Here is a 230,686-nt window from a genome sequence, read left to right as displayed (position 1 = left end):
AGACGAACTACCAGGATATTTGTATCAAGAAGTTAGTCTTCGCCGAAGCGGGGTATTAGGCGGTAGTAGGGTAAGGCGGGAAGCAGGGTAGGCGGTAGGCGGTAGGTTGACTCCTTTTGAAATATGGAGTGAATACAACTATCGTCGCCTACCGCCTACCGCCTACCGCCTACCGCCTAAAAGCCTACCGCCTACCGCCTAATTCCCCTCACCCAAAATAAAAAGAGACCCAAACCGAAGTAAGGGTCTCTTAAAAGAAAGGGTAGAAGACCGGGTTCGAACCGGCGACCTCTGGAATCACAATCCAGCGCTCTAACCAACTGAGCTACAACTACCAAATTAACTAGCATACGTCACGCGCAAAGCGGGTTTGTTTGCTTAAGCGCCGCAAAGGTAATTTAGTTGCGGCCACTTCCCAAAGAAATTGGCGAAGAATTACGCTTTTGTGGGTAGGTATTTCTTAAGTGCCGCCGCCATCTGAGTTTGTAAACGCTGCGCGGAAGCTCGGGCCGCTTCGGCAAAGTCTTCTCCCGGGCTGGCGTACAATATGCCCCGGCTCGAATTCACGAGCAGACCACAGTGATCGTTCATCCCGTATTTACAAACTCCCGCTAAATCACCGCCCTGCGCGCCGATCCCGGGGACGAGGTAGAAATGGTCCGGCGTCACGGCGCGTAATTCCGCGAACTTTTCGGCCTGCGTGGCACCGCAGACGAACATCAGCTGGTCCAGATTTCCCCACGCCGCCGTGCGCTGCATGACTTTTTTGTACAGGGGTTCCCCGCCGTCCTGACTTGCGTGCTGAAAATCCTGGCTTCCCTGATTACTCGTTAGGGCAAGCACGATGGCCCACTTCCCCTCGTATTCTAAAAAGGGACGCACGGAATCCTCGCCCATGTACGGCGCCACCGTGATGGAATCCGCCCCGAGGGTGTGAAACGCGAAGTTGGCGTAGTACCGGCTCGTGTTGCCGATGTCACCCCGCTTGGCATCCGCGATGGTGAAGTGATCGTCGCCAATGTAGTCCAGGGTGTCTTTGAGAATGCGCATCCCGTCCAGGCCCAGCGCTTCGTAAAAAGCAGTATTGGGTTTGTAGGCTACGCACAGGTCGCGCGTCGCGTCAATGATGGCTTTATTGAAAGCCAGTACGTCGCCGTTCAGGTGAGCGGGCATCTTTGCCGGGTCGACGTCTAGCCCGACGCAGAGGAAAGATTGCTTTGCTTTGATGCGGTGGAAAAGTTCGGTTCTGGTCATTCTGGGTTTGCGTATGGATAAATGATGCGCGTGCGAAATTGTCCGGCGTCGCGCGTGTCCGTTGGCCCGACGACGTATTCTTCGATGCTCGGTATCAGGGGCCGCAGCCCTCTGTTAGCGAGCTCCTGCCCCAGCGCGTAATGATAGGCGGACAGGCGATCGTACGATCCGGCGAATTCGACGGATAGTGCTGGTCCGGCGGGCATAATCACCGTGGCGTAAGGGGATAGGGTAGTGCCGACTTCGACGGGCAGTGCAACGGCTACGTCACCGCGCCCCCGTTCGGTATCCCAGCCGTAGGTAAGCAAGGTCGCGGGGCCGGCCGGCGGTACGCCCGCTCGTTCGCTTTTTCGCACCAGAGAGTCAGTTTCGATGGCGATAAAGCCGTTGACGTCCTGAAAGCTCAGCTCCTGGCGAAAAACCAGGTAAGTGCGGTCCGGTAGTTCCAAATCGACGTACGCCACCTCCAGTGTTTGCGTGGTCGAGTCACCGCCTTCCCGCACGCCGTCTGCTGTGGTCGGGACGTCCGACTGGTTGCAACTGGTTACGAGGACCAAGAGTAAACAGAACGTGAGGAAAGCGAAAAGTCGTAAGCAGTGTGACATGGAAGGATGGTGCTGACAGCGCTGCTGAAGTACTGAAGTAAGCCGCGAAGATAAATCAATTCCGTTCTCAACGATCTCCGCGTACACCGTCGTGGGCTACTCAACGCATCGGTAACCAATAAGTGGAATACTGAACTTGCATCCTAAATAAGATCCACAACTCAAAATTTCGGGCAAACCACCTTCCGCCGGAATTTAGCGGGCTGCCGGTAGATAACGCTTAGCTCCCAACCACCCCGGCCGCTCGTCACGGTCGTCAACTCACCGACGCTGATGTCGTAGCTGAGGCCGAACTGGACCCGCTCCGTTTCCAAACCTACGGTGAAGATGGCGGCGTTCATCCCAAAGCCACCCGCCTGATTGCTTCCCTGCGCCCACAGGCCGGCCCGTAACGCAATTTCTCGCCACTCGCGCTGGGTATAACGGACGTTGGCACCAATCAGCGCGTCGAGTGAGGGGCCCTGGTCCATTATCCGGAACGCGGGGAGTAAACTCATGTCACCGGCGCCGATTGGCAGCTCCCCACCGCCGTGAATGACCAACCGGTAGTTAAGCTCATCCGTGCCGCCGGGCAGTGGGGATACGTTCGGAGTATTTAGGTGATAGGCACTGATTCCGGCGTAGGCACCCTTGCGGTCGCCAAACTCACCGAACCAGGCCACACCCGCGTTCACGTCCAGGTAAGTTCCAGAGCCGTTCCCGGTAAAAGGCTCACCGTTCGGTAAGGTCCGGTCGAGGTAAGCCTCCCGGGTGGTGTTGTCGACGAAGTATTGATTGGAGAACCAAATCTTGTTGAGGTCGAATCCACGTTGCCCAAAACCAACCTGCGCGCCGCCGGAAAGGTACTGGCCGACCCCCCGCCGGTTGGAACCCGCGATCTGCTGCTGATAACTCGCACCCACCAGACCTTGGGAACGGTTGAAGTTGCTGGTCGGAGCATCGTCCCGCTGCAGTTGCGCGCCAAAGCCGAAATAGTTCCCGCCGCCGGTGGGCCGCCGTATTTCCAGGCCAGCCGCGTAGCTGCGGTACCCATCCGCACCGGGCAGGGAAGTGTACAACTCCCGGTAATTGGCCGAAAATTGCAGTCGACCGGGAATGACGCCCGTTAGGGCCGGGTTGACGAGCTGGCTGCTCGCGTTCATGTTCACAAACCTGGCATCCTGCGCCCGCGCCAAAAAGGGTAACGCCAGGAGCGCTACCAATAAAAAGATCCGAAATCCGCAGTGTTGCGCGTTCATAGTGGCTGAGGATTAACGGATTAGCGTGGTTTGGCCCGAAAGTGTTTCCTGGGAACGATCGTCATATTCGACCACGAGCTTGTAGAAATATACGCCCGCGTTGTGACCATCGCCGTCCCAACCGGCCTCCGGATCGTTGACCATAAAGTCAGCCCCTTCGTAGATCAGCGTCGCCCACCGATCGTACACCTGCATGCTCACCACGCGCGTTCCCGGCCGACCGTGGACCAGCAGTACGTCGTTCCGTAGATCACCGTTGGGCGTAAAACCCGTCGGCACGGCTACTTCCCGAATCTTCCGCACCCTGATTCGGATCCGATCTTCGGCCGTGCAGCCGTTTCCGTCGGTTGCGACCAAGGTAAAATCCGTTTCGAATTCCGGTTGGACAACGGGGTCGGCACAGTCGCGACAGCTGATCGAGGTCGGCGCGGAAGGGCGCCAGGCGTACTGCACGCCCGGGCGGCCACCGATCAGCGTTGCGCTCAGCGTAAGACTATCCCCAAAGACGATGGTGCTATCCGGGCCGACGCTCACGCCGAAAAAGAGACCATCGTCCACTACGGCCAACGCGTCGTCCGCGCAGCCATTTGCGTCCGTCACGAATACGGGGTATTCTCCCGCCGCCAAGCCCAGAAAGATACTGTTGCGACCGGCCCCGCGCTCGCCGAGTCGGTACGTGAAGGGTTGGTTGCCACCACTGGCCACCAGGACCGCCGCGCCGGAAAAGCCGCCCAGGCAGAGTACCGAATCCGTCATTACGTCAAGCACGAGCGTATCGGGTTGGGTGACGTTGAAAGTATCCAGATCGGTACAATTATTTTCGTCCGTCAGGGTCAAAAAGTAATTTCCCGCGATCAAGTCGGACAGTACTGGGTCGGTACTCCCCGTGCTCCAGCGGTAGGCGTAGGCGGGGGTCCCTCCCGTGCCGGAGGCCGTCAGGCGGGCGTCCGCTTCGCCAAAGCAGGAGACGTTTACCCCCGCGATGCTCGATAACAGCGGTTGCGGTTGGGTGAGTGTCACGAAGGTATCTACGGCGCAACCCTGAACGTCAGTTACCGTGAGCGGGTAGTCTCCGGCGGGAAGGTTGCGGACGGTTGACTGGTCACTATTTTCTGCTTCCGGGCCCCACGTGATGACGTAGTTTCCGGGATTAGGGCCAGTGATGTCCGTGATGGTCAAACCACCGTCGGATCTACCGAAGCAGGTAACCCGGTTTTCGCTGGAGGTAAACGTGATGGGGGGTGGCGCACTTAACTCAATGATAAACTGATTCGAGCATCCATCCTCGTCAGTTGCTGTAAGTGCATAGGTGCCAGCGGATAAGCCAGTTCTGATTAGAGAGGAATTGCTTGGCTGGTCGGACCAAGAAAGCGTGAGGTTCCCCGGGTTACTTGCTATGGTTACGGAGATGCTTCCGTCATTGCCCCCGTTACACGTAGGAGGCGCGACGCTCGATCCAAAATCTAATTGTAAAGCACTGAAATCCACGTCAACTTCGACGGTCTGCGAACAGCCGTCGGCGGTGGAGATGCTTAGTACATAAATGGTCGCGGTCGCGGGTGCAATGGTTGGGGTAGGGCAGTCCGTACAACTCAGTGTCCCGTCACTGGGCGACCAACTGTAGGTGACCTCCCGATCGTACCGCAGCGCGATGGACCAGCTGGCGAGGCGGGAGACGTCGTTTCCGGCCGCATCCCAAATCTGCAAGGTCCAGTCCCCGTTGATGGCCTCCCCGTTCAGCGCGGCCCAATTATTATTGACCGGAATGAAGGTGCCAGAAAATGGACTACTCCCACCGCCGATGGCCTGCGTAGCCGTCGGGGCGAAACACGTATTTGATAACCTGGCGTTGTTAGCGGAAATAGATTCAAGCAAGCGTAATGTCGTTCCGTCTGGGCTGAGCAGTTGTACCGTAAGCTCGGATAGCTGGTCAATATTCTCCAGGTTGATACAGACCGATTCGATGTCCCGCGCGACGTCCCGTACGGTAGCCGGGTTGTGGTCCGTTACGCGGATCGTCGAACCGTAAGCTTCCGTTTCGGATGGGTACAGACTATTTGAAACTTCGTCGAAGGCGATGGACTCCCAGATAATTACCGTGTCTTCCGCAACGGCCGTGCTGAAGTCTACGGTGATGTCATCTCCCTGGCAGACACTGGTGTCTATGCCCGGGATCGCCGGTCGGGCCGCACGATCGCTACAGTCCCGCGCGAACGGAGATTCGACCAGCAAGGTGAGCGTCGTATCGAAGCGGCAGGAGAAATCGTCTTCCGTTACGATTCGGACCTTTTTCGGGCCGGGATTATTCGTGTTGAGTGCGGCTCGCGTCGGCGTGTAAGCATCATAAAGGTTGTTATCTTCAATCGTGACGGAAGAAAGCGGGACGGTAAATTCTTCGAGGTTAGGGAAGACGTCGGAGGCGAACTCGATTGTCCAGGAGTAAACGGTGCCGTTGTCATCCGGTAAGCTATCCAGGACGTTGAAAGACCAATTACCATTTAGCTCACAGCCGATGAATTCATCAAAACTACCGCCCTCCGCGCGGTAGTCGATTTCTGGGATTTTCTCACCCGCATCAAAACTACCTCGCTGCACAACTTCGCGCATTGTTGCCGGGGCGTTGGCCGTCCAACAGTACGTGCCGGGTGGGTCGGGGGTGATGGTGAATTTATCCCCGAGCCCAAGGGTTTGGTTGCCCACCCGGCCGACGATGTCGGAGCTGTAGCGGTGGAGGTCGAGCTTGGTGCCGTCCGGGCACTCCACCGAAATACCTAAATCACCAAGAAAGGAGTGCTCCATACTCGCACAAATACTCACGATCTGGTCGCCCCGTTCGAGGCGCTGCCCATTGGCGAAGCTCGAGAACTCGAGTGAGCTCTGGTAAGTCGTAATGTCGTCCGGTAGGGGAGTTAGTTCGGAAAAAGTCTGACTGGTACGGAACGAAAAACGCTGCGGCGTGGGCGAGATGTTGAGCGAATTCGGGTCCGTTCCGCCGACGTCGATAATGATTTCGTCGCCGGGGTAAATGTTTGCTGGAAGGTTACTGGGTTCGTTGAACACGGGAGCGGGGGCGACGCGGACGCGCCGTGTCGTCCGCAGTGCGTTACGGCAACCGCGCTCGTCTTCAATGGTAAGGTTGATCTGGTAGGCACCCGGTTCTTCGTAAATATGGGTGACGGTCGGGCCGGTCGCGCTGGTACCGTCCTGAAACGTCCAGGTGAACTCCGAGGTAGCGTCACTCTGTGCGTATTCCTGCCCATCCTCCGGGTAACGCCCCTCGGCACGCAGCGTGATGGGGTCGCCGGGGCAAACGTCGATGAAACCCTCGTCCGTATCCGGCAGGCGGGGTGGCGTGGTACCGAGAATAACCGCCGAAATGGGTTGGCAAGGATTAACGCAGATAACGGACGCTTTCCAGCCGTTGAGGGACGTACCGCCGCTCGTAAACTCAAAAGTCAGGCACCCCGACGCGTTACCCGCCGTAGACCTGAAGGCAACGCTCGAGTCATCGTTCGTGCCGGTGAGGCTTCCGAGCAGCGGCGCACCGGTGGTATTGCCGTTGTAAATATTCAGTACACCATCGATCTCAATTTCCGAGAAAAACACGCGCACACTTTCTCCCGAGCTTCCGTCGGAGCAAATCGTGGTGGTCTGCACTGCGCCCGCCCCGCCGTGACCGCCACTTTCGCCGCCCGCGTCAAAAAAATTGCCGTTACAGGACGAGATTTGATCGTTCTGGCCAATCAAAATAACGTCCTGCGCCACCACCGTCAGGGAAAGTAACGCAAGAACTGACGGTAGTAGATAACGAACGTACAATCGGGCCATGGGAATATCTTGTTAATGGGGGGCTACCTGCTTATTGTACCTTCCACGGCACCCGCGAAAGCGCCCAAAAACCGCCCCCGTTGACGCTCCGAACGTGATCCGTAACGTGTAGTGGAGCGACGGACCTGAGGAAGGCTAGAGACCGTTGACAAAGGTAACGAGGGCTAATGATCCGCAACGGGGGCTGCACGACAAATGCCTCCCGGCGGCTATCTTTGCCGGAAACGTAAAAAGCTATGCTGGTATTGGACGGAAAGGCCCTGGCCGCGACAATAAAGGAAGAATTGAAGCAGGAGGTCGACGTAATTCGTCAGGCCGCCGGCAAAATTCCTCACCTCGCCGCCATCCTCGTCGGAGACAACCCGGCCTCCCAGGTGTACGTCCGCAATAAAGTCCGTAGCTGCGAGCAGATCGGGTTCCGCTCCACGCTCATCAGGATGCCGGAGGACGTTACGCAAAGTGAAATCCTCACCGAAGTTGCTAAGCTTAATAACGACCCCGACGTAGACGGATTCATCGTTCAGCTGCCCCTCCCCAAGCACATCGACGAAGACCAGATCAACCTCGCCATCGAGCCCAGAAAAGACGTGGACGGCTTCACCCCGGTCAACATCGGGTTGATGACCCTCGGCCTGCCCAGCTACCTTCCGGCGACCCCGAATGGCATCATGACCATGTTGGAAAGATACGGCATACAAACGACTGGAAAAGAAGTAGTTGTCCTGGGTCGGTCAAACATTGTCGGAACCCCGATGACCGTGCTTCTGAGCCGCAAAGGTGAGCCGGGCAACGCAACGGTTACGCTGTGCCACAGCCGCACTGAGGATATGGCTTTTCACACCAAACGCGCCGATATTCTGATCGCCGCCATCGGTCGCCCGGAAATGATTACCGCCGACATGGTGAAGGAAGGCGCGGTCATCATCGACGTCGGTATCAATCGCGTTGACGACGCTACCAAAAAGCGCGGCTACCGCCTCTGCGGCGACATTGACTACGCTGGTTTGGAAAGTAAGGTGTCCGCCATGACGCCCGTCCCCGGTGGGGTGGGGCCGATGACGGTGGTGAGTTTACTGATGAACACGTTGCAGGCCAGCAAGAGCTAGTCAGACGCTTCGCTTTCGGGGTGCTGCGTACTTTAGGTGCTTCGCCTTTGGGCAGCCACACGTTGGAGCTGTGCGGTGGCCTAAAAGAATAGCGTCTAAAAGAGCGCAAGCTCGTCTAAAAGCGAAGCGTCTAAAGAGGTGAAGCCGTCTAAATAATTCCTGTTTCGCCAAGGTACCGCTCCGCATCCAGCGCCGCCATGCAGCCCGTGCCGGCGGCCGTAATCGCCTGGCGGTAAACGTGGTCGGCCGCGTCGCCGGAGACGAACACGCCGGGGATATTAGTTTTGGTAGAATTTGGGTGGTGCATTAGGTAGCCGGTGTCTTCCATGTCGATCCAGTCGCCAAACATTTTCGTGTTGGGGATGTGGCCGATTGCGACGAAGAAGCCATCGACGGCAATCTCCTGCGTCTCACCCGTCTGGTTGTTCTTGACGCGGACGCCGGTGACGAATTCGTCACCCAGGACCTCCTCCGTCTCAGTGTTCCAGTAGATGTGGATGTTCTTCTGCTTCTTGACGCGCTCCTGCATAATTGCTGAGGCGCGCATCTCGTCGCGGCGGACGAACATGTGGACTTCCGGGCAGAGGTTACTGAGGTAGAGCGCCTCTTCACACGCGCTATCGCCGGCCCCGACGATGGCGGTTGGTTTGCCCCGGTAGAAGAAACCATCGCAGACCGCACAGGCGCTGACGCCGTTGTTCATCAGGCGCTGCTCGCTTTCGATGCCGAGCCAGCGGGCGGTGGCGCCGGTGCTGATGATGACGGTGTGGGCGGCGATCTCTTCGCCGCTTTCGGTATAAACTTTGTGAACGGGGCCGGAAAAATCGACGCGGTCGATCAGTTCGTACTTCACTTCGGTGTTGAAGCGCTCGGCCTGCTTGCGCAAATCTTCCATCATGGCCGGGCCCTGGATGCCTTCCGGGTAGCCGGGGAAGTTCTCCACGTCGGTGGTGATCATCAACTGGCCGCCGGGTTCCTTGCCGGTGTAGAGAACGGGATTGAGGTTGGCGCGGGCGGCGTAGATGGCAGCTGTGTAGCCAGCGGGGCCAGAGCCAACGATGACGGTTTTCAGAGGTTCGGTTCCCATGGGGGTTGCTAAATTTTGGGCAAAGGTAAGAATTCGTTCCGCGGGTAGTTTTCCCGTGGAGTTACGCGTAATTAACAGCCGCACTTCGGCCAGGGTTGAACGGTAGTTGACGTACTCCGGCGGGCCTGTCGGAAAGCGATATTTTAGCGTATTAAGGCGCGGCCGCCGGTGCCGGGAAAATCACGGAAGAGCAAAGTAGTGCTGGCGCTAAACCGCAGCGATGGCTTCCAGTTCGATTAAGCATCCGTAGTGCAGTTCGCCGGTCGGGACTACACAACGGGCGGGGCGGTGGTCGCCAAAGAAATCGGAATAGAGTTGGTTGACGGTATCCCACAGCGCGATATCGGTCAAATAGATACGTACCTGGATGACCCGGTCGGTGGAACTACCCGCGGCGGTGAGTAAGTGAGCGAGCTTGCTGAACACTAATTCAGTCTGGGCTTCGATCCCGTCGGGTACTTGACCCGCTTCCGTCCGCGGAATCTGACCGCTCACGTATAGCGTTCCGTTATGTTCTACGATGGGGCTGTAGTGACCTTCTGGCGTAGGAATATCCTTGTTCGTGACGATTTTCATACCGACGAAGGTAGCTAAAGCACGCTGCTCTTCCGGAACTTTCGCCGCATCTACGAAGCCAAAGCGAGTCCCGCACTCAGTCGGGGCGACCGCGCACAATTGAGCGTAAAAACGCTTGCGTAAAATTGTCTTTGATCAAACAAATTTGGGTGGATAAGGGCGAATCTGACACAAAAAACCGTATCTTTAGGGCAATGAATGAACGCATCAGAGAAAAGCTTACCATTCTCGCTGACGCCGCTAAATACGACGTTTCGTGCAGCAGTTCCGGCAGTAAGCGAAAGAACACGGTGGACGGGCTCGGCAACGCGACCGGCATGGGTATTTGTCATACCTACACCCAGGACGGCCGCTGCGTCTCCCTGCTAAAAATTCTGCTGACGAACCACTGCATTTTCGATTGCGCCTACTGCGTGAGCCGCAAGAGTAACGACGTGAAGCGCGCCGCCTTTACCGTGGAAGAGGTTGTCGATCTCACCATCAATTTTTACAAGCGTAATTACATCGAAGGACTTTTCCTTAGTTCCGGGATTTTCAAGAGCGCGGACTACACCATGGAGCGCCTCGTGCGCATTGCCAAGACTTTACGGACGGAACATAAATTCAACGGCTACATCCACCTCAAGGCCATCCCCGGAGCCAGCGACGAGCTGATCCACGAAGCCGGCCTCTACGCCGACCGCCTGAGCGTCAACCTGGAGATGCCGAGCGAAATGAGCCTCAAGAAAGTAGCCCCCGAAAAGAGCTACGCGGACGCCTACAAGCCGATGAACTTCCTGAAGGAATCCATTGATGACTACAAATCTCAATCCACGGCGCTCGTCAAATCCATCCACAAACCTAATTTTGCCCCCGCCGGGCAGAGCACGCAGATGGTGATCGGTGCCAGCCCGGAAACGGACCAGGATATTCTGAAGCTTTCCAAGACTTTATACCGAGACCAATCGCTGAAGCGCGTCTACTACAGCGGCTACGTCCCGATCAGTGACGACATCCGTTTGCCGACACTTTCCGCACCGCCTCTCCGCCGCGAAAATCGCCTTTACCAAGCCGACTGGCTGATGCGCTTCTACAAATTCGATGCCACCGAAATTGTCGACGACGCCAACCCGATGCTGGACCCCGATGTCGACCCAAAGCTGGCCTACGCCCTGCGTAACCCCGCCCTGTTCCCAGTTGACGTCAACACCGCGCCGCTGGAGATGATCCTCCGCATACCGGGGGTCGGCGTCAAGAGCGCGCACAAAATCGTCCAGTCCCGCCGCTTTCATTCGCTCCGTCGGGAGCACCTCAAGAAAATTGGCATCGTCTGGAAGCGAGCGCAGTACTTCCTGACCAGCGCCGATAAGGACTTTCGGCAACTGGGGTTTGACCCGCAGGTCATTCGCCGTCGTGTACTGCGCGGTCAGACTTCCGGTCGCCACGTGAAAACGCCGCAGTTGAGTTTGTTTGGGTAGTTTAGTACGAACGTTCCGCCACCGTAACTTTTGCTTCGTGGCTAACGAAAATAAGAAGGCCCGCTTGCGTCACGCAAGCGGGCCTTCTTCATTAACTCGGTGAGGAGTGGGGTTACATCCCCTTTTCCTTAAAGTAAGATCCGGCGACTTTCTCTCCGGCCTGTACTTTTTCGATCCGTTCTTTGAACTCGTTAGACACTTCGTACTCGTCCATACGGGCGTAAATCTCTTTAAGGGCAATCAACGTGTTAACGTCTCCTGGCTCACTCATTTCCGCCTTCTGGAAGAAGGGTAGTGCCTTGGCAAATTCTACATTCACTACTTCCTGTAGTTCGTCGTATTTTTTCTGGCCTTCCTTCGAAAAGTCGTTACCTAGCTCGACGAGTTCCTGCGTCATGCCGGCGGCACGGTTGTAGATCATGGAGCCTAGTCCAGAAATCATTCGTGCGGAAGACGGGTCTTTCTCAAGACCGCGCTGGTATTCAGCCTCGGCTTTTTGGTAGAACATTTCTTCTTTCTCCACGTCACCGTCCGTCTTTGCTTTCTTGTAGAGCTCCTGGTAAACACCCGCGAGCGTACCGTAGAGGGAGATGTTGTCCGGCTCCTTGGCAATGGCGGATTCCAGGCGTTCGGTCAATTCGTCGAGGCGACCTTCCGCGAGGAGGAAGTTGATTTCGTTGAACAGCAAACCACTGTCGTCCGGGTAGCGCGTGCGCCCCTTCTGGAGTACGTCGGCGGCTTCGGTCTTCATTTCTTTCTCCGTGTAGATAGTGAAAAGCCCGCTGTAGATAGCGGAGTCATCGTACTCAGCACCCATCAGTTCTTCGAACAAAGGTTGGGCACCGTCGTAATTTTTGGCGAGCAGGGCGGCGAGGCCACCGTAGTATTTGTCCTGAGTAACACTTTCTTCGGTTAAGCTCGACTTACCTCCGTTCTTCTCGAGAAACTCGGATACCATCATGTTCGTTTGGAAGGCCGTGTAGCTGTTTCCGTAGAAGCTCTCGTTCTCGGTGCCGTCCTGAATAAAGTAGATTCCTTCGTTCGTGATGCTACCCTGGATGTCTTCGAGACCCTTGATGGCTGCTTTGCGGGTTCCCTTCTTATCGGTCGCGTTGTAAGCCGCCATGTAGGCCTTCGCTGCTTTGGTAGCCGGCATGTCGATGCCACGGGCTTTGTCGGCTGCGTCGAGGGAGCGACGGGTGACGTACTGGACGGTCGCTTCTTTGTAGATGTCTCCGGCTTCAAGGAGCGCCTTCGGGTCGTTCGCCACTTCACTGTCCTGCATCGCGAGTTCCAGGTTAGCGGATGCTTCCTTCAGGGCTTCTACGTCGCCGTTGAGCTTGTAACTGTCGAAAGATTTCTTGGCTGATTTGAGCGCGTCCTCACCACTCTGGGCTACCAGGCTGGTAACGGAGATGAGCATGACGAGCATCGATAGGATAAGTCTGTACATGTTTAAAATTTGTTGGTTTAGTAAAATGAATTCCGGTAAGTAAGACGTTCCCGGATTTGCAATGGTAACTAGGAAACGTTAAGGCCGGGGAAGTTTATCGTTAAGGCGATCCTAAATGATGGAGCGCAAAAACGAAAGAGCCCCTTCTACGTCCTAAAACGTAAAAGGGGCGATGTGTTCGGTAGAACTGACGTCAGTAATAATTAGCGATTACGCTGTTTAACCTTGTCGCACTGTCAAGCTTTACTCTTCTTCATTGAGCGGTTCTTCGCGATCCTCCCCGTCGTGGCGAACGATTGCTACGTCGGAGATCGCGTCTCCCTTCTCCACGTTAATCAGGCGAACGCCCTGGGTAGCCCGACCGGAAATGCGCAAAGCATCGAGTCCCGTCCGAATGACGATACCGGATCGATTCGTAATCATGAGGTCGTCTTCGTTAGTAACGGCCTTCATGGCGATCAGCTCACCGGTTTTCTCGGTGACCTTCATCGTCCGAACGCCCTTGCCGCCCCGGTTGGTAATCCGGTAGCTGTCCCAGTCGGATCGCTTACCGATCCCGTTAGCGCTGACGACCAGAATGGTTTTGTCCGCGTCTAATTCATGGTCGATCGTGACCATACCGACAACGGCGTCGTCGTCGCCCTGCAAACTGATGCCGCGCACACCCGTGGCGGTACGGCCCATGTTGCGGACTTTCTCCTCTTCGAAATGGATCGCTTGTCCTTTGCGCGACGCTAGAAACACGTGGCTGGAACCCGTTGTCAGCTTGACTTCGAGCAATTCGTCGCCGTCGTTGATCGAAATGGCGTTGATGCCATTCGTGCGGGGGCGGGAGTACGCTTCCAGACTGGTCTTCTTGACAATACCTTTTCGCGTAGCGAAAATGATGCTATGTCCCTGCAGGAATTCCTCGTCGGTAAGGTCCTGGACGCTGATGTAGGCGCGGATGTTCTCTTCCTTCGGCATCGCGATGATGTTCTGGATCACCCGCCCTGCGCTCTGCTTACTAGCTTCGGGAATTTCATAAATCCGCAACCAGAAACAGCGGCCCTGGTCGGTAAAGAGTAGGAGGTAGTTGTGGTTACTCGCGATGAACATGTGTTCCACGAAGTCCTTGTCGCGCGTTTTGCTGCCGCGGCTACCGCGACCACCGCGACTTTGCGCGCGGTATTCGTCGACGTTGGTACGCTTGATGTACCCGAGCTTGCTGATCGTAACGACGACGTCGTCGTCGGCAATCATGTCCGTGATGGAGATGTCGGCCGTATCGAGGCTAATTTGCGAGCGGCGCTCGTCGCCGAAGCGAGTTTTGATGTCGTGTAGTTCTTCCTTCACGATCACGCGCTGGCGCTCCGGGCTTTCCAGGATGCCGCGGAGGTCGTCGATGATTTCACGGATTTCAGCGTACTCAGCACGGATCTTATCGAGTTCGAGACCGGTCAACTTCTGGAGGCGCATTTCGAGGATGGCCTTGGCCTGCGCTTCGCTCATCGCATTATCGCCTTCGACCGTTAGTTCCGTCGTCTGGGCTTCTTCGACCAGGTCGCGGAACTTCGTCCAGAACTGCTCTTTGTTGCCGATGAAGGTTCCATTGATCAAGCCTTCCCGGGCTTCTTCCGGGCTGGCACTGGCGCGAATCAGGGCGATCACTTCGTCCAGGTAATCCAACGCGATCAACAGGCCGATCAGGATGTGCGCGCGGGCGAGTGCCTTGTTGAGTTCGTATAGCGTCCGCCGCTGAATGACCTCGATTCGGAAGTCGATAAACTCCTCGATCATGTCCTTCAGGTTCAGCGTCATGGGCCGTCCCTTCACGAGGCAGACGTTATTGACGCCGTAGCTAGTTTGCAGGGCGGTGTACTTGTAGAGGTAGCTGAGCACGATGGAAGCCATCGCGTCGCGCTTGATCTCAATGACGATCCGGAGGCCGTCGCGGTCGGATTCATCACGCACGTCCCGGATGCCGGTGATCTTGCCCTCGTTGGCGAGTTCGGCGATCTTAGCGACCAGTACCGACTTATTGATCTGGTAGGGAATCTCGTTGATGATGATCGTCTCGCGATCGTCACTGTCTACTTCGATTTTGGCGAGGCCACGGACGACGACGCGGCCACGGCCGGTTTCGAACGCTTCCCTAACCCCGTCCACACCGTAGATAATACCACCGGTGGGGAAGTCGGGTGCCTTCACGTACTGCATGAGCTCCGGGATCGTAATCTCCGGATTATCAATCGTTGCGAAGATACCATCGATTACCTCGTTGAGGTTGTGCGGCATCATGTTGGTGGCCATGCCGACCGCGATGCCGGAAGCGCCGTTGACGAGCAGGTTCGGGATGCGCGTGGGCAGTACGGAGGGCTCCTTCAACGTATCGTCGAAGTTGAACTGAAAGTCAACCGTGTCCTTGTCGAGGTCGCCGAGGATGTTGTCGGAGATCTTTTCGAGCCGCGCTTCGGTGTAACGCATGGCGGCTGGGGAGTCGCCGTCCATGGAGCCGAAGTTGCCCTGTCCGTCCACGAGGGGATAACGGAGGGACCAGTCCTGGGCCATGCGCACCATCGTGTCGTAAACCGAGCTGTCGCCGTGGGGGTGGTACTTACCGAGTACTTCCCCGACGATCCGGGCGGATTTTTTGTGGGAAGACCGGAAGCTCAGCCCCAGTTCATTCATTCCGAAGAGTACCCGCCGGTGGACGGGTTTGAGGCCATCGCGCACGTCCGGGAGGGCGCGGCTAACGATGACGGACATCGAATAATCGATGTAGGCGGACTTCATCTGATCCTCGATGTTGACCGGGATGATCCGTTGCTTCTCTGCCATAATTTGTATTCTAAACTAAGATTTGCCGTTGGTTTTCGCTGCGCGGTCGCCGGTGCAAAGTGGACTCGTAGAAGCGCGAAGTGAATGAAGGAAACGGCCGGATTCGCCCTGCTTTTCTCCCACCACGATGCACCCGCATCCGTGCCCACATTCTGCACCGGCGAATTACCCTCGGGTACGCGCGAAGATACGTAAAAGCGGGCGCTTTTGGTAGCCTTTTACCGTCAGAAATGGTCCGAAACCACCTTAAATGAAAGGTCAGGACAATTCAAAAATTTATCTCGCCGGTAGTCATGCAAATAACCACCGAATTGGCCGACAAATCGCCCGTCAAACATCATTTCTAACTTAACAATTTGCAGCCGTTGGTGACCGTGAACCCTCGCAACCACAAAGCAATTTAGGAAACAAAATAACCTGACTATGAGAGCACTAACCTGGCACGGCCAGGGTGACGTTCGCGTCGATACGCACCCCGACCCCACAATCCTGTCACCAACGGACGCCATCATCAAGATTACTTCCACGGCCATCTGCGGTTCCGACTTACACCTCTACGATAATTATGTCCCCATGATGCGGGAGGGTGACATCATCGGCCACGAACCGATGGGCATCGTGGTGGAAACCGGCGCGGCCGTTAAAAACATCAAAAAGGGAGACCGGGTCGTTGTTAGTTTCACCATCTCCTGTGGGCACTGCTTTTTCTGTGAAAGTTCCATGTATTCCCTGTGCGACAACTCGAACCCTAAACCAGAGAACGCCGAAAAAGCCATGGGCCACTCGCCCGCGGGTATCTACGGGTACAGCCACCTGACGGGGGGCATTCCCGGTGGCCAGGCGGAGTTTCTCCGCGTTCCGTACGCCGACGTTGGCACGATCAAGATTGAATCCGACCTCCCCGACGAAAAGGTACTTTTCCTCTCCGACATCTTTCCTACCGGCTACATGGCCGCCGAGCAGGCGCAAATCCAGCCCGGTGATACCGTTGCCGTGTGGGGTTGCGGCCCCGTTGGCCAGTTCGCCATCCAGAGTGCCTGGATGCTGGGCGCCGGCCGGGTGATCGCCATTGATAAAGTAGAGGAGCGACTAGCTATGGCCCGCACGGCCGGCAAGGCGGAGACGATCAATTTCGAAACCGAAAGCGTTCTCGACAAACTGAACGAAATGACCGGCGGTCGCGGACCCGATCGTTGCATCGAAGCCGTGGGGGCGGAGGCCCACGCCGCCAGCAACATTACCGCGGCGGCGGACTCGCTGAAGTCGACGTTACACTTGCAAAGCGACCAGCCGCACGCGCTCAATCAGGCGATCATGGCTTGCCGCAAGGGCGGAACGCTCTCCGTACCGGGTGTGTACGCCGGCCCGATGACGCTTCAATTCGGTGCCGTCATGAACAAGGCGCTGACCCTCAGGACCGGCCAAACGCACGTCCAGGCGTACATGAAGCCACTGCTCGAAAAAATCGAGAAAGGTGAAATCGACCCGAGTGTAATCATCACTCACACCGAACCTCTGGAGAACGCTCCGGAGATGTACCGGATCTTCCGTGAGAAGGAAGACGGTTGCGTTAAGGTCGTGCTGAAAGCATAAGTACCAAAGGTGTTTTCCGTGGTGCCGTGCTTCGCTCGCCGCGAAGCACGGCATTTTTGTGTCACGAACCGGCGTGGGGCAATTCTGGGCACAGACTTTTTCTCCCGTCCAAAACCAAACTACCCAACGTTCGTTTCCCTCACCATGGCACACACCCACGATACCGTCAAACCCTACGGCGAAACGGACTCCAAGAAATCCGAAGTCGGGCAAATGTTTGACTCCATTGCTTCTTCTTACGACCTACTTAATCGGGGGACCTCCCTGGGCGTCGATACCCTCTGGCGGGCCAAGATGATCGAGGAGCTGGACGATACTATTCACAAAAAAGTACTCGACGTGGCCACGGGCACGGCGGACGTCGCGATTCAAACCATCAAGCGCACGAAGGTCGAGCACGTGACCGGCCTGGACCTGAGTGAAGGAATGCTGAGCTACGGTAGAAAGAAAGTCACCACCGCCGGGCTGGATGACCAAATTACCCTGGTGCAGGGGGACAGCGAGAACCTGCCTTACGCCGACGATCATTTCGACGCCGTCACCGTCAGTTTCGGGGTGCGCAACTTCGAAAATTTAGAAAAGGGCCTGGCGGAAATGCGCCGAGTACTGCGCCCGGGGGGGAAGGTGGTTATTCTTGAGTTCAGTAGGATTACCTTTGCGCCCATTCGCTGGGGATTTAATGTCTACTTCGGTAAAATTATGCCGCTGATCGGTCGTTTACAGTCGAAAGACCCCCGCGCTTACGCTTACCTTTTCGAGTCCGTCCAGGCTTTTCCGAGCGGAAAGACGTTCACGGATATTCTCGACCGGGTGGGGTACAAACGAACTGAATGCGCCCCACTTACTTTCGGCATCGCCACCATCTATACCGCACACAAGGACTGAGCCCCGCAATTTTTGGCGCTTTAGTGTTCGCGCTGAGTTTCTTTTTTTGCGCGGACGCGGGTGCACAGTACACGGGTGGGCGCAACGATAATTTCCGCGATTTTCAAAATAAGCGCTTCTATTTCGGGCTTACGCTCGGAATCAATTCCAGTCGCTACACGCCGTTCCGAAGCGAGGAGTTTCTGTTCAGCGATACGATCGTGGCGGTCAGTAGCCTGAATGGCCCGGGGTTTAACCTGAACATGATTGCCAATCTGAAGATCGGTCAGTACTTCGATTTTCGCTTTCTACCGGGTTTCAGCTTCGCCGAGCGGCGCCTTAATTACAGTCGGGACAATCGCGGGCTCTCGGAAACCCAGCGTTCCATTCAGTCGGTATTCGTAGAATTACCGTTTCACTTTCGTTATAAATCGGCTCCATACCGCGACAAGCGCGTCTTTCTCGTTGCCGGGGCAAAGTACAGTTTCGACGTAGCCAGCGAGTCGCGTACGCGGCAGTCCGACAATCTCGTCCGCATCAGCCCCCATGATTTTCACGTCGAATACGGGGCTGGCGTACAGTTCTTCTTTCCCTATTTTATTTTCTCTCCCGAATTCAAAGTGAGCCACGGCATCGGCAATACGCTGATCTTTAACCCGAACCTGGATGAAAGTACGGTGCTGGATAAAGTACTCAGCCGAACCTTCACCATCAGTTTTCACATCGAAGGGTAAACCCTACCTACTTAGCCCCTAATTGGTGACACTCCCCTGCGCTAACCCACCGTCAAGTACAGCGTAGTGGCGCGGGACGTGGGTGGTATAAGTCTGGGAAAATAGTACACCGAAGGGCCCGGAAAGTGGAAGCCGTCTACTGGCCCGCTTTGATGATGTCGGCGAATGCCTGGGCGTCGAGCGAAGCGCCACCGACCAGACCACCGTCGACGTCAGCCATCCCGAACAATTCTTCGGCGTTGGCAGCTTTTACGGACCCACCGTAAAGAATACTGATACCGTTGGCAATCTCGGAACCAAACTGGTCGGAGATCATCTGGCGAATGAAAGCGTGCATTTCCTGCGCCTGTTGCGGCGAGGCTGTTTTGCCCGTGCCGATGGCCCAGACGGGTTCGTAGGCGACCACCACCTTAGCCATCTGCTTGGGAGAAAGCGCGGACAGCGCCTGCTCGATCTGTTTGCCGACCACGACGTTCTGGTTATTGGACTCCCGAATGTCTAATTTCTCTCCGCAGCAGTAGATGGGGATTATCCCCGCGTCGAGTGCGGCAACGATTTTGGCGTTGATAAGCGTATCATCTTCGCCGCTGTACTGTCGCCGTTCGCTGTGGCCAAGGATTACGTAATCGATGCGAGCGTCCGCCAACATGGCGGCGCTCATTTCTCCGGTAAAGGCACCGTCTGCTTTTTGGTGCATGTTTTGTGCGGCTACGTAGTATCCCTCCGCGGCGGCGGTAAGTTGCTTGATCTTTACCAACTGAATTGCCGGTACTCCGAAAATGACCTTACCTACTGGCGCAGCCACCTTATCGATTACGCCCTGTGCCAGCACGGAGCCTTCGCTTGGTGTAGTGTTCATCTTCCAGTTACCGGCTACGATGCGGCGGTCAGTCTTACTTGTCATTGGTGTTGGGTTGTGTGCGGTAGAAAAATCTGAAGGGCGGCGGGGTAATTTTTGTTCTCACGGTCGCGAAATTATCCGGCACGTGAATACTACCACCCGGTACCACTTCGGTGGCGGATTACTTACGCTTCTCCTCATTCCGCTCAATCTTGTGGCCGGGGCGGCTCCACTTGATGCGCGTCTTTGCTTCGGGACCGCCGGGGTCCTGCTTGATCGTTGGCTTTGTTCCCTTTGAATAGGCGGTCGCTGGCTTCAGCCCCAGGTTGTTGAACATCTCCAGGTCCTCGAAGGCTTCGGGGTTGGGGGTCGTTAATAATTTATCACCGGCGAAAATGGAGCCCGCCCCGGCGAGGAAACACATGGCCTGGCCTTCGGGGCTCATGCTCGTGCGGCCGGCGGAGAGGCGGACGGTGGTTTTGGGCATCATGATCCGGGTCACGGCAATCATCCGGACCATGTCAAATATGGGTACGGGGCGCTGATCTTCGAGGGGAGTCCCGGCGACGGCGACGAGGGCGTTGATGGGTACGGATTCTGGCTGGGGGCTGAAGGACGACAGGGTCATCAACATCTTCAGGCGGTCGTCGATGCTTTCTCCCATGCCGATGATGCCCCCGGAGCAAACGGTGAGGCCGGCCTTACGGGCATTGCCGATGGTTTCGATCCGGTCTTCGTATCCACGGGTGGAAATCACTTCTTTGTAGTACTCTTCGGAGCTATCCAGGTTGTGGTTGTAGGCGTACAAGCCAGCGGCGGCCAGTCGTTCCGCCTGGTTGGGGGTGAGCATACCGAGGGTCGCGCATACTTCCATGTCGAGTCCGTTTACCGTTCTGACGAGGTCGAGGACTTGCTCGAATTCGCCGTCGTCACGGACGTTGCGCCAGGCGGCACCCATGCAGAGGCGACTGCTGCCGAGCCCCTTGGCGCGGGTTGCGGCGGTGGTGACCTGCTCGACCGTCATCAGCGCGTTCTCCTCAATGTCGGTGTGGTAGCGGGCGGCCTGGGGGCAGTAACCGCAATCTTCCGGACAACCGCCCGTCTTGATGCTGAGCAGACTGCTCATCTGGACTTCATTGGGGTCGTGGTGCTGGCGGTGCACGGTGGCGGCGCGGAAAACGAGGTCCATCAGGGGGCTGTCGTGGAGTTCTCGCAGGGCTGCTAGGGACCAGGTGGTGGAAATGTTCTGGGTCGTTACGGTCATAGGGGGTTCCGGTTAGCTGGGGGGCAAATATAGGTAATGAGGTGGTGGTATGCTTTACGGATGGCGATTCAGTTTTTTAGGTTGAAAGCAAACAAACATTGCATTATTCGTACTGACTTTGCACCCGCGACCGCGCAACAAAAATAGCGTGATGCTACTCGTGAATTCTACCCTTTATAGACCTACCGGAGACGGCACGGTCGAGCGAATCAACTTTTGCAAACAACTTGGCGTCGGGGGAAAGGCGCGCCAGGTCGGGCTGCCCGGCGTCGACCCAGCAGGTGAACCAAACGCTACCGATGCTGAGTATGGTAGCGCGAAAACGTTCTTCGACCATGCCCTGCATTTCGCGACTCCACGCGGCGGAAAACTCCGCGGACTGAGTCTTGATGGTGCGCCCTAACCGCTCGTCGAACACCATTTGTTGGTCGGCGGGGTACGTTTCGCGTAGGCGCCGCTCGCTACTGAGGACGGAGTCGACGAGGGAATGGCTTTTCAGAACGATGCCCCAGTAATAGTCGCGTGGGTTTTCGATGTAGCGGGCTTTGCCAACGAAGAAGTCGTACTCGTCGTCCGCAAATAGTTCCGGGAGGCGCGACTCCCAAAAAGCATGAATGCCCGTCTGGCCGGTTAGTTGACCATTGTAATTTTCGGTGGTGTGCAGCGGCACGTGGGCGTCACCGATGTAGTGACCGATCTCGGCGGAAAGCCGTAAGATGTCCTTTGAATCTTCCGCGACGAAGGCCTGGGTCAGGCGCCGCTGGTACTGTTCCAGGTGATACGGCAATATGCCGTATTCGGAAAAGTGTTCCCGTGCTTCAACCGTTGCGCCGTCCGGAACGGATAAGCCCAGCACGCGTGCGCTGTCCGGCGCGATGGTCATCAGTTCGTCGTAGAACCCCGGAAGTGCGTTGTTGATCCAAAAACTGCGGTAGGTACCGAGACTCGTGCGGAATACCTCGCCAGATCTGTTGCGGAGTACCACCTCGCTGTTGTCGGCAAATAGGTAATCCGGGTCACCCTGAATAATGGTGTCCGTTGCCCAGACTACGGTATCCTGCGGGCCGGTAAGAACCAACCCCCCCCGGTAGATGAGCGCATCGGTCCAGCGGCGGGGCACGTGCGTAAATTTCTTGCTTTCCCCCCAGTGGTCGAGGTCGATGTAGTGGCGGACGGCTTCGAACTTACTGGCGTAGCGGCGCTTGTCGGGGTCGACCGCGTGGTCGGTTAGCCACTCAACGTGGGCGCGGTAAAAGGGCATCATCTCCGCGTCGAGCGTAAATACCGCCAGGCGGTTTAGCCGGCGGTGGCCGAAAAAGCCCCACTCCGGCCCGACGGCCACGGCGAGACTAGAACCGGCGACCAGCAACAAAAGAAACCACCTCATCAGCTGCCAATTACCTTGCATTGCCGTAAGATAAGGACTGCGTCAAAAATAATCGTAGCCGATCATGAGCGGCTGGATGGTCTCTACGTTCAGGAGCGCCCAATCCGCCCCGTCGTTGATGAAAGCGCTGTAGGCTTTGAGACCGCCCCGGTTAACGATTGCCCCGGTTTTTGGATTGTTGGTAAACTCGTTGGCGCCGTAGCGCGGATAGATCACCATCGTTTGCTCCGGTTTGCCTTCCTCTTTAACGCGGATGACTGCGTGGGGGAGTGCATCGCGCGCCGCCGTGATGGATTTCTCGTCTAGATTCTCGTAGGCGTTCACGTAGTATTTCTCGTAGCGCGTGAGGATGCCCTCGACGCCGCCCCGGGGCACGTTGCGGGTTTGTTGGTTCGACGCGTAGAAAGGTTTGAGTTGGAAGCGATCTCCATTTTTAGTCAGGACGAAGCTCTTGTTCCGTAGTTTGGGATATTCGATGCTGAACGATTCCACTTTTTCGGGGTCGACGCGCCAGTAAATTTTGTCCCGCCATTCATCGCCAACGTGGACGACGCGCTGGCGGACGTTGCCGGTAAAGCCGGGAAGATGAACCACGTAAGGATCCTCGACCCCTTCCTTGATGGCGTAGGTGCCCGTCTCGTCTGCCGTCGTGCCCCCCAGGTAATAGCCCCGCAGCTTGTTGTTGTCCGCGTCGAATAACTGAATTAACGTTCCGGACGTGGCCAGGTCTTCCAGGATTACCGGGATGGCCTTGTAGCTGGGTAACGATTGCACGTCCAGCCCCTCGATCACCTGCAGAATGCCCAGCATAATATTTTCGTTGGCCGGCACGCCATCGGCCAACCAGCCGGATACGCCACCCCGGGTCAGGTCGACCCTGTTCCCTTTACGGTCGGCGATGAATATGCGATCAATCCGGTCGACGTCCGCGTAGCCAAATTGCCGACTTTCCCCCTTATCCGCCAGGGAATTTTCGGTGGCATCCTTCCGGAGGATAAGCCAGGCGCCGGCACCGAGAACAAGGACGGCCAGGAGAAGAATTGAAGTACGGTTCATACGGGGGGGGAGGGTAGGGCGCTGGTCACGGTGATCACCGAGCGTAGCGTCGCTTGCGCAGGTAGTTAAAAACGAAGCCGAACAGCGCTAGGAGCACCAACGGGAGCCCAACGTTAATCAGCCGCCAGTAGGTGGCATCCGCCACCGCCGCCTCTTTGTCGGTCAGCCGCAGTCGGACTTCCTTACCCCTCGCACCGATAACGCCATCCGGGTCGAGTAGGTATTCGATTGCGTTGAGGAGGAAGGTTTTGTTGGCGTACTGGAATTTGTCGTAGATGTTGTAGCCCAGCGGGTGGTAGATGTAGTCTTTGCTAAGTTCGTTCGACATCACGTCCCCGTCGGCCACGATGATCATGCGGGTAGGAACGGACTCGGCTTTGAAGTCGATGCCGCCTTCCCGGAGTGCGTCCTCGTTCTCTCGCTTCAGCCGGTTGGCGTAGTAACTCGTGAAGGTACCCTCCAACAGGTAGGCGAGTGGTAGAGCGTTCTCGTTAAAGCGATCCAGATCTACGTCGTATTTCTGGGCATCCAAATCAATGGGAGCCGGGAGGCGCTTCCGCCGGGAGCGGGGGCTCGTCTGTAGGAGCACGGTTTTTTTCACCTTGTTGTCCGCATCGTTTACGCTTTCAATGACGGTTGGGAACTTGAGGTCGATGGGGTCGAGGTTCTTAATGATCGGGTGCCCTCCCTGCGGGATGGCTTTCACGTTGTAGGGAAAGTTGACCGGCTGGATGTTTGGTCCGCCCGGTCCCTGACCGACCACGATGGAGATGCGGGTCGAGCTCAGGTCGAGGGCGAGCGTGGGGGGAAGACGAAATCCGTACTTAAAAAAAATGTCTTCCAGACCGGTTTGCCGGGAGCCGGGGTAAAATTCGTTGCGGCCCTGGAGGGAATCCAGGTCCATCGCTACGGCATCGATGGCCCAGATAACCTTGCCGCCGTTCATGACATACTGGTCCAATTTAAATGCATCAAACTCGGAAAATGGTACCGTAGGTTTAGCAACGATTAGCAGCTTTATTTCCGTAGAGATCGTGGCGAAGCTGTCGAGGTTAACCGGGCCCAGGTCATAATCTTCCTGCAGGGAACTATAGAGGCTACTGGTACGCACTTTCGGCAATTCTCCGTGGCCGACGGTGAAGCCGACGAGGGGCTTGTCGTTATTGGTCAGTCCCTCAATGGCGCGGCTGAAGTTGTATTCCAGTAGGCTTTCCGCCTGATTAAGCCGCTGGGCTTCCCCCATGCCGGGAAGCCGGGGGGCAAGAAACGGAATAATGCGCTGGCGCGTCCCGTAGGTCAGAACGGCGTAGGGATAAACCGCATTGAGGGACCGCTCGGCCGCGCTGGTGGAGGAGTACACGTTCACCGGCACAATCCCGTAGTCTTCCTGCAGTTGCAACTGCCGTTCTCGCACCACCTCGATGTCACCGGAGAGGGGGTCGGAAAACTCCCACTCGATCTTGTCGGTGTAGCCGTTGAAGTCCAGCAAAAGATCGGCGACTTTTTCCTTAAGCCGCTCGTAGTTTGCCGGGAGTTTGCCCGTGAGCAAAATCCTGACGGTCAGCCGTTCTTCCAGGTCCTCTAGCTGCTCCACGGTGTTGTCCGTGAGGGTGAAACGCTGGTCTTCGGTCAGGTCGAGTGCGCCGTAAAGGGCCGTTCCTCCAATCCGGGCGTTGGCCAGGACGTTGATGAGCACGAGCAAGACCACGGCCAGGACGAATTGAATCAGCGACTGGGTGCGGTATTTTTGTTCGAGTTGGGGCATGGGGAAGGGAGGAATTAGGCGGTAGGAAGAGTTAGGCGGTAGTGATGCTAATAGTTGTGTCTTTAATCATACTACTGGACATTTTCCCCGGACGCTTGGAGGACCTCAACAATTTTGCCTTCGGCTTCACGGCAGAGGACGCTCCAAGGTCCTCAAGTAGAATTTTAGAACCTTGGAGCGTCTCGAAACTAAAGCGCAGCGAAGGGTTTCGAGTCCTCCAAGCGTCCGATTTGAAAATGTCCAGTAGTGTGGTCTTTAATGTGTACTCTATTTGGGCCGGCACCATTTTAGCCAATTGTGTTGCGCCCACCAGTAGCGGAAAATTAGAACGAATAAGCCCCCAAAAGTTATATAAATTTAAATTACACCTGCTGCCTACCAGCCTATCGCCTACCACCTTTCTTCCCCTTCCCCTTCTCCCAAAGCTCCGCCTCCCGCATCAGATCCTCCAGCGACATATTATCCGTCCGGCTAAAGTGCAAAGTTTCTTTGTATTCCTGCCGGTCGAGCTCGACGGTCTTGATTTCCGTGCCGGTGTACGCCTCCACCGCCCGTAGTTTGTCGTGTTCCTGCGGCGAGCAGAACGTGTAGGCGATGCCACGGCGGTCCCCCCGGCCGGTTCTTCCCACGCGGTGGACGTAATTATCGGCCTGGTCCGGCAGGTCGTAATTGATGACGTGGGTGACGTCGGCGATGTCGATGCCCCGGGCGCTCACGTCGGTGGCGACCATGAGGCGCGTCTGGTTTTCGCGGAAGGCTTCGAGCGCGTCGTTGCGGTCGTCCTGGCTCATGTCGCCGTGCAGGACGAGCGAAATAATGTTAACCCGCCCCATCGCCTTTGCGACGCGTTCGGCGCGGACACGCGTCCGGACGAAGACCAAAATTTTAGCCTCCGGATTCTGCTTGTAGAATCTTTCGAGGAAAAATCGCTTGTCATCCATCTCAATGAAGACGACCGAATGATCGACGTTGCGGGAAATTGGATCTTTGGGGGAGATTTGTATCCGGATCGGTTTCTTGACCAGCGTGTAGGCCAGTTTTTTGATCTTCTGGTTGATCGTTGCGGAGAAGAACAACGTTTGCCGCCGCATTTTAAGGTGGCCGAGAATGCCCCGAATATCGTCGATGAAACCGAGGTCGAGCATCAAGTCCGCTTCGTCCAGCACCAGGATATTAACGCGCTCCAGGCGTAAGGCTTTTTGGTTAAGTAAGTCGAACATGCGCCCCGGCGTGGCAATCAGGATGTCGACGCCCGCCTGCAATTCTTTGATCTGCGGGTCCTGCTCAACGCCGCCGGTGAGGGCGAAAACGTTGACGCGCGTCCCTTTCGCCAGATCGGTAAATACGGAATCGAGTTGCATCGCCAGCTCGCGCGTCGGCACCATAATCAGGCACTTGATGCCGTCGGCCCTGCGCTGATTTTCCTTATTCGTGTGGATGATTTGGAGCACCGGAATGGCAAAAGCGGCCGTTTTTCCCGTTCCCGTTTGCGCGATGCCCATCACGTCCTCCCCGTTCAGGATGTGCTTGATGGCTTTGTACTGAATGTCCGTCGGGCGCTTCCAACCCAGCTTGCCGATGCTGCGAATGATCTCCGGGGCCAGGGGGTAATCGGTAAATTTCATGGCGCGAAGATACGGCGGGTTGGTAACCCTTCGGTCGGTAGTTGGCGCGGTCGCGGGTGCGCGGTAGATTTTGCAGAGCAGGGTTATTGGGCCTCGTGGCCCGATGTGTCCACCGCCCAGTCCCGAGATTTTACCGTATTCGGATACTACCTCCGCAAATTATTGATAGACAAGGTAATGTGCAAAATTCTGGCTCCTGTTAACCGTCAGTAAACGGGTAAATTCGCAAGTATTCGGTTAACATGCGACTGTCATCGACCCTGACTGGCACCTTGCGATCAAATCAACCGACAAAACGATGTTAACCCATAACAACCATGTCCAGCTCACGGGCCGGGTGGGGCAGCGGCCCGAGCTCCACTTCCTGACGGACGGCACCCCGGTCGCCCGGCTGCGGCTATATCTCGGGGTACCGCCCATTCCCGGGGCGTACGATCGAACGGACCAATCTTTTCGCATTGTCGCCTGGGGCGAAGTAGCGCGGCAACTGTGCCTCCGGGCGACGAAGGGCAACAGAGTGACCGTGCGGGGTCACCTGCGTAACCGAAGCTTTCAGCGCGACGGACAAACCCACGTCCGCACCGAAATCCACGCCGACTACTTTCAACACATCGGCAATCCCGCAGTACCATCAAAAATAGTGCTCACATCCGAGACTGTCAATCCATCATAATCATACAACCCAACGACCATGAACCAACTCACCCTAATCGGTACCATCTTCAAATCGCCTACCTATCACTGTACCGAGCGAGCCCGCGATTTACTCCGTTTTACCCTCCAGGTTAAGCGCCAGCAAAAGATGCGGGCGGTAACTCGTTCTCCACTCAGGGCAGCTGAGGTGCCCGCCGACGTTCACTACTGCCTCGCCTGGGGGCCGGCCGCGCTCGATCTCCACGCCAACCTTAAAGCCGGTGATCGGCTGCTGGTCAGTGGAGAACTTCGGTACTCAAACCACCGGAACCGCCGTGGGGAACTCAGCCGGTTCGCGGAAGTCTACATAACGGGCTACACTTATCTCGGTCAAGAGAAGCCAAGCAGGAGCGAGAATAACCGCTACGTTAGCCGTGCGACCAGACTGGGAGTCGCGAGGGAATAAGTCACCAACCGAACCCTGCCAGGGATCGCAGGTTAGCATACTGCCTATGAGTAAGACCATCAACCTAGTTTGCGAAGAACAACAGATTAACGCCTACGGAAAATTCGGAGAGATTGAAGTATGGCCCGGTAGCCCTTATCCGCTAGGAGCGACTTGGTCCCCGAAAGGATGCAACTTTGCCGTCTTCAGCGAAGGAGCCACCCGAATGGACCTAAGCTTGTTTCGGGAAGACGCGCCGGAAAAAGAAATCTACCGCATCCAGATGATGGAACAGACGGACCTCGTCTGGCACGTCTTTATCCCAAACATAGAGACCGGCTGGCGCTACGGTTACCGCGCCCACGGCGAGTGGAACCCTAACGCCGGTATGCTTTACAATCCGCACAAATTACTTTTAGATCCTTACGCCAAGGGCGTGGGTGAAGAAATTCAGTGGGGCCCCGCCATGTTTCCTTACCCCATCAAGGGCAAAACCGAGAACCGGTTTCTCAAAATGAATAAAAAGGATTCTGCTCCTTTCATGACCAAAGGGGTAGTAATCGATACCAGTTTCGATTGGGAAGGCGACGAACTGCTCAAACACCCCATGCACAATACCATCATTTACGAAGCGCACGTCAAGGGCCTCACTCAGTTGATGCCCGACGTGCCGGCCGCGGAACGGGGAACGTACAAAGCCCTCGGCCACCCCGCCGTGATCGAGTACCTTAAAAACCTCGGCGTCACGGCCATCGAGCTCATGCCCGTTCACCACTTCGTGCAGGACGACCGCTTGGTTAAGATGGGTCTACGGAACTACTGGGGTTACAACAGTCTGTCGTTCCTCGCGCCCCACCCGGATTACGCGGCGGCGGATAAGCCCGAGGACCAAGTCCGGGAGTTTAAAGTGATGGTCAAAGAGTTGCACAAAGCCGGTCTGGAAGTGATTCTCGACGTGGTTTACAACCATACCGCCGAGGGCAATCATTACGGCCCGATGCTGGGGATGAAAGGCTTAGACAACCAGAACTACTACCGGCTGGTACAGGACCAGGAGCAGTTCTATATGGATTATACCGGCACGGGTAATACCATCGATATGACGAGCCCGCGCTCCCTACAAATGGTGATGGATAGTCTACGCTACTGGATCACCGAGATGCACGTAGATGGCTTTCGCTTCGATCTAGCCAGTGCCCTGGCGCGTGGACTTTTCGAAGTTGGAAAGTTGAGTACTTTCCTGGACACCATTCACCAGGATCCAATCATCAGCCAGGTAAAACTGATCGCTGAGCCCTGGGACGTTGGTCCGGGCGGTTACCAGGTTGGTGGTTTTCCCGTGCTTTGGTCGGAATGGAATGGTAAATACCGGGATAACGTCCGTGCCTTCTGGCGGGGCGATGCCATTGGGGTAGGGGAGCTTGCTTACCGACTCAGCGGTTCTTCCGACCTCTACGAGCTCAGCGGCCGCCGCCCCGGTGCGAGCATCAACTTCATCACCGCCCACGATGGCTTCACGCTGCGGGATTTATACAGCTACGATGACAAACACAACGAAGCCAACGGAGAAAACAATAATGATGGTGAGAACCATAACCACAGCTGGAATTGCGGCGTGGAAGGCCCGACGAATGACCCGGAAATCAATGCGCTACGACTAAAAATGCAGCGAAACATGCTGATCACCCTGTTCATCAGCCAGGGCGTACCGATGCTGACGATGGGAGATGAATACGGTCGCACGCAAAATGGCAACAACAACGCCTACTGCCAGGATAACGAAATTAGTTGGTTCGATTGGGATTGGTCGGCCGAACAGCGCGCCTTGCACTCCTTCACGCGCAAACTCATCGCGCTGCGGAAGGATAACCCCATTTTTCACCGGCGCCGTTTCTTCAACGGGCGCACCATCGATGACAGTAACTTATCCGACATCCTCTGGATCAGGCCCGACGGCAACGAGATGGGCGAAGGGGATTGGTCTGACGATCAGGTCCGCAGCTTGGGTATGCTCCTAAACGGGGAGGAAATGGACGAATACGACGAGCGTGGCCAGCGCATCAAGGACGATATTTTCCTGGTCGTGCTGAACGCTTTTTGGGAAACTGTAAAGTTTCGCATGCCGGGCGTCCAGGAGTTCACGCGCTGGGAGGCTTTAATTGACTCTACCACCGATGAAATTCCGGTTCAGGAAGATATTCTGGCGGGTGGTGAATATGCCGCCGCGCCACGATCGATGCACGTCTTCCGGCTCAAAACGAGAACTGCCAACCAGACTGGTGACGGACACCGCAAGGTAACGATCGTCGATCAGGTCCGTAAGTTGTGGGCGATGATTCAGGAGTAGTAGCAAAGTAGTCCCCAACCAAAACCTGCGGACCAGTATCTTCGCCCCATGCAACTGCTAAACCACCAACAGATCGCGAGTAAAGTCAATCGCCTCGCGATGGAAATCCTCGAGCGGAACACCGACGAGGGGGAGCTCTACATCATCGGCATTAACAACCGTGGTCTACAGCTGGCGGAGAAGTTAGTCGCGGGTCTGCGTCTGGTGAGCAAGGCCCCCTTTCACCTTTGGTCACTGAGCATTAGCCCCGCAAGCCCACTTGATCCCGGGCCTGTTCTGGACGGTAATCTGCAGGATTTGGCGGGGAAAGCCGTACTACTCGTCGACGACGTAGCTAACACCGGAAGGACGCTCTTCTACGCCCTCCGTCCCCTCCAGGAGGTGTTGCCCAAGAAGATAGAGGTAGCCGTGCTGGTGGACCGGCGGCACAAAAGCTGGCCAATTTACGTGACCTACAGCGGGCTCGACTTGAGTACCACCATCGGTGATAATATCCTGGTAAACTTCTCGGCGGAAGGGGATTCCGCGAGCCTGGAATAGTGGTAATTTGTCCGCAAGCAGCAGCAGTTTTTGGGGAGCGGAAGCCGAGCGTGCGCGGTCGCCAGTGCAATGATTGTCGGTCTGGCGGGGTGTCGATCACTCCGTCCGAATATTGACGAAGGATCTCTGCCTCACCAAAAATTTTTGCATCCCGCGTCCGCGCCCATCTTTTGCTTGCTATTGCGGCCGGCATCGTGGCCGAAATTATATAGTAAATTCAGACCATAATGTCCTTTATCGCGGTGCCCGTCACATCCGTCAATCGGAAATTCCTACCCTGAAACGGGTAGGTGAATTTCTCGTGGTCAAAACCCAGCAAGCCCAGCACCGTAGCCTGCACGTCGTGCACGTGCGCCCGGTCCCGGACGCCCGCGTAACCAATCTCGTCCGTTTCTCCGTAGACGACCCCGGGTTTCACGCCGCCCCCGGCCATCCACATCGTAAAGGCTTCTCCGTGGTGATCCCGCCCGAGAAAGGGCATTTCAACGCCGCCCCGGTTTTCCCGCATGGGGGTGCGTCCGAACTCGCCACCCCAAACAACTAGGGTGTCCTCCAACATACCGCGCTGTTTCAAGTCCTTGATGAGTGCCGCCATCGCCTGATCAATGCCCTTGCACTGCGCCGGTAGCCCTTCTTCCAAACTAGTCGACCGGCTAGAACCGTGATTATCCCAGCCCCAGTCATATAACTGGATAAAGCGAACGCCGGACTCAGCTAACCGGCGCGCCATCAAGCAGTTATTGGCGAAAGTAGATTTTCCCGGCGTCGTTCCGTACATCTCGTGGATGTAATCCGGCTCCTTTTCGATGTCCATCACCTCGGGGACGGACATCTGCATCTTAAACGCCATCTCGTACTGCTTGATCCGCGTAAGTGTTTCCGGATTGCCCACTTCGTCGTACTGCCGCTTATTGATCTCGTTGATTGCCGCGATCGACTTGCCCCGTAAATCCCGCGACATCCCTTCCGGGTCACTGAGGTACAAGATCGGATCGCCCGCCGTACGGCACTGGATGCCCTGATGGATGGACGGCAAAAAGCCGCTCCCCCATAGTTTTTTGCCGCCACTCGGGTCCCGCCCACCGGATACCAAAACGATGAAGCCCGGTAGATTTTCGTTTTCGGACCCTAAACCGTAGGTCACCCAGGAGCCGAAGGAAGGCCGGCCCGGTCGCGGGCTTCCGGTCTGCATTAATAGTTGTGCCGGGGCGTGGTTGAACTCCTCCGTGTGCACCGCCTTCAGGAAAGCGACTTCGTCGGCTACTTCGCTAAAGTTGGGTAACAAATTGGATACCCAAGCGCCACTTTGACCGTGCTGTTGGAAAGTTGCCTGCGAGCCCAACATCATGGGCGTGCCCTGGATAAAAGCGAAGCGCTTACCGGCCAGCAGCGAAGGCGGGCAGGGTTGGCCGTCCAGTTTTTGCAGCGCGGGTTTGTAGTCGAACAACTCCAGTTGCGACGGGGCACCGGCCATGTGCAAATAGATCACGCGCTTGGCACGTGGCGCATAGCTAAGTGCCGTCGCCATGATTTTTTCTTCCTTCGTCTTGGCGACCTGGGCACCCGCGTCCGTGCCACACCCCATCAGGCCACCGAGGGCGATACCACCTAAACCCAGCGCTCCCTGGCGTAAGAAATGGCGTCGGCTATTGTACTGAGCCTCCCGGTGGCGAAATTCATTTAACAGAGGGTTCATATCAGCTGATGGTTAGTAGTTCGTCAATATTAAGTAGCGCGTTGGCCACTACGGTAAGGGCGGTGTGCGCATCCTGGTGGGTCGCGTAAGCGTCGTCGTAAAGCTGAACGAGTACCTGCTGCTCCAGCGGTTCGGCCGGCCGGCGGAGGAGCAATTCGTAAAGCCCGTCGATCCGTGCTGGCACATTGGGAAGGTTCGAAACTTCGTCGGCGAGCCGTTCGGCTACCTCCAGGTACGCCGGATCGTTGAGCGTCATCAGCGCCTGTAGCGGCGTGTTGGTAATCGTGCGGCGGCTGAGGCACAGCTCGCGATTGGATGCATCGAAAGTGCTCATGACCGGATGAATGGCGGACCGGCGTAGGTGCGTGTACAGCGCGCGCCGGTAGCGGTCTTCACCCGTGCTGTTGACCCACTCGTTTCTACTGTGCGTGATGGTGCCCCACAAGCCGTCCGGCTGTGGCGGCATAACACTTGGTCCGTAGCATTTTTCGGTGAGCAGTCCGCTGACGGCGAGGGCTTGGTCGCGAATTTCCTCGGCGGTCAGGCGTTTGCGCGGGCCACGGGCCAACAATTCGTTGTGGGGGTCCTTGGCGAGCAACTGCGGAGTGGCCCGGGAGGATTGCTGGTAGGTATTCGACAGGACAATCTGACGTAACAGTCGTTTTTTGCTCCAGCCAAGCGGGCCGCTGTACTCCGTGGCGAGGTAGTCGAGTAGTTGTTGGTTTTTGGGTTTGGACCCCTGGCTACCGATGTCCTCGGTGGTGGCGACCAGTCCGATACCGAATAATTGCCCCCAGGTACGGTTAACGGCTACCCGGCTGGTGAGCGGTTGGTCCGGGTTGGTGAGCCAACGAGCAAAGTCGAGTCGATTTTCAATGGGTGTGTCCGCCTCGCCGTCGAGAAGCTTAGGTACGCCGCCGGTCACTTCGGGGCCGTGCACCATCCAGTTCCCCCGCTCGAACAGGTAGCTTTTCCGGCGGCTTTCGTCGGTGGTTTCTACCATGATCAAGGTATTGACGGAGTCTTTTGCCGCTAGCAGGTCACCGATAAATGTTTTGATGTCTTCCGCGCCGGGTTGTTCCGCGCCGGGCAGTTTCGGCTCGTAGCCAATTGCGTCGATGGCCAGTATTTTGCCATTGCCATCGCCCCGGGTGACAATGGAAAGCACCCGTTCGCCACCAGGAATTACTAAGGGTAAGCGAATGTCCTCCTGTCTGCCCCGTTCAAAGGCATGGGTGATCAAGAGTTGACCGGTCGGTGAAGCCAACCGAACCTCTAGTGTGCCTGATCCAAGGGGCCTGAGGTTGACGTGGAGCGCCGCTACTTCTGAAAGATCACGGGGGGGAAGCGCGAAAGAGTTGCCGGGGCGGAGGAACATGATGTCCTCGTCAGCGCGCGCGGTAAAGACGCCGCCTTCGACGTTTTCGAACAGGTCGGGGCGAAGGCGGGGTTCCCGAACCTTGATGAGTTGCCGCCAACTTTGCACCTGCGTCCGCGCCTCCTCTTCCGCGTGCTCCGTCACCCAGTCTTCAAGGCGCTTGTACTTTACTTCATCGGCTGCGTAGAGCGTGCGCAAGCGGGGCGCCTCGCTGACGTGGTCGTGGTCGACGGTGTTGTTGAACAGCGCGTAGCTGGTGTAAAATTCTTCGTAGCGGATCGGGTCGTACGGGTGCGCGTGGCACTGTACGCAGCCCATCGTGGTCCCCTGAAAAACTTCCCAGGTAGTGTTGACGCGGTCGATGACGGAGGCAACGCGGAACTCCTCGTTTTCGGTGCCGCCTTCGCCGTTACTCAGTGTGTTGCGGTGAAAGCCGGTGGCGACTAGTTGGTCTTCCGTCGGGTCCGGTAGGAGGTCGCCGGCTAACTGGTGCGTCACGAAATCGTCGTAGGGTAGGTCGTCGTTAAAAGCTTTAATTACCCAGTCTCGGTAGCGCCAAATCTCCCGCGGCCGGTCGCGTTCGTAACCGCGTGAATCGGCGTAACGCGCGAGTTCCAGCCATTTGGCAGCCTGGTGTTCGCCGTAGCTGGGCTGCGCCAGCAGACTGTCGATAAGCACTTCGTACGCTAAGTCACCCGACAGGAACACCTCGGCCAGAAACTCAGGTGCCGGTAATCCGGTGAGGTCGAAACTTACGCGGCGCAGTAGCTCTCTTTTGGGGGCGCGGGGCGCGGGTACCAGGTCGTAGGGTAGGAGCGCAGCCATCACGAAGGCATCGATGGAATTGTCCGGTTGCCCGCCTTCAATAACCGGGATTTCGGGTTTGGTCGGTGCCAGATAAGCCCAGTGCTCTTCCCACTCCGCGCCTTCCTCGATCCAGGTTTCCAACAGGTGAATTTCTTCTTCCGACAGGGCAGGTCCCTCGAATGGCATCCTGAGTTCTTCGTTTTCGTGACGGACTCGCGCGATTATTTCACTCTGCCCCGGCTTACCGGGCACGATGGCGAATTTTCCGTTATCCGTCTCCCGCAATGCATTTTCCCGAAATACCAACCCGAAACCACCCGCTTGCTTGACGCCGCCGTGGCAACCGATGCACTTTTCGTTGAAAATTGGCCGGATGTCCTCGTTAAAATTAATGGTTCGCTCTTCCTGACAAGTCAACATTATGAAAGCGGATACAAGAACCAGTAGTGATCGCTTCATAATTTAGGCGGCGTAGATAGGTAGGAAAGTTACGGTAATAAATTGAGCTAAACCCTGCGTAAGCGCACCGGCTGGGTCATGCCCGATAGCCACTGCGGCACGTAGATGTTATCGTCTTGGTCCAGGCACACGTCGTGCGGGTTTAGCAAGGTGCGGCCATCCCATTCGACGTCGCGAAAGCTAGTTTGGGTTGTCGGCGCAGATCCGCCGGGTAGCGATACTACCTCAAAATCCTTGTCCAGCACGGCAATCATGCCATCGTAGTGCCAATTGCTCTTCGTCCAGATGACCGCAAACAGCGTGTGCTCGCCAGAAGTAACGGGGCGGCAGACCTTGAGGCCCGGCAATTCGTAGGTTTGCAAATGCCGACCGTCCAGCGACCAGCGCTGAAAATTCTGATTGCTTCGGCTCGTAATTAATAATTCCTCCATTCCGCGCCGACCGTCAACGACAATGCCGTGGCAGCAACTAAAGTGGTCCGGCCCACCGAATACGTTCTTAAGTCGTCCCTGGCTATCGTAGTGAAAAATCTTATTGCTCCCGTACCCGTCCGCGACGTATATATCCCCACGCTCGGTGACGGTGGTTTCCGTGGGTCGGAAGGCTTTTCCGGTAGGAATTTCTTCCGCCGGGGCGCTCAACTCCCGAACAAGTCGTCCGTCCAAATCGAGGTTAATAACCCGACCACCGGCGGAATCGGTGACCCAGAAAGTCTGATCGGAACCTTCGCCAGCCAGCGTGAGTCCGTGTGGTTCCTTAACGTTATGGTTGATGGTGTCGACTACCTTTCCGTCTTTATTATAGAGCAGCAGGTCACATTTGTCGCTGACGACCGTGCAGGCCAGTCGGCCCCGAGCATCTAACACCATTTCGTGAAAGTGCACGACTGGTTTCAGGTGAGCACTGAGTTTGCTCCACTGCTTATCGGCGGTGTACTGAAAATCACCGTGGCCAATTATTCCGGGACGTTCTAGTGGAGCAGCGTTAGCGGAAAGGTTAATTGGATTACCTATGCAGCCCGCCAGCGGCAGCGTTACGGACAGGCTACTGGCAGTTTTTAAAAAACTTCTTCGGGTGTTTTCCTCAGTCATGGCTCCTTACTTTTTAGCCGCGTCTTTTGCCGCCGTTCCTGCTCCGTAGCCAGTTTCTACGTAAATCTGTGGATTGTCGCTCGCGAAAGCGGCCGCGCCAGCGGGGCTGACGTTGGTTTGCCAGAGGTAAAGGCGTTTCAAGCTAGGGAAGCGTTGAAGGTGTTCAAAACTCGCGTCGTCCAGTTCCGTACCGTAGACGTTCAGGCTTTCCAGATGCCGGAGGCCAGTTAGCTTTTCCACCGTACTGGCCGTAAGGTTGGTTCCGTTCAGGCGAAGACGATTCAAGTTGGGAAACCGAACGAGCGGTTCCAGTTCAGCATCGCCCAGTGGCTGATGGTCCAGGCTCAAGTAGACCAACTGATCGGTCGCTACTTCGGCGAGCCTTGCGAGCGCTTCGGCGGTTATGCTTTTGTTGGCCATCGGTTTGGCTTCGAGGGCACCGCCATCGGGTTGCAGGGCTGATAATTGCCAATTTAGCGCTACCAATTCTTCCTCAACGGCCGGAGTAAGTCTCGGCACCTTTATCCTTTCAACGAAGAGGCGCGGTCGCAGGTCCAGGCCATAGTCCCGGAGGAGCAGTGTTTTAAGGTCGGCGGGGGTATTAGCGGGGTCCAGGACAAATAGTGTGTCTGCCCCCTGGTCGATCCAGTACCGAAGCAAAGAAATTTGGGTAAAGCTCCAGGGCGTTCCTCCGGGCGGCATCGCTTTGACGTTCTCGCGGGGTAGGGTAACGCGTTTTAGCCAATTGCTACGCAAAGGTTCTCCAGCGCTGAAGAGCGGGCCGCTATCACCACCGGCCAGCGCGAAGCGCGGCTCATCCATCCGTAGGCCACCGTTCTGCTTCTGGCCATTGTGACATTTTGCGCAGCTACTGCTAATGGCGGGCCGCAGAAATTGCTGGTAGAGGTTGATGGAATCTAAGTCGTTACTTTCCCAGTCGACCAGGGCCATCGACTCCGGCGCGTGACCGGCCAGCTGTTGCACTATCGGCGGCGCGTGTTGAAAAAGGTAATCTTCTCCGTGCGTCAAATTCCCTCCCTGATGACCGGCGAGACTAAGTAAAACGACCACCAGTACGCCGTATCCTTTTGCCAGTGCGCCACCACGATTTGTCACGAATACACCAAAAATGGCCAGCACCGCAACGCTGACCCCCAACCAGCGGTGCCAGAACAGCGTATCCCCGCCACCACTTTCCATTGCCAGCAACCAGCCACATCCGGCAGCCGCTACCGCTGAAGCAGCCCCCACTGCCCAAGCCGCCCGCACGGCTAGCCGGACTTTCTCCCCCGGCCACCATTCCAGGAGCGCCGCCATGAGTAGGAACCCGATGGGGAGGTGAACTACCAACGGATGAAAGCGACCGACGAAAAGCGGAAAATCCGCCAGAAAAAGTTGACTGAGGTGCATGAACTTACTTGTACGTTCTAATATACATCAGGTGTACCAGAGTCAAAGCCTTTGCGATGAATGTTAAGTACGCTACGACAATACCAATCGGTTGCTATCAAATTTTGATGACTAAAGCAAGAGTCGACCCCATGCAAAATGGCGCATTTTGCCGATTCGCGGGACTGATTCGCGCGTGATTGACGCCATCCGCTGCTCGCCGGGGAAGTTGCGAGCAAACTCTTTTTTATGAGCTAAACTCCAGATCTCCAGTTCAGTACCCCCCGTACGCTCAGATAGCCTGCAAAATATCGTACTGCGCAACGAGGTACTTCCGCCCCGAGCGATCGGTAGTAACGACCGCGGGGTTTTCCTTCGTGATGTGTTTGCCCAACTCAGAGAGCGTCATATCCGGGCCTACTTCCGGGAAGGGCTTGCGCATGATCTCCGCCACCTGCTGGTTGGCATTTTCCATGGGGTTGGCCAGTAGGAAATTCAGGACATCCGTTTCGACGATCGAGCCGACCATCTCTTCTCCGTCCAGGACGGGAATTTGGCTGAACTCGTGCGCCTTCATTAATTTCAGCGCCTCCTTGACGGTTGCCGTGGGTTGAATGCTGGCAAAAGCCGTATCCTTCTTGCCCGCAACTAAGTCGCTTACCTTCAGCTCCGCGTCCAAAAATCCGCGCTCCCGCATCCACTCGTCGTTGTAGATCTTGCCAACGTAGCGACTGCCGTGATCGTGAATGACGACTACCACCAGATCATCCGGTGACAGCTTATCTTTCATCTGCAAGAGCCCCGCCACCGCGCTGCCCGCCGAATAGCCGAGCAGCAAACCTTCTTCCCGGGCCAGCCGGCGCGCCATCACGGCACCATCCTTGTCGGTCACTTTTTCGAAGTGGTCGATGACGTCGAAGTCCACGTTCTTCGGAAGGATGTCCTCACCAATCCCTTCGGTGATGTAAGGGTAAATTTCTTTTTCGTCAAATTCGCCGGTCTCCTTGTACTTCTTAAATACGGAGCCGTACGTGTCAATCCCCCAGACTTTTATGTCCGGATTTTGCTCTTTCAAAAACTGACCCGTCCCGGAGATAGTCCCTCCGGTACCTACACCCACGACCATGTGCGTAATCTGTCCGTCGGTTTGTTTCCAAATTTCCGGCCCGGTGGATTCGTAGTGCGCCTTCCGGTTGCTGAGATTGTCGTACTGATTGAACCAGTAGCTGTTGGGGATCTCCTTGCTCAACTTTTCGGCAATGGAGTAGTAGCTCCGGGGGTCCTCAGGTGTGACGTTCGTTGGGCACACGATTACTTCCGCACCCATCGCGCGGAGGATGTCCAACTTCTCTTTGCTCTGCTTATCGGACGTCGTAAAGATCGCGCGGTATCCCTTGACGCACGCCGCCAGCGCGAGGCCCATGCCCGTGTTGCCGGAGGTGCATTCAATCATCGTGCCCCCTGGCTGTAGGCGGCCGTCCGCTTCCGCGTCTTCGACCATTTTCAGCGCCATCCGATCCTTAATGGAGTGACCGGGGTTAAAGGTTTCCACCTTCATGAGCACCTTGCAGGGCATGCCCTTCACCACCCTGTGTAACTGCACCATCGGCGTGTTGCCAATCGTCTCGAGAATATTGTTCTTTACGTCCATAGTTGGTAGAATACAAGGAAGGCCCTGGCTTGTTCAACAAGCGGGGCCCAGGGTGTTTACAACTGACTTTTTACCGACAGTAGGGTAGCGGCAGGGGTAAACCTTAAATGGCAATGATTCACCACTCGCCTTTCCCAATCCGAATCTTGCGATCCAATTCCGCCAACGCGCGCTTTACCTCATCGTTCGTGTCCATGAGGTCTTCTACCGTCTTCAAGGAGTAGATGACGGTAGAGTGATCCCGGCCCCCAAACAGCTTGCCAATGTTTTTCAGGCTATTGTTCGTGTGCTGCTTGACGAGAAACATACTGATCTGCCGGGCGAGGACAACCTGCCGGCGGCGCGTGGTGCTTTTTATCTTTTCTACGTCCAGATCAAAGTGTTCCGCGACGGCCTTCTGAATGATTTCCGGCGTGACCTCACGGTGAATGTCCGAAACGAAACTCCGCATGACGTCTTTTGCAAGCGGGATATCCAGCTTCTCCTGGCCCGTGATGCCCCGCTTCATGACCATCGTGTTGAGGATACCCTCGAGCTGACGGATGTTGTGTTGAATGTGAAAGCAAATGAATTCGGCCACCTCCGTGGGCAACTCCACGTTGTTGTTCATCGCCTTGCAGGTCAGGATCGCCATCCGCGTTTCCAGGGCGGGCTCCGAAAGGTCGGCGCTAAGTCCCCACTGGAAACGACTCCGTAGGCGTTCCTCAATATCCAGTTCAATGATGGGCCGGTCACAGGTCATGATGATTGCCTTGTTGTTCTGGCGCAGGACGTTGAAGAGGTTAAAGAAAATATCCTGGGTCTTCTTTCGGTTGACGAGTTGCTGGATGTCGTCAACCAGCAGAATGTCCACGTTTTGGTACCAACTCAGTAGCTCATTGGTGGAGTTCGTTGCGATCGAGTCGACCAGGTGCTGGGTAAACGTATCCGCACCGACGAAGAGCACGGCCTTATCCGGGTATTTCTCGTTGACGTAGTTACCGATGGCGTGCAGGAGGTGCGTCTTCCCCAACCCACTACAACCGTGAATAACCAAGGGGTTGAAAGCCGTTTGCGTAGGGTTGTCCGCTACCGCTTTGGCGGCGTTGCGGGCCAGGCTGTTGCAATCCCCCTCTACGAAGTTGGTGAAAGTGTATTTATCATCTAGGTTGGAGGGAATGCGGGGACGACCGACGCCGGCGATGACGAATGGGTTGCCGGGCATTTTAGCCTGCGTAAGCTGGACTTGTTCGGTCAACTGACCCTGGCGGCGGGATAGGCTGGGGGTACGAACCTTAGTTTTTACCGGGTTGATGCGGTACTGTAACCGGCCCGGCGTGCCGAGTGCTGCGTTCAGACTGTTCTTCAGCACCTCCACGTAATGCTCCTCGAGCCACTCGTAGAACAGCCGGTGCGGGACCTGAATGGTAAGCTCATTATCGACCAAACTCACCGGGCGGATTGGCGCAAACCAAGTATCGAAAGCCTGCCCACTCACGGTCTCACCGATGGTCAAAAGGCACTTGTTCCAAAGCATGTCGTGGTCCTGATTCATAGTCAGTTGGTGTACCGTATTCTGTCCCAAGTGCAGAGATGGTTAGTGCCTTGGGCGGGGATTAGCCCGGCAAGGAAGGTGAAAGAAAACTATGAATCAGTAAGAAGGAATGCAGTAAGGCAGTGCGGAGAGTGATGATCGAAAACCAATCAGTCTACGCTGGCTCAGCCAGAAAATGATTGGTTGGTACCTTCCGGTCGAACGCTAACGGGAAAAATGTAGAGAACGACGCTGCGTAGAGCCAGTTCTCAGGATAAGTTCGCCTGCCTAAACGCCGATTGAGGATCGGCGCCCAGCAAATATGAGAATAAAACGGCCAGCCCGCCAAAGAATTCCTGGCTTAATTTGAAAGAAAAGCATCCGTGGCGGTAGCGGCAGATATTTTGCCATTTTGACGTAACCAAGCCGCTTCGATGGATGAGTTTATACTCGCAAATTGTTGCAAGCCACGCAGGAGCGAGCCCCGCCACCGGGAAACGTCAGGTCCAACCGCCCGACCCGTAATCCACCGAAACCGACCTGGTTAACGATGACCGGAACGCCCTCCGCGTTCGGTGCTTCCACCGGTGCGTCCAGGAACGTGTGCGTGTGTCCCCCGAGAATAATGTCGATGTCCTTGCTGGCGGCGGCGAGCTTGATGTCGTCCACCTTATCGCCCCGGTACCGAAAGCCCAGGTGGCTCAGGCAAATCACCACGTCACACTTTTCGCGGTGCCGCAAGATGGCCGCCGTCCGGTTGGCGACTTCCGTCGGCTCCAGGTAGTTCGTGCGGCCGTAGAGCTTTTCGGGGACGAGCCCCTGAAGTTCGATTCCGACTCCGAAGACACCAACTTTCACGCCGTTCTTTTTGATGATTGTGTAGGGTTGTGTCTGGCCCGCCAATGGCGTCCCGGCGAACTCGTAATTAGCCGACAGCATCGGAAATTTAGCGTGCGTCAGTTGCGTGGCCAGGTTCTCCATCCCGCCGTCAAAATCATGGTTACCGATCGTTGCCGCATCGTAGCCCATCTTGGTCATCAGCTTCATCTCCAGCTCACCGGCGAAAAAATTGAAGTAGGGCGTGCCCTGAAAAATATCGCCGCTGTCGAGCAGGATAACGTTCTGTTCCTGCCGGCGCACGTCTTCGATGAGCCGCATCCGCCGGATGGCCCCGCCCTGGTTCGCGTTGCGACCACCGTCGTCCGGAAATGGATCGATCCGGCTGTGCCAATCATTGGTGTGCAAAATGGTGAGCTTCCGCGTGGAAGGAGCGACCGCCGCCGTAGCCAGCCCCGGCACTAGCAAGACGCCACCACCAACGGCCGCGCGGCGGATAAAAAATCTTCGGTTCATAATGCTTTATTTATTGCGCGGTCGCCCCGATTAAGTGCGGGACTAGCTGCCGCGGTCGCGGGTGCAGGTAAATTTTGGGGGGAAGGCAGGATTGGTTGAATTATAACCGCATCCTGTCGCCCGTAGAACGAACGTCGATCGGACCAACGGAGCGCCCGGCAAAATCGACCAGCACCTCCCGCAAAAATTGACCGGAGGGAAGCTGGATTTTACCCTTCAGCATGGCCGCATCACTTCCGCCGTCGGCGACGTAGTCGATCGTGGCGACGTAATAAATTTCTTCCGGGTTCAAGGATTGACCGTTTACCGTCACCCCCAACTTCCCGCCGGTGCGGCGCACCGCCAACTGCTCACTGACCGGCCAACCTCCGGCGTTCGCCACGTGGTTGAGGAATTCTTCGACCTCGGCTCCGTTCAGCTCGAGTAGGACGAGTTCGTTATCGAACGGCATGAGTTCGTACACTTCCGAAACGAGGAGCGGCCCCGTACCGATCTCACCGACCCGCAGCCCACCGATGTTCGTGACCGCAAAGGCGATCTGCTTACCCGGATAGTATTCTTGCGCCGCGGCGTACATGATGTCGGCCATCCAGTTTCCCAGGTTACTCTCGGGGGCACCTTTTTTCAGCGGCGTGGCGACCTGGGCGAGTACGCGATTCATTTTGGCCGTCAGTTGATCTTTGTACGGATCGATCATTGCGGCTACCTCATCGGCTCCGCTCTCTTCCAACGTACCCCGCACCCGCGACGCGCTAGCTAGTCCCGCACTTAGTCGGGGCGACTGCGCGCCGTCAATTTCGTACAACTGCGGGGCAACCGTGACCGGCCCCAAGCTCGCTTTGCAGCCAACGAAAGAAAATACGGCAATGATCGGCAGCAAAAATTTACACATCGGAAGCGGATTTGTCGGTCAGAGAAATAAATAAAAATACCCAACCCGCGATGAAAAATACACCGCCAACGGGGGTAATCGGCCCCAGAAAGGAGACGGGCAGTCCGTGGACTTCGCGCAAACTAAGTAAGTACAGTGAACCGGAGAAAAGCAGAATACCAATCCCAAAACACCAAGCCGCGCGGCCGAGCCGCACTAACGAAAATCCAGGCAACGCGGATAACACCACTACGAAACCCAGGGCGAACACGTGGTAAAAATGATAGCGAATGCCCGTCGCGAAAGTCTCCAACTCCGCCGGCCCGACCAAAGATTTCAACCCGTGCGCCCCGAAAGCGCCCAGCGCAACGGCCAAAGCCCCGAGGGCGGCGAACAGACGTAAGTAGTTTTGCATTTCACGAAGGTACTCTAAGGTCCATGGTCTGGGGTCTTTGGTCTGAAGTCTGTGCCCCTGCGTTTAAGACCACAGACTACAAACCCCAGACTAAAGACCACAGACCACACACCACCGACTAAAGACCAACTATGAAAGCATACGTATTCCCCGGCCAGGGCGCTCAGTTTACCGGAATGGGCAAAGACCTCTATGACCTCAGCGGCCCCGCCAAACAACTTTTCAAGCAAGCCGACGAAGTACTTGGTTTCTCACTGTCCAAGACCATGTTTACCGGCACCGAAGAGGAGCTTCGGCAAACAAAAATCACCCAACCCGCCATCTTCGTCCATTCCGCGATCACTTACTTGGTGGCCGAGAACGTAGAGCAACCTACCGCCGTTGCCGGGCACAGCCTTGGTGAATTTTCCGCCCTCGTCGCCGCCGGTGCGCTGGATTTTCCATCCGCACTCCGTCTCGTAGCCGAGCGCGCGGAGGCGATGCAGGAGGCTACGGACGCCATCCCCGGCACAATGGCCGCGGTGCTCGGGCTCGCTGACGACATCATCGAAGAAGCGTGCGCCGCCATCGAGGAAATTGTCGTCCCCGCGAACTACAATACGAACGGGCAACTCGTCATCTCCGGCTCCCTCGAAGGTATTGAGAAGGCGAGTAAGATACTGACGGACTTGGGCGCGCGCCGCGTCGTCCCCCTCCCCGTAGGTGGCGCCTTTCACAGCCCGCTGATGCAACCCGCCCAGGACCGCCTGAAAGCAGCCATCGACGCCGCTCACTTCCGTCCCCCCGCTTGTGAAATTTATCAAAATGTGGACGCAAAACCATCTACTAAACCCGAAGAGATCAAGCAAAAGCTAATTTCCCAGTTAACTAGTCCCGTCCGTTGGACGCAAACGGTTCAAAACATGGCCGCTGCCGGATTGACTGTTTTCGTAGAAGTAGGTGGAAAGGGCAAGGTGCTTGCGGGGTTAATCCGTAAGGTGGATCGGTCACTGAGTGTAGAACAGTTAGGGTAACGGAGGTGGTAGGCGGTAGTCTGTAGGCTGGTAGGTGGTAGGGCGGAATCAGATAGTATGGGGATATTGGTAATTACGTATAGGAGGGAAGTTATCGGTAAGTATCTACCACCTACGTAACTACCGCCTACCGCCTAATTCTTACTACCGCCTAATCTCCTACCCCCTAATTCTCCCCCCGCCGATTAAGCTCGTCCCGAATCAAAGCCGCTCGCTCGTAATTTTCGTTCCCGAGCACCTCTTCCAGCATCTTGGATAGCTCCCCGGCGTTGTACCGCGCCAGATTATCTTCGTTGGTCATGTTGCTGGCGCTCTCCGTCTCGTCGGGCGCGCTGTCTTCCTCCTCGTCTTCGAGTGTTATCCCGGCTTCTTCTAAAATGTGGGCGTAGGTGTAGATGGGGCAGTCGAAACGTACGGCCAGTGCGAGGGCGTCGCTGGTACGGCTGTCGACTTCGATGATTTCGCTGTTACGGTTCAGGACCAGACGGGCGAAGAAAACGCCTTCGCGCAAGTCGTTAATGATGATTTCCCGCATCTCCGTACGCAGGATGTCGAGCGTGTTCTTAAAAAGATCGTGCGTCATCGGTCGCGAGCCTTCCAGCCCTTCGATGGCGATGGCAATGGCCTGCGCTTCCTGGCTACCGATGATGACGGGTAGGCGGCGCGCACCTTCGCGCTCCCCGAGCACTACGGCGTAGTTGGTCGACTGGGTAACGCTGCGGCTAATGGCCATGACGCGGAGCTCGATCTTATTCATAAACGGGGTTGGGTATAGATGGACGAACGACCAGCCTTCGATTTGGTTCTAAAATCGCAAGCGGCAAACGGGGCGCGAAGGTAAGAATTTTTTGCGGGGGCTATTCTGTCTCCTTGGCGTTTTGCCAGAGCGCCTCCATCTCGGCGAGTGGCATGGCGGAGAGGCCACCCTCACCGGCCGCGCGCTCGACGAATTCGAAACGGTTACGGAATTTAAGGTTTGTTCTTTCCAGCGCCAGCTCTGGGTCGATCCCCTTCCAGCGGGCGTAATTAATCAGGCTGAAGAGGAGGTCACCAAATTCAGCCTCCTGATCGCGCGCGTTGTCGGCTTCGCGGAACTCTTCTATTTCTTCGCGGACTTTATCCCAGACCTGGTCGACGTTGTCCCAGTCAAAGCCAAATTGCGCCGTTTTCTCTTGCATGCGCATTGCCTTTACCATGGCGGGTAGGGCGGTCGGTACGCCGCTGAGGACGGTCTTTTTGCCCTTGCCGGCGGCAAGTTTGATTTTTTCCCAGTTCTGTTTGACGGTCGCTTCGTCTTCGGCAATGACGTCGCCGTAGATGTGTGGGTGGCGCTCCACCAGTTTGTCGCAGACGGAGTTAAGGGCGTCGGCGATGTCCCACGCACCCTGTTCGCTGGCGATCTTGGCGTAGAAAACCATGTGTAGCAGTAGGTCACCGACCTCCTCCTTGATGCCTTCCAAATCTTCTTTCAGTAGCTCATCCGCTAGCTCGTAGGTTTCCTCGATCGTCAGTTTGCGGAGGGAAAGCAGCGTTTGCTTCTTATCCCAGGGGCACCGTTCGCGTAGTTCGTTCATGATGGTTAGGAGTCGCTGGAAGGCGGTTAGTTGGGGCGTTGTGGAGGGGGCTTTCATAAGTTCGGGTGACTGATTGTGTCCTGGGCGCGGTCGCAGGTGCAAAGTAAAGGGGCGGGGGAGCAGAGTTTAGTGGCCTATATCTTTTAGGTCGGAGTTAAACGATCAGCAGACCGTAGGCCCGGACTAAGTCTAACTCCGGTGAAAGCCAGAGATCGGTAAAATCATCCAGCGTACCTGGGTAGTCTTTGATGATAGTTTTTAGCGTGAGGAGAGATTGTTCCCGGTCGGCGCAACGTTGCAGGAGGGCGGCTACCCACTCACCCTGCACCCGCGGCAGCGCAAAAGATTCCGTATCCCGGCGATCGAATAACGTAATGGTAAGTTGCTCCGCTTGCAACCGATCTAGCTCCGGCTCCCCACCCACCCATACCACCCGGCGGTTCGTGTGACTCAGTAGGTCGTCCGTCTGTTCCAGCGCGTAGGCAATGTAATCCGGATCGACGGTCGTGGCGGGCACGGAAAAGTCGAACCAATCCCGCAACGGATAGTCGAAGCACATCCCGTGCATGAAATTGAACAGCGACTTTTTCAACCCAAAGCTGAATTGGTCGTGGTCGATCCCCGTGCGGTCCGTGAACTGCACGTCGTTGTTGGCGAAGGTGATTTTTTGTGGGTGCGGAACGATTCCGTAGGCTTTCGGGTCCATTCCGACCGGACTGTGGGCCGTCAGCGCAAACTGGTGCCAGAAGCCCGACTGGATTACCCCCGCCTGAAACAACTGCCGCACCATTTCCAGACTATCCACCGTTTCCTGCACCGTCTGCGTGGGGTAACCGTACATCAAGTAAGCGTGGACCATGATGCCCGCGTCGGTAAACGCCCCGGTGACGCGCGCGACTTGCTCCACGGTCACGCCCTTCTGAATTAGCTCCAGCAAGCGATCCGACGCCACTTCCAGACCGCCCGATACGGCGATGCAGCCACTCGCCTGTAACAACCGGCAGAGGTCCGGCGTAAAGTTTTTTTCGAACCGAATGTTGGTCCACCAGGTAAGTCGGAGTTTCCGGCGAATGATCTCCAGCGCCAAATCCCGCATCAGCGCCGGCGGCGCGGCCTCGTCCACGAAGTGGAAACCGTTTTCGCCGGTTTGGGTGATGAGTTCCTCCATTCGATCAACGAGCAGCGTCGCGCGGACGGGCTCGTAATTGCCGATGTAGTCGAGGCTCACGTCGCAGAAAGTGCACTTACCCCAGTAACAGCCGTGCGCCATGGTGAGCTTGTTCCAGCGCCCGTCGCTCCACAAACTGTGCATCGGGTTGGCGACTTCGATCACCGAAATGTAGCGGTCGAGTGGTAAACCGCCGTAGTCGGGTGTGCCAACGGCGTTCATTTTGTAGTCGCGGCGCAGGGAGTAGTTGTTGTAGAACACCCGGCCTTTTTCGACCAGGAAAGTTCGCTTGTGGAGCTTATGGTCAGGATTAGCTGGGCTGGGGTCGAGCAGGTTGTTCCAGAGTAGCTCGATGGGTAGTTCCCCGTCGTCGAGCGTGATGTAGTCGAAGTAGTCGAACACGCGTAGGTCGCTTACGCTACGTAGCTCCGTATTTGGAAACCCACCGCCCATCATGACCGCTACGCCGGGGTAGTTTGCTTTGATGAATTGCGCGCAGCGGAAGGCGCTGTAAAGGTTGCCGGGGAAGGGGACGCTGAAGCAAACCGCCCGTGGCGGATGGTCACCGATCTTTTTCGCCAGTAATTCTAGCGTGATGCCGTCAACGTAACTGGTAGGCGCTTGGAGAGCTGCGTGCAGCTCGTCAAAGGCGTTGGCGCTCCGCCCGAGCCGCTCCGCGTACCGCGAGAAGCCGAAGTTCGCGTCCACGGTTTCCACGATGAAGTCCGAAAGATCCTCTAAGTACAGGGTCGCTAGGTGCTTCGCCTTGTCCTGGTGGCCCATCGCCCCGAAGGCGTAGTCCAGCTCCGTCAGTTGGTCGAAGCGGCTGGCCTGGGGGAGGAAGTTTTCACTGGCGATTTGCCGGGCCAGGGTGGGTTGTTTGCCCTGCAGGAAGCTGACGACGCCCGCTACCGTGGCGAAATACTCTTCCCGGAGCGCGTAGATTCTCCGGGCGTTGGGGGTGGCGAGTGTCTTACCCGCCCGCGCTAAGTCAAAGATTTCACGTAATCTCCGCCCCGTGAACAGTTCGAGAATAACTTCGATGCCCAGATCCATTTGCTCCGCCGGGATGCCCTTGGTGTTCAGGAATCCTTTCAGGTACGCGGTCGCCGGGTAGGGCGTGTTCAGTTGAGTGAACGGGGGCGTGATGAGGAGAAGGTGGTCGATGGGCTTGAGTCCGGTTGGACGTTAGGCGGTGAGGTTAAGCCGAGAACGCTTCTTTCGGCACGGAAAGAAGCGTTCTCGGAATGCAACTAAAACACGGAAGGCACGGAAAGGGAAGGAGCAATGCTTCTCCACGTTTTCGGCGAGGTTACAGGTGGATCACCTCCCCGTAGGCCGCCGCCGCCGCTTCCATGATCGCTTCCGACATGGTGGGGTGGGGGTGAACGGTTTTGATCAACTCGTGGCCCGTCGTTTCTAGCTTACGAATGGCGACGACTTCGGCGATCATCTCCGTTACGTTGGCTCCGATCATGTGGGCACCGAGCAGTTCGCCGTACTTCGCGTCGAAAATAAGTTTTACGAAGCCTTCCTTGACGCCGGCGGCGCTCGCTTTACCACTGGCGCTGAAGGGGAACTTACCGACTTTAAGTTCGTAACCTTCTTCTTTCGCCATGGCCTCGGTGTACCCGACGCTGGCTACCTCGGGGACGCAGTAGGTACAGCCGGGAATGTTGTTGTAGTCGATCGCCTCCGGTTCGAGCCCGGCAATTCCCTCAACGCAGGTAATACCTTCGGCGCTGGCGACGTGGGCCAGGGCCGGCCCTTCCACTACGTCGCCGATCGCGTAGACACCGGGGACGTTCGTCCGGTAGCGCTCGTCAACCTTGATTAGGTCGCGGATCATCTCGATACCGAGGTCTTCCAGGCCGATGTTCTGGGTGTTGGGGGCAACGCCGGTGGCCGAAAGGACGACGTCGCATTCGATTACTACGTCCTTACCTGATTTACGATCCTTAGCGGTGACCTTGATGACGTCGCCCGTGGTGTCGACGGACTCTACGCCCGTGTTGGCGAGCACTTTGATTCCCTTTTTCTTATAGAGCTTCGTGAGCTCCTTACTGACGTCTGCGTCTTCCCGCGGTACGAGGCCTTCGGGCGCGTACTCCACCACGGTCACTTCCGTCCCGATGCTCGAGTAGACGTAAGCGAATTCCGTACCGATCGCGCCGGCACCGATGACGACCATCCGTTTCGGTTGGTCGGTCAGCGTCATGGCCTCGCGGTAGCCGATGATCTTCTTGCCGTCGATGGGCAAATTGGGTAGCGGGCGGGCGCGGGCACCGGTGGCGATGATGATGTTCTCGGCGGCGTAGGTAGTGGCCTTGCCGTCGGCGTCGGTAACTTCTACTTTTTTGCCCCGGATGAGTTTGCCCGTTCCGTCGATCACCTCGATCTTGTTCTTGCGCATGAGGAAGTTGACTCCTTTGCTCATACCGTCCGCAACACCGCGGCTACGTTGCACCATCGCCGGGAAGTCGATCTCTGGTTTCGCGACCTTGATGCCGTAGTCGGCGGCGTGCTCGATGTATTCGAATACCTGAGCGCTTTTGATGAGTGCTTTGGTGGGGATGCAGCCCCAGTTCAGGCAGATACCGCCGAGGTTTTCGCGTTCCACGATGGCGACTTTCATGCCGAGTTGGGAAGCGCGGATCGCCGCTACGTAGCCGCCGGGGCCGCTGCCGACAATGATTAGGTCGTAAGCCATAACTGTTTATTTGGGGGTGGGTAAAAAGGGACGGCAAAGGTAAGAAATCCCGCTGGCAGTCGCTTAGTGCTCGCGACCTTGGGGTGCGCCGTGGAGTTTCTAATCGCTCGCAACAACTTTCCGGTGCCCGTCGCCGCCCGGGTGCAACATCGGCTTACCGGGAATGGTTAGGGCGGTAACAGACCCTCCACCATGCGTTTTACTAATTTCCTCTGCACCTGCGCCAGCGCCAGCTTATTGTTATACGGCTGTAACGACGCGTCCACCACCGCTTATGATTTGCCGGACGACCCGTACACCATCGCGAGTACGGAGGGTGATGCACTCAACGTCATCATTGAGATCCCGGCCGGGACGAACCACAAAATCGAATACCGCACCGGGCGGGGTTTCGGTAACGATACGCTCCCGGGGGGGGCAACGCGCGTAATCAACTTTTTGCCGTACCCGGGTAACTACGGCTTCGTCCCCTCCACGTTGATGGACCGGGAAAGGGGCGGCGACGGCGATGCGCTGGACGTACTCGTGATTAGTGAAACCCTTCCAACCGGCGCCCAGATTGCCGCGAAACCCATCGGCACATTGCTTTTACGCGACCGTGGGGAAATTGACACTAAAATCATCGCCGTGCCCGTTGATTCTACCCTGCGGGTTTTTCAGGTCGACAATTACCTGCAGTTCGCACTGGAGCAGGACGCGGCGCGTAACATCATCGAAACCTGGTTCCTCAATTATAAAGGGGCGGGAGCCACCGAACTGCTACGTTGGGAAGACGAAGCCTATGCGTGGCGGGAGGTCCGAAAGTGGAAGGTCGATTGAACCCTCAGTAATGTATGCACGTTTTTATCGCGCGGTCAGACTTTGAATAAATAACATTTTTTGTGTTAAAAAATCGAGTTAGTTTGGTTTAGTGCTTGTTTAACCGCTTTTTTGTGGTGGAATTGTTGTTTAATGCACAGTTTCAGCTAACCTCACTCCGATATTTTAGTCTTTTCCGCTTCGCTTATTTTGCGACGGGACGCTAAAAACCTCCAACTATGAAAAATCTAGCCTTCATCTCCGCGCTATTGTTAGCCTCCCCTTTGTCCGCTCAGTCGTTCGAGTGGGATAAGAAGGGCGCGGACGCGGGTGCAGCAGTTATTTCCACACGCAATGAAGTACGTGGCACGGCGCTGGCGGATTACGATGCTGCCTACAAGACCCGCCAGGTTGGTCTGGCTGCGGCGTACGCACCCGATATGGACGGTCGTACGACCGCCTACGGAGAGCGGTACCAGCCAGGGCAACTGACGGCCAGCCATGCGATCCTCCCGCTCGGCTCACTCGTCAAAGTCGTCGACTTAAATACGCAGAAATCAGTGGTCGTCCGCATCAACGATACGGCCCAGAAATGCGAAGGTTGCCTGATTACCCTCAGCACCGCCGCCGCCGACTCCCTCGGCCTGAACCTGCGGGGAAGAGTGAGCGTAGAACGGACTGGTTTCAGTAACTGGAACCCTAACGTCGTCGCAAAAGCAGCTCCCCGCCCGAACGTGTACGGTACGGGAACGCCAATCGGCACGGCCGCGGATGCGGATGCGCCAACTTTTGGGTCAGCCGATCGTAACGTCGGCTATGATCTGGCGAGTAAGGAGGTACAACCGACCCTTCCCATCGTTAGTGATGTTCCCGCCGGGCCAACGGTGTACAATCGCTCTGCGTTGCCACCGAATGCTACCGTGCGCCCCAGCGTGTTGGCGCGTGAGGTAGTTAACACACCAAAGCGCTCAGCGGCGGAGGATACCTGGCAGCCGGAAGTCAGCGGCCGCATCGCGCCCGACGTTTACGAATCTCCGGCGCTGGCCTCCCCACAGGTCGTTTACTACCAGCCGGTTCAGAATACGGCGAATCAAGTAGCGCCGCCACGGCCTACGGTACCCCGTTTTCAAGAGAACCGTAGTGCATCCGTCCCCGCGTACTATCCCGTACCCGCTACGGCAAAATCAACTAAAGCCGCCAAGTCCATTCTGCTGGCGAACTCCACCGTCGTTACGGGCGTATCCCCGGCCAAAGAGCTTGTTGGTGCAGCCGTAGTGCATTCAGTTCAGTTAGCCGCTTACGCCAACGAGGGCTACGCAAAGCAGCGGGTTACCGAGTTTAAAGGGATGGGCGTAGAGGATGTCTTTTACCGCTCATCCGCGCGACCTGATGGTTCCCTGCTGCACCGTGTTTACTCGGGCAGTTATTCCTCCAAATCGGAAGCACAGACGGCGGCGACTTACCTGCGCGACGTCCTGCAAATCGAGGGAATGATTACTCAAGTCAAATGATGGGTTGATCGCTTATTCCTTCGACACAGCTATTCTGGCAAAACCTTATAACCCTTCGGTCACTTCGTGGCGGGAGGGTTTTTTCGTTGGTGGGCCGCCGAATATTCTTCGAGCGTACCCACCTTAACTGTTTTACGAATAGGAATACCTAACAAAATGGTAATCCAGTTGTATATTCTCTAACGTAGCTTGTCCTTTGACAAATCGTTCGATTTGTCTACTTTTAGCAGATTTAAATTTTGTGTTCGTTTTGAGTTAAGGTTCCTCCAACAACAGTTATAATCAAACAATGGGTCAGACAACAAGGTACCTGTCACCGGCAGTCATCATTTTCATCATCAGTATGCTGACTTTTCTACTTTTCGGCTGTGACGGCGGGAAGGGGAACAGAAGCGTCCTGGTCTTTTCAAAGACCGCGGGGTTCCGGCACGCATCTATTGAAAACGGCAAGGACATGTTCCTTAAACTCGGCAAGGACAACGGCTTCCGGGTCGACACGACCGAAGATGCTACTGTCTTCACCGAGGAAAATCTGAAAAACTATAACTTATTGGTCTTCCTGAGTACCACGGGCGATATTCTCAACGATGGGCAGCAGAAAGAGCTGGAACGGTTCATGAAAGCCGGTGGCAACTGGCTGGGGATTCACGCCGCCGCCGACACGGAGTACGACTGGCCCTGGTACAATGAACTGTGCGGCGCCTATTTTCTGAGCCACCCTAAGCATCAGAACGCAACCATCAAGGTACTGGCTCCCGACCACCAGTCGGTTAACCACCTGGGGGAAACATGGACACGATTCGATGAGTGGTATAATTACAAGAATATTGAGGAAGGCATTACACCCGTGCTGGCCGTGGATGAGTCAACCTACGAAGGAGGGGAGAACGGCGACTTTCACCCGACCGCCTGGTATCGCGATTTTGAGCGGGGCCGTTCCTTTTACACCGGCGTCGGGCACACTGAAGAAAGCTATACCGACCCAAAATTTATCCAGCACATTACGGGGGCAATGGAATACCTGTGGGGAAATAATGCACCCGTGAACTACGCTGACGTCGCGAAGGCACCGGAGGAGAACCGCTTCCAGACGGAAGCACTGGTGACGGGGATGACGGAACCCATGGAATTAGAGGTGCTGCCAGATGGCCGCCCCCTCTGGATCGAACGCGGTGGGGAGATAAAGCTCTACGATTATGATTACGAAATGGTGCTGGACGTGGCGACGATTGACGTCTGGACGAAGTTTGAGGATGGCCTCCTGGGCCTGGCTTTGGACCCGAATTTTTCGGAGAATAATTGGACCTACCTCTACTACAGCCCCCCGGGCGATGAATCCATCAATAGACTATCGCGCTTTAAATTCAAAAAAGATGAGATCGATTTGGCTACCGAGCAGGTAATTCTGGAGGTGCCTACCGACCGAAATCGGTGCTGTCATTCCGGTGGAAGCGTTGAATTCGGGGGCACGGGGTTACTCCACTTATCCATCGGTGATAATACCAATCCCTTCAAATCCGACGGGTTTTCCCCGATTGACGATAGTCGGGACATCCCAAACTTTGACGCCAGACGGTCCTCGGGTAACACGCAGGATCTCCGCGGTGGTATTGTGCGCATTAGGGTAGAAGAAGATGGCTCTTACACCATCCCCGAGGGAAATCTTTTCACGGACCCCGCCGCGGGCCGACCCGAAATCTACGGAATGGGAATGCGCAATCCCTTTCGCATCCACGTCGACCAGCACAACGGCAACGTCTACTGGGGCGACGTCGGGCCGGATGCGCACCGGGACAGCCTGGGCGTAGGCCCACGCGGGCACGACGAAGTGAACGTAGCGCGGGAAGCCGGCTTTTTTGGCTGGCCCATGTTCATCGGTGACAATAAACCCTACCACGAAAGAGATTTTGCGACTGGCACGACCGGAAAACCTTTTGACCCGGCTAATCCCCTCAACAAGAGTAAGTACAATACCGGTGCCGAAGCGCTCCCACCCGCTCAACCCGCGATGATCTATTACCCTTACGCCGTCGGCGAGGAGTTTCCTTCCCTGGGCAGTGGCGGGCGAAACGCGATGGCCGGGCCGGTATTCTACCGGGCGGATTACGCGGACAGCGAACACAGGTTTCCGGAATATTACGACGGTAAGTTTTTCTTTTACGACTGGATTCGCGACTACGTCATGGTCGCAAACCTCGACGAGACCGGGTACGTCACGGACTTCGAGCCCTTCATGCCCAACACCGAGTTGCTGCACCCCATTGATATGCTCTTTGGCCCCGAAGGTGATCTGTACGTGATCGAGTACGGCAAAAAATGGTTCAAACGTAGCGCTGACGCGCGCCTGCTCCGGGTTCGGTATAATGCCGGCAATCGCGCGCCGGTCCCCCAACTGGAGATAGCCAGCGTCATTGGCGCCGCTCCGTTCCGTATCGTAGCGGACGGCAGCAAGAGCGCGGACAACGACGGTGACGAAATAACCATTAAGTGGTTGCTTGGTGATCGGGTCATCGGCGATGGTCCGTTACTCGATTATACCGCCACGACTCAGGGGCGGCAAGTGCTTAGGCTCGTCGTTACCGACAGTCAGGGAAAAGAAACCAGTATGGAAACGGAACTACTCATTGGCAACAGCCTGCCCGAAGTCAACGTAGCGGTGGCGGGCAACCAAACATTCTTTTATGGTAACGGACGCCTGGAATACAGCGTCACCGCCAGCGACGCCGAAGATCAGCACATCGACCCGCGCAACATCACGGTTACCTTCGATTATCTGGAAGGAGAAGATATTGTACAGGTCGAAGCCGGTCACCAAATTGCGGGGCAGAGCACCGCCTTTGCGGCGGGCAAATCCTTGATGTCGGAAAGTGATTGCGCTGGCTGCCACTTGCTCAACGAAGCTAGTAGTGGCCCGGCCTTTCTCACCGTCGCCGAGCGGTACCGGCCCGACCCGAAAGCACCCGCTTATCTGGCGGGCAAAATCATTTCCGGCGGTGGTGGTGTGTGGGGGGAACGCGCCATGGCGGCCCATCCGGACATCCCCGTGAAGGACGCCGAGAAAATGGCGAATTACATTTTGAGCCTGGCCGGCCCACCGCCGGGTCAGTACAGCTTGCCGGCTAAAGGGACCGTCGCACTAAATAAGCACCGTCCGAATATTCCCGGTCGGTACATCCTGCAGGCGAGTTACACGGACGAGGGTGGGGGAGACGGTTTGCCCCGGTTGACAACTAAAGAGGTGGTCGTCCTCCGCAATCCGCTGGTCCGGGCGGACCTCTTTTCCAGTAGCGAGCGGGCGACGGCGCTGCACGTCGACGCTAAGAATAATCCGCTGGGGGAGCGTGACGCAGACGTGCTGGTAGCGACGAGCGGTGGTTGGTCTGGCTACGGCGATATCGACCTAACCGGGGTGCGACAAATCAGAACGCAACTTGCCCTGTCACCCGGCATGACTTCCGGCGGGACGATTAGCGTGCTATCCGGTCACCCGACGACCGGTAAAATAATCGGTACGGCTGACATTAAGCAAAGCGAAACGAATCTTGGCGTCAACGAATTAATAATTGACCTCGCGGACGTCGACCAGAGCGTGCAGCCCGTCTATTTTCAGTACCGGGCGGATTCACCCGAACCCGACGCCGTGGTGGCGGCGATACTGAGCTACGAATTTTTGGCGGGCACGGCGAGTAAGTAGTTTTCTCGCGACACTACGAAATGCTGTTGTGGCACCGCGATCGTATCCACCCGGGGTACCCAGTAACATTACCGCAATATTCCTCGTAAACCGCAACCGGGTGGTGGCCCCGTGCTTTAGCTTGGGGTAATACCCGCCCATGCGCCAAGCCATCATCGTACTGTCACTCCTACTGGTCATTTTTTCGGTGCAAAATTGTGGCCGGACCACCCACAAACAAGGGCACGCGCTCTACGACGTACACTGCGCCAACTGCCACATGGAGCAGGGGGAAGGACTGCGTCAATTGATCCCCCCGCTGGCGGGGTCGGACTACCTGCGGCAAAATCCTTCAGCGGTCGTGCACGGAATCGTTCACGGGATGCAGGGGCCAATGGTCGTCAACGGCGTTATGTATAACCAACCCATGCCGGGCAATAAGGAACTCACCGAGTTTCAGATCGTCAACATCGTCAACTACATCAACCAGGCTTGGGGAAATGATTACGGCTTGATCACGGTAACCGACACGCGTAATTGGATGAAGGCTCGGTAGTGTTGCCGTCATTGCCCCGTATTGTTCCCGCACTTTAACGTCCGGGTGGGGGATATTTTCGTACTTTGCCAGCCCAATTAACCCGGTCTTTCATCTGGCCGGACTACCAAACCCGGGTGCTCAGTTATGAAGCTATTCTCGTCCTCCCTCCTCTTTCAGTGCGTACTCTTGCTCTGCTCCCTACCCCTGTTCTCTGCTCCCGCGTCCGCGCCGGAAAACCCGAATTTTCAGGGCGGCATGGATTCGGTTTCGGTGACCATCACGAATCCGGACACCGTCACGATTTGCCGGGGGGACTCGCTGCAACTGACGCAAACTAACAACGTGAACGATGCGGGCCTGACGTGGCGGCCCGTCGAAGGGTTCATCAGCCAGCCCGATGATCCTAACCCCTTCGTGCGGCCCGTCGTGAGTCGGTTTTACGTCGTCACGGTGAGTAATGCCACGGGCACGGCCTCCGATAGTATTTACGTCAACGTCAATCAACTCATCGTCCCGCGTTTGGTAAGTGACACCGCTATTTGTCAGAATTCGGCGCTGACGCTGGTGCAGAGTGAGGTAACGAACAGCCGGGGGACGACCTACGAGTTTACTCCGGGCAGATTTCTGGTCGACAGCACGGACGTCAATAGTACGTTCCTGCCGCGAACCGCGCAGGGTGTCACCTTCACTTTGATCGCTACGAGTGCGGACAGTATCTGTGCCGACACGCAAACGGTACGCATCGATGTAATCAACAGTCAATTAAACATCTCAGCCGAAGATGAGTCGGCTCAGGACACCGTCTTTCGGTGTAATGACGACTCTTCCATCCGCCTGACGGCCTCCCCCTCCGCGGGCTTAATGGGGGCGGTCACGTGGTTCCCGACGACTGGCATTGTTGGTGCCACCACCGGTCCTTCTATCCGGGTCAACCCCCGGGGCGACATTACCTACTACGCTTCCGCCGAAGTAAATGGATGTACGCAGGTCGACTCGCTTGCCATCAGAGTAGACTCTTTGCCCCCCTTTTTGGCGCTGGCGGATAATACTGGGCTTACCGCGGAGCCGGTCAAAGATCCTTACTGTATCGGGGACACTTTTTACTTGCTGGGTACCATTTTCGACGTCGAGGATTATAAACTTGTACAGCACGAATGGATCGTCAACCCCGGGATTCAGAGCGCCAATGATTCGTATAATGGCGTTTTTACCGCAACCGACACGACGGAATACGCGCGCGTGACGACCAACGGTGGGTGTGTCGATACCGCACTCATCCAAATTAACGTCATCAAGCCACCCATCCTTATCTTCGACCCGCCAAATCCTTTCGTCTGTGCGGGAGTGCCGCTACCGGTCACGGTTAGTTTCGACCCCAGCGCACCGAGCGGTACGCTGGAATGGGATGACCCCCTCAATACGCTTAGTTGCACGGATTGCCTAAACCCCGTCGTGACGACTAACGAACCGGTGACCTACCAGATAACCGTAACCGCGGAGGACTCCGATTGTCCCTCCTCGGCAACGTACACGGTCAACATCGCGCCGGATTTGTTCCTCGAGGTTATCGCCACTCTGCCCGACGGAACGCCCGTTCCCGCCGAAGGCGTACGGGAGGGAGAAACGGTGATTTTCTCAATCGCCAATTTACCCGCGGGGTACGACGGCGACCTGGCCTGGAGCGGTAATGGGAGCCCGGGGACCGGGGACGGACCGACCATCACGGTAGTCGCACCGGGGGGAAGCCCGTCGCTCGTTTACTCCGTATTTGCAACGAGCGAAACGGACTGCGACGGCGAGGGCCAGTTCAGCCTACCGATCATCCAGGCTCCTGACGTGGACGGGTTTTTCAGCATTCCGGAAATCATCAGCGCGAACAAAGACGGCACTAACGATAACTTTCGTGTCTTTTTCGAGACGGGGACGTCCGTAGAAGATTATAGCTTATCCGTCTACAACCGTTTTGGACAGGAAGTCTTCGAGAGTACTGACCCGACTGCCGGGTGGGATGGTGACAGGAACGGGAAGCCACAAAATCTTGGTACCTATCTATACGTAGCGCGCTTCAGCGTTGACGGCGTGGAGGTTGAGCGGGACGGCCAGTTCGTACTAGTCCGCTAACGCGATCTCTAGTCTGTAAATCCCCGAACGAGAAAAGCCCGGAACACAATCAATGATTGCGTTCCGGGCTTTTACGTTTACCACCCGGGATCAAAGGTGGCAGGTAGCTAGATAGTGGGATTTAGACCATCCGCGAGTGCCAGCTATCTTCCAGGGGCCGTTCGAAAATCTGACGCAGCTCGCCAACTTCTTTGATGAGTGTGTCGAAGACGATGGTATCGTTGGGCAGCTTCCCGCCGTGGTAAAGTTCTTTGAATTGATCTTTTGAGACGGTATTGATGCGTCCCTTTTGATCGCGGTAGCTGAAGCGCATCCGGTTAAAAAAGTCGATTCCAATTTCCGCACCGATTTCTTTGATTTTATTGACGCTGCCGTCGATGGAGCAGCCGCTCGCTTCGGCCTGTGTTTCGTCCACCCCAACGACGAGGAAGCGGTCGTGGAGGACGTCGGCGGCAGCTTTGAGTTCTTTGCGGTGGCTGACCCACTCCTTGACGTATGCCTGGATTTCGGCGCGTACCTTTTTGGTTTCGGTCGCGGTGAGTTCGCGTTCGGCGGCGTATATCCAGATACGGCTTTCGGGGGCAATGCTGTTGAGGGCGTCGGACATAATCGCTGTGTTTGTTTGGTTGTGACCGGCAAAGGTAACCGCCCGGACTTATTATCGTGTTTTTGGCAACAGGTTTAAGGTTCTCCGGTTGCAAGTACATCCTTTCCGCTCTCTTTCCAAATAAGTTTGCACCTGCGGCCTCGCCCAAAACTGGGACAAATTGCGGTCTTTTTGTGGTCTTTACGTAGACCGCATCTAAATAAGGCCCACTTAGGTGCGTATGTTTGTTAAAGAAATGTCACGAAAGTATCTTTGCACCACTTCAGGGAGGGTGGTTTTCACCTTTTCCTCCGCAACTCCTTAAATGTCAATTGTTAATGGCATACCAGCATAATTTGACCAAGATTCTACTTCTGCTCTGTTGCCTCTTTTTAGGCAACCTCACCGCGTTCGCTCAGGATGAGAAAGCAGAAGAAACCACCGCCGAGTCGATCGTTGCCGATGACCCGGCCACGTCCGCAGCCGCCCCGGAACCCGGTGGTGTCGCCGCAGGGGCAGGTGATTACACCAAGGGTAAGGCCCTCTGGCAATCCAACGTTTGTGGCTCTTGCCACAACAAGAACATGAAGGACCCCGCTACCGGTCCCGCTCTGGGTGGTGTACAAGAAAGGTGGGCCGGCGAGCCACGTGAGCACCTCTACCGTTGGGTGCAGCAGTCTCAAGCACTCATCTCTTCCGGTGAAAGCGCACGTGCCATTGCGGTTTGGAACGACTGGAAGCCTACGGTGATGTCCAACTACACTAACTTAGCCGACGAGGACGTGGAGCATCTACTCGCCTACATCAAAGGTGAGTACACCGGAGAAGGGAAGCCAGTCGCCGTTGGCGGAGAAATCGTCGAGGTAGTTACGGAAGAAGCCGACAACACCTGGATCTTTGTCATCCTCGGTGTCTCTCTACTGTTGTTATCACTCATCCTCGCACGGGTTACCAGTAACATGCGCTACCGCGTCGCCGCGGACGAAGGAACGGCCACCGAGCGCAGAACGCTGATTGACATCCTAACGAGCAAAGGCGTCATCACCTTTGTGGTCTTCGCCCTGGTAGTCCTCGGTGGCTACACCACGGTGAACAGCGCCATCGACCTCGGTCGCCAGCAGGAGTACCAACCCGAGCAGCCCATCAAGTTCAGTCACGTCACGCACGCTGGTCTCAACCAGATCGAATGTCAGTACTGCCACGATGGTGCCCGCCGCTCCAAGCACTCCGTCATCCCCGCCGTCAATACCTGTATGAACTGTCACCGCGCCATCAAGGTCGGAAGTCAGTACGGCACGGCAGAGATCACCAAGATCTACGCCGCCATCGGTTACGACCCGAAGGCAGACGCTTACATCGCGGATTATGAGAACCTCACCAACGACGAAGTAAAGGACATCTACGAAAGCTGGATCCTCGAGAACCAACAGAAGGAGTACGAAAACCCCGCTGACATTGACTTCGACGAAGTGGAAGACGAAACCGAGCGCCAGCTCGACGCCATCGAAGCTTCCCTGACGAACAGCTACACGGGCGACGACAAGATTGCCGGACCGGTAGAATGGGTACGCATCCACAACCTCCCCGACCATGCCTACTTCAACCACGCCCAGCACGTAACGGTGGGTAAACTGAAGTGTCAGAACTGTCACGGACCGGTCGAAGAGATGGAACTCGTGTACCAGTACTCACCCCTTAGCATGGGTTGGTGTATTAACTGTCACCGGCAAACGGAGGTACAGTTCGAAGAAAACGACTACTACAAAGCGTACGAACGCTACCACAACGAGATCGAGGACGGAGTACGTAGCGCCGTCACGGTAGAAGACGTCGGCGGTCTTAACTGTCAACGCTGCCACTACTAACTAACGTTGGTAGTACCTTCTTCCAAACGTACGGGACTTTAGTCACCTACGCACTTACAACAAGATAGAAATCCTCCCCAGGGAATGAGTAAGAACACAAATAAAGTCTGGTTAGGTACCGATCAGCTCGCTTCCAGTGCTGAGTACCTCAAAGCCACCGATAACGAAGTCGGTGCCCCCGTTTCCGATAATTTGGAAAATCCACGGCTGGAATCCAGCCGGCGTGATTTCTTGAAATACCTCGGTTTCGGCATGACCGCCGCTACGATTGCTTCCTGTGATATCCCCGTACGAAAGGCTATCCCGTACGTTACTAAGCCAGATACCATCGTCCCCGGGGTTGCAACGTATTTCGCATCGACTTTTGCTCAAAGTGGAGACTACGTCCCCATTCTGGTTAAGACCCGCGAAGGGCGGCCCATCAAGATTGAAGGAAATGGCATGAGTAAGCTAACGCAGGGTGGCACGACCGCCCGCGTTCAGGCATCCATTCTTGGTCTCTACGACACCAGCCGTTTCGACGGTCCGTACCGCATCGTGGATGGGATCACCAAGATGAAGCGTAACGCTACCGACAATGACGGTTGGGACGTAATCGACGCGGAGATCGTCGGTAAGCTCAGCGCAAACGCGCAGGTTCGTATCCTCAGCCACACGCTGATGAGCCCATCTACGCTCGCCGCAATTACAGAATTCAAAGCTACTTATCCGAACACGGAGCTTGTTCAGTACGACCCCGTTTCTTCGGCCGCCATGCTCGACGCAAACCAGGCCACGTTTGGCAAGCGCGCCATCCCCAAGTATCACTTTGATCGCGCGGAAACAATCGTCAGTTTCGGTGCGGATTTCCTCGGAACGTGGATCAGCCCCGTACAGTACGCCCGAGACTACGTTCAGGGTCGTAAAACGAATGCGGCCAAGATGTCCCGCCACGTTCAGGTAGAGAGCGGCATGAGTCTTACCGGCTCGAATGCTGACAACCGAATTATGGTAAAGCCGAGCGAGCAGGGCCAAGCCATCCTCGCGCTGTACAATGCAGTTGTTGGTGACGGTGGTAACGCTTCTCTATCCGGAACCGCCGGTGATAAGTTGGCTGCCGTCGGCGCGGAGCTTAACCGCAACCGTGGCCGCAGCCTGGTAATCAGTTCCAGCAATAACCTGGCGGAGCAGTTGCTGGTTAACGCCATCAACGAAAAGCTCGGTAGCTACGGCACAACGATAACTACGGATAAGTGGAGCATGCAGCGGAAGGGTGACGACAAAGCGATCGCCCGTTTTGCGCAGGAACTCGAAGCAGACCGTATCGATGCGGTTTTCGTTCTGGAAGGTGCTAACCCAGCTTACGACAATCCCTGGGGAAAGACCATTGCGGAAAATCTCAGTAAAGCCGACGTTGCGGTAAGTCTCAGTGGCGTACCGAACGACACCAGCGTCCTGTGTAGCTACGTTGCACCCGACCATCACTTCCTCGAGAGTTGGGGTGACATAGAGGCCGTGGAGGGGGAATTATCTCTCATCCAGCCTACCATTACGCCGATCTTCGAAAGTGTAGGCCGCGCCGGTACGCGCCAGGCGGGGGAATCCTTCCTGACCTGGGCTAAGTCCGCAAAGTACCAAATCGACGCCGAACAGCCTTACCTGGAATTTGTAAAAGCCACCTGGGAGGCTACTGCTTTCGCGCGTCAGGGTAACTTTACCACCTTCCAAGCTTTTTGGGACTCAGCCCTACACGACGGGGTCATCTCCCTGAGTGCGTCCGCAGCGCCTTCTGATGCTGCACTTACCATGCGGAGCGATACCTCGTCCGTATTACTACCGGCTGCCGTCCAGTTTAACGGTGGCGCGGTCGCGGGTGCAGGGGCCCGAGTCAACCAGGCTGCTACCGGTCAGGAGGTTAGTTTCGGTGAAACGGTGAACGTCGGTAACGGTATTTACGCCAATAACCCGTGGTTACAGGAGTGTCCGGACCCCATTACGCGGACGGTCTGGGGCAACTACTTGGCCATCCCCGTGAAGTGGGAAGGTGGGTACGAGTACACCGCATACAACGATCTCAACGAAGAAGAGTACAAGGGCAAGGCCGACATCGTAAGTCTCCGCCCCGGTGGTGAGTTTGCGCCCGCGGACGTTACCGTAGTACGGCAGTTTGGCCAATTGGAAAATACGTTTGTCCTCGCGGTAGGCTATGGCCGCAAGGTCACCGGCATGTCGGGCCGCGCCATTGGCCATGACATTGGCGTCAACGTGTACCCCTGGCTGCCCGTCGTTGATGGCTACGTTCAGTACTACATCACCGGTGCGGAAGTATCCGGCGTCGTCGATAACGAAGAAGAGTTTGCCAGCGTACAGTACCACCACACGATGGGTCTGACGACCAAGTCAGAATCCGGCGCAATGCTCTACCACGATCGTCGTAACGGTGAGAACATCGAACTGGACCGTGCCCTCACGGAAGAAGAAAAAGAATACCTCGAACCGTACCACGTTGATGAGGCTACGGTCATGAATGGTGTTGGTGGTAGCGTCGGTGATTTGCAGGGTGGACTCACCAAACGCTCGATTATTTTCCAGGGCACTTTCGCTGAATTACCTGAACTCCAGGAAGAGATCCTGGAGCGTCGCACCGAAGCCCAGCACCTTAACGAGCAAACGCTTTACCCCTACGAAGAATACGCGGAGAACATCTACAGCCAGGGTCACTGGTGGGCGATGCACGTCGACCTGACCGCCTGCATTGGTTGCGCTGCCTGTGAAGTAGCCTGTGTTGCTGAAAACAACGTACCCGTCGTAGGTAAGTATGAAGTATGGCGCCACCACGAAATGAAGTGGTTGCGGATCGACCGTTACTTCTACGGCGACGTAGAAAACCCTCGTGCCGTTTACCAGCCGATGATGTGCCAGCACTGTGACAACGCTCCCTGCGAGAACGTTTGCCCGGTAAACGCCAGCCAGCACAGCGACGAGGGTCTGAACCAAATGATCTACAACCGCTGTATCGGTACCCGGTACTGTGCGAACAACTGCCCCTACAAGGTCCGCCGCTTTAACTGGTTGGACTTCACTACCGGTGACTTGTTCAGCTCCAACGAGCCTAGCCTTCAGGACGAAGAACTTGCCTTCGGTGCGGACAACCTTACCAGAATGGTGCTCAATCCCGACGTGACGGTACGTAGTCGTGGCGTGATTGAGAAGTGTAGCTTCTGCGCTCAACGTCTTCAGGCGGGTAAATTGACGGCGAAAGTCGAGAAGCGCCAGTTGCGTGACTCCGATGTCCGTACGGCTTGCCAAACCGCTTGCCCGACCGGTGCAATCACGTTCGGTGACCGTAATAACAAACAGGGTGAAGTAGCTAAGAAGCTGAACAACCCCTTGAACTACCTCGCCCTCGAGGAAGTGAACACACAGAGCGCCGTATTCTACGCCGCCCGCGTTCACAACCCGATGGAGGAACTGGCTTAAGTTGCTGCGCCAAACTAGCTCAGACTAGTTTGGCGTCCTAACCAATAATTTACGACGCGGCATATGCTGCGTCAGGATAATGAGGATGACACCTCAACAATATTTTATAACATGAGTGGACATGTAGCACCCGTTCGTAAGCCGCTAATCACGGGGAACAAAACCTACCACCAGATCACGGAGGACATTTGTCGCCCGACGGAAACGGCGCCCTCCCTGAGCTGGGTCATTACCTTCATCCTTTCCGTGATGTGCCTCGGTATGTTTGCCTTTGCCGTCGCCTGGACGGTCTGGGTCGGAATCGGTTCCTGGAACCTGAACCGTACGATCAACTGGGGCTGGGACATTACTAACTTCGTTTGGTGGGTAGGTATCGGCCACGCCGGTACGCTTATCTCGGCTATTCTGTTGCTGTTCCGCCAGAAGTGGCGGACGGGGGTCAACCGGGCGGCGGAAGCCATGACGATTTTTGCCGTCATGTGTGCCGGTCAGTTCCCGCTCATCCACATGGGCCGTATCTGGTTAGCTATTTTCATCTTCCCTTACCCCAATACGCGGGGTCCGTTGTGGGTGAACTTCAATAGCCCGCTCCTGTGGGACGTATTCGCCATCTCCACTTACTTCACGGTATCGTTATTATTCTGGTACGCAGGACTAGTTCCTGACTTCGCTACGGTCCGCGACCGGGCGAAGGGATTGCGGAAGCAGATCTACAGCGTATTATCGTTCGGTTGGAACGGCTCGGCTAAGCACTGGCAGCGTTGGGAATCACTTTCCCTCATTCTCGCCGGACTCGCTACGCCGCTCGTACTTTCCGTACACACGATTGTATCCTTTGACTTCGCAACCTCGGTCATCCCCGGATGGCACACGACGATTTTCCCCCCTTACTTCGTGGCGGGGGCTATTTTCTCCGGCTTCGCGATGGTACTCACGCTGATGCTGATTGCCCGTAAGGTGTTGCACCTGGAGGACTACATCACCATCGAGCACATCGAATCGATGAACAAGGTCATTCTGTTGACCGGTTCGATCGTTGGTGTTGCCTACCTGACCGAGCTGTTCATCGCCTGGTACTCAGGCTACATCTACGAGCAGTTCGCGTTTCTGAACCGGGTCCTCGGGCCTTATTACTGGTCTTACATCGGAATGATGTTGTGTAACGTACTTTCCCCACAGATTTTCTGGAGCAAGCGCTTGCGCACCAGCCTCTTCTGGACCTTCTTCATGTCGATTTTCATCAACATCGGTATGTGGTTCGAGCGTTTTGTGATCATCGCTACGACTTTATCACGGGACTATCTGCCTTCCAGCTGGTCTTACTACGTTCCAAGCTGGGTCGAGATTTGTATTTTCATCGGATCGATCGGTCTTTTCTTTACTTTGTTCCTAATCTTTACACGGGTTGCCCCGGTAGTAGCCATTGCGGAGATCAAGTCCATTCTGAAGACGTCCGGCGACCAGTACATCGGCCCCACCGCGCACCACCACGATGATGCTCATCACGGTACGAAAATTCCGAGTGAAGTGAATGACATTTCATCCGGAGGCACGGTAGACATCGATGGTAGTACCGACACAGAAATCAAATAATCACCCCGCAAATAGATAATAATATGGCACACGCAATTGCACATAGTGGAGTGACGCAGATCGATTCCGCAATCGACCCCACCCACCGCAATATTCTGTTCGGCCTTTACGACGACGAGGTAAAACTGCTCGATGCCGTTAAGGCAGCCAATGCAGCTCACCTGGAAATCGATAATGTTTACACGCCCTTCCCCGTCCACGGGCTCGATCCGCTGCTTGGCCTACAGGAAAGTCGTCTGCACCAGGCGGGCTTTATCTTCGGGTCAATCGGTTGTCTGTTCGGGTTCGGGTTCATGACCTGGGTATTTACGCGCGACTGGCCAATCATTTTCGGTGGAAAGCCTTACTGGTCCGTTCCGGCATTTATTCCGATCACGTTTGAATTAACGGTACTGTTCGCCGCCGTAGGCATGGTACTGGTTTTCTACATCGTGTGTGGCCTCGGCCCGGGTGCGGAACCACGCCGCCTGCACGACCGGATTACGGACGATAAATTCTGTTTGGCGTTCGACGCCACTGATTTGGACGGCGATTCAGTCGACGGATTGCGCGGGTTTTTCGCCGAGACCGGTGCCGAAAGCGTTCACAACAAATACACCGCCTAAATTTAGTTTGGGCGCGGTCGCGGGTGAATAGATTTTCGGTGGAGCAGGGTAGGGGTTTTTACCCGCCATCCTTGCGCATACCGAATGATTTTGCACCCGCGACAGCGCCCCTGGCTAAAATGGAGGCGTAGTTTAAAATAATAACCGAAGGTCAATTGGCCTTCATGAAGTATATAGCATGAAAGATTTGCGCATACTGGTACTGTCCCTTTCTCTTGCCATTATCCTGGCATCCTGCAGCGATGCGGACGAGAACTTTGCGGGTAGTGAGTACATGCCGGACATGGCACACTCGCTGGCACAAGAGGCGAATACCTATAACTACTACTATTACAATACGTGGGATGATCGCTCGACGATCAAACTGGCTAAGCTGGTCTACCCCCGGGTAACCGTTAAGGGTGCCGTGCCGCGTGGTTACGCTGGTCGTTACCTGGCCGGTGCTCCCAATCCGGAGCCAGCGGAAGGTGCGGACGACGAGTTGCACAGTTACACTTTTGCCGAGCAGAGTGAAAACGGCATCAGCACGCCAACCAACGGATTTGTCCCTTACTACTACGAGGACTCCCCCGAAGGCAGAGAACGTGCGCTCGCGGAGTTGAATGACAATCCTTTCCCCATTACGGAGGCTGGGATGGTTCGTGGAGCCAACTTGTACAACATCTTCTGTGGCATTTGCCACGGTGCGCAAGGAAACGGTCTGGGTTACATTTACGATGAAGACCAAAACCCCAATGCAGCCTACCCACTCGCGCCCGCCAACTTTTTGACCGACGAGTTCAAGGCAGCCAACAACGGCCGTTTCTACCACGCAATTCAGTACGGTTATAACGCGATGGGTGCCTACAAAGACAAGATCAGCTACGAAGAGCGGTGGCAAGTAATCCACTACATCCGCAGCTTACAGGCTAAGGATGCCGGTGCCGAGTACGATCAGGATGTCAACACCCTGAATCCTACTTACGGCACGCCAATGGCGCAGGCCGGGGGCGTACGAATGACGGATGATGCTGAGGCAATGGGAGCCGATCAGCTTTCTTCCGAAGAGACCGAAGCGGAAAGCAATCAGCTCCGTAAGAAGTAATTACTACCACCTATTTAGAATTTTGGTGGCTGCGGCCCCCGCATTAACATACATCTACTGATGGAGACATTCGTATTCTCGTCCCGCGCTAAAGCAACAACCGGTGGTCTGGCCGTCTTCGGTTTCCTACTACTCGTACTTAGCTATTTCGTTGACGGTGGTGAGGGACACCACATGCGCTTTTGGACCAACTTGCTCCACAATACCGTATTTTTCACGGGCATTGCCGCCCTCGCTGGCTTTGCCTACTGTGCCTTTACGACTGCCTATGCTGGCTGGTTCGTGCAATTCAAGCGGGTGTGGGAGAGCTTCTGGATGTTCTTACTTCCCGGTTTGTTCCTGATGGGTATCATTATGGTTGGTTTGTTTACCCACGATAACCACATGTATCACTGGAACGATGACGCCGCCGTCGCCCACGACGTAATCCTAAACCACAAGCAATCATTCCTTAACAAATACTGGTACTCGATTGCTACCGTAGTGTTTGTCGGCATCTGGTATTTCGTTCTTGGCCGCATTCGTAGTATCAGTATTGACGAAGACGTGAACGGCACCGCAGCGTACGGTCACCACGCGAGAATCAAGAAGTACGCGGCTCCGTTCCTGGTGTTTTTTGGGTTTAGTTCCGCCGCCCTGATCTGGCAGTGGATCATGTCGCTCGATGCGCACTGGTACTCCACGATGTTCGCTTGGTACGCTACGGCTTCGCTCTTCGTCGCCATGACGGCGCTGACCATCATGCTGTTGATCTACCTGAAGAGCCGCGGGTATTACCCGGGCATCAATGCGGAACACTTCCACGATTTAGGTAAATACCTGTTTGCCATCTCTATTTTCTGGTCTTACCTGTGGTTTAGCCAGTACATGTTGATCTGGTACGGAAACATCGGGGAGGAGACGATTTATTTCCGTGAAAGATTGGACAGCTATCCTTTCCTTTTTTGGGGGAATCTAGCCTTCAATTTCGTACTTCCCTTCTTCGTTCTTATGCGGAACGATACGAAGCGGAAGGCGGGTACGCTGTTTTTTGTCGCAGCGTTTGTTTTCTTTGGCCACTGGTTCGATTTCTTCCAGATGATCAAACCCGGCGCTCGTCTGACCATGATCGAGATGCAGGAGCACGAAGGTGCTCACGGCGCGGGCCACGAAGGCGAGTACGCTGAACTTCCCGGTCATACCGGTGCCGTTGGCGAAGGTGAGCACATCGGTGGCCCCGGCCACCAGGGTGATCTGCACGATGACGCCCACGAGCCGCTGGTAGACAACCACAACGTCGAGACCCACCCGGATGCGGTTGAGAGTAATATTCCGATTGCTATCGAGAATCAGGAAGGTCCCGGACCGAATATCGCTGATGACGACTTAGCTACCAGTGACCACGAAGGAAGTGAGCATTACGCCACCAGTCCTAGTGCGGAGTTCAAATCAGGGTACACGATTCCTGGATTACTTGAGATCGGAATCTTTTTAGGCTTCCTGGGCGGCTTTCTCTTCTTTGTGCTGAGCACCCTCGCTAAGGCACCGCTGGAGCCAAAACGGGACCCATACTTTGAGGAGAGTCTACACCACCATACCTAGGTCGGTAGACATAATCTAAATAAGGGGTAAACGCGTAACCGAAAGTAGGTCTCCGCGTTAACTTTGCAACAGTCCTACCTAAGGTATTCTCTAGGTTTACGGGCTTCATTAAGAATGCTAATCCACAGCTGATGAAAACATTAATCGTCTTTTTCTGCATCGCGCTTCTTCTGATGATCGTCTTCCAGATCGCTAAGGTGCGTGATCTAGCCAAAGTGTTACGGGGCCCCGAAGAGATCGAGGCACGGAACACGAACATGACCGGTATTTACCTACTTGCGTTCGGCGCGGTATTTTTGATTGCCACTACGCTCTCCGCCCTTTACTTCAAAAACTGGATCCTGGGTTACGGTCCGCACGAATCAGCATCAGCGCACGGTGCGCGCATCGATACGATGATGGCCTGGACTTTGGGCGTCACGTACAGCGTATTTGTTCTCACCCACATCCTGCTTTTTTACTACGCCTACAAGTACCGTACGCGGAAGGGAAGAAAAGCTCAGTACATCTCCCACAACAATACGTTAGAGATTGTCTGGACGGGTATTCCCGCCATCGTGATGACCTTCTTGGTGATCGGTGGCCTCGATGCGTGGAACGACATCATGGGTGATGTTGGAACGGATGAGGAAATACTAGAGATTGAAGCGACTGGTCAACAGTTCTTCTGGACGATGCGCTATCCCGGTGCCGACGGTTTGCTCGGGAAAAAGGACTTCCGATTAATTTCCGGTAGTAACCCACTTGGTCAGGACTGGACGGACTCGAAAAACACGGATGACTTCATGAACAACCACGTTGTTCTTCCGGTGGGCCAAAAGGTGCGGGTGCGCATCACGGCCATGGACGTACTCCATGACTTCTACCTTCCCCAGTTTCGCGTGAAGATGGACGCCGTACCTGGCTTACCGACTTACTTCATCTTTACACCAACCAAGACGACTAAGCAGTGGCGGAAGGAATTGAGTGAGTACGCTGAGTACCAGATCCCTGACCCGGAAGATCCCACTAAGCAACTCTGGGAGAACGCAAACTTTGAACTGGCTTGTGCCGAACTCTGTGGAACCGGCCACTGGTCGATGGCACGGACCGTCACCATCCTGGAAGAAGACGAATTCGCGCAGTGGGCGGCGGACCAGGAATCATTCTACTTAACGACGGTACGTGGTACTAAGAACGATCCTAACGACGGTATGCTTTTTCCAGCGGAAGTAGCTCAGCGGAGTGCTGAGTTTTTGACCGCGGCGAACGCCAGTTTGGAGACGGAGGACGATGCTGATAACACGCTCGTACTCGAGTACGTCACCTTCGAGACGGGTAGCGCAGAACTTACGGAGCTGTCTAAGTACCAACTCGACGATGCGGTTGCCTTCCTGAAGGCAAACACTGATGTTTATGCTGCGCTACGGGGCCACACCGACAACGTTGGTGACCCAGACATGAATCTTAACCTCAGCGACGCCCGTGCCCGTTCCGTACGTCAGTACTTGCTGGACAACGGTATCACCGTCGATCGGCTAGAAAGTGAAGGCTTCGGTGAAATGATGCCTTTAGAAGACAACTCAACTGAAGAAGGCCGCGAGGCTAACCGCCGTACGGAACTTTATATTTCACGTACTTTGAATGGTGCTGAACAGTTGAGCAAATAATTTATTGTAGTAGCATTAGTAGCTATCTGAAGAACCTCTTTTTAATATTCAACCATGGCAAGCGCAATTATTACTGCACCGGTGTCTCGTTCGGAAGGTCTGATCCAGGAATTGGGTTATGACGACCACTTCCACGATCACCATCACGGAGACAAGTACCAGTCTAACTTTGTCTCTCATTATATCTTTTCGATGGATCACAAGATGATCGCCAAGCAGTTCCTGATCACGGGAATGATGTGGGCGATTATTGGTGGCTTGATGTCACTTGTGTTCCGTATGCAGCTGGGTTTTCCCGAAGAAAGCCTCGCGTGGTTACAGCCCGTACTTGGTAAGTGGATCGCCATCAATGGTGACGGCATAGGTTCGCTGGTGCCTGATTTCTATTACGCACTGGTCACGATGCACGGTACCATATTGGTATTCTTTGTACTGACGGCCGGTCTAAGTGGAACCTTCTCGAATCTGTTGATTCCACTGATGATTGGTGCTCGCGACATGGCCTCGCCATTGCTGAACATGCTGAGTTACTGGTTCTTCTTTATCTCCGGCATGGTGATGTTCTCTTCGCTTTTCCTTTCGACCGGTCCTTTTGCCGGTGGTTGGGTAGCTTATCCGCCACTCTCCGCGTTGCCACAGGCGATGGACGGGTCCGGTGCCGGTATGACACTCTGGACGATTTCACTGGTACTGTTTGTTGTTTCCGTTCTTCTCGGTGGTATCAACTACATTACAACCGTTCTTAACCTGCGCACCAAAGGGATGAGCATGTGGCGTCTGCCGCTACCGATCTGGGCTTTCTTCGTGACGGCCATTATTGGTTTGCTTTCCTTCCCCGTACTAACTTCCGCTTTTTTCCTAATGATGCTAGACCGCGGTGTCGGTACGAGTTTCTACCTCAGTGACATTTACATTGGTGGTGCCGCACTCGACCACGTAGGTGGTTCGCCGATCCTTTACCAGCACTTGTTCTGGTTCCTCGGTCACCCGGAGGTTTACATCATTATCCTTCCCGCAATGGGTATCGTTTCGGAAGTACTTTCCGTCAATGCACGCAAGCCGATCTTTGGTTACAAAGCGATGGTCTTCTCCATTCTGGCGATTGCCTTCCTGTCCTTCATTGTTTGGGCGCACCACATGTTCATGTCTGGCGTGAACCCGTTCATCTCTAACTTCTTCGTGATCTTCACGCTGATCATTGCGGTTCCTTCCGCGGTGAAGGTGTTTAACTGGATTGCGACGCTTTACGGCGGTAACATTCGCTTTAACCCGGCTAGTCTTTTTGCCATTGGGTTCGTATCGATGTTTATTTCCGGTGGTCTGACGGGTATTTGGTTGGGTAACTCTACCCTCGATATCCAGCTTCACGATACCTACTTCGTAGTGGCTCACTTCCACATTGTTATGGGTGTAGCTGCTTTCTTCGGAATGTACGCCGGTGTTTACCACTGGTTCCCCAAGATGTACGGTCGCTTCATGAACGAGACGCTCGGTAAGTTCCACTTCTGGGGTACGATCATCGGTGCTTACGCAGTTTTCTGGCCAATGCACTACATCGGTATGGCTGGCGTCCCCCGCCGGTACTATAAGTTCGATGCCTTCGCTACGTTCGGCCACTTTGACGGGTTGAATAAGTTTATCACCATCGCAGCCATCATAACCTTCGGGTTCCAGTTGCTCTTCGTGATCAACTTCTTCTACAGCATCTGGAAAGGACGTAAGCTAACTACGCAGAACCCTTACAACGCTAACACGCTCGAGTGGACGACACCAGTCGACGTAGGCCACGGTAACTGGCCGGGCAAACTTCCCTCCGTTCAGCGGTGGGCGTATGATTACGGTAAGGATGGTCGTGAGTTTATCTCCCAGGTTGAACCCGTGGGGGAAGACGAGTCTCCGGTTCACTAAATCATCCGGGTAGCCACAACTAATAGTTAGTCACTAGCTATTAACTGTTTACCACGATAAGAAACGGCCCGTAGTTCGTAGCATTCGCCACGAGTTACGGGTCGTTTGTTTTAACCTCAATATCGATTAAACCGTGAAAGACCAAGTTTCAAGTCGGGACTTCTCAGGATTCAGTCAGTGGATGACTGATTTGGCGGCACTGGTCAAGTTCCGCCTGTCCGCAACGGTTGTACTATCGTCCGTTCTGGCGTACCTCGTGGCCCTGGGTGGGTCCGGGTTTAGTTGGTTTGCCGTAGCCGTCCTGACCGCTGGCGGGTTCTTGACAACCGCCGCCGCTAACGTTCTTAACGAGCTACTTGAGAAGGATTACGATAAGCTCATGGCGCGTACGAGTTCCCGACCACTGGCCGAAGGCCGGTTAAGTATGTCTGATGCCTTACTGATTGCTGGCTTTGCCAGCATCGGAGGAATCACCTTACTTGCTCTGTTTAACCCCTGGACGGCCTTCCTCGGAATGGTTTCCCTCATCAGCTACGCATTCGTCTACACTCCACTCAAACGAGTGGGGCCGATTGCCGTCCTGGTCGGTGCCATACCGGGGGCTTTGCCCGCACTGATTGGATCTACCGCCGCCGAGATGAGTATTACTACGTTGGGGCTCACCTTGTTTGCGATCCAGTTCTTCTGGCAATTACCTCATTTTTACGCGATTGGCTACCTGGGGTTTGATGATTACCAGAAGGCAGGTTTTAAGCTTGTCCCCGAAGTAGAGGGTAAAGCTGATACCGCCACGCTGGGACGTGATTCCATCGCGTCTACCTTCATTTTGCTACCCCTGGGCTTCGTACCTTATTTACTAGGCGCGACTTCCCTCTGGGCTTCCGTGATCGTGTTGCTACTCGGCCTAGTTTTCCTGAATTTTGCCGTAAAGTTCCGCCGCGCGCCCTCACGGAAATCCGCGCTCGGCATGATGTTTTTCTCTTTCGCTTATCTCCCGGTTGCGTTCACGCTCTTCTGGTTGGGACAGCAGTACTTTTCAAATTAATTGTAATGCGTAAAGTAACGATTGACGGCAGTCTGGTGACGAACAAGGAAAACTTGCGCACCGAGGCACTCAAGCGACAGAACAAAATTCACCCCAAAAAGCTAGCGCTCTGGGTGGGTTTGGTGAGTCTCGTGATGATGTTTACCGCTCTTACGTCCGCGTTTATCGTGCGACGGGCGGCGGGCAACTGGCTAGAATTCTCTATTCCTTCTATTTTCTTCGTGAATACTTTGGTCATCGTAGCGAGTAGTCTAACTTTGCACGGCGCTTACGTAGCTTTCAAACGGGAGGCTGCGCTAGCTTACAAAGCTTTGTTGGGATTGACTTTCATCCTCGGTATTGCTTTCGTAGTGCTCCAACTAGTTGGTTGGGAGGAACTGGCCGCAAGCGGTGTTCCGCTCAAGATAAATCCTTCGGGCGACTTTATCTACGCCATCAGCGGTTTGCACGCGCTGCACGTCATCGGTGGGATTGCTATTTTACTGGTAGCACTCATCATGGCGTTTATCCTTCCCATGAAGGTCACGCCGGCGCGGCAGTTGCGTTTGGAGTTGACGATGACTTACTGGCATTTCGTTGATGTACTCTGGATTTACTTAATCGTATTCCTGAGTCTACAGCGCTAAGCTTAATTATAAATAATGGCGAAACCGATTAATCGGTGAAGCCCGCACCTCTACCGTTTTAAAAGACACGAAACATGGCCGAAGACACGGACATCCTAGTTGCCCCCGAACACGATCATTCCGACGAAGACGGACACTGGGAAGGGGGTGAAGCAAAACCGTTCGATACTTCCTACGGGAAGTTGATGATGTGGTATTTCTTGCTTTCCGATGCATTTACCTTTGCGGGCTTTCTCATTGCCTACGGGACGCTTCGTTTTTCTAGCATCAGCTGGCCCGTGCCCGACAAAGTGTTTGCCACCGCGCCCTTCGGCATTCATAATTTAGGAATATTCGGAGGGGAAGCGCCGCTGATTTTCGTGACGTTCATGTCCTTTCTGCTGATCATCAGCTCGGGTACCATGGTACGGGCGGTGCAGGAAGGAGCCCTGGAAAACAAGCGGGGCGTCGTTTTCTGGATGTTTCTTACGGTGCTTGGTGGTGCAGGTTTCCTCGGCTGTCAGGCTTGGGAGTGGAATAACCTGATTAACCACGAGCACATGACCGTGACTACTAACCCATTCGGCAGTTACACGGAAAACGGCTTCTTCTTGGACCCGGAAACAGGTGAGCAAACGGACGAGCCCGTTGAGTTAGGGGAAACCTACTTGCTACACGTAGCCGGTGCGGAGCACGGAGAGGCGGGGGAAGAAACTTTCGCTTACCCCGAGACGGCTGGTAACTACGCTGGCTTCGAAATCATGGGCGACGGCACTCCCTATATCCGTCGCAAGTACATGGCTACGGATGGTCCCGACGCGGGGTCAATCAAAACGCAGCAATTCGGTCCGACCGCTTTCGGTGCGCTATTCTTTGGCATCACGGGCTTTCACGGCTTCCACGTCCTGACGGGGGTAGCTTTCCTGCTGATCATTCTCATCAACTCCGCGAGCGGCGTGTACGCAATGCGTGCGAATGGTTACGAGATGGTAGAGAAAATTGGTCTGTACTGGCACTTTGTTGATTTAGTCTGGGTGTTTGTTTTTCTCGTTTTCTACCTCCTCTAAGCGTTGGATTGACCAAGTGCGTCATCACGAGTACATGGTGTTGTGACACTTACCCACAAATCGTTTTTCCTAAAGTCTACTGGCGCAACAATCGCCGCCCCAAAATCGAATCACCATGGCTAGCCACGCTACCTACGAAGAACAAACCGCCGCCGTCTGGAAAGGGCTTGGCCTACTGGCTGTTGTCACTTTAGTCGAAGTCGCACTCTCACTGCTCAAGGCGGCTGAATGGGCTAAGGGTTACGAATCAATTTTCGCTATTGCCTCCATCCTCATTATCGTGCTGTCGATCTACAAAGCGTACTTCATCATCTTCGAGTTCATGCACATGGCCTACGAGGTGAAGGGTTTGGCCATGAGCGTACTGCTTCCCGTATTTCTGCTGCTTTGGGCGGTCATCGCTTTCTTCTACGAAGGTGACGCCTGGAAGAACAACCGGGAAACCGTCAACGAGCGTAACCGGATGGAGCGGGAGATCTTGCCCAACCCGGGTCAGGCCGTTGGTGCGGGAGTCGAGGAAACTACTACAATGGACTAACCGTCACATCAAGAATATTGACGAACGTCGCTACTGGTCAGCCGGTAGCGACGTTCGTCTTTGCGCCCCGCTCTTTCCCAAATACCCGGCACCCGCGTCCACGCCCTGATGGCAGTCTAAGCTAAGGGTCATATTCCCTGGTATCAACATCCATCCGGCCCGGCGGCGGTTACCTTTGCAGAACAGTTACCCTTTATGGCAAACGCAAAATCAATTTTCAGCACCGTGGTCGTCCTCTTCCTGCTGGTCGGGTTGCCGGCGATCTCCTTCTACTACCTACGCACGGGTTTTACTTACCGCAAGGAGGCAATTATGACCCAGGGTGATTTTGGAAAGATGCCTGATCTTTCGGCGCTGACGCGGGTGCAGGGAACATTACCGGACAACCTGCGCGGCAGCATGGCCGTCGTTGGCTGGCTAGACCCCACTAAACAGGAGGCTACCAGGGTCTACGGACACATGATGGACAGCCTTTACCAGCAATTCGCGGACAGTCCGAACCTACACTTCACGACGATCGTGCTGAGCAAAGACCCCGACCAAACCGTGAATGAATTTACTCAGACTTACCACCTGCCGGAAGCTCCGATGCTGAGTTTCGTGCGGGCCGACGCAACCGCTTTTCAACGCAGTGCGAGCGACTTCCAATTGCCGCTGAGCCAGTACGACGCTCCCGGAACGGAACCCATCGTCGCGCTCGTCGATAGTTCCCAAACCATCGTCAAGCACTACAACCTCGCGCGGCGGGATGAGACGATCGGGTTGGTTCAGCTAATTTCCGTCATCATCCCCCTCCCCGAGAAGCAAGATTTGATTCTCGACCGGGGCCGAGAATTATAGACATGAACGCTATTCACCCACAACTCGCGACCGCACCGGAAAAAGAAGGCGCGCTCAAGATCGCCATCATCATCGCTTCCGTTGCCGTAACGGGTCTCGTAGTACTCATGCGCTACGTGAAGATCGACATGGGGGAAGGCTGGGACGTTGGTTTTCTACCCGCCGTCAACGCTACCCTGAACGCCCTGACGGCAGTTGCGCTACTGTTTAGTCTCTACTTCGTCAAGAATAGTAAGTTCGTCCTGCACCGGAACGCAAACGCCACGGCGCTTTTGCTGTCCGTCGTCTTTCTGCTCTGTTACGTCGCCTACCACTTTACTACGCCGGAGGTCAAGTTTGGGGATACGAACCTGGACGGAATCGTCAGCGCGACCGAAGCCGCCGCGGTGAGTGGTACGCGCACGATCTACCTGTTAATCTTAATCTCACACATTACGCTGGCCGGAATCCTGCTGCCCTTCATTCTCTGGACGACGATGTACGCCATCGTCGGTAGATACACCAGCCACAAAAAGCTGTCGCGGTTCGTCTGGCCTTTGTGGATGTACGTCGCCGTGACCGGCCCGGTAGTTTATTTGATGCTACGGGAGTATTATCCATAACTGCCGCAACCTACCTTTTAACCCCACGTTTACAGAGAAACAATCACGATGAAAAAGTCTGTCTGGATACTCGCCCTATTGTTGATTTGCGTCTCCTTTGGTGCAGATGACTTGCTGGCGCAATGCCCAATGTGCCGGGCGACGGCGGAAACTAACTTAGCGAACGGCGGAACGGAAGGCAAGGGCCTGAACAACGGCATCATGTACATGCTCTTTACCCCCTACGTGCTCATCGGCACGATCGCCATCCTGTGGTGGCGTAACCGGCAGCAAACGGAGGATGTTGCCACGGACGAAACGTACGTTTAGTGAAGTACGAATGGCTACTGTTTGACGCAGACAACACCCTCTGGGACTTTAGTGCCGCGGAAGCTTCCGCCCTCGAACGCACCCTGGTCAAGCGAGACATCGCCTGGAGTGAAGAAGTGCTGGGGGACTACCGGCTAATCAACCACCGCGTTTGGTCCGACTACGAAGCGGGAAACTTACCGAAGACGCAACTGCGGACCATCCGCTTCAGCCGGCTACTGGAACAGTACCGCCTCGATCACCCCGCCGAAGAATTATCGATCGATTACCGTACTTACTTGGCGGAGTCCACCCACATGCTGGCCGGGGCGGTCGAGTTACTCGAGTCCGTGCGGGATAGGTACAAGCTAGCGATGATTACGAACGGCCTCAAGGAAGTTCAGCGACCTCGCCTCCGTAGTACCCAGCTGGAAAAGTATTTTGAATTCATCGTTATCTCGGACGAAATTGGCGCCGCTAAGCCCAACGCCGTATTCTTCGACCACGCCTACCGGCAGATGGCCGGGGTGGATAAATCTAAGGTGCTGGTGATTGGCGACAACCCCAACGCCGACGTGCGTGGGGCGCTGGATTATGGCTTCGATGCCTGCTGGCTACGCCACCCGGGCACGCCGGATCACCCCAAACTAGGCGCGACTCACAAGATTCGGGATATTAGGGAATTAGCGCAGCACGTCTGATCTTCGCGCCCATGACCAAGCAAGAAAAAGCCGACGACATCCACCGGATCCTGGAAGAGTTGTACCCGACCGTGCCCGTTCCGCTCGATCACGTGGATCCATATACACTATTGGTTGCCGTACTGCTAAGCGCGCAGTGCACTGACGTGCGCGTCAATAAAGTCACGCCCGCGCTCTGGGCGCTGGCGGACGAGCCGCGGCTGATGATGGAGCAACCGGTGGAAGACATCCGGGCGATCATTCGTCCGTGTGGGCTGTCACCAACGAAGAGTGCGGCCATCAAGGAGCTGAGTCGAATACTGGTGGAAGACTACGGTGGTGAGGTGCCACAGGACTGGGCTGCGCTGGAGTCACTGCCGGGCGTTGGCCACAAGACGGCGTCGGTGGTCATGAGCCAGGCCTTCGGCGTACCGGCCTTTCCGGTGGATACGCACATTCACCGCCTTGCCTACCGCTGGGGTTTGACGACGGGAAAAAACGTCGTGAAGACGGAGAAGGACCTGAAGCGCTTATTTCCGGAGGAGAGCTGGAACAAACTCCACCTACAAATCATCTTTTTTGGGCGCGAATACTGCCCGGCACGGGGCCACCGAATGAAAACATGCCCGATCTGTGGTCCCTACGGGCGGCGGTCTCTACTAAATAAAGAGCAGTAGCCTGGTCTAGCTCTTCGAGTCAGGCGCTGATCTCCGGTTCGCAATCGACCTTGTCCGTATATTACGCCCCTCAATTAGTCACCACCCATCGACCTCCGTTCCGAAAAGAAAAAGATTAAGCGTGCTCGTACCAGTTCCCGCCGGGTCACCCGGTGGTTAATGGGGTTTACCGTCGTGATGGTCATCAGCGCGCTCTATCCCGACCGGCTTAATTTTCCTTTTGAGTTTGAGCGGGGGCAGATATGGCGCTACGAGGATCTTCGTGCGCCGTACGATATCCCGGTATTAAAGTCGAACGATGCCTTGCTCGCCGATATGGAGCAAGTCCAGGAAAACGCGACGCCCGTCTACGAATACCGCCCCGAGGTAGCCCGCCGGGCGCGGGAGCAGTTCATCCGGGAATTCGCCACCGCGCTCGACAGCGCCCGCGTGCGTCAGGATAACCTCGACCTCCTGCGGCAGCCAGACAGTCACCGTCGCTACGGACTGCGGGTGCTGGATAAATTATACAGTCAGGGGATTATTAACGCCCGCGAGGAAGACGAGATGAACGGAATGGCGACGGTCGTTACGACCATCAACGGAAGCCAGCAACAGGAGAAAACGATTGCGCAGTTCTACACCCCGGGGGACGCCGTACAGTGGTTGGAAGATAGCTTGTTCTTTACGGACCTGCAGTCACCGGAGTTTTTGCTCAACCTCCTCGACAATAAGTTCCAACACAACGTTTTCTACAACGATTCCCTCACGGTGCGCCTCAGAACACTGGCCCGGCAACGAGTAAGTCGCTACGACGGGCTGGTCAGCGAAAGCGAACTCATGATTGGCCAGGGAGACCGGGTAACCGATCAGATCTTTCAAAAATTAGCTAGTTACCGGACGGTTTACCAGTCGAATATGAAGACGCAGACCTCCTTCTGGTCGGTGTTCGGTGGGTTCGCGATTCAGATTGCCATCGTCATCATTTTACTCTTTTGGTACCTCCGTCGCTATTTCCCCAGGGTTTACAGCAGGCCCGGGAATTTACTCCTCCTTCTCCTGTGGCCAGTTCTCTACGCGGTGCTGGTACGTGCCGTGGACGGGGTGCCAGAAATCAGCGCTTGGGTAATACCTTTCTGTATCGTCCCGATTGTTGTCCGCATTTTCTTCACCGAGCGGCTAGGGCTATTCGTCCACGTGATTGTGGTACTGATCGCCAGCTTTCTCACGAGCCTCGGGTTTACGTTTACCTTCCTCAGCATTATGGCCGGGGTGGTCGTCATCGTTACCGACGTTGACACGCGGGACATGACGAAATACTTCCGCAGCTTATCGGTGCTTTTCTTGTTCTACTGCGTTGGTTACATCGGGCTGGAGTTGCTCCGGGGCGGAACCTGGCGCACGGTGAATTACGTGACGATCGGCTGGCTGGCCGGCAACGTGTTTTTGGTTTTACTGGCCTACCCACTCATTCCGCTCATTGGAAAGATTTTCGGTTTTATTTCGCCCATTACGCTGATGGAACTCAGCGACATGAACCAACCTTTGCTGCAGCGGCTAGCCCGCCAGGCTTCCGGAACGTGGCAACACTCGCTCAACGTAGCCAACATGGCGGAGCAGGCCACCCGGGCCGTAGGTGGCAATGCGCTACTCGTCAAGACCGCCGCCCTTTACCACGACATCGGCAAGATCGAAAACCCGGGCTACTTCATCGAGAACCAGAACGGCCCGAACCCCCACCACAAAATTGGTCCGAAGGAAAGCGCCGCCATCATCATCAACCACGTCGCCGACGGAACCAAACTCGCCCGTAAGGCTGGTCTGCCGGAGGTGATCATCGACTTCATTCGGACGCACCACGGCACGACCCGCGCGGAATATTTCTACCTGACCTACGTTAAGGACCACCCCGAGCGGGAAGCGGAAGAAGCTACTTTCCGTTACCCAGGCCCCCGGCCTTCCACCAAAGAGCAGACGATCCTCATGATTGCCGATAGCGTGGAAGCGGCCTGTAAGAGCTTAAAATCACCGTCGGAGGAGGAACTATACGCCTTCATCGACCAGATAATTCAGGGTAAGGTGACATCCGGTCAGCTGAAAAAAAGCGGACTCACGTTTAAAGAATTGGAAGTTTGCCGGATGACGTTCAAGTCCATCATGAAGAGTGTTTACAACGTTCGGATCGCTTACCCCGACAAGCAGGAGGAAGAGTAGGCTCGGGAAAACTTTAGTGTGGTAATTTTCTTGAGCGGGGCAGCATAATTTTACGGACCTTTGCGGCCCCTAACCGACCGCCATGTTAACCGTAAGCTTATTTTTCGCCACGCTGGGCTCCCTTTTCTCTCTCGTCAACCCCCTCGGGGCCATCCCGATGTACTTGACTCTGTCGAGCGACATGAGTAGCCGGGACCGCAACGCTACCGCACGTAAAACGGCACTCTGGTTTGCGCTGATTTTGATCGTCTTTTTTCTGGGCGGTACCGCCATTCTCTCTTTTTTCGGGATAACCCTTAATGCGTTGCGTATTGCCGGCGGGCTGATCATCGTCAACAGCGGTTTTGGTTTGCTGAATTCCAAATTCGAGGAGCGGCGCATGGACGGCGACATGGAGGCCGAAGCTCAGCAAAAGGACGACATTAGTTTTACCCCGATGGCCATGCCGATGCTGTCCGGGCCCGGCAGTATTTCTTTCCTCATCGGTATGTTCGCCGCCCAGGGCGAGTGGCTCAGCCGGGGCGTCATTATCGGGGTGATCCTCGTAATGGCGCTGCTCATTTGGTTGGTACTCAGCCTTGCTCCGGCGCTGAATCGCCTGCTCGGGCGGACGGGGCTTTCCGCCCTTAGCCGCATCATGGGTTTCCTGGTTATGAGTATCGGCATCGAGATGCTCATCGCTGGCATCGTTGCTTTGGTGCGCAGCATGTTGTAGGGGGTGTGGTCGTAGATGCAGTGGTCGTTGGGAGGAGCGAAGTAGGGTAGGAGTGGTTTGATCCGCCAGTTACCGCGGAAAAGTCCAGTGCTCACATCCACTACGTGACCCCGTCGTACGTACTTACCCCGGAAACGAACACGGGGTGACGGATTACGCGTTCCGATTGGGCCCACCCGGTAGACTTCGGGGAGGATAATCTTTAAAATACTACAACATGGCTTCCGGAACTTCTAACCTCATCGCAATCATTGCGGCTGTTTTCATTCCACCACTGGGCGTCTTCATTCACGAGGGCCTCACCGGTCGCTTTTGGATCTGCGTCGTGCTTACTCTATTGTTTTTCGTGCCGGGGATGATCTACGCGCTGTGGTGCATTCTGGGGTAGTACTTTGTTTCTTCCCCAATTACTTTGCACCCGCGACCGCGCAAAAATTAACCAGGGTAGACTATGGGCGGTAGGCGGCTGATGCCTTCGCGTGAACCACTTATTTTAAAGTCGAATAAGAGTTTGGTGCCCAATCGCTAGGCCTTCAGCTCCGACGGGAAAAGTAGTGGGCGCGGACGCGGGTGCAGGGTTTCAAGGGACAAAAATTTTGAGTGGGGAGGGCGGCGGGGATTTTAAACGCAGCCCCGAAGGATACTGTCGTGGGCTGTCGCTGGCCGTGCCGCCACTTTAGGAACGGACATATTCCGCTGCACTACTTAATTTTGCCGTTCAAACACGTCCATGCAACCCGCCCCGCCCTTTGCTCTACGCCACACCGCCCAGTTACCCGAATTGCTGCACCAGTTAGGAGTTACAATCGCCCTGTCGACTTACCAGGCGGGAAAGGTGATCCTGTTATCGGCGCCCGACGAGGAGCGGATCATCCAACTACCGAGGAGCTTCCCTAAGCCCATGGGGATTGCCGAGGATCTGGAAACGGACCGCTTAGCAATCGCCTGCCGGGACGAAGTAGTCGTGCTCGCCAACTCCGGCGAGCTCGCGCAGTTCTATCCGAAAGGCCCCGGAAAGTACGATGCACTCTACCTACCCAGGGCGACCTACCACACCGGAGACCTGGATATTCACGACCTTAATTTCGGTGACGGTGGCACTAGCCTGTACGCCGTAAATACCCGCTTCAGCTGCCTGGTCAAGCTGGATGACCGCTACAGTTTTACCCCGGTCTGGCAACCCCGCTTCATCGACAAGCTGGCCGGTGAGGATCGCTGCCACCTGAACGGTATGGCCATGCGCAACGGAAAGCCGGCTTACGCTACGGCGTTTAGCGAGACCAACATGCCGGTCGGCTGGCGACCGAACGTCACCAAAACGGGGGTGCTACTGGACGTGGATTCGGGCGAAACGATCGTCGGTGGTTTAGGAATGCCGCATTCTCCGCGTATTTACGACGGGCGGCTGTACGTCCTGCAAACGGCGAAAGGAGAAGTTTGTGAGGTTGATCTGGCTAGCGGAGCGGTGACGGTAGTTTGTAAGATCGGTGGTTTCGTGAGGGGCATGTCTAAAGCCGGGGATTACCTGTTCGTCGGCCTGTCCAAGCTGCGAAAAAATAGTAGCACCTTCGGAAAACTGGCCTTCGCCAAGGAGGCGGATCGTGCCGGAATTGTCGTTATCCACCTGCCAACCGGTGCCCGGGTGGGGGAGTTGACGTACGCTAGCTCGGTGGATGAAATTTACGACGTTCACGTGCTGGCGGGCAAGAGACGCGTCAACGTGCTCAATACCCTGACCGACGACCACAAGGCTGGGCTCTCAGCGCCGACTGCTACCTACTGGCGTAAATTGAAGGCGTAGAAACAGTAAATTGCTTGAAATACTTTTCGGCCGCACGAAATCACCAGGAAATGTTGTCTATTCGATGTGTACGAAGTAATTTTAAGGTGTATCCAAGCAACTCAGTTGTGATTTTTTAATCCGGACACCTAATTCACACCCTACTAGCTGTCCCCTCTCTAATTCTTTATGAAATTACGTTACCACTATGCCCGCCAGCGACGTCAGTTGGCTTACCTCTCTAAGCGATTAACCCGGCTTCAAGCCAACGGCCAGCGTATTTCCGCCGACAACCTCGCTAAGCTCAAATCACTGGCCAGTCGGTTGCTTCCCCGCATCGGCGGCACCCAGGTACGGCGCGTCCTCGGCACCGGTATCTTTTTGCTCGCCGGCGCCACGGTCGCGCAGGCGCAGGTTTTCGAAGCGCCCGTGACCAATCCGTTCGGGATTGATGCTGATATTGGCGTGTCTAATAACTACAATAATCCTGTTTTCGCTGACTTGGACGGAGATGGTGACCTAGATCTCATCACTACCCTCTACGAATATGTAGGAGAGGATGACCCGGTCCTTTCCTCCTTATTCTACCAAGAGAACACTGGCTCTGCAACGCTGCCCCAATTTGCGGCCAGGCAAACAGACCCTTTTGGGTTTCAGCCCACGTTAGACATCAGGGTTATTTCAGTCGTGGACCTGGATAGTGACGGAGATCTAGATCTTTTGGGGTTTGGATCGGATGATCGTACTGGTGTTTTCGGTGATGAAGCAACCGTTTACTACGAAAATATGGGGACCGCTGTGGCACCGACGTTTGCCGCGGGTATATTGGATACGTTCTCCCTCGAAGTACCCAACACCGACTTCAACAGCTTGCAACCGTCTTTCGGAGACATCGATGGCGACGGTGACCTCGACATTATCGGACCTAACCTTGACGGAAGTACCGACGGTGGCGTCAACCCCAGCGGTACGTTTTATTTTGAAAATACTACCGTGCGTGATAGTGTGTCCTTTGCCGAGCCGGTGGGTGACCCTTTCGGCCTCGATCTAGACGTTTTTGAGAGGTATTCGGATTTGGTCGACATCGACCAAGACGGTGACCTCGATCTAATCGGTACGCGTATGCTCGAAACCGAAATCAATGAGGATTCTACGACTTACACCAACCAAATCATATTCCTCGAGAATATTGGGACGGCCACTATGCCTGCGTTTACTGACGAAGTAGTCAACGCATTTGGCATTGCTCAGTCCGACGGCGACGGTGTGAACTCTCGCCCCGTAGTAGCGGACCTGGACGGTGACGGCAAGCCGGACTTACTCGTGTTCACAGGATCCGGTGGCCTGTACTACAAAAACAGAACGGTGGTAAGCACCCGTGATCGCGCGGTAGATTTAAACCTGCAAGTGTACCCGAACCCAGCCACCAGCACGGTCAACATCCAGACCGACCACGCCCTTACTTCCATTCAAGTACTGGACGCATTTGGCCGGAACGTATCGGTACAGACGGATAACCTGCATCAGGTGGACATGAGCGCTTTTACCCCCGGTGTTTACGTACTCAAGTTCAGCCTGGAAGGCGGCACGTACGGTACCCGCAAGGTATTCAAGCGCTGAACAATTCTGTAAAGTGAAACGGGGTAGCGACAAGTTGTTGCTACCCCGTTCTTTTTGGCGGTCGGTCGGTCGGTCAGTCGCTTAGCTTGCCCCAATTACCTTGCACCCGCGACCGCGCCCGCTATTTTTTGCTTTGTCGCCGCAATCCGCGTCAGCAACCATAAACTACTCTTCCCGGGCCTCCCGCACCATCCGCTTAACGTCCTCGCGCAGCTTGACCGCGTCGTAGAGAATACCGTCCTTCAGCGTGTAGATGATGCCCGGCGTAGTCGTGACGCTGCCGTCCTCGGCCAGGCGCGTCGCACCCGTTCCGTAGAGCACTTTCAAATCCGCGAGCGGGTTTTCCCCGACGATGACGATGTCCGCCAATTTGCCGGGCTCGATGGTGCCAATTTGGTCCTCCATTCCGAGTGCTTCGGCGCCGTAGAGCGTCGCTGACCGGATGACTTCGAGCGGATGAAAACCGGCCTCGCGCAGTAATTCCAGCTCCCGAATGTAGCCAAATCCATAGGTTTGGTAGATATAGCCGGAATCAGAACCCGCGGTGATGCGCCCGCCCCGGTTCTTGTATTCGTTGATGAAGGTCATCCACAACCGATAATTATTTTTCCAGTCGACCTCCTGCTCCGTGCCCCAGCGGTGCCAGTAAGAGCCGTGGCTAATGCGGCTCGGTTGGAAAAAACGCCAGAGACTAGGCAGCGTGAATTCGTCGTGCCAATCGGCGTTACGCGCGCGCATGACGTCGCGGTTGGCGTCGTAAATATTGAAGGTGGGGTTGATGGTGAAGTCGAGTTCGAGTAGTTCGTCCATTACTTCGTTCCAGCGTTCGGAGTAGGGTGGGGCGGCCTGTTTCCAGAGCTTGCCGGCCTCGCCGAAGCGGTCCTGCTCGTCGCGGTAGTTGTAGTCGACGGGGTAATCCTGAACGGTGCGCCCGGTGAACAAGGCCTCGGGCAGGCCGTACCAGTGCTCCATCGTGGTGAGCCCGGCGCGGGCGGAATTTAGCACGTTCCAGCGGCCAACGTCCATCTGCGCGTGGTGGCAGGCGGATCCCAGCCCGATTTCCTTATTGGTTTCCAGCGCGGCCTGCATCAGGTCCGGGCGCATGCCGAACAGTTTGATGCCGTCGGCCCCTTTCTCTTTGTTCTGGCGGACCCAATCGCCTACCTCTTCCGTGGTCGTAAACTTCTCCGCGCGGCCCTGTCCGAACCCGGTGTAGGCAACGATGCGCGGGGCAACGATCTCATTGGCGGCCGATCGTTTTTTGTGCTTCAGTACCCAATCGAGCCCGTTAAAACTTCCTGGCTCACGGATGGTCGTAATGCCGTGGCCGAGCCACAGTTTGTAGACGTAATCCGCCTCCGCCCCCTGCGCGCGGCCGCCGGTGTGTCCGTGCATATCGATGAATCCGGGCAGGGCGTACATCCCGGTGCAGTCCACTTCGCGGCCGCCCGATTTTAGTGTTGGACGACCGTCCTTCTCGATCGGGACGCCGGGGTAGCCCACCGGGTCTGCCGAGACGATGCGGTTGTTTTCGATCACGATATCCACCGGGCCGGTCGGCGGCGCGCAGTTACCGTTGATTAAAGTCAGGCCGCGCAGTATGAGTTGGGAGTAGGGGCCCTGACCAAAACTACCGTCCCGGTCTGGTGCCTCGGGCATGGAACTTTGGGCGCGGACGCCGGTGCAAAGCAGGAGGGACAGGAGCAGGGTGATTGGGGTACGCATACGCTAGTTTTTGGACTGGCTAAGGTAGTACCGCGTCCGTAAAAAGTCTCGGTACGTTTTGGAAGCAGCCTGTACCGGAAGCGCGTATCTTTGGTCCGCCCCCAACCAACCACAAAACCAAGTCCACCATGCCCGCCATTAGCGTATTCGATATTTTCAAGATCGGCGTCGGTCCTTCCAGTTCGCACACCATCGGCCCGTGGAAAGCCGCGCAGGATTTCGTGCAAACCCTGCCCGACCTGCCCGTCGACCAAATTGAAATCAAGCTCTACGGCTCTCTGTCCAAGACGGGCCACGGCCACGCGACCGACGTCGCCATCATCATGGGTCTGCTGGGCCACGATCCGATTACGGTGGACACGACGAAGATTGCCGACTACGTCCGCGAACTAGCGGAGTGCATGACGCTTGATTTAAACGGCAATTCAGTCGTGTTCAGCGAGCGGGAGAACCTCATTTTTACCAACGAAAACCACGACGCGCACCCGAATACGCTCATTTTTACGGTTTACAAAGCCGGCGTAATCGTGCACTCCGTCCGTTACGCAAGCGTGGGTGGGGGCTTCATTCAGCGCTCCGGGGCACCACTGAAGGGCAAAAAGATTAGGCTACCCTATCCGATTGCGAAGGGGGCGGACATTATGCGCCACGTCGGTACCACGGGAATGTCGATCGCCGGGGTGGTCCGCGCGAACGAAGAGAGCCTACGGAGCGGCGAGGAAGTCAGCGCCAAACTACTAGAGCTATTCACGACCATGAAGCAGGCCGTCTACCGTGGCTGCGTCACCGGGGGGATTTTACCGGGCGGGCTCAACGTCGTGCGGCGCGCCAAAGCGATCAACGCCGACTTACTCGACGGTAAGTCGTTCGATAGCCCGGAGCGTTGGGAAAAGCTGATTCGCAATAGCTACCAGAGCTTCAACCGAATTAACCAGTGGATCAGCTGTTTTGCCCTGGCCGTCAACGAAGAAAACGCGGCGATGGGCCGCATCGTCACGGGGCCTACGAACGGCGCGGCGGGGGTAATCCCGGCGGTGCTACTGTACTACGATTTCTTTTGCACGGACTACGATGAACCCCGGATCGAAGAATTTCTACTCGTTGCAGGGGAGGTGGGAAGTCTGTTCAAAAAGGGCGCGACTATATCGGCGGCGGTGGGTGGCTGCCAGGCGGAGATCGGCGTGAGTTCCAGCATGGCGGCCGCCGGGCTAACGCAAGTCCTGGGCGGAAGCCCGGCGCAAGTGCTGATGGCCGCCGAAATCGCGATGGAACACCACCTCGGTCTGACTTGCGACCCCGTCGGCGGGTTGGTACAAATCCCCTGCATCGAGCGCAACGCAATGGGCGCGATGAAGGCAATTACGGCGGCGAACCTGGCCTTGTCCGGTAACCCCGCGGATTCTTTGGTCAGCATCGACACCGTGATCCGCACCATGTGGCACACGGCGAAGGCCATGAACACGAAGTACAAAGAAACAAGTGAGGGCGGTTTGGCTTTTAACATCCCCGTAGCGCGCCCGGAATGCTAACCTCTCTCCGCTTCCGTACCTCCAAAAATAAATACTATGCACGTTGACATTCTCGCCATTGGCGTACACCCCGACGATATCGAACTAGCCATTTCAGGTACCTTGCTGCGGCACATCGACCTGGGTTATTCCGTTGGTATGCTGGACCTTACCCGTGGTGAACTCGGTTCACGCGGAAGCGCGGACATTCGCACACGGGAGGCAAACAACGCTGCGGTCAAAATCGGTGCGAGGTTCCGGGAGAACCTGGACATGCCCGACGGCTTCATGGAGTACAGTCAGGAGAACATTATTAAGATTGTCCGGGTGCTGCGCCGCTGCACGCCCAAAATTGTGTTGACCAACGCGCTCGCCGATCGCCACCCCGACCACGGCCGCGCCGCCAAGCTAACTTCCGACGCGTGTTTTTACAGCGGGCTGATTAAAATTGGAACTACCGACGACAACGGCAAACCGCAGGGGAAGCACCGGCCGGACAACGTCTACCATTACATTCAGGATCGGAACCGCAAACCGGACTTTGTCGTGGACATCTCCGGCTACCTAGCCAAGAAGATGGACATCATCCGGTGCTACGAAAGCCAGTTCGACGACCACAAAATGGGGGAGTTCGCCGAGCAGGTAAAAACGCCGATCAGCGGGGCGGACTTCATGGCCTTTATCGAAGCCAAGGCGCGCAGCTTTGCCCGGGAGGCCAATTTTGAGTTTGCCGAAGGGTTCGAGGTAGACCGGTACCCGGGGGTGGTGGACCTTTTTGACTTGAAGTAAGGAGCCAATCACTTTTGCTCTTCACCAAGCTTCTTTGCTTCTACGGCCGCGCCCCTAATTTTCACCGGCTTGCGCGGCGCGAACTAATGCGTAACAACAAGTGGTGTAGTAATCTTTCACCCAGGGGATGCTCGCAAGCAGCCCGTTCAGTTTCCTCGGGCGCAGACCGAATTTAGCCTGGTAATTGGGGTTAATGAACCACAGATCCTTCTGCTCGAAGCGGAAGCCGGTGCGCTCGATCAACGCACTGAATTCGCCGATGCTGATGCCCGTTTCTTGGATTTCAAGAATGTCGTCGATCCGCCCTGGCTTTTCTCCACCCAACTGCAGTATTTTCTTATAAACCGATCGCGGCAACAAGTGAAACCACGGCAGTTTGCTCAGGTATTTATTGTCCAGCACCTGCTGGTGGCCGCCGAACGGCATTCGCCACGGGGGGAAACCAAAGAAGATGCGGCCACCGGGCTTTAGGTAACGGTGGACCATGGTGAGAAACCGTTCCTGGTCGTGAATGTGCTCGATGACGTCACGCAGCATGATCAGATCGAACTGGCCGAGGCGGTCGGCGCTAGCGTCGTAAATATCTTGAATGACCAGCTCGACCGGCGCGCCCGGGGCCACGTCGCGTAAGTATTCTTTGCCGAGGTCGATCTTACTCTGGAGGAGATCGACACCGACGCACGCACAGCCAAGTTTGAGGAAAGGAACGAGGTTGCCGCCCTCCCCACAGCCAATCTCGAAGACGCGGGTCTTCGCCGAGATCGGCATGGATTGGTTGATGTAGGGGATGACGAACTCGCGCGTCGTGCGGGCTTGCTCGTCGAAATACTGGCGTCGGTCGTAGTGCCTTTGGTGCATGGGGCGAAGGTAGGGCGCGCGCCGAATTAACGGGGAAAATCGCCGTTCAGTATTTCCAGCGCTTTGGTGTACATCGGTGAAATATCTTTGAGTAGATCTTCCTTAGTAAAGGAAATAATAACGTCTGGAGTAACCGTGCCCGGCGTAGCCCCGAGGGGTTTGAACGTCCAGACGGGTACGATCAAACTAAGTTGCAGCTCGTTCTTCTCCCCCAGAATGATCTTCCGGAGTTTTCCGCCGAATAGCGTCCCGGTCCCGCCACCGGTCCGTGTACCCACCAACACGCCCACGTCCATCACGTCGAGGGTTCGGGCCACCAACGTGCTGGCGGAAAAGGTGCCTTCGTCGACCAGCACGACCAGATCGCCCCGGAAGCCGTTCCGCATCGGTTTGGCGACTTTTTCCGCGTAGCCGAGGTGGTACCCATCGTTCCGTTTGCGTACTCCGGCACCGACGTAGAGACCATATTTTTGGAACAAGCCAACGCCACCGGCCGTGGGGGCGGTGCTAACAACTTCGTCCACCATAACAAAAGGCTCGTCGACTAAATAACGTATCAGGGTACGCGCGTTGCCCATGTCGCCGCCACCGTTGACCCGTAAATCAAGAATCAACTTGCCCAGACCACTCTCGTTGATTTTCGCGAAGGATTGTTTCAGCAGCCGGCCGTAGTTGGCGTGCTTGAATCGGCTGTCCGAAAAAGAGCGGACCGTAAGAATCCAGGCACTGCTGTCCGGAGCTTTCTTCAGGCTCAAAAATTTTTCGTGAAGCTTGGCTTCCGTCTCCTTCCGGGCGCGTTTCTTTGCGCTCCGGGTCGGAGGGTCGTCCGTAGCGTCCGCTGCTTCGGGCACCAACATACCGATCGCCGCGTCCCGCGTCGAACCCGTTTCAGGTACCAGGTAAGTTACCGTCAGGCTGTCCCGGTAGCCGTACCGTTCCTGGTAGTGGTAGGCCAGGGATTTACTGTGGATGACCCTGGCCGCACGGTCGTACCCCTCATCGTTTAGTCCGCTGAACACGGTCAGTTGATCGATCAAATCAGCCACGGGCTGGCCGTTGAAAGCAAGGATTTCGGTGCCCTTGCGCAGGGTATCTTGATTGGTTGGCAGATCAGTCACCAGGATGAGCTGATCGTCTGCGGTCAGGTAGGTGGACGGGCGGCGGTAATCTTTGTGCGCCTTCTTCCACGCTTTCGACCGGTGCGGCCTCAACTGCAGGTGACCGTCCTGGAGTTGCCTTTGGAACGTGGCGGCGGTGAGAATGAAGTCTTGAACCCCGATGGAGTCTCCCGGTGCGGCGATCAATTGTTGCAAAGTAAGCTCGGCGTCGTCGTAAGCTAATCGCAGCGCCGCGCGTGTTGCTGCGGACTGCGCCGCCGGGTGGTGGTAAGCGATGGTGTCGCGAATCGTTCGTAAAAGCGGAATGGCCCGCGTGTCCGCAACGGAATGCTGGCCGGCGAGTAGGGTGGGTAGGACGATCAACGCAAGGCAAATTCGGAACATACTGGAGCGATAAAGTAAGATTAAGGACATCAGGGAGCGACTAAAGATATATTTTAGTTGCCCCATCACCAAAGCGCTACATTCGCCTGACCAAAAAACTATCCCTTGCCGCGTAACTACTTGCTAATCGCCGCCGCGGTCCTCCTGCTGACCGTCTGGAACGCCACCGGTTTTTACCAGGGCGACGAACACTTTCAGGTGCTGGAATTTGCGGCCCACAAAGTGGGTTTCGTGGCTGGCGCTGATCTTCCCTGGGAGTTTGCGGAGCAAATGCGGCCGGCCCTCCAGCCCTTTCTGGCCTACGTTGTTTACCAGGCGCTTACGGTGTTTGGTGAGGTGAATCCATTCTTTATGGCCGGCTTGCTACGCTTATTCAGCGCGGTGCTGTACCTCGGTGTTGCGGTGGCGCTTTACCGGCGGTACGCCCCCACTTTTTCGGACGCGACGAACCGTAAGTGGCTAGCCCTGGCGCTGTTGTTTAGCTGGTGCAACGTCTTCGCCGGTGTGCGTTTCGCGAGTGAATCCTGGTCGGGGGCGATGTTTGTTTTTGGGTTGCTGGCCTATCCATTGCCACCGGTTTTAGATAAGTTTGCGCTGTCGCGGGTGTCGGGCAATGGGGGAAAGAGCAGTGCCTTGTGGGCCGGCGTTTTGTTTGGGTTGAGTTTCGAATTTCGCTACCAGATGGCGCTGGCCGTGGTGGGCTTCGTGGCGTGGCTGTTGTTCGTTGGCAAACCGAACTGGAAATATCTCGGATTACTAATTGTCGGTGGGCTCACGGTTGTTGGTGTGGGTACGTTGATCGACCGCTGGTTTTATAATGAATGGGTTTTTGCCCCCTGGAACTACCTCGCGCAGAACTTGATCGAGGGTAAAGCCGCCGGGTTCGGTACGAAACCCTGGTATGGCTACATCGAGTATATTTTCGAGCGGGGTATCCCACCCCTGAGTCTGGTGTACCTAGCCGCCACTGGGTGGTTCTGTTGGCGCTACCGTAAAGACCCGATCACCTGGTCTTTCCTTTTCTTTTTCGTGGCGCACTCCGCGCTGTCCCGTAAAGATATTCGGTTTATGTTCCCGATGTTGCCCTTCCTGTCCGTCGCGCTGGTGGTCTCGTTACGTGACTTGAAAGAGAAGTACGGAACGGAGCTATTCGATTCCGGCTGGCCGAAGCGAGGTTTGGTACTGGCGATAGTGATAAACGTAGCCCTGCTGGTCTCCGTCTGCGTCCGGTCGATGAACGACAACACCCACGCGATGCGCTACGTGTACGATAACTATTCGGAGCCAGTAACGCTATTTGCGGACGGTCGCCACGTATTCAGTCTTTCACACTTAGTCATCCGTTTTTACCAGCGCCGGGGCGGTGTGATTATCATCGAGGACGAGAACAGAAATTGGTCTGCTTGCGAAACGAGTATGTGTCTGTATTCCGAGCGGACCAACACCCCCGATCCACCTCCGGGCGGTACATTAGTGTACACCAACGAGATCGCTTTTTTGGGCGATTTCGATCCCTTTGGTTTGGTATCGCGACAGCCGTTCTGGTACGTATATGAATTGAAGCGCAAAGAGTACGACGGCCCGGCGAATTGATCTTTCCGTTGCCAAACTACCGCGCTGCGGACGGGCGATTACCTATCCCGAAAGCCGGCATTGATTCGCGACATAAACTCGTGAGGCATTTTGAGGTAATCCAACTCGATAGCGTGTATTCGATCGGGTCGGTACCGGATTTCGAACTTGCCCCGTAACGGCGCGCCTTCCATATTTTCCTTCAAGAGCCGCAGTGTTTTAATTTCTGTGAAGTCTATCCGCAGTGCTTTTCGGAAAGGCCGCCGAATTGTGAGCCCGCTCGCGTCAACAACGTACCGCTCGAAAATACCCGCCCCGTAACGGAGCGCGACGTACAGTGGTAACAAGATGATTCCGAACCAAAACAGCCTAAAGTTTACGGCGAAACTTCCGTGCTGAAAAACAATGATCGCCATCAGAAACGCCACGGTGACAAAGCTAGTAACCAGTATGCGGAATTTGCGGTGGCGAAATTTCATGGAACACGCGTGAAGAAGCTTGATGAATAATTTGTCGGATCAGGAGCAAATCACTTAGACTTCCACCTCCAACAACCCCTTCCGCCGCCGCTGACGAATCCGAACCACCATATTGATTAGTAAGCCCAGCATCATCGAAATCGTGCCGATCCAAACTAAGTTAATACCTGGGAACTCGATGGCCTGAAGGGCCAGCCAGTCCGAGCGGTCGGAATTGGTCGCAACCGCGATCGGAACGTTCAGCGCATCCTTCGGGGAAGTCTGTGCGATGAGTAGGGTCGCTTCACTCGACTCCGGGTCGAGGTTGATGAGGTTGGCGAACAGGCCGAGTTTGCGGTCTTCGTCCCGTACGCGGTTGGGGACGTTGTCGCGGATGATGAATACCGGCTGTAGTTCTCCCGTGCTGCCGTCCGCACTGACGACGTCGAGAATAGCGCTAACGGCGATGTCGCCCGATTGCGCCACGTAGTGGTCGACGGTGGGCTGCGGTTGAAAGGCGCGGAAGGTGAACTGGTTTTCGCCGACGGAGAACTGATCGCCCGGTTTTACCTTGATCTCTTGGTAGTCGAGGTCGGCTTCGGCCACCAGTAGTTCGTCGAAGATGGATTCGTCGATCTTTACCCGGGTGCCAATTTCGTTTACCTGAGCGGGGTAGTGGAACAGCAGCCCTTCCCGGAGGACGAGTGCAATCTGGGCGGCGAAAACCGTGTCGGCGTCGTAGCGGCTGACGTTGATCCTGGCACTGACGCCGAGGTCGCCCGGTTCGGCTACGTAATCGGGGTGACGCGGGGAACGGGAAAATTCGGTTAGTTCGAGGTTGTACGGGCGGATCATGAAGGTGTCCGGCCGGCGAATCTCCAGCGTATCCTTAAAGATTACGTCTTCTCCCACCGCTAAATCATAGACGTGGTACTTGAGGCTGTCTTCCTTGGCCTGCTTTTCCTCCGCGCTCTGTTCTTCGAGGGGCAGCGATGCGATGACCGTAAAGACGTCCCGGTTCCAGTAGTGCTTCGTGCTGGGGTTGACGATGGCGACCTTTTCGAATTTCTTGTCGTAGAGTAAGTTTGGCTCCAACTGGAATTCCTCGATGATTTGCCCCGCCGCGTCCCGTTTCTTGTAGTCGATGAAGTAGGTACGGTTGAAGCCGTCGATGGTATCGTTGCGCAGCGTGAGCTCGTAGTTTTCCATCACCATCGGCTCGTCCTTGATGAGGATAACGGTGGTTCTACGGAGTTCTTCGTCCGCGCTCAGCCCCTCCATCAAGAAGGTATTCTTGGAGATAATGCGCTTGTTTGCACCGGACGCCAGGATGCCGATCAACAGCAGACCGAAACCGATGTGACTCAGTGAGGAGCCGAATACTTTGGTATCCCGCCGCGCAAATCTGATCAGGTAATCCGTATTCGTCCACACCGCGAACCAACCGGCAAAGAGCATGAGTTTGTACTGCCAGGCAACGGCATCGATCCAGAGCGTGGTCGCCCAACTCAATAACACTGCACCCGCGACCGCGGCCCCGGTGTGTAAAGCAAATGATTTCCACTGCGTCCCGAAATCCTGCTCCCGCCACCGTAAGAAGTGCGCGATGCCGGACATGATGCCGATAAAAATACCAATCCAAATCTGAAAACGGTTGTGGTGATCGACCGGATCGGCCAGCACGATACCGTCGAAAACCGGGTCGAAGAACTGGCGAATCTCGTTATAAACCGGAAGGCTGGTCGCGCCCGTCATCAAAACTGCCGACATGAACAACACCAAGCTACCGACGAACATCCAGAACTCGCGGCTGGAAAGACTCTCTTCCTTCGCCGGCGTCGGGACGGAGCGCCACCGCCAAGCTAACATTCCGATACTCAACAGCACGTAAGCCGCCAGAAAAAATAACAGCTGGGATTCCATCCCCATCTCCGTAAAAGCGTGGACGGACGTGTCGCCCAGGATACCCGACCGCGTCATGAACGTACTGTAAACGATCATGACGAACGTACCGAGGTAGAACATATAGGTAGCCCGAATTCCCTGTCCGGTCGCCCGGCTAATCAGATTCGTGTGGATACCTGCAATCAGTAATAACCACGGGACGAGGCTAGTATTTTCAACCGGGTCCCACGCCCAGTAGCCACCAAAGTTGAGTGCCTCGTACGCCCAGGCCGCACCCATTAGGATGCCGATACCGAGAATGCCGCCACTGAACAAGGCCCAGCGCAAAGCTGGCTTAAGCCAGCCCGTGTGGTCCTTCAACCAGAGTCCCGCAATCGCGAAGGAAAACGGTACGATCGTGCTCGCAAAGCCGAGGAAAAGTGTTGGCGGGTGAATGGTCATCCAGTAATTCTGAAGACTCGGGTTGAGACCACTACCCCTTAGCAAATCTACATAATCCGCTTGCTGGAAGATTGGCATGGCAATCGTTTCCCGGAGCAATAGCATCGGGCTGGAGCCGAGCTTGAAAAGCATGTCGCCGAACCCGAAGTGGACCCCCAGGACCATACTCGCGAGTACCACCTGAACGGAAGTAATGACCGTCATTACGGGCCGTTCCCACTTCCGCGCGGTTACCATAAGGACATACCCGAGGATCACGTGCCAGAACATCCAGAGCAGGAAACTTCCTTCCTGGCCTTCCCAAAAGGCGGAGAAGATATACCGTTGATCCAAATCTGCGGAAACGTGAGCCTGGACATAACTATATTCGTAATACTGGTTGAGCATTGCGAAAAAGATCGTCCCGATCACCGTAAACACCGCCGCGCCGTGCGCGAGGAAGCTTAGTTGGCCGAGGCGCGCCCATTTGCCACCGCGCAACCGCTCGTCGCGGTACTGCGTGGCCAGGAAGTAGCTGATCAGACTTAGTACGCCGGCGAAAAATGCAAGCAGCAGGGCGAAGTGGCCGACGTAGCGTGGACCCAGGTGTTCACCGATGTATTGGATTTCTTCCATGTTGTAGGCGGCTGCGCCGTTGTAAGACGCTTCGCTTTTAAGCTACTGTGTCTTTAAGGGGGAGGGAGAAGGATGCTATGAAGTGCGGTAGCCTAAAAGCGAGGCATCTAACCAGCGAAGCTGATTAAAAGACAGCAGGCCGTCTAACTCTCCGTCAGTTCCTTGATCATGCTCTCCTCGTCCTTGTACTTACTCGGGCACTTCATCTGAATGTCCGTCGCGAGGAATTCTTCACCGACCATTTTACCGGACAGGACGATTGACTCGCTCATCTCAAAGTCCTGCGGCTTGGCTTGCGTAAGGTTGACCCGCCGCTCGGTACCCTGCTCGTCCTTCAGGTAAAAACTGAACAGATCAGGGTTCTCCAACGGGTTGTAATCCATGGGTTTATCCTTGACGAGCGTACCCACTAATTTAACCGACGTGCCGGTAGTTGACGCTTCCGCGAAACTGCGGTACCGGGCAACTTCCTGGTCACTGCTGAAGTAAACGAGGCAGACGGCACCGATGACCATCAGGAGCGCGAGGATGTAAGACTTTTTCATGGCTTGCGGGAGTTATTCCAGCACATAACGCAATGGGCTGAAAAGCGTTCCACAAATTTACGTCGGGTGGCTTGCGGGAGGGTCAGGGTAGGGTAAAGGTTAGGAAGGGTAGGAGGGTAGGCGGTAGGAAGAATTAGGCGGTAGGCGGGAGACTCCCGAAATTTACCGCCTACCGCCTACCGCCTACCGCCTACCGCCTACCGCCTACCGCCTACCGCCTAAACTCCCTCCTCACTATCATCCAGCGTATGAAATACACTAGCCACGTCATCGTCCTCTTCCAATTTCTCAATTAAGACGTACACTTCTTCCACCTCTTCGTCGGAAAGCTTCTTGGTGTGCGTCGGTAGCCGAACGAGCTCTGCTTTGGAGACGTTGATGCCGAGTTTTTCCAGTTCGGGGCCGAAGCCGGCAAAATCTTCGAAGCTGGTGTAGAAGCTGGTTTCGTCTTCGTCGGTTTCGATGCGGTCCAGGCCGGAGTCGATGAGTTCTAGCTCCAGTTCCTCAACGTCCTTACCCGCGAGGTCTTCCTGCTTGACGATGAATTGGCCGCGGCGATTGAACATGAAATCCACGGAACCGGTCGTACCCATGGCGCCGCCGTATTTAGAAAATGCGTGGCGGATGCTGGCCACGGTGCGGTTATTGTTGTCGGACGTAGCCTCGATGAAGATGGCAATACCGTGCGGTCCGTAACCCTCGAAGGTGACTTCCTCGTAGGCGGACATGTCTTTATCCGTAGCGCGCTTGATGGCGGCATCAACGTTCGCTTTGGGCATGTTGACCGCTTTGGCGTTGTTGATCGCCAGGCGGAGACGGGGGTTGTAATCGGGGTCGGCGCCGCCCTCCCGAATGGCAATGTTGATCTCGCGGCCGACTTTGGTAAAAGCCTTGGCCATGCCGGCCCACCGTTTCATTTTGGCCGCTTTGCGGTACTCGAATGCGCGTCCCATGGGGTAGAAATTTTGTGGGGCGAAGGTAAGATATTAGTCGGGAGTTTAGGGTCTAGGGTCTAGGGTCTGGGGTCTGGGGTCTGAGGTCTAGAGTCTGTGGTCTAGAGTCTACGGTAGACATCCACCCTAGGCTCCAGAGCAAAGACTAAAGACCAGAGACCACAGACCAAAGACCACAGACCACTTTAACTACCTTGCACCCGCGCCCGCGCAAAACCTCCCTCTCGCATGCAGATACTCACGGTTGTTATCGGCTTAATTTTCGTGTTGTTGCTGCTCAGCCTACTGGCCACGACGTTGATGGAGTTGCTCTCCTCCTTCTTCAGCCTGCGCGCGCGTAACCTGAATAAAGCCCTGCGGAACATGCTGGCCAGCTCCGACGAAAGTGAAGTGCTGGTGGCGGAATTTCAACGCAACAGCCTCTACCGCCACCTAACCCAGCAGTACGGCGCGCGCGAGAAGCGTTTTGCCGGGCCGAGTTACATGAACGCCGAGACGTTCCAGAGCATCCTCTTCGACGTAATTCTGAAGGGAGGCGACAACGAGCAATTGCCGGAGCGGATCGCGGCCCTGCCGGACGAAGATTTGCGCAATGTCCTCCAACAACTCTACCGGCAGAGCAGTGGCAACCCGGACATGTTTCGCCTGGAAGTACAGAACTGGTACAACAACGTGATGGACCGCGCGGCGGGCTGGTACAAACGCTACGTACAGAAAATCCTCATCTTCATGGGCCTCGGGATCGCCATCGCTTTCAACGCGGACACCGTCGCGCTCTACGACCGGCTGAGCAACGACCCCGAAGCGCTGGAAACGATTGCCGAAGCGGCCGAACAGTACGTCCGCGCCCGCGAAGCTGTCGGGTACGACGACGGGACTTTACCGCCGGACCGAAGTAACGATCTGCCTCACCCAGAAATCGATCCTGATTACGGACCGGACGAACCATTTCAGCGTAATGACTACGAGACGGAATTGCCCACCCCGGCGGATTACGGAAGTGATAAATTTTACCCGAACGAACCTGGCGAGGTAAGCATTGAAGCTTCCCTGGACCGGATTAACGATCTGTTGAGCACCGAGATCGCCCAGGTGCAACGACCGCTGGGGCTGGGTTGGCAGGGCGTCCGACTACGGGAATTGACGACGTACGGGCTAATCACGAAATTGCTCGGGTTCGTACTCACGGCCCTGGCGATTAGCATGGGCGCACCTTTTTGGTTCGACCTGCTGAAAAAACTAGTGAACATCAGGAGCACCGGCGCGCGGCCTTACGAAAATCGGTAGGCTATGGCCCGGGGGGGCTTACTAATTGGGGAGAGGTAGGGTGGGGAAGTGGACAACCGTAGCTTACGGTAACTGTCAGACGATCGCCTTGGTCAGGGCCACTACGATGAGGAGCAGTAGTAGGAACAGAAAGTTTTTCATGCGGTGATTACGGTTAATAGGATGGGGCAGGGTGGGGTAGGTAGGTGAATGTTTGTTTTAGGTAGTCGTGGAACGATTTTACTGTGGCCAGCGCTGCTTTGGGCAACGTTATTAGCGCAATTCTTTTGCTTCGGCCGTATATTTCTCTTGGTGGCGCGGTCGCGGGTGCGGGGTGGATTAAGTAGGAGCAAAGTATGTTGGATCCCACCGCAAAATTTTGACCGATATTCCGTGAATCGTACCGACCCTTAGGCTAGGTATGTCCCTACCTTCGGTAGCTACCTAAGCTGGGGCGTCAACGTTACCGCGTGGGTACTATCAACCTTGGTCACTCACCTACGTTTGCCAAACCTGAACCCACCGTATCATGCGCGTCCTGAAAGGCATCTTCATTACCCTGGCCGTTATCTACGTCGCCCTGGCTACGCTTATCTACGCAAAGCAGGAGTCCCTAATCTTTCACCCCCGCGCGCGTGCCATCGAGTATAGTTACGGTAATTACCCGGAAGAATGGGTGGAAGTGGAACCCGGAATCCGGCTAAACGCCATGACGGTAGCCGCCGCCGGGGAAGTGGCGCCGGGCGTAATTCTGTATTTACACGGTAACGTGGGCGACAATGGGCGTAGCCTGTACCAAACGCGTAGCCTCGTGGGGATGGGATACGATCTCTTCCTGGTCGACTATCGGGGCTTCGGAAAAAGTGAAGGTCGGATCGGCGGCGAAGAAAACATGACGGACGACCTTCAGATCGTCTACGACCACCTAAAGGATCGCTACGGGGAAGAGAATATCGTTATCGTGGGTTACTCCCTCGGCACCGGTCCGGGCACTTTTCTTGCCGCCCGGAACAACCCCAGGGGCGTCGTCCTCGTAGCTCCCTACCTGAGCCTCACCGCGATGAAAGGAGAATTTTTCTGGATGTTCCCCGACTTCCTCCTGAACTACGAACTCAACAACGAGCGCCATTTGGCGGAGGCTAACTGCCCGGTGACGATTATCCACGGGACGGGGGACCGGTTGATCCCGGTGGAAATGAGCCAGCGGTTGGCGGCGGTGGACCCCGTTCGGATTGAACTAGTGGAATTAAATGGGGTGGGCCATCGGGGGGCTATCCTGTCGAGCGAATTAGCCGTTGCCGTAGGTCGCTACGTCCGGGCCGAATAAATTACGGTAGTGATAATTCAATGAGGTTGCCCTGGAAGTGTCCGCGAAAGTTAGTTCTCTCCTCGTCACTGTTGATTACATCCCAGCGCATGTTTATTTCGTCACCGTCGATGGTGACGTCGAAAGCTCCGTAGCGGCTGAACGTCTCTTTAGTGATTTCAAAGCCATTGATGTTGAAATTTTCAAGATAAGTAGCAAAGCCAAACCCCATGCTGATGTCGTAGAAAAAACCTTGCCCCTGCTGGACGAAGCGTCGACCAAGGTCTTCACCCTTACGTACCTCGAAACTTAGCCATGCGGCCTGTGAAAATATTTGATCCTGTTTAGAGACATCGGTCAGCGGTTCTGGTGTTATAAATAATTGGATAATTTCGGTTGCCGAGTTTCGGTAAGGGATGCGGCGGAAGTAGGCGTTCGTTAAGTCAACTGGTTCCTGGCCTAGTTGCATCTGATTCTTGGGTGTGGCGGTCCCGCTGAATAGCTGGGGGTCGAAAAAGATGGATTCAATATTCGTTACCGGGAGGGTGACGTCGGCTCGGAATCTTCGGGTGGGGTCATCTCGGTTGGTAATTTGGAAGCTGGTCGTACCATCCTGATTTTGGAGAACGTCAAGATCGACTTCGAGAGCGTTGTGAATAATGGGGATATTGACCCCTAAATCGAGGCGTTCGTGATAGTGAACGGTACCGAGACTGGGTAAGGTACTTGGCAACCCAAAGCCTGCGCCAGTTGGTCTGGCGACTGTATCCAGGTCGATTTCTCTAGTCGGTGAATCGAGCGTGAAGGTGTAGGCGGTTGCGGGGGTAGGTAAGCCGTCAACGATAAGTGGTGTTTCTGACAAAAAGAAATGGTGGCGATAAATGCCCGAATGACTTATCTGTTGCGGTGAGTACCGATAGACGTACTGAATGTCCATATTGGCGTACGCACTCTGCAGGTTAGAATAGCCCGGCGCACCCGGGGCAAGAACCTCACCCGACAGAAAACCTGGAATGGCTGGTGTCAACTCCTCCGATTGGCACGATAAAATAAACAGAATGGGTAAGAAGCTTATGAAATACTTATACATGGTGTGAGTTTTAGGTACGTAAATATATAAGCTCACCCGTAGCCGTTGTCATCACGCCGGTAACCTTAACCTAAGCTTAGCAGCAATGCTTATTTGGTATTTCGCAGCACACAACGACACCAAAGTACCGCTGGCTCACCACTTATTTCCCCAAACAAGATCGCGTTCTGCTTGAAATCGATTCCAATCTTCAGAGCGTTCTCCAGCGCCACGTCGAACAACATTACCCCAACCTCCTCCGGCCACTCGCCAGCGGGATCAACGCCGGCCGCCGGCAGGTGAGCAAAACCCTGCTCTTCTACCAACTTTCTCAGCACCCGCGACCGCGCAAGATTCTCCGGCAAGCTAGTGGTACCGTCCGAGTAAGGGTTGTAAGCCGTCACGAATGCGTAAGTCTTGTGACCCCGCTGCGACATCCATTCCGCAAACCGCGCGTTTGACTCACCGGGCTGCAGGCGGAAGTCACCGCACAAATAGCGGCCCTTACGGTAAACGTGGTGCAAAGCCGGATCGAACGGCGGCACTCCGGAAGTGGAATTTGGGGCATTCATCGGACGATATTTACGTACCTTTGCGGCCCAAAACGGACCCCCGGTGGCTGGCTCAGCCCCGGCGTGGCGCCAATTATACGGATAAAGAATTGACCTATGGAGATGGATCGCAGTACCATCATCGGCCTCGTACTCATTCTCGGCATTTTCGCCGTTTGGCAGTACGTGGTGGCCCCCAGCCCCGAAGAAATCGAGGCACAGGCGCGCTACCAGGATAGCATCACCGCGCTCAACGACGCGGAAATGGTGCCGGCTGACGAACTAGCCCCGGCTTTTACGCCCGAAGATGTGTCCGCACTCGACGACAGCACCCGCCAGGCCCGCTTCGGTGGCCAGTTCGGCGCTTTCGCCAGTGCCGCCGTCGGCAGCCAGCAGGACGTCGTGCTCGAAAACGACCTCATGATCGTCACCCTCAACACGAAGGGGGGCAACATCAAGCGGGTCGAGTTGAAGAACTACGCCAAGGTTGTCGAGGACGAAGAGAAAAATGAAATCAAACTGCCCCTTTACCTCCTGGAAAGCGAGCGCAACCGGTTTGAATACTTGCTGCCCGCCACCGGTGTCTCCGGCCCGGGCGTTAGCACCTCCGACCTCTACTTTACGCCGCAGATCGACGGAAACACGGTGACGATGCGCGCCAGCGTCAGCGGCGGCGGTTACTTCGAGCAGCGCTACACACTGACCGACGGCACGTACCTGATGGATTACGACATCCGCATGGAAGGTCTCGGCCAGGCGGTCAACGCGCAGGGTGGAAAGATCACCCTCCAGTGGGATAACTACCTGGACAAAATTGAGAAAAACAGTGACTACGAAGCGAGTTACTCCACCATCTACTTCAAGCCCGTCGACGACGATACGGACTACTGTTCGTGTACGAGCACGGACACGGAGGAAGTCCCCGAGCAGCGCCTGAAGTGGGTCGCCGGCTCGCAGCAGTTCTTCACTTCCGCGCTGATCGCGAACGAAGGTTTTTCCCCCGGGGCCGTGTTGTCAACCGAGACTTTTGACGACGAGACCAGTCCGTACCTAAAAAAGGTGTCGGCGCAATTAGAAATTCCGGTTACGAACGCCAATTCTGAGGTGTTCGGGATGCAGATGTACGTCGGTCCCAACGAATTCGACCGTCTGCGGGCGATCGGGTATGAGCTGAGCGACGTTATTTCCTTCGGGCAGTCCATCTTCGGTGCGATCAACCGGTGGGTCATTCGTCCGCTCTTCCAGTTTTTGTCCAAGTTCATCGGCAACATGGGCATCGCGATTCTCGTGTTGACGATCCTGGTGAAGCTGCTGGTGTACCCGCTCACCTACAAAATGCTCGTGAGTAACGTGAAAATGCAGGTGCTCAAACCTGAGCTCGAGAAGATGAAGGCTAAGCACAAGGACGATGCGCAGCAGCAGCAAGTCGAGCAGATGAAGATGTACTCGGAGTACGGCGCCAGCCCACTGGGCGGGTGTTTGCCGATGGTTTTGCAGATGCCGATCTGGTTCGCGCTCTACCGCTTTTTCCCGGCGAGCATCGAGTTTAGGCAGGAGAATTTCCTGTGGGCAAATGACTTGAGTACTTACGACGTCCTTACGACGATCCCCGAGTGGATTCCCTTCATGCAGGGCCACATCAGCCTTTTCGCCGTCCTCTGGGCGATCACGACGGTCATCTACGCTTACTACAACAGTAAGCACATGGACTATTCCGCGCAGCCGATGATGAAGTACTTTCAGTACGTCATGCCCCTGTTGTTCCTCGGTTTCTTCAACAGTTTCGCTTCCGGACTAACCGCTTACCTCTTCTTCTCCAATACGTTCAACATCGGTCAGACGATCATCACGAAAAACTTCCTGATTGACGAGGAGAAACTGAAGGCGAAGATGAACGCCAACAAGAAGAAGCCCAAGAAAAAGTCTGGATTTGGTAGCCGACTTCAGGAGGCGCTCAAAGAGCAGCAGCGCATTCAGTCTGAGCAGGAGAAGAAAAAAGGGAAGAAATAGCCGTGTATTTCCGTGCGCACCGGCATCCATTTGTTGCGAGGCCGCGGGTGCAAAGATTTTCCGCAAAGAGCAGGGGGCCGTGGGTGAAAGCCCGCGGCCCTTTTCCGTTTGCCGAACTAACCTTACGCCGCCAGCGTATCAATATCTACCTTTAAAGACCATTTTCATGCGTTATTTCCTGATCCTATCGCTCTGCTTTGCTGCCCTCGCGTCCTGTACGCGGCAACCCGGCAGGGACGTTGTTACGGCACGCCCCGCCATCGGTTCCGCCCCGGCAACCGTAGCCACCCCCATCGAGAATACGGACGAGATCCGCCCCGGAGCTTTGAACCGAGAAGCTGACATGAGTAGCCGACCCACGACGGCGGATCGTGTAGATGTTAGCCGCGTCGACGACTCGGCACTCCCCGTGCCGCCGGAGGCCCTGAGGGCGGAGGATCGACGCGTTCGTGATGAAATGACTAAAGTTAAAGACAGTGATACTGTTCCCGAGCCCACCCGCACGATGACGATAGCACCCGGTGTGATTATAACGACCCCGGTCGTACCTAGCTCCGCCAACCAGCCCAATCAAGTTTTTGCCGCAACTGCAAAGCCGGTATTTAGCGTCCGTAAATCGCCCTGCTACGGCGACTGTGAGCAGTACAAACTCGAGGTGATGGAAGGCGGGCAACTTAAGCTGGACGGCAAGAAAAATACGCGCTTGGTGGGCAAACACGTCTACCAGCCGCTCAGCTACCAGTACGCGGAATTGGTGGAAGCTTTCCGGGAATTCATCGCCACGGAACCAGCTGTTGTCTACCCCACGGAATACGAAGCACCGGCCGATGCGCAGGCTACCATCCTGGAGTACGTCGACGAAGCAGGGGAGCTGCGGACGATCAGCGTGTACGCCGATGCACCCGAAGAATTCCAGCAATTACTCGACTTGGTCGAAAGCATGGTGGAGAACGGCCAGTGGGAAAAGTAAACCACGGAAACTGTCAGCACGGTGTGGTGGCCATGATAGCACAAGATTTATAACCCTGGTTCACCTCCCCACCCTTAAATAAGACTACCTTCGCCAGCTAATTATCATACCCGCAATATGGCTGACAACAAGGTAATCTTCTCCATGGAACGCGTCTCCAAGACCTTCCCCGGAGCCAACAAAAAAGTACTCAACAACATCTGGCTAAGCTTCTTTTACGGAGCCAAAATCGGCGTGCTCGGTCTCAACGGTTCGGGTAAGTCCACGCTGCTGAAAATCATCGCCGGCGTCGATAAGAATTTCCAGGGTAACGTCGTCTTCGACGGTAACTACAAGATTGGTTACCTCCAGCAGGAACCGGAGCTGGACGAAACCAAGACCGTCCGCGGCATCGTGGAAGAAGCCGTGCAGGAAACGGTCGACCTGATGAAGGAATACGACGCGGTCAACCTCAAGTTCGCCGAGCCCATGACCGACGACGAGATGAATAAACTCATCGAGCGGCAGGGGGAGTTGATGGAGGAGCTGGAGAACCGCAACGCCTGGGAACTCGATAACAAACTCAACACCGCCCTCGAAGCACTCCGTTGCCCGCCGGACGACGCCGAGATCAAAGTGCTCTCCGGGGGAGAACGCCGCCGGGTAGCCCTGGCGCGCCTCCTGTTGAGCAATCCCGATATCCTCCTGCTCGACGAACCCACCAACCACCTCGACGCCGAATCCGTAGACTGGCTGGAACAATACCTGCAATCTTTTCCCGGAACCGTCATCGCCGTCACGCACGACCGCTACTTCCTCGACAACGTTGCCGGCTGGATTCTGGAGCTTGATCGTGGGGAAGGCATTCCGTGGGAGGGCAACTACTCCAGTTGGTTAGAGCAAAAAGCCGATCGCCTGGCTAAGGAAGAAAAAACGGAGAGCAAGCGCCGCAAAACCCTCAAACGGGAGCTGGAGTGGATCCGGATGGCGCCGAAGGCGAAGCAGTCCAAGGGCAAAGCTCGTTTGAACGCCTACGACAAGCTCACCTCGGAGGCCAGCCGGGAGCGGAACCAAAATTTAGAAATTTTTATTCCACAGGGTCCCCGTCTGGGTGACATTGTCATCGACGTAAAGCACCTCGGTAAGGGGTTTGGCGACCGAGTACTTTTCGAGGACGCCACCTTTGCCATTCCCCGTAACGCGATCGTCGGCATCCTCGGCCCGAACGGCGTGGGTAAGTCCACGCTCTTCCGAATGATCGTCGACGAGCAGCAGCCCGACAGCGGGGAGATCGAAGTCGGCCAGACGGTCAAAATCAGTTACGTCGACCAGAGCCACCGCGAACTGCAGGACGAGACTAAGACCATCTACGACGTTGTTTCGAAGGGGCACGACATGATTGAGGTAGGAAACACCAGCGTGAACGCCCGCGCCTATCTGAGCCGGTTCAATTTTGCCGGGGGTGATCAGCAGAAGAAACTCGGAATGCTCTCCGGCGGAGAACGTAACCGACTGCAACTGGCGATGACGCTACGGGAAGGCGGTAACGTCCTGCTGCTCGACGAACCGACCAACGACATCGACATCAATACGCTCCGTGCCCTAGAGGACGCGCTGGACACTTTTGCCGGTTGCGTGCTCGTCATCAGCCACGACCGGTGGTTCATCGACCGGTTGGCCACCCACATCCTGAGCTTCGAAGACGAGGGTAAAATCACCCTGTTCGAAGGAAACTACAGCAGCTACGAAGCCGCTAAGAAAGAGCGGCTCGGCGACGTCACCCCCCGCCGGCCCCGGTTCAAAAACGTGATCAATCGTTAAGCATAGTTACCAGAGTACTTTACAGCTCGCTGGATTTTGACACTGTGCACACCGCGGTGGGAAAACCCCTTGTCTCCCTTCACGCTTTAGTAGGCTAAATCAACCCGCTCCATGTCGACCAACAATATGTACCAACAGCGCATCCCCCGGGAGAAGTCAGCCGCGATGTTTGCGGAAGCGCTGGAATATTTTCCGGGCGGCGTGAATAGCCCCGTTCGTGCTTTTCGGAGCGTCAGCGGCCCGCCGTTATTCATCGAGCAAGCGAAGGGCAGCCGGATGCAGGACGTCGACGGGAATGTTTTCCTCGACTTCTGCTGTTCTTGGGGGCCGCTCATCCACGGCCACGCGAACGAGTACATCGAGGAAAAGGTGATGAAGACGGTCGTGAAGGGGACCAGTTTTGGTACGCCCAACGAGATGGGGAATCGACTGGGGAAGTTGATCCTCGATAATCACCCGTACGTCGAGCGCCTTCGGTTCGTGAGTTCGGGAACGGAGGCGGTGATGTCGGCCATCCGCCTGGCGCGGGGGGTGACCGGGAGAAACAAGATTCTTAAGTTCGACGGCTGTTACCACGGCCACGTCGATAGTTTACTGGTAAAAGCCGGCTCCGGACTGGCGACGTTCGGGACCAGCTCCAGCGCGGGCGTGCCGGAAAGCGTTGCGGCCGATACCCTCATTCTACCGCTGAACGACCGGGATCTGCTGGAAGAAATCTTGAGCAAGCACGCGCACGAAATCGCCTGTATCATCGTAGAGCCTATACCGGCCAACAACGGTCTGCTCATCCAGGACCCGAGCTGGTTAAAGTGTTTGCGCATCAAGGCTTACAAGCACAACGTGCTGCTGATCTTTGACGAGGTCATCTCGGGGTTCAGGGTGGGCTTCGCTGGCGCGGCGGGCTACTACGACGTCAAGCCCGACATCATCACGTTCGGTAAAGTGATTGGCGGTGGTTTCCCGGTCGGTGCTTACGCGGCTTCGAAGGAAATTATGGATTACATCGCCCCGGTCGGCCCGGTCTACCAGGCTGGCACCCTGAGTGCGAACCCCGTGGCCATGGCGGCCGGCCTGGCGGCTTTGGAACTTTGCCTCACGCCCGGTTTCTACGAGCTGCAGGCGGAAAAAACCCACGCGTTCGCCACCGCCCTGGAAGCTTACGCGCGCGAGAAAGGCTACCCCATGCACGTGCCGCACATCGGCTCCATCTTTTGGTTGGCGTTCGGCACGGACCGGATCACGCGCTCCGACCAGATCGACCCCGCGAACATGGAGTATTTCAAGATGATCCACCACGAACTACTGCAAACCGGGGTGTACCTCGGCCCCAGCGGTTACGAAGTTGGCTTCATTTCCGGAGCGCATTCGGTCGGCGACCTCGAAGAGGCGGTCGGGAAGATAAAAGCGGCGATGGACGTGGCGTTCGCTTAGTTTCATTGACCGAATGGCTGAGCTACTGCGCTAACAAGATGGTTCTGAACGCCTCGCCAGCGGGTCACTTTCCCGGTTAATACATCCGATGGGGCAGAGCAGTCACACGTACGCTAACAATGCAGCTTTAGTTCCCTCGGGATGTTAGATCACGAAAAGATCACACGCACGGCATCGTACGCTGTTACATCGGCTACGTGACGGCACCATACTTAGTATAGCAACTTCTGGAAGGACTATTTCGGTCGCTGTCCCATAAGCTGAACAACCCGTCGGCACTAGATTATGCGCGGCTATTCGTCACCCGTAGGACGTGGTTAGAAACCTTCATTTTCGTATCTTTGGAAGCATGATAAAAGAGGAAAGTGTCCGGGAAGTAATCGACATGGCGAGGGTGGAAGACATCGTCGGTGACTACGTCAATCTACGCCGCCGGGGCAACAACATGACCGGACTGTGCCCCTTCCACAACGAAAAAACGCCCAGTTTCAACGTCAACCCCGCCCGTAATATCTACAAATGCTTTGGTTGTGGGGAGGGTGGGGACCCCGTAAAGTTTTTGATGACGCTGGAGCAACTTTCCTTTCCGGACGCCATCCGTAAAATAGCGGCACGTTACAACTTCAAACTGGAAGAGGTCGCCGTAAGTGAAGAGGTCAGGGAGGAGCGCAGGGAGAAAGAAAGCCTGCTGCTCGTCAATGATTTCGCGCGTCAGTTTTATGAAGATCAACTCTACAACACCGACGAGGGGAAGAGCGTCGGCCTGAGTTACTTTAAGAAGCGGGGTTTTCGCAAGGACGTCATGGAGCGGTTCGGCCTCGGTTACGCACCCATGAAGCGCGATGCGCTGTTCAAAGCCGCCACCGCCGCAGGTTACAAAGCGGAGCAGCTTGACCAACTGGGCTTAATTCGTAACAAGCGCGATTTTTTCTTTGACCGGGTCATGTTCACCATCCATAACCTCCAGGGCAAACCGATTGCCTTTGCGGGTCGGATCCTGAAAAAGGACGTCAAGGCACCCAAGTACGTCAACAGCCCGGAGACGGAGGTCTACCACAAGTCGGACGTCCTGTACGGAATCTTCCAGGCGCGGCAGTCCATTCGGAAGCTGGACAACGTTTACGTGGTGGAAGGGTACACGGACGTGATTAGTCTGCACCAAAACGGCATTACGAACGTAGTGGCTACCTCCGGTACGTCACTCACCCCGGGCCAGGCGCGTCTGGTGAAGCGGCAGACGGAGAACGTTACCCTACTGTACGACGGTGACAAGGCCGGCATTAAGGCCGCGCTGCGTGGGGTGGACGTACTATTGATCGAAGGGCTCAACGTCCGCGTAGTTATTCTGCCGGACGGGGAGGACCCCGATAGCTACCTACAGAAAGTAGGGACGACCGTCTTTGAAAAATACCTGACCGAAACCCGGCGGGACTTCCTGTTTTTTAAGTCCGATCTGCTACTGGAAGAGGCGGGAGACGACGTAGCCGCCCGTAGCGCCGCCATCCGGTCCAGCATCGCGACGCTGGCGTTGGTGGAAGACCCGTTGAAACGGCAGGGTTACGTCCAGCAGTTCTCCAATAAACTAGGCTTGGAAGAGAGCCTGCTCATTAACCTCGTGAATACCGCCGTTGCCGAGCGGCGCGCAAGTGCCAAACGGGACGCGGAACGGGAGGAGCGGCGCCGTAATCGTCCCGATAATCGGAGGGATGCGCCCCCTTTCCCCGGCTCTCTCCCCACAAACTCCGCACCCGCGACCGCGCCCCCACCTCCCGCTAATTCTGGGGAAGACGCCTGGGCGGGGATGCAAGAACCCGGGTGGGCCGGTGGTGAAGATGAGCAGTGGGGCGGGATGGACGACGCTCAATTCCCGGACGATTCGGTTGCCAGCCCGCCACGCGTGGGTAAACCGAAAGACGATGCGCTTTCCGACGCGCTAAAGTTCGCCGGCCACGCTTACCAGGAAATGGATTTGGCCCGGATGCTGATCAAGCACGGCCACAAAGTGTACGATGAGGAAGCGGAACAGTCCGTCGGTGCGTACCTGACCGCCAACGTTCAGGACCTGATTGAAGATTTCGACCACGCGCCGAGTAAGGAAGTCGTGCTCGAAGTGATGCGGGAAGTGCAGCGCAGTGGGAAGGGGCAGGAGCCGGACTACTTCAAGCAGTCGGAAAATCCCGTGATTGTCGACCTAGCAAAGGTGGCCGGAGAACGTGAACATTATTTAAGCCCGAAGTGGGGCGAGACGTTCCAGGTGTACTTACGGCAGAAAGACCCGGATGATAACCAGCGGGTGTATTGCGATCTATTCATCAGATTATTTCGGATGCTGAAGATCGAGCGACTGTGCAAAAAGAATGCGGATAAAATTGCGGTAGCCGCGCAAAAGGAAGACGAAAAGACCCTCGAAGTTCTGTTTAAAATGCAGGGCACCTTGGTGGGCATGCGTTCGGAACTGGCCGCGCAACTCGGAGCCGTGGTGATTTGAGGCACTATCTGATTTGCCGCACGGCGAAATTCGGTATCGACCACCCAGCTTCATTCCGGGCTAGCCGAATGCTCGGCGGCAGGTCACGAATTACAGACCCCGGCTGAGGTCATTCTTCAAATCTTGTACCGCTTCCAGACCCACGCTCATCCGCACCAGCCCGTCGGTAATGCCCACCGAAGCGCGTTCCGCGACGGTAAGTTTTGCGTGGGTGGTCGTGGCGGGGTGGGTGAGGATTGTCCGCGTATCACCAAGATTGGAGCTGCGGGTACACACCTGTGCGTTGTTCAGCAATCGGTTTGCCGCATCAATGCCACCCGTTAGCTCAAACGTGACGATGCCGCCACCGGCCGACATCTGCCGTTTGGCCAGCTCGTACTGCGGGTGGGAGGGGAGAAAGGGGTAGAAGACTTTCGCCACGCCCCGCTGTTCCGTCAGCCATTCGGCTAGTTCGAGCGCTGCTTTGCAGTGGGCGGCTAGCCGGACGTGGAGGGTCTCCAGGCTTTTTGAGATGACCCAAGCGTTGAAGGGCGACATCGCGGGGCCGGTGTGGCGGCAGAAAAAAGTGATCTTCTCCATCACCCGCCGGGAGCCCAGCAGCAGACCGCCCAGCACGCGGCCCTGGCCGTCCATCCACTTCGTAGCGGAGTGCGTAACCAGATCGGCACCGAACTCACCCGGGCGCTGGATGACCGGCGTAGCGAAGCAATTATCGACAACGTAGATCAATTCGTGCGCCCGGCAAAATTCACCCGCCTTCGCTAAATCGACTAATTTCAGCCCGGGGTTCGAAGGGGTTTCCGTTACGAAGAGTACCGTATTGGCGCGTACGGCGGCCGACCAGGTGTCCGGATCGTCCGGTTCGACGTAAGTAAACGTGACCCCCCATTTTGGCAGTATCTGCGTCAAGATCTGGTGAGTACTACCAAAAAGCGCGCGCGTGGCGACGATGTGATCCCCCTGCTGGACGAGTGCCGCCAGGCTAGCGAAGACGGCCGCCATCCCCGATCCGGTCGCAAAGCCGGCCTCCATACCTTCCAGCGCGCAGGCTTTAGCGATGAGCTCGTCAACGTTCGGGTTGTTGTAGCGGGAGTAGATGATGTTGTCTTCCTCGCCCCGAAAGGTCGCCGCCATCGATTCCGCGGAATCAAAGGTGAAACTGCTCGTTAAAAACAGGGGCGTAGAGTGTTCCTGAAATTCAGTCCTGGGCATCTGCCCACGAATGGCGTGGGTTTGGGGAGAAAGCTTATCGGCCATGAGGCCGAAGGTAACGCATCTTCCAGGACTGACTATGTCCGCGGAGCCGACAAACGCGCGGTTCGTACTGGTGCAAGGCCGAATTTATTGCCGGATGTACGATGCCCCGAACTGCTGCTAACCCAGGTAGTTTTTCAGCGCGTCGCGACTCTGCCCGCGGCGCAACCGACGAATGGCCCGTTCCTTAATTTGGCGGACGCGTTCCCGGGTAAGGTCGAAACGATCGCCGATTTCTTCCAGGTTCAGCTGCTGTTCCCCGTCTAAACCAAAATAGCAAGCCAGGACGGTTCTTTCCCTGGGGGCCAGTAGGTTAAGATTATTGATTACTTCCTTGGTCAAGGACTCCGCCATGATGTTGACGTCGGGCCTGGATTTTGCGTCCGTCGGCAGCGTATCGAGCATGGTGATCTCGGAATCGTCACCGGCCACGGGGGCGTCGAAGGAAAGGTGACGCATCCGGCCACTGAGGGCGCGCTGTACGTCGGCGAGAGATATTTGCAGCACGTCCGCGAGTTCTTCCGGCTCCGGGTCGCGCTCGAATTCTTGCTGAAAACTGGCGATGGCCCTGGTGACCTTGGTGTAGCCGGCCGCCTTGTTGTTCGGCATTCGTACGAGGCGGCTGTACTCAACGATGGCCTGCATAATGCTCTGGCGAATCCACCAGACGGCGTAAGAAATGAACTTAAAGCCACGCGTTTCGTCAAATCTTTTTGCCGCCTTGATGAGCCCCACGTTCCCCTCGTTGATCAGATCGGCCAGGCTAAGGCCCTGATTTTGGTACTGCTTAGCTACGGAAACGACGAAGCGCAAGTTGGCCCGCGTGAGTTTTTCCAGCGCCGACTCGTCGCCCTCCCGAATTTGCGCGGCGAGGGAAGCTTCGTCCTCCGGCGTCAACAGGGAAATTTTGCCGATGTCCGACAGGTACTTTTCCAGCGCGATGCTTTCGCGCGACGTAATCTTGTTACTGATTTTAAGCTGACGCATACAAAGGTTTAATTACGAACGGGTCGGTGTAGAATGGAGACGCAAGAGAAATGAATCTATTGTAAGAACAATGGCACTCGCCATTAGGATTCCAATATACCCATAAATTCTCTAGTCTTGTTGGCTGGCCGCGGCGTGGTTCGGTCTTTTTCCGGTATTCTCGCGCGTTATTGCGAAAGCGAAGTTTGGGCAGCTCCGCAACAATCGAAGGTGAGTTTGCGAAATGCGGCGAGGACGCTAACAAAATTAAACGCCACCGGTTATAGCCGGACTATGGCCAGTAATCCTTCCTTGCTCAGTTCCGTATTCGGTCTACGCTGCCCGCGTTGCCGGCGCGGCGATCTGTTCCCAACGAGTTCGTTTTCGTTCAGCATGCCCTTCAAGCAGTACGCGCACTGCCCGAAATGCGGTCAGAATTACTTTCCGGAACCGGGGTTCTACTGGGGGGCAATGTTCATCTCCTACATCGGGTCTGGTTTCTTTAGCCTCGGTTTTGTCATGATGACGCACTGGGTATTCGATCTCGGGCTGGGCCTATCGATGGTGTTGCTACTGATCGTCGTAGGTCTGTTTTTTGTGTGGTGGTTCCGCTTCTCGCGCTCCGTTTATTTCCACCTGGTTACTAAGTATCAGCCCAAAGTAACCGAAGCCATAGATTCCGGTAACGTCACGAAATCAATTCCAAAAATTGTAAGCGGTAGCTAATGGCAAAGAAGAAAAAATCTGGCAAGGGCCTCAGTTTTTCCACCGGTGACGCAGGCGCCGCGGACAATCCCTTCGCGGCGTTATCGGGCCTGGGAGATCTACCGCAAGCACCGGCAAGTTCAGTGAAGTTGGACGAGGATACGGGCGCGGCCGCGGGTGCCGGCTCAGACGGAAGAGCAAAGATGCCGCTCCGGGTAAGTATCGACCGTAAGTACCGCCGGGGCAAAGAGGTCACCCTCGTTACCGGCTACGCCGGCCCGGAAAGTGACCTACAGGATCTGGCCAAGCTACTGAAAAAGCGCTGCGGTGTCGGTGGCTCCGTCAAGGACGGCGAGATCGTCGTCCAGGGAAACAAGCGCGACCGGGTTATGGAAATACTGGCCGCGGAAGGATACGCCTCCGCCAAGAAATCCGGCGGCTAGGGTGCTCCACTATCCCTTCCAGGATGATTTCAACCCACACGTAGAATTGAAGATGACCTTCTCCTTGGTGCTATCCTTATCGAGCGTGTAATATCCCTTGCGTAAGAATTGTAGCGCTTCATCCGCGACCACGTCCGCCAATCCGGGCTCACCCTTGGCCGTGATGGTGGTCACACTATTAGGGTTGATGAATTCCAAGAAATCCCGCCCCTCGTGGTCCATCGGGGTCGGGTCGGTAAACAGCTTGTCGTATTCCCGTACCGCTACGTCGATTCCTTGGCCGACACTGACCCAGTGAATCGTCCCTTTCGCCTTTATCTCCGAAGTATCTTCCCCGGACTTCGAATCAGGGTAATACGTCGCGTTAATTTGTGTGACCGTTCCGTCCGCGTCCTCTTCGTGACCGTCGACGTGAATGATGTAGGCCGACTTCAGGCGAACGTCTTTCTCCGGAGCGAGGCGGTAATATTTACGGTTTTGGGGTTCCTTACGGTAGTCTTCCCGCTCCACCCAAATTTCGCGACCGAACGGAATTTCCCGCTGCCCGCGGCTTGCGTCTTCGGGGTTGTTATCCGACGACAAGCTCTCGGACTGTCCCTCAGGGTAATTAGTAATGACCAGCTTGACCGGGTCGAGCACGGCCATGTAGCGATCGGCACTGACGTTGAGTACTTCCCGGACGTTGTGCTCAAGAAAGTCAAATTCCTGCTGGTTATCCCGTTTCGTGACGCCGGTGCGCAGACAGAAGTTGCGGATCGCTGCAGCGGGGTAGCCCCGGCGGCGCATGCCGGCGATCGTGCCGAGCCGCGGGTCGTCCCACCCGGCCACCAGCCCCTGGTCGACGAGTAGTTTTAGCCGTCGCTTACTCGTGATGAGGTAGTCGACGTTCATCCGCGCGAACTCGATTTGGCGGCTGGGGAAAATCCCCAGGGCTTCGATGATCCAGTTGTAGAGGTCGCGGTGGTGGCGGAACTCCAGGCTACAGAGCGAGTGGGTGATGTGCTCAATCGAATCACTCTGTCCGTGGGCAAAGTCGTACAACGGGTAAATGCACCACTCGTCGCCGGTGCGGTGGTGGGTCTCGTGTTTGATGCGGTAGAGGACGGGGTCGCGCAGCAGTAAGTTGGGGTGCGTCATGTCGATCTTCGCGCGTAGTACCTTACTGCCGTCGGCAAATTCTCCACCTTTCATCCGCTCAAAAAGGTCCCGATTTTCCGTGGCCGGCCGGTCCCGAAAGGGGGAGTTGATGCCGGGGCGGTCGATGTCTCCTTTTTGCTCCGCGATTTCAGCGGCCGTAGAGTCGTCCACAAAGGCTAAGCCTTTATCGATGAGTTGCAGCGCCAATTCGTATAATTCGCCAAAGTAATTCGAAGTGTAAAGCGTCTCACCGGCCCATTCGTAGCCCAACCACTTGATGTCGTCCTCGATGGAACTCACGAAATGCGTCTCTTCCGTAGAGGGGTTCGTGTCGTCCATCCGCAGGTTGGAGGAGCCACCGAATTTCTTAGCAATCTCAAAATTAATGGTGATCGCCTTAGCGTGCCCAATGTGTAAATAGCCGTTTGGCTCCGGTGGAAAGCGCGTAAGGATGCGCCCGTCGTGCTTACCGTTCTTGAGGTCTTCGACGATGAACTCTTCGATGAAATTATCTGCTTCGGGGAGGGTGGACATGGGAAAAGGTTTTGGGTATAGGGCCTGTGGTCTGTGGTCTTGGGTCTGAAGTCATGTGAATAAAATGGTATTGATCAATCATAATGGATGCTGCCACAAACCAAAGACTAAAGACCATAGACTTTCTTTATTTTACCACTCCGTCATCTCGGAAAATAAGCCCCAGAGTTGATCGATCTCGGGCACAGGTGCCGTGATTTTAACGGGCTTTTTCGTGACTGGGTGAATGAATTCAAGGACGCGGGAATGGAGGTTAATGTTGCCGTCCTCGTTGCGGAAGCGGGAGCCGTACTTAAGGTCGCCGTGAATGGGTGCGTTGAGTTGGGTGGCGAGTTGCACGCGGATCTGGTGGGGGCGGCCCGTCTCCGGTTTCACTTCGAGAAGTGTATTAGCGCCCACGCGGCCAAGGAGACGGTAGTCGAGATTCGCTTCTTTTGCGCCTTTATAGCGGTTAGATTCCGCCTTGGGTAGCATTTTACTCCGGTTCTTTTCCGTGTCTTTAAAAATAAATCCGGTAAGGCTGCCCTCGATCGGATCGGGCTGGTCGTTGACGATTGCCCAGTACGTTTTTTGCACTTTTCTGTCGCGGAACAGCTCGTTCATGCGGGTTAGCCCCTTGCTCGTCCGGGCGAAGATGATCACGCCGGATACGGGGCGGTCGAGCCGGTGAATAACCCCGAGAAAAACATCGCCGGGCTTGTCGTAGCGGTGTTTGATGTAGTTTTTGACCCAGGTCATGATCGTCGTGTCGCCCGTTTTGTCGCTCTGGCTGAGGATGCCGGCCGGCTTGTTGACGGCGATGAGGTGGTTGTCTTCGTGGAGGACTTGTAGTTGCATGGCTGGGGAAGTAATGGGACTGGATGGCTCGCGTCGAGCGCGTCCGTTAACGGCCGGCAAAGGTACGCTTTGCCGCCGCAAAATTGCTGGTAGCCGTGGCAGTGCCCCGGAGGGTGCTTCCTTAAAAACCCGGCACCCGCGTCCGCGCAAAAGCTCGCTTGTAAAATACGGGGCAAACCATTTCGCCGCCGCTTGTTATGGTGTCAAACAAGCATTATGCACCTCCGCCTAGCTTTCAGCCCCTGCCCGAACGATACCTATATTTTCGATGCCCTCGTCCACCAGCGCATCGACACCGAGGGGCTGACGTTTTCGGTTCACCTGGGCGACGTGGAGGAGTTAAATCAACTCGCCTTCGCCGGTGAAATGGACGTGACGAAACTTAGTTACCACGCCTACGGACACCTCACTAAATCCTACCAATTATTAAATGCCGGCAGCGCCCTGGGCCGTGGTGTCGGGCCACTTTTAGCGACTAGCGATACAAATTGGTCGCGGGCGTCCCGACAAAGTACGGGACTAACTATCGCGTCGCAGTTGCTGGGAAAAGACAAAAAAAGCAAGGGGAATTGGGCGCCCCCAGCCGGAGCAAAAGTAGCCATACCCGGTACTTATACGACCGCGAATTATCTACTCGGGTTAGCTTTTCCCGGGGTAGAAACCAAAGAAGAAGTCCTTTTTTCCGACATCGAAGCTCGCGTACTATCCGGTGAATTCGCCGCCGGGTTACTCATCCACGAGAACCGCTTCACTTACCACGAACGTGGCCTCCATAAGATTGCCGACCTGGGTGAATTTTGGGAAGCGGAAACCGGCCTGCCAATCCCACTCGGTGGCATCGTCATTAAAAAAAGCCTGCCCAAAGCGGTTAGGGAAACGTTCGACCGCGTGCTAGCCCGCTCCGTTCAGTACGCATTCGACCACCCGGAAGCCTCCGCCGCTTACGTAGCCCAGCACGCGCAGGAAATGGATGCGGAGGTACGGAAAAAGCACATTGCGCTTTACGTAAATGACTTTTCACTTGATTTAGGGAAAGAAGGGCACGCGGCGGTGGCGGCGTTCCTGCGTCAGGGTAGGGAACGCGGCGTCTTACCCGTACAGAGCTGACTTACTCCCACGTCGTAGGGATGGAAGCAATGTTTTCTAGCTCGATTCTGGAGAGTTCCGCCAGTTCGTCCGCTTCCCACAAGGCCGCCAAGTCGTTCAGTGAGGTGCCGACGGGAGCGGAATAATTCACGTAGTCCTGAAATAAAACGCCAGCCACTTCCCGCTGGTTACGGGCCGAACGAAAGCGAACGCCGCCCTCATCGCGCTCGTAGTCGTACGCCAGGTAGTCGATGCGCCCCGTGTCGTCGTTGATCCAGTACAGAAAGTTGTCGTCGTAGTCTTCACCTCCGCCAGCCTCGTTAAAGTCGATGCGCAACAGCCGGTATTTTTGACCCTTGACGGTCGTCGTGCCATCATCCGTTAAGTTGACCGCCGGGTCCATTAGCTTGACCGGGAGGGTTGCGAAGTAGATGACTGAATTGATTGAATTACTGTACTTCACGGCCATACTGTCCGCGACAATAGCTACCTGCTCGTTGATCCTCCTGGTGAAGCCAGAATTTGTTAGTTGGTCGACGGTTGTTGTGTCACCTTTTACCAAAGTGCGCGTATATCGGTAGCGTTCGCCGGCGGTTGCGTAATTGTAGGAGTGGTCTCTGAACGTGAATTCAAACCCGGGAGCCGTGACGTCATCCCAACCGTGGGCTTCAAGAGCCTTACCCAGCAACTGCGCTGAATTACTGAGTTCTGGTTCTTCGACTGGTGCTTCCGTCTGGCAGCCAGTACCGTAATACAACAGACCGACCGCAAGAAATAATATTGGTTTGTTAAGCATTTTCGGGGATATTCCGTAATAAAGTACCGCACAGTCAGTTGCTGCTTGCGGGGTGTTGGACTCGTGATGATGAGGACCGCTGGGTTTATTTTGAAGCTGTGGTGAAGTCGACGTCTTGGTAAATCTCCTTCAGCGTCAACTCAACATTAATACTCGTAAGCTCGATCGTCTCTTCCAAGCCTTCTATGGTAATGATTCGATACAAATCATCCCCTTTCCGGCGCCGGTAAAGGGTGACTACTGGCGAATCTTGTTCGACCAACAGGTACTCCTCAACGGAGGGTATGAAGAAATAGTAGCGCCTTTTAGCTCCCTGGTCATAGCCCGCGCTCGAAGGCGAAATGACTTCAACTACTACTTTTGGGTTACGCACCGATCCTTTCAGAACGTGCGATTCGTTGGGTTTCGGGCAAACCACACTTGCGTCAGGGTAAACATAGCGGCTGCCCTCACTCACCTCGACTTTTAATTCGGAGGTAAAGGCTCTACAATCATTGCCGTTCGCGCGGGTTTCCCTGATGAGTAGGAATCCTAGATTAGCAACGATTAGCGCGTGAGCTAATGACCCGCCCGCCATCGCAAATATCTCCCCGTGGTGATATTCATAACGAATATCATCCTCACTTTCAATGGCGAGATAATCCTGTAGCGATAAATCCGATGCTTGCGGTTGTCCCATAGTTCAAATTTTGGCAATCGCAAGATAAGACCTACCGCGTCAAGTAAACGCTCCGGTTGCGGTCCAGCTCCCGGAAGAAGGGATCGGTCATATCCTTCACGAAACGGATGGCTTCGCCCGTAGATTTCATTTCGGGGCCGAGTTGCTTATCCACGTTCGGGAACTTGTTAAAACTGAAGACCGGCACCTTGATCGCGTACCCACTCGGCTGCGGATTGATGGTGAAGTCTTTGAGTTTATTCGCACCCAGCATCACTTTCGTTGCGATGTTGAGGTAGGGGACTTTGTAAGCTTTGGCGATGAAGGGTGTCGTCCGCGAAGCGCGGGGGTTAGCTTCGATGACGAATACCTTTTCCTCCTTCGTTTTGCGATCCACCGTGATGGCGAACTGTACGTTGATCAGCCCCACCGTCTTCAGCGCGAAGGCCAGCTTTTCGGTGTACTCCCGCATGTTGTTGACCGTCTCGATGCTCAGAGAATAAGTGGGTAATACGGCCGAAGAATCGCCGGAGTGAATGCCGGCGGGCTCAATGTGCTCCATGATGCCCATGATGTGGACTTCATCGCCGTCGCAAATCGCGTCGACTTCGGCTTCTTTAGCCCGGTCGAGAAAGTGGTCGACAAGAACGACCATCGTCGGGTCCTTCTTAAAGATGCTCAGTACGTGGCGTTCCAGTTCTTCGTCGTTGATCACGATTCGCATATCCTGGCCACCGAGCACGTAGCTCGGGCGGACGAGCACCGGGTAGCCAACGCGGTGCGCAACTTCCAGGGCTTGGTCTGCATCTTTGGCCGTACCGAAGTTCGGGTAGGGGATTTCCAGGTCTTTCAGCAAATTAGAGAAGCGACCACGATCTTCCGCCAGGTCCAGGCTCTCGAAGCTGGAGCCGAAAACATGAATACCACGCTTGTGAAACTCTTCCGCTAGTTTCAGGGCCGTCTGGCCACCCAGCTGGACGATGATGCCCACCGGCTTCTCCAGTTCGATGATCTCCCGGATGTGTTCCCAGAATACCGGTTCGAAGTAGAGTTTGTCGGCCTGGTCGAAGTCGGTCGAGACCGTTTCCGGATTACAGTTGACCATGATGGCCTCGTAACCGGCTTCCTGCACTGCTTTAAGTCCATGGACGCAACAGTAGTCAAACTCAATACCCTGTCCGATTCGGTTTGGTCCGGAGCCCAGGATGATCACGCTTGGCTTATCGGAAACAATGCTCTCGTTTTCCTGGTCGAAAGTAGAGTAGAAGTAGGGCGTCTTGGCTTCGAATTCCGCCGCGCAGGTATCGACCATCTTGTAGGTGCGGCGAATTCCGAGCTCGTAGCGACGGGTGGTAACGAGCTCTTCGTCGACCCGAATCAAGTAGGCGATCTGCTGATCAGAGTAGCCTTTCTCCTTCAGCGTCCGGAAGAACTCGGTGGGGATGTCTTCGGGGACGTTGTACTTAACGAGCTCTTTCTCCAGATCGACCAGTTCCTTGATCTGGTTGATGAACCACATGTCGATCTTGGTCAACTTCTGGATCGTCTTGCGTGGAACGCCGAGGCGGAGTGCGTCCTTGAGGCGAAAGATGCGGTCTTCGCTAACGTGGTCCAACCGGTGGAGAATGTCGTCGGTCTTGATCCATTCCTTCTTGTCGCTACCGAGGCCGGCGCGGCCATTCTCCAGGGACTGACAAGCTTTTTGCAACGCTTCCTGGAAATTTCTGCCGATGCCCATCACCTCACCGACGGACTTCATCTGCAGGCCGAGGATGTGGTCGGCGCCGGGAAACTTGTTGAAGTTCCAGCGGGGGATTTTGACGATCACGTAGTCGAGCGTGGGCTCGAAGTAGGCGGACGTTGTGCCGGTAATTTGATTTTTGAGCTCGTCGAGGTTGAAGCCGAGGGCGAGTTTCGCGGCGATCTTCGCGATGGGGTAACCGGTCGCTTTCGAGGCCAGTGCGGAGGAACGGCTCACGCGCGGGTTGATCTCGATTACGATCAGTTCTTCCGTCTCCGGATTCTGGCTAAACTGAATGTTGCAACCGCCCGCAAAATTGCCCATCGAGCGCATGGCGTGGATCGCCTGGTTGCGCATGTCCTGGTAAGCTTTGTCGGAGAGCGTCATGGCCGGGGCCACGGTGATGGAGTCGCCCGTGTGGATGCCCATGGGGTCGAAGTTCTCCACCGCGCAGATAATGACGACGTTATTGGCGGAATCCCGTAGGAGCTCCAGCTCGAATTCTTTCCAGCCCAGCACGGCCTTGTCGATCAGTACTTCGTGGGTTGGCGAGGCGTCGAGGCCCCGGCGCAGCATTTCCGCGAAATCTTCCTGCTTAAAACAAAATCCGCCACCAAATCCACCAAGGGTGTAACTGGGGCGGATCACGAGGGGGAATCCGATTTCCTGGGCGGCCTCCATGCCTTCCAGCACGGAGTTGGCAATCATTGCCGGGGCGCATTTGAGGCCGATCTTTTCCATGTGGAGCCGGAAGAGTTCCCGGTTCTCGGCCAGGTCGATGGCTTCCAAATCGACACCGATCAGTCGAATACCGTATTTCTCCCAGATGCCGAGCTCGCCACACTCGATGGCGAGGTTAAGCGCCGTCTGCCCACCCATGGTGGACAATACGGAATCGATCTGGGGCTGTTCGACCAGGATTTGCTCCACGTATTCCGGGGTAAGTGGCAGGAGGTAGACATTTTCCGCCGTCATCGGGTCGGTCATGATCGTCGCCGGGTTCGGGTTGATGATCGTTACTTCGACGCCTTCTTCGCGCAGCGAGCGGCTGGCCTGGGTCCCGGAGTAATCGAATTCACAAGCCTGACCAATGACGATGGGCCCGGAACCAATGATGAGTACGGATTTGATGCTTTTATCCTGTGGCATAGCGCGGGTTTGGGTGGGTAAGAACAAATTCGCGCAAATATAAGCAAGCCGACAAAGGAAAAGTGGGAAGGGTTTGGGGTATTTATGAATGGTAAAAGTCTCCGTAACGTGGTTTATACGATGTCCGGTTTCACCCTTTAGCTCTAAGCTGGGAAAGGTTTGGCGCGGACGCGGGGTAAATGTGTGTACAAAGGCTACCTACTGCGTTAAATAGTTGGTAAACCAAGGCCCGTTTGTTGCGCTTATGGTGGGGAAAGCGTCTTTAGTATACGACAACGTCAATTATGCGCCCACTTCTCCTCGCTCTATCCCTACTACTCTGCACCAGCGTCCGCGCCCAAATTAGCCCGGACAGCACGATCGCCTTTACGCCGGTTGATTTATCCACCCACGCTCTGCTCACCGCCGCACCGTGGCAGGAACTAGACGAAAACGGTAAGCCGAGTTACCTGCTTTCACTTAACCGGGAGGGAAACTTTGACGAGGACGCCCAGCGCGAAGACGCCCGCAAGTATCGCCACCTGCTGGGCCGGTGGGTACTGGATACCAACACAAACACCGTTACGCTATCCGTTGACGGATTTATGGGGGAAGGACTACTACACTCACGATACCGGCGGGGACGTGACTATTACGTTGCCTACGAAATCATTGAAGCAAGTCAGCAAGAGCTACAGCTCAAAGATGTGAAAACCAGCAGAATACGCAGCTTCATCGCGAGCGACCCGGCAGCGGTGGAAGACCAGGCGACGAAGCGGTTACCCCAGTTCCCGGAGAAAGATAAACCGAGCGTGTTTACGCTTCCAGATTTCAACGGAGGATTTTAATCCTTACATACTCACGAACTCAACTACCTCCAAACCGTAGCCTTCCAGACCGATCCGGTTCTTGGGGTTATTGCTGAGAATGCGCAGCTTACTCACCTTGAGATCGCGCAACATCTGCGCGCCGATGCCAAAATCTCGCTGGTCCATGCTGGCCGGTTGGTTGATGCTGGCGCTCCGGCCATCCTCCATTCTGGACTTCAGCAAGCGTAAGCCCGCCAGTACTTCCGAGCCGTCCTGGTGGGGGCGCATGAAGAGTAAAATGCCTTTCCCCGCCTCACTGATTTTTTCCAGTGGACCGTGCAGTCCGGTGCTGTATCCTGAAAGCAAGCTGTGCAGTAAATCACGACTACTCGTGCTGCTGTGTACGCGGGTCAGGACTGGTTCATCAATTGCCCACTCGCCGTGGGTCAGCGCGAGGTGGACGTCATTATTAGTGGTCTGCCGGTAGGCGTAAAGCTTGAACGGCCCGTAGCGCGTCTCCAGCGCCATGCTGAATTCGCACTCGACCAGCCGTTCCATTTGCAGTCGGTAAGCGACTAAGTCTTCGATGGAAACGATCTTCAGGTCGTGTTCCTTGGCCAGCTCCACCAAGTAGGGAAGGCGGGCCATTTCTCCGTTTGGTTTAAGGATCTCGACGATCACGCCGGCGGGGTAGAGGTTGGCCATCCGGGCGAGGTCGACGGCGGCTTCGGTGTGGCCGGTGCGGCGGAGGACGCCACCTTTGACGGCGCGCAGGGGGAATACGTGGCCGGGGCGCGTGAAGTCACTCGGTTTGGCGGAGTGCTCCGTCATGCGGCGAATGCATGTCGCACGGTCGTAGGCGGAAATGCCGGTCGTGCAGCCGTGGCCGATCAGGTCGATCGTGACGGTGAAAGCCGTTTCGTGGACGTCGGTATTCGTCTCGACCATCTTACTGAGGCCGAGGCGTTCGGCGCGGTCTTCATCGATTGGCGTGCAGATGAGCCCGCGACCGTAGGTGGCCATGAAATTGATGATTTCAGGAGTTACGCGCTCGGCCGCGCAGACAAAATCTCCTTCGTTTTCCCGGTCTTCATCATCGACAACGATAATCACCTTGCCGGCCCGAATATCGGCGACGGCTTCTTCGATGGTGTTGAGCTTGTAGGACTGCCGGTCGGCGGCCTCGGGAGTACTAGTTACGGTTGCTTGGTTGCCAGACATTGGAGCTGATTCCGGTGAGGTAGCGATAAAAACCGACCAGGAGGGCCAGATTCATCGCCAAAAAATAACGCAGTTTACGCAGGGCGCGGACGTGGATGCCGAGTTGGGACAAAACAGCATCCAACAGTACGCCGCCGATCATCACCGCGGTGACCACTGCAACCGATTTCAGGACGTAAGGGTTTAATGTCGTTACGGCTAATCCCACCCAGGCTAGGCCACCAATGAGGAGCAGAAAGGGCGTTAACCAGCGCAAAACTTTGTGACTGAAAAATGCAAAGGCCAACGGATTGCGCCACGGAGGCCACCAGAGGTTCCGAAAGCGTATCAAGTTTTGCCAGTTGCCACTGCTGATGCGCACTTTGCGCCGGAACTCATCCCGCAGGTGCTGCCCGACCGATTCCTCCACGATGGCCGTCGCGCTGCTGATGCCCCGGTAACCTTGCTCGTAGGCGGACAAACACAGGTAGAAGTCGTCGACGAGAAACTTATCCGGGACGGGGCGGTAGGCCCCGGCGAGGAGGGCGTAGCAGCCACCGAAGGGCCCGATCATGGCGCCCCACAATTTGCCTTCGGCACGTTTTATGGCTACTTCGCGGTCGATGTACTGGGTCTCGGTTTCGCCGATCCCGCGGGCGGTGCCGCCCGTCTGAACCATAGTGGTATCGACCAGGGCAAGTTTGGCGTCATTCAGGAAGGGGCGGACCAGCTCGCGTACCGTACTGGGGCGGAGCATTACGCTGGCGTCGGTGAGGACATAGACGCCTTCCGTACCGGCCTGGATAGCCAGTTGATTGATGATGCTCGGCTTTCCCTGGCGGCTGGTAAAGAGGGTGGGGCGGAGGCGGTCGTCTCGGTTCGCCCAGTCGGTAAGAATTTGATTCGTGCGGTCGCTGCTGTTGTCGCTGCCTACGTAATAATGAAGTTTCCCGGGATAGTCCTGGTCGGCTAACGTAGTCAGCTTTCTCTCCAGTACGGCTTCCTCGTTGTGGGCGGCCATCAGGACGTGAACGTCGGGCCAATCTTTAGTAGCGTCCCGTCCCGCAAAATTACCCGGCATCCAGACAGCGTGCGGGACTAGCTGGTTGCCAGCCCACGGCCGCGCGCCCGCCCGCTTTACGACGTACCAGGGGTAAACGAGGTAGGTGTGGGCCACGCCGGCGACGCAAAGCACGAGTAAGATGGTGAAAAAGATGGCCACGACGCAAAGGTAAACTCGCGGGATTTGGCGATAGCAAAGCGACCTACGCCGCGAGCAATATGAACGCACCCGCCGACAGCGCCGCACCGAGTAGCGGGCCAAAAAAGGGAATCCAGGCGTAGCTCCAGTTGCTGCCGCCCTTGCCACGGATCGGTAAGACCGCGTGGGCGATCCTGGGGCCCAGATCGCGCGCCGGATTGATGGCGTAGCCCGTCGTCCCGCCCACGCTGAGGCCAATGGCCAGCACTACCAGGGCCACCGGTAGCGCGTCCAGCGAACCGAGACCGACTTCCTGCTCGCCGAAGCTCGGCCCAGCTAAGAACAGCACGGCCAGCACGAAGACAAAGGTTGCGACCACTTCGCTCAGGACATTAGCGAGCGTATCCGGAATGGCCGGTCCGGTGGCGAAAGTTCCGAGGATTGTACCCGGCTCCGGTTCCGTTGCGTAGTGGGGTCGGTACTGCACGTAAGCGAGCACCGCGCCGAAGAAAGCACCGCCGATTTGCGCCAGTACGTAACCGGGGACCTCCGCCCAGGGGAAATTCTTCGCGACGGCAAGCGCCAGCGTCACGGCCGGGTTCAGGTGGGCACCGCTGGCGTCGGCCGCGATGAACACCGCCACGAACACCGCCATCGCCCACCCGAAACTGATCACAATCCAGCCGCTGCCGTTCCCGTAAGTGGCCTTTAGCGATACGTTTGCGTTCACGCCGCAGCCCAGATAGAGCAGCACCGCGGTACCGATAAATTCAGCTAAATAGGGGGTCATGGGCGGTTGGCTTGGTGCGAGGTTCGTACGGCAAAGTAAGCAACTGGTGGGGCATCAGAAAAATTCAGGCCGAATTCATCAGGATATCAGGTCATTTCGAGAACCCCGCACCCCCAGTCCGGTTACAAACACGGAGTAATCGCTCCAATTTTCACAATTAAACCCAGCCCATCATGGCAAAGAACACCAACAACTGGCCCGAACTGGCCATTGGCCTTTACGACAAACTAACCGGCCGCGGCGCTGAGATCACCTACGAATTCGATGATTTCGAAGTCTACGTGCCCAGCTCCACCAACGAAGACGCCGACGCGGCGAAGTGGAAAATGAACGGAACGATGCGTATCCGCACCGCCGACAACGTCAAGCGCGACGGCGAGGGCAACCCAAAGTAATCCGAACCGTGCAAATAGATCAGGTCTACCAAATAATGGCGAAGGTCGGCATCGATGCCAACCTGAAACTAGCGGCACCGAGCGGTGGCCTGGTGCAGATTCGTACCCACGAAACGTCCGGCAACATCAACGTGCGTTGCTCCGAACCGGAGGCGATTTGGGATTTATTCCAACTCACCCGTGCGGTGGGTACGCCAAGCTTTAGCCTGCGGAACTTGCGAAAGCTTCGTTCACCGTTGGTACAGACCGTCGTCGTCAACATCGGCGAGAAGGAACTACTGACGTGGGAGCCGGATAGATTTCCGAAGGTGCGCTCCGTACGGCTGTTGTTTCGGTTGCTGCGGGAGCGGGGCTGACCTGGCCTCCTTTGCGTAATAGATTGCCCTTGCAAACACAAAAGCACGAAAAGCGTATCGCTTTCCGTGCTTTTTTTATTTGTGCGCGTTTCGTGATTTTGTGTCTTCTGTGTTAAAAAACAGACGGGGTCATTTCTACCCCAGCACATCAACACAGTTCAAATCCTCAAACGCCCGCTCAAGCCGCGTCGAGAAACTTTGCTCGGCTTTACGGACCCAGTTACGCGGGTCGTAAAATTTCTTGTTCGGCTTCTCTTCGCCGTCGGGGTTACCGATTTGGCTCTGGAGATAAGCTTTGTTTTCCGCCTCGAAAGCGCGAACGCCATCCCAGTAAGCCCACTGGAGATCGGTGTCGATGTTCATCTTGACCGCGCCGTAACCAATCGCTTCCCGGATTTCTTCCTGGCTGGAGCCGGAGCCGCCGTGGAAGACAAAGTTGATGGGGTTCGACTTGTCGAGGTTTAGTTTCTCCTTCAGGTAAACCTGGCTGTTCATCAGAATCTTTGGCGTTAGCTCGACGTTGCCGGGCTTGTACACGCCGTGGACGTTGCCGAAGGCGGCGGCGATCGTAAAGCGGTCGCTGATCTTGCTGAGGGCTTGGTAGCTTTCGAATACTTCTTCGGGCTGGGTGTAGAGCTTGCTGGAGTCGATGCCGGAATTATCTACACCGTCTTCTTCACCACCGGTGACGCCGAGCTCGATCTCGATCGTCATCCCGATCTTGTTCATGCGCTCGAAGTACTTGCTACTGATCTCGAGGTTCTCCTCCAGGGGCTCTTCGCTGAGGTCGAGCATGTGGCTGGAGTAGAGCGGCATACCGCGCTTAGCGTAAAATTTTTCACCGGCATCGAGCAGTCCGTCGATCCAGGGGAGGAGGTCTTTGGCGCAGTGGTCGGTGTGCAGGATGACGGGGACGCCGTAGGCCGTAGCCATCGCGTGGACGTGCATCGCGCCGGAAAGACCACCCTGGATGGCGCCTTTTTGCGCGTCGTTACCGAGTCCTTTGCCGCCGAAAAATTGCGCGCCGCCGTTGGAGAACTGGATGATGACCGGGCTATTCAGCTTCTTAGCTGTTTCGAGCACCGCGTTCACCGTGCTGCTGCTCGTCACGTTGACGGCGGGCAGGGCGAATTTGTTTTCGTTGGCGTAGCGGAATAGGTCGCTCACTTCCTGGCCGTGGAGGACGCCGGGGCGGAATTTTTGTTTGGTCATGGGGTTTTTATTTGGGTGGCTAAGGTAAGGAAAATTGGGCGCGGTCGCGGGTGCTGGGTTTTTGGGAAAAAGAAGGGGAGTATTAAGCTAGCAGATTGGTGAAATGCCACCGTTACCAACTTTTAAATGACGAGGTGGTCGGCAGGCTCGGGCGCTTGTTTCCGTAGCATGAACCGCCTAACCTTGGGAGCTATGATAAATATCCCAATCGGAAAGAAGATAAAGAACAGGATGACCGTGATCTGATGGTACCACCTGTTTTTAAACAGATGCTTTCTTATCGCAATAGTAGCACGAATAAATAGCCAGAGCATAAGTATGGCAGCAAGAGGTAACAAGGTTTTCAAAATCTCAGCCACGGCACCAGGGCTAGAGTCCAGGCCGAGCGTAATCGGAGGGATGCCCAAGATGATAAATAATGCTGGGGTAGAAAACAATAAAACTAATAACAGTATCGCGAAATAACACACAAAGACAAACTTATCGATGGAGCGTAGGCTACTGTACTTATTCAAGGCAATGGCTGTTGAGCCAATCCACAAAAGGATGAGATTGGTACTGAATAATTTCACTGCTACAACGAAGCCTGGAGAAATGAATAGTGTATCTGTCCTACCCGAGTCTCGTAGGATATTTTGCATTTCTGGTAGTAATCCGAAAGGAATCAACCAAAGCAGAAAGAGAAAGAAGGCTGGAGTCTTCAGAATTGTGGAACAAAATCGTACCAGCATCTTCTACAACTTAAAATTAGGCTCCAAAACATGCCCATCCCGATCATAAAAGTCCCGAATAATCTGCAACACCTCCTCCGGTGAATCCACCAAAGGGATCAAATCCATATCCTTCGGACTGATCGTCTTTTCCTTTTCCGACATCGTCTCGAAAATCCAATCCTTCATACCCTGCCAGAACTCTGTCCCGACCAGGATGACGGGAACCTTGGTGATCTTGCCCGTCTGAATTAACGTCAGCACCTCGAACAACTCGTCCAACGTACCGAACCCACCGGGGCAGCAAACGAACGCCTGTGCGTACTTCACGAACATGACCTTACGCACGAAGAAGTAGCGGAAATTGATGTTTTTGTCCTGGTCAACATACTTATTCGCGCTGGCTTCGAAGGGGAGTTCGATGTTGAGGCCGATGCTTGCACCGCCTTCCAGGTGTGCACCTTTGTTACCCGCCTCCATGATGCCCGGACCGCCGCCGGTGATCACCCCGTAACCTTCGCGGACGAGTGCCCGCCCGACTTCCGTAGCGAGTTGGTAGTACTTATGGTCCGGCTTAGTCCGTGCGGAGCCAAAAATAGAAACACAGGGGCCGGCGCTATTCATCACCTCGTAACCTTCGACGAATTCGGAGATTACCTTGAACATCGTCCAGGAGTTTTCACCGGTCGAGTTGCTATTCCAGCTGCGGGGGGCTAAGTGTTCGAGACCTTTTTCGTTATTCATATTTGAGAGGCTTGGCTTTTTTTAGGGCGCGCAAAGATAGGGTAAATGGTTTTTAGTCTTGGGGGGTCTGTAGTCTCTGGTCTACAGTCTATGGTCTCTGGTGCAGACCTCAGACCCCAGACCCCAGACCCCAGACCCCAGACCCCAGACCCCAGACCCCAGACCAAGAAACCAACCACAGAACTAACACTTCCCGTCTCTACAGCATCTATCCCCTGAAATAAAGACTTAAATTTTATTCACGCAGGCAACGCATACCCCCTCCACGTCGTTCTTTCCAGCGAATATTCGCAATGAGCAACCCCTACCAAACACCTTATTAATTATGGCCTTCACCACCGTTTCCGTTCCCGCCGCCCGCACTGCACAACTGATGCACACCCTCAGTGACGCACTTCGCGTTCCGAGTAGCCGCCTTCATTCTTTTATCCGCTTGCAGGATGACCTGTTCCTCGACCCCGTCGACGTGCAACTCCTCATCGCGGGCCTGGAAAGCAAATTGGAATATTACCTCACCGAGCAGGAGATGGCACAGATTGAAACCGTCGGGGACATTCAAAACCTTTTCCTCCGTTAGTCCGCGCGCTTTAGCAAGAAGTCGAAGCGGAAGCCCTGCAGCTCCGTACGCACCTGTAGCGTAGAATCACTCACTTCAGTGATCTTGTAGTCTAATTTGGGCACAACTCCCAGCGTGATGATCGACCGCTCGTTGAGCGAGTAAGTGCCATTTTGCTCCTTGCCGAGTAGATTGGTCTGGATGGTGCTGTCAACGCCAAATTCATAATAGAGCCCCTCGAGCATTTCGGTTTCCATGTTGTTGCGCAAAGCTTTGTCGAGCAGCCACCGCCCTTCCAGGCTGGCGACGATTTCGGCATCTTCGGAATTACAGGAGGTCAGGCAGAGAAAACAGAGACAAGAAGCAAGCAAAAGACGAGGCATCGATCTGGTTGGTTTTACGCTGTCCCAAACGCAGCTGACCCCTAAAAGTTACCAAAGCAAACCTTGTTTATTCACGGGCCGCCGCACGGCGTAACCGGTCATTGATAGCGCGGCCCAGCCCCCGCTCGGGCAGTAATTCCACCGATACCTCCCGGTACCCGCGCTTATTTATTTCCCGCAGCACGGCAAATAACCGGGACGCGGCCTCCACTAGATTCCCTTCCGGCGAAAGATTGTGGATGCTTAAGCTATTTCTCGGCCGCTCAGAGAGATACTTAGCTCCCCTGTCACCAAAAAGAACTACCGCATCTCGCTGGCCGATCGCTGCATCCTGCTCGATATTATCCCACAGAAAAAGTTCGCAGCCCGGCGAGTAATGCTGGCTCAACATCCCCGGCGCCTGTGGCCGCGACGAACTGTGTTCAAGTAAGTTGACGGGGCAACCGAGCGCGAGCTCGATATCCTCCACCGCCATCCCGCCCTTCCGGTAGATGGTGGGCGTGCCGCTGGGAAAACCCACGATGGTGCTTTCGAGTCCCACCCGGCAGGGCCCGCCGTCGAGGATGAAGGGGATCTTCTCGCCTAACTGGTCTGCCACGTGCTGGGCGGTCGTCGGGCTCACGAACCCAAACGGATTTGCACTCGGCGCGGCTACCGGGAAATCCAACTGTTTGAGTAACGCGAGGGCACTGGGGTGTTGGGGTACGCGCAGCGCAACGGTCGTCAGGCCCGCCGTTACGATATCCGGAACGACACTCGTTTTCTCCAGTACCAGCGTCAACGGCCCCGGCCAGAACAGGGCGGCAAGTTTCGTCGCAGCTGATGGAATGTTTTTGGCGAAAGCCAGCACCCTGGCCGCGCTGGCCTGGTGGATAATCAATGGATCGAAGGCCGGCCGCTCCTTGACCGCAAAAATATTGGCCGTCGCGGTGGGGTCGAGCGCGTTGGCCGCTAACCCGTACACAGTTTCGGTGGGCATGCCCACTAAATCTCCGGCCCGTAGGTGGGCGGCGGCGGCGTCGATGTCGGTGGAAATGATGGCGGCCAAACGTATTGTCTTGTCGGTGGTTATGATGCGGGTAGCCGTGAGGTAACTGCACGGCACCGCAAAATAACGACACGAAACCCACAAAGCATTGATGACTACTGACGAGAAGAAAGAACGCCTGCGCCAATTGGCCAACGTAGATTTTCCCGCCGCTGCAAAAGCGGGAAGGTTTCCGATTGTGCTCAACCACTGTTTTCTACGGGTCGTGTACGATCACGTAGCCCAGGATATGTGGAAGAACGTGCTGACTGGAAAAGGTCCTGCAATCCACCAACTATCCGGTGAACAACTCGATTTAGCCATCGCGACGGGGGAGGCAATGCTCACCGATCGCGAATTAACCAGTAAGCTCAACCAAGAGTCGCTGGCGTTCCGGGGTAAGCTGAAGTAACATTTTACGAATAATCTCAGGAGAGAATAGGTAATCAGGGTATCAATGGAAGGTAAAAACTACGCAAAGGACTCGTACCCAACCATCATCATGGGGGCGGGTCTTACGGGCTTGAGGCTCGCCAGTTTACTCAGTAAGCGGGGAGAGAAATACTTGATCCTCGAAGCCCGCGACCGACCCGGCGGCCGGGTACGTACCACAAGAACGGAGGAAGGGACGACGCTGGAGTTAGGTGCCACCTGGTTCGGTGAAAAACACACCGCACTGACCGGACTGCTCAATGAATTAGAATTGGATCGTACCGCACAGCATACCGGAGAAACGGCCATTTACCAGCCGCGGAAGGATCAACCGGCGCAGCTGGTTCATCTGCCCGCAAACGACGCGCCGAGCTACCGGGTTGCTGGAGGCTCCGATGCGATCGTGCGAGCACTGCTGGCAACTATCCCGCAGGAAAATATAGCGTTGGGACAAGCGGTCGTCGCAGTCCGTAAAAGCGGACCATTAATTGAGGTGGATACAGTTAATACCACTTACCGCGCCAACAAAGTAGTAAGCACCCTGCCGCCCCGGTTACTAATGAAAACGGTGAAATTTGATCCCGCCCTCCCCGCCGAACTCGCCACCACCGCCAGCCGCACCCACACCTGGATGGGGGATTCGATCAAAGTAGGCCTCCGTTACCCCGCCCCTTTCTGGCTGGCCGACGGCGCACCCGGCGCCACGGTTTTCGCCAACGAAGGCCCCGTGACCGAGCTGTACGACCACAGCGATGCCGCCAACAATTCATACGCCCTAAAGGGATTCATGGACGGCGCTCATCACGCGGCCACGCGAGCACAAAGACGTGATATGATGCTCGCTCAACTCCGTGGCTACTACGGCGCGGCCGTAGATGCGGGATTTGTGTACGAAGAGGCGGTGTGGCGGGACGAGTCGTTCACGTTCGTCGCGTACGATGGCTACGTTGCTCCGCACCAACATAATGGGGCTGCCGTATTCCGTCAGCCGATTTGGAACGGGCAATTCTATCTGGCCGGTAGCGAGACGGCAGCTGATTTTCCTGGATATATGGACGGGGCCATTAGGAGTGCGGACTGGGTTGCCGCCCGGCTAGCGGACCAGCACCATGCTATCTGAACGTAAATTCATTGAGAATACCCCATTGGCCTGCTGTCCTGGAACCCGCCTTGAACCTGCGACCGCGCCAACTATTTCTGAGTCAGGTGGAAGCGACTAAGAAATTGAATACCTGGCGGAATCCGTAACAAAGATTTGGGCTACTCATGACGCGTGTCGGTACTAAACCGTAGATTGAGAATCACCCCGGGCCCGCCGTACTGACCCGGGGCGAACACACCGCCAGAACAGTTTACCATGCGTTTCTCCTACCTTCCCCTCTTAGTTTTAGTCGTACTTATTCAAGCCTGCAGCGACCGTCCCGCCGTATCCACCGAAGAAACATCCCCCCAGGTAGCTTTCGCAATCGCGGAGATTGAAGCGGCCCTGATTGGGATTGATTCCGTGTCGCCCATCACGCTCCGAGTGCAGGTGGCCGGCGGAAATTTGGCCAGGGAAGGATACCGTATCCAATCGGCTGCGGACGGGATCACGGTAACCGGGGGCGCGGCCGCGGGTGCCATGTACGGGGGGATGGAGCTAGCCGAACTGATTCGTATCGGTGCGGATTTGACCGCGCTCGACGTCCACCAAGCAAAACCTTTCATGAAGCGCCGGGGCGTAAAATTCAACATCCCGCTCGACGTCCGTACCCCCAGCTACACCGACGCCAGCGACGCCGGCCAGGAAAACATGGCCCACGTGTGGGATATGGAATTTTGGACGGAATACCTCGACAACCTCGCCCGCCACCGCTACAATTACGTCTCCCTCTGGAGCCTTCACCCCTTCCCCTCCCTCGTAAAAGTTCCTGAGTATCCGGACGTAGCCCTCGATAATGTCCAGCGCTCCACCGCCGAGTGGCAAGAGAATTATTCCCTCCAGGCTCGGGGCATGGACGATTCTACGCTGCTAGCTAATCCGGAAATCATTAAGGAAATCACGATCGACGAGAAGATCGACTTCTGGCGCACCGTCATGCGTTACGGCAAGGAGCGCAACATCGACTTCCACCTCATCACCTGGAACATCTTCGATTACGGAACCGCCGGCAAGTACGGCATCACCGACGCGATCGACAATGAAACCACCCGCGACTACTTCCGTAAAAGCGTCACCCAGTGTTTTCTCACGTACCCTGACCTGGCGGGCATCGGCCTCACGACCGGCGAAAATATGCCCGGCCAAACCACCGAAGCGAAGGAAGATTGGGCTTACGACACCTACGCTCGTGGCGTGCTCGATGCCGCCGCGCAATTTCCCGGGCGCAAGATCACCTTTATCCACCGCCAGCACCAGACCGGCGCCCTGGCCATCGCCGATAAATTTAAAGCGCTGGTCGATCATCCGGACGTTGACTTTTTGTTCTGCTTTAAGTACGCCAAGGCGCACGTCATGAGCGCGACGAAGCAACACTACCACCCGAAGTTCGTAAAAGAGATCGCGGGCATGAAGACGCTGTGGGGATTGCGCAATGATTCTAACTATCACTTTCGCTGGGGTGCGCCGGATTTCGTCCGGGAGTTCCTGCAAAACATTCCCCGCGAAGTATCCGAAGGGATTTACTACGGCTCCGACCAGTGGGTACAGGGCCGGGATTTCTTGACGAAGGAACCCGCCCTCAGCGGTCGACTTGAAATTGACAAAAACTGGTACCACTGGCTACTCTGGGGCCGGATGAGTTTCGACCCCGGGGTGAGCAACGAGCGGCTCACGGCCATCATTCAGGCACGTTTCCCGCAGACTAATGCCTCCCAACTATTCGACGCCTGGCAACAAGCTTCCATGGTGTTCCCGACCGTCACCGGGTTCCACTGGGGCCACGTCGATTACCGTTGGTATCCGGAGGCGGTAAAGAGTCGACCGGGGCCGGCTAATAACGAAACGGGCTTTCACGACGTGAACCGCTTTATTAGCCTGAAGACACACCCCCTGGCCGGAAACCAATCCGTTCCGGAATTCGTCGCGCAGGGTGCGCAGCCCGGCCGCCGATCTCCCCCGGAAGTAGCGGCTCGGTTACGAAGCTACGCGGATGGCGCGCTGATTAATCTTGCTAATCTGAATCCGGATAATAATACCGAGCTGCGGGCAACGCTGACGGACATTCGATCGATGGCGGCGCTAGCGTACTATTTCGCCAGCAAAATCGAGGGAAGTAATTCCGTTGCTCTTTTTCGGGCAAAAGGGGCCATTAGCGATCAGCGGGCGGCAGTAACTTCGCTAGAGCAAGCCACCGAAGATTGGCGGGAATACGTGGGCTTGACGGCGAGTCAGTACCGTAATCCGCTTTGGACCAATCGCGTCGGCTACGTTGACTGGGAAGTCCTCACGGGTTGGGTGGGGGAGGACGTTGAGATTGCGCGTTCGGCCGAGTTCGGGGTTGATCCTGCGGGTGCTGATTGATGACAGGTCACAACTGATTTATTAACCATTTGGTACTGATTGTAAATATCACGGCTTTTGTACCTGGAGGACAACTAGCTCACTTTTGACTATTCTTCTGAATAGTCTACATTGATTTTCGAAGTGAATCTCGACAAAAAAATGGGAAAGATTGGTGAATTTGGCGCTGGTAAAACCAACACACTCAAAAGGATCATGTGCAACCAGGTGAATTTTTCCGCTACCGAAAAAATCAGCTACCTTCGTAATCAAGTAATGATTTATAATCTTTTGGCTTCTTTCCAGACAATTTCCAACACACACATATGCTACGGTTCCACTCTACCCGTCTGACGGACGGACGCTTAGCTATCTTCCTCTTATTTTTTTATTTTGCCGCTTCAGCATTTGGCCAGGGTAAGGAACCCGTTATCGACGTAATTGATTCTAATACTGACTACCGATCTGCTTACGGGGGCTTGATCAGCGAGCATCCCGTCGCCGATGGGTACATCCTGCTGTTCGAGGAATATCCCAAGCCTGCGAGTATCGTATTTTATGACGGTGACAAAGTAGAATCTATTCACGAAGCCCCCGAGCGCGCTGAGTACACCTTTGCCGGACGCGCTGGCGATTTCTTGTTCTTGACGCTCACCTACGAAAATGGAGTACGGGAAGCTTATAGTCTAAACGAAAATACCCTAAGTCTAACTCGCGTGGCGGATGAGTTCGCTGACCTGGTCCGTTGGACTGAACTGACAGGAATAGAGGCCGGCCCATTGTCCAATGGCAAACTGATTTGGTGGGACGATAGTAATCTGTACAGTTCAGTCGCGCCTTACGAAACGTCAACCTTGCTGGGTACGTACCCCGACGGGCTACAGCAGATTGAGCGGACGCACGTTCGACCCGATGGAAGTCTACTGATTTTTACTTCAAGCGGCCTGTTTTTTACCGACGGAACGGCGGACGGAACAAAAGTGCTCGATGCTAGACTTGATGGGACCAGGCTGAATGTCCATGACGCCGCAGGCTTTTCCTACGTGGTATTCGCCCGTGCGGTGAAGGTCGTTGATGCCAGTGGTAACCTGACGTCAGTTTCCTACGACAACGATGATCGTTATTTGGGGGGCTCGTACGTTGCTGGCGATAGTTTATTCTTCCTAATTAGTAGTGCTGCGGATACCACCGCTTTCTACCGAGTTCACGGCTCGGAAACTACAGCCACCCAGGTGGACATTGGTCAGCGTATCGGTGCTCGGTCCGTTAACCTCGGTGAAAGCGCACTGACCGGTAGCCGATTTTTCCACGTAAGAATCGTAGGAGATAGCGTCGTGCTACATTCTTATGATCGTCACTGGCGGGATAAGCGAAGAGAATTATCCGTATATCGCAGGCGTTCCGGCGATGGGTACGTTGGTATCAGACAGTGGTATGAGATCGGAGACCGGATACTGTTCGATTTAGGTATAGTTGAAGACTTCCAGTTTGGTAACTCCGACCGAAAATCAAACGCTTACCTGTACGATGAAGGGGCCGACGTTCGCCTGCGACCCATCAGCCCCACGAGAGTGTACTTATCCGAATTGCTTCATGAATATGAGGACGGTGACGCTGCCCTGGTTTCGTTGGTAGAAAGACGGTTTGTGAACTCGGAAAACTATGCTTACTATCTTGATTTAGTCACCGCCTCACTCACGCCCATGGCCGCCAAACTTAACGCGGGGCAGTACAGACCAGAAGCCAACAGCAGGTACCTCAGTACGGGTGGGCTACTGTACTACCTCGAAAATGATCGTCAGGGTTTATTCGTCACGGTCGTGGACCACACCCGCGCACAGCCCGTACTCACGTACCGGGGCTTCGGAACAAAAGCAAGCCCGCCCGGCCCGCCTTCAGTTATGGTTTTTCCTGGGCGACTGATCAATTTGGGAAAGGTAAACCGCAGCGAATCCTTACACACTATCTATCACGGCCAGGAGGACGTTGAAGTCGAAGAGAATATCTTCGGTATGACGCTGCCGCAGTTTGATCTGAGGCTCGAATTATTGGATGATATTTTACTCGCCCGGACAAACCGTGGCATAAACGATTTTACCCTGCGTAATGCCGGCAAAACACTCACGCCCGTAAACTTGCCGCGCAGATTGGGCGGCTATGTAGGAAAGGATGGTGAGCGCTTAATTTTCAGCCTGCCGAGGTTTCCGCCGGAGATACGCGTGTACGATGACAAGTTCAAACTTCTGCAACTTATCAGCGCTATTCGCCGGACGGACGAAGTTACTTACAATGACCAACTGCACTACTACCGGGGCCGTCTGTATTTTATTAAGCGGACACCAGTATTCGGGTCGACCCAAACCTATTCCCTGGGGTATCGCACGCTGGAGGGTCCGGAAGAAGTTATTCTCTACGAAGAAACTTTTACGAGCACGATCGGAAATCATCCTCAGGTCAGTTTTCTGAATAGCGAGAACCGACTGACATTCAACTGGCCCACGCAACGAAATCACTTTCAGACCACGTACGGATTTACTGACGGCACGGCCGCGGGCACGGAAGTGCATTCGAGTTTGGATGCTTCGGACGATCTGTTTGTTGAGTCAAGGTTAGTGAGCAACACGCCGTTCGGCCTGTTACTTAAGGCTCAAAAAGAAAGGTTCGATTTCGAGGATACGACGAGCCATTATTGGTTACCCAGTAATCGAGACATGGTCGCGGTTATTCCACCTACCTTTTTGGGGACTGGAAACTTAACAATGTTCAGCAGTCCAATTCGCGGCACGGAAGGTGACCTTCTCTACATAACCGCTGAACAAGGCAAACGAAAGGGTTTTGCTTACGCTGAGAAGACGGGCGAAGTTAGTTTTCAGAAGATCGAGGCGGAGGAAGTGGTCAACATGCTAGCACCGTACGACGATGATCGATTTCTTTACGGGTTGTGGTCCGATGATGATACCACCACAGTTCTTTATTTACGTAATATCATTACGGAGGCAACGGAGGAATTGGTTAGGCTCCCCACCAGATATTCTTCTTACATGTTCGGTACATTGTTGATTTATCGAGAGACGGAGGGGCGTTACCTTGGGTTCTATGATGTAGAGAAACGAGTTGGCGGACGGGTAGGTGTACCCGCGGACCTCGGTGACGAATTAGAAACCTTTACGTACGACATCAAACGGGGCGATGGGTTTCTGTACGGTGTCGTAAATCACCCGGAAAAGGGAACGGAGCCCTACTACCTACAGGTTGTGGATGGCAGAATAATATTTGGACGTCTTTATGCGGACGATAACCGAAATGATTTAATGGACGTAAATGAGCGTAAGATAGCGGGCCACCCCGTCAGGCTAATCGGTTCGGACGATGAGGCAATTGCCTTTACGGATTCTTCCGGGTACTACGCCTTCTACGCTACCGACGATCAGGGCTACACATTGGTCGTCACTGCCCCGGAATGTAGCTCGGCAATCTTTACCCCGGCAACGTTTACCGTGGAGGCTGGCTCCGACGAGGTAGAACGCGATGTCGCTTTCACCAGCTCCGGGGGCGCATTAGCCGCATCCGTGTACTTGACAGCCGGGCGGCTAAGGTGCCGGGAGGACGTACCGGTTTGGCTGGAGACCGTCAATACCGGTTGCGATGTTTTGTCGGGGGCGACTTTAACTCTGCGCCTTCCCAGTAATGCGACTTACGCAAGCACCGGTACGGAGCCAAACGAGAATACCGATAGCCTCGTCAGTTGGACTATCCCCGAACTGCCGCCCCTCGCTAGGTATCGAGTACTGGTTTTCGTTACGATGCCAAACGAAATGTTCACCGGTAACCCCGTAGACTTGCGGGCGGAAGTGACTACCTCCGACTTTGCCGTAATCGCCGAGACCCTGGAGCGACCGATTCTGTTCTGTGCTTACGACCCGAATGATAAATCCGTCTCCCCGCTTAGGAACGACCCGGATGGGATTCACCCCATCGAGAGAGAGGAAGTACTTAACTACACCATACGCTTTCAAAATACAGGAAACGACACGGCCTTTACCGTCCGAATTGAGGACCAACTTTCTGCCGGCCTTGACTGGACGAGCGTCCACGTGACGAGTATGAGCCACCCGGGCGTTGCCACCGTCGATACCAGCGGAAACGCAGTATTTCTGTTTCAAAACATCATGCTACCGGACAGCAACGTGAATGAGCCGGCCAGCCACGGCTTCGTGCGTTTTAATGTTTTACCCAACCCCGTAGGTCCTGACCGGGAACGATTGGAAAACACGGCCGCAATATATTTTGATGCCAACCAACCGATCGTAACAAATACGGTGCACAGCACCGTCATCCCTTTTCTGGACGAGGACCGGGATGGGGCGCTGTATTATGAAGATTGTGACGATAAGGACCCAACCATCAATCCGAGTGCCGGAGACGTAATTGGGGACGGTATCGATCAAAATTGTGACGGTAAGGACGGTACGACCAGTACAATACTTGTACCGGCCTTGGCTACCCGGGTATCCCCCAATCCCTTCTCCAACAAAATTACCGTCGAGCTACCGGGGGGAGAAGTGGCCGAAGCAAGGCTTTATGATGCAAGGGGTATTTTATTGCGCCAGTTTTTCGTACGGGGAGTCGCTACTATTGAGCTAGCCGAACTCAGCAAGGGTGCTTACCTATTACGTTTGGAAACACTCGATAGGCGCTCATCCGCCAACCATTGGTTGATTCGTCAGTAGTCCATCGGTGCATTCTTTTTTCACCACCGACGTTTGCGTCCCTTACCTATAATAAACTTTTCACCCACCTCGATAGCTATCGGGGCGCATAATAATCAGAGCGCGGTCCCCCGATAGCTATCGCGGGTGCAATGTAAATCGGAAAAGCAGCAAGGTTTAGAGCTCCGCCATAACGCCTCCCGCTAACTCTTTAGCCCGAGCCACCGACGGTGCTTCCGCGTACACCCGTACGATTGGCTCGGTATTGGACGCCCGCAGGTGTACCCACCCGTCGGGGAAGTCGAGTTTGAGACCGTCGACTTCGTTGGTGGGCACCGACGAAAACTTGGCTTTCACCCGCACAAAAGCGGCGTTTAAATCGTAGGAGTCCGCCACGGCCTTCTTGTCCTTAATCATCTCGTAGTGTGGGTAGCCATCACGTAGCTCGTTGATGGTCTTTCCGGAGGTCGCTAGGTGAGAAAGCACGAGGGCCAGCCCGATCAGCGAGTCGCGCCCGTAGTGCAGGGCCGGGTCGATGATGCCACCGTTCCCCTCCCCACCGATGACGGCACCGACGGCCTTCATCTTCTCCACCACGTTCACTTCCCCCACCGCCGCGGCGTGGTAGTCGTGCCCGTAGGATTTAGCGACGTCCGCCACCACACGGCTACTACTCAGATTGCTCACTACCGGCCCGGGCGTCCGGCTCAGTACGTAATCCGCCACGACCGCCAACGTGTACTCCTCACCGATCCAACGACCGCCGGGGCCGATGAGGGCGAGCCGGTCCACGTCGGGGTCAACCGCGACGCCGAGGTTAGCCTCGCTCGTTTCCATGCGCTCGATGAGCTGGGTCATGTTCTCCGGCAAGGGCTCGGGGTTGTGCGCAAATTCTCCGTTCAGCTCTCCGTTGATCACCTCGCAGACGACGTTCAGTTCGCGGCAGAGCGCCGGAATTGCAATGGCACCCACCGAGTTGACGGCGTCCAGGACGATGCGAAAGTTCTGCTTACGGATGGCCTCGACTTCGACGAGTGGGTGCGCTAACACTAGCGAGATGTGGTGTTGTAGGGCCGTTCCGTCCGGTAAGAGTTTACCTAGGTCGTCCACGGCGGCGTATTCGATGTCACCGAGCTCCGCTATCTCCATCAACCTGGCACCCGCGGCCGCGCTAATGAACTCGCCTTCCCCGTTGAGGAGCTTCAACGCGTTGTATTCTTTGGGGTTGTGGCTGGCGGAAAGGATGATGCCGCCGCCCGCGTCGTGCTGCTTCACGGCAACTTCTACGGTGGGCGTGGTGGCGAAATCCAGGTCGATCACGTCGATGCCCAGGCTCTGCAGGGTGGCGGCGGTGAGGGTTTTGACGATGGGGCCGGAGGGGCGACCGTCGCGGCCGATAACGACTAGGGGCTTCGCACCGGTTTCGAGCAGCCAGGCACCGTAGCCGGCCACGTTACTGACGATGTCGACGGGGGTAAGGTTGGCGCCGGCCTTGCCGCCGATGGTGCCGCGGAAGCCGGAGATTGATTTTTTGAGGGCCATGGGGTAGTCTTTTTCTTGGAAGGCCGAAGGTAGGCCACCTTCGGGAAAGGTCGGCTACCTTTGGCCCAATGAGCCTCGACTACGCCCTATTTGAATTCATCAACCAGGATTTAGCCAATCCCTTTTTTGATTGGCTCCTACCCATTTACCGGGATAAGGTAACCTGGGTGCCGGCCTACCTGGTGGTTGCTTTTTTGCTGTACCGAGCTTACGGTCTGCGGAGGACGCTGTACTTACTCGCCTGCATCGGTTTGGTTATCGGCGCGGCCGACCAGTTGGCGGCCAGTGTGCTCAAGCCCCTCGTCGGTCGGCTGCGGCCCTGCGCCGAACCACTGATGATGGACCGCGTGCGCGACCTCGTCGGGTGCGGTGGTAAACTTAGTTTCCCCTCCAACCACGCAACCAATCACTTCGCGCTCGCGGGCGTTCTGGCCCTCACGTTCTTGCGGGACAGGCCGCTCTGGAAGACGATTGTCTACTGCTGGGCCGCGACGATTTGCTTTGCGCAGGTCTACGTTGGGAAGCACTGGCCCGGAGACGTTTTGGGTGGCGCCATTCTGGGGCTTTTACTAGCCTACATCGGTGTCTATGTGTACACCCGACTAACTAAACAAGCCGCGATTGGCGCTACTCCGCCGCCCGGTCGAGCAGAATCCCTTCCTTCATCGCGTAATCACTCACGGTAATGCGTTCGATGCCAGCTAACTGGATAACAAAATCGAGCAAAATCATCGCCACCACGATCATATCCGCCCGCTCTGGCGGCACGCCCGGTATCGACGCGCGTTCCGCAAGCGTGCTCCGGGTTATTGTTTCCCGGAGTTCCGTCAGGCCGGACAGTTCGAGCTCGTGGCTGGTGGGGTGGGGGGGTGATGCGGGATTCGTCAGGACGGTAGCCAGAACGTCGAACGTACCCGCCGCGCCGACCAGGTGGGTAGCGGGGTATTTTTTGAGCGCATCCGTGAGTGGCTGGGTGACGCCGCGCAAATGTTCTTGCAGCGTCACGGTTTCTTCCCAGGTAATTGGCTCGCTGCGGTGAAACTCGTTCTTCAGCACGCTGACGCCGATGGGGAACGACTGGCTGAAGTGTACGCCGCCGTGGTCGGCAATGATGAACTCCGTGCTTCCACCGCCGATGTCCATGACCAGAATCTGGTCGTTGAGGGGTGGGATGGCGGCCAGGACGCCCTTAGTAATCAGCCGGGCTTCCTCGTCGCCGGGGATCAGGGTAATTGCGATGCCGGTCGCCCGGGTAGCTTCCGCCGCGAAGTCCGGTCCGTTGCTGGCGGTGCGCAGGGCGGCGGTTCCGAAAGCGAGGACGTCCGTGCAGTCGTGTTCTTTAAGAATTTGACTAAAATGTTGGAGGGCGGCAATGCCGCGCTGGTAGGGCGCCGCCCCGATCTTGTGGATGCCTTCGGAGGCAAGTTTCACGTACCGTCTTTCCCGGTAGATTTCCCGGATGTCGCTTCCACTAACGTCCGCGATCAGGAGGTGGAAGGTGTTGGTTCCCAGGTCGATAACGCCCCGGCGTTCGGTGTTTTGCATAAGTGGTTACTGGCCCGCACGGTTGTCTACGGATTTAAAAATATTGCGGTAGAAGTTAGCGCCTCCTTCCGTCAGTGAATTTGCGTAGAAAGGTTTACCACCTTCGTACCAGACATACCCCACGCATTCGTCCTGAAAATAAATGTCCGCCTCCTCCACGCTAACACCGTCCACTTGGAACCAAATGTGACCGATGGCCCGGCATCCCGGCGCGATGACCAGCGGCTCCGGGCTGATGCCAGCGAGCGTAGCCTGAATTTGTGACAACTCAGTCTGGTTGATGGAAATATCGCGGTAATAAAAAGTGGCGTCCAAATAAGTCGCGTGCTCAAAGATGTACTTAATGCGATCGTAGGGGAGCGAGGCGTAAGTAACTACTTCCGGGGTTACTTCCGTAGGCGGGGAGGCAGTTTCGTCCTGCGCCACCGAGTGGGCGCGGTCGCAGGTGCAGAGAAAAACCGTCAGGAGCAGAGCGGTAAACAGTTGAGTGGTTGTCATTCAGTTACGGGGCGTTGCGGTAAGATTTCTCCCTGGCCAAAGGTATAAACGGCGCGCAAGCTAATTGTCCGGCCCCGAAAGGTCGTTATCTCGCTCAGCCGCGGGTCGAACTCGGCGATGTTCGCCAAGTGTTTCGACCAGCGAAAGTTGACGCCTAGATTCTTGGTAACGTAAAGCGTGACCCCGAATTTGATGGCAAACAGGTTCTCGTTAAACGGATTATCCGCCGTTATGTCCACGCCCCGCCCGTTGATAATCTCGCTGTCGATCACTCGTTGGTAGCTGACTCCGGCCTCCGCCGTGATGCGCCAGTCTTTGTAGTAGACCATTAGTGGCACCTCCAGCGTGCTGAAGTTGATGCGCTGGAAGGGGCTGATGTTGAACGAGTCTTTCGTTTGCCGTGCCCCCTGTTGGCTCAGTAAAATTTCCGGCCCCACCCGCCACCGCTCGCTGAGCACGGCCACGACCCTCAGGCCCGCGTTCGCTCCAATCCTGTTGAAACCAAACAGCATGTCTCCGTCAACCTGGCTCAAGTTAGCACCGCCGAGCACGGACGCGCGGAAGGTCTGTGCCGCAGCCGGAACGGCCAGCAGCAAGCAGAGGAAAGTAGTGATTAAATGACGTAAACTCATCGGATGCGAAGGTAGTGAGGGGCGGCTTTAGGAACGCCGATTTAATAACTGTCCTGATTGAAGCGCCGCTAGGGTGGTGGTATTCGAGCGATTTGAAGACCAGCATCCCGTACTTAGTCGGGACGGTGGTTTTCAAATGGTGAAGAATACCGCCGCGATAGCAAGCTGCAAATCGGACAGTTATTGAATTGGCGTTCCTTAACTCGGGCGACTGCGGGCGTTAACGAAATCCAACCCGGGTTACATACCTTCGTCGTCATGTTAAGCCCGACAAAAAACAGCCTCAAAAAAGTAGAGACCCTCGCGAAAGAACTTGGCTACACCGTGCGGTACGAGAAAGGGCATTTCCAATCCGGCTACTGCCTGGTGGAAAGTAAGAAGGTGGTTGTCGTCAACCGCTTCTTTGATACCGAAGGGCGGCTGAATGTCCTGTACGACGTGCTGAGCACTTTCCGTGAGGAGGCACAAGGCGAACTATCTGACCCTTCCCGTAAGCTCTGGAAAAAGCTCCGTCCGTTTCTGGGCATTCGGGGGGAAGAGGAGTAGCGTAATAATGGCCGCCCCGGTGGTTCGGAGCGGCCATATTTAGCGTTGGTGTGTGGGGTAAATGATTTACTCCATGGTTGGGTCGAATAGTTCCACGCTGTCCCACGGTGCATCGAGCATTTTCGTTCTGGCCCACTCCCGGTCGGTACGGTCAAGCACGTAAACCCGGCGTTTACCGATGGTACCGTCCCTCTTTTTGGTCACCGTGATCAGATCGAGGTACGCGTCTCCGTCGATGTCCGTGATGTAAGAATCCACCTGCTTCGTTCTGCTACCCGTCTTTTTCATTACGGCCAGGGTTTTTAGGTGCCGCACGTTTTGGCCCCGGATGGCAAACATTTCCACGCGGTCTTCCGTGTCACCGTCCATGCGCACCAAATACATGTTTTCGTTCATCCCCCGGATGGCACCCGCGCCGTACACCGTAGCGCCCATGCGCGCCGCTTTCTTTTTGAACTTTTTGGGCAGCAGACCCAGTGCCGTATCGTCCATTTCCGTACCACGCAGTAGGTAGGTTTCCATTGGATCGACCGCCGGGTCGGCGTAAACGTGGAAAAAGCCCACGTTCTGCTCCGAGAATGAGGCATCGAAACGCTGAAGGTCTTCTCCTTCGATGGTGGTGGACGCCGAGTAGGCCGTCGGTTCGGGCCCCGGCCGCTCGGTCTGGGCGGAGAGAACGCTAAACCCGGCAAGGAAGAAAACCGGGAGTATGATTTTTTGGACGTAATTCATCGTTGTTGTATTTCTACCTTAACGCCCGTATTCTCCGTAAATGTTCGATGTTTTCGGTGGTACTGACCGACCGTCAGCTAGACTACTTTAGGGCGAACAGCTTACCCGCCAGTGGTAAATGCAAGTAGGCGTGGTGGGGTACAGCCCCGGTGACCTGACCGACCAGCTCATCGAGTAAGGCCAATTCAGCCCCGTAGAGCTTCCGCTGGTCATCCTGCTCTTCGAACGTTTTGAGTGGCAGGTGTACATCCTTAATCAGGATGCTACCGGCCGGCGTAGAAATTAGCCAATCGGCGGTCAGGTCGATCAGTCTGCCGTCGATGGTTGCTTGCAGCTGTTCCGACCTTTGCACCGGCGACCGCGCCCCTTTTCCCGCCGTCCAGGCCGCGAACGCGTCCGCCTGCTGGATGAGATTCGTGACGGGCACCGGGCTCGTTGGCAAGTAGCTATTCAGCAATTCTTGCGCCCTTTCCTCCCGTAGGTCCGTCGGTAATGTGGGAATATCACCCGCTAAGAAAGCGGCGATGGCCTGGCCGTAGATCCTCGCGTTCACTTCCGGATCGATCTCCGGTAGCGTGTGGTAAACTTCCCCGCCAGCCAGCGTGCGCGCGGCGTAACGATCCAGCAACCAGGCCAGATCCGTACCCGCCGCAAGGTAATCACGTCGCCCCGGTCGCGGCCCGTCGATGAACGGAACTTCCCGGTAACTGAGCGGCTGGCCGGGGATATTCCGGGGCTCCGTCCAACGTTTTAGCTCTTTGTGGACCTCATTTCCACGCCAGTTGAATGGCGCGTCGTTCGACTCCGGATCGAGGACGGGAACCAGACCGCCACCCCGCTGAAAGACCCGGTCCAACCAGGGCGCACCGGGCTTGGCCGTGGGCATAATCAGGTAATCACGGGCCCGCGTCATGCCCACGTACAGCAGCCGTGTTTCTTCGGCTAACTCACTTTCCGTAGCCGCTTCCTGCCACTGGCTTTCGGCCAGCGCATCCAACCAGGGGACGCCGCTGCTGAGTCGGCCGTAGGGCTGCACCCAGTATTTGATCCACCGGTTGGCGAGGGGGTCTTCCAGGTCGACCGTTTCCGTTTCCGGCACGACGGCCATGCCCCACACGTCGGCGCGGGGTTTCTGGTCGAGTTGCATGGTGATGACGGCCGGCCACTCCAGGCCTTTGCTGCGGTGATAGGTTAAGATGTTGACGGCGTCCGGTCGCTCACCGGCGCCCTGCTTGTCGCCGTCGCCGCGTTTGAGGCCATCGAGGTATAGAAAGTAGCCCGGTAGGGATGCCGCGCGGTGTTGTCGGTGGCAGTTGTCCTCGTACTCCACGGCCAGCCGGCGCATTTCGTCGATGTTCGCTAGTCGTTGTTCGCCGTCACCCCAGGCTACCATGATGCGGCGTAGGTCGAGCCGTTCCAGTAGGATGTTGATTAATTCGTTGGAAGAATACTCACCGGTGATTTCGCGCAATTCATTTAGCTGGATCAGCAGTTTATTCTCCACCGCCCAGCGGTGACCGGTTTTCTCCCCGGACTGCGCGACTTCGAGGTAATTCAACCGGTGGTCAATGATGTCCGGAAGCGATTCGCGACTGCCGAACAGCAAAATCTCCGCCACGGCCAGGTTATCGTTGCTGTTCAGGAGGTACTTCAGGCAGGCGAGCAGCAGCGTGGCTTCGGCGGTGCTGAGTAGACCGGTGCGGGCGATGGCGGCGTTGATACCCTGGTTAGCCAGCGCCTTGGCGAAGCGGACACATTCGTAGTTCGTGCGGCAGAGGACGGCGATGTCCGCGGCGATTAATCGGCGTTCCCCGCCACCGTCTTTGGGGATGATGAGAGGGGGATTGGCCAACATCTCCGCGACGCCCTTTGCCGTTACGTCCGCAAACCAGTCCTTGCTGTAGCGCGCTTTGCCCTCCAACTTGAAGGACCAGTGAATAATGCCGGACCGTTCCGCTAGTTCCGGGCTTTCCGCCGCCTTGTTCAGTTCCTCGTTGCCCGCGTGGAGACGAACCGGTTCCAGCACGACCGCTTCCTCGGCGATCTCCGGGAAGCCCTTCGTGAAAATCGCGTTGCAGGCGTGTACGATGTCCTGCCGGCTGCGCCACGACTTCGTCTGAATGTTTTCGGGTTTGATGGGCCCGGTGGCGTCCATGACGGCCTTCATCAGCCGGGGCTCCGCGCCGCGAAACCCGTAAATGGATTGCTTGGGGTCACCCACCCAGATACTCTTCTTGGCCAGCTTACTTAACTTCAGAAACAGTGCCAACTGAATGGGGCTAGTATCCTGAAACTCATCGACAATCAGTAAGTCGAGTTCGTCCCGGAGCGTGGCTTCTACCATCGGGTTGCCGAGTAGGTCCAGAACCAGGACTTCCATGTCGGTATAGTCGATCCGGCCCCGCGCTTTTTTGTAAGTGTCGTATTCTCGAATGGCCCGGTCGGCAAAATCAAACGTGTAGTAGATGTAATCGCGCAAATCATCCTGGAAGGCGGGCAGGGCGGCGTGCAGTTCACCGATTTCGGTCACCAGCGCGATGCGGTCCTTGCTCTTCACGGCAACTTTCTTTGCGAAGTTAGCCAGGGTAGCGAGCTCCGCCCAGGGGAGGTTGTCGCCCCGCTTCAAAGTGAAGTGAAGTCTTTTAAGAATACTGATGCCGCCCTGCGTCGTTTTCGTGCTGTCCGCATCGTTGCTTTCCAGCGCGGCAATTGTTTCCGTCAGCGCGATCTTGAGGCGGTTACGGAATTGCTCGTCCGTCACCTTAGTGTTGACTTCTGGGAGAAAGGCCTGCAGTGAGGTCCAGCTTTTCGTCTTGCTACGCTGAATGTCTTCGGGGGAGAAGTTGTTTCCGCGCAGGACTTCCACGAGGCGCAGCACGTCTCTCCGCCAGTTATAAATCTCGCCGTCGCGGCTGAGTGACAACCGCTCGCAAAGCGCTTCGATGCGCTCGATGTCGTCGACCTCGATCGCGCTGGCCATGCTGAGGTTGAACAGTCGTTGGTGGTCCTGGTCGGCGATGATGTCGACCTGTGGCGAAACGCCGGCCTCGAAGGCAAACCGCTTCAGCAGCTTTACGCCCAGCCCGTGCACGGTTCCGATCAGCGCGTTTTTTAGCTCGTTGGCTTCGCGCGACATGCCCTCCCGGAGTAGTTTTACCCGGACGCGCTCCCGCAATTCCGCCGCCGCCCGCTTGGTAAACGTGGTGGCGATGATGCCGGATGGCTTTACGTCACCGGCCGTCAGGAGCGCGGAAAGTTCTTCGGTAAGTCGGTAAGTTTTTCCACTGCCGGCGCCGGCGGAAATGAGTTTCAGGTTGTCAAATGCCATGCGGGCGAAGGTAAACCGTGGGCGGCGGAAAGACGAACGGATTTGCCCCGCTGGCTGCCTTAGGCCGAGGGCCTCCCGGCCCGAATGCAACACGGGACAGCTCAAGCCTTCACGCTCGGAGAGTGCGTTGGCCGGAAAGTGCAAGACGAACGGATTTGTCACGCTGGCTGCCTTAGGCCGAGGGCCTCCAGGCCCGAATGCAACACGAGACCGCTCAAGCCTTTACGCCCGGAGCGCGCGTTAGCTGGAAAGTGCAAGACGAACGGATTTATCCCGCTGGCTGCCTTAGGTCGAGGGCCTCCAGGCCCGAATGCAACACGATACCGTTCAAGCCTTCACGCCCGGAGCGCGCGTTAGCCGGAAAGTGCGAGCAATCTTAAATAAACATCTCAAATAACATCGGCTGATCGTTGATCGGGCGGAAGCCGATGGCCGCCGCCGTCATCCGTGCGGTGAGCCCCGCGTAGGCACCGGCGTTGGCTAGCTGGACGCCGACCAGCGCCGGGCCGATGGCACGGTTGTGCTTTTTGGTGTATTCAAAGTGCGTAATGTCATCATCCGGGCCGAGCAGGTTGAGAAAGTCGCGCAGCGCGCCCGCCCGCTGGGGGAACTCGACGATAAAGTAATGTTTTAGGCCCGCGTAAAGCAGCGCCCGCTCCTGAATCTCCGCCGTGCGCGCAATGTCGTTGTTGCCCCCACCGATGACGCAGACGATCGTTTGGCCCGAAATATCTCCCAACTGATCCAGGGCCGCGACGGACAAGCAACCGGCGGGTTCCGCCACCAGGCCGTCCTCGTTGTACAGGTCGAGCATCGTCTGGCAAACCAAGCCCTCCTCCACGAGCAAAACTTCTTTCATGGTCGCGCGGACAATGGGGAAATTATTGGTGCCAACCGTCCGCACGGCGGCACCGTCCACGAAGCTGTCGATGGTACCCAGGGTAATTATTTTACCGGCCTTCAGGCTTTCGTACATGGACGGTGCACCCAGCGGTTCCACGCCAATAATCTCCGTATCCGGGCTTAACTGGGCGAATACACTACCCACGCCCGCGCTCAACCCGCCGCCGCCGACGGCCATGAGTAGCTTATCGATGGCGCGCGTGGTTTGGTCCAGAATCTCCAAACCGACGGTGCCCTGGCCGGCAATGGTGTTGAGGTCATCGAACGGATGCACGAAAGTCCAGCCGTTTGCTACCGCCGCCTTCGCTGCCTCGGCGTAAGCGTCGTCGTACGTGTCGCCGACGAGGATGACGTCGACGAGGTCGCGGCCGAAATTTTTCGCTTTGTTTATCTTTTGTTTCGGCGTCACGGACGGCATGTAAATCGTGCCCCGGACGCCCATTTTCGCGCAAGCTAGCGCCATGCCCTGGGAATGATTACCCGCGCTGGCGCAAACAACTCCCCGGTCCCGTTGCTCCTGGGTCAGCTGCGCCATGTTATTGTACGCACCCCGTATTTTGTACGACCTGACTTCCTGTAAGTCCTCCCGCTTAAGGTAAATTTCCGCCCCGTAAAGCTCACTCAGGCGGTGACTGCGCTGCAGCGGTGTTTCCAGCACGACGCCGCGTAGTCGCTGGCGGGCCAGGGTTACGTCTTCTACGGAAATAAGGGACATGGTTGCTGATTTCACAGTTTTTGGCGGGGGTTGCCGGTCGTCCGGTGTGGTGTCGTTAATTTACCTTGCACCTGCGACCGCGCAAAATTACCAACAAGTCGTTAAATGATTGCGGGATGTGGCGCGGTCGCAGGTGCCGCGTAAATGTGAAAAAGAGCATAATTGATGCGGAGGACCGCCATAATAGCGGTTGCGATTCAAGCATAAACTTTCCGGACGGGCGCGTACTTTTAGGAACATGCTGCGGATCGTCCACCAAGAAAAATCGTCAATCAGTTACCGAATCGTGGGCAAACTGTCTGCGTCGGATCTGCGATTATTTTACTTGACCGTTGACGCGGCGTACGCAAAGTACGGTCGCCTGTCCCTCAACGTAGTAGCTACCGACTTTGAAGGTTACGCTGATGGGCGAGCGCTGTGCTTTCTCCTGAGGCACGAACCCGCGCTGCTGTGGAAAGTGAAACGCTACGCAATTGCTACGAATACGAATTGGCTACGCAGAGCCATCGCAATCTTAGGCCATCTAATTTTCTGGGTCGACGTCCAAACTTATCCCGTACCATAAGCGCCGGCCGCGCAACGGAGCACGACCGGCGAATTACTAATGTTCTGGTCTAAGACTAGTTATTTTCCGGGCGCAGGCTGCGGACCGTCCGGCCGGCGCGCCACATTTCACTGTCCTGAAGTTCCTTCAGTTCCGCTTCCAGCTTGACGCGGTAGTCGGGCTGTGAGTTGCTGTCAATGCTGCGTTTAGCTTCTTTACCCGTCGCGACGCTGTTGTACAGGTCTTCGAAAACGGGCTTCGTGGCGTCGCGGAATTTATCTTTCCAGTCCAGCGCACCCCGCTGGGCGGTGGTGGAACAGTTGGCGTACATCCAGTCCATACCGTTTTCAGCGACGAGGGGCATGAGCGACTGCGTGAGTTCCTCGACCGTTTCATTAAAAGCCTCGGAGGGCGTGTGGCCGTGCGAACGGAGCACGTCGTACTGCGCTTCGAAGATACCCTGAATGGCCCCCATCAAGGTTCCGCGCTCGCCGGTTAGGTCGGAGTACACTTCCCGCTTAAAGTCAGTCTCGAAAAGGTAGCCCGATCCAACACCGATACCGAGCGCAATCACCCGCTCGTAAGCCCGCCCCGTTGCGTCCTGCGCGATGGCGTAACTGGAGTTCAGCCCCCGGCCAGCCACGAACATGCGGCGCAGCGAAGTGCCGGACCCTTTTGGCGCAACGAGAATCACGTCGACGCCCTCGGGCGCGTGAATACCCGTCTGGTCATTATAGGTTATACCAAAACCGTGGCTGAAGTAGAGCGCCTTACCCGGCGTCAGGTGCGGCTTGAGCTTGGGCCATACTTCAATCTGGGCGGCGTCGGAAAGGAGGTACTGAATGATCGTGCCCTTCGCGGCGGCTTCCTCGATGGGAAAAAGCGTTTCGCCGGGTACCCAGCCGTCCTTGACGGCCTTATCCCAACTAGCGCCACCTTTACGCTGGCCGACGATGACGTTGAACCCGTTATCACGCAGGTTCATACTCTGGCCGGGGCCCTGAACGCCGTAGCCGATCACGGCGATGGTTTCGTCCTTGAGGGTCTCCAGCGCTTTTTTGAGGGGGAATTCTTTGCGGAGGACGACTTTTTCTTCGGTGCCTCCGAAATCGAGCATGGCCATAATTTCGTGTTTTTGGTGGTCCGGCAAATATCCGTAATTCCGCAAGCACGTTGGTTCGCCGACTTAGCTTAAATAGCAAGCAATTACGATTGCTGACGAAGGGAAGGGGGGGAGTTTGCAATCTAGGGTCTGCGGTCTACGGTCAGGGGCTCACACAAGTTTCTCAATCATGATTTGCTTGCGGTAGACTTTGGAGAACCGTTTGTGCCGCAGCAAATAATAATGCACGATCACGCTGTCGGCGACGCGGCCGAATTCCGTGCGGTCCGTACCAATGCGAGCGGCCTCGATTTGGCGTGTCCTTTCTTTGCGGCGTGCGATCCATTGCGGGAGGTGCCCGTAGAAATGAAAATGGGCGCGCAGGATGGACAGGATGTGCGCAGTCTTGCCCTGTGACAGAAACAGCAGCCCGGCAAATCCATCTAATACCAACCGTACGGGTAGCCACCAAACTAAGCGGCTCAGGGGTTCATTCTTGAAGCTGGTCGTCAGCGTGTTGCGGAAGTTGAGGTAGGCTTTTTGGGGGGTATTGTAGGATAAAGTTCCGCCACCGACGTGGTACACTTCGGACGCGGGGACGGCCAGTATCTTAAATCCCGCACGTTTCATGCGCCAGCAAAGGTCGATTTCTTCGGCGTGGGCGAAGTACTCCGGCTCGAAGCCACCCAGCGCGTGGAAGACTTCCGCGCGGCAAAAGAAAGCGGCGCCGGTTGCCCAGAATACTTCCTTCGTTCCGTCGTACTGCCCTTCGTCCCGCTCCGTCGCCTGAAAAATGCGGCCCCGGCAGAAGGGGTAGCCGAGGTAGTCCAGGTAACCACCCGCGCCGCCAGCGTATTCGAACCGGTCGGGTTCCGCTTCGGAGAGAATTTTGGGCTGTACGGCGGCTACCGCCGGGTCATCGAATGCTGGAATGATGGTCTCGATCCAGCGCGGGGTGACGCGCACGTCGCTGTTCAGCAAAACGTAGATGTCAGCTTTGACTTCCAGCAACGCCATATTGTAGCCGTTGGCAAAGCCATAGTTCTCCGGCAGCTCAATTACTTGTACTTCGGAAAAGTGCGTACGAAGGAAGCTAAGGGAATCATCCGTGCTGGCGTTATCGGCAACGATGACGCGGGCGTAGTCCGGGCAATTCCCCAGCACGCTGGGTAAGTACTTTTCCAGGTAACCGCGGCCATTGTAATTCAAGATTACGACGGCGGTATCGGGTCGAGGTGTGTCACCAGAACTGCCCGACTTGGATGAGGCGGACAAGCTTTTTCTGGCTGCGGCTTCGTCGCTCTTTAGTTGGTCTTTCAACGCTTCGAGCCCGTCTAATTTAAGGTCACCTCGCAAGAATTCGTGGAAGTAGACGGTGAGTTCCTCGCCGTACAAATCCTCCGCAAAATCGAAGATATTGAGCTCGATCGTGACGCCGCGCCCGTCGTTCAGGCTGGGGCGATCACCGATGTAGAGCATGCCGGTGAGCTTGCGGCTTCCGTATCTCACCCGGACGGCGTAGATGCCATTGGTGGGAATCAATTTCAAGCGGTGGCCGATGGCTAGATTGGCCGTCGGGAAGCCGATCGTTCTACCGACGCGCTGGCCTTCAATAACGGTGCCGGTGAGTTCGTAAGGTCTACCTAGTAAGCCGCTCGCTTTCGTGACTTGACCCGCCAGTAAAGAGTTACGGATGAGGGTGGAGCTGACGGTGATTTCGTTTACCTCCTGCGCGTCGATCTCAATCACCTCGTAACCCAAATCATTACTGCGGTAGTTAAGGTATTCAATATCTCCGGTGCGGTCTTTACCGAACCGGTGGTCGTACCCCACCACGATCCGATCCGGCTGGCAGTATTTCACGAGGAAGTTCTCTACGTAGGCCGCGGGGTCCTGGCGAGCGAACTCCAGCGTAAAGGGTACGACGATCAAATGGTCGATACCCAAGTCTTCGCAGTAGCGAGCCTTTTCCTCCGTAGTACTCAGCAGCCGCAAGGAATCATCTTCCGGTTGCAGGACGGTACGGGGATGCGGGTCGAAGGTGATCACGATGGATTCTCCGCCCCGCTGCGTGGCCAATTTCACGATTCTCCGCAGCAGTTGCTGGTGGCCGCGGTGCACGCCGTCGAAGCTCCCGATCGTGACGACCGAGCGGCGGAAGCGGGGTAGGGCGGTTAGGGAGAGGTGAGTTTGCATTTGGGTGGGGCAAATGTACGGAACGTGGTGCTGCTTCTTGGGTTTCACTCGGCGGACTTAGCTAGTGCTGTACTGCGTGCTTTGGAGAAGGCGGGAAGCGGGAGAAAAGAAGTAAGAGGAAAGAGATAAGATTCGCGATTTTGGAAGGTGATACAACTGTCCTCATTCATCCGGCAATTGGTGGAGATAAGCCAAAAAAAAGGCCCAAACCCCCGAAGGAGAATGGACCGATATTCACTAGGAAGTGAAGTGCCGAAGGGGGGACTCGAACCCCCACACATTGCTGCACACGTCCCTGAAACGTGCGTGTCTACCAATTTCACCACTTCGGCGGCTATTTGCTCGCTGACCTAAAAACTGGGCTCCATCCCCAAGGCATGGCACCCGCGTCAGCGCAAAAAAAATCTCGCATTCACGACATTTCGTGAAAAGGGTAACTAAATCACCCTGAAAGTACCGGCGGTGGGAATCGAACCCACACTCTCGAAAGAACTGGATTTTGAATCCAGCGCGTCTACCAATTCCGCCACACCGGCTGGTACTTGGGCACTGCAACGGGCGGCGTAAACCGGAAGTTGCGGCGGCTCCCTGCGGAAGCGGGGCAAAGGTAATTCCCCGGGGGAGTTTTCCAAGGCGACCGCCATAAATTTCTATACCTTTTCCACGACGAGCACCGTGGCCTCCAGATCGTACTCGGAAGCTTCCGTGATGCGGACGTTTACGAAATCTCCGGTCCGTAAGTAAGCTTGGTCGGCGGGAATGAGTACTTCGTTGTCCACGTCGGGGCTGTCATACTCCGTGCGGCCGACGTAGAATTCGTCGTCTTTACGGTCGATCAGTACCCGCATGTGATGTCCGATGCGGGCTTCGTTCAGTTCCAAACTGATCTCCTTTTGAATCTCCATCAGGCGGTTGGCGCGATCCGCTTTCACTTCAGCGGGTACGTCATCCTCAACGTCGTGTGCGGAAGTGTCTTCTTCGTGGCTGTACATGAAAACGCCCAACCGCTCGAAGCGCATCCGCTGTACGAAATCACACATTTCTTCGAATTCTTCCTCCGTTTCGCCGGGGTAGCCGACGAGGAAAGTCGTCCGAATGGCAATACCCGGGACAGTGATGCGCGCGTGGGCGATCAAGTCCTCCGTGTCCTGGCGAGTAACCTGGCGGCGCATCCGCTGGAGGACGGCGTTGCTGCCGTGCTGCAACGGAATATCGAGGTAGTTACAAACTTTCGGCTGGGCGGCCATCACGTCAAAAATCTCCCGGGGGAATTTGCTGGGGTAGGCGTAATGCAGGCGGATCCACTCAATCCCCTCAACGGCGGCCAATGCTTCTAGTAAATCGGGTAGGGCGCGGCTTTTGTAGATGTCAAGTCCGTAATAGGTGAGTTCCTGGGCGATCAGCATCAGTTCTTTCACGCCGTTTTTAGCAAAGTGCGTTGCCTGCTTCACCAACTCTTCCATCGGCCGGCTGACGTGCTTGCCGCGCATCAGCGGGATGGCGCAAAAAGAACAAGTCCGGTTGCAGCCTTCACTAATTTTCAGGTACGCGTAATGCTCAGGCGTGGTGATGAACCGCTCGCCGATCAGGTCGTGCTTGTAGTCGGCTTCGAGGCGATTGAGTAGACCGGGAAGCTCCATCGTACCGAAATAATCGTCGACTTCGGGGATTTGCGCTTCCAGGTTATCCTTATAGCGCTGACTTAGGCAACCCGTCACGTAAAGTTTGTCGATCTCACCGCGCGTCTTCCGGTCGGCGTAGTCGAGGATCGTGTTCACGCTTTCTTCCTTAGCCAGGTCGATGAAACCACAAGTGTTGACGATCACGATGTTGGCCTGTTCGTTGGAATCGTGGTCTACCTCGTAATCATTAGCTTTCAGTTGGGTGATGATGTTCTCCGAATCCACCAGATTCTTCGAGCAACCCAGGGTGATGACGTTGACTTTGTCGGGACGTAGTGTTTTGGTTTTCATTGGCTTACGCTAAGGGGGCGCAAAGGTAATGATCTTAACTGCATCGACCAGTCATTCGACCGTACTGTTTTGTTATCTACTTGTAAAGAGGGGAAAGGAGGAGTATAGAGTATAGATGTAAGAGCACGAAGTACTGCGAAGCAAATAAAGAGTAAGGACGTCGGAGCCTGCCGCCGAAGCCATCTTTACTCTTTACTCCTCAAGTGCGGAGCACGATCTATATTCTTTAAGAGGAGTATAGAGGTAAGAGTAAAGAGAATAGAGCTGAGAGCTTGAGCTAGATTTCTGAGGTTTGCAACCACTCCAGGCTTTTTTGGACGCTCTTCAGGCTACTCTCCTCATAATTATCATCCTGCTCGACCATGCAGTATTTCACGCCTAGTTCCTGACCGTAGTCCATAAGTTCCTTGATCGGAATGTTGCCGTCGGGGAGTTCTTCGAAGGCGTCGGAGGGAACGTCGTTGATGTCCGTAATGACGGGCGTTTTTGGATTAAGCTGCTTGAGGTGAAGTAGTTCCAACCGGTCCTTCACTTTAGTCATCGTCTGGCGGGCGTCCTGTCCGGCGATCTGTGCCCAGAATATGTCGAGTTCGAAGGGGACGAGGTCGCCGTCCATCCGGTCCATTAAAATATCGAAGCCGGTCGTGCCTTCGATGGGGTCCCACTCGAAGTTATGGTTGTGATAAGTCAGCTGTAAGCCGTTGTTCTTTGCCCGCATACCCGCTTCGTTGAGGTCGTCAGCTAGTTTGCGCCACTTATCTGCCGTGTCGCGTTCCTGGGCTTCGAGGTAGCCGAAAACGATGTGGCTCAGGCCATGCTCGTTGGCTTGGTCCATTACTTCCGCGAATTCAAAACGCAGCGGATCGTCCGGGGTGTATTCCCAACCGCCGGTGATGGTGTTCCAGTTGATGAAACTACTGTGAACCTGCAACCCGAGATCCTTCGCAATGGGTGCTAACTCCGAAGCGTGGCGAGTGTCCTGTAACTCAATTTGTTTGTACCCGATCTCCGCCAGCGTTTCGAGCGTGAGGCGCGGCGCGGCCTTCCACTGGTCGCGTACGGACCATAATTGTAAACCAATCGTATTGAGGTAATCGCGTCCGGTGAGTGGTTCCATATTAACGGCGGATTGTGCGGTGTTTTGTCCGCTATTTCCGCAACCGAGCAGGGGAAGGCCGGCGGCGGCGATGACGGAGTGGCGGATGAAATCTTTGCGGCTGAGCATTCAAAAGGATTTGGGGCAAGGTAACTATTTGCCAAGCGGGACTGGCGCGTGGTTGTTCGAAAGAGGCCTTCACGTGGTATTTCCGGTCGCTTCAATCTTCAGTCAATACTCACAGTGTTGGAATTTGCATCGTCAGGCAGTGCAGGGAACCGTGCTGCTCCAAAAAAGCACGACTCGATATGCCAACCGTTTTGTAGCGTCCATCCAGTTTTAGTATTTCTAGTACAAGCGCATCGGTGGTGTGCCCCGGGTGGCCGGCGGCGGTTTCGCCGAAGTAGGTCGGGACAAAAATGGTTCCGTTGCTAATCAGGAAATTGGCGTAGGTGGCTGGTAAGCGGTGACCGTCTTCGCTGCTCCCGATGGCCGGCGGCCAGGGTAGGGGGAGTAGCTCGTAAGCTTTGCCGTCCGGTGTCCGAAAGGCTTGTAATTCAGCCTCCATCTTTTTAAGGTCCGCGAAATGCTCATCCGCCGGATCGTCGCACGCAACGTATGCTATGGTGGTTTCATCCACGAATCGGGCTAGTGTATCAACGTGCGCGTCGGTGTCGTCGCCCGCTAGTGATCCGTGGGTGAGCCAGAGGAATCGTTTGGCTCCCAGTGTTTTGCGAAGTTTGAGTTCGACTTTGTTTTTCGTGAGTCCGCCATCGTTGCGGTTGGTGTTGAGCAGGCAGGTTGTGGTAGTTAGAATGGTGCCATGGCCGTCACTTTCGATGCTGCCGCCTTCGAGTTCTAAATCACTATGCTGGTAGATATGGTCCCAAAACATTTCTTTGTGCAATCGAGCGGGGATTTGATTATCGTTCGTCGCGTCAAATTTGCCGCCCCAGCCGTTGAATTGGAAGTCAATCATCACCGTTTCGCCATCGTCCGTTTCGCAGGTGATCGGGCCGAAATCTCGGACCCAGCAATCGTCCGTCGGTAATTCTACGTGGGGGCCTTCGTAGTCGTCGGCGTAGGCGGAAAAATGGTCTGGGTCGCTGACGATGATGATGGTTCGGGTAACTTTATTCACGAGGTTAGCGGCGCGGATCATAGCGCGGGAAGCGGCGTCGAGCTGGTCGCCCCAGTCGCCGGCGCGGCGGGGGAAAGCGAATAAAACGGCTTGTTGTTTTTCCCATTCGGCGGGTAGTCGCATGGCGGTCGGTTTGTGGCCCGAAGATAGGCTTACCTTTGTGGCATGATCGCTGCTTTACGTCCACAATTGCTGTTTTCTTTTATACTCCTTGGCGTGGTCGCGGGTGCCGTGTGGAGTTGTGAAGGAGCAGAGAAAGGTCCGCCCCGAGCCGCTCCGGAAGGCATGGTTTGGATCGAAGGCGACGACCAGCAAGCTGGCTTTTTCATGGACGCTACGGAAACCACGATAGCCGATTTTGCCAAGTTTATTACCGCGACTGATTATGTCACCGAGGCGGAAGACTTCGGCTGGTCGGGCGTATTCAGTAAAGATTCCCTTACCTGGCTCCCGGTAGACTCGGCCACCTGGCTCTTTCCCCTCGGCCCGGCATCCCGACAGAGCACGGGACTAGCTGGTAGCCAGCCCGCGACGCGAGAGCTAGTCCCGCACTCAGTCGGGACGAGCGCGCCCGCTGCTACCCCCGTCACCCAGGTCAGCCTACGCGACGTGAATGCTTACCTAAGCTGGGCCGGAAAACAACTCCCCACCGAACCCGAATGGACCTTCGCCGCCGCCCAGTCCGGCACCACCACCGACTTCCCCTGGGGCGAAGAAATGACGCCCGACGGAAAGTACCTCGGCAACTGGTGGCAAGGCCCCTTTCCCTACGAAGACAACGTGCTCGATGACTTCCCCGGCGTTGCCCCCGTAAAGTCTTTCCCACCGGCAGCAAACGGCCTCTACGATATGTCCGGCAACGTATGGGAATGGACGGCCACCACCGACGCCCGCACCGGCCAGAACATTATCAAGGGCGGCTCCTTCCTCTGTAGCACCTCCTATTGCACCGGCTTTAATTTGACACAGCAGCAACTTACGCCGGCGGATAGCGGACTAAACCACCTCGGCTTCCGGGGCATAATCAGGGCCAAGTAATTTGCTTTCTTACCAATTTTGTCACCAAGTAACAACCGCCACCATTACCGCCCAGGACCTCGCTTTCGACCGCCACCACCTCTGGCACCCCTACACTTCACTCCGGAATCCGCTACCCACTTACCCGGTGGTCGCCGCAGCCGGTTGTGAACTCGAACTTGCCGACGGCCGTAAACTTATCGACGGTATGTCCTCTTGGTGGTGTGCTATTCACGGCTACAACGTCCCGGAATTAAACGCCGCGGCTAAAGTGCAGCTCGACCACATGTCGCACGTCATGTTCGGCGGTATTACCCACCCACCGGCCGTAGCGTTGGCACGCAGACTGGTAGAAATAACACCGGGCGCGCTCCAACGCGTCTTCCTGGCCGATAGCGGTTCCGTCAGTGTGGAAGTCGCGATGAAGATGGCCATCCAGTACCAATACGCACGGGGCGAACGGGGCCGTAACAAGTTCCTCACTTTCCGCGGTGGCTACCACGGCGACACGACCGGCCCGATGTCCGTCTGCGATCCGGTAAACGGTATGCACGTACTCTTCGCTGGCTTCTTGCCAACCCACCACTTCGTCGACCGCCCACCCGCCGGGCAGCACACCCCGCTCGACAAATCTTATCTGAGGAGCCTGGACGAGCTCTTTACCAAGCACGCGCACGAATCCGCCGCCTTCATCTGCGAGCCGGGCGTCCAGGGGGCGGGCGGTATGCACTTTTACAACCTCAGTTACCTGGACCATGTCCGGCGTCTGTGCGACGAACACGGTTTACTACTAATTTACGATGAGATCGCTACGGGCTTCGGTCGGACAGGCGCACTGTTCGTCTCTGAGATAGCCGCAACGCCCGACATTCTTACCCTGGGCAAAGCTTTAACTGGCGGTTACCTGACCCTGGCGGCAACCTTGTGTACGGATCACGTCGCCGAGACCATCGGTAACAGCGACGTTCCGAACCTCATGCACGGGCCGACCTTCATGGGCAATCCACTGGCGTGCAGCGTGGCGGTGGCCAGTATCAATTTATTATTTTCTCGCGACTGGCGAGCCCAAGTTGAAAACATTGGACAACTGCTGGATCGGTACCTCGCTCCGGCTGCTGCTCTGGCGATGGTAACCGACGTGCGCGTTCTCGGTGCGATTGGAGTCATCGAAACCGAGCAACCGGTCGATCAGGCAGTTATCCAAGCCTTTTTTGTGGACGAAGGCGTCTGGATTCGGCCCTTCGGGAAGCTGATTTATTTGATGCCACCTTTTGTCATTACGGACGGGCAGCTGCGGCAACTGTGCGCGGTAGTGATCGAGGCTTGCAGTGTGCCGAAGAATTTTAGCGCTGCTTGACCGGACAGGGGTGTTCTTTCGGTCAATGCACCGTCCCGGCGCGAGGGGGTAGCGCCTCAACGCATAACCTTATTCGCGCCGGGACGGCGCATCTGCGGACGTACACTACCGACGAAACCGTTGACTCTTGGTCCCATCTCGCACCTCAATTCTTCTTAAACGGATTAAACTTCCCGAGTTCTTTCTTAATCCGGTCAGCGGGGTCACCACCCAGGAGGCTTTTCGCTATTGAATCTAAGCGTAAAGAATCCAGTTGGCCCTTTAGTTGGTCCTGGGCGAGCTGCTGCAACTTGGCCGCCTGGAGATTGGCAACCGTACGGATGCTGTCCTGGATGGCCTGCGAACGGACGTTAGCGATGCCCTTCAAACTATCCAACTGCGCCTGAGCCCGGTCTTTTACCAAGTTGACTTGCTTATCGACTTCGGCTTTTGCTTGATCCTTGACCGCTCCCACAAGCGCATCCTGTGCCGAGGCTGGCTCCCCGCCGTCCGTACCGAGGAGCTTAAAGCTTGTTTTCGGATTGGCAAAATTTCCCGTCAAACCGATCCCGACGTTCAGTATGTCACCGGGTGAAATATTGAGGCCGAGTTTTGCGGCCTGCCCCCCCAGTTTGTCTAGCGCACTCAGGGCTGCTCCGGCCAGTGCGTTGCCTTCGATCATGCTGCGGGGGATGGCTGCTTTGATGTTGTAATCCATGTCCGAATCTAGCCCGTGCCGTCCGGCCAGCGTCATGGGGATGCCGGCGATATTTAGGTCGAAAGGCTCCACGGCTACGGTGCCGTCCTGGATTTTAAACACGGTCATGATGTCACTCAGCGTGGTGCTGTTGGTGAGTTCTTTTACGTTCAGGGCCTGACCGATCTTGCGTAGCGGTTCGATGCCGGTGAGTTGTGCGTTGAACGTCTGGAAAAGCCCCTGCGCGTTCAGACTATTCATTTTCGGAAACAAATCATCGCCCAACTTCCCTTCGAGCACCAAGTCCGTGCTGAAATTTCCCCGGATAAATTTACCGATCGGGGCGAGCGCCGCAAAGCTGTTTAGCTTGTTGAACGCCTGCGTGAAGTCGATCGACTTCATGTCGTAATGGAATCGGAACCCAGGGTCGCCCGGCTCCGAAGTATCGTAAGCCCCCGCGAAGTCCATCGCACCACCTAAAAGATTGGCCCGCCCGTCCTCGATAACCGCCTGGCCGCCACGGACCAGTAATTTGCCGGCTGCGTTGGTGAGGTCGATGTCATCGTACTTGACTCGGTCGGCGAGGAGGTTAACGTTGAGTTGGATGTTGTCGGGGATCGGGATGGCGGCGCTCTCGGCGGTAGTAGCAGTTGTCGTGGTGGAAGACTCCACCGCTGTCGGCTCTTCGGTCATGAAGTCCGCCAAGTCGATGAAGGGTGAGCGGACGGTGATGTCGCCGCCGAGTATACCGTTGTCGAAGGTGTAATCGAATAAGTTCTTCACGTTGCCACTCGCGCTGAAGGAGCTGCTGCCGAGGGTTGCCTCCGCCACTTCGATGTCGAGACGGTTGGGCTTGATGTTGCCGACGGCCCGCAAGTTTTTGGGTTGGTAGGTTCCGTAGCTCAGTTGCTTGATGTCAGCGTCGATGTCGAAATCGAACCGGTCGAAAATTGCCGTTTCCGCGGTTGGTGGCACCACACCTGCAGCGTCCATTTCCGCCGGACTGACGGTACTGCCAGTCTCTTCCGCCATCCATTCGTCGGCGTCGAAAAAATTGGATAGGATGTTGATTTTGCCGCGCATCGTCTGCTCGGGGCTGAAGTAAGCCAACGGGGTAGTGATGGAGCCTGATCCACTGAGATCGCTGCGGCCGAGTTTGGCGTCGAACCCCCTGATGTTGATGGCTTGCGGCGTGAAGTCAGCCGTCGCGTTGGTGATACGGACGGGTGGTAAGTCGTCCGCTACGTAAATCAGGTCTGCGATTGACATATTACCCGTCATGCTCACGTCGGCGTAGTTGCCCGCGTCGAGTACGCTCTGGCGAACGTTCTGCATGGCCACGTCGGCGATGATGCGACCACCTAGTTCGGTCACGCCGTCTAGTGGGATTGCCTTCGCCCATTTGTCCAGGTCGATGGTGCCCTTTAGCGTGGCGTCGATGTCTGGGTCACTCAGCGGCGTGGCCAGGCGGAAGCTTCCCGAAAAAGGATCGCCACCCAGGTTAAAGTTGAAACGAGGGACGTTAACCTTCAGCTGGTTCAGATCGCTGCTCGGGCTGTTTATCGCAACGGCTGCGTCAATGCCGGTGATGCCGACGGGGCGGCCGGGGTACTGAACGCTACCGGAGGCAATGTCGGTTTTGACGGTGAAAGCGGGATAAGTCTCGGTAACGGAGTTGAAAGCACCCTTGACGGTACCGTTCAGCGTAAAGGTGCCGGTGGTTTTTACGTCCTCGAAGCCTTCCACGTAGGTCGCTGGGATCATGCTCCACAGTTGCCGAAAGTCGTTGGCCGGGGCATTGTAGGTTAGGTCAAAAAGGATGTCGTCGTTCGCCGCTAGTTCGATCGTCCCGTCGAAATTCAGGTCGAGGGCGTTTAGCTTGATTACGTTTTCTTTAAATGTGTACCGCTGGTTATCGAGGTCGACACCGACAATGGCGTCGGCCGTGGCTTTGACCTTATTGAGATAGGTAACGCCACCCTGAGAGAGGGTGAGGGCTTCGATTTCGGAGTAGGTGTCGAGGTCGAACAAAGTGGAGGTGAAGTCGCCGTCGCCGGTGGTATGTAAGCCTTTTATTTTGATATAGGTGTCCGTAGTCCGATCGTCGTAGACGAAGCTGCCGTTTTTGATTTCGTAGTGCTCTAGGTTGATTTGCGCGGTCGCAGGTGCCGGGTCGGAGGGTTGGGCAGCCTCGGTTTCCGGGACGATAAGGTAGTTCGCCAGCTCCGGGCTAATGACAACTAGATTGATGTCTGGCTCAGTCATGGTGACGGCTTCGATGTTATAATTCCCGTCGCTACCGACAACGGACCAGAAACCCAGGTCAACCACAACTTCTTTAGCCCTCATCAGGGGAAGCCCGGCGAAGGTATCGATGCCGATCACCCGCACGTCGTGCACCTGCACGGACACTTCTGGAAAAGACCGTAAAAAGCTCACGTCGATGTCCCGAAAATCCACTTCCGCGTCCACCATCTTGTTGACGCTGGTGCGGACGTTGTCGACGATCTGGTCCTTAAAGAGGATCGGTGCGGCAATCAGTGCGCCGATGACCAGGACGATCAGCACGACCAACACAATCACAATTCGTTTGATAACTTTCATTAGTTCTGCTTTAAATTATTGGGCGGTGGAACCAGCATAACGCATTCTAACCGAAAAACCTTGCACTCGCGACCGCGCCACAAAGTTAGCCTTGTTATTTATGTGAAGGGGCCTGCCTTTAATGCGAATCTCCGGTAGATTACACCCGACCTACTAAGCGGTAACGGAACTTTAAGACCACTTACTACGCCGTGCGTACCTTCGGCCGCGAAAATATTGACACCATGCCCGAAGCTCAGGTACCCTACACCTACGTACAGACACCCCAGGAACTAGACAAGTTTGCCGCCGATAATCGGGGCATCAACTGGATGGGGTTTGACACCGAATTTATCGGCGAAAAGCGCTACTACACGCTGCTTTGCCTCATCCAAGTTAGCACCGACCACGGTTACTACCTGATCGACCCCATCGCGGTGGAAAACATCGACCCCTTCCTGGCCATGCTGGAGGACGAAAGTATCGTAAAAATCACCCACGCCGGCGACAACGACTACCGGTTGCTGTACATCAATTACGGCACCGTCCCCAAAAATTTGTTCGACACCCAGCTTTCCGCCGGCTTCATCGGCCACCGCTTCCCGATGAGCTTCGCCAAGCTCGTCGAAGCCGAGGTCGGTGAACAGCTCGGCAAGGGCTACGCCGTCACCGACTGGGCCCAGCGCCCGATGACGCCCAAACAGATCAAGTACGCGCTCAACGACGTAATTTATCTGCGGTTGCTGTACGACACGATCACGGAAAAACTACGGCAGAACGGCCGCGAACCCTGGGCGCTCGAAGAGTGTAACCTGATGGGTGACCCGGCCTATTACTACCGCGACCCCAATCACGAGTTTCTCAACAGCAACGTCGCCCGCTCGGCGCGCACGAAGGAACGCGTCTTCCTACTCCGCGTCTACGAATGGCGGCGCGCCACGGCGGAAAAGAAGAACTACAGTAAGGATATGATCCTCCAGAGTAAGATTATCTCCCAACTCGCGCGTGGCGTGAAGGGTGGCAAGGAATCCATGGCGAGTAACCGCCGCCTCCCGGGCCGGACGGTCGACCGCTACGGCGACATGTTCGTCGACATGTACACGAAACCGGCCACCGAGGAGGAGCTGGAGGTGGCCAACTCCGTCAACCGCTTAGCGCAGGAAGACGAAGAGGACGACATGATCATCGAGCTGCTCTACCTCATCATGAAGTACCGCGCGAACGAGAACGAGATTAGCCACTCGCTGGTCATGCCCCGCAATACGATCCGTAAGATGAAGCAGGATAAGGCCGTGCGCCAGTCCATCCTCGGCTCCGGCTGGCGGCGGGAGTTGCTGGGTGACGACTTCGTTAACTGGATCAAGAACTTCGAATCCCTGTCGGTGCGCCTCGAGGGTAGCAAGATTGTGTTGGAGAGTTAGTCTGCTGCGCGGCTTTAGACGCGCTGTGCGCTTTTGGTAAAAAAGACAGACGGCTTCGCCTTTTAGCTTCATCCAAGTTGAGAGGAGATGAAACTAAGAGCACGTTGGGACTTTGGGTTCCTGGCCAAAATAAGGCCGGAAGCTAAAGTCCCAACATGCTCTAAAAGGCGAAGCCGTCTAAACAAGCTCAGCTCGACTAATAGCGAAGTGTCTAAAACAACGGAATCATGATACCACCGTTGATGCCGACGGAGCGTTGGCGGATGTCTTCCGTGTCGAAGTCGGACTGATTCGAGAACGAACCATTGTACCGCAGCTCGGCGAAAAACTTGAGGCCGGCCGTGAAGGTGACGCCACCCACGGCGGCGAACTGAAGTTCGCTACGGTTGAGGCGATCGGAGTCAAAATCTACGTCGCGCTCGACTTCCGCTCCGCCGAAGGAGGTTGTTACCTGGCCGCTGACGGCGTAGGAAAATTGCGGGCCGGCGGCGGCGTAGAAGCCGAGGCCATCGTCGCCACCAAAATTTAGACGGGCGAGTACGCCGAGGTCGACGTAGCTCAGCGTGCGGTCAATTTCCGTGACCTGACCGCCAATGCTGACGAGGTCAGCGTCGTAGCTGTAGCCCCTGTTCAAATAAGTCAGCTCGGGCTGAACGGACAGAAAGCTCGTACCAACGGGTAAATTTGCGAAGATGCCGAGCATTAGATTGGTTTGCCCGTCGGTATCGATTTCCCGGTTATCGAGGTCAATTTTGGCGTTGGTCGCGTTGAGGCCGACGCGCAGCCCGAAGGATTGTGCCGCCAGGGAAGCGGTGCCACAGAGGAGGAAAGCGAGGAGAATGGATAGGTTACGCATGTTGAAGTTGAATTAAGCTACTTAAAAAATTCGGTTTCAGCCGTGCCCGGAGTTGGGCGCGGGCGCCGGTGCATTGTTAGTGGGTAAAGCGCACGGTTACGCGCGATAGAACGTAGAACGGAGGAGGAAATTTGGGTGTTCAGCATTAAGGGGTGGTATTTAGTTAAGGGTATGAGAAAAAGTTCGTATCCCGGCTAGTACCGTATTTCGTGACGGTGCGCGGGAGGGTTCGGGAATACGGACCGGCGTAGAACGAGATGTCACGGGGTAGGGCAGAACTAATGCCCGGTAAACTGCCTTATTCGTATTCAACCAGCCTCACGCCCTACCCATCGATTATCTACTTCACTTATTATTTGTTCTGCTCGGCGTGGTCTTCCCCGTCGTGCTGTTCACGACCAGCTACCGGCGGCGGAAGGCGGGTAAGCAGATGGTCTGGACGCAACGGATGAAAACGCACCTGTATTACGGTAACGGTGGGCTCCTGTTCGGGCTTGCCGCCCTCGTGCTGGCGGCGTGGTACTTCACCGGCCGGCCATTTACGGAGCTCGGCCTTGGCTGGGGAGACCAGCCGTACGACCTGACGGCGGTGTTGGTATTGTTCGGTTTCGTCACGCTTTACCTATTTGACATCTTTCGGGAAGCGGGCAACGTGGACCGCCGGGAGGACACGCGCCGGGCGTTCGCTAAGCTCGGGTTCATGCCGGCCAGCGCCACGCAGTTTCTGAATTTCATTTTCCTGGCCGTGGCGGCGGGGGTTAGTGAGGAGATTGTTTTTCGTGGTTTTATGATCACTTATTTACAAGAAGTACTCGGGTCGGAGCCCTGGGCGGTAGGGGCATCGTTGTTCATTCCCGCGTTGGCATTCGGGGTGGGGCATTTCTACCAGGGCTGGCGGGCGGTCGTCAAGATTGTGGCGATGGCGCTGTTGTTTGGGTTTTTCTTTTTACGCACGGGGACGCTCTGGCCGCTCATGCTGCTGCATACCGCCATCGATGTATTCGGGGGCCTGATGAGCTGGTGGCTCCTGGGGCGGCGGTGACCATAGGCCGAGGGCCTCCGGCCCGAACGAAACAGCGGTAGCACCCATCACACGGCGATACCCATAGGCCGAGGGCCTCCGGCCCGAATGAAACAGCGGTAGACTCCCCATGTGGCGGTGACAACAGGTTGAGAGCCTCCAGCCCGAACGAAGCAGCGGTAGCCCCCCCTCACGGCGGTACCCATAGGCCGAGGGCCTCCGGCCCGAACGAAACAGCGGTAGCACCCCCACAAAGCCTTTCGAGCAAGACACCCTCAACCTTTGGGGTGACACCAGCATCTTCACGATACACCCACAGTCAAAGAAATCTCCGCACCACGTGGCACGCAAACACCTAATTACCGCCCTCGCCCTGGCCATCTTCGCCTCCATCTTTCTCGGGTTCCTAATCACCACGGGATATTTCTACCTGACCGACGGGACAAACATGACCCTGAAATCGTTCTCCCCGGGCGCGCCGGCTCTGTTTCTGGGTTTCTTGGCGCGCAACCAGTTCCGCTCGTACCGCACCGCCCGCAAGCACGAGAAATGGCGGAAGCGGCAGCGAGCGGACCGCACCACGTGAGTAATAAATTTGCGATGCCGTGCTGCCTTATCCATTATGGTATATTTACGCCGCCACTCTTTTCCAGCCAACGCACATGCACTCTCCAAAAAACTGCTTCTATTTTTTCCTCTGCCCGATCGTTCTTTTTATGACTTCCTGCGAACCCGACCGCCCCGTCTACAACTCCCTGGACGAATACCCCATTTACGCTTTTGCCGACCTGGGCGTTACTTACTCGCCGAGTGCCACCACGTTCAAATTCTGGTCTCCGGCCGCCCAGCGCGCACGGGTAAAACTCTACGTCACTGACCAGTTGGAAGAAGAGCCCGACCAAACGATCGACATGAAAGAGGTCGACGGTGCCTGGACGGCGACCGTGGACCGTAATCTCGACGGCGTGTACTATACCTATCAGATCCGCGTCAACGGTAACTGGAAAGCGGAAGCAACCGATCCTTACGCCCGCGCGGTGGGGACGAACGGCCTCCGGGGCCAGGTCGTCAACCTCCGCGATACCGACCCGGACGGCTGGGCGACGGATAGCAAACCAATCTTCGGTGCGAAACAGAACGCCATTCTGTACGAACTACACGTGCGCGACCTGAGCATCGACCCCAACTCCGGGATCGAACACAAGGGAAAGTTTCTGGGGCTGACGGAACGCGGCACCACCACGCCGTCAGGTTTAGCCACCGGTCTCGATCACTTGGTCGAAATGGGCATCACCCACGTCCACCTGCTACCCAGCTACGACTTCTTTACCGTCGATGAATCGCGCCCGGACGACGCCCAGTACAACTGGGGTTACGACCCCCAGAATTACAACGTCCCCGAAGGCAGCTACTCGACCGACCCGGCGGACGGGAAGGTGCGTATTCGGGAGTTCAAGCAAATGGTGATGGCGCTCCACGAAGCCGGCATCCGGGTAATTATGGACGTCGTCTACAACCACACCGGCCGTTCCGAAGACAGCCATTTTCAGGAGTTGATCCCCGACTATTTTTACCGTTTTCGCAAAGATGGCACCATGAGCGACGCTTCCGGGTGTGGCAACGAGATCGCGAGCGAGCGACCGATGGTCCGTAAATACATCCGGGAATCCGTCGCCTACTGGATGCGCGAATACCACGTGGATGGCTTCCGTTTCGACCTGATGGGCATCCACGACATCGCCACGATGAACGAAATCTCTAAGCAACTCCACGAAATCGAACCCACCGTGTTGCTCTACGGGGAAGGGTGGATGGCCGCCAAGAGCCCCTTACCCGACAGTCTACTTGCCCTGAAAGCAAACACCGCCCGGTTAGACAGAATTGCCGCTTTTTCCGACGATTACCGCGACGGCATCAAGGGAAGCGTATTTGAGCACGAGGAAAAAGGTTTCGTGTCCGGCGCCCGCAACCTCGAGCAAACCATCCGCTTCGGGGTAGTCGGTGCTACCCGGCACGACCAGATCGCCTACGACAGCGTCAACTACAGTTCCGCCCCGTGGGCGCCCGAACCCACCCAAGCCATCTCCTACGCAAGCTGCCACGATAACCACACGCTGTGGGACCGGCTAGCCATCAGCAACCCGCAGGATGGTTCCGCGCGCCGGGAAAAGATGCAGCGCCTGGCGCTCGCCATGGTGCTCACCAGCCAGGGAATTCCCTTCCTCCACGCGGGGTCGGAAATGTGCCGCACCAAAGGTGGTGAAGAGAATAGCTACAAATCCGGCGATGACGTGAACGCCATCAAGTGGAAGGACAAGGCACGGCACGAAAAAACGCTCACCTACGTCAAGGACCTGATCGCGCTCCGCAAGACCCACCCAGCGTTTCGCCTCGGCACGACCGCAGCCATCCAGCAGCACCTGAACTTCATTGAAACGGAGGACGATCAGCTCGTCGCCTACCGGATCGCCGGCGTGCCGGAGGATAGCTGGAACGACATCATCGTGCTCTACAACGGAGCCGGCAACAGCAAACGACTCGATCTACCCGAAGGAAAATGGGCCGTGATGAGCCAGGATGGGCTGGTTGATACCGAAGGCATCGGCCGACCGGTTATGCGCCGGGTCACCGTCGCGGGCGCCAGCATGACCGTGTTGGTTCAGTAATGTATCCATTATCTTCGCGGCTGGGTCCGGAAGATTCAACGCCTGCCCCTGATGACCGTAGCTACCGTTCATTCAAAGTAGGCCGGTACTTCCTACGAACCCTGCACCCGCGACCGCGCAAAAAAAGAGTCTTAAGTCTATAGTCTTTAGTTTCTATAAACTGACCAAAGACTACAGACCAAAGACCCCAGACCAAAGACCCCCCCATGACTTCAAAATACGAGCAACGCGGCGTCAGCGCAACCAAATCCGAAGTCCACGAGGCCATCAAGGGGCTCGACAAGGGGCTTTTCCCCCGGGCGTTCTGCAAAGTATTGCCCGACGTAGCGGCCGGCGATGCCGAATGGTGCAACATTATGCACGCCGATACGGCTGGCACGAAGACGAGCCTGGCCTACCTCTACTGGAAAGAAACTGGCGACCTGAGTGTGTGGGAAGGCATCGTACAGGATAGCCTCGTGATGAACCTCGACGACATGGGCTGCGTGGGGGCGGTGGATAATATTCTGATCTCCTCCACAATTGGCCGAAATCGGAACCGTATTCCCGGCGAAGTGCTCACGACCATTATTCAGGGGGCGCAGAAATTTGCCGACCGGATGGCCGACCAGGGCGTCGGCCTGCACCTCACCGGTGGCGAGACGGCGGACGTCGGTGACATCGTCCGCACGATCGACGTAGGGTTTACCACCTTCGCCCGCCTGCGCCGCGACCGCCTGGTGGTTAACGATATTCAGCCCGGCAACGTCGTGGTCGGCCTGGCGAGTTACGGTCAGTCGTCCTACGAGGACGAATACAATGGGGGCATGGGGTCCAACGGCCTGACGAGCGCCCGGCATGACGTGTTTAAGCACGATTACGCCGCTAAGTATCCGGAAAGCTTCGACCCCGAAGTGCCCGAAGAATTTATCTACGCCGGCTCGCGTGCGCTGACGGACGAAGTCAGCATTGGTGGCGGCCGGTCAGTCTCCGCCGGCAAGCTGGTGTTAAGCCCCACGCGGACGTACTTACCCATCCTCAGGGTGTTACTGGACGAACTTCGCCCGCAGATCGCCGGCTTGATTCACTGCACCGGCGGCGCGCAAACTAAAGTGGTCAAGTTCATCGACAAGGTCCGGGTGGTGAAGGACAACCTGTTCGCGGTTCCGCCATTGTTCGATTTGATCAAGCGGGAAAGTGGCACGGACTGGCGGGAGCTGTACCAGGTATTTAACATGGGGCACCGCCTGGAAGTGTATTTGCCCCGGGAGGAGGCCGCCACCGTGCTGGACATGGCCGCCCGCTTCAACATCGACGCCCAAATAATCGGCTACGTAGAGCAAGCGGACCGGCCCGAAGTACGCCTGCATACCCCCGGCGGCGTGGAAGATTACACGGAGTAAGTTTATTGTTTCAACCGGCTAGATCCCCGTTCGATCACGCTCGGTTCCAGAATAATGCGCTGGTTATCGGAATCGTCTCCTTTCAGGTGCGCGATCATGCGCCGGGTGGACTTGCGGCCCATGGAGAGCGTCTGCTGATCGACGCTGGATAGGGTAGGGGTCATGAGATCCGTGAAGGGTTCGTTGGCGAAACCGATGACGGCCAGGTCACGGGGTATTTTAAGTCCCTGCTCCTGGGCGGCCTGCATGACGCCCGCCGCGGAATAGTCGCTTGCGCTAAAAATGCCGGTTGGCTTTGCGTCGCGCGACCAGAGCGCGGCGAAGGCTTTGCGGCCGTTATCGAAGTGGGAGGTGATGTCAACGATGAATTCTTCCCTAACCGCCATTCCTGCCTCTAGCAATGCATCCTGGTAGCCTTTGAAGCGATCGCGGTAGATGTCGAGATGCTGCGGCCCGCGCAGGTGAGCGATGGCGCTCACGCCCTGGTTGACGAGGTGCTTCGTGGCCAGGTAGGCACCCCGGCGGTCGTCGATTACGACGGCGGCGGCGTCGAAACCCCGTGGCGCGTTATCGAAGAAATGGACTGGGGTGCCGCTGTCGATAATCGACTGGTAAAAATCGGGCTCGTTGCCCCCGTCCTTGGCGACCGAAAGAAGAATGCCATCCACGCGCAATCGTTGTAGGCCTTCGATTAGTTTCCGCTCCCGGTCCGAGTCGTCGTAACTCTGGCAGAACATCACGTGTAAGCCGGCCTTGTCCGCTTCTTCTTCGATGCCCCGAATGACGCTGGCGAAAAAGTGGCGGTCGATGGCCGGGACGATGACGCCCAGTAAATCGCTGCGACCTTTACGGAGCGCGGCGGCCATCCGGTTAGGGCGGTAATTCATCGCTTTGGCTTTGGCCTGAATTAGCGCGCGCGTTTTTTTGCTGACGGCGGGGTTGTCGTTCAGCGCCCGGCTGACGGTGGATGCGTGGAGACCCAGTTCGGATGCAATATCGTGGATGGTAATGCTGGCGCTATCCTTTTTCATTGGCACAATGTAAGGGCCGCGGACTAATAATCGCCCCGTGACGCCGACATCCGGCACAAATACGAAGTATTCCTGTGTCAAAACTACACATAAAGCATTGAACACCATCAACACCGCATTCGATCCGCTGCGACGGTAGCAGTTTGCTTAGCATCCGGTGCGTGGTCGCGGGTGCGGGGGTAGTGGGCAAAGGTGCGGGCTGAGGTGGGCCTCGTGCCCATTGTTTGGGGCTTATTTACTCCCTTCGGTGGCTAGCCACCCCGTTATACTTACTTTTATCCACCGAGTTGAAAATTGATCCGCCGAAGCCAGGAAGTTCAGTTCTGAGCTTGTTCTTTGTCGGCATGTTGTCTTCTGTCCCTAACTAAAGGGACGGTAGCCCTCCGCCGGTCCATATTTGTGGGTACCAGCCAGTCCACCCTGGCCGGGGAAGCCCACCCAGTAACTTTGCCAGGTATGAAAAGAAATCTACTGCTCTTTGTCCTTCTTCTCGTTGCCGCCACTGCTTTTGCCCAGACCGCCCTCAAGGGAGAGATAACGGACAATGATACTGGCGAGCCCCTTCTCTTCGCTACGATTCAGCTACTCAAGAACGGCGCGTTTTACCAAGGTACGCAGACGGACCTCGAAGGCAATTATTACATTTCCAACATCGACCCGGGTACTTACGAGTTGCGGGTAGATTACACGGGGTACCCCGTCACCAAGCTTACCGGCGTGGTGATCCTGCAGGGTAAAACCAATACGGTCAACGTGGCGCCGTCTTCCGCTGGTGGCGTACTGCTCGATCAGATCGTCGTGAGTGAGTACCGAGTGCCACTCGTCGAACAGGATAACACTACCCAGGGCCAGACCATTACCGCCGAGCAAATCCGTAATCTTCCGACGCGGAACATCAACCAGATCGCTTCAACCGTGGCGGGTGCCTCTTCCACGGACGAGGGCAGTGCCATCAACATCCGTGGGTCGCGCTCCAACGCTACTGACTACTACGTAGACGGGGTGCGCGTCGGTAGCGTCAGTATTCCCGATTCAGAGATCGAGCAATTACAGGTGGTGACGGGCGGCATCGAGGCGCGCTACGGTGACGTAACCGGCGGCATCATTTCGATCACGACCAAGGGCTTCAGCGATAAGTTCACCGTGACCGCCGAGGGGGAAACGAGTGAAGGCCTGGATAACTTCGGCAATAGCCTGGGGGGCGTAGCAATCTCCGGCCCGCTCCTACGCGATAAACAGCAGAAAGCCGTTCTCGGCTACCGACTCTCCGGCCGCTACACCTACCGGGCGGATGACGATCCTTCCGCCGTGCCACTCTTCTTGGCCAAAGACGAAGTACGTCAGGGCCTGGAGGCAGATCCACTCACGACCATCAACGGCCGTCCTTTCGTTGCGGCTGACTTCTTGGATAATGATGACGTCAACGCCCTCAAGACCCGGCCCTTCGAGGCGCAAAGTATCCTGAACCTCAACGCAAAAATTACCGCCAGACTGAGCGACGCGATCGACATCCAGTTATCCGGCGCTTACGGAGATAACGAAAATCAATTCACACCGGGCGAGAACGGAAGGGCTAGCTGGCGCCTACTGAATGCCTACCGTAACCCAACCCAGAATCGCGAAAACATCCGGGGAAACCTCATGTTTCGGCACCGCCTCGGCGGGGCGGGCGTTGCCGGTGGCGACGGCACTTCGAGCAATCTGATTCAAAATGCGAACTACGATCTGCAGTTTACTTACGAAAACGTGCAGTCGGACGTGCAGGACGCTATCCACCAGGGTAACTACTTCGATTACGGGTACGTGGGGAATCTAGACCGGGCTTTCATCCCGATTTTCGACCCCGTCTTCAATGAGGACCTGGGGGCAATCGAGTTCAACCACATCGATTACCGGGAGGTGCTGCGGGGTTACACCGCCGAAAACTCCACCAACCCGATCCTGAACAACTTCAACAACTACTTATTTCGGGACGAGCTAATCGGATTTACCGACCAGGAATTTGCCATCCGTAACGAGCCCAATCGTTCTTCGACGGTCGATAACTTTATCGCCATCAATGGCAATACCCAGAATATATACCGGGACAGCTGGGGTTTTCACGCAAACGTCGGTGCGGTTTATAGCCTGTACCAAATTGCGGATAACGACCGTTTCACTTTTCAGGCGAACGCTAACTTCGACGTTATCCCGGGTAATGACCCCAGGAAGAGCCGCCACGGCATCCAGCTCGGGGTGATGTATGAGCAACGGACCGACCGCGCTTATACCCTGAACCCCACCAGTCTCTGGACCATTGCTCGCCAACTTTCTAATTCCCCGCTGGAGACCGTCACCCCCGATAATCGCGTTGTCGATAGTTTGTCGGTCGGTGGGCAAAATAGCGCCGTTTATGCCCCCACCGTAAGTAATCAGGACGGCAGGTTTTTCACTCAAATACGGGAGCGGCTCGGGGTGCCGCAGGATGCGTTCGTAAATACCGACGGGTTGAACCCCGCTGATCTGTCCCTCAACCTATTTAGTGCCGACGAGCTGGCCGGCGCTAACTTACTGGACTACTACGGATACGACTATCTCGGCAACGAGTTTAACGGCTCCTTTGACGACTTCTTCGACCGCGACCCGGTTACCGGCGAGCGTTCCTTCCTGGTCGCACCCAACCGTCCTATTTACGCGGCGGCTTACCTCCAGGATAAGTTTACGATCAACGACATGATCTTCCGGCTGGGCGTGCGCGTCGACCGGTACGACGCCAACACCCGCGTGCTGAAGGACCCCTACAGCCTTTACGAGATCCAGGGCGCCGGCAGTTTTCACGCAACCGCCGGCACGACGCGCCCGGGCACGATTGGTGAAGATTACGCGGTGTACCTGACCGAGAGCGGCGGCGACGAAATACAGGCCTACCGGAACGGCGACGACTGGTTTTTTGCCGACGGAAATCCGGCCAACGGATTTCAGGAGATCGATGGGATTCGAGACCTGCTGGTCTTCCCCTCCTACGCTAACCCCGAGGTGGATAGATCGAACGGTAACCTCATCAAGCAGGATGAGTTCACGGTAGAGACTTCGTTCAAAGACTACGAAGTGCAGTTCAACGTGATGCCACGCTTGTCCTTCTCTTTTCCTATCTCGGAGGATGCCAACTTCTTTGCGCACTACGACGTGCTCGTGCAACGCCCACCGAGCAACACAATTACCACCGCGCTCGACTATTTTTACTTTACGGACCGCGCGAACAACGCGACGTTCAACAACTCCGCCCTGCGCCCCGAGCGGACGATCGACTACGAGGTTGGCTTCAAAACAATCCTGACGTCAAATTCAGCCCTGTCCATTTCCGCTTACTATAAGGAACTGCGGGACATGATTCAGTTGCGGACTTTCGTGCCCGTTCCGATCGTGGGCCAGTACACCACCTACGATAATCAGGATTTTGCTACCGTCAAGGGTTTTAGCCTGTCGTACGATCTGCGGCGCATTTACAACTTTACCGTGAACGCTAACTATACGCTCCAATTTGCCGACGGGACGGGTTCGAATTCCACCAGCCAGCGGGGCCTGGGCAACCGGGGCAACCTGCGCAATCTTTTCCCCCTCAGCTTCGACGAGCGCCACCGGGTGAACCTAGTCCTTGACTACCGCCTCGGGCAGCAGCCGACCGTTCCCAAGCTACTGCACAATTTCGGCGCGAATTTGCAAGCGACCGCGGTGAGCGGTCGCCCGTACACGGGAACGTTCGTCCCCGGGGAGCTAGGCGGGTCGGGTACCCGGGGGGCGCTCAACGGTTCTCGTAAGCCAGCAAATATTACGCTCAACGGTCAGGTGAGTAAGGACATTACTTTCGGCAACGGTTCCCGAATGAACGTCTATTTTCGGATCAGCAACCTCACCGACCGCCGCAACGTGCTGAACGTGTATTCCGTTACGGGCTCTGCCGACGACCCTGGTTTCTTGCAGTCGACCTTCGGCCGTGATCAACTGCGCAACATTAGTGAAGGGTCCCGTTCCGTCGGTGCTTACCAAGCCTCCTATCAGTGGAAGATCCTTAACCCCGACTTTTTCACGTTACCCCGCCGCATGTTCGTCGGTGCGATCTTTAGCCTTTAACCGAGCCCCCCACTAATGCTGATTTATGAATAGTAGTAACTTATACGTTAGGCAGCTTTTTATCTGTTTGCTGGCCGTCGCGGGTATGGTCCTGCCGGTAGAAGCACTGGCGCACGCAGGCCCCACCAAGAAGGGGCCGACCACGCCCAGCAGGTCGGATCAGCAACGGATCGAGTTTCGGAACAATTGTGACAACGCGATTGCCCAGATCGACCAAGAAATCAACAACGTACGCGCCCGCCTGACGACCGGCGGCGACGTCTGGTGGGATGGGAGTAACGGTCGCTACATCGTCCCCAAGCCACCCCCCGGAGTGCCCGAAGTGAGCGCTATCTACGCCGGAGCCGTGTGGCTCGGCGGTAGAGACCCCGGTGGCGGCCTGAAGGTTTCGGCCCAGCAGTTCGGTCGCGGGGGCGGTGAATTCGATTATTACCCAGGGCCCCTGACGGACGAGGGTACCACCTCTCGCGATACCTGTGCCGAATGGGACCGCTTTTTTACGGTCTCCGGTGAAAGCATCCGTGCCGTGCGCGCTGCATTTACGGAGAATGATGGCGAGCCACTTCGCGTCGAAGATATTCCGGAAGACATCCTCGGTTGGCCCTCTACGGGAAATCCCTATTTCTCCAGGGTCAATGGATTTGAGTTGCCCAATACCAGGCAGGGACTTGCCGGATTTTGGGACGAGGACTTAGACGGAAATTATGACCCGACGCTGGGTGATTATCCCATCATCGAGATTCGCGGTTGTACCGATGCCCCACAGTTCCCGGAAGAGATGAACTTTTGGATCTATAACGATGCCGGCAACATCCACCGGGAGTCCAACACGACGAACCTGATCCGCATGGAGATCCAGGTACAAGCTTTCGCCTACACGACTTCCGATGACATCAACAACATGACCTTTCAGCGGTATAAGCTGATCAACCGGGCGCAGGAGGACATACTGGACACCTACTTCGCGATGTGGGTCGACCCCGACCTGGGGTGCCCCACTGATGATTACGTCGGAAGTGATACGACTCGCTCCCTTGCCTACGTCTACAACGAAGACGAACTGGACGGAGCGAGCGGCTGTGTCTGCGCGGAGGGGATCAACACCTATTGTGACGAAATTCCAATTTTGGGGGTCGACTACTTCCGCGGGCCCCGCTCACCGATTCAAACGGATTCCGGACTCGTCGAGATCGAACTGGGGATGAGTTCTTTCATCTACATCAACAACGCCGGTGAGGGTACGCCCGCGCCCCCCACGACCGATCCCAATACGGCCCAGGAATACTATAATTACCTGCAGGGGCGCTGGCTCGACGGAACGCCCCTCTGCAACTCCGGTAACGGCTACGACCAGACGCCGTGCGAGGAGACGCGCTACATCTTCCCCGACGCACCGAATAATCCGGATGGCTTTTCCATGTCCACCGCCGACCTACCCTTCGGAGACCGGCGAACGCTGCAGGCATCCGGCCCCTTTACCCTCATTCCCGGGGCCGTAAACGAGCTCATCATCGGCGTCGTATTCGTCGCTAACCAAGATTATCCGAACCCCTCCATCCGTCGGTTACAACAGGCTGATGATTTGGCCCAGAGCCTGTTCGATAATTGCTTCGATATCTGCGATGGCCCCGACGCACCCGACGTGGACGTACTGGAACTGGACCGCGAGATTGTCATGCTGCTCAGTAACCGCCGGGCCAGCAACAACTTTCGGGAGGAGTACACGGAGGCCGGTCTCGGTATACCGCGCGGGGAGGATAGCCTCTACCGCTTCGAAGGGTACCGGATCTTTCAGTTTTCCGGCCCCGAGGTGTCACTCGCCGAAGTAGACGACCCCAACCGGGTCCGCGAAGTAGCTCGCTTCGATGCCGTGAACGGAGTAACCAAACTCTTCAACTGGTCGGCACTCAACGAAGACGATAATCCTTTCGAGGACCCCTTCCTGACGCCTGAGCTCCAGGTGGCCGGTACCGACAACGGCCTTCGCCATTCCGTCAGTATTACGCAGGACGCATTTGCGAGCGGTGGAGAAACCGGTCTGGTGAATCACCGGCGCTACTACTTTACGGCCATCGCTTACGCTTACAATAACTATAAAGAGTACGATCCGCTGGACCCCATTAACCCCGGGCAACCACAACAGTATAAGTCTTCGAGCCTAAACATCGGTGACCAGCTTACCGGGCGCCCTTACTATGAAGTAATTCCGCGCCCGGTGCTGGACCGTGAACTGATGGCCGAATACGGCGATGGGTTTGCGATCACCCGCATCGCGGGCCGGGGTAGCGGTGGTCATTTCCTCGATATCGATTCCACGACGCGGGCGTCAATCGAATCAGCGTTTGCCGCCGGGGAGACTTTCGACGGCGACATCGTTTATCAGGCCGGTGCCGGCCCGATCGACGTGTTCGTAAATAATCCGTTGCGGGTTCGTGACGGAGAATATGAGATCAAGTTCTTCGACGAATCGATGAACGGTCGGTCCCTCGACGCAGACGCCGGGTGGATGCTCCGTTGCCTCGACGGATGTGCCACCGAGACGATTCTCAGCGAGCGCCCGATTAGCGAAATCAACGAGCAACTCATTTCCGAGTACGGATTTTCCGTTAACATCAGTGACGTCGACGAACCGGGGGAAAACCCGTTCGACGGGAATGGTACCGTCGGTGGGGCAATTTCCTACGCCGAACCCGAAGGGGATCGCTGGCTAAGTTTCCTGCCCGATGGCTTTGACCCCAACGTGGGCGCGGCCACGGTCGACGGCACGATTTATAATTACGTGAACAACGGAGGCGATGACCGGTCCGAGCGATTCGAGCCCCTCGATCCCGGTCAGGAATTCAGTGATTTATTCCCGGGCATCTATCCGTTCCGCCTGATGGACTGGAACGATCGGCCGGGAGGCGACCCGTTTATCTCTCCCGTGTTCGTCAACAACACCATGAACAGCGTGTCCGAGCTTAGTCTGCAAGACCTCAACAACGTAGATATCGTGTTCACGTCGGATAAGGCGCTGTGGTCGCGTTGCCCCGTGATCGAAACGGCCAATCGCTTCTACGCAGGCTCACGCCTCAACGACGAGCTCATCGCCGAGGATCTCCCGCTGATGTTCGATACACGCGACGCACCCAGCGTGACTAAGGAGGCCGGCCCCGATGGTTTGCCGCTGGTGGACGCCGCCGCTGATGAAGAATTAGCCCGCGGGATGGGTTGGTTCCCCGGCTACGCAATCGACGTAGAAACGGGACAACGCCTTGCGGTATTTTTTGGGGAGAACAGCCTGTACGCCGGTCAGCAACTGACCGATAACCCCGCAGCAGGCGCCTTGCCCGAAAACGGAAACGACCTGATCTTTAACCCTTCGAGTGCGGTATTTACGCCAGCGGGTCGGGAGCTTCAGCTGCTGAACTTTGTGTCGGGCGGTCAGCATTTCTTCTACGTCACCAACCAGGCTTACGACGGTGGTGTATTTTTGGAGGGACGGTTTGAACCCCGGTCCCGCGTCGGTTCGAACCGAAAAATCCGTGCGCTCGAAACCATTACCTGGGCGGGCTTCCCGTTGCTGTCGCCCACGTCGGAATTGCTGAGCTACGCGGAGGGGATCGTCCCGAACAAGGCTACGATCAAGCTGCGGGTCAACAGCACGTTCGATTACGCCAACGATGATTCGGCTAAGGAAGACGACTACCCAACGTATCAATTTACGGTTAACGGGGCAGCCGCGAGTAATGAATTAAGTGACGCGGGAATCAACCGGGCGTTGGATATGATCAACATCGTACCCAACCCCTACTACGGGTTTTCGGAATACGAAGATGGCCCCAACCAGGTGGACATCAAGATCACCAACCTGCCCGCGAAGGCCACGGTCTCGATCTACAGCCTGGACGGTAAATTCATCCGGACGTACAATCGGGATGAAGAGCCGACGATGCTCCGTGGGGCGGAGGACCGGCCGTTCGGTGAACGACAAATTTCGCCCGCCCTCGCCTGGGATTTGAAGAACTTCAAGGGAATCCCCGTGGCGAGTGGGGTGTACCTGATTCACGTTGCCGCACCCGGGTTGGGTGAACGGACACTGAAATTTTTCGGTATTCAGCGGGAGTTCGACCCATCCGGCCTGTAACTTTTGGGCGCGGACGCGGGTGCCGGGTAAATTGGTAGGGGAAAAGAGCCGACCGAGCTCCGCACGCTAAACCCATTTACCCCGCACCCGCGGCCGCGCACGAAGATTTTGAGTTTTTAACCCCACGTTCACCTCATTACAACCGCACCCGGTGGCCGTGAGGTACTTCCCGACTAAGCGGGAGATAATTTTAGTAGCATGAATAAAATTTATCCACTTTTAGTGCTTCTGCTAACCAGCGGGGTGCTCTGCGCCGGCAACCCGGACCGCCAGGGAGAGGCTGGTGCCGCGCAATTACTGATGAACCCCTGGGCCCCGTCCGCCGGGCTGCACTCACTGAATACTTCCAGCGTAATGGGCGTCGAAGCCATGCGCATCAACCCCGCCGGTCTCAGCCGGGCGTCCGGTACGAACGTGATGCTGGGCTACGCGAATTACCTGAGCGGTTCGGATATTTCGATGCAAGCCATCGGGGTCAGTTCTTCCCTAAAGGGGGGGGGTGCGATCGGCATCAGCCTGCACAGCCTGAGCTTTGGTGACGTACCGGTTACCACGACCAACATTCCCGAGGGGACGGGCGCGAACCTCGATCTTGCTTTCCTCAACATCGGCTTGACGTACAGCTACACCTTCGAGCAGAAAGTATCGGTGGGCGTTACGTTGCGCGGGGTGAGCGAAGGAACTTCCGACGTAAGCGCGTTCGGCTTTGCCATCGATGCTGGTATTCAGTACATCACCGGAGAGGCCGACGAGTTCAAGTTCGGGGTTAGTTTACGCAACGTCGGCTCGCGCATGCGTTACGCCGGCCAGGGTCTCGCTACGACATCGGAAAACCCCGACCCACGCTCGGATTACGCCCTGACCTTCAACCAGCGTGCGGTGGGCTTCGAGATGCCCAGCATCCTCAACATCGGGGCGAGTTACGATTTCCTTACGGCGAGTGAGGCGCTGCGGGACCACCGCGTCACCGTGATGGGGAACTTTACGGCCAATTCCTTTAGCCGCGACCAGCTGGGCGGGGCGGCCGAGTATGCGTTCCGGGAGCAATTCGTGGCCCGCGTGGGTTACCGAACCGACGTGGATACGGATGAGCTGACGGAAGCTCCACTTTACGAAGGACTCAGCGCCGGTGCGTCCGTGCGGGTGCCCTTCAGCAAGGCGGACCGCTCGAAAATGGTCAGCTTCGACTACGCCTTCCGGTCAACGCGTATTTACGGTGGTACGCACAACGTCGGCCTTAGCTTAGCACTTTAAATTTGGTTCACTTAGTTGCCGAAGATAATTCGGTGGGTGAACGTTTGCCGCTTATATTTGTAATTACAAAAATAGAATGGAGACGTTTTCCCCCCAGTGGAGAAAGCGTCTCCGTTTTTAGTTATCGTTTCGGTACGGGGTCGATGCACCGCACTTGGTGTCCCCCCCCGTGGTTGACAAGTACGACCATCACCGTCATCCGAATCGAAGTCACCTTAAATTGCCCAATATGTCAACGACCCATTATTTATCGCAGGAAGGTTACGACAACTTGAAGGCGGAAATCGCGCTCCTCAAGGGGACCGGCCGCCAGGATATAGCCGCCGCCATCGCCGAAGCCCGGGAGAAAGGAGACCTTTCCGAAAATGCTGAGTACGACGCGGCCAAGGACGCCCAGGGGCTACTTGAGATGAAAATTCACGAACTGGATAAGGTGATGGCCAACGCCCGCGTGCTAGACGCGAGCCAGCTGGACAACAGCCACGTAACGGTGATGAGTAACGTGACGATCAAGAACGTCAAGAACGGTGCGCAACTAACCTACAAGCTAGTTGCCGAAACGGAGGCGGACCTAAAAAACAAGAAGATCAGCGTCAGCAGTCCGATGGGGCGGGGCCTGCTGGGTAAAGCAGTGGGTGAACTCGCCGAAGTGCAAACTCCGGGCGGTACCATTCAATTCGAGATCATCGAAATCACTATTTGAACCATGGGTTCAATCTTCAGTAAAATTATCGCGGGTGAGGTGCCCGCGCACAAGATCGCCGAGACGGACCGGTTCATCGCGTTTCTCGACGTGCGGCCAATGGTGGAAGGGCACACGCTCTGCGTACCGAAAAAGGAAATTGACTACGTCTTTGATTTAACCGACGACGAGTTAAGCGGACTGCTGGTGTTCAGCAAACGGGTAGCCGCCGCGATCAAGTCCGTAGTACCCTGCGCCAGGGTAGCCGTTGGCGTGCTGGGCCTCGAGGTACCGCACGCGCACGTTCACCTGGTGCCCGTCTCGCAGGAGCAAGATTTTCGGTTCGGTAAATCCGTGGCGGTTTCAGATGCGCGGATGCAGGAACTAGCTACGTTGATCAGTGAGCGGGTTGAGTTGCGTGGGGCGTAAAACCCGCGACTGGCTACGAGCTATCCCCCCGCCCACGGCGGCAACGCACCATAAGTAAGGTGCTAGAAATTAGGCGGGATCAGTTCTTTGAAGTGGCCGTTCAACTCAGCGCGGTCCCGGATCCCCGTATTTTCCTCGACGTTCGGAAGAATATCTTTGAGGTGATCGAGCAAGAACCTCTGCCGGGGACGAGCCTCGCGTAGGGTTAGCAACTCGTACTCGCCCTTTAACGTAAGACCGACGTAGTGGCCGACATCGTAGGTCAGAAAGCCTTCCGCGACGGATTTAACTTCCTTCGACACCCGGAGTTGGCGGTAAATGGTTTTCACCAGGTCGACGATTTCCTCGTTCATTTCCGGATCTTCGGCGTAGTCTATTTCCAGTTTGCTGCCTTCCCCACCGGGGTAAAATTTACCCGGCATCGTCTTGTAGTAATCTTCGAGTAAGTAGACGTCGCCGCCGCGCGTCCTGATGTCGCACTCGCCGGAAGGGTAGCGGTTGGCTACTTCTTCGAGGGTCACTTCCGTAGCAGTCGACTGCATTTTGCCGGCCATCATGGTCGATACCAGAAACGTTATGTTATTGTCTTCGACGTCGGCCACCAACTGCCGGTAGCGCTCCTCAAAAATGTGGAGGTTCAGTTGCTCTCCGGGAAAGACGACTAGTTGAAGGGGAAAGAGGGCGAATGTTTTTACCATGGCACTATCGAAAGCTTCGTCATACCCGGCATTATTGCCACGGCTGAAATAGTTTTAGTTAATTAAGCTGGATACTCCCTTAATGTTCCGAATTATTTCGGCTTCAGCGAGATTATTTCGGAGATTATACCGAGTCAGACTTTAGACGGATGCGTGTTGTACGTACGCTCTCCAGGGCCAATTTACGGCCCGCTAGAGAATAGCTTCCCGAACCCTGATTAATTTGCGAAGGATGGCCTCCAACTGATCCAGCGGAAGCATGTTGGCCGCGTCGCTCTGCGCTTCGCTCGGATTAGGGTGCGTTTCCATAAAGAGACCATCCGCACCGGTGACGATGGCCGCCTTGGCGATCGTTTCGATCATTTCCGGTCGGCCTCCGGTGACGCCGCTATTCTGGTTGGGCTGCTGTAGGGAGTGGGTGCAGTCCATTACCACCGGACTACCCAGACGGCGCATGGTGGGGATGCCACGGAAGTCTACGACCAAGTCGGTGTACCCAAAAGTGGTTCCGCGCTCGGTCAGCCAGACCTGATCATTTCCGCTATCGAGAACTTTTTGCCGGGCGTGCTCCATGCCGGCCGCACTCAGGAATTGCCCTTTCTTGATGTTGACCACCTTACCCGTTTTGGCGGCGGCGACGATTAGGTCCGTTTGGCGGCAGAGAAAGGCGGGGATTTGCAGCACGTCAACATACTGGGCGGCCATGGCGGCCTCCGCCTCGGCGTGGATGTCAGTGGTTGTAGGCAGGCCGAACCGATCACCTACTTTGGCCAGAATTTCGAGTGCCTTTTCATCCCCGATACCGGTAAAACTGTCGACCCGGCTGCGGTTGGCTTTGCGGTAGCTTCCCTTGAAGATGTAGGGGATGCCGAGTTTGTCGGTGATCTCACCCACGCGTTCGGCGATCTCCATGGCGGTGGCTTCGCTCTCGATGGCACAGGGGCCGGCGATCAGGAAGAAATTATTGGCGTCCGCAAACTTGATATTTGGCAGTGCTGAATAGTCCATTAATAGTCTCACAATTTAGGATTTGTGAATTGATAGCGATGTTATTTTTTTTGCTGGTAAGGCAAAAAACGTAAGAGATGCCGTAGCGTCGTTGAGGCTTTTTAACGCAGCCAGCAGGAAAAGGACAAGCTAGAAGTCACAAATCCTGAGTTGTGAGACTATATTTTAAAGCTTTTGCTGACGACCATCTCCTTGCCGCCGCCACTATAATCGTAGAACCCTTCCCCGGATTTTCGCCCGAGTTTACCCGCCGTAACCATGTTGACCAGTAAGGGGCAAGCCTGATAGTGCAGTCTGCCGAAGCCCTCCTGCATGACGTTCAGGATGGCCAGGCAAGTATCCAGCCCGATGTAATCCGCTAGCTGCAACGGACCCATGGGGTGCGCCATACCGAGTTTCATCACGGTGTCGATGGCTTCTACGTCCGCGACGCCTTCCCACAGCGTGTACATCGCCTCGTTGATCATCGGCATCAAAATCCGGTTAGCTACGAAACCAGGGTAGTCGGTCACTTCAACGGGTACTTTACCTAAGTCCCGGCTGAGTTGCATCACCATCTTCGTAGTCTCATCGTTCGTAGCGTAGCCGCGAATAACCTCGATTAATTTCATCACCGGCACCGGGTTCATGAAGTGCATCCCGATCACCTTTTCTGGCCGATCGGTCGCCGCGGCAATCCGCGTAATGCTGATGCTAGAGGTGTTTGAAGCAAGGGGCGCGGCCGCGGGTGCCAGGCGAGCGAGCTCGGCAAAGATCTTTAGCTTCAGGTCGACGTTTTCCGTCGCAGCCTCAATGACGAGGTCGGCCTCGGAAACCCCTTCCGCCATGTCGGTGTGCAGACTAATGTTGGCGACGGCCGTGGCGAGTTCCACCTCCGTAATGCGCTCTTTCTTAAGCACTCTTGCCAAGCTTGACTGTACGCTCGCCAATCCGCGATCGAGCGATTCCGTACTAATATCAACGAGACTAACCTGGTGCCCGGCAACCGCAAAGACTTGCGCGATACCGGCGCCCATCTGCCCCGCACCAATAACTGAAATATTCATAAATGTCAACTTAACTGATCCATTTTACCTCCTCGATCTGCATAACGCGGGCGAGGTGGCGAGAAAGTACGAAGAAGTAATCGCTCAGGCGATTCAGGTAGATGATAACCGCACCGTCTATCTCCACGTCCGTGGCCAGCTCAACGACGCGCCGCTCCGCCCGCCGGCAGATGGTGCGGCAAATGTGTGCGTGGCTGAGGACCGGTGCCCCACCGGGAAGCACGAAGTGGGTCATCTTGGGTAAGTCCGCGTCCATCCGATCAATGGCATGCTCCAAGTCCGTAGCCGCGCTGGCGGGGAGCTCATAAGCTTGCCCCGGGCGGTCATCGGCCAGCGCCGCACCGAGGGCGAACAGGTGATTCTGCTGCGCGAGTAGTTCCGTACGTAAGTCGTCATCTTCGATGTGGTCACGTAGCAAACCGAGGAAAGAGTTTAGTTCGTCCACCGTCCCGTAGGCTTCTACGCGCTGGTGGAATTTCGGGATGCGTTTGCCCGAGTAAAGCCCCGTCTGGCCCTTGTCGCCCGTTTTAGTATATACTTTCATGCTTAGAGTTTACGGCAACGGTGAAGTCGAGGTGATTTCGGTGCCTAGTTTTTGCTGCAAACGCCAATTCTTACGCTTGGTTGTAGCGGTGTTCCGGGTCGGAAGCCCTACGAATTTCCGCGTTCAGTTCATCGGTCTCGACCGAGCCGTCCCGGAGACGTACGATGCGGTGCGCGTGCTCGGCAATATCGGGCTCGTGGGTGACGATGATGACCGTATTTCCGTCGGCCTGGATTTTCTCGAAAATCTCCATAATCTCGATACTTGTTTTCGTATCGAGGTTGCCGGTGGGCTCATCCGCCAGGATGATGGCTGGCCTGTTCACCAGCGCCCGGGCGATGGCGACGCGCTGGCGCTGTCCACCGGAGAGTTCGTTGGGTTTGTGGTCCGTGCGGTCGCCAAGGCCGACGGAAGCTAACACCTCGTGAGCCCGAGCTTCTCTTTCCTTACGGGGAACGCCGGCGTAGACCAGGGGAAGGGCGACGTTGTCCAGCGTACTTTGGCGGGGGAGGAGATTAAAGGTCTGGAAGACAAAACCAATTTTCTCGTTCCGAATATTGGCCAGTTCGGTATCGTCCATCACGCTGACGTCCTTGCCGTCGAGCTTGTAGTTGCCTAAGGTGGGCGTGTCGAGGCAGCCGAGCAGGTTCATTAACGTTGACTTTCCGGAACCGGAAGGACCCATTAGCGCTACGTATTCATTTGTGTTAATGAGCAGATCGACGCCGCGCAAAGCGTGCACCTTGGTCTGGCCCATTATGTAGGTCTTCGTCAACTGGTCAATCTCGATAACTGGCTCCATGGCGCGGTTTTGTAAAGTAAAAAATTAAGTGTAGCCGCACTATTCGCTGATGACCCGGGGGACGCACAAAAAACCACCCTCGCGGTCAGCGTCGGGTGCATTGTCCAGGGCTAGGTCGCGGTCGATGTGGTGGCCGATCTTATCCGGGCGGGGAACGTTTTCCTGGCCGGTTACGTAACGGAGCGGTTCTATATTTTCCAGATCCAACTCGTCAAGCTTAGCGACCATTTCCAAAATCCCCGCAAGGTCATCCCGCAATTTGATCGACTGCGCCGGGGTGGGGGCAAGGCGGGCTAGTTTAGCTAGTTGCGAGATTAAGGCTTCGTCAACTTTCATGCGCTTAGTTTTCGACAAATGTAAGGTTTGGGCGGATGGATGGAAACTACGAGCCTTGTGTGCTCACTTTTCGGGGCTCACAACCACTAGGCCGGGCGTGAGGGGATCGAGGTGATCGATCAGGACTTCAAACATCTTTTCGCCTTCCCGCAGGTAAATATTCAGAAAATTGTCTTTGCGCTCCTGCAAGCTGTTGTGCGGAAAGAGGTCGGCCCGCAGGGTCCGTACGTGAGTCATCGCCACCGCAAACCGTTGCTTCTCGACGCGGCGAAAACGGCTCTCGAAGTTCTCCACGATTTTGACCTGCCTGGTGCCTTCGGCGAGCGCCGCGCCCTCCAGCGTCGGGTCGATCTTCAACGCCTTGGCCGCGATGCGCGCGAAGATTTCGTTCACGTCGGCGACTTCCTGCTCCAGACTAAGGTCGTTGGCGGAATGACGGGCTACGTAGTCGCGGATGATAAGGTCCGCCTCCCGGAATACTTCACCGTAGGCGATACCTAATTTACTGATCTTTTTCTGTTGCTGCACGCCGACCCACAAAACCGAGCTACGCCGAACGAGCATGGGAAAATTTAGGTCGAAAGCAACGAATTGTTCTTTGCGTTCCAACCAGTAGGCAAGTTCACCGCCGCCACCGATGTAGGCGAGGTTCGGAAAAATCAACTCCTGAAAGAGTGGTCTCATGACGACGTTCGGGCTGAACTTTTCCGGGTGAGCTATCAGTTCCTGGCGCATTCCTGTTTCCGTAAACTCTAGTTCGGTATCGAGTATGCGGTACTTGTTTTCTCTATTTACAATACGATCTCGACGACCGTCGGTCAGGTAAAATAAATTGATCTCGCGGGCGTGCGCCTGGCCGCTGAAGCCGGCGTCGGTGAGTTCCCGCTGCGCCTTTTCCATCAGCGGCTGGCTGACTTGCTCAAAGATCTCGCGCTCCATGATGGGGCGGAAGGCGGCTTTAAATTCGGGCTTGGCCATGTCGGCGACGACCAATCCCGTTTGCCCGAACAGGTCGTGCACGAGGGCGACCGTAGCCGCGCCGTAGGTTTTGTTTTGGGTGTACGCTTTTTCAATCCGTTCGTAGATTTTCCGGGCGCGGCCCCGATAGCTATCGGGGGTGCCGAGTAATTTCGAAAGCGCAGCGAGGGCCGGGCGGAGTGATTCAGTCGACATCGCACCAACTGAACCACCGGTGCCCCCGTTGTCCCATTGGACTTTGTTGCCGTCGATACGGGCATGGTTAATCTCTTCGAAGTCATGGTCTTCCCCGCCCACAATGAAGACGGGTACGATTTTATGGTCCGGATAGCGCTCATTCAGCTGACGGGCCAGGTTAATGGCCGAACAAATCTTGTAGATGAAATAAAGCGGCCCGGTAAAAAGAGAGGGCTGGTGGGCGGTAATGACCGTAAACACATTGCTTTCCCCTAAACTCTGCACCTGCGACCGCGCTAAATCTGCTTCCGGAAGCTTGTCGTACTGCTCCGTGAGGACCTTGACCAATAGCGTCCGATCCGTATTATCCCGCGCTTTATCCGTCATCACCTCCGCGAAACTCTCCAAATTGACGCCGTACTTATAGAAGGGCCGCAAGCGCTCGTCGGCCGTGGCGTAGGCGACATCCTTTTCGGAAAATTGGGGGACTTCAGGAAACGGAATACGGTCAATTTGCATGCGGCGGTTTATATTGCGGGTCAGGCGGGAAAACCCAACGGCCCCGCAAAAGTTGACTTTTTCGTGTAAACACAAGCCTTCGATCATGCCCCAATTAATCCTCGCCCTCGACCAGGGAACGACCTCCTGCCGCGCCATTCTTTTCAACCAAACCGGTGACATCGTCTCCGTCGCCCAACAAGAATTTACCCAGATCTACCCGCAACCAGCGTGGGTCGAGCACGACGCCGACGAAATTTGGAGCACCCAGTACGCCGTCACCCAGGAAGTGCTCGGCAAAGCAAAAATCAAGGCTGCCGACGTAGCCGCCATCGGCATCACCAACCAGCGCGAAACGACCCTCGTCTGGGACCGCAAAACCGGGAACCCAATACATAACGCCATCGTCTGGCAAGACCGCCGCACGGCCGCCATCTGCGACCGACTGAAAGAAAAAGGGCTGGAAGATCACGTTCGCGCGACTACCGGCCTAGTAATCGACGCCTACTTTTCCGGTACAAAAATCAAATGGATACTCGATAATGTGGAAGGCGCTCGCAAACGCGCGGAGAACGGCGAGCTAGCTTTCGGTACGATGGACAGTTGGCTAGTTTACAAACTCACCGGCGGCGAGGTCCACGTCACCGACGTCACCAACGCCGGCCGCACGATGCTTTTCGACATCAAAAAACGGCAGTGGGACGAGAAGATGCTGACCGAGCTGGGCGTCCCGCGAAGCATGCTACCGGAGGTGAAATCCAGCAGCGAAGTCTACGGAGAAACGCACCCCGATCTGTTCAGCTCACCGATCAAAATCGCCGGTATGGCGGGTGATCAACACTGCGCGCTGTTCGGTCAGGCTTGCTACGAAAAGGGGCAGGCGAAAAATACTTACGGGACGGGCTGTTTCATGCTGATGAATACCGGGACGGAAGCGATGACCAGTAAGAACGGTTTATTAACCACGGTTGCCTGGGAAATCGACGGTGAAATAACTTACGCACTGGAGGGCGCGGTCTTCATCGCCGGTGCCGCCATTCAGTGGCTGCGCGATGGACTAAAGATCATCGACGAAGCACCGGATTCGGAATTTTACGCGCGAAAAGTAAACGATACCGGCGGCGTGTACGTCGTGCCCGCCTTCGCCGGCCTGGGTGCCCCGTACTGGGATATGTACGCCCGCGGTGCCATTTTTGGACTGACGCGGGGGAGTAATAAAGCCCACATCGTCCGGGCAACCCTACAAAGCTTAGCCTACCAAGTCCGCGATGTGCTCGACGCGATGCAGAAAGATTCCGGCGCGAAACTCAAAACGCTACGCGTTGACGGCGGTGCCTCGGGGAACGACTTTTTAATGCAGTTCCAGGCGGATATGCTGGATACGAACGTGGAGCGGCCGCAGGTGACGGAAACGACGGCGCTCGGCGCGGCGATGTTTGCCGGCCTGGCGGTGGGCTACTGGACGAAAGACGATCTGGAGCGGACTTGGCAGCTGGGTAAGTGCTTCAGTTCAACTATGGAGGAAGATAAGCGGGCGAAGCTTTACCGGGGTTGGCAGAAGGCGGTCAAGCGGAGCATGGCTTGGGCGGAGGAGGATGAATAGCTGCTTGAAGACGTTTGTTTTTAAGGCACGAAGGCACAAAATAGTTACACGATATCCCGGTCACCAATTGCCGTCAAAAGTTCTTCGAGGTTCCACATATTTTCTTCTAAGTACGGTCCGACAACCGTGCGTCTGAGGGCTGTCAGGTAACCGCCAGAATCCAATGATTTTCCTAAATCGTACGCCAAGCTACGAATGTAAGTCCCCTTCGAGCAGCTGATCACAAAGTCGACCTCGGGCAATTCAATTCGCGTAATCTCAAATTCATGCACGGTGACCGGGCGGGGCTTAACTTCTACTGATTCACCCCGGCGGGCTTTTTTGTATAGTGGCTGACCACCAACTTTTATGGCCGAAAATATAGGCGGTAGTTGTTGTAAATCACCCGTTAAGTCAATCGCGGCCTGGCGAATCATTTCTTCCGTAATGTGGTCGGTCGGAAAAGTCTCGTTAATGGGCTCTTCGGCGTCGTAGCTGGCCGTCGTCGCGCCGAGGGTAATGGTGCCGGTGTAGGTTTTGTCTAGGCCCTGTAACTCCTGTAGTCGCTTCGTCCACTTTCCAGTGCAGATATTTAGCATTCCGGTGGCCATGGGGTCGAGCGTGCCGGCGTGGCCGACTTTGAATTTCTTTAAGCCTAGCTTCTTGCGGATTTTCCAGCGTAGTTTGTTAACGACGTCGAAGCTCGTCCAGCCTTTAGGTTTGTTGACTAGGAATAGCGTGCCGTCTTGAAAAGTAAATGGGGGCTGAAGGCTAGGTTCGGGTAAGTTTGACATGGGCGCGGTCGCTGGTGCAGGGGAAGGTTGGGGTGAAGAGGCAAGGTAAACAACCGTGGAGCTAAAGTGAGGTGGAGCGATCGATATACCCACCACGACTAAACTCAATGATATCCGCACCACCCTCCAGTTTAGTCACTATTTCGCTGAAGTGGGTATCAAAATATTGAAGAAGATCCTTATTGGATATATTACCGAACGTCAAATAGAGAACTTTTGGGGGTGCACCAAAGACCAGGTATGCATTATAAAAGTCAGCGTCCTTCGTGATCACTACTCGATCTTCAGTGACGGCTACATTAGTGATCTCGTCGTCCGCAAGAAGGTGCCCATCTTTTAAATCGGTCGTGTGAATTACGGTATAGCCCTGTTATCTTAAAACTACCGCAAGTTTGAACGGCAACTGAGTGTCGACGATGAAATTCATATGAAGGAAACTGCGGAACGGCTGTCGATTACTCTTGCGGCGAACTGGACACAGGCTAAAATATCATCCCTTTCTATGTAGGGGTAATCCGCTAAAATTTCGTCAAAACTCATGCCCCCACCGACCAACTCCAACATTTGCGTCACGGTAAAGCGCATGTTCCTGATGCTGGGTTTGCCGTGCATGACGTTAGGACTCATGGTGATTCTTTCCCGGAAGTTCATACTGGTGCTTTTGAGTTTCACGAAGATAGGACAGTCTTGGTTGCCCCACAAAAAGGGCCAGCCGTTGCAATACGACTGGCCCTGATTAGCTTCTATTTATCGTGATGACCTACCGATCCACAAAAGTAATCGCCTCACCAGTCTTACCGTTCCGGCCGGTACGGCCAACGCGGTGGATGTAGACGTCGTAATCCGTAGGGGCTTCGAAGTTGATCACGTGGGTGACGTCATCAATGTCGAGGCCACGGGCGGCAACGTCGGTGGCACAGAGGGCTTTGATCTTGCCGGACTTGAATTTGCCGAGCGCTTTCTGGCGGTAGTTCTGTGATTTGTTACCGTGGATCTCATCGGTGGCGATGCCGGCCTGGGAGAGCTTCTTGGTGATCTTCTTCACGCGGTGCTTCGTTTCGGCGAAGACGAGGACGCGCTTCATCTTCGGGTCGCCCATCATGTCGATCAGTTGGTCAAAGCGTTCGTCGCCGGAGACCACCTGCACGGTCTGGTTGATGTGCTCGGCGGAAGCTTCACCGCTGCTGACTTGGTGGATGACGGGGTCCGTGAGGAAGTAGTTGACGATCGTTTCCTGCGTCTTGTCGCGGGTCGCGGAGAAGAGCATGGTCTGGTCGCGCTGACCAATTTTGTCGGCGATGAACTTGACGTCCTTTTGGAAACCCATGTCGAGCATCCGGTCGAACTCGTCGAGGATGAGGACGGAAGCCTGGGCGAGATCGATCTTGCCCTGGCCGTAAAGGTCCTTCAGACGACCGGGGGTAGCGACGATGAGGTCGTAGTTCCGCTTGAGGGCGTGAATGTCGCTGTTGATATTCCGTCCGCCGATGAGGGTGAGGCTGGAGAACGTCATTCCTTTCGTGAGCGTCTTGAACTCCTGCTCAATCTGCAGAGCAAGCTCCCGGGTAGGGGCGAGTACGAGCGTCTGGAACGGCTCATCTTTCAATAAGGCGTCAATGATGGGGATGAGGAAGGCGCCGGTTTTACCGGTACCGGTCGTAGCGATGCCCATGATGTCCTTCAGCTCGATGATGTCGGCGAAGGAAACTTCCTGGATTTCGGTTGGGGCAACCCAACCGGCCTGCCGGAGGGCTACTTTTAGTTTTGGGTGAATATCCCAGTCGGCGTATTTGGTCTTGGCGTCGTACGTGACTTCCTGCATCGGGACGGCCTCGTGGACCATCAGGTGAGAAGCGATGGGCTTGTAGACGTGGGTGCTACGACGGCCGCCGCCGCCACCGCGCTGGCCGCCACCGCCACTACGACGGTTGCCACCGCCACCTGAGCTGGTTGATTTATTACGACGATTGTTCGGTCGGCTCTTGGAGCCTCCGGAGGAGCGTTTGTTTTCCATGTATAGTTTTGGGGGGGAGCACCCAAGGAAGCGGAATTACAACACGCTCGGGAACTCTGATTGGGGTAAAAAGGATCTGGGCCAAAAGCAGCCCCCGATCGGGAGTAATTCACGCACGGCGGTTTGTATTCACGCCGGCATTCTCCGAAAATTTGTGCGAAGGTACGGTTTTGTACCGTAACACGATGTTATTGTTTTATTAACTGTACTACAGTGATGCCAATACAACGTCGCTGGGTTATCATCGCGTCGACTACTGTTGTAGTGTTTACTGCGTTGCTATCGTAATAAAAAGTGCACGCCGCCCCAGGAGTGGTTTGACTCCTCTGATAAAACACGGTTGGGATAGCTGGTCTGGATTCAGTAATCCCCTTGTCTTCTACGCAGTCTTCAAACCGCGCTTCCGAGCCCGACAAGTCTGAGCTGAGGCCCGCCCTAGACAGACCAAATCACTTCCCAATTTAAATAAACTGTAGGGTCAACCAATGGTATGGGACGGTCGTGCGGGGGGATAACAGGGTGGGGGAGGGAATGGTTTTGTCGTGAGGTAGGAAGAGTAGGCGGTAGGAATGTAGGCGATAATTAGTAGACTGGTAGTCGCGAATGCTTTGTTTGCTTGGAAATCATCTCTGCACCCGCGACCGCGCATTACTCTTCTCCGCTAGCTTGCCGTCACCACTTCAGTAGCGGGTTGTGTTATTACGTAACACTATTCACCCGTAATTGGAGATGAACACTTCCGGTAATTTGGGGTAGTGACGGGATACTTTACCCTCGACAACTCAAATGAACGAAACTAAAACACTCCCGGTCGGCCTCACCGTAAACGACAAAACTTGTAACGTCTGCGTGTGGGCACCGAACGCTAAGGCCGTGGCCATCGCGGGCACCTTTAACGATTGGAACAAGACCGCTACTGTACTTCAGAACGATCCAAATCGCCACGGCCACTGGGTGGCTTACGATCTTCCCATGAAGGCGGGAGATGAGTATTTATTCGCCATTACTACCCAGGCCGATGAAGTCATTATGAGAGCCGACCCCCGTGCCCGGCGGATGACCAACTCGGTGGGGAACAGCGTGGTTTACCCCAATAATTACGACTGGCAAGCCGATGACTTCAAGATGCCGAGCTGGAATGAATTAGTCATTTACGAGTTACACATCGGAACTTTTAACGTGACCGAGGCGGGAAAACCCGGAACCTTTGCGACCGCCATCGATCGGCTGGAGTACCTGGTGGACATGGGCATCAACTGCATCGAAGTGATGCCAATTTCGGAGTTCGCCGGAGATTTCAGTTGGGGCTACAACCCCGCCCACCCTTACGCAGTGGAGGAAGCCTACGGCGGGCCGGATGGATTCAAAGATTTCGTCAAAGCAGCACACGCTAAGGGCATAGCCGTGATTCTCGACGTTGTTTATAACCACTTTGGCCCGAGCGACCTGGCCATTTGGCAGTTTGACGGCTGGAGTGAGAACGATAAGGGCGGTATCTACTTTTACAACGACTGGCGCAGCGACACCCCCTGGGGAGATACGCGCCCCGATTACGGCCGCCCGGAAGTCAGCGATTACATCCACGACAACGCCATGATGTGGCTCGATGAATTCCGTTGCGATGGCCTGCGGATGGACATGATTCCTTACATGCGGCACGTCAAGGGAGACGAAAACGCAAGTGAATCTCTTCCGGAAGGAGTAGCGGTACTACAGCGAATCAATACTTCCGTAAACGAGCGTTTCCCCGGCCGCCTGACGATCGCCGAAGATTTACACGGTAACAACTTCATCACGGACGACCAAGCTGACGGTGGCTGTGGATTTGGTAGCCAGTGGGATGCTGATTTCGTCCACCCCGTGCGGGCGGCCCTGATCGAACAGGAGGATACGAACCGCTCCATGGAGTCGCTAAGTAGCGCACTGCTGCGGCGGTACGGGGATGACTTCTTCAAGCGCGTCGTTTACACGGAGAGCCACGACGAAGTCGCCAACGGCAACGCTCGGATAGCGGAAGAAATCGCCGCCGATGATGTGAACAACTACTGGTCGGTTAAGCGCGCCGGACTGGGGGCGGCCATGGTGCTCACTACGCCCGGTATTCCCATGCTTTTCCAGGGACAAGCCCTCCTCGAAGATAAGTGGTTCAGTGATCAGGACCCGTTGGACTGGAGCCGCAAAGACGAATTCTCCGGTGTGTTCAACCAGTATCAGGACCTGATTCGCCTGCGCCGTAACCTGACCGGGCGCACGCGCGGCTTACAGGGGCAGCACACGCAGCCGCTCGTTATCAATGAACGGGATAAAATTTTGGCCTACGTACGTTGGTACGATGACCCGCAGAAAGACGGCGTACTGGTCGTGCTGAACTTCAGCAATACCACCTACAATGGCTACGCAATCGGTATGAACCAAGCATCCCACTGGGAGCTGCTCTTTAACGGCGATTGGAAAGGGTACAGTGACTTCAATGCGAACGCCGACGTTGCGCTGAAACTTCAATCGGAGGAAATCGACCAGGATGGCTACCCCCACCGGGTGATTACGGACATCGGTCCCTACGGCTCGCTCATTTTTGGTATCTGTGCAGCATAGTGGTGGCCACTAAGCCTACGGCCTGCCCTGCCGCGGCCTAAGCATTCGGTTACGTCGGTGCAATTAACATCGTAAATTGGTGATATTCCTGTATTTACTACGGAGCATCTGGTAGATTCGTAAGGTAGTTGGCTTCTCGTTCTGCAAGAGGATGTGACTACCTTACGGACCCCAGCCACCCCGTACAATGCGCCCTTGTCTATTTATACTCTACCTCATCATCGCCCAGACGCAGTTGGCGGGTCAGGACTCTGGTGTCCGTACCGAAGGTGTGCCAAAAGTCCGGTACTACACGCCCGAGCAGTACGGAGGTGATAACCAGAACTGGGATCTGGCGCAGGGTGACGATGGCGTGATCTACGTTGCTAACTCCGCCGGCGTACTTTCTTTTGACGGAGCGAAATGGCAACGGTTCAACTTACCCGGCCGACCGGTCGTCCGAGCATTAGCTTTTACGGACGGTCGATTGTATGCCGGGGGGTATGGTGAGTTTGGCTACTTCACCGATTTGGACAAAAGTGACCCCACCTATACTTCCCTTACCGATCAAATCGGTACGGGCGGGGTGCGGGAAGAAATATGGAAGATCGAATTACTCCTCGACGGGACAATTATCTTCCAGTCATTCGCCCGGCTATATGCTTTCCGCTCAGACAAGCTCATTGCCGACGTAGCACCCGGGATCGTTCTTTTTGGACAATCGGAAGGGAATCGTTTGGTCCTGCCCGTGGCGGGGCAAGGTTTGCAATACTGGTCGTCCGATACTGGCTTGAACCAGTTGGAGGGGAGCGAAAGAATCGGTTCGCGCATCGTAAGCAGTATAGCCCGGCGGGGCGAGGGCTACCTCATTGCCACCGCAGATACAACTTTCGTGTTGCAGCATGGAAAACTCAAGGAGACCGAACTGCCCAGTCAGGTCAACAGACTACTATCCCTGGCGGACGGCGGACTGGCAGCCGGCACGATCGATGATGGCGTGTACTTGACGGACGAGAGTTTACGCACAACGCTGCACCTGAATCGCGATAACGGCCTGGGGAACAATACCGTGCTGGCCCTTCTCGAGGACAAAGCCGGAAATCTCTGGGTGGGTCTGGACCGCGGGCTGGCCGTGATCAACCGAAACGGACCGCTTCGCTACGCCAACGCCGCAACGGCTGAGTTGGGGACTGTATACGCCGCGGCCCGGCGGGGTGACTTAACTTATTTGGGGACCAACCAGGGATTGTTCGTGCGCTCCGGTAGTGAAGATCGTCCCTTCAAACCGGTTGCCGGAACCACCGGCCAGGTGTGGGAACTTAAAGTTGTGGACGGGCTGCTGCTGTGCGGCCATAATAGCGGTTTGTTTTTGGTCCAAGGCACTACGGCCCGGTTACTACCGGGGGGGACGGGGGTTTGGAGTACCGTAGTTCATCCGACTGACTCGTCCGTCTTCGCCCAAGCGACTTATACCGGCATCAGTATTTTGCTGGATGCCGCCAACTCCGTTGCACCCCTCCGGTTGCCTGGCTATTTAGCTCCCCTACGATCGGTAGCCTGGGTCGGTGACCAACGGTTGCTGGCCGCACACGCCTCCCGTGGCGTGATGCGCATCGGCCTGACGGGCGATTTATCCGACTATGACGCAATCGACACGCTTGGCGCAGACATCACCAAGCCAATCGTCGTTCGCTACGGCGATACCGTACTTGTGCAAAGTACCGAGCAAGTCCTTCGCTACCGCAACGGTGGGCTCGAAGCGCTCAAAGAATTTTTGGGTATCCCCCTGCCCAGGGGAAGCCTGATCATCCCCGGCCGCCCCGGTAGTGAAGAGTGGTTTCTCGTCCAACGGCAAACTTTATCTTTATTTCGGGGTGGTGAGCTGGTCACTACGGTACCCGTGCGACTCCACGCCGACTACCCACGGATAATTCCCTGGGGGGAGGACCGATATTTATTGTGCCTCAACGATGGGTACGCAATTTTTGATCCGCAGGTCGGGGAGACCGACTTACCGGAGATGTTACTTCGAAAGGAAGTTGTTGCGGTAAACGCCGTACGTTTTGAAGCTGCCCTGCCGCTGTTCGACCGGCCGGTCAGGTATCGCTACCGGTTGACGCACCGGCAGGAAGAATGGTCAGCCTGGACGGACCGGCCTGAATTTGAGTTTAGAGATCTCTGGGAGGGCAACTACCTTTTTAAAGTGGAATCGGACTGGCCCGGAACGGGTGTGGAAAGCATATTTACCATTTCTCCTCCGTGGTTCCGCAGTACTGCCGCTTACCTAATATACGGGGCCGCATTTTTTGCGGCTATTTACCTTTTTTACCAACTTCACCGGAAGCGCCTTACGGTTCAGGAGCGTCGGCTGGAATTGATCCGCCGCCGACATCTACACCGCCAGGAAATGCACGCACGCAACCGGGAACTGGAAGACAGCGTAGCCACCAAAAATCGAGAATTAGCGAACACGACGCTCAGCCTGGCCAAGAAGAACGAGATGCTGCTCCAACTGCGCACGGAACTAGATCGGGGCCGCAACGAGAAGGTCCGCCACCTCATCGACCGCAACCTGAACAACGAAGAGGATTGGTCTATTTTTGAAAGCCATTTCAACGACGTCCACGACACCTTCCTGAACAAACTACGTCACGCGCATCCTAACCTAACCTCCGGAGATCTGCAACTCGCTGCCTACCTGAAGATGGGCCTCGCCTCCAAAGAAATAGCTCCCTTGCTGCACATCAGCCTGCGGGGCGTCGAGAACAAACGCTATCGATTGCGGAAGAAACTGGAACTGGAGGGGAGTGATAACCTCAACCAGTACCTCCTCGATATCTGATGGTGAGGTCGCGAATCTTGTGATTTTCTTCCTTACCTGGCGTGTGTCAATGGCATAACTAATTTATAATCAGCGATTTAGTTGTGCGAAAGGGGATTCCTAATTTTGTTGAATAATCAAATAATTTTGGCAATGGCGTAGTCCTGGTGAGGTGCAAAATTCGTCTAACGGCCCGCTGTTAGGCGAACTTCATGACGAATTTAGCGCGCTGCGGCCCAGTTGGCTTTGGCGCATAAAGAAGTCACATGCACAGAATTTTTACCCTCATCGCACTCTCCGTATGCACACTTATCGCGGGTCAGTTACGGGGGCAGGCCGGCCCCGTAACCGGGCTGGTGGCTACTGCCTATGACCACCACGTAGAACTTAATTGGGACGCACCCACCAACCCGGCGGTGACCAGCGTACGCGTTTTTTCAGCGGAAGGGGAAGGGGCTTTTGCGACGGTTGCTACCTATAACACGGCTTCGCGCACGCACGTATCCTTTTTGGGGGACTGGAACGTAACCGGGCGTTACTTCGTCCGGTCAATCACCGCCACCGGTCAGCTCGGCGCGCCTTCCGATACGGTTTCCGCGACGACCTTCGAGATGACGGATTCGATGCTGCTGGATATGGTCCAGGAATACACGTTGCGCTACTTCTACGATTTTGGCCACCCCGTCTCCGGCCTCGCCCGGGAGAGAAACACCACCAGCACGGTAACCAGTGGCGGCAGCGGCTTCGGCGTGATGGCGCTGATCGTCGGCGCCGAACGTGGTTTCTTGACTTACGAGCAGGCACTGACGCGGACCAATAAAATGGTGGATTACCTACTCGAAGTGCCACGCTTCAAGGGTGCCTTTAGTCACTGGATGAACGGCGCGAACCGGCAAGTGATCCCCTTCAGTGCGCGCGATGACGGGGGAGACCTTGTTGAGACGGCTTTCCTCATTCAAGGATTACTAACCGCGCGGCAATACTACACGGGCGACTCAGAAAATGAAGTCCGGTTGCGCACTAACATTACCCAGCTCTGGGAAGAAGTCAACTGGAACTGGTACCGCAAAACCACCGGTAACGTCATCTACTGGCACTGGTCGCCGACCAATGAGTTCGCGATCAACCTGCCCATTCGGGGGTTCAATGAGTCCCAAATCGTGTACTTGCTCGCGGTCGCTTCACCCACCGCCGCGTTCGACGTTCCCGCTTCGGTGTATAAATCGGGCTGGGCCGGCGAAAATTACGCGACCAACAATTCGTTCTACGACATCCCGCTGATCGTCGGGCGGAGAAAGGGCGGTCCGCTCTTCTTTAGCCACTACAGCTACCTCGGTTTCGACCCCCGCGGCATCCGCGATGATTTCGCGAATTACTTCGAGCGCAACCGGAACCACTCGCTGATCAATTACGAGCACTGCGTTGACAACCCTTACAACCGCGAAGGCTACGGACCCAACGTCTGGGGGCTAACGGCCAGTGATGATCCGGACGGTTACAAAGCTCACTCCCCCGACAATCAGAACGACGATAACGGTACCATTTCTCCCACCGCCGCCCTGAGTTCCATGCCCTACACGCCCGAGGAAAGTATGCGGGCGCTCAAGCACTTTTACCGGGAGATGGGCGACCGCACCTGGGGGCCGTACGGATTTTACGACGCCTTCAACGAGGGGCGCGACTGGTACGCGAATAGTTACCTGGCCATCGATCAGGGGCCGATCATTTGTATGATCGAGAACGCGCGGTCCGGCTTACTCTGGGACCTTTTTATGAAGAACCCGGAGATCGCACCGGCGCTGGCGGCCGTCGGTTTTGTGAAAGACGCCACCACCGCAACCGCTGAACTGCCGGCCATTTTTACGGAGGCACCTCAGCTTTATCCCAATCCGGCTACGGACCGGCTCACGGTCGATCTACACCTCCGCGCGGCGACTGACGTGACGGTCGATTTGTATGATTTGGCGGGGACGCGGGTGCAAAGTCTGTACAAAGGCGAAGCCGGGGGGGCTGGCGCCGTACCCATCTCTTTGCACCTGCGACCGCGCCCCAGTGCCGGCTACTATTTTCTCAAAATCAATACGCCCGGCGGAAGCACGCTGCTACCACTGGTCCTCCAACGCTAATCCTTTTTAACCTTTTTCGCTCAAACTAACGACATCATGCATAAACTTTTACTCCTATTACTCTGCGTTTGCGGCGGCTTTGCCGTGCAGGCCCAAACCGTCCTCGAAGACTTTGAAGGCGGCACTCCCGACCTCGTTTGGGAAGCCGTGAATGGCACCTACGACGGCGCCGTGATGAACCCCAACGACACCACCGCGAATACCAGCGATTGGGTGGGCTCCTACACCAAAAGCGGTACGAATGCCTTTAGCCTTTTCCGCACCGTCTTCGACGCACCGCTCGACCTGAGTACCGACAATCTGTTCAGCATCCAGCTCAACGCGGGTGCCGCAACGGAGATGATTCTCAAGCTCCAGGGCGGTGGCCGCAGTGCCGAAAAGCGCATCAACATTACCACGGCAAACGTTTGGCGTACTTACACTTTCGACCTCAGTGCGTTGTCGGATGCGGATAGCATCAACACCCTCATCCTGTTCTTTGACCCGGGCGTTGCGGAGAGCGACAGCACTTACTTGTTTGACAACCTGACCGTTAGCCCCGCCGGACCCTGTGCCGGTACTACGGAAGACGTCACCATCATCGACGACTTCGAGTGCCAACGCAACGCTGCCTACCGGGGCGGTTTCGAAAACATTGAAGTGATCGCTAACCCGGACCCGAGTGGTATTAATCAATCCACTGGCGTAGGGCAGTACACGGATGGCCCCGGAGGTTTTGATGCCCTGAGCATCAATTACGACAACGGTCTTGATCTCAGTGTGAACAACTATATCTGCATCGATGTGTGGGCACCCGTTGCCGGTAATCTGCTGGTTAAGCTGGAAGGTGGAGCGTCTCCCGTCAAAGAGATACCTAACCAGATTACGACTACCATGGCCTGGACGCAGGTTTGCGTTGATTTTAGCGATCAGGCGGCAGCCGACCACAGCCAGCTTGTTTTCTTCTTCAACGCCGGTGAAAATGGTGACGGAGACGTTTACTACATCGACAACATTACCCGTACCGTCGCACCCGTTGCCGAGGCGCTAGAAGATTTTGAGAATGGAGCCAACCTAAGTTGGGGGCCCGCCAACAATAACTCGACGGTGAACGGTACCTATAACGGCGTCGTCGCCAACCCGTCGACTGGTGGCGTGAACACTAGCGCGAACGTGGGTAGCTACACCCGCGCCGCCAGCAATTTCAGCGCGATTAGCGCGGAATTGCTGGAAGGGCTCGACCTTACCACGAATCCCCAGTTGAACCTCGACGTAGTGGCACCCGCAGGCGCAACCACGGTCCAATTACAACTCGTGAGCGCACTTGAAGGCGTCAAAACCGCGGATGCAACCCTGACGACCCCCGGCACGTGGGAAACACTCAATTTTAACTTTGAGAACTTCGAAGAAATTACCGATTTTTTCCAGGTCAATATCTTATTCAACCCGAGCACGACGGGGACGGGTACCTATCTGTTCGACAATCTGGGACAAGGCCAGTCTACCATCGACGCGTGCGTCGACGTAGAAAATGACCCCGACGTATTTGACGATTTCGAATGTCAGCGCAACGGCGAGTACACCTTGGGTGCCGAGTTCCTCTCGGTCGTTAATAACCCCGACGTTAAGCCCGAAAACAATAGTTTGAAAGTTGGTCAGTTCATCGACCAGACCGGTGGTTTTAACGCGCTGGTCATTGACCGGGGCGAGGATAATCCGTTTGATTTTGCACAGAAGAACCAAATCATGGCAAAAATCTGGTCGCCCGTTGCCGGTCAAATTCTTTTTAAACTGGAAGGCGGACCAAATGATGTCGTCGAGGTATTCCTGGACATCCCCGAAACGATGGAGTGGATTGACTATTCCGCCGACTTCAGCGCCGCGGCCGGTCAGGGGCACACGCGCCTGGCGCTTTTCTTCGGAGCGGGTGAGAATAACACCGCGCCAAACACCTACTTCATCGACAACATCCGGGTTGCGCGCGCGCCGTTTACCATGGATTGCATCACGACTTTCGAGCCCGGTGACCTTACCCTGACGGACTTCAATTACTTTTCCAACGGTTCATTCGAAGACGAGCAGTTCACCATCGTGGATAATCCCCTCGTGAGTGACGGTAACGGTAGTGCTTCGGTCGGGTCATTCATAGAAGCCAATGACGGTGCACTTTTCGCCGGCCTGGCGAGCTCCCCAATTGCCCCGATTATCCTCGGAGAAAACAAGACGATCACCATTAAAATGCTGATGCCGATCGCCGGCACCGTAGTCATGAAATTGGAGCGCCCGGTAGGCGGAGCACCCGGTAGTGGAGACATCGCTGCGGAGTACACAACACCCGACGTGTGGCAGACCCTGACCTTTGATTTTAGCAACACCCAGGGTGGCGACCCTATCCCGACCGGTGCCACTTACGAGCGCCTCACGCTCATTCCGAACCGGACGGAGATTCCGACGGAAAACCTGACGCATTACTTCGACGACATCGCCGTCGGTGGTGGCTTATGTGGAATGACGACCGGCATTTTTCAGCCAATTACGATTGACGAGCTGAAGGTTTTCCCGAACCCAGTTGCCGACCGGTTGACAATTGAAAATGCCAACGACGCCACGCTTTTCGAAGTAACTAATCTCCTCGGCCAGCGTCAGGCAAGTTTGCGCATCAACCGTGGGCAAGACCGGGTTTACCTCCCCGTGGCCAACCTGCCTACCGCCACCTACGTGCTCACCGCCCGTGACGAAACCGGCGTGGTAGTAGCGCGTACGATGTTCATCAAGCGCTAAACCTTACCAGTGAAAAGCGTCAATTACTTACTACTTGTATTTGCGGCACTCCTCACCGCCTGCCAGACTCCTTCCACCGTGGAGCGGGTCGTGGCGGGGGGTGAGGCGGTGCCTTTTTCGCTCGACGAAGTCCAGCGGCGGACATTCGACTTCTTTTGGGAGACGGCCCTCGAGGATAATTATCAGATCCCAGATCGTTGGCCGACCAGGCGTTTCAGTAGCATTGCCGCGACCGGGTTTGGCCTCACGTCCTATCTCATCGGCGTCGAGCGCGGTTTTGTGACGCGGCAAGCCGCCGCCGACCGCGTGCAAAAGACGCTGGAAGTATTGTGGGAACTTCCGCAGGGCGATGCCGAAAGCGGCGTGTCCGGCTACAAGGGCCTGTTTTATCACTTCCTGACTTACGAAGACGCGACGCGCTACAAAACGACTGAGTTGTCCACCATCGACAGCGGATTACTGCTGGCCGGGGTGCTTTCTACCCAGACTTACTTTGACGGGGACAACGAAACGGAGCAGTCCATTCGCGACCTCGCCGACAAGTTGTACCGACGCGTCGAGTGGGACTGGGCACTCAACGAAAAGGGGCGCCTCAGCATGGGTTGGAAGCCGGGAAAGGGTTTTATCAAAGCCGACTGGCACGGGTACAATGAGGCCATGATCTTACTCGTCCTCGGGCTCGGCTCGCCGACGCACCCGTTGCCGGACGACGCCTGGAAAAAGTGGACGGAGACTTACGATTGGGACGAATTTCAGGGGTACGATCACCTCAATTTTAGTCCCCTGTTCGGTCACCAGTACAGCCACATGTACGTCGACTTTCGCGGTATTCAGGATGCATACATGCAGGAACGTGGTTCCGATTATTTTAAAAATAGCACCGAAGCGACGCTAGCCAATCGCGCTCACTGCGTGGAAAACTCAGCGGGTTTCGTCGGCTACGGGCCCGATCAGTGGGGGCTCACGGCGTGTGATGGGCCCGGCGGCAGGATGCAGGGTGCGGATGGAAAGGAGCTGAAATTTTGGAGATATAAGGCACGGGGAGCTTCTGCCCGCCACGTCATTGATGACGGCACGATCACGCCCACCGCGGCCGGCGGCAGTTTCCCCTTTGCCCCGCAAGAATGCGAAGCCGCGCTGGCGCAGATGTGGACGACGCATTACGACAGCCTCGTCGGTCCGTACGGTTTTAAGGACGCCTTCAACCTCACCTACGTGACCGAAGACCGGCCGCAGGGTTGGTTTGACGTCGACTACCTGGGCATCGACCAGGGGCCGATTTTGATACAGATTGAAAATGAACGGTCTGGGTTGGTTTGGGACTTGATGAGCCGCAATCCTTACGTCCGCAAAGGCCTCGAAAGGGCCGGATTTACCGGTGGCTGGCTCGCTAAATAATGTACTTGTCACCCGGCCATCCGTCGGATGACCGGGTGACCGGGTGACAATTTATAACAAAACTTACGTGATAAAACGATATACACTACCGCTCCTGCTGCTCTTCAGCATCACTACCGTGCTCTCCGCGCAGTCGGTGCCGGCGTGGTACAACGCCGGGCACGAGGCCAAGGTCGACAGCTTGATCAGCGTGATGACCCTGCAAGAAAAAGTAGGACAAATGACGCTGTTCACCTCGGACTGGGTCAAGACCGGCCCGACCTTGCGGGAAGGGTATCAGGCGGACATCAAGGCCGGAAAGTGCGGTGCCATTTTCAACGCCCATACGGTTGATTATAATCGGAAACTGCAAGAACTTGCCGTGAACGGCACCCGCCTGGGTATCCCCCTGATTTTTGGCTACGATGTGATCCACGGCTACCGGACCATATTTCCCATCCCCCTCGGCGAGACCGCCAGTTTTAACCCGGAAGCCGCGCGGGAAAGCGCGGCGATTGCCGCGAAGGAATCCGCCGCCGCCGGTCTGCACTGGACGTTTGCGCCAATGGTAGACATCGCTCGTGACCCCCGTTGGGGGCGCGTGATGGAAGGAGCGGGCGAAGACGTTTACCTCAGTTCCGTAATGGCCGCCGCCCGCGTGAAGGGCTTCCAGGGCGACGACCTGCGTGACCCAACGACCGTGCTGGCCTGCGCCAAACATTTCGCCGCCTACGGGGCCGGACAGGCTGGTCGCGATTACCACACCGTCGACATCTCCGAACGGGTACTGGAAGAAATATACCTGCCACCCTTCAAGGCAACGCTGGACGCTGGCGTCGCGACGTTCATGACCAGCTTTAACGAACTGGACGGAATACCTGCATCCGGAAGCCATAAACTCCTCACGGAAATCTTGCGCGACCGCTGGGGCTTCATGGGCTTTGTGGTGACGGATTACACGAGCATCAACGAGATGGTTCCCCACGGAGTCGTTGCGGACGAGGCCGACGCCGGAATAATGGCCGCGAACGCCGGTGTCGACATGGATATGCAAGGAGCCGTGTTCTACAACCATCTGGCCGACCAGGTCAAGAAGGGGGAAGTTGCGATGGACCAGGTTGACGAAGCCGTCCGCCGCGTCCTCCGCATGAAGTACGCCGCCGGGCTGTTCGACGACCCTTACGCCTATTTCAATAATGAGCGGCAGGAAACCAGTATCCTGACGGATGAGCACCGGGCCGCAGCCCGTCGGATTGGCCGGGAAAGCTTAGTGTTGCTCAAGAACGAGAACGACGTATTACCCCTGGCTAAGTCCGAAAAGAAGATCTTGCTCACCGGCCCGTTGGCGGACAGCAAGGCCGATATGCTCGGTGCTTGGCACGGAGACGGCCGGGCCGCCGACTGTGTGACGCTACTGACTGGGATGCAAGCAGTGATGGCTGACGCTAAGCAACTTACCTACGTAAAGGAAGTGGACCAGGCACTCGCGCAAGCTGCCGACGCCGACGTGATTGTCGTAGCCGCCGGGGAAAAATGGTTCGAGAGCGGTGAAGCCGCCAGCCGGACCGATATCAATCTGCCGCGGGGGCAAGAAGATATGATTCGCCAACTCGCGGCTACCGGTAAGCCCGTGGTGGTCGTGCTGTTCAACGGTCGCCCGCTGACGCTCACGGGAATTGATTCTACGGCCAGCGCCATCGTCGAGGCTTGGTACCCAGGGACGGAGGCGGGCAATGCCGTGGCGGACGTGCTTTTCGGTGCGTATAACCCCGCCGGCAAGTTGCCAATGACCTTTCCCCGGTCCGTCGGTCAGGTACCAATCTTTTACAGTATGAAAAATACGGGGCGGCCAAAATTGGACGAAACTGGCAAGTACGTCAGTAAGTACATCGACGAGAGTAACCTGCCCCTATATCCATTCGGGTACGGCCTTAGTTATACGTCGTTCAGTTACGGAGCACCAACGCTGAGCGGCCAGGAACTGAATCGGAACGACACGCTGACCGTCACGGTAACGGTGTCCAACACCGGCGGGGTGGATGGGCACGAAGTAGTACAACTCTACCTGAAAGACCACGTCGGGAGCGTCACGCGGCCGGTGCGGGAATTAAAAGCATTCCAGCGCGTCCTGCTGCGTGCCGGGGAGACGCAGAACATCACGTTTAAACTAACCAGCCAGGACCTGTCCTTCCACCGCCGCGACCGCACGTTCGGTAGCGAGCCGGGGCGGTTCACGGTATTTATCGGCGGCAGTTCCACCACGGAGAACGGTGCCGAATTTTCACTTAACTCACCCTCACTGAAGCGATAAATCATGCAAAAACGATTACTAATTTTCTTTGCTTTTTTCACCCTGCTCTGCACCTGCGTCCGCGCCCAAACGACCATTTCGGGAACGGTTACGGACGGGACGGATGCCCTGATCGGGGTAAGCGTACGCGCCATCGGCACGACCTCCGGAACCATTACGGACATTGATGGGAAGTACAGTCTTTCGGTCCCAGAAGGCACCGAAGCACTTGGGTTTACTTACCTGGGTTACCGGGAAATTAAAGAACAGATCGCGGGGCGGACGCAGGTGGATATTTTGATGAGCGAGGCTACCGAAACGCTGAACGAGGTGGTTGTGGTCGGCTACGGCATCCAGCAAAAGAGTGACTTAACTGGCGCGGTTGCCGTGGTCGACGCGCAGGAGTTGATGGACATTCCTACCCAAAACCTTGGGCAGGCGCTGCAGGGAAAGGTGAGTGGGCTCCAGATTATTCCTACGTCGGGCGCGCCGGGCGCGGGCGCCATTTTTCGGATTCGTGGCGTTGGAACCTTTGGCGATGCCAGCCCACTTTTCGTGGTGGATGGGATGATCCTGAGCGATATAGATTTTATCAATCCGGCGGACGTAGCCAACGTATCCGTCCTGAAGGATGCGTCGGCAACCGCCATTTACGGCGCACGGGGGGCCAACGGAGTCCTCATCATCACGACCAAGCAAGGCACGGGGGGCGGTGATGGACAAGTCAGCGTAAGTGCTTACACCGGCACCCAGGAAGTGAGCCGCCGGCTCGACTTGCTGAACGCCACGGAGTACGCAACGATCGTCAACGAGATCGACGCAAATAGTGGCCGCGCACCCCGCTACGCGGACCCGGAGTCATTAGGCGAGGGGACGGACTGGCAAGACCTGATCTTTCAAACCGCACCCATCAGCAGCGTACAGCTTTCCTTCCAGGGAGGTGGTGATAAGGGTGGTTTCAATTTGAGTACTAATTATTTTAGCCAGCAAGGCATTATCGACGGTTCCGGTTTCGACCGGCTGACGGTTCGCCTCAATACCTCGCGTAGCATCAAGAGTTGGCTGCGGGTCGGGTTGAACAGCAGCTTTATCTACTCGAAATCGGATAACCAGAACGCTGGTGGCATTCTGCAGGGCGCTTACCGGGCCGACCCGATCACCGAACCAAGGGATTCGTTGGGAAACTTCGGGGATACTTCTTTACGGGGTAATAGCGGTAATCCGTTGGCAACCCAGTTTTACAATTACAACAAGGGCCAAGACTACCGCGGGGTGGGCAGTGCTTACCTGGAAGCGGATTTCCTGAAGCACTTTACGTTCAGGAGCAACTTTGGCCTTGACTTTTCCGCCGGGTTTAACCGCCGTTTCAGTCCGGTGTTCTTCGTCTCCGCGGCGCAGCAGAACGAGATCAACGATCTTAATTTGACCAGTTCGTATCAGCGCAACTGGTTGTGGGAAAATACCGTCGATTACAGCAATGATTTCGGCCTCCACCACGTCGATGGCTTGGTGGGGATTACGTACCAAGATCAGTTTGGTGAGTTCGTCAGTGGCGGACGGCAACGCATCCAGGGCAGCGACCCGTCCTTACTATACCTCGGACTGGGCGACCAAATGACGGCCACGAACGGAAACGGCATCAACGGGGGAACCTTTGGGGTGGAAAGTTTCCTGGGCCGCGTAAATTATAATTATGACGGCCGCTACCTGCTGACCGTTTCCGCCCGCAGTGATGGGTCATCCCGCTTCGGCGCCAACTTTCGCAGGGGTTTCTTTCCCTCGGTAGGATTGGGTTGGAACATCAGCCGGGAAGGCTTCTGGGATGGGGGGGAGTTGTTTTCCCGCATGAAGATCAGGTCCAGCTACGGCGTGACGGGAAATGACCGAATCGGTCAGGATCGATTCACCGCCCTGGTTAATTCAGGTTTGAATGCCGTGTTCGGTTCGGACGAAGCGTTGAACATCGGACAAACACTACAGGCGCTGGCCAATCCTAATTTGCGTTGGGAAGAGACTACTCAGTTCGACTTCGGGATAGAGATGGGCTTCCTGTCCAACCGGCTGCTGGTCGACGTAGACTTTTTCGATAAGGTGACCGATGGGCTACTTTATCGGGCACCTATTCCCGATTACATCGGAGCGACGGAGCCTTTTCAAAATATTGCTAAAGTCGTCAACCGCGGCGTCGAGCTCAACATCAACTGGCGGGAGACTGCCGGGAAGTTCAGTTATTCTATCGGCGGAAACGCTACTTTCCTCGATAACGAAATTCTAAGTATCGACGGTGAGGGCGGCGAGTTTTTTGACGGTGGCTTCGGCATCGGTGGCGTCAACAGCACGCGCGGGGTGAAGGGCTACCCCATCGGCGGGTTCTATGGTTACGAACTCGACGGTGTCTTCCAGAACGAAGACGAACTGGGGACTTTTCCGCAGCTAGGACAGCAAGTTATCGGTGACCTGCGCTTTCGGGATCGCAATGGAGACGGAGAAGTTACCGCCGCGGATCGTACGCTGCTTGGCTCCCCGATTCCCGATTTGATCATCGGCGTGAATGGCTCCATTCGTTACGCGGGCGTGGACCTTAATTTTGGCTTAACCGGCCAGTTTGGCAACGAGATACTTAACGCCAAGCGGGCGAGTCGTTTTGGAACTTACAACCAGGAGACTTTCTTCCTGGACCGATTCAACGGTGAGGGATCGAGCAACACCGGCCCCCTGGCTACGCTTGCCGGACAGAACGTAGAGACCGTTTCTTCCCGCTACATCGAGAGTGGTAACTACATCAGGCTCAGAAGCTTACAATTGGGTTACACACTGCCGGCCGACATCAGCCAGAAGATCCGAATGCAGCGTTTTCGCGTTTACGTAAACGGGACTAACCTCCTAACCAGTCAGGAATATTCAGGCTACAATCCTGAAGTCTACCCCGGAGGGCAGTTCAGTAGCGGCATCGACCGCGGCACGCTCTATCCGGTATCTCGCATCGTCACTTTCGGCCTGGATGCCAGCTTTTAACCATAAAAAATATCAGATCATGAAATACGGAATAGTAGCATTGATATTGAGTCTCAGTTTACTGATGGGATGCAGTGACGTGCTGGAGCGTACGCCCCAGGGAAGCATCACGCTCGAAAATTTCTTTAAAGACGGGGAACAGGCCGAGCAATCGATTAATGCGGTTTATAATCAATTGCGCTCTTTCCAGGTACACGTATTTCCGTTCATCGGTATGACGGACATCGTCAGCGATGACGCGGAAAAAGGAAGCGTCCCCGGCGACGCTAACTATCTACAGGAACTGGACGAATTTACCCATGGCCCCTCCAACAATGGTCCTACGGGCGTTTGGGCCGGCTATTACGACGGTATCTTCCGGGCCAACCTGGCCATCGAGCGCATTCCCACCGTCCCGGAAATGGATGAGGACTTGCGGGCGCGTTTGATCGCCGAGGCTCGTTTCCTCCGGGGGCATTACTATTTCAACCTCGTCCGGTGGTTTGGTGACGTAGTGCTCATCACCACTCCCTTCCCCGAAACTAACTTAATGGCCCGTGCGCCACTGGAGGACGTGTACGCGCAGATCATCAGTGACCTTGAATTTGCGGCGAGCGTCCTGCCCGAAAAATCCGAATATGCGGCCAAAGATCTCGGTCGCGCGACCAGTGGGGCCGCTAAGTCTCTCCTGGCGAAGGTGGCACTGACCCGTGGTGAATTTGCCAACGCGGCGAACCTGGCTGAGGAAGTCATCAATAGTAACGAATATGCTTTGTTACCTACCTACCAGGGCATTTTCACCCAGGCCGGTGAAAATGCTTCCGAGAGCATCTTTGAAGTACAGGCCGCAGCTTACGAGACGGGTGGAGGCGGTACGCAGTACAACGAGGTACAGGGCGTGCGCGGTGCTACGAATCTGGGTTGGGGTTTTAACCGTCCGAGCGATGACTTGATCGGCGCTTTTGAATTAGGAGACCCCCGGCGGGAAGCCACCATCCTTTACGTGGGAGAAATTTTGCCCGACGGTTCTAACGTCGTTCAGCCCAATCCGGATATCGTGAACCCTCGGTTCAACCAAAAAGCATTCGTCGTCGATCACCCCGGTGGCAACGGTAATGGCCCCGGCAACATTCGCATTTTTCGCTACGCCGACTTAATCTTAATCGCTAGCGAAGCACTTAACGAAACTGGCCGTCAGGCGGAAGCTTTGGTTTACCTGAATCAAATCCGCGCCCGCGCCCGGGGAACGAGCACCCGCTTTCTCCCGGACGTGACGACAACCGATCAAGGTCAACTACGGGCCGCCATACTACGGGAGCGCCGGGTAGAACTGGCGATGGAGCAGCACCGCTGGTTCGATCTGGTCCGGACGAACCGCGCCGCCTCCGTCATGAAGGCGCTTGGTAAAAACTTTGTGGAGGGTAAACATGAGTTGTTTCCAATTCCGCAGGGGGACATTGAGCTTAGTTTGGGGCTACTGGAACAGAACCCCGGGTACGTGCAGTAGAGTAATAGCGTAGGCGCACATAGTCTTTTGGTTTCGAATAAATCCGGGTGACATTAATCACCAAGTAAAATAAGTTGCAGAACTTAACTACATCTCCATGCGCAATTACTACGCTTTTCTGCTCCTCTCGGTATTACTCTGCTCCTGCCCCGATAGCTATCGGGGCGCCCCCGAGACCGTAACGGAAGCTTTGCCCCGGCCCAACATCCTGTTCATCATGTCCGACGACCACGCCCAGAAGGCGATCTCGGCGTACACGGATGAACTGACTGAAACGCCAAACCTCGACCGGATCGGAAACGAGGGCGTGGTGTTCCGGAACAGTTTTGTGACGAACTCCATCTGTGCACCGAGCCGCGCGGCGATTCTCACTGGAAAGTACAGCCACCTGAACGGAAAGATCGATAACTTGAGCCCGTTCAACCCCGACCAGTGGACCTTCCCCGAAGCGCTCCACGACGCCGGCTACCGTACCTCGCTGATCGGTAAACACCACCTCCAGGCCCGGCCGCGCGGCATCGACGAATTCCGTGGCTTGGTGGGCCAGGGGAACTACTACTACCCGGTCTTCGTCCACAACGGCGATACGCTGGACCGGCAGGAAGGTTACACGACCAACATCATCACGGAGTACGCGCTGGAAGAACTCGAACGCGCCGCGAACGACCCCACCGACCAACCCTTCATGATGCTCTACTGGCACAAGGCACCGCACCGCAACTGGATGCCCGACACTAGTGACCTACCGGGCTTGCTCGACAAACGCTATCCGGAACCGGCCACGCTGCGGGACGACTACGCGGGCCGCCCCGCCGCCGCCCACGCCGACATGCGCATCGCCGACATGTTCACGAGCGAAGACCTGAAGGTGATGAAAGAATACCAGTACCCCGACCCGGGAACGGGCGGCGCCGGCTTCATTACCGACCCGGATTTCGACCGGGTGAAAGGCTTTACTTGGCAAATGGAGCGCCTAACCGATCAGCAACGCGCGGCCTTCGCGCCTTACCTAAAACGCATCGGGGAAGAGTGGCGGGAAGTGAAAGGAACCGAGCAAGAATTGGCCTGGCGCTACCAGCGGTATGTGCAGGATTATCTCGCGAGCGTAAAGTCAGTCGACGACAACGTCGGCCGCGTACTGGACTACCTGGAAGAAACCGGACTGGACGAAAATACCATCGTGATCTACACCTCCGACCAGGGCTTTTACCTGGGCGAGCACGGCTGGTACGACAAACGATTCATGTACGAAGAAAGCCACCGCACGCCGCTCATGATTCGCTACCCGGCTGGTTTCAAGGGCAAAAAGGTCAACGAAGACCTCGTGCTTAATCTCGACCTCGGCCCCACGCTCCTCGACTACGCGGGCATCGCTACGCCGGAAGAGGTCCAGGGCCGTAGTCTCCGTCCGCTACTGGAAGGTAACACGCCCGACGACTGGCGCGAGGACGTTTACTACCGATACTACCAACAAATGAATTCTTACCATCGGGTCGCCCGCCACGAGGGCATTCGGGACGAGCGGTACAAGCTAATTCAGTTTACCGAACCCGGCTTCGAGGGTTATGAATTGTACGATCTGAAAACCGATCCGCACGAGATGGATAATCGCAGCGAGGACGCGGAGCTAGGGGAGGTCAAGACACGGCTAATGGAGCGCATGGCGGCGCTTAAAACCGAGCTTCAAGTCCCGGATTAACTCTTAATCACGGCGCAAGTCAAACGGCTGACGCAAACCAGGCGGCCACGCTCGTCGGTGATGTCGATGTTCCAAACCTGGATCGTCCGGCCAACGCGCACCGGAGTCACTTTACCGGTCACGACCGTACCCTCGGGCGCGCCCCGGAGGTGAGAGGCGTTAATTTCCGTCCCGACTACGTAGTCAACGCCGGGGTTTTGTACACACAGCATTCCGGCTACGCTGCCCAGGGTTTCGGCCAGCACGCAGCTGACGCCGCCGTGGAGCATCCGCATGGGCTGCACGGTGTTTTTATCGACCGGCATCGTGGCAATTAGGTAATCGTCACCCACTTCAGTGAAGCGAATGCCGAGCACGTCGCCGGCGGTGTTGACGCCGGATTGGTTCAGGCCGTCGATGGTGGGGGTGGTCTTCCAGATCATTTGGTTTGTTTTGCGGCAAGCCGGGCGATTTCCACGACGACGCTGGCCGCCGCTTCCATTTCTTCCAGGCTCGCCCATTCGTACTTGCCGTGGAACGCGTGTTCTCCGGCAAAGATGTTGGGGCAGGGTAGGCCCATGAAGCTCAGGCGGGACCCATCGGTGCCGCCGCGGATGCTGTCCGGTTTTGGCGTGAGGCCGACGTTGGTCATCGCGTCCTTGGCGAGTTGCATGACGGCGGGATGCTGGTCGAGCACTTCCTTCATGTTGCGGTACTGCTCAGTAATGGTCAATTTAATTTCGCTGCTGGGAAAGTCCGGTTGTACATCCGCAATGATTGATTCCAGTAACTGGCGGTGATCCTTCAGCTCAGCGGTAGCGAAACTGCGGAGGATGAGATCGATGCGGGCGCTTTCGGCTTTTGCGGTCATCTCAACCGGGTGGACGAAGCCCTGTTTGCCCTCGGTAGTTTCGGGAGTCAATTCGTTTTTTGGAAGGCGAGAAATAATCTCGGCGGCAATCTTGATGGCGCTTTCCATGTGCCCTTTGGCCATGCCGGGGTGGGCGCTGACGCCGGTGATGTCTATCCTGGCCCCGTCGGCGCTGAAGGTCTCGTCCTGGAGGCTCATGAATTCTTCGCCGTCGATCGTGTAGCCGAAGTCGGCGTCGAGTTTATTCATGTCGACGGCGTTGACGCCGCGGCCGATTTCTTCGTCGGGAGTGAACAGGATACGGACTCGGGCGTGTGGGATGTCCGGCTTATTCAGCAGGGTTTCGACGGCGGTCATGATGGCCGCGACGCCGGATTTGTTATCGGCTCCGAGTAGGGTCGTGCCGCTGGCGGTAATGATGGTGTTGCCGATGTTCCGGTCGAGGCCGGCATGGTCACTCTTGCGGATGACTACCGAAGGGTCGTCGGGCAACACTAGGTCCTGTCCTTGGTAGTTGCGGTGCACCACGGGTTTCACGTTCGTGCCGCTCGCGTCTGGCGAGGTATCGACGTGGCTGCAGAAGCAAATGGTCGGTGCATTTTCCGCCCCGGGGCTGGCGGGTAGAGTGGCGTAGACGTAGCCGTGTCCGTCGAGGTGGGCGTTGTCGAGGCCAAGTTCCCGTAGTTCGGCAACGAGGACTTTACCCAGGTCTTTTTGTTTTTCCGTACTCGGTTGGGTGGGGGAGTGCGGGTCGGACTGGGTATCGATTTTAACGTAGCGGAGGAAGCGGTCTAGCAGCATAAGGCGGGCGTGGTCGCAGGTGCGGGGTGATTACGGATGGGCAAGGTAAGCAACCCCCGCAATTCTTACCTTCGGAACTAAAGATCGTACCGCACGCCAAGGCCAAATTGTAACCTGCTAAAGTTCACGCCATTGTCCTCCACGAGCGGGCTGAGGTTGTTACGTGCGTTCACCGAAACGCGCAACCGGTCGTTCGCATGGTAGTTTACGCCGAGCGACGCGTGGATCAACCACCGCCTGACGTCAGCCGTGTACGGTTGAACTGGAACGGAAGGCCCCGGCGTTCCGGTCGGCGGGTTCAGCTGAACGTTGTTAAAGCCTTCGCTAAACGCAAAGTCCAGGACGGTATTTCCGGTACTGGTGAGTACCCGCGTGCCGCGGAAGGACGTCAGGTAGGAGCCGCCCAGGCTGCCGGACACGGACCACCGGGGTCTGATTCGGTAATCCAAGCCGGCCACGACTTCAACGGAGTTCGTGCGGACGACGTCGAGATTGGACAATCGTAAATTACTGAGCAGTTCCTGGGAAGTATTATTGACGACCACACCCGGCCCGGGAGTAGCCAAATTATCGGAAATGGGCTCCCCAAAAGATTTGATCGCTCGCCGGTCGGAGCGGTAGCGGAGCACCACTGGTAAGCTAAATCGGTTGCCTAACCGGAACGAGGCACCCGCCCCGAGAGAATACCCCGGGGTTTGCGCGTCTGTACCGGACAGTGCGGTTGCTTCTAAAAAGAGCGCTGGTTTCCGTGATTTCCGGACTATAATTGAGGGAAAGAACGTGTTCTCGCTCGTCCGCTCCACGGGACGTAATTGGCTGGCGAAGGGAAGTGGGGAGACGGCATTTTCTTCCCGGATGATTACTGGATCGGGTACTACTGTACTGGTGTCAGAACTAATTACCCCGGTAGGTGATGACGTTGCTGGGAGTTCGCTAACTATCTGAGTGAAGGGGAGGAGTGATACTGGTGCTACTTGCGGAGTGAGGTTTGAGCTCTCTCGAGTAACCTGGACGGGCTTGCCGATGGTGACTGGCGCATTTAGGAGCGGGGCAAAGCGTTCTGCGGTGCGGAGGAGGGCGGCGCGTCGATTGCTTTCGTTGCCAGTCTTTTCGGTAGTTTTGGGGATTAATTTTTCGATACCAGCTCCGTCGGCGTTCGGCGAATCTCCCTGCACCCGCGACCGCGCCAGATTCTCGCCCTGACCGGCAAATTTTTCTTTACCCTCGGCAGGAATGACGGAAATGACTCGGTTTGCGGTAGGCTGCTCGTGGGGCCACAGGAAGTAACCGCCGCCCAGTGCTGCCACCGCAAGCAGTAACCCGAGGAGCCAGAATAGCGGTCGGTTATTCCGCTGACGCTGATCGAGCCGCTTGGACATGCCGGCCCAGGCTTCGTCGTAAAATTGCTCGTCGTCAGTCCAGTTGTTATCCTGCATAGCGGTTGTGTTGGAAGGGTTCGGAGGCTAGTTTGTCTTTGAGTAGCGTTCGGGCTTTATTGAGGTGCCAACGGCTGTTGCCCTCACTAAAGTGAAGGCGCTGGGCGATCTCGGCGTGGTTGTAGCCCTCGACGGCGAAAAGCCAGAAAACTTCCTTGCTCGTCTCGGGTAGTAGATCGATCATTTTTTTCAAGTCTTCGGCGTACAGCGACTGCGTGGCTTTTTCCGCGGTGGGTTGGTCCCACAGCGCGATTTCCAGCGTGGGGCGTTTGCGTTTGCCGCGAAACTGGTCGATGGTGCAGTTGAAGACCAGCCGCTTGATCCATCCTTCCAGACTGCCCTCCCAACGAAACTGGTCGAGCTTGTCGAAGACCTTGAGCATGCCGATGTTGAGCAGCTCCATCGCCTCCGACCGGTCCTGGGTGTAGCGGCGGCACACCGACAGCGCGGCCGGCGCAAACTTGCGGTAAAAGGCTTCCTGCGCCCGGCGGTCTCCCGTGAGCGCGGCCGTTACCATGCGCCTGTCGTCTGCCGTTTTGTCCAAGGGAAGTTTGTACTTTTTTAAAAGCGGAACCCGCTGCGAAAGGATAGGCGTCGGTAAGCTACGCTGCGTTCCCGGACCACTTGGTTAGCGGTGGTAAGGGTGAATTGTGCGTCTAGAAAACGGTAGCCGACGTCCAGAAAAATATTCTTGTGATCATTTCCTCCGCTTCTGAATTCTACCCCTACCGAGGGGTTAAGCACGAGGCCGACGTCACGGGAAGTTATTTCCTGGTCAACACCCGGCGAGCCTACGGGCAGTGATGGACCAGCCAGCAGCCGTACGTAGTAGTTGACTTTGCGTGCGTCACCCCGATTGATTACATATTCGATCAGTCCAGTAACCGCCACCGAGATTTCGCCACGTTCGTAATTTAACAGCGCGTAATCCACGCCCCCGCCGGCGCGCAACGCCCCGAACGACTTGACTAGAGTGTAATTAGCCCCCAAGCCCACGATACGCGAACTGGTGGGCTCACCAAAATTACTGGCTGCTTCAACGCCAAACAAGCCGCCGAAGCTAAAATGGTGGAGCCAGGTTCGACCGGGCTCAGTATACGTAGGTGGTGGCGTGGTTAATGCCAGTGTCGGTAGGTCCGTTGAGTCCGTAGCTCTTTCTTGTTCGACGTTGATTCGCTTTAGGTCTCCCTCGGTCGGCTCCCAAGCGGCAACGATCAACGTTCGCCCAAAGACCGGAGCCGCAAGCTGGCCCCTGATCTTCTCACCGCTCCGCAGTTGGACGACGTCGACGATACTGAGCTCACTGGATTGTGCCGGTAGCACTCCAATTGATAGCCAGAACACGAAGAAGTAGAGGAGGGTAGCGCGCATGCTGTTGTGAGGTGTTGGTGATTTGTACTGCTGCGAACCTAAATGGTACTAGTCACAAACCGCGATGTGACTGGTCGCGGTGAGTTTACCATCGTCGGTATAATCGAATTGCTGAATACCGCCCTGGCCGTAGGCGAGGACGATGGCGTTGTTCTGCTCCGGGATGACGATCACGTCGCGGGCAAATACCTCCTCACTGTGGTCGAGCTCCGCGCCCAGTAAGCCTTCATCCGTCAGGTCAAAGGTGCGGAACCCGTCCCACTGCGAGCACAGGAACAGTTTTCCCTCCGCTACACCGAGGCCGTGGCTGGACTGCATCGGGGTAATTTGTAGCGAAACCGGATTGCGCGCGTCACTCACGTCGATTACCTCCAGTTGGTCACCGACGCTGCCACAATCACGGCCGCCCCAAAGGGTAACGTAGGCTATATCGCCGCTGACGACTACCGGGTCGCAACTCAGTACGTGCTCGAAAGTGGAGAGGTGTTCCGGGTTTAGCGGGTCAGCGACGCTAAAGATTTGCATGCCCGTCGTCGAGCCGATGAAGAGTTTGTCGGCGGTAGGGAAAATCGTTTCGATGCCGAAGCCAATCTCGATATTCTGTACGTACTCCGGGTTGCGCTCGTCGGCGAGGGAGAAGGCTTTTAACTGAGAATCGTCGACCGCGTAAAGGGTGCTTTGGGTGATGGTAAAGCGGGCGAGGCTACCGCCCCGGCCGACCGTTTCTCCACCCGTTGTCGGGGCTGCCGTACCGGCAAAGGCATTGTTGATGGCACTGAAGTCAGCCGCAAACCAAGTAGTATTATCAAGGAAAACTTGGGGCCCGTTATTCGGGGAATTACAATCAACGACGCGCTCCTCATCGGTCGCTATCCAGTTGCTGACGAACTGCCCGTTATCCAGCACGCTAGCGAAAACGGTATAGGGCTCGAACACGTTCTCGGTCCGGCTGATGAAAGTAGGTGTCTTTGGGTCGGCGAGGTCGAAGGCTACGAGGTCCGTGTACTGATTCATGTACAGGATGTTGTTGCGCACGGCCAGTCCCTGCCCGCCGGGTACTTCCATCCAGGTGACCGGTAGGGGGTTGTGAGGATCGGAATTATCGATGATGTGCAGGCCCTTCCCGTCTTCGACCATGAAGAGGTATTGCTGGTAAACGTAGAAACCGGTCGCTTCGCAAACATCGATTGGGCCGAAGCAACCGAAACTTGCGCCTCGCCAATTTTCGGTGGTAACTATCTGCGGTTCGAAGCCTTGAAAAATGATGGTGTCTTCGCAGGTCTCCTCGATGCAGCTGGTGAGGGTAAGTGCGAAAAGAAGTGTGAATAGGGTAAAAGATAGGGTACGCATAGGTCGGTCATTTCTGGCGCTTGGCCTTTTGTGACTTGGTAGACGTGGGTGGGCTTGGGGGGCGTTGGTGGGTTTTGAAAGTATTTTGGTCTGTGTCCAGGTCAATGGACTTGGGTCGAATAGAAGTGCTACGGTAGGAAGAATTTTACTATTCCTCTTCGGAAACAGCGCCGCCGAGGTCTAACAAACCTTCCGGTAACAACATTCCCAGTATTTTTTTCTCCTCATCTACCGACTCGACTAAATCTTCGTGGAGCGGGATGAGGATTTCTTTGCCGTCCACCGTAAGTTCGGCGAGGTAGTGGGAGGGAAGGTCCATGATACCCGTAATTGGCCCGAGCAACGGGTAGCCTTCCGCCTTAATGCGGTAACCGACGAGGGCATCGAAGGGCGTGGCGTCCCGCTCGTCCCTTTGCGTGACCTGGGTGCTCATCAGGAACAGGGGGCGGTTACTGAGCAGACTGATCTGTTCGCGGGAGTCGAGGTTTTCGATCTTCAAAATGACCGCGCCGCCCGCCCGGACTTGTTCGAGGAAGTAAGGCACGGCCGGGTCGCCGATGTGGACGGACGTCGCGGCGAAGAGATCGTCTTCGTAGAACTCTTGGATGTGCGCCTTAATTTCTCCCTTCAAACCGTGCGCCCTGCCGACCCAGCCAATTTCAATCAGTTCCATTTATCCGTTTTTGAGCGCGTGTGCTTGGTAGGCCGCCATCTGCCGGGCGATGTACTTACCGATGATGTCGAACTCCAGGTTTACTTGACTGCCCGGCGCCAACTCACGAAAGTTGGTGTGTTCGTAAGTGTAGGGAATGATGGCAACCTTAAAGGTCTCGTCAGTCGGCTCCACCACCGTCAGCGATACGCCGTTGATCGTCACGCTTCCTTTGTCCACCAGCAAATGCTCCGGAGTGGGGGCGTAGCGGAAGGTGAAGTACCAACTTCCGCCGGCCTCCTCCACGTTCAGGCACTCACCGACCGTGTCGACGTGGCCCTGCACGATGTGTCCATCCAGTCGCGCGCCGGCCTGCATGGCCCGTTCCAGATTAACGGTGTCTCCATCACGCCATTCGCCCAGCCGCGTGCGGTCCATCGTTTCGCGGATGGCGGTGACGGTGTGGGTATCCCGGTCGAGGGCTACAACCGTTAGGCAAACACCGTCGTGGGCGAGGGACTGGTCGATCTTCAACTGGTCGCTGATGGTCGAGCGCACCGTGAAGTGGACGTTGTCGTGCTCACGCTCGATGTTGGTGATGGTGCCGTTTGATTCTATTATTCCTGTGAACATGGGACTAAATTTTTACGGGAGGTTTGGTAAGGGTAACCCTCTCCCTCTTGTCCCTCTCCGGAAGAGGAGAGGGATGATTCATTGTCGATGGGGATGTTGATTTGATTGCGTAGGGAGGAGCTACGGGAGTGTATAGAAAATCGTGTCGGGAAAAACTTAAATCACTGATTACCAATACTTGAGTATTCGTGCAGACACAGTTAGGAAAACGCTCCCGAGCTACTTGATTCTAGTGAAATCAATATTAAATTACAACGCTCCAACGCTCCAACGCTTATCACGTCCCCCCTCTCCTCTTCCGGAGACACGTTTTTGGGGTGAAGGGGACCCAAAATAAGTTGGGGAGAGGGTTACCCGAACACACAAATACCCCCCACCAAAATTTAGTTGATCAAAATCTCCCCAAAATTAAAAGGAACGTTAACCACCACCGCCTTCTTGCCGTAATAAATCCCCGTCGTAATCTGCCGACCGTCAACGACAATTGAAGAGGGCGGAGCCGTCAGTCCGAGGAACCGAACCTCAGCGACCTGGAAACTAGCGTTGTAGCTGCCCCGGACGGTCTGGCGCAGGGCAATCTTGCCCTTCTTCCGGGTCACCTCGTAGGTGCGCTCCGTGAACTGCCCCGCGTCGTGGCCGTAGCCTTCACCCGCGTCCCAGTAGAACGTGCTCGTACCGGACTCGGCCGCGAAGACACTCAATTCTAACGATGATAACTCGTGCATTTCCTGCGTACTCTGCACTACGTCGACCGTCGGGAGCACGGTGCCAGCCTTCACGAAGATTGGCATCCGGTCAGCTTTAACCTTCACCTTCATTTTTTGCGTACCGGTATGGTGTTCGCCCGACCAGAAATCGTACCATTCTCCCTGCGGAAGGTAAATCGCCATGGACTTCATGCCTTCCTTAAGTACGGGACATACCAGCAGGTCGTCACCGTACAAAAACTGGTCGCCGAACTTGCGGCACTGCGGGTCTTCCTGGTCGTAGAAAAACAGGTTACGCAGCACCGGTACGCCGGTTTCCAGGTGTTTTTTAAAGCTGGAATACAAGTAGGGCAGCAACTGGTAGCGCATCTCGATCGCCCGGCGGTTACGCTTCGTGTGTTCTTTGCCGTGCGCCCAGGGCTCCTGGTCCTTCCGGTCTTCCGCCTCGGCTTTCTTGACGGCCTCCGCTTCTACGCCCGCGGCACCGTCGGCGTTGTTACCCATCGAGTGAATACGCATTAGTGGGTGAAAGACAGCGAGTTGTAACCAGCGAGTTAACATTTCGGGCGTGGGGTCGTCGACGAAACCGCCGATGTCGGTGCCGACCATGCTAAAACCGGAGATCGCCATGCGAATACACTGCCGGTTGGCAATCTGAAGGTGCTCCCAGCTGGCGATGTTATCTCCCGTCCAGAGGGCGGCGTAGCGCTGTCCGCCGGAATAGCTAGCGCGGCCCAGCAGGAAGGGGCGCTTGGCAGGTTGTAGTTTTTTCAGGCCGTCGTAACTGGCCCGCGTCATGTTGAGGCCGTAGATGTTGTGCGCTTCCTTATGGTCGGTCGGTTGCCCGTCCATGTCGTGGCGGATGTCGTCGGGGAAAGTAAGTCGGTTGACCTTGAACATGGCCGGCTCGTTCATGTCGTTCCAAAAGCCACTCACGCCCTGCTCGTTGTAGAGCTCACGGTAGAGCGGCCCCCACCACTCGCGGACCGCGGGGTTAGTATAATCCGGCCAGACGCACTCGGGCGGCCACACGGGGCCAACCATGGAGTTGCCGTTCGGCCGCTTACAGTCGTAATCGTGCTCGATCATCTGCTGGTAGACGGGGTAATTCTCGTCAACGCGGATGCCCGGGTCGATCATCACGACGGTGTGAAAGCCGTCTTTTTTGAGATCGCTAATCATGCCCTTCGGGTCGGGGAAGTGCTTCTTGTCCCAGGTGAAGCAGCGGTACTCGTCCATGTAGTCGATGTCCAGGTAAATCGCGTCGCACGGGATGCGTTTGCTGCGGAACTGCCCGGCGAGCTCCCGCACGCGGCTTTCCGGGTAATAGGACCAGCGGCACTGGTGGAAACCCATCGCCCAGAGTGGGGGTAGTTCCGGTACTCCGGTCAGGTGGTGGTAGCGGGCGGCTACGTCGTCGAGCTGGGGCCCGTAGATGAAGTAGTAGTTCATTTCACCACCGTCGGCCCAGACGGTACACAGATCGTCGGAAGTACTGTTGAAGTCGAAATGACTGCGGTAGGTATTGTCGAGGAACACTCCGTAAGCCTTGCCGTCGCGGAGGCCGTAGTAGAAGGGAATGGTGCGGTAGTTCGTCTTGCGGCCCCGGTGGTACGCGAAGGCGTCCTCGTTGTAATTCGACCATTCCGTGCCCTGCAGGTCGGTATCCCAGGCCTTATCACCCATCCCGAAAAAGCCTTCTTTTTTATCGGTGGCGACCTGGATACGCACCTGCTCCAGGCCCTTCATCACGGTCGTGCGCGCGTAGAACGGCTCGGTGTATTCCTGGATGACGGATTGGGTCGCCTTGTCGGTGATTTTTAGCCGGCCGTCCGCTTTGTTGATTTCCAGGCGGATGGTGCCGGTGCTTAGGCCGTAGGCTTTTTTACCTTCCTTGCGGGTGACCTTGATGGAGGTTGGTTGCGCCGCCGGGTCCATGCCGTAGCTGAAGTCGCGGCCGGGTTTGCCGAGCGTAATGCGGATGCGGACCACGTCGTCGGACCAAAATTGCAGGTGGAGATTCGCCTTGCCGTCGCTAATGGCCGTATAGGTCTGTTTGCCGGTCTCCACGAGGTCGGTCACTTTGCCGATCCGGTGAATATTATACACGTCGTCGTAGCGCGCGGTATTGACCGTGTCGCCTTCGAAGGTAACTTTTGGGTCCGGGGCGTAGGCGTGGCGGGGTTTTTTGGTCAGTTTGGTCATTGCGTATGGGGTTGGCGGAGGACGCCGGTAAACAGTTGCGCAAAGTAAAGACAATTAGGCCGCTTTTGATTAGCCTTCGGCCCTTAATGCCCCGGGCGCGGTCGCGGGTGCCCGGGAGGTTGGGGGAAGCAAGGGTAATGAGCCGCCGAAACCTTGCTGCTGTTCTGATTTACCCTGCACCCGCCCCGATAGCTATCGGGGCGCAAGCTCCAAAAAGCCCATCCGCAACAAATACTATCTATTGGGAAACCATTCGACCGAAGGCGCGTTCCGTTGCAATTGCAACCAAACCACCTTCCCCCTGGACGCCGATCACCCCGCTAAGCTGATTTTCCTGACGAACCGCGTCGGTCGCCAACTCGCCCGCGCCACCCTCCCGACGATGGAGTTCGAAGGTTTCCAACCCCTGGGCACGCACGTAGGTCTGCTCGCCGATCTCTTTATTAGTGACGGGCAGCGCCAGCAGGACCTGGCCATCACCGGCATCAAGGATAAAGCTACCGTAGCGCGCAGCCTGGCCCAATTGCTGGAGGCGGGCTTCGTTACCCGCGTCGCCGACAGCGTCGACCGGCGGCAAAAGCTGATTTTTGTCTCCGAAAAGGGACGACGGTTTTGGGCCTTCATCGAAGCGCAAACGGAAGCGATCATTCCCGAAATAACTAAGGACATCCACCCGAAAAAAATGGCGGTCTGTCTCGAAGTCCTCAGCCAGATATACGGTACCCTTCACGAACAAGGCCACCCCCAGCAAACTCCCCAAACATGAGTAAAAAAACACCCTGGTACAGCACCGCCCTAAAAGCCGTCGTCGGGATCATGATCATCCTGGCGGGTTTTTTTGGGATGAAGCAACTTGGCTTACTGAAGGGAGAAGCACCCAAACGCGATATTCCCGAGCGGATTAAAGTCGTGGAAGTCAAGACCATCAACAACGGTAACCTGAGCACTACGCTCGCCATTCAGGGTAGGTTGCAAGCCTACAACAAGATCGCACTCTTCACGGAGGTCGGCGGTGCCGTCCGCGAAACGGGCCGGCCCTTTAAGGAAGGGACCTACTTTAAGAAGGGGCAGACCCTGCTGCGCATCGACGATAACGAAGCGCGCTTCACACTCCAGTCGCAGAAGGCAACGCTGATGAACGCCGTGGCCAACATGATGCCGGACCTAAAGATCGACTACCCGGAAAGCTTCGCGGTCTGGAACGACTACCTGACGAACTTCGACGTCGACCAAACCCTGCCCGCACTCCCCGAAGCAAGGGACCAGCGCGAGAAGCTATTCGTAGCGGGAAGAAATCTTTACAGCCAGTTCTACTCGATCAAGTCACTGGAAGATCGCCTCGCTAAGTACACCCTTACCGCCCCCTTCAGCGGCGTACTCACCGAAGCGGTCGTCGACCAGGGTGCCGTCGTCCGGCCCGGTCAACAACTCGGTGAGATCATGGCAACTGGCTACTACGAGTTAGTCGCCACCGTTCCCCTGAGTGAATTACAGTTCCTCGAAACCGGCGGGAAAGTCGATTTGTACAGTGAGGACATCGCCGGCCGCTGGTCGGGTACCATCCGCCGCATCAGCGATCAAATCGACGGCGGTAGCCAGACGGTCGACGTATTTATCGGCGTCACGGGCCGTGAACTCCGGGAAGGGATGTACCTCCGGGGGGAAGCCGACGCGCGCGTCTTCGAAAACGTCGTCGAAATCGACCGCAATAAACTGATCGACGAAGAAAAAGTGTTCGTCGTCGAGAACGATACGCTGCTGCGCCAACTTCCGGTCACCGTCCGCAAGTTCAGCCGGGACCGCGTCATCATCGCGGGCTTGCCGGATGGTGCCAAGTTGCTCGACAGCGAGGTGGCTGGTCCCTACGACGGAATGCGCGTAAAGCTCGCTACCGCGCAAGAATCATCCGAAACGGCCGCCAAGCCGGTGACCGCTTCCGAACCCGTCTCCAAATAAAGGTTGAGGGCTTGTAGCCCGAACGTTCATGCGGTAGCGCTACTGCTGTTTCGTTCGGGCTACAAGCCCTCAACCTTGAAACAACCAGCATGAAATCATTCATCGCCTACTTCGTCAAGTACCCCGTAGCGGCCAACTTGATCATGTTCGCCATCGTAATCCTGGGCGTGCTGAGCCTGTCCCAGATGAAGGCTACCTTCTTCCCGGAATTCGAAAGCCGCACGATATTCATCCAGATCATCTACCCCGGGGCGAGCCCGGAAGAGGTGGAAGAGGGCATCATCAACAAAATCGAGGAGAACCTGAAGGGCCTGAGTGGTCTGGAGCGCTACACCAGCGTCAGTTCGGAGAACTCCGGTCAGCTCACCATCGACGTCCTCAAGGGGTACAATACGGACTTGGTACTGCAGGACGTAAAGAACGAGGTAGACCGGATCAACTCTTTTCCCGTCGGGATGGAACCACCGGTCGTGTACAAACGTGAGAGCCTCGGCCGCGCCATCACTTTTGCCCTGTCCGGAGACGGCGTGAGCCTCGCCGCCCTCAAACGCAGTGCCCGCCAGGTGGAAGATGATTTGTTACAGATTGACGGCCTTTCCAAAGTCACCCTTTCCGGTTTCCCCGACGAAGAGATTGAAATTGCCTTCCGCGAAGCTGACCTACAGGCCTACGGGCTCACTTTTTTGGAAGCCTCCGACGCCGTGCGCAGGAATAACGTGGACGTGACGGGCGGTACGGTGAAGGGGCAAGACGAAGAATTGCTCCTCCGCGCCCGCAGCAAAGAATACTACGCCGACGGATTGCGGGACATCGTCGTCAAGAGCACCCCGTCCGGCGGTACCGTTCGCCTGAGCCAGGTTGCCACGATTCGCGATCGCTGGGCCGACACGCCGAACCGATCCTTCCTGGATGGGTCACCGTCCGTCAACATTCAGGTCCAGAACACGCTGGAGGAGGACATGCTGAACATCACGGACACCGTACGGGGGTACCTCTACGTGTTCAATCAGGAGAATTCAGACATTACGGCGTCGATCATCAGCGATGAGTCCGTCACGCTGAACCAGAGGATTGTTACATTGGTGAGTAACGGTTGGCAAGGTTTCCTGATCGTTTGTGTCCTGCTGTCCGTTTTTCTGCACTGGCGGCTCGCCTTTTGGGTTGCGTTATCGATCCCCATCAGTTTTGCGGGCATGTTCATTGTTGCTGCTTACCTGGGCATCACGCTCAACGTCATTTCCTTATTCGGGATGATTCTGGTGATTGGAATTTTGGTGGACGACGGTATTGTCATCGGCGAGAACATCTACGCCTACCACGAAAAAGGAATGCCGCGCATTCAGGCCGCGATCGAAGGCACGGAAAACGTCATCGGAGCCGTCTTTGCGGCCATTACGACGACGGTCATTGCCTTCTCAAGCTTTTTCTTTCTGGATGGCTCACTGGGGGACTTTTTCCCGGAAATGGCGGTTGTCGTCATTTTCTCGCTCATCTTTTCGCTGGTCGAGGGCTTCATCATCCTACCAACCCACATCGCCCACTCCAAGGCACTGGACAAAGATTCGAAGCCCAACTGGGTCCAACGCAAGTTCGATAGCCTGATGGACCTGTTGCGCGACCGTATGTACGCGCCCGTGCTCGGCTGGGTGCTCAATAACAAATTCGTCGCGCTGTCACTGTGCCTCGCGGTGCTGTTTTTGAGCTTCGGCCTCGTTGGCGGTGGGTTTGTGAAAACGACTTTTTTCCCGATCATCGAAGGAGACGAAGTAACGATTACGCTCCAGCTTCCCGCCGGAACGCCGGAAACCAAAACCAAGGCGATTCTCGAACGCATCGCCGCCGCCTCCGAGCGGGTGAACGAGCGAATGTCCGAAGAATTTTACGACAACACGCAGGAGTTGGTCGAACGGGTGGAAGTGAAGCTCGGTCCGACGACCTACGAGGGAACGGTGACGGTCGCCATGATCCCCGGCGAAGACCGCGAACCCGTCTCGCAGCGGCAGGTAACCAACGCGATCCGCGAGGAGGTCGGGCCGATTGACGAAGCGGAAGTTTTGTCATTCGGTGCGCGCTCTTTCTTTGGTAAGCCGGTCAGCGTTAGCCTCGTCGGTAGCGACATTAACGAGCTCGACGAAGCGACGGCCGACCTCAAAGCCGAGTTGTCGCAACTAGCCGAACTCGCCGACGTGGTGGATAATAACCAGGAAGGATTACGCGAAATCAACATCAGCCTCAAGGAAAAGGCGCGGTACTTAGGTCTCGATTTGCAGGACATCGTCGGGCAAGTCCGCTCCGCCTTTTTCGGCACGGAAGCCCAGCGCCTGCAACGCGGCGAAGATGAAGTGAGGGTGTGGCTGCGGTACGGAGAGGATAGCCGCCGCAGTATTTCCGACCTGCAAAATATGCGTATTCGCCTGGCTGACGGTAGCGAGTATCCACTCTCGGAAATTGCCAAGCTGGAACCCCAGCGGGGCGTGATTGCCATCAACCACGTCGACGGCCGCCGGGAAGTCAAGGTGGAGGCGGATATTTCGGACAATGCCGTCTCCGTGACCGACGTGAACGCGGACATTACCGACAACATCCTACCGGCCGTGCTCGATCGCTACCCCGGCGTGTCCACGGTGGCCGATGGGCAGGTCCTGAACCAGCAAAAAACGTCTTCTTCGCTGGCCATCGTCGGCCCGGTCGTGCTCGCCCTGATGTTTTTCGTGATCGCACTTACGTTCCGCTCCATCCTGCAGACGGTCGTGCTGTTCCTGCTGATGCCCTTCGGGGCGATCGGCGTCATCGGTGGTCACTGGCTGATGGACAAGCCGCTCAGCCTGTTCTCTTTCCTCGGTATCGTCGCCCTCATCGGTATCATCGTGAATGACGGTTTGGTATTCGTGTCGAAATACAACGAGAACCTCCGCAACAAAATGCCGATGATGGAGGCCCTGGCCGAGGCGGGTCGGAGTCGCTTCCGGCCGATTTTGCTCACGTCGGTAACGACCTTTGCGGGTCTCGCTCCGCTGCTGCTGAATAAATCCCGGCAGGCGCAGTTTCTGATCCCGATGGCCATTTCCGTCGCGTTCGGTTTGCTGGCGGTCACGGTGATCCTCTTGATTTTACTTCCCGCCCTGATCGTACTGCAGAATCGCTTACGCTACTACTTCTGGAAGGGGTGGCAACCGGACAAAGTGTGGACGTACACCAACGTCGAGCCCGCCTACCAGCAAATGGACTTTTCGGAAGACGAACTGCCCGACCCCCCGCGCCGCTACGACCGGGCGGACGAGGTGCCGGACGAACAAATAATCGAATAAGCATGGCTAAGATCTGTATCGACATGGACGGCGTGATGGCCGACACTTACCAAAAGTTTGCCGACGCTTACCTGAAGGAATTCGGACGCGAACCCACGCGGGCGGAACTACTCGGTAAAAAGGTTTATGAGTTGGACGGCGCGGGCCATTTGCGCGATCTCATGTACGAACCCGGCTTCTTTCGCGACGTCGCGGTGATGCCGGGAGCGCGCGAAGTCGTCGCGGAACTCTACGACGGCCACGACGTGTACGTCGTGACGAGTACCATGGAATTCCGCAACAGCTTCACCGACAAGTGGGACTGGCTGGGCGAACACTTTCCGTTCATCCACCACTCAAAAATCGTGTTCTGTGGGAAAAAGGATGTGGTCCGTGGTGACTTCATGATCGACGATAAGGAAGCGAATCTGGCCGGGTTCAATGGCACCGGGTTACTCTTTACCGCGCTCGATAACCATTACATCACGGGTTACCACCGGGTGAATGACTGGACGGAAGTTCGGGAATATTTTCGGGCGGAAGTAGCCGCTGAGATTGCTGAAATAGGTTGACGAGCACCCCGTAATTTTGCTGCGGTGCATTCTGCTCTGGGGATCGTTGGCAAGTTTTCCAATCAGTAAATATTTTGGCGCGGTCGCGGGTGCCGGGCAAATTAGGTGGAGCAGTGACTACGTGACTTTTGGCCGCAACCCCGGTACTCTACGTACGCGACCCAGCATCCGCACGGTAATCTTTTTATAAGTTAAGCGCTAACTAAGCATCTATGTCGACTTCCGCTATCCTTCCGAATATACCCCGCACCCGCGTCCGCGCCCTACTGCTCTGCGTCCTGGCCACTACGGGCTTAAGCGCGCAACGCAGCCTGTCCCTTAGCGACGCCATCCAGGAGGGTCTGGCCAATAATTACCAAATTCGACTCTCCCGGGCGGATCTGGCCGTCGCTGAAAACAACGACAGCTACTCCCTGACGGACAAATACCCCACGATTTCACTCGGCGTGACCCCGCAGGTAAGCTACCGCGATAACGTCAACCCGGCGAGTATCGTGGCGCAGAGCACGGTCGTCACCTACGGGGTCGGCCCGGCGGCTAACCTCAACTGGACTTTGTTCAACGGTGGCCGCGTTGAAATCGCTAAAGATCAGCTCGCTACCGTCCGTGAGTTGTCGGAGGGGCAACTACAGGTACAGGTTGAGAACTCGGTGGCTCAAATCATCCAGGCGTACTACAACACCGTCGTGCAGCAGGAGCAAATCGACGTCCGCCAGCGCGTACTGAACCTCAGCCGCGATCAGGTTGAATATCAGAACGTCCGCCGCGACTTCGGCCGGGCCGGCACCTTCGACGAACTCCAGGCCAAAGATGCGTACCTAACCGATTCCACCCAGCTCGTGCTGCAACAACTTAATT

At 56.0% G+C, this 230,686-nt stretch carries 175 protein-coding genes and 3 tRNA genes (2 of these 178 running past the window's edge); 89 read left to right on the top strand and 89 right to left on the bottom strand.

The genetic code is table 11. From position 1 onward, the window contains the following. Nucleotides 1-59, top strand: the end of a protein-coding gene (locus GGR27_RS03465) for an L-type lectin-domain containing protein (protein ID WP_168035986.1). The gene continues 625 nt to the left of window position 1, outside the view; only the last 59 of its 684 coding nucleotides appear in the window; the start codon falls outside the window, past its left edge; it ends in the stop codon at nucleotides 57-59. 202 nt (nucleotides 60-261) lie between these two features. Here the strand turns inward: GGR27_RS03465 and GGR27_RS03460 are convergent. The 5 genes from GGR27_RS03460 to GGR27_RS03440 all read right to left on the bottom strand — a co-directional run bounded on the left by GGR27_RS03460 (nucleotide 262) and on the right by GGR27_RS03440 (nucleotide 6,925). Beyond that, nucleotides 262-335 (bottom strand) — tRNA-His (locus tag GGR27_RS03460). A gap of 100 nt (nucleotides 336-435) precedes the next feature. After that, the gene (pyrF, locus tag GGR27_RS03455) at nucleotides 436-1,254 is read right to left on the bottom strand and encodes an orotidine-5'-phosphate decarboxylase (RefSeq protein ID WP_168035985.1); all 819 of its coding nucleotides are present in this window, start codon (nucleotides 1,252-1,254) and stop codon (nucleotides 436-438) included. Next, nucleotides 1,251-1,859, bottom strand: coding sequence for a GyrI-like domain-containing protein (locus GGR27_RS03450; protein WP_168035984.1), 609 nt, complete (start codon nucleotides 1,857-1,859; stop codon nucleotides 1,251-1,253). Before GGR27_RS03450 ends, pyrF begins: the two co-directional genes overlap by 4 nt. 161 nt (nucleotides 1,860-2,020) lie before the next feature. Further along, entirely contained in the window at nucleotides 2,021-3,097 is a 1,077-nt protein-coding gene (locus tag GGR27_RS03445; protein ID WP_168035983.1) for a PorP/SprF family type IX secretion system membrane protein, read from the bottom strand. 12 nt (nucleotides 3,098-3,109) lie between these two features. Further along, nucleotides 3,110-6,925 carry a proprotein convertase P-domain-containing protein gene (locus GGR27_RS03440; protein WP_168035982.1) on the bottom strand — a complete coding sequence of 1,272 codons (3,816 nt, stop codon included), beginning with the start codon at nucleotides 6,923-6,925 and terminating at the stop codon, nucleotides 3,110-3,112. Between the two features lie 236 nt (nucleotides 6,926-7,161). On the opposite strand from GGR27_RS03440, the gene folD reads away from it, so the two are divergent. After that, complete coding sequence (folD, locus tag GGR27_RS03435; RefSeq protein WP_168035981.1) at nucleotides 7,162-8,031, top strand: bifunctional methylenetetrahydrofolate dehydrogenase/methenyltetrahydrofolate cyclohydrolase FolD; 870 nt, start codon at nucleotides 7,162-7,164, stop codon at nucleotides 8,029-8,031. Nucleotides 8,032-8,179: 148 nt separating this feature from the next. Here the strand turns inward: folD and trxB are convergent, their stop codons facing one another. Continuing rightward, nucleotides 8,180-9,118, bottom strand: coding sequence for a thioredoxin-disulfide reductase (gene trxB / locus GGR27_RS03430; RefSeq protein ID WP_168035980.1), 939 nt, complete (start codon nucleotides 9,116-9,118; stop codon nucleotides 8,180-8,182). A gap of 207 nt (nucleotides 9,119-9,325) precedes the next feature. Then, nucleotides 9,326-9,694 carry a RidA family protein gene (locus GGR27_RS03425; protein ID WP_168035979.1) on the bottom strand — a complete coding sequence of 123 codons (369 nt, stop codon included), beginning with the start codon at nucleotides 9,692-9,694 and terminating at the stop codon, nucleotides 9,326-9,328. A gap of 194 nt (nucleotides 9,695-9,888) precedes the next feature. Here GGR27_RS03425 and GGR27_RS03420 point away from each other — a divergent pair, with 194 nt between their 5' ends. Beyond that, nucleotides 9,889-11,151: a putative DNA modification/repair radical SAM protein gene (locus tag GGR27_RS03420; RefSeq protein ID WP_168035978.1), complete on the top strand. Its 1,263-nt coding sequence runs from the start codon at nucleotides 9,889-9,891 to the stop codon at nucleotides 11,149-11,151. Between the two features lie 112 nt (nucleotides 11,152-11,263). On the opposite strand, the gene GGR27_RS03415 is transcribed toward GGR27_RS03420, so the two are convergent. Then, the gene (locus tag GGR27_RS03415; RefSeq protein ID WP_168035977.1) at nucleotides 11,264-12,604 is read right to left on the bottom strand and encodes a tetratricopeptide repeat protein; all 1,341 of its coding nucleotides are present in this window, start codon (nucleotides 12,602-12,604) and stop codon (nucleotides 11,264-11,266) included. A gap of 243 nt (nucleotides 12,605-12,847) precedes the next feature. Next, a complete protein-coding gene (gyrA, locus tag GGR27_RS03410; protein WP_168035976.1) occupies nucleotides 12,848-15,424 on the bottom strand; it encodes a DNA gyrase subunit A in 2,577 nt (858 codons plus the stop codon). A 423-nt stretch (nucleotides 15,425-15,847) separates the two neighbouring features. On the opposite strand from gyrA, the gene GGR27_RS03405 reads away from it, so the two are divergent. The 3 genes from GGR27_RS03405 (at nucleotide 15,848) to porT (ending at nucleotide 18,615) form a co-directional block, all read left to right on the top strand. Then, nucleotides 15,848-17,017 carry a zinc-dependent alcohol dehydrogenase gene (locus tag GGR27_RS03405; RefSeq protein ID WP_168035975.1) on the top strand — a complete coding sequence of 390 codons (1,170 nt, stop codon included), beginning with the start codon at nucleotides 15,848-15,850 and terminating at the stop codon, nucleotides 17,015-17,017. Between the two features lie 144 nt (nucleotides 17,018-17,161). Then, nucleotides 17,162-17,902 carry a bifunctional demethylmenaquinone methyltransferase/2-methoxy-6-polyprenyl-1,4-benzoquinol methylase UbiE gene (ubiE, locus tag GGR27_RS03400; RefSeq protein ID WP_168035974.1) on the top strand — a complete coding sequence of 247 codons (741 nt, stop codon included), beginning with the start codon at nucleotides 17,162-17,164 and terminating at the stop codon, nucleotides 17,900-17,902. Next, nucleotides 17,848-18,615 (top strand): type IX secretion/gliding motility protein PorT/SprT, encoded by a 768-nt coding sequence (porT, locus tag GGR27_RS03395; protein WP_168035973.1) that lies wholly within the window; start codon nucleotides 17,848-17,850, stop codon nucleotides 18,613-18,615. The genes ubiE and porT overlap by 55 nt, the downstream gene beginning before the upstream one ends. A gap of 136 nt (nucleotides 18,616-18,751) precedes the next feature. On the opposite strand, the gene tpiA is transcribed toward porT, so the two are convergent. The 6 genes from tpiA to GGR27_RS03365 all read right to left on the bottom strand — a co-directional run bounded on the left by tpiA (nucleotide 18,752) and on the right by GGR27_RS03365 (nucleotide 26,553). Beyond that, the gene (gene tpiA / locus GGR27_RS03390) at nucleotides 18,752-19,519 is read right to left on the bottom strand and encodes a triose-phosphate isomerase (RefSeq protein ID WP_168035972.1); all 768 of its coding nucleotides are present in this window, start codon (nucleotides 19,517-19,519) and stop codon (nucleotides 18,752-18,754) included. Between the two features lie 118 nt (nucleotides 19,520-19,637). Next, on the bottom strand, nucleotides 19,638-20,645 hold the full coding sequence (gene bioB, locus GGR27_RS03385; protein ID WP_406603635.1) for a biotin synthase BioB: 1,008 nt from the start codon (nucleotides 20,643-20,645) through the stop codon (nucleotides 19,638-19,640). Between the two features lie 229 nt (nucleotides 20,646-20,874). Next, nucleotides 20,875-22,107 (bottom strand): zinc dependent phospholipase C family protein, encoded by a 1,233-nt coding sequence (locus GGR27_RS03380; protein ID WP_168035970.1) that lies wholly within the window; start codon nucleotides 22,105-22,107, stop codon nucleotides 20,875-20,877. A gap of 42 nt (nucleotides 22,108-22,149) precedes the next feature. Beyond that, entirely contained in the window at nucleotides 22,150-23,163 is a 1,014-nt protein-coding gene (locus GGR27_RS03375) for a hypothetical protein (RefSeq protein WP_168035969.1), read from the bottom strand. 34 nt (nucleotides 23,164-23,197) lie between these two features. Next, complete coding sequence (gene gldG / locus GGR27_RS03370; RefSeq protein WP_168035968.1) at nucleotides 23,198-24,928, bottom strand: gliding motility-associated ABC transporter substrate-binding protein GldG; 1,731 nt, start codon at nucleotides 24,926-24,928, stop codon at nucleotides 23,198-23,200. 383 nt (nucleotides 24,929-25,311) lie between these two features. After that, a complete protein-coding gene (locus GGR27_RS03365; protein WP_168035967.1) occupies nucleotides 25,312-26,553 on the bottom strand; it encodes a DEAD/DEAH box helicase in 1,242 nt (413 codons plus the stop codon). 298 nt (nucleotides 26,554-26,851) lie between these two features. On the opposite strand from GGR27_RS03365, the gene GGR27_RS03360 reads away from it, so the two are divergent. Genes GGR27_RS03360 through GGR27_RS03345 form a run of 4 tightly spaced genes read left to right on the top strand, consistent with a single transcriptional unit; the run spans nucleotide 26,852 to nucleotide 30,518 of the window. Continuing rightward, entirely contained in the window at nucleotides 26,852-27,226 is a 375-nt protein-coding gene (locus GGR27_RS03360; RefSeq protein WP_168035966.1) for a single-stranded DNA-binding protein, read from the top strand. 18 nt (nucleotides 27,227-27,244) lie between these two features. After that, nucleotides 27,245-27,652, top strand: a complete 408-nt coding sequence (locus GGR27_RS03355) for a single-stranded DNA-binding protein (RefSeq protein WP_168035965.1) — start codon at nucleotides 27,245-27,247, stop codon at nucleotides 27,650-27,652. A 46-nt stretch (nucleotides 27,653-27,698) separates the two neighbouring features. After that, complete coding sequence (gene glgX, locus GGR27_RS03350) at nucleotides 27,699-29,978, top strand: glycogen debranching protein GlgX (RefSeq protein WP_168035964.1); 2,280 nt, start codon at nucleotides 27,699-27,701, stop codon at nucleotides 29,976-29,978. A 48-nt stretch (nucleotides 29,979-30,026) separates the two neighbouring features. Next, nucleotides 30,027-30,518 carry a phosphoribosyltransferase family protein gene (locus tag GGR27_RS03345; RefSeq protein ID WP_168035963.1) on the top strand — a complete coding sequence of 164 codons (492 nt, stop codon included), beginning with the start codon at nucleotides 30,027-30,029 and terminating at the stop codon, nucleotides 30,516-30,518. A gap of 217 nt (nucleotides 30,519-30,735) precedes the next feature. Here the strand turns inward: GGR27_RS03345 and GGR27_RS03340 are convergent, their stop codons facing one another. The 9 genes from GGR27_RS03340 to GGR27_RS03300 all read right to left on the bottom strand — a co-directional run bounded on the left by GGR27_RS03340 (nucleotide 30,736) and on the right by GGR27_RS03300 (nucleotide 43,141). Continuing rightward, nucleotides 30,736-32,214 carry a DUF1501 domain-containing protein gene (locus tag GGR27_RS03340; RefSeq protein WP_168035962.1) on the bottom strand — a complete coding sequence of 493 codons (1,479 nt, stop codon included), beginning with the start codon at nucleotides 32,212-32,214 and terminating at the stop codon, nucleotides 30,736-30,738. Between the two features lies 1 nt (nucleotide 32,215). After that, on the bottom strand, nucleotides 32,216-34,858 hold the full coding sequence (locus GGR27_RS03335; protein WP_168035961.1) for a PSD1 and planctomycete cytochrome C domain-containing protein: 2,643 nt from the start codon (nucleotides 34,856-34,858) through the stop codon (nucleotides 32,216-32,218). A gap of 47 nt (nucleotides 34,859-34,905) precedes the next feature. Beyond that, nucleotides 34,906-35,949 (bottom strand): NHL repeat-containing protein, encoded by a 1,044-nt coding sequence (locus tag GGR27_RS03330; RefSeq protein ID WP_168035960.1) that lies wholly within the window; start codon nucleotides 35,947-35,949, stop codon nucleotides 34,906-34,908. Nucleotides 35,950-35,955: 6 nt separating this feature from the next. Further along, a complete protein-coding gene (locus GGR27_RS03325) occupies nucleotides 35,956-37,359 on the bottom strand; it encodes a c-type cytochrome domain-containing protein (RefSeq protein WP_168035959.1) in 1,404 nt (467 codons plus the stop codon). A 271-nt stretch (nucleotides 37,360-37,630) separates the two neighbouring features. Then, nucleotides 37,631-38,989: a pyridoxal-phosphate dependent enzyme gene (locus GGR27_RS03320; protein WP_168035958.1), complete on the bottom strand. Its 1,359-nt coding sequence runs from the start codon at nucleotides 38,987-38,989 to the stop codon at nucleotides 37,631-37,633. Nucleotides 38,990-39,107: 118 nt separating this feature from the next. Then, nucleotides 39,108-40,523 (bottom strand): chromosomal replication initiator protein DnaA, encoded by a 1,416-nt coding sequence (dnaA, locus tag GGR27_RS03315; protein WP_168035957.1) that lies wholly within the window; start codon nucleotides 40,521-40,523, stop codon nucleotides 39,108-39,110. Between the two features lie 423 nt (nucleotides 40,524-40,946). After that, the gene (locus GGR27_RS03310) at nucleotides 40,947-41,855 is read right to left on the bottom strand and encodes a bifunctional metallophosphatase/5'-nucleotidase (RefSeq protein ID WP_168035956.1); all 909 of its coding nucleotides are present in this window, start codon (nucleotides 41,853-41,855) and stop codon (nucleotides 40,947-40,949) included. A 100-nt stretch (nucleotides 41,856-41,955) separates the two neighbouring features. After that, a complete protein-coding gene (locus tag GGR27_RS03305; RefSeq protein ID WP_168035955.1) occupies nucleotides 41,956-42,747 on the bottom strand; it encodes a 5'-nucleotidase C-terminal domain-containing protein in 792 nt (263 codons plus the stop codon). Further along, nucleotides 42,740-43,141 (bottom strand): DUF423 domain-containing protein, encoded by a 402-nt coding sequence (locus GGR27_RS03300; RefSeq protein ID WP_168035954.1) that lies wholly within the window; start codon nucleotides 43,139-43,141, stop codon nucleotides 42,740-42,742. The genes GGR27_RS03305 and GGR27_RS03300 overlap by 8 nt, the downstream gene beginning before the upstream one ends. Before the next feature lie 131 nt (nucleotides 43,142-43,272). Between GGR27_RS03300 and fabD the strand changes: the two genes are divergently transcribed. After that, a complete protein-coding gene (fabD, locus tag GGR27_RS03295; protein WP_168035953.1) occupies nucleotides 43,273-44,154 on the top strand; it encodes an ACP S-malonyltransferase in 882 nt (293 codons plus the stop codon). 166 nt (nucleotides 44,155-44,320) lie between these two features. Here fabD and GGR27_RS03290 read toward each other — a convergent pair whose 3' ends face one another. The 4 genes from GGR27_RS03290 to lpdA all read right to left on the bottom strand — a co-directional run bounded on the left by GGR27_RS03290 (nucleotide 44,321) and on the right by lpdA (nucleotide 49,606). Then, the gene (locus GGR27_RS03290; protein WP_168035952.1) at nucleotides 44,321-44,911 is read right to left on the bottom strand and encodes a bifunctional nuclease family protein; all 591 of its coding nucleotides are present in this window, start codon (nucleotides 44,909-44,911) and stop codon (nucleotides 44,321-44,323) included. 100 nt (nucleotides 44,912-45,011) lie between these two features. Next, complete coding sequence (mazG, locus tag GGR27_RS03285; protein WP_168035951.1) at nucleotides 45,012-45,785, bottom strand: nucleoside triphosphate pyrophosphohydrolase; 774 nt, start codon at nucleotides 45,783-45,785, stop codon at nucleotides 45,012-45,014. 97 nt (nucleotides 45,786-45,882) lie between these two features. Continuing rightward, nucleotides 45,883-48,063: a B12-binding domain-containing radical SAM protein gene (locus GGR27_RS03280; RefSeq protein WP_168036393.1), complete on the bottom strand. Its 2,181-nt coding sequence runs from the start codon at nucleotides 48,061-48,063 to the stop codon at nucleotides 45,883-45,885. Nucleotides 48,064-48,208: 145 nt separating this feature from the next. Beyond that, nucleotides 48,209-49,606: a dihydrolipoyl dehydrogenase gene (lpdA, locus tag GGR27_RS03275; RefSeq protein ID WP_168035950.1), complete on the bottom strand. Its 1,398-nt coding sequence runs from the start codon at nucleotides 49,604-49,606 to the stop codon at nucleotides 48,209-48,211. A 192-nt stretch (nucleotides 49,607-49,798) separates the two neighbouring features. On the opposite strand from lpdA, the gene GGR27_RS03270 reads away from it, so the two are divergent. From GGR27_RS03270 to GGR27_RS03250, 5 genes are all read left to right on the top strand, one after another. Next, entirely contained in the window at nucleotides 49,799-50,425 is a 627-nt protein-coding gene (locus GGR27_RS03270; protein ID WP_168035949.1) for an inorganic diphosphatase, read from the top strand. A 218-nt stretch (nucleotides 50,426-50,643) separates the two neighbouring features. Further along, nucleotides 50,644-51,915, top strand: coding sequence for an RlpA-like double-psi beta-barrel domain-containing protein (locus GGR27_RS03265; RefSeq protein ID WP_168035948.1), 1,272 nt, complete (start codon nucleotides 50,644-50,646; stop codon nucleotides 51,913-51,915). A gap of 289 nt (nucleotides 51,916-52,204) precedes the next feature. Continuing rightward, a complete protein-coding gene (locus GGR27_RS03260; RefSeq protein ID WP_168035947.1) occupies nucleotides 52,205-55,609 on the top strand; it encodes a ThuA domain-containing protein in 3,405 nt (1,134 codons plus the stop codon). Between the two features lie 139 nt (nucleotides 55,610-55,748). Then, complete coding sequence (locus tag GGR27_RS03255; RefSeq protein ID WP_168035946.1) at nucleotides 55,749-56,144, top strand: c-type cytochrome; 396 nt, start codon at nucleotides 55,749-55,751, stop codon at nucleotides 56,142-56,144. A gap of 126 nt (nucleotides 56,145-56,270) precedes the next feature. Further along, nucleotides 56,271-58,247, top strand: coding sequence for a gliding motility-associated C-terminal domain-containing protein (locus tag GGR27_RS03250; protein ID WP_168035945.1), 1,977 nt, complete (start codon nucleotides 56,271-56,273; stop codon nucleotides 58,245-58,247). Between the two features lie 121 nt (nucleotides 58,248-58,368). Here GGR27_RS03250 and GGR27_RS03245 read toward each other — a convergent pair whose 3' ends face one another. After that, entirely contained in the window at nucleotides 58,369-58,854 is a 486-nt protein-coding gene (locus tag GGR27_RS03245) for a hypothetical protein (protein ID WP_168035944.1), read from the bottom strand. Between the two features lie 335 nt (nucleotides 58,855-59,189). Between GGR27_RS03245 and GGR27_RS03240 the strand changes: the two genes are divergently transcribed. From GGR27_RS03240 to GGR27_RS03135, 22 genes are all read left to right on the top strand, one after another. After that, nucleotides 59,190-60,698 (top strand): c-type cytochrome, encoded by a 1,509-nt coding sequence (locus tag GGR27_RS03240; RefSeq protein WP_245184382.1) that lies wholly within the window; start codon nucleotides 59,190-59,192, stop codon nucleotides 60,696-60,698. Nucleotides 60,699-60,782: 84 nt separating this feature from the next. Continuing rightward, entirely contained in the window at nucleotides 60,783-64,157 is a 3,375-nt protein-coding gene (locus tag GGR27_RS03235) for a TAT-variant-translocated molybdopterin oxidoreductase (protein ID WP_168035942.1), read from the top strand. Between the two features lie 111 nt (nucleotides 64,158-64,268). After that, nucleotides 64,269-65,750 carry an NrfD/PsrC family molybdoenzyme membrane anchor subunit gene (gene nrfD / locus GGR27_RS03230; protein ID WP_168035941.1) on the top strand — a complete coding sequence of 494 codons (1,482 nt, stop codon included), beginning with the start codon at nucleotides 64,269-64,271 and terminating at the stop codon, nucleotides 65,748-65,750. 23 nt (nucleotides 65,751-65,773) lie between these two features. Then, nucleotides 65,774-66,355, top strand: a complete 582-nt coding sequence (locus tag GGR27_RS03225) for a DUF3341 domain-containing protein (protein WP_209037866.1) — start codon at nucleotides 65,774-65,776, stop codon at nucleotides 66,353-66,355. Between the two features lie 178 nt (nucleotides 66,356-66,533). Beyond that, entirely contained in the window at nucleotides 66,534-67,439 is a 906-nt protein-coding gene (locus tag GGR27_RS03220) for a c-type cytochrome (RefSeq protein ID WP_168035940.1), read from the top strand. Between the two features lie 60 nt (nucleotides 67,440-67,499). Continuing rightward, entirely contained in the window at nucleotides 67,500-69,020 is a 1,521-nt protein-coding gene (locus GGR27_RS03215) for a hypothetical protein (protein ID WP_168035939.1), read from the top strand. 131 nt (nucleotides 69,021-69,151) lie between these two features. After that, nucleotides 69,152-70,669, top strand: a complete 1,518-nt coding sequence (locus tag GGR27_RS03210) for an OmpA family protein (RefSeq protein WP_168035938.1) — start codon at nucleotides 69,152-69,154, stop codon at nucleotides 70,667-70,669. Nucleotides 70,670-70,723: 54 nt separating this feature from the next. Continuing rightward, complete coding sequence (locus tag GGR27_RS03205; protein WP_168035937.1) at nucleotides 70,724-72,577, top strand: cytochrome c oxidase subunit I; 1,854 nt, start codon at nucleotides 70,724-70,726, stop codon at nucleotides 72,575-72,577. A gap of 133 nt (nucleotides 72,578-72,710) precedes the next feature. Further along, entirely contained in the window at nucleotides 72,711-73,622 is a 912-nt protein-coding gene (gene cyoE, locus GGR27_RS03200; protein WP_168035936.1) for a heme o synthase, read from the top strand. 5 nt (nucleotides 73,623-73,627) lie between these two features. Further along, nucleotides 73,628-74,248 (top strand): cytochrome c oxidase subunit 3, encoded by a 621-nt coding sequence (locus GGR27_RS03195; RefSeq protein ID WP_168035935.1) that lies wholly within the window; start codon nucleotides 73,628-73,630, stop codon nucleotides 74,246-74,248. A gap of 74 nt (nucleotides 74,249-74,322) precedes the next feature. Beyond that, nucleotides 74,323-75,294, top strand: a complete 972-nt coding sequence (locus tag GGR27_RS03190) for a cytochrome c oxidase subunit 3 (protein WP_168035934.1) — start codon at nucleotides 74,323-74,325, stop codon at nucleotides 75,292-75,294. 115 nt (nucleotides 75,295-75,409) lie between these two features. After that, on the top strand, nucleotides 75,410-75,832 hold the full coding sequence (locus GGR27_RS03185) for a cytochrome C oxidase subunit IV family protein (RefSeq protein WP_168035933.1): 423 nt from the start codon (nucleotides 75,410-75,412) through the stop codon (nucleotides 75,830-75,832). 195 nt (nucleotides 75,833-76,027) lie between these two features. Beyond that, entirely contained in the window at nucleotides 76,028-76,672 is a 645-nt protein-coding gene (locus tag GGR27_RS03180; protein ID WP_168035932.1) for a hypothetical protein, read from the top strand. 2 nt (nucleotides 76,673-76,674) lie between these two features. Further along, nucleotides 76,675-77,274: a DUF420 domain-containing protein gene (locus GGR27_RS03175; RefSeq protein ID WP_209037865.1), complete on the top strand. Its 600-nt coding sequence runs from the start codon at nucleotides 76,675-76,677 to the stop codon at nucleotides 77,272-77,274. 48 nt (nucleotides 77,275-77,322) lie between these two features. Beyond that, nucleotides 77,323-77,583 carry a hypothetical protein gene (locus tag GGR27_RS03170; protein ID WP_168035931.1) on the top strand — a complete coding sequence of 87 codons (261 nt, stop codon included), beginning with the start codon at nucleotides 77,323-77,325 and terminating at the stop codon, nucleotides 77,581-77,583. After that, complete coding sequence (locus GGR27_RS03165; protein ID WP_168035930.1) at nucleotides 77,583-78,263, top strand: YjjG family noncanonical pyrimidine nucleotidase; 681 nt, start codon at nucleotides 77,583-77,585, stop codon at nucleotides 78,261-78,263. Before GGR27_RS03170 ends, GGR27_RS03165 begins: the two co-directional genes overlap by 1 nt. A gap of 11 nt (nucleotides 78,264-78,274) precedes the next feature. Beyond that, entirely contained in the window at nucleotides 78,275-78,919 is a 645-nt protein-coding gene (gene nth, locus GGR27_RS03160; RefSeq protein WP_168035929.1) for an endonuclease III, read from the top strand. 159 nt (nucleotides 78,920-79,078) lie between these two features. Beyond that, nucleotides 79,079-81,112 (top strand): HD family phosphohydrolase, encoded by a 2,034-nt coding sequence (locus GGR27_RS03155; protein ID WP_168035928.1) that lies wholly within the window; start codon nucleotides 79,079-79,081, stop codon nucleotides 81,110-81,112. An 82-nt stretch (nucleotides 81,113-81,194) separates the two neighbouring features. After that, the gene (locus GGR27_RS03150; RefSeq protein WP_168035927.1) at nucleotides 81,195-81,827 is read left to right on the top strand and encodes a MarC family protein; all 633 of its coding nucleotides are present in this window, start codon (nucleotides 81,195-81,197) and stop codon (nucleotides 81,825-81,827) included. A gap of 217 nt (nucleotides 81,828-82,044) precedes the next feature. After that, nucleotides 82,045-82,215: a YqaE/Pmp3 family membrane protein gene (locus GGR27_RS03145; protein WP_168035926.1), complete on the top strand. Its 171-nt coding sequence runs from the start codon at nucleotides 82,045-82,047 to the stop codon at nucleotides 82,213-82,215. A 342-nt stretch (nucleotides 82,216-82,557) separates the two neighbouring features. After that, a complete protein-coding gene (locus GGR27_RS03140) occupies nucleotides 82,558-83,628 on the top strand; it encodes a TIGR03032 family protein (protein WP_168035925.1) in 1,071 nt (356 codons plus the stop codon). A gap of 168 nt (nucleotides 83,629-83,796) precedes the next feature. Beyond that, nucleotides 83,797-85,227: a T9SS type A sorting domain-containing protein gene (locus GGR27_RS03135; protein ID WP_168035924.1), complete on the top strand. Its 1,431-nt coding sequence runs from the start codon at nucleotides 83,797-83,799 to the stop codon at nucleotides 85,225-85,227. 165 nt (nucleotides 85,228-85,392) lie between these two features. Here the strand turns inward: GGR27_RS03135 and GGR27_RS03130 are convergent, their stop codons facing one another. Further along, a complete protein-coding gene (locus tag GGR27_RS03130; RefSeq protein ID WP_168035923.1) occupies nucleotides 85,393-86,952 on the bottom strand; it encodes an amidohydrolase family protein in 1,560 nt (519 codons plus the stop codon). A 128-nt stretch (nucleotides 86,953-87,080) separates the two neighbouring features. Between GGR27_RS03130 and GGR27_RS03125 the strand changes: the two genes are divergently transcribed. Both GGR27_RS03125 and bshB1 read left to right on the top strand, forming a co-directional pair. Next, nucleotides 87,081-88,481 (top strand): L-serine ammonia-lyase, encoded by a 1,401-nt coding sequence (locus tag GGR27_RS03125; protein ID WP_168035922.1) that lies wholly within the window; start codon nucleotides 87,081-87,083, stop codon nucleotides 88,479-88,481. Between the two features lie 36 nt (nucleotides 88,482-88,517). Continuing rightward, on the top strand, nucleotides 88,518-89,249 hold the full coding sequence (gene bshB1 / locus GGR27_RS03120) for a bacillithiol biosynthesis deacetylase BshB1 (RefSeq protein WP_168035921.1): 732 nt from the start codon (nucleotides 88,518-88,520) through the stop codon (nucleotides 89,247-89,249). Between the two features lie 54 nt (nucleotides 89,250-89,303). Here bshB1 and GGR27_RS03115 read toward each other — a convergent pair whose 3' ends face one another. Beyond that, a complete protein-coding gene (locus GGR27_RS03115) occupies nucleotides 89,304-90,107 on the bottom strand; it encodes a class I SAM-dependent methyltransferase (RefSeq protein WP_168035920.1) in 804 nt (267 codons plus the stop codon). A 26-nt stretch (nucleotides 90,108-90,133) separates the two neighbouring features. Then, nucleotides 90,134-91,639: a S41 family peptidase gene (locus GGR27_RS03110; protein ID WP_168035919.1), complete on the bottom strand. Its 1,506-nt coding sequence runs from the start codon at nucleotides 91,637-91,639 to the stop codon at nucleotides 90,134-90,136. 75 nt (nucleotides 91,640-91,714) lie between these two features. On the opposite strand from GGR27_RS03110, the gene GGR27_RS03105 reads away from it, so the two are divergent. After that, the gene (locus GGR27_RS03105) at nucleotides 91,715-93,202 is read left to right on the top strand and encodes a glycosyltransferase family protein (protein WP_168035918.1); all 1,488 of its coding nucleotides are present in this window, start codon (nucleotides 91,715-91,717) and stop codon (nucleotides 93,200-93,202) included. A gap of 38 nt (nucleotides 93,203-93,240) precedes the next feature. Here the strand turns inward: GGR27_RS03105 and GGR27_RS03100 are convergent, their stop codons facing one another. From GGR27_RS03100 to GGR27_RS03085, 4 genes are all read right to left on the bottom strand, one after another. Continuing rightward, complete coding sequence (locus GGR27_RS03100) at nucleotides 93,241-93,660, bottom strand: hypothetical protein (protein WP_168035917.1); 420 nt, start codon at nucleotides 93,658-93,660, stop codon at nucleotides 93,241-93,243. 54 nt (nucleotides 93,661-93,714) lie between these two features. Then, a complete protein-coding gene (gene ccsA / locus GGR27_RS03095) occupies nucleotides 93,715-96,600 on the bottom strand; it encodes a cytochrome c biogenesis protein CcsA (protein ID WP_168035916.1) in 2,886 nt (961 codons plus the stop codon). 143 nt (nucleotides 96,601-96,743) lie between these two features. Beyond that, nucleotides 96,744-97,145 (bottom strand): cytochrome c maturation protein CcmE domain-containing protein, encoded by a 402-nt coding sequence (locus GGR27_RS03090; protein WP_168035915.1) that lies wholly within the window; start codon nucleotides 97,143-97,145, stop codon nucleotides 96,744-96,746. A 218-nt stretch (nucleotides 97,146-97,363) separates the two neighbouring features. Beyond that, complete coding sequence (locus GGR27_RS03085) at nucleotides 97,364-98,098, bottom strand: YebC/PmpR family DNA-binding transcriptional regulator (RefSeq protein ID WP_168035914.1); 735 nt, start codon at nucleotides 98,096-98,098, stop codon at nucleotides 97,364-97,366. Nucleotides 98,099-98,326: 228 nt separating this feature from the next. Here GGR27_RS03085 and GGR27_RS03080 point away from each other — a divergent pair, with 228 nt between their 5' ends. Together GGR27_RS03080 and GGR27_RS03075 are read left to right on the top strand one after the other, a co-directional pair. Beyond that, nucleotides 98,327-99,385: a hypothetical protein gene (locus GGR27_RS03080; protein WP_168035913.1), complete on the top strand. Its 1,059-nt coding sequence runs from the start codon at nucleotides 98,327-98,329 to the stop codon at nucleotides 99,383-99,385. A 508-nt stretch (nucleotides 99,386-99,893) separates the two neighbouring features. Beyond that, nucleotides 99,894-100,691 (top strand): alpha/beta hydrolase, encoded by a 798-nt coding sequence (locus tag GGR27_RS03075; RefSeq protein ID WP_168035912.1) that lies wholly within the window; start codon nucleotides 99,894-99,896, stop codon nucleotides 100,689-100,691. 1 nt (nucleotide 100,692) lies between these two features. On the opposite strand, the gene GGR27_RS03070 is transcribed toward GGR27_RS03075, so the two are convergent. Next, the gene (locus GGR27_RS03070) at nucleotides 100,693-101,760 is read right to left on the bottom strand and encodes a hypothetical protein (protein ID WP_168035911.1); all 1,068 of its coding nucleotides are present in this window, start codon (nucleotides 101,758-101,760) and stop codon (nucleotides 100,693-100,695) included. An 89-nt stretch (nucleotides 101,761-101,849) separates the two neighbouring features. Continuing rightward, nucleotides 101,850-102,311, bottom strand: a complete 462-nt coding sequence (locus GGR27_RS03065) for a DUF3293 domain-containing protein (protein WP_168035910.1) — start codon at nucleotides 102,309-102,311, stop codon at nucleotides 101,850-101,852. Between the two features lie 96 nt (nucleotides 102,312-102,407). On the opposite strand from GGR27_RS03065, the gene yidC reads away from it, so the two are divergent. The 5 genes from yidC to dnaG all read left to right on the top strand — a co-directional run bounded on the left by yidC (nucleotide 102,408) and on the right by dnaG (nucleotide 110,989). Continuing rightward, nucleotides 102,408-104,300 carry a membrane protein insertase YidC gene (gene yidC / locus GGR27_RS03060; RefSeq protein ID WP_168035909.1) on the top strand — a complete coding sequence of 631 codons (1,893 nt, stop codon included), beginning with the start codon at nucleotides 102,408-102,410 and terminating at the stop codon, nucleotides 104,298-104,300. Nucleotides 104,301-104,466: 166 nt separating this feature from the next. Beyond that, entirely contained in the window at nucleotides 104,467-105,270 is an 804-nt protein-coding gene (locus tag GGR27_RS03055; protein ID WP_168035908.1) for a DUF6438 domain-containing protein, read from the top strand. A 117-nt stretch (nucleotides 105,271-105,387) separates the two neighbouring features. Then, nucleotides 105,388-107,070 (top strand): energy-dependent translational throttle protein EttA, encoded by a 1,683-nt coding sequence (ettA, locus tag GGR27_RS03050; protein ID WP_168035907.1) that lies wholly within the window; start codon nucleotides 105,388-105,390, stop codon nucleotides 107,068-107,070. A gap of 111 nt (nucleotides 107,071-107,181) precedes the next feature. Further along, entirely contained in the window at nucleotides 107,182-108,501 is a 1,320-nt protein-coding gene (gene hemL, locus GGR27_RS03045) for a glutamate-1-semialdehyde 2,1-aminomutase (protein WP_245184380.1), read from the top strand. 349 nt (nucleotides 108,502-108,850) lie between these two features. After that, the gene (gene dnaG / locus GGR27_RS03040) at nucleotides 108,851-110,989 is read left to right on the top strand and encodes a DNA primase (RefSeq protein ID WP_168035906.1); all 2,139 of its coding nucleotides are present in this window, start codon (nucleotides 108,851-108,853) and stop codon (nucleotides 110,987-110,989) included. A 90-nt stretch (nucleotides 110,990-111,079) separates the two neighbouring features. Here dnaG and GGR27_RS03035 read toward each other — a convergent pair whose 3' ends face one another. Next, complete coding sequence (locus GGR27_RS03035; protein WP_168035905.1) at nucleotides 111,080-112,246, bottom strand: trans-sulfuration enzyme family protein; 1,167 nt, start codon at nucleotides 112,244-112,246, stop codon at nucleotides 111,080-111,082. A 117-nt stretch (nucleotides 112,247-112,363) separates the two neighbouring features. Next, nucleotides 112,364-113,230, bottom strand: a complete 867-nt coding sequence (locus tag GGR27_RS03030) for a sigma-70 family RNA polymerase sigma factor (RefSeq protein ID WP_168035904.1) — start codon at nucleotides 113,228-113,230, stop codon at nucleotides 112,364-112,366. 273 nt (nucleotides 113,231-113,503) lie between these two features. On the opposite strand from GGR27_RS03030, the gene GGR27_RS03025 reads away from it, so the two are divergent. After that, nucleotides 113,504-113,935, top strand: a complete 432-nt coding sequence (locus GGR27_RS03025) for a DUF983 domain-containing protein (protein ID WP_168035903.1) — start codon at nucleotides 113,504-113,506, stop codon at nucleotides 113,933-113,935. Beyond that, nucleotides 113,935-114,357, top strand: coding sequence for a translation initiation factor (locus GGR27_RS19950; RefSeq protein ID WP_245184378.1), 423 nt, complete (start codon nucleotides 113,935-113,937; stop codon nucleotides 114,355-114,357). Before GGR27_RS03025 ends, GGR27_RS19950 begins: the two co-directional genes overlap by 1 nt. A 9-nt stretch (nucleotides 114,358-114,366) precedes the next feature. Here the strand turns inward: GGR27_RS19950 and GGR27_RS03015 are convergent, their stop codons facing one another. Both GGR27_RS03015 and GGR27_RS03010 read right to left on the bottom strand, forming a co-directional pair. After that, nucleotides 114,367-116,028, bottom strand: a complete 1,662-nt coding sequence (locus tag GGR27_RS03015) for a glutamine--tRNA ligase/YqeY domain fusion protein (RefSeq protein WP_168035902.1) — start codon at nucleotides 116,026-116,028, stop codon at nucleotides 114,367-114,369. 132 nt (nucleotides 116,029-116,160) lie between these two features. After that, nucleotides 116,161-116,865, bottom strand: coding sequence for an RluA family pseudouridine synthase (locus GGR27_RS03010; RefSeq protein ID WP_168035901.1), 705 nt, complete (start codon nucleotides 116,863-116,865; stop codon nucleotides 116,161-116,163). Between the two features lie 216 nt (nucleotides 116,866-117,081). Between GGR27_RS03010 and GGR27_RS03005 the strand changes: the two genes are divergently transcribed. Then, nucleotides 117,082-117,972 (top strand): 1,4-dihydroxy-6-naphthoate synthase, encoded by an 891-nt coding sequence (locus GGR27_RS03005; protein ID WP_168035900.1) that lies wholly within the window; start codon nucleotides 117,082-117,084, stop codon nucleotides 117,970-117,972. A gap of 1 nt (nucleotide 117,973) precedes the next feature. Here the strand turns inward: GGR27_RS03005 and GGR27_RS03000 are convergent, their stop codons facing one another. From GGR27_RS03000 to carB, 3 genes are all read right to left on the bottom strand, one after another. Then, nucleotides 117,974-118,747, bottom strand: a complete 774-nt coding sequence (locus GGR27_RS03000) for a DUF6503 family protein (RefSeq protein WP_168035899.1) — start codon at nucleotides 118,745-118,747, stop codon at nucleotides 117,974-117,976. 85 nt (nucleotides 118,748-118,832) lie between these two features. Then, nucleotides 118,833-119,426: a Uma2 family endonuclease gene (locus GGR27_RS02995; RefSeq protein WP_168035898.1), complete on the bottom strand. Its 594-nt coding sequence runs from the start codon at nucleotides 119,424-119,426 to the stop codon at nucleotides 118,833-118,835. A gap of 31 nt (nucleotides 119,427-119,457) precedes the next feature. Next, nucleotides 119,458-122,295 carry a carbamoyl-phosphate synthase large subunit gene (carB, locus tag GGR27_RS02990; protein WP_168035897.1) on the bottom strand — a complete coding sequence of 946 codons (2,838 nt, stop codon included), beginning with the start codon at nucleotides 122,293-122,295 and terminating at the stop codon, nucleotides 119,458-119,460. A gap of 284 nt (nucleotides 122,296-122,579) precedes the next feature. Between carB and GGR27_RS02985 the strand changes: the two genes are divergently transcribed. After that, on the top strand, nucleotides 122,580-123,122 hold the full coding sequence (locus GGR27_RS02985; protein WP_168035896.1) for a hypothetical protein: 543 nt from the start codon (nucleotides 122,580-122,582) through the stop codon (nucleotides 123,120-123,122). Between the two features lie 3 nt (nucleotides 123,123-123,125). On the opposite strand, the gene ribB is transcribed toward GGR27_RS02985, so the two are convergent. The 3 genes from ribB to GGR27_RS02970 are packed head-to-tail and all read right to left on the bottom strand — an operon-like array spanning nucleotide 123,126 to nucleotide 126,274. Further along, nucleotides 123,126-124,304 carry a 3,4-dihydroxy-2-butanone-4-phosphate synthase gene (ribB, locus tag GGR27_RS02980; RefSeq protein ID WP_168035895.1) on the bottom strand — a complete coding sequence of 393 codons (1,179 nt, stop codon included), beginning with the start codon at nucleotides 124,302-124,304 and terminating at the stop codon, nucleotides 123,126-123,128. Then, complete coding sequence (locus tag GGR27_RS02975) at nucleotides 124,276-125,505, bottom strand: glycosyltransferase (RefSeq protein ID WP_168035894.1); 1,230 nt, start codon at nucleotides 125,503-125,505, stop codon at nucleotides 124,276-124,278. Before GGR27_RS02975 ends, ribB begins: the two co-directional genes overlap by 29 nt. 43 nt (nucleotides 125,506-125,548) lie before the next feature. Beyond that, nucleotides 125,549-126,274, bottom strand: a complete 726-nt coding sequence (locus GGR27_RS02970; protein ID WP_168035893.1) for an MIP/aquaporin family protein — start codon at nucleotides 126,272-126,274, stop codon at nucleotides 125,549-125,551. A gap of 173 nt (nucleotides 126,275-126,447) precedes the next feature. Between GGR27_RS02970 and GGR27_RS02965 the strand changes: the two genes are divergently transcribed. Together GGR27_RS02965 and GGR27_RS02960 are read left to right on the top strand one after the other, a co-directional pair. Continuing rightward, the gene (locus GGR27_RS02965; protein WP_168035892.1) at nucleotides 126,448-126,669 is read left to right on the top strand and encodes a hypothetical protein; all 222 of its coding nucleotides are present in this window, start codon (nucleotides 126,448-126,450) and stop codon (nucleotides 126,667-126,669) included. A gap of 8 nt (nucleotides 126,670-126,677) precedes the next feature. Further along, the gene (locus GGR27_RS02960) at nucleotides 126,678-127,025 is read left to right on the top strand and encodes a hypothetical protein (RefSeq protein ID WP_168035891.1); all 348 of its coding nucleotides are present in this window, start codon (nucleotides 126,678-126,680) and stop codon (nucleotides 127,023-127,025) included. Between the two features lie 135 nt (nucleotides 127,026-127,160). Here the strand turns inward: GGR27_RS02960 and fbaA are convergent, their stop codons facing one another. Continuing rightward, nucleotides 127,161-128,237: a class II fructose-bisphosphate aldolase gene (gene fbaA / locus GGR27_RS02955; RefSeq protein ID WP_168035890.1), complete on the bottom strand. Its 1,077-nt coding sequence runs from the start codon at nucleotides 128,235-128,237 to the stop codon at nucleotides 127,161-127,163. Between the two features lie 734 nt (nucleotides 128,238-128,971). Beyond that, nucleotides 128,972-129,691: an LOG family protein gene (locus GGR27_RS02950; RefSeq protein WP_168035889.1), complete on the bottom strand. Its 720-nt coding sequence runs from the start codon at nucleotides 129,689-129,691 to the stop codon at nucleotides 128,972-128,974. 325 nt (nucleotides 129,692-130,016) lie between these two features. Between GGR27_RS02950 and GGR27_RS02945 the strand changes: the two genes are divergently transcribed. Next, nucleotides 130,017-130,268 (top strand): acyl carrier protein, encoded by a 252-nt coding sequence (locus tag GGR27_RS02945; RefSeq protein WP_168035888.1) that lies wholly within the window; start codon nucleotides 130,017-130,019, stop codon nucleotides 130,266-130,268. Here GGR27_RS02945 and GGR27_RS02940 read toward each other — a convergent pair. Continuing rightward, nucleotides 130,265-130,630 (bottom strand): hypothetical protein, encoded by a 366-nt coding sequence (locus GGR27_RS02940; RefSeq protein ID WP_168035887.1) that lies wholly within the window; start codon nucleotides 130,628-130,630, stop codon nucleotides 130,265-130,267. The genes GGR27_RS02945 and GGR27_RS02940 overlap by 4 nt on opposite strands. A gap of 67 nt (nucleotides 130,631-130,697) precedes the next feature. Then, complete coding sequence (locus GGR27_RS02935) at nucleotides 130,698-131,678, bottom strand: L-threonylcarbamoyladenylate synthase (protein ID WP_168035886.1); 981 nt, start codon at nucleotides 131,676-131,678, stop codon at nucleotides 130,698-130,700. 91 nt (nucleotides 131,679-131,769) lie between these two features. Here GGR27_RS02935 and GGR27_RS02930 point away from each other — a divergent pair, with 91 nt between their 5' ends. The 4 genes from GGR27_RS02930 to GGR27_RS02915 all read left to right on the top strand — a co-directional run bounded on the left by GGR27_RS02930 (nucleotide 131,770) and on the right by GGR27_RS02915 (nucleotide 140,300). Then, nucleotides 131,770-132,069: a hypothetical protein gene (locus GGR27_RS02930; RefSeq protein WP_168035885.1), complete on the top strand. Its 300-nt coding sequence runs from the start codon at nucleotides 131,770-131,772 to the stop codon at nucleotides 132,067-132,069. A gap of 45 nt (nucleotides 132,070-132,114) precedes the next feature. Continuing rightward, the gene (locus tag GGR27_RS02925) at nucleotides 132,115-133,209 is read left to right on the top strand and encodes a flavin monoamine oxidase family protein (protein ID WP_168035884.1); all 1,095 of its coding nucleotides are present in this window, start codon (nucleotides 132,115-132,117) and stop codon (nucleotides 133,207-133,209) included. A 237-nt stretch (nucleotides 133,210-133,446) separates the two neighbouring features. After that, on the top strand, nucleotides 133,447-135,591 hold the full coding sequence (locus GGR27_RS02920) for a carbohydrate-binding family 6 protein (RefSeq protein ID WP_168035883.1): 2,145 nt from the start codon (nucleotides 133,447-133,449) through the stop codon (nucleotides 135,589-135,591). A 305-nt stretch (nucleotides 135,592-135,896) separates the two neighbouring features. After that, nucleotides 135,897-140,300 carry a DUF7619 domain-containing protein gene (locus tag GGR27_RS02915; protein ID WP_168035882.1) on the top strand — a complete coding sequence of 1,468 codons (4,404 nt, stop codon included), beginning with the start codon at nucleotides 135,897-135,899 and terminating at the stop codon, nucleotides 140,298-140,300. A gap of 156 nt (nucleotides 140,301-140,456) precedes the next feature. Here GGR27_RS02915 and glmM read toward each other — a convergent pair whose 3' ends face one another. Beyond that, nucleotides 140,457-141,821: a phosphoglucosamine mutase gene (gene glmM, locus GGR27_RS02910; RefSeq protein ID WP_168035881.1), complete on the bottom strand. Its 1,365-nt coding sequence runs from the start codon at nucleotides 141,819-141,821 to the stop codon at nucleotides 140,457-140,459. Nucleotides 141,822-141,889: 68 nt separating this feature from the next. On the opposite strand from glmM, the gene GGR27_RS02905 reads away from it, so the two are divergent. Then, nucleotides 141,890-142,507, top strand: coding sequence for a phosphatase PAP2 family protein (locus GGR27_RS02905; protein WP_168035880.1), 618 nt, complete (start codon nucleotides 141,890-141,892; stop codon nucleotides 142,505-142,507). On the opposite strand, the gene GGR27_RS02900 is transcribed toward GGR27_RS02905, so the two are convergent. The 3 genes from GGR27_RS02900 to GGR27_RS02890 are packed head-to-tail and all read right to left on the bottom strand — an operon-like array spanning nucleotide 142,449 to nucleotide 144,496. After that, nucleotides 142,449-143,366 (bottom strand): Ppx/GppA phosphatase family protein, encoded by a 918-nt coding sequence (locus GGR27_RS02900; protein WP_168035879.1) that lies wholly within the window; start codon nucleotides 143,364-143,366, stop codon nucleotides 142,449-142,451. The genes GGR27_RS02905 and GGR27_RS02900 overlap by 59 nt on opposite strands. A gap of 6 nt (nucleotides 143,367-143,372) precedes the next feature. Then, a complete protein-coding gene (locus GGR27_RS02895) occupies nucleotides 143,373-143,864 on the bottom strand; it encodes a hypothetical protein (RefSeq protein WP_168035878.1) in 492 nt (163 codons plus the stop codon). Then, nucleotides 143,861-144,496 (bottom strand): outer membrane beta-barrel protein, encoded by a 636-nt coding sequence (locus GGR27_RS02890; protein ID WP_168035877.1) that lies wholly within the window; start codon nucleotides 144,494-144,496, stop codon nucleotides 143,861-143,863. The genes GGR27_RS02895 and GGR27_RS02890 overlap by 4 nt, the downstream gene beginning before the upstream one ends. 258 nt (nucleotides 144,497-144,754) lie before the next feature. Between GGR27_RS02890 and GGR27_RS02885 the strand changes: the two genes are divergently transcribed. Then, nucleotides 144,755-145,042, top strand: a complete 288-nt coding sequence (locus GGR27_RS02885; protein WP_168035876.1) for a hypothetical protein — start codon at nucleotides 144,755-144,757, stop codon at nucleotides 145,040-145,042. 66 nt (nucleotides 145,043-145,108) lie between these two features. Here the strand turns inward: GGR27_RS02885 and GGR27_RS02880 are convergent, their stop codons facing one another. From GGR27_RS02880 to ilvA, 3 genes are all read right to left on the bottom strand, one after another. Beyond that, nucleotides 145,109-145,774, bottom strand: a complete 666-nt coding sequence (locus GGR27_RS02880; RefSeq protein ID WP_168035875.1) for a hypothetical protein — start codon at nucleotides 145,772-145,774, stop codon at nucleotides 145,109-145,111. 82 nt (nucleotides 145,775-145,856) lie between these two features. Then, nucleotides 145,857-149,102, bottom strand: coding sequence for a UvrD-helicase domain-containing protein (locus tag GGR27_RS02875; protein ID WP_168035874.1), 3,246 nt, complete (start codon nucleotides 149,100-149,102; stop codon nucleotides 145,857-145,859). A 376-nt stretch (nucleotides 149,103-149,478) separates the two neighbouring features. Beyond that, on the bottom strand, nucleotides 149,479-150,720 hold the full coding sequence (ilvA, locus tag GGR27_RS02870; protein WP_168035873.1) for a threonine ammonia-lyase: 1,242 nt from the start codon (nucleotides 150,718-150,720) through the stop codon (nucleotides 149,479-149,481). 238 nt (nucleotides 150,721-150,958) lie between these two features. Here ilvA and GGR27_RS20515 point away from each other — a divergent pair, with 238 nt between their 5' ends. Beyond that, complete coding sequence (locus tag GGR27_RS20515; protein WP_406603633.1) at nucleotides 150,959-151,285, top strand: SpoIIAA family protein; 327 nt, start codon at nucleotides 150,959-150,961, stop codon at nucleotides 151,283-151,285. A gap of 55 nt (nucleotides 151,286-151,340) precedes the next feature. Here the strand turns inward: GGR27_RS20515 and ilvC are convergent, their stop codons facing one another. The 7 genes from ilvC to GGR27_RS02835 all read right to left on the bottom strand — a co-directional run bounded on the left by ilvC (nucleotide 151,341) and on the right by GGR27_RS02835 (nucleotide 158,895). Then, nucleotides 151,341-152,387, bottom strand: coding sequence for a ketol-acid reductoisomerase (gene ilvC / locus GGR27_RS02865; RefSeq protein WP_168035872.1), 1,047 nt, complete (start codon nucleotides 152,385-152,387; stop codon nucleotides 151,341-151,343). Between the two features lie 150 nt (nucleotides 152,388-152,537). Next, nucleotides 152,538-154,562 (bottom strand): bifunctional riboflavin kinase/FAD synthetase, encoded by a 2,025-nt coding sequence (locus GGR27_RS02860; protein WP_168035871.1) that lies wholly within the window; start codon nucleotides 154,560-154,562, stop codon nucleotides 152,538-152,540. A 250-nt stretch (nucleotides 154,563-154,812) separates the two neighbouring features. Next, nucleotides 154,813-154,894 (bottom strand) — tRNA-Leu (locus GGR27_RS02855). Between the two features lie 122 nt (nucleotides 154,895-155,016). Then, nucleotides 155,017-155,098, bottom strand: a tRNA-Leu gene (locus GGR27_RS02850). Between the two features lie 114 nt (nucleotides 155,099-155,212). Then, the gene (gene rimO / locus GGR27_RS02845) at nucleotides 155,213-156,535 is read right to left on the bottom strand and encodes a 30S ribosomal protein S12 methylthiotransferase RimO (protein WP_168035870.1); all 1,323 of its coding nucleotides are present in this window, start codon (nucleotides 156,533-156,535) and stop codon (nucleotides 155,213-155,215) included. Between the two features lie 277 nt (nucleotides 156,536-156,812). Then, nucleotides 156,813-157,760, bottom strand: a complete 948-nt coding sequence (locus GGR27_RS02840; RefSeq protein WP_168035869.1) for a sugar phosphate isomerase/epimerase family protein — start codon at nucleotides 157,758-157,760, stop codon at nucleotides 156,813-156,815. Nucleotides 157,761-157,869: 109 nt separating this feature from the next. Further along, nucleotides 157,870-158,895, bottom strand: a complete 1,026-nt coding sequence (locus GGR27_RS02835; RefSeq protein ID WP_168035868.1) for an agmatine deiminase family protein — start codon at nucleotides 158,893-158,895, stop codon at nucleotides 157,870-157,872. 42 nt (nucleotides 158,896-158,937) lie between these two features. Here GGR27_RS02835 and GGR27_RS02830 point away from each other — a divergent pair, with 42 nt between their 5' ends. Both GGR27_RS02830 and bioA read left to right on the top strand, forming a co-directional pair. Then, entirely contained in the window at nucleotides 158,938-159,810 is an 873-nt protein-coding gene (locus GGR27_RS02830) for an SUMF1/EgtB/PvdO family nonheme iron enzyme (protein ID WP_168035867.1), read from the top strand. A 43-nt stretch (nucleotides 159,811-159,853) separates the two neighbouring features. Further along, nucleotides 159,854-161,146, top strand: a complete 1,293-nt coding sequence (gene bioA / locus GGR27_RS02825; RefSeq protein ID WP_168036388.1) for an adenosylmethionine--8-amino-7-oxononanoate transaminase — start codon at nucleotides 159,854-159,856, stop codon at nucleotides 161,144-161,146. Between the two features lie 145 nt (nucleotides 161,147-161,291). On the opposite strand, the gene GGR27_RS02820 is transcribed toward bioA, so the two are convergent. Beyond that, nucleotides 161,292-164,426, bottom strand: coding sequence for an AsmA family protein (locus tag GGR27_RS02820; protein ID WP_168035866.1), 3,135 nt, complete (start codon nucleotides 164,424-164,426; stop codon nucleotides 161,292-161,294). 224 nt (nucleotides 164,427-164,650) lie between these two features. Between GGR27_RS02820 and GGR27_RS02815 the strand changes: the two genes are divergently transcribed. Next, nucleotides 164,651-165,826 (top strand): ribonuclease D, encoded by a 1,176-nt coding sequence (locus tag GGR27_RS02815; protein WP_168035865.1) that lies wholly within the window; start codon nucleotides 164,651-164,653, stop codon nucleotides 165,824-165,826. A gap of 211 nt (nucleotides 165,827-166,037) precedes the next feature. Here GGR27_RS02815 and GGR27_RS02810 read toward each other — a convergent pair whose 3' ends face one another. Beyond that, nucleotides 166,038-166,682 (bottom strand): porin family protein, encoded by a 645-nt coding sequence (locus GGR27_RS02810; RefSeq protein WP_168035864.1) that lies wholly within the window; start codon nucleotides 166,680-166,682, stop codon nucleotides 166,038-166,040. Between the two features lie 370 nt (nucleotides 166,683-167,052). On the opposite strand from GGR27_RS02810, the gene GGR27_RS20365 reads away from it, so the two are divergent. From GGR27_RS20365 to GGR27_RS02790, 4 genes are all read left to right on the top strand, one after another. Beyond that, nucleotides 167,053-167,724: a CPBP family intramembrane glutamic endopeptidase gene (locus tag GGR27_RS20365; RefSeq protein ID WP_168035863.1), complete on the top strand. Its 672-nt coding sequence runs from the start codon at nucleotides 167,053-167,055 to the stop codon at nucleotides 167,722-167,724. Between the two features lie 319 nt (nucleotides 167,725-168,043). Further along, a complete protein-coding gene (locus GGR27_RS02800; protein WP_168035862.1) occupies nucleotides 168,044-168,289 on the top strand; it encodes a hypothetical protein in 246 nt (81 codons plus the stop codon). A 76-nt stretch (nucleotides 168,290-168,365) separates the two neighbouring features. Then, nucleotides 168,366-170,369 carry a type I pullulanase gene (pulA, locus tag GGR27_RS02795; protein WP_209037863.1) on the top strand — a complete coding sequence of 668 codons (2,004 nt, stop codon included), beginning with the start codon at nucleotides 168,366-168,368 and terminating at the stop codon, nucleotides 170,367-170,369. A gap of 206 nt (nucleotides 170,370-170,575) precedes the next feature. Then, complete coding sequence (locus tag GGR27_RS02790) at nucleotides 170,576-171,751, top strand: AIR synthase related protein (RefSeq protein WP_168035861.1); 1,176 nt, start codon at nucleotides 170,576-170,578, stop codon at nucleotides 171,749-171,751. Nucleotides 171,752-171,753: 2 nt separating this feature from the next. On the opposite strand, the gene GGR27_RS02785 is transcribed toward GGR27_RS02790, so the two are convergent. Next, complete coding sequence (locus tag GGR27_RS02785) at nucleotides 171,754-172,782, bottom strand: LacI family DNA-binding transcriptional regulator (protein ID WP_168035860.1); 1,029 nt, start codon at nucleotides 172,780-172,782, stop codon at nucleotides 171,754-171,756. A 456-nt stretch (nucleotides 172,783-173,238) separates the two neighbouring features. On the opposite strand from GGR27_RS02785, the gene GGR27_RS02780 reads away from it, so the two are divergent. The 5 genes from GGR27_RS02780 (at nucleotide 173,239) to GGR27_RS02760 (ending at nucleotide 183,383) form a co-directional block, all read left to right on the top strand. Further along, nucleotides 173,239-176,892 carry a carboxypeptidase regulatory-like domain-containing protein gene (locus tag GGR27_RS02780; protein WP_168035859.1) on the top strand — a complete coding sequence of 1,218 codons (3,654 nt, stop codon included), beginning with the start codon at nucleotides 173,239-173,241 and terminating at the stop codon, nucleotides 176,890-176,892. A gap of 25 nt (nucleotides 176,893-176,917) precedes the next feature. After that, nucleotides 176,918-181,018: a hypothetical protein gene (locus GGR27_RS02775; protein ID WP_245184377.1), complete on the top strand. Its 4,101-nt coding sequence runs from the start codon at nucleotides 176,918-176,920 to the stop codon at nucleotides 181,016-181,018. Nucleotides 181,019-181,216: 198 nt separating this feature from the next. Then, entirely contained in the window at nucleotides 181,217-182,272 is a 1,056-nt protein-coding gene (locus GGR27_RS02770) for a PorV/PorQ family protein (protein WP_168035858.1), read from the top strand. Nucleotides 182,273-182,501: 229 nt separating this feature from the next. After that, nucleotides 182,502-182,975, top strand: coding sequence for a transcription elongation factor GreA (gene greA, locus GGR27_RS02765; RefSeq protein WP_168035857.1), 474 nt, complete (start codon nucleotides 182,502-182,504; stop codon nucleotides 182,973-182,975). 3 nt (nucleotides 182,976-182,978) lie between these two features. Then, a complete protein-coding gene (locus tag GGR27_RS02760) occupies nucleotides 182,979-183,383 on the top strand; it encodes an HIT family protein (protein ID WP_168035856.1) in 405 nt (134 codons plus the stop codon). A 62-nt stretch (nucleotides 183,384-183,445) separates the two neighbouring features. Here the strand turns inward: GGR27_RS02760 and GGR27_RS02755 are convergent, their stop codons facing one another. The 7 genes from GGR27_RS02755 to bshC all read right to left on the bottom strand — a co-directional run bounded on the left by GGR27_RS02755 (nucleotide 183,446) and on the right by bshC (nucleotide 189,491). Further along, nucleotides 183,446-184,081 carry a peptidase gene (locus GGR27_RS02755; protein ID WP_168035855.1) on the bottom strand — a complete coding sequence of 212 codons (636 nt, stop codon included), beginning with the start codon at nucleotides 184,079-184,081 and terminating at the stop codon, nucleotides 183,446-183,448. Nucleotides 184,082-184,273: 192 nt separating this feature from the next. Continuing rightward, nucleotides 184,274-185,089 carry a 3-deoxy-8-phosphooctulonate synthase gene (gene kdsA, locus GGR27_RS02750; RefSeq protein WP_168035854.1) on the bottom strand — a complete coding sequence of 272 codons (816 nt, stop codon included), beginning with the start codon at nucleotides 185,087-185,089 and terminating at the stop codon, nucleotides 184,274-184,276. Between the two features lie 158 nt (nucleotides 185,090-185,247). Next, the gene (locus GGR27_RS02745) at nucleotides 185,248-186,135 is read right to left on the bottom strand and encodes a 3-hydroxybutyryl-CoA dehydrogenase (protein ID WP_168035853.1); all 888 of its coding nucleotides are present in this window, start codon (nucleotides 186,133-186,135) and stop codon (nucleotides 185,248-185,250) included. A 10-nt stretch (nucleotides 186,136-186,145) separates the two neighbouring features. Beyond that, nucleotides 186,146-186,679 (bottom strand): cob(I)yrinic acid a,c-diamide adenosyltransferase, encoded by a 534-nt coding sequence (locus GGR27_RS02740; RefSeq protein ID WP_168035852.1) that lies wholly within the window; start codon nucleotides 186,677-186,679, stop codon nucleotides 186,146-186,148. Nucleotides 186,680-186,749: 70 nt separating this feature from the next. Then, nucleotides 186,750-187,481 (bottom strand): ABC transporter ATP-binding protein, encoded by a 732-nt coding sequence (locus GGR27_RS02735; protein WP_168035851.1) that lies wholly within the window; start codon nucleotides 187,479-187,481, stop codon nucleotides 186,750-186,752. A 39-nt stretch (nucleotides 187,482-187,520) separates the two neighbouring features. Then, nucleotides 187,521-187,817: an Asp-tRNA(Asn)/Glu-tRNA(Gln) amidotransferase subunit GatC gene (gene gatC / locus GGR27_RS02730; protein ID WP_168035850.1), complete on the bottom strand. Its 297-nt coding sequence runs from the start codon at nucleotides 187,815-187,817 to the stop codon at nucleotides 187,521-187,523. A 63-nt stretch (nucleotides 187,818-187,880) separates the two neighbouring features. Beyond that, the gene (bshC, locus tag GGR27_RS02725) at nucleotides 187,881-189,491 is read right to left on the bottom strand and encodes a bacillithiol biosynthesis cysteine-adding enzyme BshC (protein ID WP_168035849.1); all 1,611 of its coding nucleotides are present in this window, start codon (nucleotides 189,489-189,491) and stop codon (nucleotides 187,881-187,883) included. Nucleotides 189,492-189,576: 85 nt separating this feature from the next. Between bshC and glpK the strand changes: the two genes are divergently transcribed. After that, nucleotides 189,577-191,073 (top strand): glycerol kinase GlpK, encoded by a 1,497-nt coding sequence (gene glpK, locus GGR27_RS02720; protein ID WP_209037862.1) that lies wholly within the window; start codon nucleotides 189,577-189,579, stop codon nucleotides 191,071-191,073. Between the two features lie 44 nt (nucleotides 191,074-191,117). Here glpK and truB read toward each other — a convergent pair whose 3' ends face one another. From truB to GGR27_RS02700, 4 genes are all read right to left on the bottom strand, one after another. Continuing rightward, entirely contained in the window at nucleotides 191,118-191,846 is a 729-nt protein-coding gene (gene truB / locus GGR27_RS02715; protein WP_168035848.1) for a tRNA pseudouridine(55) synthase TruB, read from the bottom strand. A 61-nt stretch (nucleotides 191,847-191,907) separates the two neighbouring features. Next, nucleotides 191,908-192,201, bottom strand: a complete 294-nt coding sequence (locus GGR27_RS20510) for a DUF5615 family PIN-like protein (RefSeq protein ID WP_168036384.1) — start codon at nucleotides 192,199-192,201, stop codon at nucleotides 191,908-191,910. Nucleotides 192,202-192,269: 68 nt separating this feature from the next. Beyond that, on the bottom strand, nucleotides 192,270-192,497 hold the full coding sequence (locus GGR27_RS02705) for a DUF433 domain-containing protein (RefSeq protein WP_168035847.1): 228 nt from the start codon (nucleotides 192,495-192,497) through the stop codon (nucleotides 192,270-192,272). A gap of 109 nt (nucleotides 192,498-192,606) precedes the next feature. Next, nucleotides 192,607-193,860: a DEAD/DEAH box helicase gene (locus tag GGR27_RS02700; RefSeq protein ID WP_168035846.1), complete on the bottom strand. Its 1,254-nt coding sequence runs from the start codon at nucleotides 193,858-193,860 to the stop codon at nucleotides 192,607-192,609. A gap of 786 nt (nucleotides 193,861-194,646) precedes the next feature. On the opposite strand from GGR27_RS02700, the gene GGR27_RS02695 reads away from it, so the two are divergent. From GGR27_RS02695 to GGR27_RS02655, 9 genes are all read left to right on the top strand, one after another. Further along, nucleotides 194,647-196,455, top strand: coding sequence for an alpha-amylase family glycosyl hydrolase (locus tag GGR27_RS02695; protein WP_168035845.1), 1,809 nt, complete (start codon nucleotides 194,647-194,649; stop codon nucleotides 196,453-196,455). 187 nt (nucleotides 196,456-196,642) lie between these two features. Next, on the top strand, nucleotides 196,643-199,276 hold the full coding sequence (locus tag GGR27_RS02690) for a two-component regulator propeller domain-containing protein (protein WP_168035844.1): 2,634 nt from the start codon (nucleotides 196,643-196,645) through the stop codon (nucleotides 199,274-199,276). 245 nt (nucleotides 199,277-199,521) lie between these two features. After that, nucleotides 199,522-201,381 carry a glucoamylase family protein gene (locus tag GGR27_RS02685; RefSeq protein ID WP_168035843.1) on the top strand — a complete coding sequence of 620 codons (1,860 nt, stop codon included), beginning with the start codon at nucleotides 199,522-199,524 and terminating at the stop codon, nucleotides 201,379-201,381. A gap of 36 nt (nucleotides 201,382-201,417) precedes the next feature. Next, nucleotides 201,418-204,141: a T9SS type A sorting domain-containing protein gene (locus tag GGR27_RS02680; protein WP_168035842.1), complete on the top strand. Its 2,724-nt coding sequence runs from the start codon at nucleotides 201,418-201,420 to the stop codon at nucleotides 204,139-204,141. A gap of 9 nt (nucleotides 204,142-204,150) precedes the next feature. Continuing rightward, nucleotides 204,151-205,539, top strand: coding sequence for a glucoamylase family protein (locus GGR27_RS20360; RefSeq protein WP_168035841.1), 1,389 nt, complete (start codon nucleotides 204,151-204,153; stop codon nucleotides 205,537-205,539). Nucleotides 205,540-205,606: 67 nt separating this feature from the next. Further along, nucleotides 205,607-207,829: a glycoside hydrolase family 3 N-terminal domain-containing protein gene (locus GGR27_RS02670; RefSeq protein ID WP_320060332.1), complete on the top strand. Its 2,223-nt coding sequence runs from the start codon at nucleotides 205,607-205,609 to the stop codon at nucleotides 207,827-207,829. 3 nt (nucleotides 207,830-207,832) lie between these two features. Then, the gene (locus GGR27_RS02665; protein ID WP_168035840.1) at nucleotides 207,833-210,823 is read left to right on the top strand and encodes a SusC/RagA family TonB-linked outer membrane protein; all 2,991 of its coding nucleotides are present in this window, start codon (nucleotides 207,833-207,835) and stop codon (nucleotides 210,821-210,823) included. Nucleotides 210,824-210,842: 19 nt separating this feature from the next. Then, on the top strand, nucleotides 210,843-212,309 hold the full coding sequence (locus GGR27_RS02660; protein ID WP_245184375.1) for a RagB/SusD family nutrient uptake outer membrane protein: 1,467 nt from the start codon (nucleotides 210,843-210,845) through the stop codon (nucleotides 212,307-212,309). A 97-nt stretch (nucleotides 212,310-212,406) separates the two neighbouring features. Beyond that, nucleotides 212,407-214,008 carry a sulfatase family protein gene (locus GGR27_RS02655; RefSeq protein ID WP_168035838.1) on the top strand — a complete coding sequence of 534 codons (1,602 nt, stop codon included), beginning with the start codon at nucleotides 212,407-212,409 and terminating at the stop codon, nucleotides 214,006-214,008. Here the strand turns inward: GGR27_RS02655 and GGR27_RS02650 are convergent. From GGR27_RS02650 to GGR27_RS02610, 9 genes are all read right to left on the bottom strand, one after another. Beyond that, nucleotides 214,005-214,430, bottom strand: coding sequence for a hotdog fold thioesterase (locus tag GGR27_RS02650; protein ID WP_168035837.1), 426 nt, complete (start codon nucleotides 214,428-214,430; stop codon nucleotides 214,005-214,007). The genes GGR27_RS02655 and GGR27_RS02650 overlap by 4 nt on opposite strands. Then, the gene (pepT, locus tag GGR27_RS02645) at nucleotides 214,427-215,659 is read right to left on the bottom strand and encodes a peptidase T (protein WP_168035836.1); all 1,233 of its coding nucleotides are present in this window, start codon (nucleotides 215,657-215,659) and stop codon (nucleotides 214,427-214,429) included. Before pepT ends, GGR27_RS02650 begins: the two co-directional genes overlap by 4 nt. Before the next feature lie 77 nt (nucleotides 215,660-215,736). Beyond that, nucleotides 215,737-217,095 (bottom strand): hypothetical protein, encoded by a 1,359-nt coding sequence (locus tag GGR27_RS02640; RefSeq protein WP_168035835.1) that lies wholly within the window; start codon nucleotides 217,093-217,095, stop codon nucleotides 215,737-215,739. Next, nucleotides 217,085-217,639, bottom strand: a complete 555-nt coding sequence (locus tag GGR27_RS02635; RefSeq protein ID WP_168035834.1) for an RNA polymerase sigma factor — start codon at nucleotides 217,637-217,639, stop codon at nucleotides 217,085-217,087. Before GGR27_RS02635 ends, GGR27_RS02640 begins: the two co-directional genes overlap by 11 nt. A gap of 17 nt (nucleotides 217,640-217,656) precedes the next feature. Beyond that, entirely contained in the window at nucleotides 217,657-218,466 is an 810-nt protein-coding gene (locus GGR27_RS02630; RefSeq protein WP_168035833.1) for a hypothetical protein, read from the bottom strand. Nucleotides 218,467-218,514: 48 nt separating this feature from the next. Continuing rightward, nucleotides 218,515-219,816, bottom strand: a complete 1,302-nt coding sequence (locus GGR27_RS02625; protein WP_168035832.1) for an LVIVD repeat-containing protein — start codon at nucleotides 219,814-219,816, stop codon at nucleotides 218,515-218,517. 148 nt (nucleotides 219,817-219,964) lie between these two features. Next, entirely contained in the window at nucleotides 219,965-220,489 is a 525-nt protein-coding gene (locus GGR27_RS02620; RefSeq protein ID WP_168035831.1) for a ribosome maturation factor RimM, read from the bottom strand. Next, entirely contained in the window at nucleotides 220,490-221,101 is a 612-nt protein-coding gene (locus GGR27_RS02615) for a riboflavin synthase (RefSeq protein ID WP_168035830.1), read from the bottom strand. A 383-nt stretch (nucleotides 221,102-221,484) separates the two neighbouring features. After that, nucleotides 221,485-224,013, bottom strand: a complete 2,529-nt coding sequence (locus tag GGR27_RS02610; protein WP_168035829.1) for a glycoside hydrolase family 31 protein — start codon at nucleotides 224,011-224,013, stop codon at nucleotides 221,485-221,487. A 241-nt stretch (nucleotides 224,014-224,254) separates the two neighbouring features. On the opposite strand from GGR27_RS02610, the gene GGR27_RS02605 reads away from it, so the two are divergent. From GGR27_RS02605 to GGR27_RS02585, 5 genes are all read left to right on the top strand, one after another. Beyond that, the gene (locus GGR27_RS02605) at nucleotides 224,255-224,779 is read left to right on the top strand and encodes a MarR family winged helix-turn-helix transcriptional regulator (RefSeq protein ID WP_168035828.1); all 525 of its coding nucleotides are present in this window, start codon (nucleotides 224,255-224,257) and stop codon (nucleotides 224,777-224,779) included. Then, entirely contained in the window at nucleotides 224,776-225,969 is a 1,194-nt protein-coding gene (locus GGR27_RS02600) for an efflux RND transporter periplasmic adaptor subunit (protein WP_168035827.1), read from the top strand. Before GGR27_RS02605 ends, GGR27_RS02600 begins: the two co-directional genes overlap by 4 nt. A gap of 89 nt (nucleotides 225,970-226,058) precedes the next feature. Further along, nucleotides 226,059-229,277, top strand: coding sequence for an efflux RND transporter permease subunit (locus GGR27_RS02595; RefSeq protein ID WP_168035826.1), 3,219 nt, complete (start codon nucleotides 226,059-226,061; stop codon nucleotides 229,275-229,277). Nucleotides 229,278-229,279: 2 nt separating this feature from the next. Next, complete coding sequence (locus GGR27_RS02590; protein ID WP_168035825.1) at nucleotides 229,280-229,828, top strand: 5' nucleotidase, NT5C type; 549 nt, start codon at nucleotides 229,280-229,282, stop codon at nucleotides 229,826-229,828. A 212-nt stretch (nucleotides 229,829-230,040) separates the two neighbouring features. Next, nucleotides 230,041-230,686, top strand: partial view of a TolC family protein gene (locus GGR27_RS02585; protein WP_168035824.1) — the beginning only. It continues 740 nt past the right edge of the window; only the first 646 of its 1,386 coding nucleotides appear in the window; its start codon is at nucleotides 230,041-230,043; its stop codon lies off the right edge, out of view.

It is taken from the genome of Neolewinella antarctica, from assembly GCF_011927835.1.
Lineage (GTDB): Bacteria > Bacteroidota > Bacteroidia > Chitinophagales > Saprospiraceae > Neolewinella > Neolewinella antarctica.
This window is presented reverse-complemented; position numbering and strand designations above follow the sequence as displayed.

Coding starts and splice junctions, on each gene's coding strand:
- pyrF (WP_168035985.1), bottom strand. CDS start 1,254: ATGACCAGAACCGAACTTTTCCACCGCATCAAAGCAAAGCAATCTTTC.
- GGR27_RS03450 (WP_168035984.1), bottom strand. CDS start 1,859: ATGTCACACTGCTTACGACTTTTCGCTTTCCTCACGTTCTGTTTACTC.
- GGR27_RS03445 (WP_168035983.1), bottom strand. CDS start 3,097: ATGAACGCGCAACACTGCGGATTTCGGATCTTTTTATTGGTAGCGCTC.
- GGR27_RS03440 (WP_168035982.1), bottom strand. CDS start 6,925: ATGGCCCGATTGTACGTTCGTTATCTACTACCGTCAGTTCTTGCGTTA.
- folD (WP_168035981.1), top strand. CDS start 7,162: ATGCTGGTATTGGACGGAAAGGCCCTGGCCGCGACAATAAAGGAAGAA.
- trxB (WP_168035980.1), bottom strand. CDS start 9,118: ATGGGAACCGAACCTCTGAAAACCGTCATCGTTGGCTCTGGCCCCGCT.
- GGR27_RS03425 (WP_168035979.1), bottom strand. CDS start 9,694: ATGAAAATCGTCACGAACAAGGATATTCCTACGCCAGAAGGTCACTAC.
- GGR27_RS03420 (WP_168035978.1), top strand. CDS start 9,889: ATGAATGAACGCATCAGAGAAAAGCTTACCATTCTCGCTGACGCCGCT.
- GGR27_RS03415 (WP_168035977.1), bottom strand. CDS start 12,604: ATGTACAGACTTATCCTATCGATGCTCGTCATGCTCATCTCCGTTACC.
- gyrA (WP_168035976.1), bottom strand. CDS start 15,424: ATGGCAGAGAAGCAACGGATCATCCCGGTCAACATCGAGGATCAGATG.
- GGR27_RS03405 (WP_168035975.1), top strand. CDS start 15,848: ATGAGAGCACTAACCTGGCACGGCCAGGGTGACGTTCGCGTCGATACG.
- ubiE (WP_168035974.1), top strand. CDS start 17,162: ATGGCACACACCCACGATACCGTCAAACCCTACGGCGAAACGGACTCC.
- porT (WP_168035973.1), top strand. CDS start 17,848: ATGCGCCCCACTTACTTTCGGCATCGCCACCATCTATACCGCACACAA.
- tpiA (WP_168035972.1), bottom strand. CDS start 19,519: ATGACAAGTAAGACTGACCGCCGCATCGTAGCCGGTAACTGGAAGATG.
- bioB (WP_406603635.1), bottom strand. CDS start 20,645: ATGGACCTCGTTTTCCGCGCCGCCACCGTGCACCGCCAGCACCACGAC.
- GGR27_RS03380 (WP_168035970.1), bottom strand. CDS start 22,107: ATGAGGTGGTTTCTTTTGTTGCTGGTCGCCGGTTCTAGTCTCGCCGTG.
- GGR27_RS03375 (WP_168035969.1), bottom strand. CDS start 23,163: ATGAACCGTACTTCAATTCTTCTCCTGGCCGTCCTTGTTCTCGGTGCC.
- gldG (WP_168035968.1), bottom strand. CDS start 24,928: ATGCCCCAACTCGAACAAAAATACCGCACCCAGTCGCTGATTCAATTC.
- GGR27_RS03365 (WP_168035967.1), bottom strand. CDS start 26,553: ATGAAATTTACCGATTACCCCCTGGCCCCGGAGATCATTCGCAGCATC.
- GGR27_RS03360 (WP_168035966.1), top strand. CDS start 26,852: ATGTTAACCCATAACAACCATGTCCAGCTCACGGGCCGGGTGGGGCAG.
- GGR27_RS03355 (WP_168035965.1), top strand. CDS start 27,245: ATGAACCAACTCACCCTAATCGGTACCATCTTCAAATCGCCTACCTAT.
- glgX (WP_168035964.1), top strand. CDS start 27,699: ATGAGTAAGACCATCAACCTAGTTTGCGAAGAACAACAGATTAACGCC.
- GGR27_RS03345 (WP_168035963.1), top strand. CDS start 30,027: ATGCAACTGCTAAACCACCAACAGATCGCGAGTAAAGTCAATCGCCTC.
- GGR27_RS03340 (WP_168035962.1), bottom strand. CDS start 32,214: ATGAACCCTCTGTTAAATGAATTTCGCCACCGGGAGGCTCAGTACAAT.
- GGR27_RS03335 (WP_168035961.1), bottom strand. CDS start 34,858: ATGAAGCGATCACTACTGGTTCTTGTATCCGCTTTCATAATGTTGACT.
- GGR27_RS03330 (WP_168035960.1), bottom strand. CDS start 35,949: ATGACTGAGGAAAACACCCGAAGAAGTTTTTTAAAAACTGCCAGTAGC.
- GGR27_RS03325 (WP_168035959.1), bottom strand. CDS start 37,359: ATGCACCTCAGTCAACTTTTTCTGGCGGATTTTCCGCTTTTCGTCGGT.
- GGR27_RS03320 (WP_168035958.1), bottom strand. CDS start 38,989: ATGGACGTAAAGAACAATATTCTCGAGACGATTGGCAACACGCCGATG.
- dnaA (WP_168035957.1), bottom strand. CDS start 40,523: ATGAATCAGGACCACGACATGCTTTGGAACAAGTGCCTTTTGACCATC.
- GGR27_RS03310 (WP_168035956.1), bottom strand. CDS start 41,855: ATGAACCGAAGATTTTTTATCCGCCGCGCGGCCGTTGGTGGTGGCGTC.
- GGR27_RS03305 (WP_168035955.1), bottom strand. CDS start 42,747: ATGTGTAAATTTTTGCTGCCGATCATTGCCGTATTTTCTTTCGTTGGC.
- GGR27_RS03300 (WP_168035954.1), bottom strand. CDS start 43,141: ATGCAAAACTACTTACGTCTGTTCGCCGCCCTCGGGGCTTTGGCCGTT.
- fabD (WP_168035953.1), top strand. CDS start 43,273: ATGAAAGCATACGTATTCCCCGGCCAGGGCGCTCAGTTTACCGGAATG.
- GGR27_RS03290 (WP_168035952.1), bottom strand. CDS start 44,911: ATGAATAAGATCGAGCTCCGCGTCATGGCCATTAGCCGCAGCGTTACC.
- mazG (WP_168035951.1), bottom strand. CDS start 45,785: ATGAAAGCCCCCTCCACAACGCCCCAACTAACCGCCTTCCAGCGACTC.
- lpdA (WP_168035950.1), bottom strand. CDS start 49,606: ATGGCTTACGACCTAATCATTGTCGGCAGCGGCCCCGGCGGCTACGTA.
- GGR27_RS03270 (WP_168035949.1), top strand. CDS start 49,799: ATGCGTTTTACTAATTTCCTCTGCACCTGCGCCAGCGCCAGCTTATTG.
- GGR27_RS03265 (WP_168035948.1), top strand. CDS start 50,644: ATGAAAAATCTAGCCTTCATCTCCGCGCTATTGTTAGCCTCCCCTTTG.
- GGR27_RS03260 (WP_168035947.1), top strand. CDS start 52,205: ATGGGTCAGACAACAAGGTACCTGTCACCGGCAGTCATCATTTTCATC.
- GGR27_RS03255 (WP_168035946.1), top strand. CDS start 55,749: ATGCGCCAAGCCATCATCGTACTGTCACTCCTACTGGTCATTTTTTCG.
- GGR27_RS03250 (WP_168035945.1), top strand. CDS start 56,271: ATGAAGCTATTCTCGTCCTCCCTCCTCTTTCAGTGCGTACTCTTGCTC.
- GGR27_RS03245 (WP_168035944.1), bottom strand. CDS start 58,854: ATGTCCGACGCCCTCAACAGCATTGCCCCCGAAAGCCGTATCTGGATA.
- GGR27_RS03235 (WP_168035942.1), top strand. CDS start 60,783: ATGAGTAAGAACACAAATAAAGTCTGGTTAGGTACCGATCAGCTCGCT.
- nrfD (WP_168035941.1), top strand. CDS start 64,269: ATGAGTGGACATGTAGCACCCGTTCGTAAGCCGCTAATCACGGGGAAC.
- GGR27_RS03225 (WP_209037866.1), top strand. CDS start 65,774: ATGGCACACGCAATTGCACATAGTGGAGTGACGCAGATCGATTCCGCA.
- GGR27_RS03220 (WP_168035940.1), top strand. CDS start 66,534: ATGAAAGATTTGCGCATACTGGTACTGTCCCTTTCTCTTGCCATTATC.
- GGR27_RS03215 (WP_168035939.1), top strand. CDS start 67,500: ATGGAGACATTCGTATTCTCGTCCCGCGCTAAAGCAACAACCGGTGGT.
- GGR27_RS03210 (WP_168035938.1), top strand. CDS start 69,152: ATGAAAACATTAATCGTCTTTTTCTGCATCGCGCTTCTTCTGATGATC.
- GGR27_RS03205 (WP_168035937.1), top strand. CDS start 70,724: ATGGCAAGCGCAATTATTACTGCACCGGTGTCTCGTTCGGAAGGTCTG.
- GGR27_RS03195 (WP_168035935.1), top strand. CDS start 73,628: ATGCGTAAAGTAACGATTGACGGCAGTCTGGTGACGAACAAGGAAAAC.
- GGR27_RS03190 (WP_168035934.1), top strand. CDS start 74,323: ATGGCCGAAGACACGGACATCCTAGTTGCCCCCGAACACGATCATTCC.
- GGR27_RS03185 (WP_168035933.1), top strand. CDS start 75,410: ATGGCTAGCCACGCTACCTACGAAGAACAAACCGCCGCCGTCTGGAAA.
- GGR27_RS03180 (WP_168035932.1), top strand. CDS start 76,028: ATGGCAAACGCAAAATCAATTTTCAGCACCGTGGTCGTCCTCTTCCTG.
- GGR27_RS03175 (WP_209037865.1), top strand. CDS start 76,675: ATGAACGCTATTCACCCACAACTCGCGACCGCACCGGAAAAAGAAGGC.
- GGR27_RS03170 (WP_168035931.1), top strand. CDS start 77,323: ATGAAAAAGTCTGTCTGGATACTCGCCCTATTGTTGATTTGCGTCTCC.
- nth (WP_168035929.1), top strand. CDS start 78,275: ATGACCAAGCAAGAAAAAGCCGACGACATCCACCGGATCCTGGAAGAG.
- GGR27_RS03155 (WP_168035928.1), top strand. CDS start 79,079: ATGGGGTTTACCGTCGTGATGGTCATCAGCGCGCTCTATCCCGACCGG.
- GGR27_RS03150 (WP_168035927.1), top strand. CDS start 81,195: ATGTTAACCGTAAGCTTATTTTTCGCCACGCTGGGCTCCCTTTTCTCT.
- GGR27_RS03145 (WP_168035926.1), top strand. CDS start 82,045: ATGGCTTCCGGAACTTCTAACCTCATCGCAATCATTGCGGCTGTTTTC.
- GGR27_RS03140 (WP_168035925.1), top strand. CDS start 82,558: ATGCAACCCGCCCCGCCCTTTGCTCTACGCCACACCGCCCAGTTACCC.
- GGR27_RS03135 (WP_168035924.1), top strand. CDS start 83,797: ATGAAATTACGTTACCACTATGCCCGCCAGCGACGTCAGTTGGCTTAC.
- GGR27_RS03130 (WP_168035923.1), bottom strand. CDS start 86,952: ATGCGTACCCCAATCACCCTGCTCCTGTCCCTCCTGCTTTGCACCGGC.
- GGR27_RS03125 (WP_168035922.1), top strand. CDS start 87,081: ATGCCCGCCATTAGCGTATTCGATATTTTCAAGATCGGCGTCGGTCCT.
- bshB1 (WP_168035921.1), top strand. CDS start 88,518: ATGCACGTTGACATTCTCGCCATTGGCGTACACCCCGACGATATCGAA.
- GGR27_RS03115 (WP_168035920.1), bottom strand. CDS start 90,107: ATGCACCAAAGGCACTACGACCGACGCCAGTATTTCGACGAGCAAGCC.
- GGR27_RS03110 (WP_168035919.1), bottom strand. CDS start 91,639: ATGTCCTTAATCTTACTTTATCGCTCCAGTATGTTCCGAATTTGCCTT.
- GGR27_RS03100 (WP_168035917.1), bottom strand. CDS start 93,660: ATGAAATTTCGCCACCGCAAATTCCGCATACTGGTTACTAGCTTTGTC.
- ccsA (WP_168035916.1), bottom strand. CDS start 96,600: ATGGAAGAAATCCAATACATCGGTGAACACCTGGGTCCACGCTACGTC.
- GGR27_RS03090 (WP_168035915.1), bottom strand. CDS start 97,145: ATGAAAAAGTCTTACATCCTCGCGCTCCTGATGGTCATCGGTGCCGTC.
- GGR27_RS03085 (WP_168035914.1), bottom strand. CDS start 98,098: ATGGGACGCGCATTCGAGTACCGCAAAGCGGCCAAAATGAAACGGTGG.
- GGR27_RS03080 (WP_168035913.1), top strand. CDS start 98,327: ATGCAGATACTCACGGTTGTTATCGGCTTAATTTTCGTGTTGTTGCTG.
- GGR27_RS03075 (WP_168035912.1), top strand. CDS start 99,894: ATGCGCGTCCTGAAAGGCATCTTCATTACCCTGGCCGTTATCTACGTC.
- GGR27_RS03070 (WP_168035911.1), bottom strand. CDS start 101,760: ATGTATAAGTATTTCATAAGCTTCTTACCCATTCTGTTTATTTTATCG.
- GGR27_RS03065 (WP_168035910.1), bottom strand. CDS start 102,311: ATGAATGCCCCAAATTCCACTTCCGGAGTGCCGCCGTTCGATCCGGCT.
- yidC (WP_168035909.1), top strand. CDS start 102,408: ATGGAGATGGATCGCAGTACCATCATCGGCCTCGTACTCATTCTCGGC.
- GGR27_RS03055 (WP_168035908.1), top strand. CDS start 104,467: ATGCGTTATTTCCTGATCCTATCGCTCTGCTTTGCTGCCCTCGCGTCC.
- ettA (WP_168035907.1), top strand. CDS start 105,388: ATGGCTGACAACAAGGTAATCTTCTCCATGGAACGCGTCTCCAAGACC.
- hemL (WP_245184380.1), top strand. CDS start 107,182: ATGTCGACCAACAATATGTACCAACAGCGCATCCCCCGGGAGAAGTCA.
- dnaG (WP_168035906.1), top strand. CDS start 108,851: ATGATAAAAGAGGAAAGTGTCCGGGAAGTAATCGACATGGCGAGGGTG.
- GGR27_RS03035 (WP_168035905.1), bottom strand. CDS start 112,246: ATGGCCGATAAGCTTTCTCCCCAAACCCACGCCATTCGTGGGCAGATG.
- GGR27_RS03030 (WP_168035904.1), bottom strand. CDS start 113,230: ATGCGTCAGCTTAAAATCAGTAACAAGATTACGTCGCGCGAAAGCATC.
- GGR27_RS03025 (WP_168035903.1), top strand. CDS start 113,504: ATGGCCAGTAATCCTTCCTTGCTCAGTTCCGTATTCGGTCTACGCTGC.
- GGR27_RS19950 (WP_245184378.1), top strand. CDS start 113,935: ATGGCAAAGAAGAAAAAATCTGGCAAGGGCCTCAGTTTTTCCACCGGT.
- GGR27_RS03015 (WP_168035902.1), bottom strand. CDS start 116,028: ATGTCCACCCTCCCCGAAGCAGATAATTTCATCGAAGAGTTCATCGTC.
- GGR27_RS03010 (WP_168035901.1), bottom strand. CDS start 116,865: ATGCAACTACAAGTCCTCCACGAAGACAACCACCTCATCGCCGTCAAC.
- GGR27_RS03005 (WP_168035900.1), top strand. CDS start 117,082: ATGCACCTCCGCCTAGCTTTCAGCCCCTGCCCGAACGATACCTATATT.
- GGR27_RS03000 (WP_168035899.1), bottom strand. CDS start 118,747: ATGCTTAACAAACCAATATTATTTCTTGCGGTCGGTCTGTTGTATTAC.
- GGR27_RS02995 (WP_168035898.1), bottom strand. CDS start 119,426: ATGGGACAACCGCAAGCATCGGATTTATCGCTACAGGATTATCTCGCC.
- carB (WP_168035897.1), bottom strand. CDS start 122,295: ATGCCACAGGATAAAAGCATCAAATCCGTACTCATCATTGGTTCCGGG.
- GGR27_RS02985 (WP_168035896.1), top strand. CDS start 122,580: ATGCGCCCACTTCTCCTCGCTCTATCCCTACTACTCTGCACCAGCGTC.
- ribB (WP_168035895.1), bottom strand. CDS start 124,304: ATGTCTGGCAACCAAGCAACCGTAACTAGTACTCCCGAGGCCGCCGAC.
- GGR27_RS02970 (WP_168035893.1), bottom strand. CDS start 126,274: ATGACCCCCTATTTAGCTGAATTTATCGGTACCGCGGTGCTGCTCTAT.
- GGR27_RS02965 (WP_168035892.1), top strand. CDS start 126,448: ATGGCAAAGAACACCAACAACTGGCCCGAACTGGCCATTGGCCTTTAC.
- fbaA (WP_168035890.1), bottom strand. CDS start 128,237: ATGACCAAACAAAAATTCCGCCCCGGCGTCCTCCACGGCCAGGAAGTG.
- GGR27_RS02950 (WP_168035889.1), bottom strand. CDS start 129,691: ATGAATAACGAAAAAGGTCTCGAACACTTAGCCCCCCGCAGCTGGAAT.
- GGR27_RS02945 (WP_168035888.1), top strand. CDS start 130,017: ATGGCCTTCACCACCGTTTCCGTTCCCGCCGCCCGCACTGCACAACTG.
- GGR27_RS02940 (WP_168035887.1), bottom strand. CDS start 130,630: ATGCCTCGTCTTTTGCTTGCTTCTTGTCTCTGTTTTCTCTGCCTGACC.
- GGR27_RS02930 (WP_168035885.1), top strand. CDS start 131,770: ATGACTACTGACGAGAAGAAAGAACGCCTGCGCCAATTGGCCAACGTA.
- GGR27_RS02925 (WP_168035884.1), top strand. CDS start 132,115: ATGGAAGGTAAAAACTACGCAAAGGACTCGTACCCAACCATCATCATG.
- GGR27_RS02920 (WP_168035883.1), top strand. CDS start 133,447: ATGCGTTTCTCCTACCTTCCCCTCTTAGTTTTAGTCGTACTTATTCAA.
- GGR27_RS02915 (WP_168035882.1), top strand. CDS start 135,897: ATGCTACGGTTCCACTCTACCCGTCTGACGGACGGACGCTTAGCTATC.
- glmM (WP_168035881.1), bottom strand. CDS start 141,821: ATGGCCCTCAAAAAATCAATCTCCGGCTTCCGCGGCACCATCGGCGGC.
- GGR27_RS02905 (WP_168035880.1), top strand. CDS start 141,890: ATGAGCCTCGACTACGCCCTATTTGAATTCATCAACCAGGATTTAGCC.
- GGR27_RS02900 (WP_168035879.1), bottom strand. CDS start 143,366: ATGCAAAACACCGAACGCCGGGGCGTTATCGACCTGGGAACCAACACC.
- GGR27_RS02895 (WP_168035878.1), bottom strand. CDS start 143,864: ATGACAACCACTCAACTGTTTACCGCTCTGCTCCTGACGGTTTTTCTC.
- GGR27_RS02890 (WP_168035877.1), bottom strand. CDS start 144,496: ATGAGTTTACGTCATTTAATCACTACTTTCCTCTGCTTGCTGCTGGCC.
- GGR27_RS02885 (WP_168035876.1), top strand. CDS start 144,755: ATGTTAAGCCCGACAAAAAACAGCCTCAAAAAAGTAGAGACCCTCGCG.
- GGR27_RS02880 (WP_168035875.1), bottom strand. CDS start 145,774: ATGAATTACGTCCAAAAAATCATACTCCCGGTTTTCTTCCTTGCCGGG.
- GGR27_RS02875 (WP_168035874.1), bottom strand. CDS start 149,102: ATGGCATTTGACAACCTGAAACTCATTTCCGCCGGCGCCGGCAGTGGA.
- ilvA (WP_168035873.1), bottom strand. CDS start 150,720: ATGTCCCTTATTTCCGTAGAAGACGTAACCCTGGCCCGCCAGCGACTA.
- GGR27_RS20515 (WP_406603633.1), top strand. CDS start 150,959: ATGCTGCGGATCGTCCACCAAGAAAAATCGTCAATCAGTTACCGAATC.
- ilvC (WP_168035872.1), bottom strand. CDS start 152,387: ATGGCCATGCTCGATTTCGGAGGCACCGAAGAAAAAGTCGTCCTCCGC.
- GGR27_RS02860 (WP_168035871.1), bottom strand. CDS start 154,562: ATGCAAACTCACCTCTCCCTAACCGCCCTACCCCGCTTCCGCCGCTCG.
- rimO (WP_168035870.1), bottom strand. CDS start 156,535: ATGAAAACCAAAACACTACGTCCCGACAAAGTCAACGTCATCACCCTG.
- GGR27_RS02840 (WP_168035869.1), bottom strand. CDS start 157,760: ATGCTCAGCCGCAAAGATTTCATCCGCCACTCCGTCATCGCCGCCGCC.
- GGR27_RS02835 (WP_168035868.1), bottom strand. CDS start 158,895: ATGCGACTACCCGCCGAATGGGAAAAACAACAAGCCGTTTTATTCGCT.
- GGR27_RS02830 (WP_168035867.1), top strand. CDS start 158,938: ATGATCGCTGCTTTACGTCCACAATTGCTGTTTTCTTTTATACTCCTT.
- GGR27_RS02820 (WP_168035866.1), bottom strand. CDS start 164,426: ATGAAAGTTATCAAACGAATTGTGATTGTGTTGGTCGTGCTGATCGTC.
- GGR27_RS02815 (WP_168035865.1), top strand. CDS start 164,651: ATGCCCGAAGCTCAGGTACCCTACACCTACGTACAGACACCCCAGGAA.
- GGR27_RS02810 (WP_168035864.1), bottom strand. CDS start 166,682: ATGCGTAACCTATCCATTCTCCTCGCTTTCCTCCTCTGTGGCACCGCT.
- pulA (WP_209037863.1), top strand. CDS start 168,366: ATGCACTCTCCAAAAAACTGCTTCTATTTTTTCCTCTGCCCGATCGTT.
- GGR27_RS02790 (WP_168035861.1), top strand. CDS start 170,576: ATGACTTCAAAATACGAGCAACGCGGCGTCAGCGCAACCAAATCCGAA.
- GGR27_RS02785 (WP_168035860.1), bottom strand. CDS start 172,782: ATGAAAAAGGATAGCGCCAGCATTACCATCCACGATATTGCATCCGAA.
- GGR27_RS02780 (WP_168035859.1), top strand. CDS start 173,239: ATGAAAAGAAATCTACTGCTCTTTGTCCTTCTTCTCGTTGCCGCCACT.
- GGR27_RS02775 (WP_245184377.1), top strand. CDS start 176,918: ATGAATAGTAGTAACTTATACGTTAGGCAGCTTTTTATCTGTTTGCTG.
- GGR27_RS02770 (WP_168035858.1), top strand. CDS start 181,217: ATGAATAAAATTTATCCACTTTTAGTGCTTCTGCTAACCAGCGGGGTG.
- greA (WP_168035857.1), top strand. CDS start 182,502: ATGTCAACGACCCATTATTTATCGCAGGAAGGTTACGACAACTTGAAG.
- GGR27_RS02760 (WP_168035856.1), top strand. CDS start 182,979: ATGGGTTCAATCTTCAGTAAAATTATCGCGGGTGAGGTGCCCGCGCAC.
- GGR27_RS02755 (WP_168035855.1), bottom strand. CDS start 184,081: ATGGTAAAAACATTCGCCCTCTTTCCCCTTCAACTAGTCGTCTTTCCC.
- kdsA (WP_168035854.1), bottom strand. CDS start 185,089: ATGGACTATTCAGCACTGCCAAATATCAAGTTTGCGGACGCCAATAAT.
- GGR27_RS02745 (WP_168035853.1), bottom strand. CDS start 186,135: ATGAATATTTCAGTTATTGGTGCGGGGCAGATGGGCGCCGGTATCGCG.
- GGR27_RS02740 (WP_168035852.1), bottom strand. CDS start 186,679: ATGAAAGTATATACTAAAACGGGCGACAAGGGCCAGACGGGGCTTTAC.
- GGR27_RS02735 (WP_168035851.1), bottom strand. CDS start 187,481: ATGGAGCCAGTTATCGAGATTGACCAGTTGACGAAGACCTACATAATG.
- gatC (WP_168035850.1), bottom strand. CDS start 187,817: ATGAAAGTTGACGAAGCCTTAATCTCGCAACTAGCTAAACTAGCCCGC.
- bshC (WP_168035849.1), bottom strand. CDS start 189,491: ATGCAAATTGACCGTATTCCGTTTCCTGAAGTCCCCCAATTTTCCGAA.
- glpK (WP_209037862.1), top strand. CDS start 189,577: ATGCCCCAATTAATCCTCGCCCTCGACCAGGGAACGACCTCCTGCCGC.
- truB (WP_168035848.1), bottom strand. CDS start 191,846: ATGTCAAACTTACCCGAACCTAGCCTTCAGCCCCCATTTACTTTTCAA.
- GGR27_RS02705 (WP_168035847.1), bottom strand. CDS start 192,497: ATGAACTTCCGGGAAAGAATCACCATGAGTCCTAACGTCATGCACGGC.
- GGR27_RS02700 (WP_168035846.1), bottom strand. CDS start 193,860: ATGGAAAACAAACGCTCCTCCGGAGGCTCCAAGAGCCGACCGAACAAT.
- GGR27_RS02695 (WP_168035845.1), top strand. CDS start 194,647: ATGAACGAAACTAAAACACTCCCGGTCGGCCTCACCGTAAACGACAAA.
- GGR27_RS02690 (WP_168035844.1), top strand. CDS start 196,643: ATGCGCCCTTGTCTATTTATACTCTACCTCATCATCGCCCAGACGCAG.
- GGR27_RS02685 (WP_168035843.1), top strand. CDS start 199,522: ATGCACAGAATTTTTACCCTCATCGCACTCTCCGTATGCACACTTATC.
- GGR27_RS02680 (WP_168035842.1), top strand. CDS start 201,418: ATGCATAAACTTTTACTCCTATTACTCTGCGTTTGCGGCGGCTTTGCC.
- GGR27_RS02665 (WP_168035840.1), top strand. CDS start 207,833: ATGCAAAAACGATTACTAATTTTCTTTGCTTTTTTCACCCTGCTCTGC.
- GGR27_RS02660 (WP_245184375.1), top strand. CDS start 210,843: ATGAAATACGGAATAGTAGCATTGATATTGAGTCTCAGTTTACTGATG.
- GGR27_RS02655 (WP_168035838.1), top strand. CDS start 212,407: ATGCGCAATTACTACGCTTTTCTGCTCCTCTCGGTATTACTCTGCTCC.
- GGR27_RS02650 (WP_168035837.1), bottom strand. CDS start 214,430: ATGATCTGGAAGACCACCCCCACCATCGACGGCCTGAACCAATCCGGC.
- pepT (WP_168035836.1), bottom strand. CDS start 215,659: ATGCTGCTAGACCGCTTCCTCCGCTACGTTAAAATCGATACCCAGTCC.
- GGR27_RS02640 (WP_168035835.1), bottom strand. CDS start 217,095: ATGCAGGATAACAACTGGACTGACGACGAGCAATTTTACGACGAAGCC.
- GGR27_RS02630 (WP_168035833.1), bottom strand. CDS start 218,466: ATGCGCGCTACCCTCCTCTACTTCTTCGTGTTCTGGCTATCAATTGGA.
- GGR27_RS02625 (WP_168035832.1), bottom strand. CDS start 219,816: ATGCGTACCCTATCTTTTACCCTATTCACACTTCTTTTCGCACTTACC.
- GGR27_RS02620 (WP_168035831.1), bottom strand. CDS start 220,489: ATGGAACTGATTGAAATTGGCTGGGTCGGCAGGGCGCACGGTTTGAAG.
- GGR27_RS02615 (WP_168035830.1), bottom strand. CDS start 221,101: ATGTTCACAGGAATAATAGAATCAAACGGCACCATCACCAACATCGAG.
- GGR27_RS02610 (WP_168035829.1), bottom strand. CDS start 224,013: ATGACCAAACTGACCAAAAAACCCCGCCACGCCTACGCCCCGGACCCA.
- GGR27_RS02600 (WP_168035827.1), top strand. CDS start 224,776: ATGAGTAAAAAAACACCCTGGTACAGCACCGCCCTAAAAGCCGTCGTC.
- GGR27_RS02595 (WP_168035826.1), top strand. CDS start 226,059: ATGAAATCATTCATCGCCTACTTCGTCAAGTACCCCGTAGCGGCCAAC.
- GGR27_RS02590 (WP_168035825.1), top strand. CDS start 229,280: ATGGCTAAGATCTGTATCGACATGGACGGCGTGATGGCCGACACTTAC.